At 70.4% G+C, this 224,557-nt stretch carries 212 protein-coding genes and 1 tRNA gene (1 of these 213 cut by a window edge); 119 read left to right on the forward strand and 94 right to left on the reverse strand.

The window, feature by feature from the left end:
- The 4 genes from GGQ83_RS01270 to GGQ83_RS01285 form a co-directional block, all read right to left on the reverse strand.
- Positions 1 to 713 (reverse strand): GNAT family N-acetyltransferase (locus GGQ83_RS01270; RefSeq protein WP_184381780.1); only part of this gene is annotated, 713 nt, incomplete at its 3' end.
- A 76-nt stretch (positions 714 to 789) separates the two neighbouring features.
- On the reverse strand, positions 790 to 1,977 hold the full coding sequence (locus GGQ83_RS01275) for an acyltransferase family protein (protein WP_184381781.1): 1,188 nt from the start codon (positions 1,975 to 1,977) through the stop codon (positions 790 to 792).
- 165 nt (positions 1,978 to 2,142) lie between these two features.
- On the reverse strand, positions 2,143 to 3,375 hold the full coding sequence (gene argJ, locus GGQ83_RS01280) for a bifunctional glutamate N-acetyltransferase/amino-acid acetyltransferase ArgJ (protein ID WP_184381782.1): 1,233 nt from the start codon (positions 3,373 to 3,375) through the stop codon (positions 2,143 to 2,145).
- Between the two features lie 5 nt (positions 3,376 to 3,380).
- The gene (locus GGQ83_RS01285; protein ID WP_184381783.1) at positions 3,381 to 4,334 is read right to left on the reverse strand and encodes a peptidylprolyl isomerase; all 954 of its coding nucleotides are present in this window, start codon (positions 4,332 to 4,334) and stop codon (positions 3,381 to 3,383) included.
- Between the two features lie 142 nt (positions 4,335 to 4,476).
- Between GGQ83_RS01285 and cnbZ the strand changes: the two genes are divergently transcribed.
- From cnbZ to GGQ83_RS01305, 4 genes are all read left to right on the forward strand, one after another.
- Positions 4,477 to 5,229 (forward strand): 2-amino-5-chloromuconate deaminase CnbZ, encoded by a 753-nt coding sequence (cnbZ, locus tag GGQ83_RS01290; RefSeq protein ID WP_184381784.1) that lies wholly within the window; start codon positions 4,477 to 4,479, stop codon positions 5,227 to 5,229.
- 127 nt (positions 5,230 to 5,356) lie between these two features.
- Entirely contained in the window at positions 5,357 to 8,089 is a 2,733-nt protein-coding gene (gene secA / locus GGQ83_RS01295) for a preprotein translocase subunit SecA (protein ID WP_184381785.1), read from the forward strand.
- Between the two features lie 24 nt (positions 8,090 to 8,113).
- Positions 8,114 to 8,935: a metal-dependent hydrolase gene (locus tag GGQ83_RS01300; protein ID WP_184381786.1), complete on the forward strand. Its 822-nt coding sequence runs from the start codon at positions 8,114 to 8,116 to the stop codon at positions 8,933 to 8,935.
- 5 nt (positions 8,936 to 8,940) lie between these two features.
- Positions 8,941 to 9,774 carry a class I SAM-dependent methyltransferase gene (locus GGQ83_RS01305; protein WP_184381787.1) on the forward strand — a complete coding sequence of 278 codons (834 nt, stop codon included), beginning with the start codon at positions 8,941 to 8,943 and terminating at the stop codon, positions 9,772 to 9,774.
- Here GGQ83_RS01305 and GGQ83_RS01310 read toward each other — a convergent pair.
- Positions 9,758 to 10,933 carry a hypothetical protein gene (locus tag GGQ83_RS01310; protein ID WP_184381788.1) on the reverse strand — a complete coding sequence of 392 codons (1,176 nt, stop codon included), beginning with the start codon at positions 10,931 to 10,933 and terminating at the stop codon, positions 9,758 to 9,760. The two genes, GGQ83_RS01305 and GGQ83_RS01310, sit on opposite strands and share 17 nt — an antisense overlap.
- Positions 10,933 to 11,883: a metal ABC transporter solute-binding protein, Zn/Mn family gene (locus GGQ83_RS01315; RefSeq protein ID WP_184381789.1), complete on the reverse strand. Its 951-nt coding sequence runs from the start codon at positions 11,881 to 11,883 to the stop codon at positions 10,933 to 10,935. Before GGQ83_RS01315 ends, GGQ83_RS01310 begins: the two co-directional genes overlap by 1 nt.
- 119 nt (positions 11,884 to 12,002) lie before the next feature.
- Between GGQ83_RS01315 and GGQ83_RS01320 the strand changes: the two genes are divergently transcribed.
- Positions 12,003 to 13,301 (forward strand): hypothetical protein, encoded by a 1,299-nt coding sequence (locus GGQ83_RS01320; RefSeq protein WP_184381790.1) that lies wholly within the window; start codon positions 12,003 to 12,005, stop codon positions 13,299 to 13,301.
- An 84-nt stretch (positions 13,302 to 13,385) separates the two neighbouring features.
- Positions 13,386 to 14,600, forward strand: a complete 1,215-nt coding sequence (locus GGQ83_RS01325) for a coiled-coil domain-containing protein (RefSeq protein ID WP_184381791.1) — start codon at positions 13,386 to 13,388, stop codon at positions 14,598 to 14,600.
- A 203-nt stretch (positions 14,601 to 14,803) separates the two neighbouring features.
- Here the strand turns inward: GGQ83_RS01325 and fdxA are convergent, their stop codons facing one another.
- The 3 genes from fdxA to GGQ83_RS01340 all read right to left on the reverse strand — a co-directional run bounded on the left by fdxA (position 14,804) and on the right by GGQ83_RS01340 (position 18,406).
- Positions 14,804 to 15,136, reverse strand: a complete 333-nt coding sequence (gene fdxA, locus GGQ83_RS01330; RefSeq protein WP_184381792.1) for a ferredoxin FdxA — start codon at positions 15,134 to 15,136, stop codon at positions 14,804 to 14,806.
- Between the two features lie 72 nt (positions 15,137 to 15,208).
- Positions 15,209 to 15,493: a S4 domain-containing protein gene (locus tag GGQ83_RS01335; protein WP_184381793.1), complete on the reverse strand. Its 285-nt coding sequence runs from the start codon at positions 15,491 to 15,493 to the stop codon at positions 15,209 to 15,211.
- Between the two features lie 3 nt (positions 15,494 to 15,496).
- Positions 15,497 to 18,406: a helicase-related protein gene (locus tag GGQ83_RS01340; protein WP_184381794.1), complete on the reverse strand. Its 2,910-nt coding sequence runs from the start codon at positions 18,404 to 18,406 to the stop codon at positions 15,497 to 15,499.
- A gap of 89 nt (positions 18,407 to 18,495) precedes the next feature.
- On the opposite strand from GGQ83_RS01340, the gene GGQ83_RS01345 reads away from it, so the two are divergent.
- From GGQ83_RS01345 to yddG, 7 genes are all read left to right on the forward strand, one after another.
- The gene (locus GGQ83_RS01345; RefSeq protein ID WP_184381795.1) at positions 18,496 to 19,611 is read left to right on the forward strand and encodes an MFS transporter; all 1,116 of its coding nucleotides are present in this window, start codon (positions 18,496 to 18,498) and stop codon (positions 19,609 to 19,611) included.
- A 64-nt stretch (positions 19,612 to 19,675) separates the two neighbouring features.
- A complete protein-coding gene (locus GGQ83_RS01350) occupies positions 19,676 to 21,190 on the forward strand; it encodes a replicative DNA helicase (RefSeq protein ID WP_184381796.1) in 1,515 nt (504 codons plus the stop codon).
- A 38-nt stretch (positions 21,191 to 21,228) separates the two neighbouring features.
- Positions 21,229 to 22,272 carry an alanine racemase gene (gene alr / locus GGQ83_RS01355; protein ID WP_184381797.1) on the forward strand — a complete coding sequence of 348 codons (1,044 nt, stop codon included), beginning with the start codon at positions 21,229 to 21,231 and terminating at the stop codon, positions 22,270 to 22,272.
- On the forward strand, positions 22,269 to 23,054 hold the full coding sequence (locus GGQ83_RS01360; RefSeq protein ID WP_184381798.1) for an MlaE family ABC transporter permease: 786 nt from the start codon (positions 22,269 to 22,271) through the stop codon (positions 23,052 to 23,054). The genes alr and GGQ83_RS01360 overlap by 4 nt, the downstream gene beginning before the upstream one ends.
- The gene (locus GGQ83_RS01365) at positions 23,051 to 23,824 is read left to right on the forward strand and encodes an ABC transporter ATP-binding protein (protein WP_184381799.1); all 774 of its coding nucleotides are present in this window, start codon (positions 23,051 to 23,053) and stop codon (positions 23,822 to 23,824) included. Before GGQ83_RS01360 ends, GGQ83_RS01365 begins: the two co-directional genes overlap by 4 nt.
- A gap of 13 nt (positions 23,825 to 23,837) precedes the next feature.
- Positions 23,838 to 24,476, forward strand: coding sequence for a YciI family protein (locus tag GGQ83_RS01370; RefSeq protein WP_184381800.1), 639 nt, complete (start codon positions 23,838 to 23,840; stop codon positions 24,474 to 24,476).
- A 4-nt stretch (positions 24,477 to 24,480) separates the two neighbouring features.
- On the forward strand, positions 24,481 to 25,329 hold the full coding sequence (gene yddG, locus GGQ83_RS01375; protein ID WP_184381801.1) for an aromatic amino acid exporter YddG: 849 nt from the start codon (positions 24,481 to 24,483) through the stop codon (positions 25,327 to 25,329).
- 40 nt (positions 25,330 to 25,369) lie between these two features.
- Here the strand turns inward: yddG and GGQ83_RS01380 are convergent, their stop codons facing one another.
- The 5 genes from GGQ83_RS01380 to GGQ83_RS01400 all read right to left on the reverse strand — a co-directional run bounded on the left by GGQ83_RS01380 (position 25,370) and on the right by GGQ83_RS01400 (position 30,312).
- On the reverse strand, positions 25,370 to 27,154 hold the full coding sequence (locus tag GGQ83_RS01380; protein ID WP_242534827.1) for a polysaccharide biosynthesis/export family protein: 1,785 nt from the start codon (positions 27,152 to 27,154) through the stop codon (positions 25,370 to 25,372).
- Positions 27,144 to 28,409, reverse strand: a complete 1,266-nt coding sequence (locus GGQ83_RS01385; RefSeq protein WP_184381802.1) for a capsule biosynthesis protein — start codon at positions 28,407 to 28,409, stop codon at positions 27,144 to 27,146. The genes GGQ83_RS01380 and GGQ83_RS01385 overlap by 11 nt, the downstream gene beginning before the upstream one ends.
- 61 nt (positions 28,410 to 28,470) lie before the next feature.
- The gene (locus tag GGQ83_RS01390; protein WP_184381803.1) at positions 28,471 to 29,118 is read right to left on the reverse strand and encodes an ABC transporter ATP-binding protein; all 648 of its coding nucleotides are present in this window, start codon (positions 29,116 to 29,118) and stop codon (positions 28,471 to 28,473) included.
- A 9-nt stretch (positions 29,119 to 29,127) separates the two neighbouring features.
- Positions 29,128 to 29,934 (reverse strand): ABC transporter permease, encoded by an 807-nt coding sequence (locus tag GGQ83_RS01395; RefSeq protein ID WP_184381804.1) that lies wholly within the window; start codon positions 29,932 to 29,934, stop codon positions 29,128 to 29,130.
- A complete protein-coding gene (locus GGQ83_RS01400; protein ID WP_184381805.1) occupies positions 29,935 to 30,312 on the reverse strand; it encodes a DVU3141 family protein in 378 nt (125 codons plus the stop codon). It lies immediately after the preceding gene.
- A 107-nt stretch (positions 30,313 to 30,419) separates the two neighbouring features.
- Here GGQ83_RS01400 and GGQ83_RS01405 point away from each other — a divergent pair, with 107 nt between their 5' ends.
- On the forward strand, positions 30,420 to 31,682 hold the full coding sequence (locus GGQ83_RS01405) for a capsular polysaccharide export protein, LipB/KpsS family (RefSeq protein WP_184381806.1): 1,263 nt from the start codon (positions 30,420 to 30,422) through the stop codon (positions 31,680 to 31,682).
- Positions 31,670 to 32,443 (forward strand): SDR family NAD(P)-dependent oxidoreductase, encoded by a 774-nt coding sequence (locus GGQ83_RS01410; protein WP_184381807.1) that lies wholly within the window; start codon positions 31,670 to 31,672, stop codon positions 32,441 to 32,443. The genes GGQ83_RS01405 and GGQ83_RS01410 overlap by 13 nt, the downstream gene beginning before the upstream one ends.
- On the opposite strand, the gene GGQ83_RS01415 is transcribed toward GGQ83_RS01410, so the two are convergent.
- The 11 genes from GGQ83_RS01415 to GGQ83_RS01465 form a co-directional block, all read right to left on the reverse strand.
- The gene (locus GGQ83_RS01415; protein WP_184381808.1) at positions 32,424 to 33,023 is read right to left on the reverse strand and encodes an NUDIX hydrolase; all 600 of its coding nucleotides are present in this window, start codon (positions 33,021 to 33,023) and stop codon (positions 32,424 to 32,426) included. The genes GGQ83_RS01410 and GGQ83_RS01415 overlap by 20 nt on opposite strands.
- Positions 33,024 to 33,084: 61 nt before the next feature.
- The gene (locus GGQ83_RS01420; RefSeq protein ID WP_184381809.1) at positions 33,085 to 33,771 is read right to left on the reverse strand and encodes a fumarylacetoacetate hydrolase family protein; all 687 of its coding nucleotides are present in this window, start codon (positions 33,769 to 33,771) and stop codon (positions 33,085 to 33,087) included.
- Positions 33,772 to 34,191: 420 nt separating this feature from the next.
- Positions 34,192 to 34,965, reverse strand: a complete 774-nt coding sequence (locus GGQ83_RS01425) for a gamma-glutamyl-gamma-aminobutyrate hydrolase family protein (protein ID WP_184381810.1) — start codon at positions 34,963 to 34,965, stop codon at positions 34,192 to 34,194.
- 63 nt (positions 34,966 to 35,028) lie between these two features.
- Positions 35,029 to 35,661 (reverse strand): LolA family protein, encoded by a 633-nt coding sequence (locus GGQ83_RS01430; RefSeq protein ID WP_184381811.1) that lies wholly within the window; start codon positions 35,659 to 35,661, stop codon positions 35,029 to 35,031.
- Positions 35,662 to 35,718: 57 nt separating this feature from the next.
- Positions 35,719 to 36,327: a hypothetical protein gene (locus GGQ83_RS01435; protein WP_184381812.1), complete on the reverse strand. Its 609-nt coding sequence runs from the start codon at positions 36,325 to 36,327 to the stop codon at positions 35,719 to 35,721.
- A gap of 123 nt (positions 36,328 to 36,450) precedes the next feature.
- Complete coding sequence (locus tag GGQ83_RS01440; RefSeq protein ID WP_184381813.1) at positions 36,451 to 37,224, reverse strand: TorF family putative porin; 774 nt, start codon at positions 37,222 to 37,224, stop codon at positions 36,451 to 36,453.
- A gap of 159 nt (positions 37,225 to 37,383) precedes the next feature.
- Positions 37,384 to 37,593 carry a hypothetical protein gene (locus tag GGQ83_RS01445; protein ID WP_184381814.1) on the reverse strand — a complete coding sequence of 70 codons (210 nt, stop codon included), beginning with the start codon at positions 37,591 to 37,593 and terminating at the stop codon, positions 37,384 to 37,386.
- Between the two features lie 159 nt (positions 37,594 to 37,752).
- Positions 37,753 to 38,946: a phosphoglycerate kinase gene (locus GGQ83_RS01450; RefSeq protein ID WP_184381815.1), complete on the reverse strand. Its 1,194-nt coding sequence runs from the start codon at positions 38,944 to 38,946 to the stop codon at positions 37,753 to 37,755.
- 145 nt (positions 38,947 to 39,091) lie between these two features.
- A complete protein-coding gene (gene gap, locus GGQ83_RS01455) occupies positions 39,092 to 40,111 on the reverse strand; it encodes a type I glyceraldehyde-3-phosphate dehydrogenase (protein ID WP_184381816.1) in 1,020 nt (339 codons plus the stop codon).
- A gap of 22 nt (positions 40,112 to 40,133) precedes the next feature.
- Positions 40,134 to 42,080, reverse strand: a complete 1,947-nt coding sequence (gene tkt / locus GGQ83_RS01460; protein WP_221223437.1) for a transketolase — start codon at positions 42,078 to 42,080, stop codon at positions 40,134 to 40,136.
- Positions 42,081 to 42,238: 158 nt separating this feature from the next.
- A complete protein-coding gene (locus GGQ83_RS01465; RefSeq protein ID WP_184381818.1) occupies positions 42,239 to 44,428 on the reverse strand; it encodes a primosomal protein N' in 2,190 nt (729 codons plus the stop codon).
- A gap of 64 nt (positions 44,429 to 44,492) precedes the next feature.
- Between GGQ83_RS01465 and fsa the strand changes: the two genes are divergently transcribed.
- From fsa to GGQ83_RS01510, 9 genes are all read left to right on the forward strand, one after another.
- On the forward strand, positions 44,493 to 45,146 hold the full coding sequence (gene fsa, locus GGQ83_RS01470; protein WP_184381819.1) for a fructose-6-phosphate aldolase: 654 nt from the start codon (positions 44,493 to 44,495) through the stop codon (positions 45,144 to 45,146).
- Positions 45,147 to 45,380: 234 nt separating this feature from the next.
- Entirely contained in the window at positions 45,381 to 45,935 is a 555-nt protein-coding gene (locus GGQ83_RS01475; RefSeq protein ID WP_184381820.1) for a hypothetical protein, read from the forward strand.
- Complete coding sequence (locus GGQ83_RS01480; protein WP_184381821.1) at positions 45,932 to 46,867, forward strand: tyrosine recombinase XerC; 936 nt, start codon at positions 45,932 to 45,934, stop codon at positions 46,865 to 46,867. Before GGQ83_RS01475 ends, GGQ83_RS01480 begins: the two co-directional genes overlap by 4 nt.
- A gap of 12 nt (positions 46,868 to 46,879) precedes the next feature.
- Positions 46,880 to 47,680 (forward strand): exodeoxyribonuclease III, encoded by an 801-nt coding sequence (locus tag GGQ83_RS01485; protein ID WP_184381822.1) that lies wholly within the window; start codon positions 46,880 to 46,882, stop codon positions 47,678 to 47,680.
- Positions 47,677 to 48,549, forward strand: coding sequence for a PhzF family phenazine biosynthesis protein (locus GGQ83_RS01490; protein ID WP_184381823.1), 873 nt, complete (start codon positions 47,677 to 47,679; stop codon positions 48,547 to 48,549). The genes GGQ83_RS01485 and GGQ83_RS01490 overlap by 4 nt, the downstream gene beginning before the upstream one ends.
- Positions 48,550 to 48,635: 86 nt before the next feature.
- Positions 48,636 to 50,219 (forward strand): ABC transporter substrate-binding protein, encoded by a 1,584-nt coding sequence (locus GGQ83_RS01495; protein WP_184381824.1) that lies wholly within the window; start codon positions 48,636 to 48,638, stop codon positions 50,217 to 50,219.
- 54 nt (positions 50,220 to 50,273) lie between these two features.
- Positions 50,274 to 50,843, forward strand: a complete 570-nt coding sequence (locus tag GGQ83_RS01500; RefSeq protein ID WP_184381825.1) for a LemA family protein — start codon at positions 50,274 to 50,276, stop codon at positions 50,841 to 50,843.
- Between the two features lie 30 nt (positions 50,844 to 50,873).
- Positions 50,874 to 52,754 carry a DUF2207 domain-containing protein gene (locus GGQ83_RS01505; RefSeq protein WP_184381826.1) on the forward strand — a complete coding sequence of 627 codons (1,881 nt, stop codon included), beginning with the start codon at positions 50,874 to 50,876 and terminating at the stop codon, positions 52,752 to 52,754.
- A gap of 62 nt (positions 52,755 to 52,816) precedes the next feature.
- Positions 52,817 to 53,398, forward strand: coding sequence for an anthranilate synthase component II (locus GGQ83_RS01510; protein WP_184381827.1), 582 nt, complete (start codon positions 52,817 to 52,819; stop codon positions 53,396 to 53,398).
- On the opposite strand, the gene GGQ83_RS01515 is transcribed toward GGQ83_RS01510, so the two are convergent.
- From GGQ83_RS01515 to tssA, 12 genes are all read right to left on the reverse strand, one after another.
- Positions 53,399 to 54,160: a hypothetical protein gene (locus GGQ83_RS01515; protein ID WP_184381828.1), complete on the reverse strand. Its 762-nt coding sequence runs from the start codon at positions 54,158 to 54,160 to the stop codon at positions 53,399 to 53,401.
- A 379-nt stretch (positions 54,161 to 54,539) separates the two neighbouring features.
- Positions 54,540 to 55,148: an OmpA family protein gene (locus GGQ83_RS01520; protein WP_184381829.1), complete on the reverse strand. Its 609-nt coding sequence runs from the start codon at positions 55,146 to 55,148 to the stop codon at positions 54,540 to 54,542.
- A 135-nt stretch (positions 55,149 to 55,283) separates the two neighbouring features.
- Positions 55,284 to 56,732 (reverse strand): class I SAM-dependent methyltransferase, encoded by a 1,449-nt coding sequence (locus GGQ83_RS01525; RefSeq protein ID WP_184381830.1) that lies wholly within the window; start codon positions 56,730 to 56,732, stop codon positions 55,284 to 55,286.
- Positions 56,732 to 58,213 carry a class I SAM-dependent methyltransferase gene (locus GGQ83_RS01530; protein WP_184381831.1) on the reverse strand — a complete coding sequence of 494 codons (1,482 nt, stop codon included), beginning with the start codon at positions 58,211 to 58,213 and terminating at the stop codon, positions 56,732 to 56,734. The genes GGQ83_RS01525 and GGQ83_RS01530 overlap by 1 nt, the downstream gene beginning before the upstream one ends.
- Before the next feature lie 13 nt (positions 58,214 to 58,226).
- On the reverse strand, positions 58,227 to 59,174 hold the full coding sequence (gene tssG / locus GGQ83_RS01535) for a type VI secretion system baseplate subunit TssG (RefSeq protein WP_184381832.1): 948 nt from the start codon (positions 59,172 to 59,174) through the stop codon (positions 58,227 to 58,229).
- Positions 59,171 to 61,003, reverse strand: a complete 1,833-nt coding sequence (gene tssF / locus GGQ83_RS01540; protein WP_184381833.1) for a type VI secretion system baseplate subunit TssF — start codon at positions 61,001 to 61,003, stop codon at positions 59,171 to 59,173. The genes tssG and tssF overlap by 4 nt, the downstream gene beginning before the upstream one ends.
- Positions 61,000 to 61,479, reverse strand: coding sequence for a type VI secretion system baseplate subunit TssE (gene tssE / locus GGQ83_RS01545; protein ID WP_184381834.1), 480 nt, complete (start codon positions 61,477 to 61,479; stop codon positions 61,000 to 61,002). The genes tssF and tssE overlap by 4 nt, the downstream gene beginning before the upstream one ends.
- The gene (locus GGQ83_RS01550; RefSeq protein WP_184381835.1) at positions 61,476 to 62,282 is read right to left on the reverse strand and encodes a type VI secretion system accessory protein TagJ; all 807 of its coding nucleotides are present in this window, start codon (positions 62,280 to 62,282) and stop codon (positions 61,476 to 61,478) included. Before GGQ83_RS01550 ends, tssE begins: the two co-directional genes overlap by 4 nt.
- Positions 62,283 to 62,302: 20 nt before the next feature.
- Positions 62,303 to 63,814, reverse strand: coding sequence for a type VI secretion system contractile sheath large subunit (gene tssC / locus GGQ83_RS01555; protein ID WP_184381836.1), 1,512 nt, complete (start codon positions 63,812 to 63,814; stop codon positions 62,303 to 62,305).
- A 13-nt stretch (positions 63,815 to 63,827) separates the two neighbouring features.
- Positions 63,828 to 65,321 (reverse strand): type VI secretion system contractile sheath large subunit, encoded by a 1,494-nt coding sequence (gene tssC, locus GGQ83_RS01560; protein WP_184381837.1) that lies wholly within the window; start codon positions 65,319 to 65,321, stop codon positions 63,828 to 63,830.
- A gap of 4 nt (positions 65,322 to 65,325) precedes the next feature.
- Positions 65,326 to 65,835 carry a type VI secretion system contractile sheath small subunit gene (tssB, locus tag GGQ83_RS01565; protein ID WP_184381838.1) on the reverse strand — a complete coding sequence of 170 codons (510 nt, stop codon included), beginning with the start codon at positions 65,833 to 65,835 and terminating at the stop codon, positions 65,326 to 65,328.
- Positions 65,836 to 66,012: 177 nt separating this feature from the next.
- Positions 66,013 to 67,131 (reverse strand): type VI secretion system protein TssA, encoded by a 1,119-nt coding sequence (tssA, locus tag GGQ83_RS01570; RefSeq protein WP_184381839.1) that lies wholly within the window; start codon positions 67,129 to 67,131, stop codon positions 66,013 to 66,015.
- A 149-nt stretch (positions 67,132 to 67,280) separates the two neighbouring features.
- Between tssA and tssH the strand changes: the two genes are divergently transcribed.
- Together tssH and GGQ83_RS01580 are read left to right on the forward strand one after the other, a co-directional pair.
- Complete coding sequence (tssH, locus tag GGQ83_RS01575; RefSeq protein ID WP_184381840.1) at positions 67,281 to 69,911, forward strand: type VI secretion system ATPase TssH; 2,631 nt, start codon at positions 67,281 to 67,283, stop codon at positions 69,909 to 69,911.
- Positions 69,912 to 70,147: 236 nt separating this feature from the next.
- Complete coding sequence (locus GGQ83_RS01580; RefSeq protein ID WP_184381841.1) at positions 70,148 to 70,627, forward strand: Hcp family type VI secretion system effector; 480 nt, start codon at positions 70,148 to 70,150, stop codon at positions 70,625 to 70,627.
- 40 nt (positions 70,628 to 70,667) lie between these two features.
- On the opposite strand, the gene GGQ83_RS01585 is transcribed toward GGQ83_RS01580, so the two are convergent.
- From GGQ83_RS01585 to GGQ83_RS01650, 14 genes are all read right to left on the reverse strand, one after another.
- Positions 70,668 to 71,363 (reverse strand): PP2C family protein-serine/threonine phosphatase, encoded by a 696-nt coding sequence (locus GGQ83_RS01585; RefSeq protein WP_184381842.1) that lies wholly within the window; start codon positions 71,361 to 71,363, stop codon positions 70,668 to 70,670.
- Entirely contained in the window at positions 71,360 to 71,872 is a 513-nt protein-coding gene (tagF, locus tag GGQ83_RS01590) for a type VI secretion system-associated protein TagF (protein ID WP_184381843.1), read from the reverse strand. The genes GGQ83_RS01585 and tagF overlap by 4 nt, the downstream gene beginning before the upstream one ends.
- On the reverse strand, positions 71,872 to 75,348 hold the full coding sequence (gene tssM / locus GGQ83_RS01595; protein ID WP_184381844.1) for a type VI secretion system membrane subunit TssM: 3,477 nt from the start codon (positions 75,346 to 75,348) through the stop codon (positions 71,872 to 71,874). Before tssM ends, tagF begins: the two co-directional genes overlap by 1 nt.
- Positions 75,348 to 76,721: a type VI secretion system protein TssL, long form gene (gene tssL / locus GGQ83_RS01600; protein WP_184381845.1), complete on the reverse strand. Its 1,374-nt coding sequence runs from the start codon at positions 76,719 to 76,721 to the stop codon at positions 75,348 to 75,350. The genes tssM and tssL overlap by 1 nt, the downstream gene beginning before the upstream one ends.
- A 10-nt stretch (positions 76,722 to 76,731) precedes the next feature.
- On the reverse strand, positions 76,732 to 78,075 hold the full coding sequence (tssK, locus tag GGQ83_RS01605) for a type VI secretion system baseplate subunit TssK (protein WP_184381846.1): 1,344 nt from the start codon (positions 78,073 to 78,075) through the stop codon (positions 76,732 to 76,734).
- Positions 78,076 to 78,108: 33 nt separating this feature from the next.
- Positions 78,109 to 79,695, reverse strand: a complete 1,587-nt coding sequence (tagH, locus tag GGQ83_RS01610) for a type VI secretion system-associated FHA domain protein TagH (protein WP_184381847.1) — start codon at positions 79,693 to 79,695, stop codon at positions 78,109 to 78,111.
- Between the two features lie 82 nt (positions 79,696 to 79,777).
- Positions 79,778 to 80,074, reverse strand: coding sequence for a PAAR domain-containing protein (locus GGQ83_RS01615; protein ID WP_184381848.1), 297 nt, complete (start codon positions 80,072 to 80,074; stop codon positions 79,778 to 79,780).
- A gap of 1 nt (position 80,075) precedes the next feature.
- Positions 80,076 to 80,678: a DUF6931 family protein gene (locus GGQ83_RS01620; RefSeq protein WP_184381849.1), complete on the reverse strand. Its 603-nt coding sequence runs from the start codon at positions 80,676 to 80,678 to the stop codon at positions 80,076 to 80,078.
- The gene (locus GGQ83_RS01625) at positions 80,678 to 82,603 is read right to left on the reverse strand and encodes a type VI secretion system Vgr family protein (RefSeq protein WP_184381850.1); all 1,926 of its coding nucleotides are present in this window, start codon (positions 82,601 to 82,603) and stop codon (positions 80,678 to 80,680) included. The genes GGQ83_RS01620 and GGQ83_RS01625 overlap by 1 nt, the downstream gene beginning before the upstream one ends.
- An 82-nt stretch (positions 82,604 to 82,685) precedes the next feature.
- Positions 82,686 to 85,577, reverse strand: coding sequence for a caspase family protein (locus GGQ83_RS01630; RefSeq protein ID WP_184381851.1), 2,892 nt, complete (start codon positions 85,575 to 85,577; stop codon positions 82,686 to 82,688).
- A complete protein-coding gene (locus GGQ83_RS01635; RefSeq protein WP_184381852.1) occupies positions 85,578 to 86,561 on the reverse strand; it encodes a YMGG-like glycine zipper-containing protein in 984 nt (327 codons plus the stop codon).
- 83 nt (positions 86,562 to 86,644) lie between these two features.
- The gene (locus tag GGQ83_RS01640) at positions 86,645 to 87,340 is read right to left on the reverse strand and encodes a DUF1194 domain-containing protein (RefSeq protein WP_184381853.1); all 696 of its coding nucleotides are present in this window, start codon (positions 87,338 to 87,340) and stop codon (positions 86,645 to 86,647) included.
- 169 nt (positions 87,341 to 87,509) lie between these two features.
- A complete protein-coding gene (locus GGQ83_RS01645) occupies positions 87,510 to 88,913 on the reverse strand; it encodes a malonyl-CoA decarboxylase (protein WP_184381854.1) in 1,404 nt (467 codons plus the stop codon).
- An 11-nt stretch (positions 88,914 to 88,924) separates the two neighbouring features.
- The gene (locus GGQ83_RS01650; protein ID WP_184381855.1) at positions 88,925 to 90,370 is read right to left on the reverse strand and encodes an NAD(P)H-hydrate dehydratase; all 1,446 of its coding nucleotides are present in this window, start codon (positions 90,368 to 90,370) and stop codon (positions 88,925 to 88,927) included.
- A gap of 50 nt (positions 90,371 to 90,420) precedes the next feature.
- Between GGQ83_RS01650 and GGQ83_RS01655 the strand changes: the two genes are divergently transcribed.
- The 8 genes from GGQ83_RS01655 to GGQ83_RS01690 all read left to right on the forward strand — a co-directional run bounded on the left by GGQ83_RS01655 (position 90,421) and on the right by GGQ83_RS01690 (position 95,699).
- Positions 90,421 to 91,746 (forward strand): sulfite oxidase, encoded by a 1,326-nt coding sequence (locus GGQ83_RS01655; protein ID WP_184381856.1) that lies wholly within the window; start codon positions 90,421 to 90,423, stop codon positions 91,744 to 91,746.
- Positions 91,746 to 92,105, forward strand: a complete 360-nt coding sequence (locus tag GGQ83_RS01660) for a cytochrome C-552 (RefSeq protein WP_184381857.1) — start codon at positions 91,746 to 91,748, stop codon at positions 92,103 to 92,105. Before GGQ83_RS01655 ends, GGQ83_RS01660 begins: the two co-directional genes overlap by 1 nt.
- Positions 92,106 to 92,113: 8 nt before the next feature.
- A complete protein-coding gene (locus GGQ83_RS01665; RefSeq protein ID WP_184381858.1) occupies positions 92,114 to 92,743 on the forward strand; it encodes an Asp/Glu racemase in 630 nt (209 codons plus the stop codon).
- Positions 92,744 to 92,779: 36 nt separating this feature from the next.
- Positions 92,780 to 93,403 (forward strand): ParA family partition ATPase, encoded by a 624-nt coding sequence (parA, locus tag GGQ83_RS01670; protein WP_184381859.1) that lies wholly within the window; start codon positions 92,780 to 92,782, stop codon positions 93,401 to 93,403.
- Between the two features lie 69 nt (positions 93,404 to 93,472).
- Positions 93,473 to 93,931, forward strand: a complete 459-nt coding sequence (locus tag GGQ83_RS01675; RefSeq protein WP_184381860.1) for a CopD family protein — start codon at positions 93,473 to 93,475, stop codon at positions 93,929 to 93,931.
- The gene (locus GGQ83_RS01680; protein ID WP_184381861.1) at positions 93,928 to 94,359 is read left to right on the forward strand and encodes a GNAT family N-acetyltransferase; all 432 of its coding nucleotides are present in this window, start codon (positions 93,928 to 93,930) and stop codon (positions 94,357 to 94,359) included. Before GGQ83_RS01675 ends, GGQ83_RS01680 begins: the two co-directional genes overlap by 4 nt.
- A gap of 12 nt (positions 94,360 to 94,371) precedes the next feature.
- Positions 94,372 to 95,349 (forward strand): zinc-binding dehydrogenase, encoded by a 978-nt coding sequence (locus GGQ83_RS01685; RefSeq protein ID WP_184381862.1) that lies wholly within the window; start codon positions 94,372 to 94,374, stop codon positions 95,347 to 95,349.
- Positions 95,346 to 95,699, forward strand: coding sequence for a hypothetical protein (locus GGQ83_RS01690; protein WP_184381863.1), 354 nt, complete (start codon positions 95,346 to 95,348; stop codon positions 95,697 to 95,699). Before GGQ83_RS01685 ends, GGQ83_RS01690 begins: the two co-directional genes overlap by 4 nt.
- Here the strand turns inward: GGQ83_RS01690 and GGQ83_RS01695 are convergent.
- Genes GGQ83_RS01695 through GGQ83_RS01705 form a run of 3 tightly spaced genes read right to left on the reverse strand, consistent with a single transcriptional unit; the run spans position 95,686 to position 97,537 of the window.
- Complete coding sequence (locus GGQ83_RS01695) at positions 95,686 to 96,309, reverse strand: SOUL family heme-binding protein (RefSeq protein ID WP_184381864.1); 624 nt, start codon at positions 96,307 to 96,309, stop codon at positions 95,686 to 95,688. The two genes, GGQ83_RS01690 and GGQ83_RS01695, sit on opposite strands and share 14 nt — an antisense overlap.
- Positions 96,306 to 96,530 carry a hypothetical protein gene (locus GGQ83_RS01700; protein WP_184381865.1) on the reverse strand — a complete coding sequence of 75 codons (225 nt, stop codon included), beginning with the start codon at positions 96,528 to 96,530 and terminating at the stop codon, positions 96,306 to 96,308. The genes GGQ83_RS01695 and GGQ83_RS01700 overlap by 4 nt, the downstream gene beginning before the upstream one ends.
- Before the next feature lie 56 nt (positions 96,531 to 96,586).
- A complete protein-coding gene (locus GGQ83_RS01705; RefSeq protein ID WP_184381866.1) occupies positions 96,587 to 97,537 on the reverse strand; it encodes a Bug family tripartite tricarboxylate transporter substrate binding protein in 951 nt (316 codons plus the stop codon).
- 237 nt (positions 97,538 to 97,774) lie between these two features.
- Here GGQ83_RS01705 and GGQ83_RS01710 point away from each other — a divergent pair, with 237 nt between their 5' ends.
- From GGQ83_RS01710 to GGQ83_RS01720, 3 genes are all read left to right on the forward strand, one after another.
- Positions 97,775 to 98,800, forward strand: coding sequence for a cysteine synthase A (locus GGQ83_RS01710; protein ID WP_184381867.1), 1,026 nt, complete (start codon positions 97,775 to 97,777; stop codon positions 98,798 to 98,800).
- A 2-nt stretch (positions 98,801 to 98,802) separates the two neighbouring features.
- Positions 98,803 to 99,441, forward strand: coding sequence for a serine O-acetyltransferase (gene cysE, locus GGQ83_RS01715; protein WP_184381868.1), 639 nt, complete (start codon positions 98,803 to 98,805; stop codon positions 99,439 to 99,441).
- A 77-nt stretch (positions 99,442 to 99,518) separates the two neighbouring features.
- Positions 99,519 to 101,537 (forward strand): ATP-binding protein, encoded by a 2,019-nt coding sequence (locus tag GGQ83_RS01720; protein ID WP_184381869.1) that lies wholly within the window; start codon positions 99,519 to 99,521, stop codon positions 101,535 to 101,537.
- An 8-nt stretch (positions 101,538 to 101,545) separates the two neighbouring features.
- On the opposite strand, the gene GGQ83_RS01725 is transcribed toward GGQ83_RS01720, so the two are convergent.
- A complete protein-coding gene (locus GGQ83_RS01725; protein ID WP_184381870.1) occupies positions 101,546 to 101,761 on the reverse strand; it encodes a DUF3126 family protein in 216 nt (71 codons plus the stop codon).
- Between the two features lie 100 nt (positions 101,762 to 101,861).
- Positions 101,862 to 102,743: an MBL fold metallo-hydrolase gene (locus tag GGQ83_RS01730; protein ID WP_184381871.1), complete on the reverse strand. Its 882-nt coding sequence runs from the start codon at positions 102,741 to 102,743 to the stop codon at positions 101,862 to 101,864.
- A 77-nt stretch (positions 102,744 to 102,820) separates the two neighbouring features.
- On the opposite strand from GGQ83_RS01730, the gene GGQ83_RS01735 reads away from it, so the two are divergent.
- From GGQ83_RS01735 to GGQ83_RS01745, 3 genes are read left to right on the forward strand one after another with little or no spacing between them, the layout of a single operon-like run.
- Positions 102,821 to 103,144, forward strand: coding sequence for an ArsR/SmtB family transcription factor (locus GGQ83_RS01735; RefSeq protein WP_184381872.1), 324 nt, complete (start codon positions 102,821 to 102,823; stop codon positions 103,142 to 103,144).
- 19 nt (positions 103,145 to 103,163) lie between these two features.
- A complete protein-coding gene (locus GGQ83_RS01740; protein WP_184381873.1) occupies positions 103,164 to 103,694 on the forward strand; it encodes a rhodanese family protein in 531 nt (176 codons plus the stop codon).
- A 3-nt stretch (positions 103,695 to 103,697) separates the two neighbouring features.
- Entirely contained in the window at positions 103,698 to 104,474 is a 777-nt protein-coding gene (locus GGQ83_RS01745; RefSeq protein WP_184381874.1) for a sulfite exporter TauE/SafE family protein, read from the forward strand.
- Positions 104,475 to 104,648: 174 nt separating this feature from the next.
- Here the strand turns inward: GGQ83_RS01745 and GGQ83_RS01750 are convergent, their stop codons facing one another.
- On the reverse strand, positions 104,649 to 105,764 hold the full coding sequence (locus GGQ83_RS01750) for an aminotransferase class V-fold PLP-dependent enzyme (protein WP_184381875.1): 1,116 nt from the start codon (positions 105,762 to 105,764) through the stop codon (positions 104,649 to 104,651).
- 100 nt (positions 105,765 to 105,864) lie between these two features.
- Between GGQ83_RS01750 and GGQ83_RS01755 the strand changes: the two genes are divergently transcribed.
- From GGQ83_RS01755 to GGQ83_RS01770, 4 genes are all read left to right on the forward strand, one after another.
- Entirely contained in the window at positions 105,865 to 109,173 is a 3,309-nt protein-coding gene (locus tag GGQ83_RS01755) for a transglutaminase family protein (RefSeq protein WP_184381876.1), read from the forward strand.
- Entirely contained in the window at positions 109,166 to 111,628 is a 2,463-nt protein-coding gene (locus tag GGQ83_RS01760; RefSeq protein ID WP_184381877.1) for a circularly permuted type 2 ATP-grasp protein, read from the forward strand. The genes GGQ83_RS01755 and GGQ83_RS01760 overlap by 8 nt, the downstream gene beginning before the upstream one ends.
- A gap of 130 nt (positions 111,629 to 111,758) precedes the next feature.
- Complete coding sequence (locus GGQ83_RS01765) at positions 111,759 to 112,742, forward strand: Bug family tripartite tricarboxylate transporter substrate binding protein (protein ID WP_184381878.1); 984 nt, start codon at positions 111,759 to 111,761, stop codon at positions 112,740 to 112,742.
- Positions 112,743 to 112,791: 49 nt separating this feature from the next.
- Entirely contained in the window at positions 112,792 to 113,670 is an 879-nt protein-coding gene (locus GGQ83_RS01770) for a transglutaminase family protein (protein WP_184381879.1), read from the forward strand.
- Here the strand turns inward: GGQ83_RS01770 and copM are convergent, their stop codons facing one another.
- The 7 genes from copM to rutA form a co-directional block, all read right to left on the reverse strand.
- Positions 113,671 to 114,060, reverse strand: coding sequence for a CopM family metallochaperone (gene copM / locus GGQ83_RS01775; RefSeq protein WP_184381880.1), 390 nt, complete (start codon positions 114,058 to 114,060; stop codon positions 113,671 to 113,673). It lies immediately after the preceding gene.
- A 70-nt stretch (positions 114,061 to 114,130) separates the two neighbouring features.
- Positions 114,131 to 114,787 carry an isochorismatase family protein gene (locus GGQ83_RS01780; RefSeq protein WP_242534828.1) on the reverse strand — a complete coding sequence of 219 codons (657 nt, stop codon included), beginning with the start codon at positions 114,785 to 114,787 and terminating at the stop codon, positions 114,131 to 114,133.
- Positions 114,788 to 114,813: 26 nt separating this feature from the next.
- A complete protein-coding gene (locus GGQ83_RS01785) occupies positions 114,814 to 115,968 on the reverse strand; it encodes an ABC transporter substrate-binding protein (RefSeq protein WP_184381882.1) in 1,155 nt (384 codons plus the stop codon).
- 26 nt (positions 115,969 to 115,994) lie between these two features.
- The gene (locus tag GGQ83_RS01790) at positions 115,995 to 116,819 is read right to left on the reverse strand and encodes an ABC transporter permease (RefSeq protein WP_242534872.1); all 825 of its coding nucleotides are present in this window, start codon (positions 116,817 to 116,819) and stop codon (positions 115,995 to 115,997) included.
- 2 nt (positions 116,820 to 116,821) lie between these two features.
- Positions 116,822 to 117,685 carry an ABC transporter permease gene (locus tag GGQ83_RS01795; RefSeq protein WP_184381884.1) on the reverse strand — a complete coding sequence of 288 codons (864 nt, stop codon included), beginning with the start codon at positions 117,683 to 117,685 and terminating at the stop codon, positions 116,822 to 116,824.
- Positions 117,682 to 118,755 (reverse strand): ABC transporter ATP-binding protein, encoded by a 1,074-nt coding sequence (locus GGQ83_RS01800; RefSeq protein WP_184381885.1) that lies wholly within the window; start codon positions 118,753 to 118,755, stop codon positions 117,682 to 117,684. Before GGQ83_RS01800 ends, GGQ83_RS01795 begins: the two co-directional genes overlap by 4 nt.
- Positions 118,756 to 118,869: 114 nt before the next feature.
- Positions 118,870 to 119,952, reverse strand: coding sequence for a pyrimidine utilization protein A (gene rutA, locus GGQ83_RS01805; protein ID WP_184381886.1), 1,083 nt, complete (start codon positions 119,950 to 119,952; stop codon positions 118,870 to 118,872).
- 352 nt (positions 119,953 to 120,304) lie between these two features.
- On the opposite strand from rutA, the gene GGQ83_RS01810 reads away from it, so the two are divergent.
- Both GGQ83_RS01810 and GGQ83_RS01815 read left to right on the forward strand, forming a co-directional pair.
- Positions 120,305 to 121,162, forward strand: a complete 858-nt coding sequence (locus GGQ83_RS01810) for an endonuclease/exonuclease/phosphatase family protein (protein WP_184381887.1) — start codon at positions 120,305 to 120,307, stop codon at positions 121,160 to 121,162.
- Positions 121,163 to 121,177: 15 nt separating this feature from the next.
- Positions 121,178 to 122,584, forward strand: a complete 1,407-nt coding sequence (locus GGQ83_RS01815; protein ID WP_184381888.1) for a phospholipase D family protein — start codon at positions 121,178 to 121,180, stop codon at positions 122,582 to 122,584.
- Positions 122,585 to 122,591: 7 nt separating this feature from the next.
- On the opposite strand, the gene GGQ83_RS01820 is transcribed toward GGQ83_RS01815, so the two are convergent.
- From GGQ83_RS01820 to hisB, 12 genes are all read right to left on the reverse strand, one after another.
- A complete protein-coding gene (locus GGQ83_RS01820; protein WP_184381889.1) occupies positions 122,592 to 125,132 on the reverse strand; it encodes a hybrid sensor histidine kinase/response regulator in 2,541 nt (846 codons plus the stop codon).
- Positions 125,132 to 125,944 carry a substrate-binding periplasmic protein gene (locus GGQ83_RS01825; RefSeq protein WP_184381890.1) on the reverse strand — a complete coding sequence of 271 codons (813 nt, stop codon included), beginning with the start codon at positions 125,942 to 125,944 and terminating at the stop codon, positions 125,132 to 125,134. Before GGQ83_RS01825 ends, GGQ83_RS01820 begins: the two co-directional genes overlap by 1 nt.
- Positions 125,945 to 125,980: 36 nt before the next feature.
- Positions 125,981 to 126,532 (reverse strand): DUF5943 domain-containing protein, encoded by a 552-nt coding sequence (locus GGQ83_RS01830; protein ID WP_184381891.1) that lies wholly within the window; start codon positions 126,530 to 126,532, stop codon positions 125,981 to 125,983.
- A 10-nt stretch (positions 126,533 to 126,542) separates the two neighbouring features.
- Positions 126,543 to 127,394, reverse strand: coding sequence for a SirB1 family protein (locus GGQ83_RS01835; RefSeq protein ID WP_184381892.1), 852 nt, complete (start codon positions 127,392 to 127,394; stop codon positions 126,543 to 126,545).
- A gap of 27 nt (positions 127,395 to 127,421) precedes the next feature.
- Complete coding sequence (locus GGQ83_RS01840; RefSeq protein WP_184381893.1) at positions 127,422 to 127,796, reverse strand: histidine triad nucleotide-binding protein; 375 nt, start codon at positions 127,794 to 127,796, stop codon at positions 127,422 to 127,424.
- 9 nt (positions 127,797 to 127,805) lie between these two features.
- Positions 127,806 to 128,378, reverse strand: coding sequence for a phosphoribosyl-ATP diphosphatase (locus GGQ83_RS01845; protein WP_184381894.1), 573 nt, complete (start codon positions 128,376 to 128,378; stop codon positions 127,806 to 127,808).
- Positions 128,378 to 129,148, reverse strand: coding sequence for an imidazole glycerol phosphate synthase subunit HisF (hisF, locus tag GGQ83_RS01850; protein WP_184381895.1), 771 nt, complete (start codon positions 129,146 to 129,148; stop codon positions 128,378 to 128,380). Before hisF ends, GGQ83_RS01845 begins: the two co-directional genes overlap by 1 nt.
- An 89-nt stretch (positions 129,149 to 129,237) precedes the next feature.
- Positions 129,238 to 129,975, reverse strand: a complete 738-nt coding sequence (gene hisA / locus GGQ83_RS01855) for a 1-(5-phosphoribosyl)-5-[(5-phosphoribosylamino)methylideneamino]imidazole-4-carboxamide isomerase (protein WP_184381896.1) — start codon at positions 129,973 to 129,975, stop codon at positions 129,238 to 129,240.
- Positions 129,972 to 130,526: a GNAT family N-acetyltransferase gene (locus GGQ83_RS01860; RefSeq protein ID WP_184381897.1), complete on the reverse strand. Its 555-nt coding sequence runs from the start codon at positions 130,524 to 130,526 to the stop codon at positions 129,972 to 129,974. The genes hisA and GGQ83_RS01860 overlap by 4 nt, the downstream gene beginning before the upstream one ends.
- Positions 130,527 to 130,540: 14 nt before the next feature.
- Positions 130,541 to 131,188, reverse strand: a complete 648-nt coding sequence (hisH, locus tag GGQ83_RS01865; protein WP_184381898.1) for an imidazole glycerol phosphate synthase subunit HisH — start codon at positions 131,186 to 131,188, stop codon at positions 130,541 to 130,543.
- On the reverse strand, positions 131,185 to 131,592 hold the full coding sequence (locus GGQ83_RS01870) for a DUF2628 domain-containing protein (RefSeq protein WP_184381899.1): 408 nt from the start codon (positions 131,590 to 131,592) through the stop codon (positions 131,185 to 131,187). Before GGQ83_RS01870 ends, hisH begins: the two co-directional genes overlap by 4 nt.
- Entirely contained in the window at positions 131,592 to 132,203 is a 612-nt protein-coding gene (gene hisB, locus GGQ83_RS01875) for an imidazoleglycerol-phosphate dehydratase HisB (protein WP_184381900.1), read from the reverse strand. Before hisB ends, GGQ83_RS01870 begins: the two co-directional genes overlap by 1 nt.
- Before the next feature lie 74 nt (positions 132,204 to 132,277).
- On the opposite strand from hisB, the gene GGQ83_RS01880 reads away from it, so the two are divergent.
- The 5 genes from GGQ83_RS01880 (at position 132,278) to GGQ83_RS01900 (ending at position 136,056) form a co-directional block, all read left to right on the forward strand.
- Positions 132,278 to 133,234, forward strand: a complete 957-nt coding sequence (locus GGQ83_RS01880; RefSeq protein WP_184381901.1) for a GDP-mannose 4,6-dehydratase — start codon at positions 132,278 to 132,280, stop codon at positions 133,232 to 133,234.
- Between the two features lie 36 nt (positions 133,235 to 133,270).
- Positions 133,271 to 133,726: a protoporphyrinogen oxidase HemJ gene (hemJ, locus tag GGQ83_RS01885; protein ID WP_184381902.1), complete on the forward strand. Its 456-nt coding sequence runs from the start codon at positions 133,271 to 133,273 to the stop codon at positions 133,724 to 133,726.
- A 163-nt stretch (positions 133,727 to 133,889) separates the two neighbouring features.
- Positions 133,890 to 135,170, forward strand: a complete 1,281-nt coding sequence (gene rho / locus GGQ83_RS01890) for a transcription termination factor Rho (RefSeq protein ID WP_184381903.1) — start codon at positions 133,890 to 133,892, stop codon at positions 135,168 to 135,170.
- A gap of 306 nt (positions 135,171 to 135,476) precedes the next feature.
- Positions 135,477 to 135,731 (forward strand): hypothetical protein, encoded by a 255-nt coding sequence (locus tag GGQ83_RS01895; protein ID WP_184381904.1) that lies wholly within the window; start codon positions 135,477 to 135,479, stop codon positions 135,729 to 135,731.
- Between the two features lie 55 nt (positions 135,732 to 135,786).
- A complete protein-coding gene (locus GGQ83_RS01900; protein ID WP_184381905.1) occupies positions 135,787 to 136,056 on the forward strand; it encodes a YMGG-like glycine zipper-containing protein in 270 nt (89 codons plus the stop codon).
- A gap of 275 nt (positions 136,057 to 136,331) precedes the next feature.
- Here GGQ83_RS01900 and acnA read toward each other — a convergent pair whose 3' ends face one another.
- A complete protein-coding gene (gene acnA, locus GGQ83_RS01905; protein ID WP_184381906.1) occupies positions 136,332 to 139,025 on the reverse strand; it encodes an aconitate hydratase AcnA in 2,694 nt (897 codons plus the stop codon).
- Positions 139,026 to 139,085: 60 nt separating this feature from the next.
- Here acnA and ccmA point away from each other — a divergent pair, with 60 nt between their 5' ends.
- From ccmA to GGQ83_RS01925, 4 genes are all read left to right on the forward strand, one after another.
- The gene (gene ccmA / locus GGQ83_RS01910; protein ID WP_242534830.1) at positions 139,086 to 139,688 is read left to right on the forward strand and encodes a heme ABC exporter ATP-binding protein CcmA; all 603 of its coding nucleotides are present in this window, start codon (positions 139,086 to 139,088) and stop codon (positions 139,686 to 139,688) included.
- Positions 139,685 to 140,335 (forward strand): heme exporter protein CcmB, encoded by a 651-nt coding sequence (gene ccmB / locus GGQ83_RS01915; protein ID WP_184381907.1) that lies wholly within the window; start codon positions 139,685 to 139,687, stop codon positions 140,333 to 140,335. Before ccmA ends, ccmB begins: the two co-directional genes overlap by 4 nt.
- 52 nt (positions 140,336 to 140,387) lie before the next feature.
- Positions 140,388 to 140,478, forward strand: a tRNA-Ser gene (locus GGQ83_RS01920).
- Positions 140,479 to 140,882: 404 nt separating this feature from the next.
- Complete coding sequence (locus tag GGQ83_RS01925) at positions 140,883 to 142,730, forward strand: DUF262 domain-containing protein (protein WP_184381908.1); 1,848 nt, start codon at positions 140,883 to 140,885, stop codon at positions 142,728 to 142,730.
- 176 nt (positions 142,731 to 142,906) lie between these two features.
- Here GGQ83_RS01925 and GGQ83_RS01930 read toward each other — a convergent pair whose 3' ends face one another.
- The 8 genes from GGQ83_RS01930 to GGQ83_RS01965 form a co-directional block, all read right to left on the reverse strand.
- On the reverse strand, positions 142,907 to 145,870 hold the full coding sequence (locus GGQ83_RS01930; RefSeq protein WP_184381909.1) for a type I restriction endonuclease subunit R: 2,964 nt from the start codon (positions 145,868 to 145,870) through the stop codon (positions 142,907 to 142,909).
- A complete protein-coding gene (locus GGQ83_RS01935; protein WP_184381910.1) occupies positions 145,867 to 147,069 on the reverse strand; it encodes a restriction endonuclease subunit S in 1,203 nt (400 codons plus the stop codon). Before GGQ83_RS01935 ends, GGQ83_RS01930 begins: the two co-directional genes overlap by 4 nt.
- Positions 147,056 to 148,558, reverse strand: coding sequence for a type I restriction-modification system subunit M (locus GGQ83_RS01940; RefSeq protein ID WP_184381911.1), 1,503 nt, complete (start codon positions 148,556 to 148,558; stop codon positions 147,056 to 147,058). The genes GGQ83_RS01935 and GGQ83_RS01940 overlap by 14 nt, the downstream gene beginning before the upstream one ends.
- Positions 148,555 to 150,057 (reverse strand): type I restriction-modification system subunit M, encoded by a 1,503-nt coding sequence (locus GGQ83_RS01945; RefSeq protein WP_184381912.1) that lies wholly within the window; start codon positions 150,055 to 150,057, stop codon positions 148,555 to 148,557. Before GGQ83_RS01945 ends, GGQ83_RS01940 begins: the two co-directional genes overlap by 4 nt.
- Positions 150,058 to 150,151: 94 nt before the next feature.
- The gene (locus tag GGQ83_RS01950; RefSeq protein ID WP_184381913.1) at positions 150,152 to 151,120 is read right to left on the reverse strand and encodes a DUF932 domain-containing protein; all 969 of its coding nucleotides are present in this window, start codon (positions 151,118 to 151,120) and stop codon (positions 150,152 to 150,154) included.
- A 258-nt stretch (positions 151,121 to 151,378) separates the two neighbouring features.
- Positions 151,379 to 151,813, reverse strand: coding sequence for a hypothetical protein (locus GGQ83_RS01955; protein WP_184381914.1), 435 nt, complete (start codon positions 151,811 to 151,813; stop codon positions 151,379 to 151,381).
- Positions 151,810 to 153,162, reverse strand: coding sequence for a recombinase family protein (locus tag GGQ83_RS01960; RefSeq protein ID WP_184381915.1), 1,353 nt, complete (start codon positions 153,160 to 153,162; stop codon positions 151,810 to 151,812). The genes GGQ83_RS01955 and GGQ83_RS01960 overlap by 4 nt, the downstream gene beginning before the upstream one ends.
- The gene (locus GGQ83_RS01965; RefSeq protein ID WP_184381916.1) at positions 153,159 to 153,665 is read right to left on the reverse strand and encodes a DUF2924 domain-containing protein; all 507 of its coding nucleotides are present in this window, start codon (positions 153,663 to 153,665) and stop codon (positions 153,159 to 153,161) included. Before GGQ83_RS01965 ends, GGQ83_RS01960 begins: the two co-directional genes overlap by 4 nt.
- Before the next feature lie 487 nt (positions 153,666 to 154,152).
- Between GGQ83_RS01965 and GGQ83_RS01970 the strand changes: the two genes are divergently transcribed.
- The 39 genes from GGQ83_RS01970 to GGQ83_RS02155 all read left to right on the forward strand — a co-directional run bounded on the left by GGQ83_RS01970 (position 154,153) and on the right by GGQ83_RS02155 (position 185,974).
- The gene (locus tag GGQ83_RS01970) at positions 154,153 to 154,479 is read left to right on the forward strand and encodes a helix-turn-helix domain-containing protein (protein ID WP_184381917.1); all 327 of its coding nucleotides are present in this window, start codon (positions 154,153 to 154,155) and stop codon (positions 154,477 to 154,479) included.
- Positions 154,480 to 154,491: 12 nt separating this feature from the next.
- Positions 154,492 to 155,211, forward strand: coding sequence for an ImmA/IrrE family metallo-endopeptidase (locus GGQ83_RS01975; protein WP_184381918.1), 720 nt, complete (start codon positions 154,492 to 154,494; stop codon positions 155,209 to 155,211).
- Between the two features lie 116 nt (positions 155,212 to 155,327).
- Positions 155,328 to 156,494: a hypothetical protein gene (locus GGQ83_RS01980; RefSeq protein WP_184381919.1), complete on the forward strand. Its 1,167-nt coding sequence runs from the start codon at positions 155,328 to 155,330 to the stop codon at positions 156,492 to 156,494.
- A gap of 1 nt (position 156,495) precedes the next feature.
- Entirely contained in the window at positions 156,496 to 157,464 is a 969-nt protein-coding gene (locus tag GGQ83_RS01985; RefSeq protein WP_184381920.1) for a hypothetical protein, read from the forward strand.
- 146 nt (positions 157,465 to 157,610) lie between these two features.
- Positions 157,611 to 157,841, forward strand: a complete 231-nt coding sequence (locus GGQ83_RS01990) for a helix-turn-helix transcriptional regulator (RefSeq protein WP_184381921.1) — start codon at positions 157,611 to 157,613, stop codon at positions 157,839 to 157,841.
- A complete protein-coding gene (locus GGQ83_RS01995; RefSeq protein WP_184381922.1) occupies positions 157,841 to 158,560 on the forward strand; it encodes a hypothetical protein in 720 nt (239 codons plus the stop codon). The genes GGQ83_RS01990 and GGQ83_RS01995 overlap by 1 nt, the downstream gene beginning before the upstream one ends.
- On the forward strand, positions 158,544 to 159,014 hold the full coding sequence (locus GGQ83_RS02000; RefSeq protein ID WP_184381923.1) for a hypothetical protein: 471 nt from the start codon (positions 158,544 to 158,546) through the stop codon (positions 159,012 to 159,014). Before GGQ83_RS01995 ends, GGQ83_RS02000 begins: the two co-directional genes overlap by 17 nt.
- Positions 159,015 to 159,022: 8 nt before the next feature.
- Entirely contained in the window at positions 159,023 to 159,448 is a 426-nt protein-coding gene (locus tag GGQ83_RS02005; protein WP_184381924.1) for a hypothetical protein, read from the forward strand.
- Positions 159,445 to 159,573, forward strand: coding sequence for a hypothetical protein (locus tag GGQ83_RS19990; RefSeq protein ID WP_260170359.1), 129 nt, complete (start codon positions 159,445 to 159,447; stop codon positions 159,571 to 159,573). Before GGQ83_RS02005 ends, GGQ83_RS19990 begins: the two co-directional genes overlap by 4 nt.
- 86 nt (positions 159,574 to 159,659) lie before the next feature.
- Positions 159,660 to 160,136 (forward strand): hypothetical protein, encoded by a 477-nt coding sequence (locus tag GGQ83_RS02010; RefSeq protein ID WP_184381925.1) that lies wholly within the window; start codon positions 159,660 to 159,662, stop codon positions 160,134 to 160,136.
- A complete protein-coding gene (locus tag GGQ83_RS02015) occupies positions 160,136 to 160,324 on the forward strand; it encodes a hypothetical protein (RefSeq protein WP_184381926.1) in 189 nt (62 codons plus the stop codon). Before GGQ83_RS02010 ends, GGQ83_RS02015 begins: the two co-directional genes overlap by 1 nt.
- Positions 160,324 to 161,115, forward strand: coding sequence for an ATP-binding protein (locus GGQ83_RS02020; protein WP_184381927.1), 792 nt, complete (start codon positions 160,324 to 160,326; stop codon positions 161,113 to 161,115). Before GGQ83_RS02015 ends, GGQ83_RS02020 begins: the two co-directional genes overlap by 1 nt.
- 3 nt (positions 161,116 to 161,118) lie before the next feature.
- Positions 161,119 to 161,658, forward strand: a complete 540-nt coding sequence (locus GGQ83_RS02025) for a DUF669 domain-containing protein (protein WP_184381928.1) — start codon at positions 161,119 to 161,121, stop codon at positions 161,656 to 161,658.
- Positions 161,659 to 161,716: 58 nt separating this feature from the next.
- A complete protein-coding gene (locus GGQ83_RS02030) occupies positions 161,717 to 162,817 on the forward strand; it encodes a PD-(D/E)XK nuclease family protein (RefSeq protein WP_184381929.1) in 1,101 nt (366 codons plus the stop codon).
- Positions 162,814 to 164,397 (forward strand): DEAD/DEAH box helicase, encoded by a 1,584-nt coding sequence (locus GGQ83_RS02035; protein WP_184381930.1) that lies wholly within the window; start codon positions 162,814 to 162,816, stop codon positions 164,395 to 164,397. The genes GGQ83_RS02030 and GGQ83_RS02035 overlap by 4 nt, the downstream gene beginning before the upstream one ends.
- A gap of 125 nt (positions 164,398 to 164,522) precedes the next feature.
- A complete protein-coding gene (locus GGQ83_RS02040) occupies positions 164,523 to 164,747 on the forward strand; it encodes a DUF6511 domain-containing protein (protein WP_184381931.1) in 225 nt (74 codons plus the stop codon).
- A complete protein-coding gene (locus GGQ83_RS02045) occupies positions 164,744 to 165,145 on the forward strand; it encodes a hypothetical protein (protein ID WP_184381932.1) in 402 nt (133 codons plus the stop codon). The genes GGQ83_RS02040 and GGQ83_RS02045 overlap by 4 nt, the downstream gene beginning before the upstream one ends.
- Positions 165,142 to 167,460 (forward strand): bifunctional DNA primase/polymerase, encoded by a 2,319-nt coding sequence (locus GGQ83_RS02050; protein WP_184381933.1) that lies wholly within the window; start codon positions 165,142 to 165,144, stop codon positions 167,458 to 167,460. Before GGQ83_RS02045 ends, GGQ83_RS02050 begins: the two co-directional genes overlap by 4 nt.
- Before the next feature lie 204 nt (positions 167,461 to 167,664).
- Entirely contained in the window at positions 167,665 to 167,895 is a 231-nt protein-coding gene (locus GGQ83_RS02055) for a hypothetical protein (protein ID WP_184381934.1), read from the forward strand.
- Positions 167,885 to 168,433 carry a DUF6456 domain-containing protein gene (locus GGQ83_RS02060; protein ID WP_184381935.1) on the forward strand — a complete coding sequence of 183 codons (549 nt, stop codon included), beginning with the start codon at positions 167,885 to 167,887 and terminating at the stop codon, positions 168,431 to 168,433. The genes GGQ83_RS02055 and GGQ83_RS02060 overlap by 11 nt, the downstream gene beginning before the upstream one ends.
- Before the next feature lie 66 nt (positions 168,434 to 168,499).
- Positions 168,500 to 169,462, forward strand: coding sequence for an HNH endonuclease (locus tag GGQ83_RS02065; protein WP_207017861.1), 963 nt, complete (start codon positions 168,500 to 168,502; stop codon positions 169,460 to 169,462).
- A 337-nt stretch (positions 169,463 to 169,799) separates the two neighbouring features.
- On the forward strand, positions 169,800 to 171,269 hold the full coding sequence (locus GGQ83_RS02070) for a site-specific DNA-methyltransferase (RefSeq protein WP_184381937.1): 1,470 nt from the start codon (positions 169,800 to 169,802) through the stop codon (positions 171,267 to 171,269).
- Entirely contained in the window at positions 171,259 to 172,527 is a 1,269-nt protein-coding gene (locus GGQ83_RS02075; RefSeq protein WP_184381938.1) for a site-specific DNA-methyltransferase, read from the forward strand. Before GGQ83_RS02070 ends, GGQ83_RS02075 begins: the two co-directional genes overlap by 11 nt.
- Positions 172,528 to 172,624: 97 nt before the next feature.
- Positions 172,625 to 172,861, forward strand: a complete 237-nt coding sequence (locus GGQ83_RS02080; RefSeq protein ID WP_184381939.1) for a hypothetical protein — start codon at positions 172,625 to 172,627, stop codon at positions 172,859 to 172,861.
- A gap of 95 nt (positions 172,862 to 172,956) precedes the next feature.
- Positions 172,957 to 173,814, forward strand: coding sequence for a DUF3489 domain-containing protein (locus GGQ83_RS19995; protein ID WP_242534831.1), 858 nt, complete (start codon positions 172,957 to 172,959; stop codon positions 173,812 to 173,814).
- A 145-nt stretch (positions 173,815 to 173,959) separates the two neighbouring features.
- A complete protein-coding gene (locus tag GGQ83_RS02090; RefSeq protein WP_184381940.1) occupies positions 173,960 to 174,256 on the forward strand; it encodes a hypothetical protein in 297 nt (98 codons plus the stop codon).
- 78 nt (positions 174,257 to 174,334) lie between these two features.
- Complete coding sequence (locus GGQ83_RS02095) at positions 174,335 to 174,850, forward strand: MerR family transcriptional regulator (RefSeq protein WP_184381941.1); 516 nt, start codon at positions 174,335 to 174,337, stop codon at positions 174,848 to 174,850.
- A gap of 25 nt (positions 174,851 to 174,875) precedes the next feature.
- Positions 174,876 to 176,789 carry a phage terminase large subunit family protein gene (locus tag GGQ83_RS02100; protein ID WP_184381942.1) on the forward strand — a complete coding sequence of 638 codons (1,914 nt, stop codon included), beginning with the start codon at positions 174,876 to 174,878 and terminating at the stop codon, positions 176,787 to 176,789.
- 13 nt (positions 176,790 to 176,802) lie between these two features.
- Positions 176,803 to 177,039: a phage head-tail joining protein gene (locus GGQ83_RS02105; protein ID WP_132287570.1), complete on the forward strand. Its 237-nt coding sequence runs from the start codon at positions 176,803 to 176,805 to the stop codon at positions 177,037 to 177,039.
- Positions 177,039 to 178,526, forward strand: coding sequence for a phage portal protein (locus tag GGQ83_RS02110; RefSeq protein ID WP_184381943.1), 1,488 nt, complete (start codon positions 177,039 to 177,041; stop codon positions 178,524 to 178,526). The genes GGQ83_RS02105 and GGQ83_RS02110 overlap by 1 nt, the downstream gene beginning before the upstream one ends.
- On the forward strand, positions 178,523 to 180,016 hold the full coding sequence (locus GGQ83_RS02115) for a ubiquitin-activating E1 FCCH domain-containing protein (protein WP_184381944.1): 1,494 nt from the start codon (positions 178,523 to 178,525) through the stop codon (positions 180,014 to 180,016). Before GGQ83_RS02110 ends, GGQ83_RS02115 begins: the two co-directional genes overlap by 4 nt.
- Positions 180,017 to 180,041: 25 nt before the next feature.
- Positions 180,042 to 182,147 carry a prohead protease/major capsid protein fusion protein gene (locus GGQ83_RS02120; protein WP_184381945.1) on the forward strand — a complete coding sequence of 702 codons (2,106 nt, stop codon included), beginning with the start codon at positions 180,042 to 180,044 and terminating at the stop codon, positions 182,145 to 182,147.
- A gap of 82 nt (positions 182,148 to 182,229) precedes the next feature.
- On the forward strand, positions 182,230 to 182,577 hold the full coding sequence (locus GGQ83_RS02125) for a DUF2190 family protein (protein ID WP_184381946.1): 348 nt from the start codon (positions 182,230 to 182,232) through the stop codon (positions 182,575 to 182,577).
- Positions 182,574 to 183,212, forward strand: a complete 639-nt coding sequence (locus GGQ83_RS02130; RefSeq protein WP_184381947.1) for a structural protein — start codon at positions 182,574 to 182,576, stop codon at positions 183,210 to 183,212. Before GGQ83_RS02125 ends, GGQ83_RS02130 begins: the two co-directional genes overlap by 4 nt.
- A 17-nt stretch (positions 183,213 to 183,229) precedes the next feature.
- On the forward strand, positions 183,230 to 183,517 hold the full coding sequence (locus tag GGQ83_RS02135) for a head-tail joining protein (protein ID WP_242534833.1): 288 nt from the start codon (positions 183,230 to 183,232) through the stop codon (positions 183,515 to 183,517).
- Positions 183,518 to 183,527: 10 nt separating this feature from the next.
- Positions 183,528 to 183,827, forward strand: coding sequence for a hypothetical protein (locus GGQ83_RS02140; protein WP_184381949.1), 300 nt, complete (start codon positions 183,528 to 183,530; stop codon positions 183,825 to 183,827).
- Positions 183,828 to 183,830: 3 nt separating this feature from the next.
- Positions 183,831 to 184,556: a DUF6441 family protein gene (locus GGQ83_RS02145; RefSeq protein ID WP_184381950.1), complete on the forward strand. Its 726-nt coding sequence runs from the start codon at positions 183,831 to 183,833 to the stop codon at positions 184,554 to 184,556.
- Positions 184,553 to 184,999, forward strand: a complete 447-nt coding sequence (locus tag GGQ83_RS02150; protein ID WP_184381951.1) for a hypothetical protein — start codon at positions 184,553 to 184,555, stop codon at positions 184,997 to 184,999. Before GGQ83_RS02145 ends, GGQ83_RS02150 begins: the two co-directional genes overlap by 4 nt.
- A gap of 21 nt (positions 185,000 to 185,020) precedes the next feature.
- Complete coding sequence (locus tag GGQ83_RS02155) at positions 185,021 to 185,974, forward strand: phage tail tube protein (RefSeq protein WP_184381952.1); 954 nt, start codon at positions 185,021 to 185,023, stop codon at positions 185,972 to 185,974.
- Positions 185,975 to 186,201: 227 nt separating this feature from the next.
- On the opposite strand, the gene GGQ83_RS02160 is transcribed toward GGQ83_RS02155, so the two are convergent.
- A complete protein-coding gene (locus GGQ83_RS02160) occupies positions 186,202 to 188,526 on the reverse strand; it encodes a DUF4238 domain-containing protein (RefSeq protein ID WP_207017862.1) in 2,325 nt (774 codons plus the stop codon).
- A 383-nt stretch (positions 188,527 to 188,909) separates the two neighbouring features.
- Between GGQ83_RS02160 and GGQ83_RS02165 the strand changes: the two genes are divergently transcribed.
- The 8 genes from GGQ83_RS02165 to GGQ83_RS02200 all read left to right on the forward strand — a co-directional run bounded on the left by GGQ83_RS02165 (position 188,910) and on the right by GGQ83_RS02200 (position 197,293).
- A complete protein-coding gene (locus GGQ83_RS02165) occupies positions 188,910 to 189,287 on the forward strand; it encodes a hypothetical protein (protein ID WP_184381954.1) in 378 nt (125 codons plus the stop codon).
- A gap of 164 nt (positions 189,288 to 189,451) precedes the next feature.
- Complete coding sequence (locus GGQ83_RS02170; protein WP_184381955.1) at positions 189,452 to 189,604, forward strand: hypothetical protein; 153 nt, start codon at positions 189,452 to 189,454, stop codon at positions 189,602 to 189,604.
- 29 nt (positions 189,605 to 189,633) lie between these two features.
- Positions 189,634 to 191,790: a tape measure protein gene (locus tag GGQ83_RS02175; protein WP_184381956.1), complete on the forward strand. Its 2,157-nt coding sequence runs from the start codon at positions 189,634 to 189,636 to the stop codon at positions 191,788 to 191,790.
- Positions 191,791 to 191,794: 4 nt separating this feature from the next.
- Positions 191,795 to 192,481, forward strand: a complete 687-nt coding sequence (locus GGQ83_RS02180; RefSeq protein WP_184381957.1) for a hypothetical protein — start codon at positions 191,795 to 191,797, stop codon at positions 192,479 to 192,481.
- A gap of 2 nt (positions 192,482 to 192,483) precedes the next feature.
- Complete coding sequence (locus GGQ83_RS02185; RefSeq protein WP_184381958.1) at positions 192,484 to 193,050, forward strand: hypothetical protein; 567 nt, start codon at positions 192,484 to 192,486, stop codon at positions 193,048 to 193,050.
- Positions 193,047 to 193,403 carry a DUF6950 family protein gene (locus GGQ83_RS02190; protein WP_184381959.1) on the forward strand — a complete coding sequence of 119 codons (357 nt, stop codon included), beginning with the start codon at positions 193,047 to 193,049 and terminating at the stop codon, positions 193,401 to 193,403. The genes GGQ83_RS02185 and GGQ83_RS02190 overlap by 4 nt, the downstream gene beginning before the upstream one ends.
- A 14-nt stretch (positions 193,404 to 193,417) precedes the next feature.
- Positions 193,418 to 195,439: a phage tail protein gene (locus GGQ83_RS02195; protein ID WP_184381960.1), complete on the forward strand. Its 2,022-nt coding sequence runs from the start codon at positions 193,418 to 193,420 to the stop codon at positions 195,437 to 195,439.
- 12 nt (positions 195,440 to 195,451) lie between these two features.
- On the forward strand, positions 195,452 to 197,293 hold the full coding sequence (locus tag GGQ83_RS02200; RefSeq protein ID WP_184381961.1) for a hypothetical protein: 1,842 nt from the start codon (positions 195,452 to 195,454) through the stop codon (positions 197,291 to 197,293).
- A 24-nt stretch (positions 197,294 to 197,317) separates the two neighbouring features.
- On the opposite strand, the gene GGQ83_RS02205 is transcribed toward GGQ83_RS02200, so the two are convergent.
- The gene (locus tag GGQ83_RS02205) at positions 197,318 to 198,451 is read right to left on the reverse strand and encodes a flavin monoamine oxidase family protein (RefSeq protein ID WP_184381962.1); all 1,134 of its coding nucleotides are present in this window, start codon (positions 198,449 to 198,451) and stop codon (positions 197,318 to 197,320) included.
- A 659-nt stretch (positions 198,452 to 199,110) separates the two neighbouring features.
- Here GGQ83_RS02205 and GGQ83_RS02210 point away from each other — a divergent pair.
- The 4 genes from GGQ83_RS02210 to GGQ83_RS02225 all read left to right on the forward strand — a co-directional run bounded on the left by GGQ83_RS02210 (position 199,111) and on the right by GGQ83_RS02225 (position 202,586).
- Entirely contained in the window at positions 199,111 to 199,575 is a 465-nt protein-coding gene (locus GGQ83_RS02210) for a cupin domain-containing protein (protein ID WP_184381963.1), read from the forward strand.
- Positions 199,576 to 199,703: 128 nt separating this feature from the next.
- Positions 199,704 to 200,735, forward strand: coding sequence for an NADP-dependent oxidoreductase (locus GGQ83_RS02215; protein ID WP_184381964.1), 1,032 nt, complete (start codon positions 199,704 to 199,706; stop codon positions 200,733 to 200,735).
- A 30-nt stretch (positions 200,736 to 200,765) separates the two neighbouring features.
- Complete coding sequence (locus tag GGQ83_RS02220) at positions 200,766 to 201,440, forward strand: type 1 glutamine amidotransferase domain-containing protein (protein ID WP_184381965.1); 675 nt, start codon at positions 200,766 to 200,768, stop codon at positions 201,438 to 201,440.
- A 258-nt stretch (positions 201,441 to 201,698) separates the two neighbouring features.
- Positions 201,699 to 202,586 carry an oleate hydratase gene (locus GGQ83_RS02225; RefSeq protein ID WP_311726984.1) on the forward strand — a complete coding sequence of 296 codons (888 nt, stop codon included), beginning with the start codon at positions 201,699 to 201,701 and terminating at the stop codon, positions 202,584 to 202,586.
- Positions 202,587 to 202,808: 222 nt separating this feature from the next.
- Here GGQ83_RS02225 and GGQ83_RS02230 read toward each other — a convergent pair whose 3' ends face one another.
- The gene (locus GGQ83_RS02230) at positions 202,809 to 203,039 is read right to left on the reverse strand and encodes a hypothetical protein (RefSeq protein ID WP_184381966.1); all 231 of its coding nucleotides are present in this window, start codon (positions 203,037 to 203,039) and stop codon (positions 202,809 to 202,811) included.
- A gap of 246 nt (positions 203,040 to 203,285) precedes the next feature.
- On the opposite strand from GGQ83_RS02230, the gene rsgA reads away from it, so the two are divergent.
- The 5 genes from rsgA (at position 203,286) to GGQ83_RS02255 (ending at position 212,491) form a co-directional block, all read left to right on the forward strand.
- Positions 203,286 to 204,371, forward strand: coding sequence for a ribosome small subunit-dependent GTPase A (rsgA, locus tag GGQ83_RS02235; protein WP_207017865.1), 1,086 nt, complete (start codon positions 203,286 to 203,288; stop codon positions 204,369 to 204,371).
- 273 nt (positions 204,372 to 204,644) lie between these two features.
- The gene (locus tag GGQ83_RS02240; protein ID WP_184381967.1) at positions 204,645 to 206,621 is read left to right on the forward strand and encodes a BCCT family transporter; all 1,977 of its coding nucleotides are present in this window, start codon (positions 204,645 to 204,647) and stop codon (positions 206,619 to 206,621) included.
- 6 nt (positions 206,622 to 206,627) lie between these two features.
- Positions 206,628 to 207,872: an MFS transporter gene (locus GGQ83_RS02245; RefSeq protein WP_184381968.1), complete on the forward strand. Its 1,245-nt coding sequence runs from the start codon at positions 206,628 to 206,630 to the stop codon at positions 207,870 to 207,872.
- Between the two features lie 352 nt (positions 207,873 to 208,224).
- Positions 208,225 to 209,799, forward strand: a complete 1,575-nt coding sequence (locus GGQ83_RS02250) for a PAS domain-containing sensor histidine kinase (protein ID WP_184381969.1) — start codon at positions 208,225 to 208,227, stop codon at positions 209,797 to 209,799.
- A 52-nt stretch (positions 209,800 to 209,851) separates the two neighbouring features.
- A complete protein-coding gene (locus GGQ83_RS02255; protein WP_184381970.1) occupies positions 209,852 to 212,491 on the forward strand; it encodes an HAD-IC family P-type ATPase in 2,640 nt (879 codons plus the stop codon).
- 10 nt (positions 212,492 to 212,501) lie between these two features.
- On the opposite strand, the gene GGQ83_RS02260 is transcribed toward GGQ83_RS02255, so the two are convergent.
- The 4 genes from GGQ83_RS02260 to GGQ83_RS02275 form a co-directional block, all read right to left on the reverse strand.
- On the reverse strand, positions 212,502 to 212,792 hold the full coding sequence (locus GGQ83_RS02260; protein ID WP_184381971.1) for a hypothetical protein: 291 nt from the start codon (positions 212,790 to 212,792) through the stop codon (positions 212,502 to 212,504).
- 34 nt (positions 212,793 to 212,826) lie between these two features.
- Positions 212,827 to 213,375, reverse strand: coding sequence for a phosphonate degradation HD-domain oxygenase (locus GGQ83_RS02265; RefSeq protein ID WP_184381972.1), 549 nt, complete (start codon positions 213,373 to 213,375; stop codon positions 212,827 to 212,829).
- A gap of 84 nt (positions 213,376 to 213,459) precedes the next feature.
- Positions 213,460 to 214,506 carry an ArsO family NAD(P)H-dependent flavin-containing monooxygenase gene (locus GGQ83_RS02270; protein WP_184381973.1) on the reverse strand — a complete coding sequence of 349 codons (1,047 nt, stop codon included), beginning with the start codon at positions 214,504 to 214,506 and terminating at the stop codon, positions 213,460 to 213,462.
- Complete coding sequence (locus GGQ83_RS02275) at positions 214,503 to 215,729, reverse strand: pyridoxal phosphate-dependent decarboxylase family protein (protein ID WP_184381974.1); 1,227 nt, start codon at positions 215,727 to 215,729, stop codon at positions 214,503 to 214,505. The genes GGQ83_RS02270 and GGQ83_RS02275 overlap by 4 nt, the downstream gene beginning before the upstream one ends.
- A 56-nt stretch (positions 215,730 to 215,785) precedes the next feature.
- On the opposite strand from GGQ83_RS02275, the gene gnd reads away from it, so the two are divergent.
- From gnd to GGQ83_RS02305, 6 genes are all read left to right on the forward strand, one after another.
- Positions 215,786 to 216,769 carry a phosphogluconate dehydrogenase (NAD(+)-dependent, decarboxylating) gene (gene gnd / locus GGQ83_RS02280; protein ID WP_184382916.1) on the forward strand — a complete coding sequence of 328 codons (984 nt, stop codon included), beginning with the start codon at positions 215,786 to 215,788 and terminating at the stop codon, positions 216,767 to 216,769.
- Positions 216,770 to 216,938: 169 nt separating this feature from the next.
- On the forward strand, positions 216,939 to 217,412 hold the full coding sequence (locus GGQ83_RS02285) for a gluconokinase (RefSeq protein ID WP_207017866.1): 474 nt from the start codon (positions 216,939 to 216,941) through the stop codon (positions 217,410 to 217,412).
- A gap of 28 nt (positions 217,413 to 217,440) precedes the next feature.
- Positions 217,441 to 219,090: an AMP-binding protein gene (locus tag GGQ83_RS02290; protein WP_184381975.1), complete on the forward strand. Its 1,650-nt coding sequence runs from the start codon at positions 217,441 to 217,443 to the stop codon at positions 219,088 to 219,090.
- A gap of 59 nt (positions 219,091 to 219,149) precedes the next feature.
- Positions 219,150 to 219,866, forward strand: coding sequence for a ribonuclease activity regulator RraA (locus GGQ83_RS02295; protein WP_184381976.1), 717 nt, complete (start codon positions 219,150 to 219,152; stop codon positions 219,864 to 219,866).
- 98 nt (positions 219,867 to 219,964) lie between these two features.
- Positions 219,965 to 220,378 (forward strand): hypothetical protein, encoded by a 414-nt coding sequence (locus GGQ83_RS02300; protein ID WP_184381977.1) that lies wholly within the window; start codon positions 219,965 to 219,967, stop codon positions 220,376 to 220,378.
- A gap of 5 nt (positions 220,379 to 220,383) precedes the next feature.
- Positions 220,384 to 220,785, forward strand: a complete 402-nt coding sequence (locus tag GGQ83_RS02305; RefSeq protein WP_184381978.1) for an acyl-CoA thioesterase — start codon at positions 220,384 to 220,386, stop codon at positions 220,783 to 220,785.
- A gap of 98 nt (positions 220,786 to 220,883) precedes the next feature.
- On the opposite strand, the gene GGQ83_RS02310 is transcribed toward GGQ83_RS02305, so the two are convergent.
- Together GGQ83_RS02310 and GGQ83_RS02315 are read right to left on the reverse strand one after the other, a co-directional pair.
- Positions 220,884 to 221,882, reverse strand: coding sequence for an asparaginase (locus tag GGQ83_RS02310; protein ID WP_184381979.1), 999 nt, complete (start codon positions 221,880 to 221,882; stop codon positions 220,884 to 220,886).
- Positions 221,879 to 222,328: a PaaI family thioesterase gene (locus tag GGQ83_RS02315; protein WP_207017868.1), complete on the reverse strand. Its 450-nt coding sequence runs from the start codon at positions 222,326 to 222,328 to the stop codon at positions 221,879 to 221,881. The genes GGQ83_RS02310 and GGQ83_RS02315 overlap by 4 nt, the downstream gene beginning before the upstream one ends.
- Positions 222,329 to 222,415: 87 nt before the next feature.
- Here GGQ83_RS02315 and GGQ83_RS20250 point away from each other — a divergent pair, with 87 nt between their 5' ends.
- Both GGQ83_RS20250 and GGQ83_RS02325 read left to right on the forward strand, forming a co-directional pair.
- The gene (locus GGQ83_RS20250) at positions 222,416 to 223,681 is read left to right on the forward strand and encodes a glycosyltransferase family 4 protein (protein ID WP_184381980.1); all 1,266 of its coding nucleotides are present in this window, start codon (positions 222,416 to 222,418) and stop codon (positions 223,679 to 223,681) included.
- 196 nt (positions 223,682 to 223,877) lie between these two features.
- On the forward strand, positions 223,878 to 224,557 hold the beginning of the coding sequence (locus GGQ83_RS02325) for a type I polyketide synthase (protein ID WP_184381981.1). It continues 6,421 nt past the right edge of the window; the window shows 680 of its 7,101 coding nt (coding positions 1-680); the start codon lies at positions 223,878 to 223,880; the stop codon falls past the right edge of the window.

A 224,557-nucleotide genomic window follows, 5' to 3' on the forward strand; every position in this document is an offset into this window, starting at 1 on the left:
GCTGACGCGGCGGGGGGCGGCGCGAAATCCTTGGCCGCTGACGCGGCGGGGGGCGGCGCGAAATCCTTGGCCGCTGACGCGGCGGGGGGCGGCGCGAAATCCTTGGCCGCTGACGCGGCGGGGGGCGGCGCGGCAGGATTCTTGGCCGCTGCCGCGGCGCGGCGGCGGAACAGGACCACAGGCATGTTGCGGTTGCGCGAGAGGAAGGGCTCCGCCCCCTGCCCCGCCGGTTCGAAACCGATGGCGCGCAGCACGGCGTGGGAGCCTTCATTGTCGGTCAGCGCGCTGGCCTCGTATTCCGCGAGGCCCAGAACCCGCTCGCCCCATTCGCACAGCGCCGAAGCGGCCTCGCGCGCGATGCCCTGGCGCCAGAACTTCCTGCCGACCCAATAGCCCAGCTCCGCCGGGCCGTTGTGGCCTTGTCCCCCTTGGCCCTGCCCCCCTTGGCGCAAGGTCAGCCCCACGCAGCCCACCAATACGCCACCCTGGGTGATGGCGAGGTGGCAGCCCGTGCCCGTCTCGATCTGTCCGCGCGTGGCCGCGATCCATTCCAGCGCCAGGCCATCGCGATAGGGGAAGGGCACGCGGGAGAGATTGCCCGCCACGGAATAGTCATTGACCAGCCGCGTCACGGCGGGCGCGTCCGCGGGCTCCAGCGGGCGCAGCACCAGCCTGGCCGTCCGGATGGGAAGTTCAGCGGCGAAGGAGGCCATTGGGTCCGGGAAGTTGGTGGCGGGGCGGGAACCCTGGCGTCAGGTCCCCGGCCCCGCGGGTCCGGACTCCGTCAGTTCAAGGCCTTGCGGAGGATAGACCACCCCGCGCCGGGGAGTAAGCCGCATGGCGCGCCGGCGCCGTCACCGGCAGGGGGCTGACCGCGCCCGCCAGGTACTTCACCCGCATGGCCAGGAAGGGCCGCTCGATCACGTAGTAGGACAGGGCGCTGACCGCGAGGATCGCCGGCAGCAGCACCACCAGGAACTCCAGGTACCAGACGCCCCCCACCAGGGGCATTTCCCAGCCGCGCTCCATCATGCGGTGGTGCAGCATGGCGAAGGGGAAGTGCCAGACATAGAGCGAGTAGCTGATGGTGCCGAGCCAGGCGAAGACCGCGCTGGCCTGCGCGCCGAGGCGCTGCATCGCCTCGCTCGCCGGCAGGGGCCAGCGGAAATGCAGGTAGGCCAGCAGGACGAAGCCATAGGCCGCGCCTTCCAGCAGCGGACTGAAGGCCCAGGCGATGCTGGGGCTGTAGGGCGTGCCCTCGCCGAAATAGCCGCCGGACCACCAGACGAAGGTCATCAGCCAGCCCTGCAAGGTCAGCAGCGCGACGGCGAGCCAGGCGGGGTTGGCCAGCAGGGTGGACCGATGCCGGTGCAGCACCGCCAGCAGCATGCCCAGCACGAACTGATCGAGCCGGCCCAGCAGCGTCCAGTAGGAAGCGTCCTGCACGGTGCCGTCCAGGAAGAACACCAGCAGGCGCAAGGAGAGGAACAGCGCCAGGATGCCCGCCAGATACCCCAGCCCCGCCCGCCGCACGAAGATCATCAGCAGGGGGAAGAGCAGGTAGAACTGGAACTCGACCATGATGGTCCAGAGATGCGGGAAGTGCGGCAGCTTCACATCGCTCAGATTGCCGAGGAAGGTGGCCAGCGCCACGAAGGACAGCGCATCCACCTGCCGGCCGAAGGCGAAGGCCGCGATGCACACCGCGACGATGTAGAGCGGATAGATCCGCAGCAGCCGGTTCATCAGGAAGGCGCGGTACTGGACCTCCCGCCCCAGGCAGATGCTGGTGAGGATGAACCCGGTGAGCACCATGAAGAGGGCGACACCGCCATAGCCCTCGCGCACCACCAGCAGCAGGGGGTTGTCCTGCTGCGCCAGCATCGGGTGGAAGAAGTGATACAGCAGCACGATGAAGGCGGCGTAGAACCGCAGATGGTCCAGCCGCGGCATGTAGGCGATGTTGGCGGATTGCATGCGCGATCCTCGCGGGGCTTTCCGGAATGGGCCGGGTGGCGCGCGGACGCGACGTGCCACGCTCCCGCTCCCAACGCGCGGAGGGGCTGCAAGGCTGACTGAATTTTCACAAAATGTTGCGGCGGGAAAACGGCGGGGGGCCAAGCCGCCCCGCCGCGTGCCAGTTCAGCTCCGGTAGGAGCCGTTGATGTCGATGTAGCCGTGCGTCAGGTCGCAGGTCCAGACCGTGGCCTTGCCGCGGCCCAGGCCGATATCCACCGTGATCTCGACCTCGCGGCCCTTCATGTGGGCCACCACGGGGGTTTCGTCATAACCCGCGATCACGCCGCCCTCGCGCGCCATCCAGGTGCCGCCCACGGCCACGCTGAGCTTGTCGCGGTCGGCGGGTTCGCCCGCCTTGCCGACGGCCATGACGATGCGGCCCCAATTGGCGTCCTCGCCCGCGATGGCGGTCTTGACCAGCGGCGAATTGGCGATGGCCATGCCGATGCGGTGGGCGGACTTGGCGCTGACCGCGCCGGTCACGTTGATGGTGATGAGCTTCTGGGCCCCCTCGCCATCACGCGCCACCATCAGCGCCAGCTCATGCAGCACCTCCTCCAGCGCGCGGGCGAAGTCGCGCAGCAGGCTGGGCGGGCTGTCGGCCGTCACGCGGGGGTGCTTCGCCTGACCCGTCGCGAAGAGTAGCACGGTGTCGGAGGTGGAAGTGTCGCTGTCCACCGTCACGCAGTTGAAGCTCTTGGCATTGCCGCGCGTCAGCAGCTTTTGCAGGACGGCGCCAGGAATCTTCGCGTCGGTCGCGATGAAGCTCAGCATCGTCGCCATGTCGGGCGCGATCATGCCGCTGCCCTTGGCGATGCCGTTGATGGTGACCGTGGCGTCCCCGATGCGCGCCGTGCGGGTGGCCGCCTTGGGGAAGGTGTCGGTGGTCATGATGGCGCGGGCGGCGGCGGCCCAGCCCTCTTGCTGGAGGCCCTCCATCACGCGCGGCAGGGCCGCCAGCAGCACGTCGGTGGGCAGGCGTTCGCCGATGACGCCTGTCGAGGCGATGAACACCTCGCGCGGCTTGCAGCCCACCAGGGCGGCGGTCTCGGCCGCCGTGCGCTCGCAGGTCTCGCGCCCGGCCTTTCCGGTGAAGACGTTGCTGTTGCCGGCATTCACCACCAGGGCGCGGGCCTTGCCGCCCTTCAGCGCGGCGCGGCACCAGTCCACCGGGGCGCCGGGGCACTTGTTCATGGTGAACACGCCCGCGACCGTGGTGCCAGGCGCGAAGCGGAACACCGTCATGTCCTCGCGCGCCTTGTAGCGGATGCCGGCGGCGACGGAGCCGCATTCGGCGCCGGCAAGGGCGGGCATCTCCGGCAGGGGGAGGGCCAGAGGGGAAACAGCGAGGGCCATGGGTCTTACCGGCGGGCGGGGGGTGGCGGGGGAACGGCCTGGATGGGGCCGGGCGCGGGGGTGGCGGCGGGGGCCTCGACACGCTCGATGCGGGTGGCGCCGCGCACGCGTTCGATCACGGCGTTCACCTCCTCCTCGATCATGCGCTGGCGCAGCGTGTCGCGCGCCTCCTCGAAGGCGGGGCCGCGGGTGGTGCGGCGTTCCTCGACGCGGATGACGTGCCAGCCGAACTGCGTGCGGACGGGGTTGGGGCTGAGCTGGCCGGGCTGCAGCGCGAAGGCGGCATTGGCGAATTCGGGCACCATGTCGCCGCGGGCGAAGAAGCCGAGGTCCCCGCCATTGCGCCCCGCGGGGTCGGTGGAGCGGCTGCGCGCCACCTCCTCGAAATTCGCCCCGCCCTGGATCTGGGTGATGATGGCCCGCGCATCGGCCTCATTGGCCACCAGGATGTGGCGGGCGCGGACCTCCTCCTGCTCCGGCGCGGCCGCCTGGTCGCGGGCGTGGCGGGCGCGCAGCGCCTCGTCGGTCAGGCGGGGCAGGACCTCGCGGCGCAGCAGGGTATCGCGGAGCGCGTTCTCCTCGAAGGCGCGCATGCGGGCCTGAAACTCGGGGTCGTCCTGCACATTGGCGCGGCGGGCGGCGATGACCATGGCGCGGTCGGAAATGGCGCGGTCCAGAAGCTGGTTGAACACCTCGGGCGGCAGCATGGTCCGCAGCACCTGGGGCGGCACGTTGCGGAGTTCGGCCGGCATGGCCTCGGCGGCGGCGGCAATCACTTCCTGCAGCCGGATTTCCTGCCCATCCACGCGGGCCAGCACCGGGTTGGGGTCGGCGGCGGGGGCCGGGGCCGCGGCGGCGGGCGGTGCGGCGGCGGGCGGGCGGGCGGGCGCCTGGGCATGGGCCAGGGGCGCCAGGAATGTGCCGGCCAGCAGCAGGGCGGCGAGGGGGAAACGGGCCATCGGCGAAGCCTTCACAACAAGGCTCCGACAATGGCCGATGGCCCGTGCGCCCACAACCCGCCCTGCGGGGCGTGTTACACCGGGATGGATCAGGCGCCGGCCGCCCATTGACAGCCCCGCCCCCGCGCGAAACCGTGTCGGCATGCGCACGAAAACCACGCCCGCCGGCGGCTACCGCTTCATCCCCGCTGTCTTCCAGTATTCAGGGGGCGTGGCCGCCGAGCCAGGTTTCCGGCTGGAGCGCGCCCGCTTCTCCCGCCCCGTGCCGCTGGCCGAGGGGTTCCGCCGCATCGCCGCCCATCTCGACGCGCTGGGCCGCCCCCGCACGGCCTTCGCCGCCTGTGAACTCCGCAGCCCCGCCCCCTTCACCGAGGAAGGCTTCACCGCCTTCAACCGCGTCTATTTCGGCGTGCTGGAGGAATGGGACGTGGTGGTGGACGGGCAGAACCCCGTGGCCCGCAGCAATGTCTGCCCCGAGATCGCCCCCCCGCCCGAACCCAGCTTCCACGCCTTCTCCTATACGGTGGTGGACCCTGGGGCCGCGCCCAGCTTCGTGGTGGCCGGATCGGGCGAGGCGCGCGAGGGCGGCGCCACCTATGAGGAGAGCATCGTGGCCCGGGGCGACACCTCGCCCGCCGGCATGGCGGCCAAGGCCGGCTATGTGCTGGGCGAGATGGAACGCCGCATGTCCGCACTCGGCTTCGGCTGGGCCGACACCACCGATGTGCAGGTCTATACGGTGTTCGACTTCAGCGCGCTGTTCCTCCCCGAGATGGTGGCGCGCGGCGCCGCCCGGCACGGCGTCACCTGGCAGCCCTGCCGCCCGCCCGTGCGGGGGCTCGATTTCGAGATGGATTGCCGGGGCCTCGCGCGGGAAATCGTGTTGCCGGCGTAATATGGCCGCGGTTGACCCTGGGGGGGCCGGGACCTATCTCTGACGCTCCCCAGGGGTGCAAGCATTCCGCGCCGCATTCCGCGCGGCCTGTGCCCGGGGACCCGCGTTCGGAGAATTGTCCCCACCCATGTTCGCCCGCCTCGTCCGCTCCATCTTCGGCTCCGCGAATGACCGCGCGCTGAAGCGCCACCAGTCGCGCATCGCCGCGATCCAAGCGTGGGAGCCCAAGCTCGCCGCCCTCTCGGACGAGGAGCTGCGGGGGAAGACGGCCGATTTCCGGGCCCGGCTGGCGCAGGGTGCCACCCTGGACGACCTCCTGGAGGAAGCCTTCGCCACCGTGCGCGAGGCGTCCAGGCGCTGCCTCGGCCTGCGCCATTTCGACGTGCAGATGATCGGCGGCATGGTGCTGCACGAGGGCAAGATCGCCGAGATGAAGACCGGCGAGGGCAAGACGCTGGTCGCCACCCTGCCCGTCTACCTCAACGCCCTGCCCGCCAAGGGCGTGCATGTCGTCACCGTGAACGACTACCTGGCCACGCGCGACAGTGACTGGATGGGCCAGCTCTACGGCTTCCTGGGGCTGACCACGGGCGTCATCGTGAACGGCCTGAGCGACGACCAGCGCCGCGCCGCCTATGCCTGCGACATCACCTACGGCACCAACAACGAGTTCGGCTTCGACTATCTGCGCGACAACATGAAGTACCGGCTGGACGAGATGGTCCAGCGCCCCTTCGCCTATGCCATCGTGGACGAGGTGGACAGCATCCTGGTGGATGAGGCGCGCACGCCGCTCATCATCTCGGGCCCCACCGACGACACCAGCGACCTCTATCGCCGCGTGGACAAGGTGATGGCGGAGTTCGTGAAGGACCCCGAGCGCTTCGAGAAGGACGAGAAGCAGCGCACCGTCAACATGACGGAAAAGGGCGGCGAGGACATCGAGCGCCTGCTGGCCGAGGCCGGTGAGCTGAGCGAGGGCAACCTCTATGACGCGGTGAACGTCACGCTGGTGCACCACGTCAACCAGTCGCTGCGCGCCCATGTGCTGTTCAAGCGTGACGTCGAATACGTCGTCCGCAACGACAAGATCATCATCATCGACGAGTTCACCGGCCGCATGATGGATGGCCGCCGCTACAGCGACGGTCTGCACCAGGCGCTGGAGGCGAAGGAGGATGTGACGGTCCAGCCCGAGAACCAGACGCTGGCCTCCATCACCTTCCAGAACTATTTCCGCCTGTATCCCAAGCTGTCGGGCATGACCGGGACCGCCGCCACCGAGGCGGATGAATTCGCCGAGATCTACAAGCTCGAAGTCGTCGAGGTTCCGACCAACGTGCCCGTGGCGCGCAAGGACGAGGATGACGAAGTCTATCGCACCGCCATGGAGAAATACGAGGCGGTGATCCGTCTCGTGGGCGAATGCCGCGCGCGCAACCAGCCCTGCCTGGTCGGCACCACCAGCATCGAGAAGTCGGAACTGATTTCGGAGCTGCTGAAGAAGGCCAACATCCCGCACAATGTGCTGAACGCGCGCTACCATGAGCAGGAGGCGGGCATCGTCGCCCAGGCCGGCCGGCCGGGCGCCGTCACCATCGCGACCAACATGGCCGGCCGCGGCACCGACATCAAGCTCGGCGGCAATGCGGACATGCTGGCCAAGGCCGAAGTGGGCAACAATGACAGCCCCGAATACGAGGTGGCGCTGGCCCGCCACATGGCCGAGGTGGAGGCCGCGCAGCCCATCGTGAAGGCGGCTGGCGGCCTCTTCGTGATCGGCACCGAGCGGCATGAGAGCCGGCGCATCGACAACCAGCTGCGCGGCCGCTCCGGCCGCCAGGGCGACCCGGGCGGCAGCCGCTTCTTCCTCTCGCTGGAAGACGACCTGATGCGCATCTTCGGCAGCGACCGCATGGGCGGGATGCTGACGAAGCTCGGCCTCAAGGAAGGCGAGGCCATCGTCCACCCCTGGATCAACAAGGCGCTGGAAAAGGCGCAGAAGAAGGTCGAGGCGCGCAACTTCGACACGCGCAAGAACCTGCTCAAGTACGACGACGTGATGAACGACCAGCGGCGCGAGGTCTATGCCCAGCGCCGCGCCTACATGGAAGCCGCGGACCTCAGCGAGACCGTCGAGGACATGCGCCGCGAGACCATCCACGACATGGTCCACCGCGCCATCCCCGAAAACGCCTATGCCGAGCAGTGGGACCTGGAGGGGCTGGAGAAGCGCGTGCGCGACGTGCTGGGCCTCGACCTCCCTGTGCAGGCCTGGGGCAAGGAGGAGGGCATCGACGAGGTCCAGGTGCGCGAGCGCATCGAGGCCGCCGCCGACCAGGCCGCCGCCGCCAAGGCCGCGAACCTTGGCCCCGACTTCATGCGGATGGTCGAGAAGTCCCTGCTGCTGCAGCTCTTCGACCAGGTGTGGAAGGAGCACCTGCTCAGCCTCGACCACCTGCGCCAGGGCATCGGCCTGCGCGCCTATGGCCAGCGCGACCCGCTGAACGAATACAAGCGCGAGGCCTTCGCGCTGTTCAACAACATGCTGGAGGAGCTGCGCGAGCGCGTGACCTCCCTGTTGCTGCGCCTGGAATTCGCCCCGGACGCGCCGCCGCCCGAGCCCCAGCCCGTGCGCGTGACCGACATGCGCCACCCCGCGCCGGGCAACGGCATGGGCGGCGACTACGAGATGGCCGATGCCGCGCCCGCCGCCCCCTATGGTGCCGCGACGGCGGAAGCCGCCCGCCCCGCCGCCGTGGACGCGAACGACCCCACGACATGGGGCGCCACGCCGCGCAACGCGCCCTGCCCTTGCGGATCAGGAAAGAAATACAAGCATTGTCATGGGAGAGCCTGACGCCCAGGCCCTCAAGGAGCGCCGATGACCACGCCGGACCCCGAGATCATCCCCCGCGACCTCCGCTTCGGCGTGAAGGACCATCCGGACCCGCGCTGGCTCGGCGGCGAACAGGCGGGCAGCGCGCTGGTGGATGCCTTCGCGGTCATGCTGCCCGAGGGCGAGCGCTATTTCATCCGCGCCCTCAAGCCCTTCCTGCCCCAGGTGACGGACCCCGAGCTGCGCCAGGACATCCAGGATTTCTGCGCGCAAGAGGCGTTCCACACGCGCGAGCACCTGGGCTACAACGCCGCCCTCCGCAGCCTGGGCTATGATGTGGACCGGCAGGAAGAGTCGGTGCGCTGGTTCTTCGCCCGCTTCGACACGCCGCTGGCCCGACTCTACCTCACCTGCGCCATCGAGCACGTCACCTACGCCCTCTCCCGCATCGTGATCGAGCGGCCGGAGATCATGGACAAGGCCCACCCCGCCTATCGCCGCCTCTGGCGCTGGCACGCGCTGGAGGAGGTGGAGCATTCCTCCGTCGGCCTGCGCGTGCTGCGCGCCGTCACCCCCGGCGTGCCGGGCTGGAAGCGCTACATCCTGCGCTGCGCGGCGCTGGGCTTGATGCTGCCGGGCATGGTGGGGCTGGCGATGATCTCGGCACGTCGGAACCTGCGCGCCACGGGCGGGCCCTCGGGCTGGGGGCTGTGGCGGGCCGCCCTGTTCAGTCCGGGCTGGGTGCGGCGAATGGTGCCGACCATGCTGGCCTATCTCCGCCCCGGCTATCTCGGCCGCAACGACTGCGACGCGGCGCTGGTGGCCAAGGCGCGCGATGCCCTGGATGCCGAGCTGGCGGCCGCCTGACGGCGATGGCCGCGCTCGACCACATGCTGCGCGCGACCGAGCGCGGGGCCTTCCCGGGCCTGAGGCGCCGCACCTGGAAGTGGGGCTACACCTTCCTCTCGCTGGTCTGGCGCAAGCCCTGGCGCTTCCTGAACTACGGCCATGTCCCGGACGGCCCGCCCTTCCCCCTGGCCGCGGCGGACGAGGCCGACCGCCCCTTCATCGGCCTCTACCACCAGGCGCTGGACGGGCTGGACGTGGCCGGCGCGCGGGTGCTGGAGGTGGGCTGCGGCCATGGCGGGGGTGCCGCCTGGGTGGCGCGGCACTTCGCGCCCACGGCGATGGTGGCGGTGGACCGTTCGCCCGGCACCCTCTCTCGCGCGCGCAAGCTGAACGCACCGGCGCCCAACCTCGAATACCGCATCGGCGACGCCGAGGCGCTGCCCTTCCCCGCTGCCAGCTTCGACATCCTTCTGAACATCGAAAGCTCCCATTGCTACGGCAGCATGGACCGCTTCGTGGCCGAGGCCGCGCGGGTGCTGCGCCCCGGCGGGCATCTGTGCTGGGCGGACATGCGAAGCCCCGCCATGCTGCCCATGCTGGATGCCAGCTTCGCCAGCCAGCCCCTCGAACTGCTGGCCGAGACGCAACTGAACGCGGGGGTTCTGGCGGCGCTGGACGCCGTGGAGGAGGCCAAGGCGCGCGAGGTGTCGCGCTATGGCCTGCTACGCCCCGTGCTGCGGGAATTCACCGGCATGCAGGGCTCGGTGCTGCGGAAGGCGCTGCGCGAGGGAGAGGTGCTCTACCTCGCGCAGCGCTATCGGAAGCTGGCTTCGGAACCCGTCAGAAGCGCTGGGTGAAGCCCAGACGGCTGACGAAGCCGTGGGCGCTGCCGGTGCGTTCCTCGCCCGGGTTCACGGCGTACTGGTAGCCGAGATCCACCCCGAAGCCCCAGCCGATCTCGCGGCCCACCGTCGCTTCGAGATAGCGGCGGGTGGGCACGCGGTTCGCCTCGCGCCGGCGTTCCTCGACCTGCCACACCAGCGTGGCGCGCCAGTCGCCATGGGTGGTCTGGGCGCCCAGCGTGCCGAAGCGCCGGCGCTCGCGCACCGCGAGTTCGGTGCCGTCCTCGTCGATCACCTCGATGGGGCGGCCGCCGGCGTTCCGGAACTCCACGAACTCGCCGAAGAACAGGGTCCGCACCCGCGGCGTCCATTCCACGCGAAAGCGCGCGCCCAGCGCATAGCCCCATTCGCGCGCCGCGCCGTCCTTGCCCGCCCCGCGCGAGACCATGGCCGCGTGGTAGCTGAAATTGGGCAGGAAGGGCATGCGGTCGCCATCCAGGGCGATGGCGAAGTTCGTCAGCCGCCCGTTGTTGCCCGCTCCGCCCTGCCGCAGGGAGTTGCGGCTGTAGCGTTCGAAGCCCTCCTCGCAGCAGCGGCGCCGGGTGAACAGCGTGTTCGAGAAGGGGCTGGTGTCCAGGGTGAACAGCGCGGCGGAGATGTCATGCTCGCCGAAGCGCGTGTCGGAAAGCCAGGTGTAGGTCGCGCCCACGCCCAGGGATTCGCGGATCAGATAGGCCTCATGCGCGCGGAAGCGGGCAAAGGCACCGGGGAAGCTGTGGTGGCCATAGCCGAAGGGCGCGTTGAACTTGCCGGCCTGCAGGCGCAGCCGCTCATGGGCGCGCCAGTCGAGGAACAGGCTCTCCAGGAAGGCCGCCTGGCGGCGCAGGAAGATGTCGGTGCCGTTGGGCAATTGCTCGCCCGCCGGGTCGAAGGCCAGCACGCCCTGGAGCGAGAGGGTGGGGGACAGATGCAGCCCCGCCGCCAGCTCCCCGAAGAGGAAGCTGCTGCTGCCGCGCACCGTGCGATCGGCCGCGCGGGGCTGCGCCTGGGTCAGCAGGCCCAGATCCAGCTCGCCCGAGATGTGCGGGAAGGGGCCGACGGCCCGGTAGTCCTGCGCGGCGGCCGGGGCGCCGAGGCCAAGCAGGGCGAGAAGCCCGAAGGCAAGGCGGCGCATCACGCCGCCCCCCGCATGCCGTTGACCATCAGGGTGACGTTGTGGCGCATCATGGCCTCATAGCTGGGGGCGGGTCCGTCCGCGGGGGAAAGGGCGTCGGCGTGGAGACGGCCGCGCGGGGCCACCCCGGCCTCGCGCGCCAGGCGTTCCAGCGCCGACTGGTTGCCTTGGCCCTCCAGGAAGACGGCGGTGATGTTCTCGGCGCGGACCTGCCGGATCAGGCGCGCGATGGCGGCGGCCGAGGGCTCGGCCTCCGCGCTGACGCCCTGGGCGGCCAGGAAGGTCACGCCATAGGCGGCGCCGAAATAGCCGAAGGCGTCATGGGTGGTCAGCACCTTGCGCCGCTCGGTCGGCACGGTGGCGATCTGCGCGCGGATCCAGGCGTCCAGCGCCTGCAGCCGCTGGAGACAGGCGGCGGCGGCGGCACGGTGCGCCTCGGCCGCGCCGGGCTGCACGCGCGCGAGGCCCTCGGTGATGTTGCGGACATAGTGCTGGGCCAGGGCCACATCCTGCCAGGCATGCGGGTCCGGCACGCGGCGGGGGCCCACGCTGTGCTGCGTGCGGCGCCCCGCGCCGCCATGGTCGTGGTCGTGATGGGCCTCCATGCCGCGCGGCGTGATGCCGTCGGTGGCCGTCACCACCGGCACGGGTGGGCCTTCCGCCGCGGCGCGGGCGAGCCGGTCGAACCAGGGGTCGAAGCCCAACCCGTTGCGGACCAGCAGCGCGGCGCCGCGCAGGGCCAGGGCGTCGCTCGGCCGCGGCTCGAAATGATGGGCATCCACCCCCGGCCCGGCCGTGACGCGGAGGGTGACGCGATCCCCCGCCACCTGGCGCACCAAATCGCCCAGGATGGAGAAGGAGGCACCGACCAGCGGCGGGGCCTGGGCCGCGGCGCCCCGGGCAGCGAAGGCGAGGAAGGGGAGGGCGAGGAGGGTTCGGCGCTGGGTCATGTGATGCTAGATTATGTGATACTATAACGTTGCATCAACAGGACGAGCCGACAAGAGGGCCCGTCCCCCTTGCGATGCACCGCGTCACGCAGCACCTTCGGCCGGAACCGGAGGACCCCATGCGCCGCGCCGCACTCGCCCTGTGTCTCGCCATCGCCGGACTGCCCGCCCTCGCCGCCAGCCCCGCCCCCTGCCCGACCGGCCTGCCCGAGGGGGTGACCTGCCACCGCGCCCAGGACGCCAACGGCGCCCATGTCCTGATCGCCAGGCCGGCGCAGGCGCATGGCGGGCTGGTGGTCCACACCTATGGCGGGCCGCGCCTGGCCCCCATCCGGCCCGACACCACGGACGAGGACATCCGCCGCTTCAGCGAATTCCTGGCCGAGGGCTGGTCCTGGGTCTCCACCTCGCGCCGCCGCCCGGGCTTCGGCGTGGCCATGGGCGCGGAGGACACCGAGAACGCCCGGCGCCTCTACGTGGAGGCCTTCGGCCAGCCGCGCGTCACCATCGCGCATGGCCAGTCCTGGGGCGCCAACGTCACCGCCGCCCTGATCGAGCGGCACAACGCCCCCGGTCCCGATGGCCGCCGCCCCTATGACGCGGCGCTGCTGACCTCCGGCGTGCTGGCGGGCGGCACCCGGGCCTATGACATGCGGGTGGATTTGCGGGCGGCCTTCCAGGCCATCTGCGGCACCCACCCCCGGCCGGAGGAGGCGCAATACACCCTCACCCTCGGCCTGCCGCCGGGTGCCAGCATGACGCGCGCCGAGGTGTTGTCCCGCCTGACCGACTGCACCGGCATCGGCGCCCCCACCCGCACCGAGGCGCAGGCCCGCGCGGCGGCCGACCTGGTGGCCGCCACGGGCATTCCGGAGGCCGCCATGCCCGGCCATTTCGCCTGGGCCACCTTCACCTTCCGCGACATCGCGCAGAACCTGACGGGCGGGCGCAACGCCTTCGGCAATGCCGGCGTGCGCTATCGCGGCACCTCGGATGACGAAGGGCTGAACGCGCGCATCACGCGCATCACGCCGGACCCCGAGGCGGCGGCGCTGCTGGCGGCGGACGCGGACCTGACGGGCCGCTTCGACATCCCGGTGCTGACGCTGCACGGCATCCGCGACGCCGTGGCCTATGTGGAGCACCAGTCGGCCTTCGCCGCCACGGTGGAGGCGGCGGGGAACTCGGCGCGCCTCGTCCAGGTCTTCGTGAACGAGGCGGCGCATTCCAAGATGTCGAGCCCGCTCTACCCCGCCGCACTGGCCGCGCTGGCGGAATGGGCCGGCGGCGGCGCGCGGCCGGACGCGGCGGCGGTGCAGGCGCGCTGCGAGGCGCTGAGCGCGCGCTTCACCGGCCCCTGCCGCATTGACCCGGAATTCCGCCCCGCGCCATGGGACAGTCGTGTGAACCCGCGCTGAACCCACATGGACGAAGCCCGCGAAGCCTGCTTCCTTGTTGCGAATCGCCCGCAGGCCGGGCGGAGCGACAAAAGGGGCTCTGGGATGACGGGATCGAGGAAGGGCGCATTCGCGCTCGCGGCATGTGTCACGGCCTTCGGCTGGGCGATCACACCCGCATGGGCACAGGGCCAGGGCGGCTATGACGGGCGCTGGCGCTTCGAGATGACCTGCGGCCCCAATGCGCTGTCCGGCCAGGCGGGCTATGTGCAGCGCTTCGAGGCCAGCCTGGCCAACGGCGCCTTCAGCCATGTGCGGCGCATCCGCAGCTCCTCCGGCACGCAGACGGATCGCTGGACGGGCCAGGTCTCCGGCAACCGCATGGAAGTGACGGTGGCCAGCGAACTCGGCAATGCGCGCTGGAACACGCGCCTGGCCGGCGATGCCGCCTCCTACACCCGGTTCGACCTGGCGGGCGGTCTTTTCCTCGCCGATGACCGCCGGGCACGCGAATGCACCATGACAGCGACGCAGACGCGCGCCGCGCAGGGCAGCCTAGCCGCGACCGCCCCGGCGCGGGCGCAGGCCGAGTCGCGGGCGGCGCTGGAAGCCGCCCAGAGCGCGGCGGAGGCGGCCCGAGCCGAGGCCGATGCGCTGCGCACCGACCTGGACATGGCGCGCTTCGAGGGCGCGGCCGTCCGAGATGAGCTGACGCGCCAGGCCGCCGCCCTGGCCCAAGCCACCCAGGCCGCGACCCAAGCCACCGCCCGCGCCACCCAGGCCGAGCAGGCGCTGGCCGCCGCCCGCGCCGAGACGACGCAGGCCCGGCAGGCGGCCACCGAGGCCAGCGCCCGCGCCGAGGCCGCGCAGCGCGAGCTGACCGCGGCCCGCACCCAGGCGACCCAACGCGCCACGCAGGCGGAACAGGCCCTCGCCACCGCCCAGCGCGACCTGACCGCCGCCCGCGCCCAGGCGACGGAACAGCAGCAGGCCGCCACCCAGGCGACCCAACGCGCCACGCAGACGGAACAGGCCCTCGCCACCGCCCAGCGCGACCTGACCGCCGCGCGCGCCCAGGCAACGGAACAGCAGCAGGCCGCCACCCAACGCGCCACGCAGGCGGAACAGGCGCTCGCCACCGCCCAGCGCGACCTGACCGCCGCGCGCGCCCAGGCAACGGAACAGCAGCAGGCCGCCACCCAGGCCACGCAGCGCGCCACCCAGGCCGAGGCGGCCCTGGCGACCGCCCGCCGCGAGCTGGAGCAGGCCCGCCGCGCCGCCCCGGCCGAGCCGGCCCAGCCCGCGCAACCCCGCCAGTAGGGGCCGATCGCCTCCGGTGGACACACCGGAGGCGGAAACGCAAAAGGGGCGGGGTGCTCGCGCGCCCCGCCCCTTTTTCGTGCCGTGAAGGCCGCGCCGGCTAGGGTCGTTTCACCGCTAGCGAACACGCTGAAACGACCCCAGCTATTTGTTTCCCCGCATTTTCCGAGCCGCCAAGCGATTCCGCTTGGCTTGAAAATGCTCTATGGCTTGCCCGGATTGGGGCTCAGCAGCTCCTTCTTGCCGGGCTTGTCCTTCCACTCATCCGCGTCGTCCGGCGCCTCGCCCTTGCGGGTGATGTTGGGCCAGGACTGGGCGAAGTTGCGGTTGATCTCCACCCAGGACGTCGCCTTGTCGTCGCTGTCGGGCAGAATGGCCTCGGCGGGGCATTCCGGTTCGCAGACGCCGCAATCAATGCATTCGTCCGGATGGATCACCAGCATGTTCTCGCCGACATAGAAGCAGTCCACCGGACAGACTTCCACGCAGTCCATGTACTTGCACTTGATGCAGTTCTCGGTGACGACATAGGTCACGAAAGGGCTCCCGCCGGCTCGGATTCGTCAGAGAATTGAACCCAAGCCCCGCATCTGGCAAGGCTTCGCGCGTCATTGTTCCGCTTGCGCGACATCCTCGTAGAGGGTGCGGGCCTCGGCGGGCGGGCCGCGCCGGTCGCCCAGCGCCAGCACCCGCCAGACCCGCACCTCCTCCCGCCAGAGGTAGGTCAGCACATCGCCCTGCCGGATGCGGGCATGGGCCTTGGTCACCGGCTGGCGGTTCAGGCGGAAGCCGCCCCCCTCGATCAGCCGGGCGCATTCCCCCTTAGTCTTCGCCAGCCGCGCATGCCAGAGCCAGGTGTCGAGCCGCAGGAAGGGCGCGCCACCTTCGGCCATGGACTACTTGAGCTTGAGCTTCAGCAGGGCGGCGAAGGGGCTGTCCTCGGCCTTGGCGGCGGGGCGGTCCTCGAAGAAGGTCCGCGTCTCGGGGCCGCCCGGGCCACGGTCCCGGTCGCGCGGGGGGCCGTCGCGGCGGCCGCGGTCGGGGCGGGGGCCGTCCTTGCGGAAGCCCTCCCCACGGGGCCCGTCCTGGCGGGGCCGGTCGGGGCGGCGGTCGCCGCGGGGGCCGTCCTGCCGTTGCCCCTCCGGGCGCTGGCCTTCGGGACGCTGACCTTCCGGGCGGGGCGCATCGGGGCGCGGAGCCTCGGCGCCTTCCGGGCGCGGGCCGCGCGGACCCTTCGGGAATTCGCGGCGCTGGCGGGCGGGGCGCGGGGCCTCGCCCTCGGCGGCGGGGGCGCCCTCGCCGGCCGGGGCACCGTCGCGGCGCGGGCCGCGCTGGCGCTGGTCAGGACGGCCACGGTTGCCCTCGCGCCGGGGCGGGCGCTCGGGCCGGGCCCAGGCGACCATGGTGGGGGCCGGCGGGCCCTCCACGCCTTCCTCCAGCGGCACACTCTCGATCAGGCGGAAGCCGAGGCCCGCCAGCACGGGGCTGAGCATCTCGCCACGGATGCCGAAGCGGCCCAGCGTCTCGGGCGGCAGGGGGGCGGGGGCGCGGCGCGTGAGGTAGCCCAGTTCGGCGGCCACGCGCTCGGCCACGTCCAGGCGCACCAGCACCGGGCCGGCCGGCACCCAGCCCATGATCTCGGCGAAGCCCGGCGGCCATTGCAGCGCCATCACCCCATCGGCCGGGATGGAGACCAGGCCCGGCGCGGGCAGCGGCGGCGTCGGGATGTCATGGCTCAGCGCCCAGAGCTGCGCGCGCAGCCCCATGGGGCGCGGCTTCAGCGCCTCCGGCACATAGAGGGCGAAGCGACCGGCGCGGATACCGATGGCCTTGAGCTTGGTCCGCACCTCCTGGCCGATGTTGTTGCGCGTGTCGCCGGGCTTGAGGCCCAGCGTCTCGCGCAGCTGGAAGGCGGGGCCGCGCAGCGTGTTGTCCTCGGCGGCCTTGGTTTCCACCGTGGTCAGGGCCGCGAGGTCCTTGGCCAGCACGCCCTCGATGAAGGCGGCGAGCTTGGCGCGCACCCGCTCACGCTGGGCGCCGTCCAGGTATTCCGAGGCGTTCACCTCGATCAGCGGCTTGCCCGGCTCGGTGCCCATCTTCAGGCGCGCGATCTCGGCGCCGTCCCAGGTGACGCGATGCTCTGGGGTGAGCGCGAAGGCCTCGGGCTTGGCCACTTCCAGCGCGGCCAGTCGGCGCGGCATTTCCTGGGCCAGCGCGCGGCGGGCGGCGCGCAGGACCAGCTTCTTCTCCTCCTCGCCGCCCTCGCCGGGCTCGGGGATGAAGTCGAAGCCCAGGATACGGCCGACCTTGTGGCCTTCCACCACCACCTCGCCCTGGCGGTTGACGGCGCTGAGCACCTCTTCCGCCGTGTCGTCCAGGCGGCGGATCAGGTGGGCGGCGCGGCGGTCCACGAAGCGGGCCGTCAGGCGTTCGTGCAGGGCGTCGCTGACCAGGTCCTCGGCGGCGCGGGCGGCCTCCTGCTGGGCGGCGGCGTCGCGCACCCAGTCGGCGCGGGCGGCCACATAGGCCCAGACGCGGATGTGCGAGAGGCGCGCCATCAGCGTGTCGAGGTCGCCCTCGATGCTGCGGCAGGCGGCGATCTGTGACGCGATCCAGTCCGACGGCAGCGCGCCATCCTCCACCAGATGCGTGAAGATGCGCGCGCAGAGCCGGGTGTGGCTGTCATCCGCCAGCTTGCGGAAGTCCGGCACCTGGCAGGTTTCCCACAGCAGCGCAATGCGCGTGCGCGAGGAGGCGAGGCGGCGGATATCCGCCTCGCGCGCCAGGTGGTTCAGGGTGATGTGGTCGGTCGCGTCATTGCCCTTGGTCAGGCCGGGCTGGGGCGGCGGGGCGCCCAGGCTGTCCAGCAGCCCATCGAGGCTCGTGAAGTCGAGGTTGCTGTTGCGCCAGGCCAGCGCCTGCAGCGGCTCGAAATTGTGGTTCTCGATCTTCTCGATCATCTCCTCGGGCAGGGGCGCGCAATCGCCCGTCACGCCGAAGCTGCCGTCGCGCATGCCGCGGCCCGCGCGGCCGGCGATCTGCGCGGCCTCCTGCGCCGTCAGCATCCGGGGCGCGTGGCCGTCGAACTTTTGCAAATTGGCGAAGGCCACATGGTCCACGTCCATGTTCAGGCCCATGCCGATGGCGTCCGTCGCCACCAGGAAGTCCACCTCGCGGTCCTGGTACATCTTGACCTGGGCGTTGCGGGTGCGGGGCGAGAGGCGCCCCATCACCACCGCGCAGCCGCCGCGCCGGCGGCGGATGGCCTCGGCGATGGCATAGACCTCGGCCGCGCTGAAGGCGACGACGGCGCTGCGCGGCGGCAGCTTGGTCAGCTTCGCGGGGCCGGTGTGGGTGAGCTGCGACAGGCGCGGCCGCGTCTCGATCTCCACCTGGGGGACGAGGCGTTGCAGCAGGGGGCGGATGGTCTCCGCGCCCATGAACATGGTTTCCACCAGCCCGCGTGCGTGCAGCAGCCGGTCGGTGAAGATGTGCCCGCGGTCGGGGTCGGCGCAAAGCTGGATCTCGTCCACCGCCAGGAATTCGGCGCGGCGGTCGAGCGGCATGGCCTCGACGGTGCAGGCGAACCACTTGGCCTCGGGCGGGATGATCTTTTCCTCGCCGGTGATGAGGGCGACGTGCTTCTCGCCCTTGGCGGCCACCATGCGGTCATAGTTCTCGCGCGCCAGAAGGCGCAGCGGGAAGCCGATGATGCCCGAGGCGTGCGCGAGCAGACGCTCCATCGCCAGATGCGTCTTGCCCGTATTGGTGGGGCCGAGGATCGCTTTCACGCGGGGGTCGAACATGTGGGCCATGGTTCCGGACGCTATCCGGGTCGTTATGGCGCATGCGGCGGTGATTGCAACGCCGCCGTCGCACGGCGAGAGTGCGGCGCGTGAACACCCCCCGGCGCTTCGCCCTCCTTTTCGGCGCCCAGTTCCTGGGCTTCGGCGCCATGCTGCCCTTCCTGCCGGCCATCCTGACGGATGGCGGGCTGACGCCCGAGCAGATCGGCACCGTGCTGGCGGCGGGGGCCATGGTGCGGCTGGTGGCCGGCCCGCTCTCGGGGCGACTGGCGGACCAGGTGGCGGATATGCGCCGCCTGCTGGCCCTGGCCTGCCTGCTGGCGGCGCTGGCGGCGGTGGGGTTCGGGCTGTTGGCGGGCCTCGTGCTGCTGCTGGCGGTGCAATTGCTGCACAGCGCGGCGGCCGCGCCCATCATTCCCCTCTCGGACAGCCAGGCGGCCGGGGCGGTGCGGGCGGGGGGCTTCGACTATGCGCGGGTGCGGGCCTGGGGCTCCATCACCTTCATCCTGGGCGCGGTGGCGGCGGGGCAGGCCACCGAATGGGCCGGGGCGCGCGCCGTGGCCTGGATCCTGGCCGGGGCCATGCTGCTGACGGCCCTTGCGGCGCTGGCCCTGCCGCCGCCCGGGCCGCGCCGCGCCACGCCACGGGGCGGGCTCTGGGCGCCGCTGCGCGAACCGCTGTTCCGCCGCGTGCTGCTGGTCTCCGCGCTGATCCAGGCGAGCCACGCGGCCTATTACGGCTTCTCGACGCTGCATTGGCAGGCGGCGGGGCTGTCGGCCGGCTTCATCGGGGTGCTGTGGGGCGTGGGGGTGGTGGCGGAGGTGCTGCTCTTCCTGCGCGGCGGGCGGCTGGTGGACCTGCTGGGCCTGCGTGCCCTGGTGGCCATCGCGGCGAGTGCCGGCGTGCTGCGCTGGGGGCTGACGGCGGTGACGGCGGACCCCATCGCCCTGCTGCTGCTGCAAACCCTGCACGCCGCCACCTTCGGCGTGATGCACCTGGCCGCCATGCGCGCCATGATCCGATTGCCGGCGGAATTGTCGGGCCGGGCGCAGACCCTGCTCTCGGCCGGGGTCAGCGCCACCATGGGCGTGGTCATGTGGCTGTCCGGGCAGGTTTTCGCCGCACTTGGCGGCCTGGTTTTCCTGGCCATGGCGGCGATGTGCGGCGCGGCCCTGCTGGCCTTGCTGGCGTGGCGGCGGGATTGATCCCCGTTATCCACAGCTATCCACAGGTGCGGGACTCGGGCGGAAGGGGATACCCTTGGCGCGCATGAACAATATTCCTCCGCGTAAATCTGGCTCCCAAGAGGCGGGCGGCTTCGGCATGGGCGTCCGCCTGCCCCCCGCCAACCTGGAGGCCGAGCAGGCGCTGCTGGGCGCGCTGCTGGCCAACAACAAGGCCTATGAGCGTGTGGCGGAATTCCTCGAACCCGCGCATTTCGCCGATTCCGTGCATGGCCGCATCTACGCCGCCATCGCCAGGCGCGTGGAGAACGGGCAGCTGGCCGACGCCGTCACGCTACGCAATGTCTTCGAGCATTCGGGCGAATTGGCGGAGGTGGGTGGCCCCGCCTACCTGGCGCAGCTGCTCTCGGCCATGGTCGGCATCGTCAACGCGGGCGAATATGGCCGGCTGATCCATGATTGCTGGCTCCGCCGCGAACTCGTGGACCTGGGCGAGCAGGTGGTGAACCGCGCCTTCGGCACCGACCCCGACGAGGACCTCCCCGGCAAGGAGCAGATCGAGGCCGCGGAACAACGCCTCTTCGACCTGGCGACCGAGAAGGCCACGGAGGGCGGCGCCATCAGCTTCGAGCGCGCCATGGCGCACGCGATCGAGACGGCCAACGCCGCCATGCAGCGCGGCGGCGGCGTCTCCGGCCTGCCGAGCGGCCTGCGCGACTTCGACGCCAAGACGGGTGGGCTGCACCCCTCGGATTTGCTGGTGCTGGCGGGACGCCCCGGCATGGGCAAGACCGCGCTGGCCACCAAGATCGCCTTCGGCGCGGCCAAGGCGGTGCTGGCCGAGAACACGGGCGCCAAGGTGCCGGCCGTCGTCATCTTCTCGCTGGAAATGAGCGCGGACCAGCTGGCCAACCGCCTTCTCTCCGAAGCGAGCCGCATCCCCGGCGACCGCATCCGCCGCGGCGAGATCAGCCAGCGGGAGTTCGACAACTTCGTGGCGGTCAGCCGCGAATTGGCCACGCTGCCCATCATGATCGACGACACGCCGGCCATCACGCTCTCGGCGCTGCGCACGCGCTGCCGGCGCATCGCGCGCACGCGCGGTTTGAAGATGGTGGTGGTGGACTACCTCCAGCTCATGCGGCCCAGCGTGGGGACGCGGCCGGAATCGCGCGTGCTGGAAATCTCGATGATCACCCAGGGGCTGAAGGCCATCGCGAAGGAGCTGGCGGTGCCGGTCATGGCGCTCTCCCAGCTCTCGCGCGCGGTGGAGCAGCGCGAGGACAAGCGGCCCATGCTGTCGGACCTGCGTGAATCCGGTTCGATCGAGCAGGACGCGGACGCCGTCATGTTCGTCTATCGCGACGACTACTACCTGAAGCAGCGCGAGCCCAAGATCGCGGCCTTCCCCGATGAGGGGAAGTTCCAGCAGGCCATGGAACGCTGGCAGGCCGACATGGAGCGCGCCCACAACCGCGCCGACCTGATCCTGGCCAAGCAGCGCCACGGGCCCACCGGCACCATCCCGCTGTTCTTCGAGGCGGAATTCACCCGCTTCGGGGACCTCGACACGGTCCACGCACCGCAATACGGGGATTAGCGATGCGCCGGCATACGCCGGCGAAGATCGGACGGGTGATGGAACAAGGCCTGCTGACGGTGGATCTCGGCGCGGTGGTGCGGAACTGGCGCCGCCTCTGCGAACGCCACGCCCCCGGCGCCGTCGCCGCCGTGGTGAAGGCCGATGGCTATGGGCTGGGCGCCGTGCCCGTGGCCCAGGCCCTGCACGCCGCCGGCTGCGCGCATTTCTTCGTGGCCCACCCCGCCGAGGGCGAGGCGGTGCGCGACGCGATCGGCCCCCTCCCCATGGTGGCCGTGCTGAACGGCTTCGCGCCCGGCGCCCACCCGCGCCTCACGCCCGTGCTGAACAGCCTTGATGACCTGCGCGCCCATGCGGGGGGTGAAGGCCTGTTGCACTTGGATACAGGCATGTCGCGCCTCGGCCTCGATGCGTCGGAGCTGGACGCGCTGGCCGCCGACCCCACGCCGATGGCTGCGCTTCGCCTGCGCTATGTGATGACGCACCTGGCCTGCGCGGACGAAGCCTCCCATATTCTCAATGGGTTGCAGGCCGAACGCTTCGCCACCGCCTGCGCCCGGCTGCCGACCCTGCCCCGCAGCCTGGCCAATTCCTCCGGCCTCTTCCTGGGGGCGCAATTCGTCAGCGACCTGGCACGGCCGGGTTGCGCCCTCTATGGCATCAACCCTATCCCTGGGCAGCCGAACCCCATGGAAGCCGTTGTTCGGCTGGAGGTGCCCATCTTGCAGCTGCGCGACATCCCCGCGGGGGCCACGGTGGGCTATGGCGCCGGCTGGACGGCCGCGCGCCCCACCCGCATCGCCACCGTGGCACTCGGCTATGCCGATGGCTGGCTGCGCGCGCAGTCGGGCCAGGGCTTCGGGGTGCTGCATGGGCAGCGCGCGCCGCTGGTGGGCCGCGTCTCCATGGACCTCACCACCTATGACGTGACGGATATCCCCGCCGCGCAAGTGGGCGAGACGGTCGAGGTGCTGGGCCCCGCGCAGGATGCCGATGCGGTGGCGGCGCTGGCCGGCACCATCGGCTACGAGGTGCTGACCTCGCTTGGTGCGCGCTACACAAGGCGTTATCTGCCGGCATGACCGCACCAATCGACATTGTGGCCGGGCTCGGCCGCGCGGTGATGGGCGCCAGCGCGCATGTGGGCGCGCTGGTGATCTTCGCCGCCAATGCCCTGGCCCAGCTGTTCCGCCCACCCTATGGGCCGCGGCAATTCCTGCGGCATTTCGTCGAGATCGCCTATTTCTCCCTGCCCGTGGTGGCGCTGACGGCGCTGTTCACCGGCATGGTGCTGGCGCTGCAGACCTACACCGGCTTCGCCCGCTTCAACGCGGAAAGTGCCGTGGCCTCGGTGGTGGTGCTCTCCATCACGCGCGAATTGGGGCCGGTCCTCACCGGGCTGATCGTGGCCGGGCGTGTCGGCGCGGCGATGGCGGCCGAGATCGGCACCATGCGCGTCACCGACCAGATCGACGCGCTGCGGACCCTCTCCACCGAACCGATGAAATACCTGGTCGCGCCGCGGCTGCTGGCCGGCACGCTGGCCTTGCCGCTGCTGGTGGTGGTGGCCAACACGCTGGGCGTGATGGGCGGCTTCCTGGTGGCGACCTTGAGCCTCGGCTTCGCCGGCCCCGCCTATCTCAGCGGCAGCTGGGACGTGCTGGAGGCGATGGACGTGATCAGCGGCCTCATCAAGGCCGGGGTCTTCGGCTTCCTCATCACGCTGATGGGCTGCTGGTATGGCTACCAGAGCCAGGGCGGTGCGCAGGGCGTGGGCAAGGCGACCACGAAGGCGGTGGTGGCGGCCTCCATCCTGATCCTGGCCTTCGACTATGTGCTGACCCAGGCGTTCTTCTCCCGGTGAGCGCGAACCTCAAGATCAGGCTCCGGGGCCTACGGAAATCCTTCGGCGAGAAGGTGGTGCTGGACGGCGTGGACCTCGACGTCGCGGCGCGGCATTCGATGGTGCTGCTGGGCGGCTCGGGCTCGGGCAAGTCCGTCACCATCAAGTGCATCCTGGGGCTGATCCCGCCCGATGACGGCGTGGTGGAGATTGACGGGCGCGACGTGACGCGCCTCTCCCGCCGCGACCGCGCCGAACTGCTCGACCGCACGGGGATGCTGTTCCAGAACGGGGCGCTGTTCGACAGCCTGCCGGTCTGGGAAAACGTCTGCTTCAAGCTTCTGGCGCAGAACCGCATCACCCGCCGCGCCGCGCGCGACCGCGCGGCCGAGGTGCTGGCGCAGGTGGGCCTGGCGGCCAGCGTGGGCGACCTTTCCCCCTCCGAGCTTTCGGGCGGCATGCAGAAGCGCGTGGCCCTGGCCCGCGCGATCGCCTCCAAGCCCGACATCATCTTCTTCGACGAGCCCACCACCGGCCTCGACCCCATCATGGGCGCGGTGATTGACGGGTTGATCGTGGATTGCGTGGAGAAGCTGGGCGCCACCGCCTTTTCCATCACGCATGACATGGCCAGCGCGCGCCGCATCGGCGACCATGCGGCCATGATCCACAAGGGCCGCATCATCTGGGCCGGCCATGCCGAGGCGCTGGGCCACACGGGCAACGCCATGGTGGACCAGTTCGCCAATGGCGAGCGCGAGGGGCCGATCCAGATGGAGCTGCGGCGGTAACGGAGGGCGTTCGATGGGCCATGTGATCCTGGGCTGGGACGGCGAGGATGCCGAGGCCCCCGCCCGCCGCGCCGCCGCGCGCGACCGGCACCTCAAGGTGATCTCCCGCTGGGCGGAGGCGGGGCGTCTCAACCTGGCCGTGCCGCTGTTCCGCGAGGATGGCTCGGTCGCCGGCTCCGTCATGATCCTGGGCGGCGAGGACGAACTCGGCACCCGCGAATACCTGATGGAGGAGCCCTTCGCGCGCGACGGCGTGTGGCTCTCCTACCAGATGCGGCCCTTCCGCATCGCCCCCCTTCCCTACCAGCCCTTGCCCTCCGGCCCCATGCCCAGCGCCATGACCCATTGCGTGCTGGTGGCCGAGGACCAGGAGGGCGCCGCCACCCGCCGCACCGCGGCCCGCCCCGGCCATTTCGACCGCGTGCACGCCTTCGCCGAGGACGGCACCCTGGCCTGCGGCGGCGCGCTGCTGGACGCGAAGGGCGAGATGGTGGGCAGCATCGCCATCACCCGCCACGCCACGGTGGCGGAGGCCCGCGCCTTCTGGGCCGAGGACCCCTATGTGACCGGCGGCGTCTGGGGGAAAATGGATTTCTACCCCACGCGCTTCGCCCCCCTGCCCTACCACCCCCTGCCGGGCGCGCCGGCCTGAGGCCATGAACGCCACGCTGCTGGGGGTGGGCGCGCTGGCGCTCTGGGCCTTCCTGGGGCTGCTTTCCAGGCTTGCGGCCGGCATTCCGCCCTTGCAACTCACGGCCATGAGCTTCGCGGTGGCCGCCATGGCGGGCATCGCCGTGGTGGCGGCACGCGGGCGGCTTTCGGCGCTGCGCCAGAGCCCCATCGCCTGGGCGCATGGGGTGGGCGGGCTGTTCGGCTATCACGCGCTGTATTTCGCGGCCCTCGCCATGGCCCCGGCCATCGAGGCGAACCTGCTGAACTACCTCTGGCCGCTGCTGATCGTGCTGTTCTCGGCGCCCATCCTGGGGCTGCGGCTGGGGGCGCGGCGGCTGCTGGGCGTGGCGCTGGGCTTCGCGGGCTGCGTGCTGCTGCTGGGCGGCGGCGCGGGGTTTTCGGCCGGCGCGCCGGCCAGCGTGTGGCTGGGCTTCCTTTGCGCCATCGGCTGCGCGGTGGTCTGGGCGCTCTATTCCGTGACGGCGCAACGCCTCTCCGCCGTACCGACCGAGGCGGTGGCCGGGTTTTGCGGCGGCGCGGCGCTGCTGGCGGCGCTGGCGCATCTGGGCTTCGAGGCGACGGTCTGGCCCGATGCCGCCCAGGCCCTGGCCACGCTGCTGCTGGGGCTGGGGCCGGTGGGCCTGGCCTTCTTCCTCTGGGATGCGGGGATGAAGCGCGGCGACCCGCGTCTGCTGGGCACGCTGGCCTATGCGGTGCCCGTGGCTTCCACCTTGCTGCTGGCCGTGGCGGGCGAGGGCGCCCTCACCGCCACGCTGGGCATCGCGCTGCTGCTGGTGGCGGGCGGCGGCTGGCTGGCCGCCACCGCCCGCTGACGCGGTTGGCGCCTACTGGACCCCCTACTGGAAGGCCCCGCTACTGGAACGCCCGGGCCGCCAGCGCCGTCTGGAACACGATCTGCGTCAGGTCCATACCCAGCTGCAGGTAGCGCGGATCGAGGCGCGGCAGCGCGATGATCTCGTCACCCGGGCGCAGCGCCGCGCGCGTGTCCACCACCCGCTCGCCCGAGGGGCGGCGGATCAGCAGGTTGCTCGCGCTGCCGCGTTCGCTGAAGCCACCCGCCTGCGCGATGTAGTCCTCCGCCCGCAGGTTGGGCTGCCAGATGATGGAGCGCGGCGCCCCCACCTCGCCCGAGACGAAGACGGTGTTGCTCCGCTCCGGGATCACGATCACGTCGCCCTCTTCCAGGCGCAGGGCGCCGCAGCGGCCCTGGCTGTCCATCACCACCACGCGGCCGTCGGGGGTCGCGGTGCGGGCGCGCTGGAGATAGGTCGAGACCAGCTGCGCCTCGGTGTTGCGGATGGCGGCCACGCCCTGGGTCTGGGAGATGGCGGTGAAGAGCTGGCGTTCCAGCCGATCGGCCGCCTCGTTCAGCGCGCGGCGCTGCTGGTTGGCCACGCTGGTCCGCAGCAGGAAGACGCTGGAGGTGTCGGCCAGGGTCGGGTCCACGGCGATGTAGTCCAGCGCCTGGCACAGCGTCGCCTCGCGGTCGGCCACCAGCACGGAGGGACCGATGCGGCTGCCCTCGACCGTCACGCGGATGGTCTGGGCGGGGCTGTCGGTGATGAAGGTGACGGTGTCCTGGTCCGTCAGGGTCACGCGCTGGAAGTCATTGAGGCTGACATAGCGCGAGAAGGGGCGGCCATCGCGGCTGCCCTGGATCACGGCGTTGGTGGCGGCGGGCAGCGGGCGCGAATATTCCGTCAGCTCGCGCCCCGACATCACGCGGCCGGGCACCTCGAAGAGGAAGTTGTTCCGCACCGCGCCGGTGGCGCCCACCAGGGCGCGCTGCCGGCCCACCAGCACCGTGTCGCCATCCTGCATGCGAAGCGTGGGCAGGCGGCCGTCGATCAGGAAGCGGTAGAGGTCCACCGTCGCCACGTTGCGGTTACCCCGCATGACGGTGATGTCGCGGTAGCTGCCGCGCGTCGGGTCCACCCCGCCGGCGCGCACCAGGAATTCCAGCACGCTGTCGGCCGCGGACCCGCTGAACCGGCCCGGCATGCGGACGAAGCCCGTGACGAAGACGCCGATTCGCTGCGCCGAGACCAGCACGGCATAGACCTGCACCTGCTGGGTGTAGGTGCGGCGAAGCTCGTTCTCGATGGTGGACTGCAGGTCACCGGCCCGGGTGCCGGCCACGCGCACGGGACCGATATTGGGCAGGAAGAAATTGCCCTCGGGGTCCACGATGCCAGAGACCTCGGCCTCCACCGCGCCCCAGACGCGCACGTTCAGCCGGTCGCCGATGGCGAGGATGTAGTTCGGATTGGGCACATCGGAGGTCGAGGTGGCGGTCCCGGTGAACAGCGCCGCGCCGAACACCGCCATGGGCAGCCCCGCGGGCCGCATGGCCTCGCCCAGCGGCAATGTGATGCCGGCCCCCGCCTCGGCCTCGGTCTCCGTGCCGGCGCGGGCCGTGCCCGTGGCGCCTGGCTGCGCGCCGAGCATCAGCCCCTGCACCGCGGCGGCGCCCGGCGCTGTTGCCTGCCTCTGCTGCGCGCCCTGCTGCGTCGCCTGCCCCTGCAGCGCACGCTGCTGCGCCGACTGCTGGGTCGTCATCCCCGCCTGGGCGAAGGCGCCCGAGGCCGTGATCAGGCAGACGGACAGCGCCGCCAGGAAATTCCACTCAAGACGCATGTTCTCTCACCCCGGCAACCAACAGCCACAATAGCCCATAGACCAGCGAGAGCCCGGCGAAAACATAGCCGGTAAACAGCACGGGCTTCGGATAGAGCGAGCGCTCGGCATAGTTCGGCTCCACCACCCGCTGGAGGAAGATCTGCTGGCGCTGCGCGTTGGCCGTGGCGGTCTCCAGCCCGGCCATGGCGGCGGCCAGGCCGCGATTGGCCAGGTCCTGCTCCAGCACCAGGCGCTCGAAGCCCGCCACCTGCTGGGTCACGCCCTGGTCGGCATTGGACAGACGCGCGCGCTCCTCGCGGATCTGGGTCTCGATGGCCGCGATGCGGCTGCGCAGGTTCTGGATCAACGGGGCGTCGGCCCGCGTGAAGGCCTGCGCCTGCTGGAGTTCGGAGCGCAGGCGGGTGGCTTCGCCCTCCAGCCCGCCGATGTTGCCCACCGCCATTTCGGCCGAGCGCGTCGGGTTGAGCGCCAGTTCACGCTGGCGGAACTGCGTCACGGCCGTGGCGGACTCGGTCACCCGGCGCTCGGCACGCTCGACCACCTCGCGCGAGGCGCGCAGCGTCTCGTCCAGCATGCGCTGATTGACGCGCGTGACCCACTCTTCCCCGATCTGGAGCAGGTTGTTGGCCAATGCCTGGCTTTCCCCGGGGGAATAGGTCCGCGCGGTCAGGGTGACGATGCCCGTATAGGCGTCCGGGACCACGCGCACCTGGTGGCGGAAATGGTCGAGCAGACGCTCGGCCGTGGGGTTGGACCACCACAGGCGCGAATAGATATCCGCCTGCGGGGGGCGGAACACCGCGACCAGGTCCATCCGCTCCCGCACGGCGCGCAGCGCGTCGTGCGAGAGCAGGTGGTCGCGCACGGCATTCTCACTCTCGCTCGACCCGATGCCGGCGCGGCCGCTGAGCATGTCCACACCCAGCGTCCCGGTCATGCTGGACTGGGTCTTGATCTGGAAGCGGCTCTCCGAGATGTATTGTGGAGTCGCATAGAAGAACAAGTACAGCGCCGCCAACAACGTCGGCAGGATCACGGCGAAGGTGTAGGGATATTGCCGCAATATCGCGCCCAGGCGACGCCGGGGCGTGTCGGCGGCCATGGTGCCGGCCGGGAAACCCAGGTCGATGCCCGGCGGGCGGCCACGGGACAAACGCCCCGCCGCGCCGCTCATCGCTGGCTGCGCGCGCAGGCCTTTCAGCGGGATGGGGTGCGGTCCCGCACCCGCCGTCCGCGCGTCAGCCGTGCCCATCCCAGAACCAGCCGAACGGGGGCTGGCCGAACGGGGACCGCCCGAACCAGAGCCACCCGCGCTAGAGTTGCTCGTAGACGCGGAAAGCTTCGTCCATATTTTCATGGAAGTACAATCTACCCCCGTTCAATACCGCCGCATAGCGGCAGAAAGTCCGTACCGTATCGGCATTGTGCGACACCAAAATCAAGGCGCTGCGGCGTCGGCGTGACAGCAGCGCCTGCTGGCATTTCGCGTTGAACCGCGCATCGCCGGCGGAGGTGATCTCATCCAGCAGATAGCAGTCGAAATCCACCGCCAGCGACAGCGCGAAACTGAGGCGCGACTTCATGCCGGAGGAATATGTCCGCACCGGGGCATGGATCTCCTCGTCCAGCTCGGCGAAGTCGCGCACGAAATCCACGGTCCACTCCGTGGGCCGGCCATAGATGCGGGCGATGAAACGGGCATTGTCCGCCCCGGTCAGGGCGGGGTGCACGCCACCCGAATAGCCCAGCGGCCAGGAGACCGACATGTGCCGTTCGATCAGGCCCGAGCTCGGCTTCTCCACCCCGGCCAGGATCCGCATCAGCGTGGACTTGCCCGCGCCGTTGCGCCCCAGGATGCCCACCGTGTCGCCCACCTGGAAGGTGGCGTTCACGCCGCGCAGCACTTCCCGGACCAGGCCGTCATCGACAAAGGTCTTGCGGACGGAGGTGAGCCTCAACACGGCAGGCCCTCACACCTCGAGATGCGGCTTGGCGCGGCGCAGGGCGAAGCCGCCATAGACGTTGAGCAGGATGATCCAGATCCAGACATAGCCCAGGTCATAATGGTAGGGTTGCCCGGGCCCGAACTGTCCCTCGCGGATGAACTCGAAGATGTGGATGATCGGCAGCATCAGCGTAATCCGCTGGAACTGGTAGGGCATCCACCAGACCATGTAGAACACGCCGGTGAAGACGATGGAGATGTAGAGCACGGGGTGGACGATGCGCTCCACCACCGAGACGCCGAACCGGGTCAGCGCGAGCACGATCAGCGCCACGCCATGCCCCAGCAGCGCCATCATGATGATGCCGATGCCCATCTGCACCCAGCTGGTCGGCCAATCGCCGAAGTAGATGCCGATGCCGATCAGGAAGACGATGGTCGCCATCGTCACCGCACCCGTCTCGAGCAGGGTCCGCGCGATCATCACGTCCTCGAGGGTGACGCGGGCGTGCCAGAGAAGGGGTTCGTTCTGCTCGGCCGCGGAGGGCGCCCGGCTCACGATGCTGCGGAACGCGTAGAAGACCACGTAGCCGATGACGGCGAAGCCGATGATGTTCAGCCCACCGGGCACCATGCTCTCCCGCAGCACGCGCATGCCGGCCACGAACACGCCCAGCAGGGCCGGCTCCACGAAAAGCCAGATGAAGCCGACATTGCGCCGCCCATAGCGCGTGTGCAGGTCGCGCATCATCAATGCGCCCAGAACGCCCAGCTGTATCTTCAAGGCGCGGCCGAAACTGCGATCCTCGACGATGGTGGGCTGCAATGCCACCTAGCGCGCGCTCCCCCGCAGCAGCGGGCGCGCGGCCACGAAGCTGCCCTCCGGCGTGCGACAGACGACCGCCGTGCGCTCCGTGGTGCCAGAGCCCAGCAGGACTTCGCGGCACTCACGCCCGCTGGCCGCATTGTAGACCCGCACGATCCGGGCCGGCTGGCCCTGCACCGTGCCGGGCTGCCCCGGGCGGGCCGAAGCGGCGAAAAGGGACAACGGATCCTCGGGCTGCGCCACCGCGGCGACGCCACCAGGCCCCACCGCCGGGTTGCCGGCCTGGGAACCACTGAAGTCCAGCGGCAGGAAGCGGGCCGCGCTGGTTCCACAACCGGAAAGAAGGCCCGCGACGAGCAGCAGGGGAAGAACGGAGGTCCGCAACGGTACTTTCCTTATGAAAGGAACGCGGTCGGGCTGGCCGAGCGTCGGTCCGAAGTCATATATCGGCGCAGCGCCCTCCGCAAATGCTGAAAGGCAGGCCCCGCCGCATGCTGCAGCCCGTCTCCGCCCTGACCGAAATGCCGGAGGCATGGCGGGCCGCGCTGCGGCCACACCCCGAGGGCGGCTGGACCGATCCCTTCTCGGACCGCCCCCTTCCGCCGGGCGGCGCGGAGCTGCTGCGCGAACTCTGGTACGACCGCGCGGCCGAGAACGCGCAGGTGGCGGCGCTGGTCGGGATGGACCGCTGGAAGCAGGGCGCCATGCGCGAGGCCTTCACGGGGCCGGCGGGCGCGCCGCCCTTCGCCGCCTCGGCCGAGGCGGCGCTGGCGCTGGCCCTGCGCCATACCCGCAAGGGCGCCATCGCCGCCTGGGCCACCCGCCTGCCCCCCGGCTTCGCGGCCCGCTGCGCCGCGGCAGGCGTGCCGCTGCTGCATGTGGAGGATGGCTTCGTGCGCTCGGTCGGGCTGGGGGTGAACTTCGTCACCGCGGGCTCGCTCTGCGTGGACCCCTATGCGCCGCATTACGACCCGGGGGCGCAGAGCCTGCTGGAGCGCATCCTCACCAACACCGACTTCCCGCCGGACCTGCTGGAACGCGCGCGGGCCTTTCGCGCGCGCATCGTGGCGCTCGGGCTGACCAAGTACAACCTGCGCGGCGGCCCGCGGCCGCAGGTGCCGGAGGCGGCGGGCGGGCGCCCGCGCATCCTGGTGCCGGGCCAGGTGGAGGATGACGCCTCCGTCCGGCTGGGGGGTGCCGGCATCCGCCGCAACCTCGAACTGCTGGAGGCGGTGCGCGCCGCCAATCCCACCGCCTGGATCGCCTATCGGCCGCATCCCGACGTGCAGACGGGCTATCGCCGCGGCTACGTCACCCGGGGCGAGGCACTGGCATTCGCCGACGTCTTCCTGCCCGAAGGCGACATCGCGACCCTCTTCGCCCAGGTGGAGGAGGTGCATACCCTCACCAGCCTGGCCGGCTTCGAGGCGCTGCTGCGGGGCCTTCGCGTCACCACCTATGGGCAGCCCTTCTATGCCGGCTGGGGGCTGACCACCGACCGCAAGCCCCCGCCCCGCCGTGGCCGACCCCTCAGCCTCGATGCGCTGGTGGCCGGCGCCCTGCTGCTCTACCCCCGCTACACGGACCCCGTGACCGGCCTGCCCTGCCCACCCGAGACCCTGCTGGACCGTTTGGGTCAGCACGAGGCCTGGCCGCCCTTGCCCACGGGGCGCCGCCTCTATGACCGGCTGTGGTGGCGGCCGCAGGGCTGGCTGCTGCGTCAGGTGCGGCATTTCGGGCTTTGGCAGCGCTGAACATCCTCATCACCGGCGCCTCGCGCGGGCTGGGGGCGGCGCTGGCGCGGGAATTTTCCGCGCCCGGCGCGCATCTCTGCCTGCTGGCGCGGGACGGCGTGGCGCTGGCGCGGGTGGCGCAGGACTGCACGGCGCGCGACGCCACCGTTGCCACCGCCACCTGCGACGTGCGCGACGCGCCCCGCCTCGCGTCCATCCTGGCGGAATGGGAGGCGGCGCACCCCTTCACCCTCGTCATCGCCAATGCTGGCGTGACCGGCGGCACGCGCCCCGATGGCGGGCTGGAGGGCTGGGCCAGCGCCGAGCGCGTGCTGGGCGTGAACCTCATGGGCGCCATCCATACAGTGGAGCCGCTGTTGCCCGGCATGGTGGCGCGGCGGGCGGGGCGCGTGGTGCTGATCGGCTCGGTGGCGGGCTTCCAGGGGCTGCCGGACAGCCCGGCCTATTCGGCCTCCAAGGCCGGGCTCTGGGCCTATGGCGAGGCGCTGCGCGCGCGGCTTTCGCCCCTCGGCGTGGGGGTGACCTGCGTGGCGCCGGGCTTTTTCGCCAGCGAGATGAGCGACCGTTTCCAGGGCGCCCATCCGGGCAAACTGCCGCTGGAGGCGATGGCCGCGCGCATCGCCCGCGCCATCCGCCGCGGCCGGGGGCGCGCCATCATCCCCGCCCCGCTGGGCTGGCTGCTGCGGCTGCTGGCCCTGCTGCCCGCGCCGCTGAACGACCGCGCGGCGCGGGTGCTGCGCTTCACGATCCGGGCGGAGTGACCTCGCAGCGGAGCCAGCCCGCCGCCTGCAGGCCCAGGATCAACGCGCCGACATGCATGGCCTGGCCCATTGCGCCGCGCGGCAGGGCGGCCAGCAGGCTGGCGGGGTCATGCAGTTCCACACGGATGGCCTCGCCGGGTTCCGGGACGGGTGGGGCCAGGCGGTGCAGCCCGGTGGCCAGCACCACATGCAGCCGGTTGGTCTGGATGGCGGGGTTGGGCGGCCCGGCGAACAGCCCCCGCCATTCGCCGCCGCCGAAGCCCGTCTCCTCCAGCAATTCCCGCCGTCCAGCGGCGATGGGGTCCGCATCGGTCGCGTCCATCACGCCGCCGGGCAGTTCCAGGCTCCAGCACTGGGCCGCGTGGCGCCATTGCCGGACCATCACCACAAGGCCATCCGCGGTCAGGGGCACCACGGCGCACCAGTCGGGATAGTCCAGCACATACCAGGGCGAGATCTCATGCCCGGTGGCGGTGCGGAGATGGTCCGCCCGCAGGCGGATCCATCGGTCATCGAGCAGCGTGCGGGAGCCGAGCGTGGTCCAGGGGCTGCCCTCGGGGAGGGGGGCGTCGTCAGGCACGGCGCCTCCCTGGCACGGCGCGGGGTTGTTCCGCAACCGCGCGGATCAGACCAGGCCCGCCTTAGACCAGGCGGGTGCGGACCTCGCCCACGCCCTCGACATAGCCTTCCAGCAGATCGCCGCGCTCCACGGCCGCCACATTCTCGGGCGTGCCGGTCATGATGAGGTCGCCGGGGGCGAGCGCCACGAGTTCGGAAAGATTGGCGATGACCTCGGGCACGGACCAGATCAGCTTGGAGAGGTCGCTCACCTGGCGCTGCTTGCCGTTCACCTTCAGCTCGATCTTGCCCTTGGAGGGGTCGAAGCTGCCGGCGGGCATCAGGGCGCCCATGGGGGCGGAGTGGTCGAAGCCCTTGCCCATGTCCCAGGGGCGACCGGTCTTCTTGGCCTCGTTCTGCAGGTCACGCCGGGTCATGTCGAGGCCCGCGCAATAGCCCCAGACATGCTTCAGCGCATCGGCCACCGCGATGTTGGACCCGCCCGTGCCGATGGCGACCACCAGCTCCATCTCGTGGTGCAGGGACTTGGTCATGGAGGGGTAGGGCATGTCGGCGCCGTTGATCACCACGGCGTCGGCGGGCTTGGTGAAGTAGAAGGGCGGCTCGCGCGTCGGGTCGCTGCCCATCTCAATGGCGTGCTCGGCGTAGTTGCGGCCCACGCAGAAGATGCGGCGCACCGGGAACATGGCGTCGCTGCCCTGGACGGGGATGGCGGCGATGGCGGGCGGGGTGAGGACGTATTGCGGCAAGACGGGGGCTCCCGGACATGACGGTGGGGCGTTGCGCCTTCGGTCTAGAGCGGTTCGCCGCGGTCAGAAACCGGGCCGGGCGCGGATTCGCGGTGTCTCCGGTCACACCTTGCCCGAAAATCATCATTAGGCCGGGCTCGCGGCAATCTTTCCGGCTTGACCCGACTTCGAGTGAAATGAGAAGTTTTGCACGCAAGTATACGGCTTGGCGCCGAAAGCCCCGGTGGCATGCGTAGAACGCAAAAGCGCCCGACCAGGGGGGTGGTCGGGCGCCCGTGCAGTACACTACCGATCGGAGTGGTCGGGCGAGCCGGTAGGGGAAACCGGCGCGTCCACCAGCAGGTTGCCCCGCCAGTTAAGAAAACTTAGCACCATGCTGGGACGAAGCCAACAGGTTTCCACCTGTAGCCCTGCTCACTCCTATTCTGCCGCCTGCAAAACGAAGCGTGCCGCCGCCCTTTCGGCACAGGCGGCGCCGAAGGACGTGAAGATGGCGCGGCTGAATTCGTCGCGTTCCCAGTCATATTCGGGGTGCCACTGCACGCCCCAGGCGAAATTCCGCGCTTCGCGGACACGCACGGCCTCGACCGTGCCATCGGGCGCCCAGCCCACCGCCTCCAGCCGCGGCGCCAGGCGTTGAACCCCCTGGTTGTGGAGCGAGTTGACCGGAACCTCCTGGCGCCCCGCCAGTTCCGCCAGCAGCAGGCCGGGCGCGAGGCGCACCGCATGGGCCTTGCCGGTGCGGACGAGCGGGATCGGCTGGTCGCTCGGCGTCGAATGGTCCATCCGGCGCGGCAGGTCCTGGATGCGCTGGTCGAGGCTGCCGCCCAGCGCCACGTTCAGCTCCTGCATGCCGCGGCAGATGGCCAGCAGCGGCACCCCGGCCTGGATGGCGCCACGGATCAGCGGCAGGGTGGTGGCGTCGCGCTCCTGGTCCTCGGGCGTGCCTTCGGCGTGGGGCGGGCCATCATAATGGCCGGGCCAGACGTTGGAGCGGCTGCCAGTCAGGATCAGCCCGTCGAGTCGCGGCAGGATATCGGCCACCAATCCCTCGCCGCCCGCCGGCACCAGCACCGGCACGCCGCCCACCGGGCCCAGCACCACCCGCACATAGCTGTCAGAGGCCGCGTGGTTCGGCGTGTTGAAGATGCCGAAGGCCTTCACGCAGCAGGAGATGCCGACCAATGCTCGCATCAGGAGAGAAAACCGCGCCCACGCGGCGGTTTCAAGGCATGGGGCCGCCCCGGACGCAATTTTTCAGCGCGCCTGCTCAAGTTCTTCGCGGAATCGGGGGTCGTTGAAGGCAAACTGGAACGGATCGAAGCGTTCGCCCAACCGCATATCGGTCAATGTCACGCGGGTGACGCGGCCCTGCGAGTCCTGGACGGCCCATTGCCGCAGGACCATCGGCGCCTCGTCGAGGACGAGCTGGATGCGGCCCTCCGCCGCGCGGTCGGTGCGGTGCAGGGTGACGCGCACCACGCCGGCGCCGCGCTCCACCGCCTCCACCGTGATGTCGCCCGAGAGCCGCAGCGGGTTCCGCAACAGCAGCCCCAGCGGCGTGGCCGAGAGCGGCACGACGGACGCCTGCCGCAGTTCCTTGTCCCAATGGAAGAACTGCCCGTCGGCGGCGATCAGCAGCGTGGGCTCGGGCGGGTCGTATTCGAAGCGCATCCGGCCGGGCCGCCAGATCATGGCCGTGCCCTCCGCCGAGCCGCCCTGCTGGCTGATCTGCAAAAAGCGCGCTCGCAGCGTGGTCAGGCCGTTGAAATAGCGCTCGACCTCGGCGATGGCCGCGCGATCGGGCGCCTGGGCCAAGGCGGGGGCGATGGCGGGGGTGGCGAGGCCTGGCGCGAGGGCCAGGCCGGTCAGCAGGGTGCGGCGTTGCATACCCCTGTTGTGGGCGCGCGGAGGCCCCGGGGAAAGAGGGGCCCGCGCTACGGCGTGTTACTGCCGGGGGGGCATGCCGGGCGGCGGCAGCGCCGTGCCGCGCGGCATGCGCTCGGCCATGCCCGGGGGAAGCTGGAAGCTCTGGTAGCCCTGCGGCCGCTGGAAACGCGCCGGGTCCTGCGTGCCATAGGCGATGGCGGTGGCCACGATCTGCGAATTGGGCTGGTTCACGGCCTCGGCGCGCAACGTCACGCCATCGGCGGTGAGGCAGACGCGGGCGCTGTCATTGCCCTCGACCACGCGCCAGATGGTGCAGGGCGTGTTGGCCACGCGGTCCGTGCCCTCGCGCGTGAAGCGGGCGTTGGGGCCGGGGGCGAAGCGCCGGGCCTCGGCCTCCTGCGACGGGGGCAGGTCCATGATCATGCGCTGGGCCTGCATGACGACGAAGCCGCCGCCGGCCTCAGGCCCCACCACCATCCAGCCCTGGTTGCCGGGCATGTCCATCCGCATCAGGCCGCGGGCGGCCAGCCAGGACATGCGGACCTCGCCCGCGCCCTGGGGGGCCTGGTAGGTGACGGTGACATCGCGGGTGGGGACGGCCTGCGGGCGGTCCTGCGCCAAGGCGGGGCTGGCGAGAAGCAGCGCCGCCAGGGCGGCTTGCGGCATCAGGCGGGTCATGGGTCGCTCCCTTCGGACTGCGCCCCAGGGTGCGGGAGGGGGCGCCGCCGGGTCAATGCCCGACGGCGCCCCCGGTTTCAGAAGACGAGGGGTTTCAGATGGCGACGGGTTTCAGAACGCCATGGACAGGCTGCCATAGGCGCGCGCGCCGCAGACATCCTGCCCGCCCGTGGCCGTGGGAAAGCAGCGGCCCGTCGAGATCGAGGACTGGTAGTAGGCCACCGTCGCCGTCACCGTGCCCACGTTGGGGATCACGAAGGGCCGGCTGAGGCCGATGGACCACCAGGCGTAGTCGGGCGCGGCGAAGACCGCGTTGCGCTCGATCCATTGGTGACCGACGCGGCCCGCCACCGTCACGTCCCAGATGCCGGTGGCGTAGTCCACGCCGCCCTGCAGGTGGAAAGCCTGGCCCGAGGTGCCGAAGAAATCCGGCGAGGCATGGAAGGCGGCGGAGAGGGTCACGGGACCGATCTCCCGCTTCGCCATGATGTAGCCTTCCCAGAAGTCGAGCCGCGCGATGCCGCCGGCCGGCGCGGTGTAGCCAGGGTAGAGGTAGCCGATCACGCCCACGTCGAACTTCGTGTCGAAGGCGGTGAAGCGGAAGCCGCCATAGACATCCACCTCCTGCCGCGCGTCGGTGCCGAGGAAGCGGACATTGGAGATGAAGGTGCCGACATAGAGGCCGGAGGAATGCTCGATCTCGGCGCCGGCCTGGTAGGCCATGCGCGAGCGCGTCTGGCTCAGGCCGCGGAAGAGGTAGTCGCTGGCGAAGGTGCCGGTGACCGTGGCGGTGAGACCCGTTTCGCCGAGCTGGATCTGGGCCTGCGCGGGCGCGGCGGCGGAGACGGCGCCGGCCGCGAAGAGGGCCAGGAGAAGCTTTCGCATGGAGTTTGCCTTTCGCCGGGCATGTGTCGCTACAACGCAACAATCAGGCACGACGTTCGGCAACAAAACAAGCAAACGGAACCCCAAGTAGGGTAAAATTCTGCTCATGCATGGAAAATGCCCACGAAGCAGGCACAAAGATTGAGCAGATTGCCGCGCTTAGACCTTGAGGTCGAGCAGCGAGCCGCGCGGCCCCGGCTTCACGGGCTGGGGCGGCACGGCCTCCAGCCGTCGCTCGGCCACCGGCTCGGGGCGGGCGGCGCGCTCGGCGGCCGCGGTTTCGGGCGGTCGCGTCCCCTGCGGGGCCAGCGCCGGGCGGTTGCGAACGACCTCCTGGGTGAAGGCCGCGAGGGAGTTGGTGGTGATCATGCGCGCCACTGTCCACCGAAGCCGTGAAGATCCGGTTAATGGGCGGGGCGCTTGATGGCCCCCAAGGCCGGCGATGAGGCGATTGATCCGCATGGACGCAGCTTGCCGCGCCCACGCGTTAACCTTCTAGCAACTTATAGCTGTAGTGTTGATAAAATCTTAACGGGTCTCAAGCGCCGCAACGCCCGGCAGGGTCTTGCCCTCCAGCCATTCCAGGAAGGCGCCGCCGGCGGCGGAGACATAGCTCATCCGCTCGTTCACGCCGGCGTGGCGCAGCGCCGAGACGGTGTCGCCGCCGCCGCCCACGCTGCGCAGCGTGCCCGCCTCGGTCAGCCGCGCGGCTTCCTGCGCCACGGCCACCGTCGCCGCGTCGAAGGGGGCGATTTCAAAGGCGCCGAAGGGGCCGTTCCAGACCAGGGTGCGCGCGGTGGCGAGCTTGGCCTTCACCGCTTCCACCGTGGCGGGGCCCACATCCAGCGCCATCATCCCCTCGGGCACATCGTCCAGACCCACCACGCGGTTGGGCGAATGGGCGGCGAAGCCCTCGGCCACCACGAGGTCGAGCGGCAGCATGATCTCGCAGCCGGCGGCCTTGGCCTGTTCCAGGATGGAGCGCGCGGTGTCGTGCATCTCCGCCTCCTGCAAGGATTTGCCCACGCCATGGCCCTGCGCGGCCAGGAAGGTGTTGGCCATGGCGCCGCCGATCACCAGCACGTCCACGCGGCGGCTCATGTTGCCCAGCAGGTCGAGCTTGGTGCTCACCTTGGCGCCGCCGACAATGGCCAGCACGGGGCGCTGCGGGTTGCCGAGCGCGGCGTCCAGCGCCTCCAGCTCCGCCTGCATCAGGCGGCCGGCATAGGCGGGGAGGAGCTTCGCCACGCCCTCGGTGCTGGAATGGGCGCGGTGGGCGGCGCTGAAGGCGTCGTTCACATAGGCGTCGGCCAGCTTGGCCATGCCGGCGGCCAGCGCCGGGTCGTTCTTCTCCTCACCGGCATGGTAGCGGGTGTTTTCCAGCAGGAGGATGTCGCCGTCCTTCAGCCCGGCGGCGGCGGCCTCGGCCTCGGCGCCGATGCAGTCGTCCACGAAGCCGACCTCGCGGCCCAGCGTGGTGGCCAGCGCCGCCTGCATGGGCTTGAGCGACATCTCGGGCACGCGCTTGCCCTTCGGCCGGTCGAAGTGGGAGCAGATGATGACGCGCCCGCCCTTCTCCGCCAGTTCGCGGATGGTGGGCGCCAGACGCTCGATCCGCGTCATGTCGGTGATGCGGCCATCCTTGACCGGCAGGTTCAGGTCGGCGCGCAGCAGGATGCGCTTGCCGCGCGGGTCGAGGGCATCGAGGGTGCGAAAGGACATCACCAGCTCCACAGAACAAGAACAGCGCGCCAACGAAGCATCCGGCCGCAAAGCGGCCGGCGCCGCCCACTCAACCGCGCGGCCGGCGCACCAGCCGCGCGGCGTAGCCAAGCGCGCGGAGCGCGCGCCCGGCGCTTGAGGGCAGTTAAAGCTTACCGAACAAGGCCGCCGTGTCGCTCATGCGGTTCGAGAAGCCCCACTCATTGTCGTACCAGCCCATGACGCGGACCATGCCGCCATTGTCCAGGCTCTGCGTCTGGGTGGCGTCGAAGGTGCAGGAGTGCGGGTTGGTGTTGAAGTCCACCGAGACCAGCTGCTCCGTCTCATAGGCCAAGATGCCCTTCAGCGGGCCCATGGCCGCCTCGTGCATGGCCTGGTTTACCTGCTCCTTCGTCACGCCGGACTTGGAGAGGTTCACGTCCAGCGACACCATGGAGACGTTGGGCGTCGGCACGCGGATGGCGGTGCCGTCCAGCTTGCCCGCCAGTTCCGGCAGAACGAGGCCCACGGCCTTGGCCGCACCCGTGCTGGTCGGGATCATGGAGACGGCGGCCGCACGGGCGCGGCGCAGGTCCTTGTGCAGCGTGTCCACCGTGTTCTGGTCGCCGGTGTAGGCGTGGATGGTCACCATGTAGCCGCGCAGCACGCCGAACTTCTCGTGCAGCACATGCACCATGGGCGCCAGGCAGTTGGTGGTGCAGGACGCGTTGGACACGATGGTCATGTCCTTGGTCAGCGTCTTGTGGTTCACGCCATAGACGATGGTGGCGTCGGCGTCCTCGCCCGGCGCCGAGATCAGCACCTTGCGGGCACCGGCCTGGATCAGCGCGCCGGCCTTGGCCTTGCTGGTGAAGATGCCGGTGCATTCCAGCGCCACGTCCACGCCCTGGAAGGGCACCGCGGCCGGGTCGCGCTGCGCGGACACCTTGATGGGGCCATAGGTGCGGCCATTGCGCTTGATCAGGATGCTGTCGCCCGCGACATGCACCTCGCCGTCGAAGCGGCCATGCACGCTGTCATACTTGAACAGGTGGGCATTGGCCTCGACCGAGCCGAGGTCGTTGATGGCCACGCATTCCACATCCGTCCGCCCGCTCTCGACCATGGCGCGCAGGACCAGGCGGCCGATACGACCGAACCCGTTGATGGCAACCTTCACCGGCATGCGATGCACTCCCTCTCTCGAATTATGACAGCAGCTTGCGGGCCGCGGCGACCACCGCGGCCGGCGTGATCCCGAAATGGGCGTAGAGCTGGTCGGCCGGGGCCGAGGCACCGAAACCCGTCATCCCCACGAAGGCCGAATTCGCCCCCAGCCAGCGATCCCAGCCGAAGGACAGCGCGGCCTCGATGCCGATGCGCGGCGCGGTGCCCAGCACCTGCTCCTGATACCCAACGTCCTGGAGGGCAAAGAGTTCCCAGCAGGGCATGGACACCACGGCGGCCTTGATGCCGGCCTCGGCCAGTTGCGCGCGGGCCTCGATCGCGAGGCTCACCTCGCTGCCGGTGGCGATCAGCGTCACGTCGCGCGCGCCCTCGGCCTCGGCCAGCACATAGGCGCCGCGGGCGCAGCGGTTCTCGCCGGCGTCGTCGCGCAGGGCGGGCAGGTTCTGGCGGGAGAGTGCCAGCACCGAAGGCCCATCCGCGCGGCGCACCGCCATGTCCCAGCATTCCGCCGTCTCCATGGCATCGGCCGGGCGGAAGACATGCAGGTTCGGGATGGCGCGCAGCGAGGCCAGCGTCTCGACCGGCTGGTGCGTCGGGCCGTCCTCGCCCAGGCCGATGCTGTCATGCGTCAGCACATGGATGACGCGCTGGTGCATCAGCGCCGCCAGCCGCAGCGCCGGGCGCAGATAGTCGGCGAAGACCAGGAAGGTGCCGGAATAAGGGATGACGCCGCCGTGCAGCGCCATGCCGTTCATGGCCGACGCCATGCCGTGCTCGCGCACGCCCCAATGGATGTAGCGGCCGGCGAAGTCCCCTGGGCGCACCGCCGGGATGCCCTTCACATCGGTGTTGTTCGAGCCCGTGAGGTCCGCGCTGCCGCCCACCATCTCGGGAATGGCCGGCACCAGCGCGCCCAGCGCCCGCTGCGAGGCCACGCGCGTGGCGATCTTGGGCTTCTCCGCCGCATGCTGGGCGCGCAGCGCGGTCAGCGCCTCGTTCCAGTTGTCGGGCAGCTTGCCGGCCATGGCGCGCTCGAAATCCGCGCGCATCGGGTGCTTGGCCAGGCGCTTCAGCCAGGAACGGCGGGTGCCGGCGGAGCGGCGCCCGGCCTCTTCCCAGCGCGCCTTCAACCCCTCGGGCACGGTGAAGGGCTCGGCATTCCAGCCCAGCGCGGACTTGGCGGCGGCGATCTCGTCACCACCCAGCGGCGCGCCATGGCTGCCCGCCGTGCCGGCCTTCTTGGGCGCGGCGAAGCCGATGATGGTGCGGCAGGCGATGATGGTGGGCTTGCTGCTGCGCGTGGCCGCGGCCATGGCGGCGGTCAGCTGCGCGTGGTCATGCCCGTCCACCCGCTTCACCGCCCAGCCATAGGCCTGGAAGCGCTTCAGCACGTCCTCGCTGAAGGACAGCGCGGTGTCGCCGTCAATGGAGATGTGGTTGTCGTCCCACAGCAGGGTCAGCTTGGACAGGCCCAGATGCCCCGCCAGCGCCAGGGCCTCGTGGCTGATGCCCTCCTGCAGGTCGCCATCCGAGCAGATGGCCCAGGTGCGGTGGTCCACCAGCGACTTGCCGAAGCGCGCGGCCAGCATGCGCTCGGCCAGCGCCATGCCCACCGCGTTGCACACGCCCTGGCCGAGCGGGCCGGTGGTGGTCTCGATGGCCGGGTGTTCGCCGAATTCCGGGTGGCCGGCGGCGGGGGAGTGGAGCTGGCGGAAGCGCTGCAGCACCTCCATCTCCATGCCCGCATGGCCGGTCAGATGCAGCAGCGAATACAGCAGCATGGAGCCATGGCCGGCGGACAGCACGAAGCGGTCCCGGTCGGCCCAGCGGGGGTCGGCCGCATCGTATTTCAGGAACTTGGTGAAGAGCACCGTGGCGGCATCGGCCATGCCCATGGGCATGCCGGGGTGGCCGGACTTGGCCTTCTCCACCGCGTCCATGGCAAGGACGCGTATGGCGTCGGCCATCCGGCGCTCCTCCGTCACGGGCTGGGCCAGGATGGCCGCCTGGGCCGCGAGGGCGAGATTGGGGGCGGTGGGATCGACGATGCTGGCCAAGGTTCGGGCTGCTCTTCAGTTTGCGGGGTTCTAGAGGGGGTGGGCGGGGTGGGCAAGTTCAGCCCGGATCACAAGAATCCAACAGGGTCCACATCCACCTGCACCCGCACATTGGCCGGCACGTCCACCCGCCCCAGCCAGTCGCGCAGGATGGGCTGCACCCGCACCCCGCGCGGCGCCTTCAACAGCAGGCGGTGGCGGTGGCGGCCCCGCAGCAGGGCAAGCGGCGCCGGGGCCGGGCCCAGCACCTGCACCCCCTCGCCCTCGGGCGCGGCCAGCCCCAGGTCGCGCGCCGCGCGTTCCGCCGCCCGCGCATCCTCAGAACTCACGATCAGCGCGGCCAGGCGGCCGAAGGGCGGCCAATGGCCGGGGGCGCGCTGGGCGGCCTCGGCGTCCAGGAAGCCCGGCAGGTCATCGGCCATCAGCGCGGCCATGACGGGGTGGTCGGGCGCGAAGCTTTGCAGCAGCACACGGCCTTGCGCCGCCTCGCGCCCCGCCCGCCCGGCCACCTGGTGCAGCAGCTGCATGGTGCGCTCCGCCGCGCGCAAATCCCCGCCGCCCAGGCCGAGATCGGCGTCCACCACCCCCACCAGGGTCAGATGCGGGAAGTGCCAGCCCTTGGCCACGATCTGCGTGCCGATGATGAGGTCCACCTCCCGCGCCTCGATCTGCCTTGCGGCCTCGGCGGCGGCGGCGGGGCCGGGGATGGTGTCGCTGGCCATGACCAGGCGGCGGGCCTCGGGGAACAGCTCCGCCACCTCCTCCTGGATGCGCTCCACCCCCGGACCGATGGGCACCAGGGAATGCTCCGCGCCGCATTCCGGGCAGGCGGGCGGCGTGGGCGCCGTGTGGCCGCAATGGTGGCAGAGCAGGCGGCGTTGCGCCCGGTGCTCCACCAGCCAGGCGGTGCAGTTGGGGCATTGCATCCGGTGGCCGCAGGTGCGGCAGAGCGTGAGCGGCGCATAGCCCCGGCGGTTGAGGAACAGCATGGCCTGTTCGCCGCGCGCCAGGGTCTCGGTGATGGCCGCGACCAAGGGCGGGGCCAGGAAACGGCCGCGCTCGGGCGGGGTCACGCGGAGGTCCAACGCGCGGATCTCGGGCAGGCTCGCCCCGCCATGGCGCTGCGGGAGGGCAAGGCGCGCGTAGCGGCCATCCTTGGCGTTGGTGACACTCTCCAGGCTCGGCGTGGCACTGACCAGCACGCAGGCGGCCTGTTCGAGGCGCGCGCGCACCACCGCCATGTCGCGGGCGTGGTAGATCACGCCCTCCTCCTGCTTGAAGGCGGTCTCGTGCTCCTCGTCCACCACGATCAGGCCGAGGTCGGGGAACGGCAGGAACAGCGCCGAACGTGCCCCCACCAGCACGGGCGCCGTGCCCTCCGCCACCGCGCGCCAGGTCACCCGCCGCGTGCGCGAGGTCAGTTCCGAATGCCACAGCGCGGGCGGCGCGCCGAAACGACGTTCGAACCGCGTGAGCCATTGGGTGGAGAGCGCGATTTCCGGCAGCAGCACCAGCGCCTGCCGCCCCTGCCTGAGGCATTCGGCCACGGCATCGAGATAGACCTCGGTCTTGCCGGAACCCGTCACCCCCTCCAGCAACGTCACGCCGAAGGCGTGCGCCGCCACGCCGCGCACCAGGGCTTCGGCGGCGCGGGACTGGGCCTCGGCCAGGACGGGCGGCGCGTGGCCCGGGTCGGGGCGGGGGAAGGCGGCCTGGCGCGGCATGCTGGCGGGCCGGATCAGCCCCACCGAGGCGAGGCCCCGCACCACCCCGGGCGAGACGCCCGCCCGCCGACTGATTTCCGTGCCCGGCAGGGTGGCCGTGCCCAGTGCCTCCAGCGCGCGGGCGCGGTCGGGGGTGATGCGGGCGCCCTCGGGGCGTGGCTGCACGGCGCGCCAGCCGGCCACCGCCGCCGGCTCATCCAGCGCGGAGGGGGCGGCCATGGCCATCCGCAGCACCGCCCCGGCCGGGGAAAGCGTATAGGCCGCCACCCAATCCACGAATTCCCGCAGGGGCTTGTGCATGGGAGGCGCGGGCTTGAGCGCGATCACGTCGCGCAGACGGCCCTCGGCCACGCCGCCCTCCGGCGCATCCTCCCACACCACGCCCAGCGTGGTGCGGCCGCCCAGCGGCACCTCGACGAAGCTGCCCGGCCCCGCGGGCACGTCGGCGGGCAGCCAATAGTCATAGGCCTCGGCGAGCGGCAGCGGGAGCAGGACGCGTATGCGCCTTCCGGCCTTTCTTGGGGGTGCTGCCATGGGGTATTCCCTGGGCACCGGCCCGCCCCGGGTCAAGCCCGCCGCCTCTTTGGGATATGCAACAATGAAGTTCTTCGTGGACACCGCCGACGTCACGGACATCCGGGCCCTGGCCGGTTCCGGCCTGCTGGATGGCGTCACCACCAACCCCAGCCTCATCGCCAAGTCCGGCCGCAAGATGAGCGAGGTGATCGCCGAGATCTGCGACATCGTGGAAGGCCCGGTCAGCGCCGAGGTGACGGCCACCGACCACGAGACCATGCTGGCCGAGGGCCGCTACCTGCGCTCCATCGCCTCCAATGTGTGCGTGAAGGTGCCGCTGACGGAAGCGGGGCTTCGCACCTGCAAGGTGCTGTCGGACGAGGGCACGCCGGTCAACGTCACGCTCTGCTTCTCGGCCAACCAGGCGCTGCTGGCCGCCAAGGCGGGGGCCAGCTTCATCTCGCCCTTCGTGGGCCGCCTCGATGACATCGGCCAGGACGGCATGGGGCTGATCGCGGACGTGGTGCAGATCTACCGCAACTACGCCTTCAAGACCGAGGTGCTGGTCGCCTCCATCCGGCACCCGGTGCATGTGCTGCAATCCGCGAAGCTCGGCGCCCACGTGGGCACCATGCCGCCCAGCGTGATCCGCGCCCTGTTCAAGCACCCGCTGACGGACAAGGGGCTGGAGGCCTTCCTGGCCGATTGGGCGAAGACGGGGCAGACCATTATTTGACGCCCTCAAGCGCCGGGCGGAGGTTTTTTGTGCCCTCAAACGCCGGGCACCGGCTCCGCCGGCTTGGCTTCCGCGCCGCGCGCTGTTCCGCCCGGCCCGGCGGTTGGGCTGGGCGCGCCGGCCGCCTTGCGGCCGGTGGGTGGGAAAGGGGCGCTTCTCCTGTTGGGCGCTGGACTGCGGCGCCCCTGATCGCGGGGTTTCCCTGACTCCGCCGCCCCGTGCCATCATCGCGCCATGACCGCCGCCCGCAAATCCGCCGCCGAGGAGGCCGCCTTCGTCGAGGCCTATCTGCGCGCCCATCCCGGCTTCCTCGCCGCGCGGCCAGGCCTCTACGCCGTCCTCACACCCCCCCGCCGCGTGCATGGCGAGGTGCTGGCCGACCACATGGCGGCGATGATCCAGGCCGGGCGGGCCGAATGGCGCCAGGTGCTGGCCGCCGGGCGCACCGGGCGCAGCTTTGCCGCCAAGGTGGCCGAGGCCGTCCTCGCCCTCATCGCCGCCACTGACCCGCGCGACTGCGTCCGCCATGAATGGCCCGCCCTGCTGGGCGTCGAGCACGCCACCCTTCTGCCCCGCCCCGCCCCCGCGCCGCTCACCCTGCGCGACCTGGCCCGCGCCGACCCCGCCTGGCATGGCGAGGCCGCGCCGCTGATCCGCCGCGAGGCGCTGCTGCGGGTGGGCGAGGCCACGCTGGTCCTTGGTGCCCGCGCCGCCGAGGACCTGCCCAACGAGCCCGAATCCCTCGACGTGCTGGCCCGCGCCCTGCACGCCACCCTGCACCGCGCATGACGGGCGAGGCCGCGCGCCAGGCTTGGCTCGACTGGCTGGCCCAGGAACGCCGCGCCAGCCCCCACACGGTCGAGGCCTATGGGCGCGATGTGCGTGACCTGCTGGAATTCCTGACGCGCCATCTGGGCGCAACCCCCGACCTCGCGGCGCTGTCGGCGCTGCGGCTGGCGGATTTGCGCGGCTTCCTTGCCGCCCGCGCGGCCGAGGGGGCCTCCAACGCCACCCGTGCCCGGCAACTGGCCGCCATCCGCGGTTTCCTGCGCTTCCTCTCGCGACGCGAGGGCAAGGCGCCTGTCGCGGTGGCCGGGCTGCGCGGCCCGCGCCGCAAGCCGCCCTTGCCCCGCGCCCTCTCGCCGGCGGATGCGCGCGAATTCGGCACCGGCATCGCCGCCATCCGCATGACCGAGGCCACGCCCCGCCCGCAATGGCAGGCGGCGCGGGATGCGGCGCTGTTCACCCTGCTCTATGGCAGCGGGCTTCGCATTTCCGAGGCGCTGGGCCTTGATGTGCGCGACGCCCCCCTGCCGGGAAGCGAGACGGCGCTTCGCATCATGGGCAAGGGCGGCAAGGCGCGCATCGTCCCCGTGCTGCCCGTGGTGCGTGAGGCCATCGCCGCCTGGCTGGCGCAGCGGCCGGGCGCGGAGCCGGATGAACCCCTCTTCCTCGGCGTGCGGGGTGAGCGGCTGGATGCCGCCGTGGCGCAGAAATCCATGCGCGACTATCGCCGCCTCGCCGGCATCCCGGAACACGCCACGCCGCACGCGCTGCGGCACTCCTTCGCCACCCATCTGCTGGCGGGCGGGGCGGATTTGCGCTCCATCCAGGAATTGCTGGGCCATGCCAGCCTTTCCACCACCCAGCGCTATACCGCCGTGGACACGGAGGGGCTTCTCGCCACCTGGCGCATGGCCCATCCCCGCGCCGATCGTTGAAAGGCTTCCCGCTTGCGTATCGCCACCTGGAACATCAACAGCGTGCGGCTGCGCTGGCCGCTGCTGAAGGCGCTGGACGCCGCGCTGGCGCCGGACGTGCTCTGCCTGCAGGAGACCAAATGCCCCGATGAATTCTTCCCCCGCGCGGAGATCGAGGCGCTGGGCTTCCCCCACATCGCGGCCAAGGGGATGAAGGGCTACAATGGCGTGGCCATCCTCTCGCGCGTGCCGATGCAGGTCATCGAGGACGCGCCCGACTGGTGCGCGCGCGGCGATTGCCGGCACCTGGTGGCATTGCTCGACGCGCCGGGCGGGCCCATCGAGCTGCATGACTTCTACGTCCCCGCCGGCGGCGACATTCCCGACCGCGAGGCCAATCCGAAATTCGCGCACAAGCTGGACTTCGTGGCGGAAGCGACGGCCTGGACCGCGACCCGCGCGCCCACCCGTCGCCGCGTGCTGGTGGGTGATTTGAACATCGCGCCGCTGGAACATGATGTCTGGTCGCACAAGCAACTGCTCGACGTGGTGAGCCACACGCCCATCGAGGTGGACGCCATGGCGCGCTGGATGGAACAGGGCCAGTGGCACGACGCCGTGCGCCACTTCGTGCCAGCCAGTGAGAAGCTGTACTCCTGGTGGAGCTACCGCGCGCGCGACTGGGCGGCGGCCGACCGCGGGCGGCGGCTGGACCACATCTGGGTCAGCGATGATCTGCGCGGCAAGCTCCAGCGGCAGCACATCCTGCGCGAGGCGCGCGGCTGGGAAAAAGCCAGCGACCATGTGCCGGTGATGGTGGAACTGGCGAAGTGACGCGCCGCTACCCCTTCGTCACGCTCGACGTCTTCACCACCACGCGCTTCGGCGGCAATCCGCTGGCCGTCTTCCCCGATGCGCGCGGGCTTTCCGACGCCGAGATGCTGGCGCTGGCGCGCGAGTTCAATCTCAGCGAGACCACCTTCGTCCTGCCGCCCGAGGACCCCGCGAACACCGCCCGCGTGCGCATCTTCAGCCGCGCGGGCGAGATGCCCTTCGCCGGCCACCCCAATGTGGGCACGGGCGTAGCGCTGGCCGCGCGCGCCGTGGACGGGCTGCTGCGCTTCGAGGAGATCGCGGGGCTGGTCGAGGTGCGCGTGGCGGGCGACAGCGCCGAGATCACGGCGCCGCAGCCCCTGGCGTTGGGCCAAGAGATGGATGCCGCGCTGCTGGCCGGCTGCGTGGGCATCGCCCCCGCCGACGTGATCACCGAAGGCCACGCCCCCGTCATCGCCGCCTGCGGCAATTTCTTCATCATCGCGCAGGTGACGGAGGCGGCGCTCGCCCAGGCGCGCCCGGACCCCGCCGCCTTCGCCGCCGCCGCGCAGGCTTTCCCGCATCTGGGCGCGCGGGGCCTGCCCCTCTACCTCTATGCCGTGACGGGTGCGGAGACGCTGCGCGCGCGCATGTTCGCGCCCCTGACCGGCACGATGGAAGATGCCGCCACCGGCAGCGCCGCCGCACCGCTCGCCGCGCTGCGCCTTTCCCTCACCGACGACGCCTCGGCGCGCTTCGACATCACCCAGGGCGTCGAGATGGGCCGGCCCTCGCTGATGCGGACCACGGCGCGGCGCGATGGCAGCGCGATCCATGCCACCGTCGGCGGCGCCTGCGTGCCCGTGCTGCGGGGCGAGGCCCTGCTGTAGCGCGGCGCAGCATATTTCTGGACATGTCGGCCCCGCGCTCGTCATGCTCCGGACCCAGACCCGTAACGGGCATGGGAGACTGAGAGATGCAAAGACGTTCCTTCCTGGCGGGGGCCGCGGCCGCCGCCGCCGCGCCCTCCATCGTGCAGGCGCAGGCCAACCGCGTGCTCAAGGTGGTGCCGCACGCGAACCTGACCGTGATGGACCCGGTCTGGACCACCGCCTACATCACCCGCAACCACGGCTTCGCGGTGTGGGACACGCTGTACGGCCTGGATGACGAGTACAAGCCGCAGCCGCAGATGGTCGAGGGCCACACCGTCGAGAATGACGGCAAGCTCTGGACCTTCACGCTGCGCGAGGGCCTGCGCTTCCACAACAACGAGCCCGTCCGCGCGCAGGACTGCATCGCCTCGCTGGAACGCTGGGGCAAGCGCGACGCCATGGGCACGCGCCTCGCCGCGCTGACGGAGGAGATGCGCGCGCTGGACGACCGGCGCTTCACCATCCGCCTCAGCCGGCCCTTCGGGCTGATGCTGGACGCGCTGGCCAAGCCCACCTCCAACGCGCCCTTCATCATGCCGGCCAGCATCGCGGCCACCGATGCCTTCACGCAAATCCGCCCCGACCAGGTGATCGGCTCCGGCCCCTTCACCTTCAACGCGCGCGAGCTGATCTCGGGCAGCCGCGTGGTCTATGAGAAATTCGCGGGCTACCGGCCGCGCGCGAACGGCACGCCCTCCGGCACGGCCGGCCCCAAGGTCGTGCATTTCGACCGTGTCGAGTGGCACATCATCCCCGACTTCGCCACGGCCGCGAACGCCATGGTCTCGGGCGAGATGGACTGGTGGGAGGTGGCGACGCCGGACCTCGCCCCCATGCTGCGGCGGAACCGCAACGTGAACGTGACGGTGCCGGACCCGCTGGGCTCCATCGCCGTCATGCGGCCCAACCATTTGCACGCGCCGATGAACAACCCGAAATTCCGCCAGGCGCTGCTGCGTGCCGTCAGCCAGACGGATTTCATGACGGCCTTCATGGGCAGCGACCCGCAGGGCTTCAAATCCGGCGTGGGCGCCTTCACCCCCGGCACGCCGCTCGCCAGCGATGCGGGGCTGGAGGTCTTCGAAAACAACATCGAGACCGCCCGCCGCATGATCCGCGAGAGCGGCTACAATGGCGAACGCATCGTGCTGCTCGGCACCACCGACATCGCGAGCCTGGCCGCCTGGTCGCAGGTGGCGGCCGACATGTTCCGCCGCCTCCAGGTCAACATTGACTTCCAATCCATGGACTGGGGCACGGTGGTGCAGCGCCGCGCGCAGCAGACGCCGCCCGATGCCGGCGGCTGGAGCGCCTTCTGCACCAACTGGGGCGGGCTCGATCACCTCAACCCCGCCGGCCACCTCATGCTGCGCGGCCAGGGGCGGCAGGGCTTCATCGGCTGGCCCGAGAGCGCCCGCCTGGAAAGCCTGCGCGAAGCCTGGTTCGAGGCGCCCGACCTGCCGGCCCAGCAGCGCATCGCCGCCGACCTGCAGCGGCAGATGTTCGAGGACGTGCCCTACATCCCGCTCGGCCAGTTCTTCCAGCCGCTGGCGCATCGCCGCAACCTGACGGGCGTGATGCAGCCCGGCGGCATCCCGGTGTTCTGGAACGTGCGCCGGACCTGACGGGAGGGGACGTTTCGTCTACAACCTCCGCGCGCACAGTCAGCGGAGGGTGTGATGGAACTGGTGTATATCCTGGGCGGCGTCCTGGTGCTGGTCGCCGCCTATGTCATCGTCACCTACAACCGGCTCGTCGGCCTGCGCATCCGCGTGCGCGAGGCGTGGTCGGACATCCAGGTGCAGATGAAGCGCCGCTACGACCTGATCCCCAATCTGGTCGAGACGGTGCGCGGCTATGCGGGGCATGAGCGTGAGACGCTGGAGAAGGTGGTGCGCGCCCGCGGCGAGGCCATGTCCAACCAGGGCAGCCCCGAGGCCCAGGCGCGCAGCGAGAACGCGCTGCAATCCACCCTGAAATCCCTGTTCGCGCTGAGCGAGGCCTATCCCGAGCTGAAGGCCGACGCGAATTTCCGCCAGCTCCAGCAGGAGCTGACGGAGACGGAGAACCGCATCAAGATGTCGCGCCGCTTCTACAACGGCACGGCGCGCGAGCTGAACGTCTCGGTGGAGCAGTTCCCCTCCAACGTCGTGGCCAAATCCTTCGGCTTCGCGGCCTCGGAGTTCTTCACGCTGGACGAGGCCGAAGCCGAAGCCGCCTCCCGCCCCGTCCCCGTCTCCTTCCGTTAAGTGGTGGGCCGCTAAGTGGGTGGGCCGCTGATGCGCTGGCTGCTGGCGCTTCTCCTCTGGCTCACGGCCGGGGCCGCGCTCGCGCAACAGGTCGAGGTCACGCGGGACTTCTCCGCGCGCATCGAGATCCAGGCCGATGGCGCCCTCATCGTCACGGAGGAGATCGAGGTGCTGGCGCTGGGCCAGGCCATCCGCCGCGGCATCTACCGCGACTATGACCTGCGCCCCATTGATCCCGCCGGCCTCTTCCGCGCCGGGTTCCAGGTGCTGGAGGCCACCCGCAACGGCGAGCCGGAGACCTTCCGCACCGAACGCATCGGCGGCGGCGTGCGCGTCTATCTCGGCCGGGCGGACGCGGTGCTGACGCATGGCGTCCACCGCTACCGCCTGCGCTTCCGCATGGAGAACGAGGTCCGCGCCTTCGAGGGTTTCGACGAGGTCTATTGGAACGTGAACGGCACGGGCTGGGCCTTCCCCGTGCTGCGCCTCTCGGCCGAGGTGGTGCTGCCGCAGGGCGCCACCGCCACGCGCCAATCCGCCTATACCGGCCGCGCGCGGGAGCGCGGGAGCGATGCGCGCATCACCAACCCCGGCGACGGGCGCATCGAGTTCCGCACCACGCGGCCGCTCGCGGCGGGCGAGAACCTCACCATCGCCGTGGGCTTCCCCCAGGGTTTCGTCACCCATGACGCGCGGCACGGGGCGCTGCACTGGCTGATGAACCGCTCCCCGCTGGAGGTGGGCGGCGTCGTGCTGGCGCTGCTGCTGGCCTATTACGGCTTCGTCTGGCATCGGGTGGGGCGCGACCCGCGCGGCGGTCCCATCATTCCCGTCTACCAGCCCAGCCTGCCGCCGGCCGCCATGCGCTTCATCGAGCGCATGGGCTTCGACGCGCAATGCCTGTCCGCCGCGGTGATCAGCCTCGCGGTGAAGGGGCACCTCACCATCAGCGAGGACGCTTCGCGCCAGATCATCCTGACGCGCGCCGTGCCGCCCCCCGGCGCGCCCGCGCCCTCCGCCGGCGAGGCCGTGTTGCTGCAGCAATTGCTGGGCGGCCGCCAGATGATCGTGCTGGCGCAGGGCAACCATTCGGCGCTCTCCACCGCGCGCTCGGCGCTGCGGCGGCATCTGGACGCCACCTTCAACCGCGTCTTCTTCCGGCGGAATACGGGCTGGAAAGTGCTGGGCGTGCTCATCACGCTGCTGGGTTGGGCGGCCATGGCGCTGACCCATCCGCATGTGCTGGAGGTGGCGCCCTTCGTCCTGATGGTGGGCGCCTTCTCGGGGGCGGCGCTGCACGTGCCGCTTCGGCTGGTCCGGGATGTCCGGCAATGGCGCGCGGGGATCGGCCTCCGCGAGGCCGTCGGGATGGTGATGGCCGCGGTGTCCTCGCTGGTCATCATCGGGTTCACCCTGTTCGGCATCTTCTTCGCGGTCGAAGTCATGGGCTGGGAGATGGTGGCCGGCACCATAGCCCTCGTCGCCGTGAACGTGATCTTCCACCATTTGCTGAAGGCGCCGACCCCCACCGGCCGCGAGGCGCTGGACGAGATCGAGGGCATGCGCCTCTACCTCACCGTGGCCGAGGCCGAGCGCCTGCGCTTCCACAATCCGCCCGACCGCACGCCCGAGCATTTCGAGGCGCTGCTGCCCTATGCCGTGGCGCTGGGCGTGGAGACGGCCTGGACGCGGCAGTTCAGCGACGTGCTGGCCCGCGCCGCGACCTCGCCCGAGGGCTACCAGCCGCGCTGGTATCGGGGTGGGCGCTACCGGGGGTCGGGGCTGTCGGGCCTCGGCAGCGCGCTGGCCAGCTCCTATGGCTCGGCCGCGCGCTCGCCTTCCAGCAGCGGCTCGGGCGGGGGCGGGCGTTCGGGTGGCGGCGGGGGCAGCCGGGGCGGCGGCGGGTGGTGACGCGCCGCGCCATGGCACGGCGTGCTTGACCGGGCGGGCATGGCCTCGCCATGTTGGACCCCATGCTCCTGCTCATCGACAACTACGACAGCTTCACCTTCAACCTCTACCACTTCCTGGGCGACCTGGGGGTGGAGGCGGTGGTGCGGCGCAATGACGCGCTGACGGTGCAGGATGTCTTCGCCATGCGGCCCGATGCGGTGGTGCTCTCGCCCGGCCCCTGCACGCCCAACGAGGCCGGCATCTGCCTGCCGCTCATCGCCGCCGCCGCCGAGGCGAAGCTGCCCCTGATGGGCGTCTGCCTCGGCCACCAGGCCATCGGCCAGGCCTTCGGCGGCGAGGTGATCCGCGCGCCTGAGCCCGTGCATGGGAAGGTGTGGGAGGTGGAGCATGAGGGCCAGGACCTCTTCGCCGGCCTGCCCTCGCCGCTGCGCGCCACGCGCTATCACTCGCTGGTGGTGAAGCGGGAGACGCTCCCCGCCGACCTCGTCATCACGGCCGAGACGGCGGACGGGCTCATCATGGGCCTCGCCCACCGGGAGCTGCCCATCCATGGCGTGCAGTTCCACCCGGAGAGCATCGCCTCCGAGCACGGCCACGGCATCCTGAAGAATTTTCTCGACCGGGCGCGCGTGCCAGCCTGATCACGGCTCCGGGGGGGCGCCCTCGGCGAAGAGGGCGCGGATGCGGGCCACCTGCGCCTCATCCCAGCCCAGTTCCCGCACCGGGTCGAAGACCTCGCGGTCGGGCGTGTGCAGGATGTAGGCCATGGCCTCGTTGGCCATCATCTCCTCCTGCGCGGTGTCATAGCCCTCGCGGCCCAGGAAGGCGCGGATAGCGGCGCGCTCCTGCTCCGTCATGCCACGGTGCCAGACGGTCATCACATGGGCGGCGAACATGGGCAGGGTGAAGAACTGCCCATGCGCGAGTTCATGCCGCAGGATGGCGGCGCGCAGCGCGGGCGTGACCTCGGGCCCCAGGCCGGGAACGGTCAGGATGGCGGCATCCCGCCCGGGGGCAAGGGACCGCACCAGCGCCACCTGTTCGCGCAGCCATTCCTCCTGCGGGTTCAGCGCGATGCCGTCCCGTTCGGCCAGCGCGAACATCCGCGCCAGGTCCGAGGCGCGGTAATTGTGCCCGAAATAATAGTCGTCGGGCGTGTTCCGGTCGGCGGCGATGGCGGCGGCCAGGGCGGTGTCGTCCAGCACGCGGTCGCGCGGGGTGCGGGCCTTCTCGATCAGGGCGGCGGCGCGGTTCATCGCCGCCCCCTGGCTGGCCAGGTCCGGGAAATCCAGCACGAAGACCAGCGGGTTGGCGTCCCAGCGGAACAGGGTGGGCCGGGTGGCCACATGGGCGGCGATCTCGGCATGGCCGCGGCTCGGCGGCGCTAAAAGGGGGGGCGCCAAAAGGGGAGGCGCCAAGAGGGGAGGCGCCAAGGCAGCAGGCGCCTGAGGAGCAGGCGCCGGCGGTGAGGGCGCCACGGCCGGGGGCGGCGCCAGCACCATGGGGGGCTGCGACTGCGGCGCCATGACAGGTGGCGCGACGGCCAGCGGCGCCTCCGGCGGCGGCCCCTCGCGCGGCCACCACCACAGCGCGGCCCCACCCGCGGCCAGGACCACAAGGCCCAGGGCCGCCAGAATCGGCCCCGCCAGGGCTGGCCCGCGACGCGGCGGCGTGGCCTTTGACGCTGGAACCGCGCCCGGCCGGGCCAGCCGCACGGTGGCGTCATCATCCATCGTGCCCTGCACTCCCTTCCAGCGGGGGCCGCCCGACCCCTGCCGCACTCTACCCGCCCAGGTTGACGATCTGCACGCGTCGGTTGCGGGGTTCGGGGAAATTGTCGGGCGTCGGGATCAGCAGGCGGCTTTCGCCCATGCCCTGCGCCAAAAGGCGCTGCGGGGCGATGCCGAACTTCTCGATCAGGTGCTCGCGCACCGCCAGCGCGCGGCGTTCGCTGAGCATCTGGTTCATCTGGGCATCGCCCTCGGTGTCGGTGTGGCCTTCCACGCGGAAGCGGAAGGGCCGCAGCTCCTCGCGATTCAACGCGCGGCCCAGTGCCGCCAGGGCGTCGGCGGCCTGGGGCGTGATGCGCGCGGACCCGGTGGGGAAGAAGACGGTCAGGTTGACCGAGGGGGGTTCCTCCTCCCCAGGGGCCTTGCCGGCCTCGCCCTGGGGCGCGGCCGGGGCGCCGCCCGTGGTGCCCTCATTGCCCGGGCGGCCAGGCACGCGGATGCCCCGCGTCAGCCTTTCGATGATCTGGCGTTCCTCGGCATCGGGCCCGGCCGCGGGCGGCGCGGCGGCCGGTGGAGCAGGGATCGCGGGCGGCTGGGCCAGCGCGGCGAAGGGCAGCCATGCGCCACAAACCAGCAGCGCGGCGCGGAGGAAGGTGGGCATCATGGCCTCCTACAATTGCCGGGCGGCTGATTCACGGCTTCGGCGATTCCACCGAAGCCGATCAGACGCCAGCGTTTCCGGCCGGAAGCGTAGAGCGCCAAGGCGGGCAGGTGGAAGCGAAAGCGCAACGGCGGGTCAGGCGGGGAGGATGCCGAAGCGCCGCCAGAGGGGCAGCGCCTCGGCCAGCCGTTCGCGGATGCGCGAGAGCGCCGCCAGCCGCGCCCCGCCGCCCAGCCCAGGCTGGAACTGCGCCAGCAGCGCCTCCGGGTGGGCCGCGTCGCCGCCCGCCAGCAGCGCGCCCACCAAGGCGAGGTCCAGCGCCCCTGCCGGCACCCCTCCAGCGGCGACGGGCGAGGCCAGGGCGAAATGCCCCCTGCCCTCGCCCCCCGGCGCGTGGAATGCGGCGGCGGCGCGATTGAAGCGCGTGGCGGCGGGCGCGGTCGCGGGCGGGCGAAAGACGGGCAGGCAAAGGCCCGTGTCCACCAACAGCGCCAGCAATTCCGCCGGCTGGGGGCGCAGAGCCTCCGGCACCGCGGCGCGCAGCGCGCCCAGCCGCGCCGGCCCCTCGGCCAGCAGCGCCGCGATGGGCGCCCAGGCGGCCTCGGGCAGCGCAGCCCTTCCCTCGGCGGTGCGGAGCGCGGGTGAGGTGGCGGGCGGCGCCTGCCAGGCGGCCAGCGGCAGCGCGTCCATGGCGGCGTCCGGGTCCTGCCGGCGCCGGCCGCGCACGAAGAGATCGGCGCGGAAGGGGCGCGGCAGCAGCAGGTCCTTGGCGAATTCCATCCCCTCCAGCGGCGCCAGGGCGGCGCGCTGCGCGGGCGTGCCGGCCAGGGCCGGCAGGGCCTCGGCCAGGTTGCAGCTGCCCAGGAATTCCAGCCGGGCCGGGGCCAGGGCGGCGGCGAGGTCCTCGTGAAAGACGGGGCGCCAATGCGGCGTCAGGAATTCATGGGCGACGAAGCCGGGTTCCAGCACGCAGGGCTCGGCCAGCAGGCGCTCCAGCATCGGGGTGCGCGGCAGGTTCAGGCCGCCGGATTCGGCCAGGGCGCGCAGACGGGCCATGGCATGGAGGGCGGCCTCGGCGCTGGCCTCGCCGCCCGCCAGGTGCCGCAGCAGGCGTTGCAGCCCCGCCTCCGCCCCGGCCGCCGGCATCGCGTTGGTGCCGACATAGACGAGCCCGCCCGGCTTCAGCCGCCGCGCGAGGAAGCGCACCACCCCCGCCCGCACCGCGTCCGACACCCAGCCCCAGAGGCCATGCGCCATGACCACGTCGCATTCGGGCAGCTGGTCCAGCTCGGCGCCGTCCAGCGCGGCGAGGTCCAGCTCCAGGAAGTTCGCGTTGGCGAGGCCCGCGCGGGCGGCGAGTTGCCGCGCCTCCGCGATGGCGGCCGCATCGTGGTCGAGGCCGAACACCGTCCAGCCCGGATTGGCTGCGGCCAGCACCTGCGCCACATGCCCGCGCCCGCAGCCGAGGTCCACCACCACCATCCGCTCGCGCGGGGTCCAGGGGTGACCCGCCATGGCGGCGACCAGCGCGAAATGCGCCGGGGTCTGCTGGGCCTGGAAGGCGATGGAATAGGCGGCGCCCATCAGCCCGGCAGCAGGCCCAGGCCGCGCCAGACGGGAATGCGCTCGGCCTGGATGCGGCCGATGAGCGTCGCCGCCTCCGCCCGGCCTTCTTCGTCCAGATGGGGCAGCAGCCGCGCGGCCAGGGTCTCGGGCGGGGCGTCCAGGATGTCGGGCTGCACGGCCAGCGCCATTTCCAGCCAGGCGCAGGGCAGCCCACCCGCGATGGCGGAGGAGGCCAGGGCGAACTGCCCCTCCCGGTCCCCGCTGGCCAGCGTCGCGGCGAAGAGGGCGCGGTTGAAGCGCTGCGTCTCCTCCGTCACCTGCGGCTCGCGCAGCACGGGCACCACCAGGCCGGTGCCCTGCAGCACGGCCAGCAGCTCGGCCGGGTTGGGGCGGCGTTCCTCGGGCAGATGGCGCAGGCGATGCAGGCTTTGCGGCCCCTCGCGCAGGGCGGCGGCGATGGGTTGCCACATGGCGGGCGCGAGTTCCGCCTCGCCCACCGGGACGGAGAGCTTGGGGCTGTCCTCCGGCAGGGCGCGGCAGGCGGCGATGACCAGGCGGTCCAGCGCCTCCACATGGTCGGTGCGGCGCAGCCCGCGGATGAAGACATCCCGCCGGAAGGCGCGCGGCAGGCAGAGGTCCTTGATGAATTCCCGCGCCGGGCCGGGCGGCATGCCCTCATAGGTGGCGCGCTGCGCGGCATCGAGCTGCAGGTCCGGCATGTTCTCGTGCAGCGTGGCGCTGCCCACGAATTCCAGCTTCGCGGGGGCCAGCGCCGCGCAGACATCCTCATGGAAGGCCGGGCGCCAATGCGAGGTCAGGAATTCATGCGCGAGATAGGCGGTGTCCAGCCGCTGCTCCTTGTCCAGCAGGTAGCGCAGCATGGGCGTGGAGGGGAGCTGGGCGGGGTTGGTGGCGGCCAGCGCCCGCACCTGTTCCAGCGCCGCCTCCACCCGCGCGCGGGAGGAGCCGCGCGCCTGCCCCGCCAGGTGCATGAACAGGCGCTGCAAGGCCGCATCCGCGCCGAAGGCCGGCTGGACGTTGTAGCCGATGTAGCACAGCCCGCCCGGCTTCAGCCGCCGCGCCAGCAGCCGCACGATGCCAGCCCGCACCGCATCGGCCACCCAGGTCCAGACGCCATGGATGGTGACGATGTCGAATTCCGGCAGCCGGTCCATCTCGGCATCGGTCATCTCGGCCAGGTCGGCCTCGCAGAAGCCGGCATTGGCGCTGCCGGCGGCATCGGCCAGCTCCTGCGCCTCGGCGATGTGGGCCGGGTTGTAGTCCAGCCCCAGCACATGCCAGCCCGGATTGGCGGCCGCCAGCACATTGACCGTCAGCCCCCGCCCGCAGCCGATATCCAGCATGGCCATGCGCGGCTGGGGCGCCCAGACCACGCCCGCCATGGCGCAGACCATGGCGAGGTGCCCCGGCGCCTGCGCGGGCTGGTAGGAGAAGGTGTAGGGGCTGTCGGCGACGTAGCCGTGGCTCCAGACGGTCATGCGGGGGGCATCCTCACAGGGCGGGCGGGCGCAGCAGGGCGTCGCGGGCCACCGAACGGCGGGGCTTGGCGCCTCCCATCCAGGAGGTGAGGCCAAGCCGCGCCCCCGCCCCCAGCTGGGCCGCCGGCACCGCCTCGGGCTTCAGCAGCGGGTTCAGCACGAATTCCTGTTCCGGCCCCACGAAGAGGCGCGTCAGCCCGCACAGCCGGTCGAACAGCGGCCGGCCGGGCAGCAGCTCGGCGAATGCGGCGGCGTCGAGCGGCCCCAGCCGGATGATGAAGCGCGCCTGCGGGTCCCAGATCTGCGCGCCGGCGGTGGCGGAATCCCCCAGCGCGGCATGGGCCGCCCCCAGGCGTGTCTGCTCGGTGGGCGGCAGGCGCAGCCAGCCGCCGGCGAATTCCACGATCTCGACGGGGGTGCCGGCCTCCTCGGCCAGCATGGCGGCCAGCCGCGCCGCGCTGCGCGTGCGGGCGGCCAGGTGCCCCGCATGGTAGCGCAGGCTGGGCGCGGGGACGGCCAGGCGCGCCCCCAAATGCGGCGTGCCCAGGCCGATCACGGCGTCCAGCGCGCGCGTCGCGGGCTCGGGGTCGCGGGTGGGGCGATACTTCGCGCCGGCCTTCACCCACATGCCGGTGAAGCGCCGCGCCAGCAGGTCCAGGAATTGCGCCAGCGCGCGGTTGCGCGCCCGCAGCTCCGCCGCCGCCGTCGCGGTGTAGTGGCGCGGCAGCGTGCCGGTCGGCCCGATGAGGCCGAACAGCGGCGTGGTCAGCGCGCCCGTGGCGGGGTCCGCCGCCGTCACCTCGCTGAGTGGCAGGGCGAGGCGCGGCTGGCTGGCGAAGGGCAGCTCCACCGGGTCCTGGCCGGGGGCGATGACGAAGGCCGCCTGGTCGAGGTCGAACAGCTCGGGATCCTGGGCGAGGGCGTCTTTCGGCGGGCGGGCCGTGGGAGGGCTGGCCGTCACAGCAGCACCCGCGTGCCGCTGCGCGGCGGCCAGCTCGCCACCGGGTTCGCCCGCCCGCGCAGCAGGGCGCGGGTGCGGACGAAGCCATTCACCGAGACCTGGAGTGCCAGGAACCGCTCCAGCACCGCCGCCAGCAGGAACAGGCCGCCGGTGTTCCAGGCCTGGGCCTCGAAGGTCAGCGTCACGTCCAGCCCGCGCGCGAAGACGCCCGGCCGCTGGCCCGGAATGCGCGCCAGCCCGCTGCCCGCCGTGACCGAGACGAGGCCCGAGATGGCGGCCCGCGTCTCCGGCGTGTCGCGCAAGTCGTGCAGGCGCAGCATCTCGCGCAGCGCCGCCGCCGCATCGGGCCCGCCCATCACGGAGAGGTGGTTCAGCGCGAGGTGCGACACGAGTCGCCAGGCGCCCCGGTCCCGCAGGCGGGGCGGCAGCCTGGGCGTGGGGGCGTAGAGGCATTCCGCCATGGCCTCCGCCGGGGCCGCGGGGTCGCTGATGCGAAGCCGCGGCTGGCCGCCGCCGAAGGGCAGCAGCTCCGGCAGGTCGCGGTTGAGGCAGAGCCCCTCGATGGTCAGCACGCCATCGGCCGGGGCCTCGGGGTTGAAGCCCGGGTCGCAGAGCAGCAGCCGCGTTTCGGTGCCCGTCAGCGGCGCGGCGGCGGAACCGCGCGCGGCCACCCATTGCATGGGCGCGGCCTCGGCCTCCTCGCCCGCGTCGCGGGCCAGGCGCTGGAAGGGCAGCACCGTGCGGCGGCGGCCATCGGGGCGGCTCTCGCGCACACTTTCCACGCTGTAGAGTTCCAGCGCGGCCGAACGCCGCACATCCGGGATCACCAGCCAGTCCGACTGGGTGCCGTCCATCGCGATGGGCTCGCAGCGATAGGGAAAGAGGTTCACGACCGGCGTGCAATGCAGCGCCAGCGTCTCGGCCGCGACGATGCGCTCCAGCTCGGGCGCGGCACGGCTGAGGTAGAGGAACACCTCCAGCCGGTCGCCCTGCTGGACGAGGCTGCGCGCCTCCAGCCCGCCGAGTTCGAGGTAGAGGAACTTCTCCGGGTGCGCGAAATACTCGGTCAGCAGCCGATGCCCGTCGAAGGCGCGCTGCGGCCAGGGAAGTGCCGCCTCCTCGCGCTCGAACCCCACGGCGCGGAGCTGCGTGGCGTCCAGCAAAGTGGGCATCGCGTCAGTGGGACCATCGGCCAGCGCCACACCCACGCAGGCGGTGGCCAGTAGCTCGTGCAGCGCGGCCGCGACCTGGTGGCTGCCGCGCAGATGCAGGCGCAGCCGGTCGAGCCCCGTCTCCGCGAAGCCAAGCCCCTCGGCGGTGGTCCGCAGCGTGATGCGCAGGCAGGCCGAAGCCCCCGGCGCGCGCGGGTTGGGCGGCGCCTCCAGCGGCAGGCCCATCAGCCGCGCCGCCTCGATCCGCACGGGCCAGAGCGTCACGTCATGGCAGGTGAGGTAGCGCAGCACCTCGCCCCGCACCGGCTCCGTCTCGATGGGCGTGCCGCGCTTCACCACCGCGGGGCCGCGCGCGTCGCGCTTGGGCGAGAGGCGCACCGTCGCCATGCTGGGCACCGGCGCGAGCAGGTGGGGCGAGAGCAGTTCCAGCAGCGCGTCGGTGATCTCGGGCAGTTCGTCATCCAGCCGCTGCTGCACGCGGCCGGCGAGGAAGGCGACACCTTCCAGCAGGCGCTCCACATGCGGGTCGTCCACCGTGCCGTCGGTGGCGATGCGCAGCCGCCCGGCCGCCTTCTGGTTCGCCTGCGCGAATTCCCCGGCCAGCTTGCGAAGGGCCGCCAGTTCGCGGTTGTAGAAGGGGAGAAGGCTCTCGCTCATCCGCGCTCGGCCACCCGGACCTCGTGGCTGACGGCCTCGATCAGCGTCTCGAAGCTGATGGGCTCGGCGTGCAGCAGGGCGTCCACGCGCAGGCGCAGCGTGCGGTCCAGCTCATCGCCGCCTTCGCGCAGCGTCACCTTCACCGCGTGCAGGCGCGGTTCGAAGCGGCGGATCATGCGCTCCACCTCCAGCGCCAGCGCCTCGCGCCGCTCCGGCAGGGCGTAGCTTCCCGCCGTCGCGTCCGGGATGCCATAGCCCAGCGGGGAGAGGGCAAGTTCCGGCGTCTGGGCCGGCAGCGGCCAGCGGCGGCGGCGCGCGTTGAGCAGCGCCTCCAGGTCCCGCCGGACGGAAAGCCGCAGCCGGTCCATGGCTTCGGACAGCTTCATGGGTTCGTCCTCGAGGCGGTCGGGGCGGTCATCCATCAGCCGGTCCAGCAGCGGCAGGCGCAGGCGCTGGGGAGGGGCGCGGCCGCTCATCCCGGGGCGGCGAAGCGCAGCGTGGCGAGATCGGCCAGCGCCACCGCCTCCTCGCCCACCAGGAACAGGCGCTGGCCATGGCCGCGCACCGGCCCGGGGCCTTCCGTCCATTCCGTGGCGCGGCCCAGGCGCAGCGCATCGGGCTGGGCGGCGGCGCCGGGATAGATGGCGGGCATGTAGACCACGCCCTCGGTGCCTTCGCGGAGCGTGATGGTGGTGCGGCGCCAGGCCAGGTCCCGCGGGCGGCGGGGGGCTTCGAACTCCAGGCTCTCGATGCGCTCCAGCGGCACCAGGATGTGATCGCCGCCGGTGGTCAGCACCTCGACCATGGGGGCCATCAGGTCATCGGCGTCGCGGAAATCCTCGAAGGCGATGGTGGTGCCATCGGCCAGTTCCGCGGTGCCGGGGGTCGCGGGGCGGCTGTCCTCGGCGGCCAGCGCCGCTTCCTCCGCGGGCTCCATCTCGCCCGCGCGGGCCAGGACAGCGGCGCGGACGGCCGTGGTCTGCGCGGGTGTGGCGTCCTCGCCCGAGAATTTCGGCGCGCGGCCCTCGCCCCACACCTGCTGGCGGATGACCTCGGCGCGCAACAGCTTGCGGAATTCCAGCACGGCGGGCGAAGGTTCCTCCAGCACGGCGGCATCCAGCATGCGGTCGGCCCGCTCGGCCTCGCCGGCGAAGAGCAGCAATTCCGCCAGGAACCAGCGCGCGCCCGAATCGCGCGGGGCCGCCTTCACCACCGCCTGCTGCGCCGCGATGGCCGCCGCCAGATCGCCTGCCTTGAACGCCTCGCCCGCCGATGCCATCGCCTTGGTTTCCTTGTTGTTCAGGCGGCCTGCCGGGGCGCCGCGAGTTCGGTGACGAGGCGGAAGGAGGCCCCCACCTCGTCCAGCTGGTAGTGTGGCTGCAACATGATGGTGCAGCCATAGCTGCCCGGCTTGCCAGGGCGTTCGCGCACCTCCACCCGCGCATCGCGCAGCGGGTAGCGCGCGGCCGCGTCGCCGCCGCCGGCCAGCCCGCTGATATGCTTGCTGAGCCAGGTCTGCAGGCGGAATTCCACATCCTCGGCCGAGGCGAAGCTGCCCACCATGTCGCGCCCCATCAGCTTCACGATATGCGCGAAGCGCGAGACGCAGAGCACGCTGTTCAGCTGCGACGACAGCCGCTGGTTGGCATTGGCCGCGTCGCTCGTCATGCGCGGCGGGCGGTGCAAAGTGGGCACGGCGCCGAAACTCGCCTCCGGCAGGGCTTCGAGACCGCAGAGTGCGATCATCTCCGCCTCGGCCGCCTGGCGTTCCTGGTCGTCCGTCAGGCTCAATTCCAGCGGCGGGCGGGGCGGCGGCCCGGGCGGGTCGGCGCGGAAGCGTTCATGGGGCAGCGTCTCCACCACGCCGCCCATGGCGTCCCAGACCGGCTCGGCGCCGCGGATCTCGGCGGGCCAGCGGTAGCGCGCGAAGGCGCGGGCGGCCACCGCGGCCATGGCATAGACGGGCGTGGTCCAGACGCGCTGCGCGGCACCCTTGGCGTGCTCGCGGTAGCGGAAGCGGTCATCCCGGCTGCCATCGTCGCGCCAGAGCGGCCGGCCCAGCGTGCGCGGCAGCAGGATGGCGAGGAAGCGCGTGTCCTCCCGCGCGGCCAGGCCGCGCCAGCGCGCGCGCTCGGGCGTGCGGAGCGCGTCCAGGATGTTCAGCGTGGGCGAGGCGTCGTGGAAATCATCGAGGCCCAGCAGCGCGGGTGAGGCCGGCAGCACGAAGGGGCAGAAGGCGGCGGCGGCGATGCCGGCCAGCTGCGCCAGCACGGTGATGTCATCCACCTCATGCCCCGGCGCCGGCCCGCCGCGGATTTCGTAGTCGGCCACGATCATGCCGAAGGGCTCGCCGCCGGGGGTGCCGAACTCCTCCTCATAGACCAGGCGAAACAGGGCGGAGCGATCGAATTCCACCGCGCGCTCCAGGTCGCGCGCCGCGTCGCGCCAGCGCAGGGGCAGCAGGCGGATCTTCACCAGGCGGTCCTGCGCGAAACCATCCACCAGCCAGCGCAGGCCCCGCCAGGAGCCCTCCAGCCGGGTGAGGCGCGGCGCGTGCAGCACGCGGTCGAGCTGCCGGGAAATGGCCGCGTCGAGTGCCACGATGTCGCGGTCCAGCGCCTCCATCAGCCGCGCGGCGCGGTCGGGCCGGGCCGCCGCCTCGCGCAGCGCCTCCGTGCCGAACCAGGCGCGCAGCAGGGCGGCCGGGTCAGCCTCCGCCAGGAAGGCCGCCAGCGGCGCGGCCTCGGGCGCGCCATGCCCGAAGAAGCGCCCGTCCAGCACCGGCCCGCGCAGCGCGCCCCCGTCGGTCACGAGGGCCGCCCGCTCAGCTCTTCTGCGGGATGCGCGCGACCATCCGCATGGAGGTGGTCAGCTCCTCCATCTGCAGCCAGGGCCGCATATAGGCCACCGCGTTGTACGAACCGGGGCGGCCGGGGATTTCCTTCACCTCCACCTTGGCCTCGCGCAGCGGATATTTGGCGCGCGATTCCTGGCCCGCGCCCTCCATCGGGTTCACGTAGTTCTGGATCCAGCGGTTCAGCCAGGCCTCGACGTCGCTCGCTTCCATGAAGCTGCCGATCTTGTCGCGCGCCATCACCTTGAGGAAATGCGCGAAGCGGCTGGTGGCCATGATGTAGGGCAGGCGCGCGCTGATGGCCGCGTTGGCGGTGGCCTCCGGGCGGTCATACTTCTTGGGCTTCTGCACGGTCTGTGCGCCGAAGAAGACGCTGTAGTCGGTGTTCTTGTAGTGGCAGAGCGGCAGGAAGCCGTTGTTGGACAGCTCCGCCTCGCGCCGGTCGGTGATGCCGATCTCGGTCGGGCACTTGGTGTCCAGGTCGCCGTCGTCGGAGGTGAAGACGTGCGCCGGCAGGTTCGTCACCTTGCCGCCGCCCTCGGCGCCGCGGATGGCGGTGCACCAGCCATATTGGGCGAAGGCGTCGGTCAGGCGCGCGGCATGCACATAGGCCGCGTTCATCCAGCAGTATTCGTTGTGCTCCATCGCCTTGGCGGTGCCGTCCGGGTTGAACGGCGCCTCCTCATAGGCGAACTCCTCGATCGGCTTGGTGTTCGCGCCATAGGGCAGGCGCGCGATGACGCGCGGCAGCACCAGCGTCACGAAGCGCGCATCCTCAGTGTCGCGGAAGCTGCGCCACTTCGCGTATTCCGCCGTCTCGAAGATCTTGGACAGATCGCGCGGGCGTGACAGCTCCCGGTAGTCGTTGAAGCCGAACATGCCGGGCCCGGCCGCCGAGATGAAGGGCGAGAAGCCCGCCGCCGCCACGTTGGACATCAGCCGCAGCGTCTCGACGTCGTCCGGATGGTTGGTCCACTCGTAGTCGCCGATCAGCGCGCCATAGGGCTCGCCGCCCGGGGTGCCGAACTCGTTCTCGTAGATCTTCTTGAACAGGCCGGACTGGTCGAACTCCACCGCCCGCGTCAGGTCGCGGTTCAGCTCGCGCTTGCTGGCCTGGAGCAGCCGGATCTTGAGGCTGGTGCCCGTCTCGCTGTTCATCACGAGGTGGTGCAGCCCCCGCCAGGAGCCCTCCAGCTTCGTGAATTTCTCATGATGCATGATCGCGTTGAGCTGCTGGGACAGCTTGCGATCAATTTCGGCGATGGCGCGGTTGAAGGTCTGCGTCAGGTTGCGGCTGTAGGTGACGGTGCCCTTCAGCGCCTCCTCGGTCAGTGCCTTGATCAGTTCCTGCGCGCGGTCGCGCTCGGTCTGGCGGGTGGCGCCCAGCACCTGGTCGAGCAGCGAGGCGCCCTCTTCCGTGGTGGTGGTCGCGGCGGCGCCGGGTGCGCCCTGGGTTCCGCTCATGGCCTCAACCCTCCTGCTTGTCGAGGCCGAGCTGGGCGGAGAGCGCCTTCAGCTTCGCATCGTCCTGGAGGACCTGGTCGAGCAGTTCTTCGAGCTGCTGCGAGTTGTCCACCTTGCTCATCATGTCGCGCAGCTTGGCGCGGGTTTCCATCAGGGCCTTCAGCGCGGGCACCTGCTCGGCCACGCGGGCGGGCTCGAAATCCTCGATGGACTTGAACTTGAGGTTCACGGCCATCTCGCTGCCGTCGCCGGCCAGCGTGTTCTCGACCTTCATGTTCAGGCCAGGCGCGATGCGCGCCATCACATCATTGAAGTTGTCGCGGTCGATCTGGGTGAACTTGCGCTCGGCGAGCGGCTTCAGCGGCTCCGCCGGGTCGCCGGCGAAATCGCCCATGACGCCGACGATGAAGGGCAGCTCGCGCTCGATCGCGGCGCCCTCCGTCTCGACCTCGTAGGTGATGTGGACGCGTGGCTTGCGCACGCGGTTCAGCTTGTCGTGAACGGAGCCTGACATGGCATCTCCCTGGCGCCGGGGCCCCGGCTCTGCCTTCGTGTTCGAACGCCCGTGCCCGCCGGGCTTGAGTGGCGCCGCGGCGCACGGCCACAACCCGGGGGCGAGCGTAAGTCGAAGAACTTCGCGGCGTCAACGAGAAGCCGCGACGCGGCCCGCCCGCATGAACCTGCGGCGCGACTACTCCGGCGGCGTGGGCCGGATGCCCAGCGCCGTCAGCATGGCCGTCCGCGCCGTCTCGTCCTGCAACACCTCCTCCAGGAGCTGGGGCAGCGTCATGCGCCCGCGCCGCGCGGCGTCGGCCAGGGTGTAGGCCAGGAAGGAATGCGGCTCCGTCTTCTGGAAGAACTCCGAGATCGTCTCCAGCATCTCCAGGGCCTGCTCGCGCGAGGCCACGGCGCCGGGGGGCACGGCGAAGCCCATCGCGGGGGCCGGCCCGGCACCGGGTGCGGCACCGGGCACCGCCGCGGCCGCCTCGAACGCCACGGGCTCCGCCACCTCCGCCGCAGGGCCCAGCAGCCGCCGGGCCACCTCCGCGATACGCTCCAGCACGGTGCTGACGCGGCGGGTGGAGGGTGCCTCCATGCCGAAGCGCGCATCCGCCTGCTCGGCATAGGCCTGCCAGGCGGCACGCGCCGCCTCCACCTGCGCCACCAGCGCCAACAGCGCGTCGCGGCGGAACTTCGCCTCCGTCTCGATGGTGTCGAGCGGCAGCACGCCCTGGGCGTAGCGCCGCTCCCGCCGCTCCTCGTCGGCGATGCCGGCCGTCTCCATCGCGGCTTCGTACTGGTGCAGGGTCAACGGGCCGCCGCCCGGGCGTTCGAACAGCACCACGCGGCGCAAGGGCTGCATCACCGTGCCGTCGCGGTCGCCGCCATCCAACCCGCCCAGGGGGTAGGAACGTCCGTCCAGCCCATCCTCGTCCGGCAGGGGGTGGCCGGCATCCCAGTGCTGCTCCAGCAACCCCGTCAGCACCTTGGCCCCTGCGGTGAGGCCGCGCAGCCCTTCCAAGCGCACCAGCGCCTCGGTCAGCATGGCCGCCACCTCGAAATCCTTGGTGCGGTCGGTCAGCGCCTCCACGCCCAGCTTGCGGACCTGGCGCCAACCCTCGGAGACGGCGCCTTCCGAACCCTCCTCGCTGTCACGCGCGCGGTCCTCGTCGCGCGCGCCGGAGATGGCGTCCCGCAGCCGGTAGTAGAGCGAGGCAGCGGACTTGTCGTCGCGCAGGAATTCCCCCGCGCCGTCCCCGCCCTCCAGCGGCGCCACCAGCGCCGCCACATCCACGACGTCCTCGCTCATCGCCTCGCCACTCCTGTCTTTGGTGGCAGGCTAGCCTCGCCGGGGCGGCGTTGGAATGTCCGAAACGACGGCGCCGCTGGACAGGCCGCGCGGCCTGCCCCTAGCCTCCGGTTGCAAGCCGCAACCAAGGCGGGAGGAGAACGGGCTTCATGGTGGCCATTGACCTGAAATCCCTCGTTGCGCGGCTGACCGATGTCGCACGGCGCCAGTTCGAGGCGGCGCTGGGCCTGACAGTGGCCCGCACCCACTACAATGTCGAAGCCGAGCACGTGCTGCTCAAGCTGGTCGAGGCGCCGGGCAGCGACGTCACCGCCATCCTCAAGGATGCGGGGGTGGAGGCGGGCGCGGTGCTGGCCGAGCTGACGCGCGCGCTGGACAAGATGCGCACCGGCAATGGCCGCGCCCCCGGCCTTTCGCCCGACATCGTGGCCTGGCTGCGCGAAGCCTGGCTCATCACCAGCCTGGAGGCGAACCAGGGCCGCATCCGCAGCGGCCACATGCTGGCCGCGCTGCTGGCCGATGAGGGGTTGGCGCGCACCGTGAAGGACAGCGCGCCCAGCCTGCTGAAGATCGCCCCCGATTCGCTGCGCCGCAACCTGGACGCCATCACCAAGGGCAGCGAGGAGGCAGGCCAGGCCGGCGCCCCCGCGCCCGGTGCCGCCGCCGCCCCGGCCGAGGGCGCGCCCCGCGCCGGCGGCCCGCTGGAGCAGTTCTGCACGGACCTCACGGCCCAGGCCAAGGCCGGCAAGATCGACCCCATCCTCGGCCGCGATTCCGAAATCCGGCAGATGGTGGACATCCTCACCCGCCGCCGACAGAACAACCCGATCCTCACGGGCGAGGCGGGCGTGGGGAAGACCGCGGTGGTCGAGGGGCTGGCATTGCGCATCGCCCAGGGCGACGTGCCCGATGCGCTGGCCAAGGTGCGCGTCATGTCGCTCGACCTCGGCATGTTGCAGGCCGGCGCCGGCGTGAAGGGCGAGTTCGAAAACCGCCTGAAGGGCGTGATCGACGCCGCCAAATCCTCGCCCCAGCCGGTCGTGATGTTCATCGACGAGGCGCACACGCTGATCGGCGCGGGCGGTGCCGCCGGGCAGAACGATGCGGCGAACCTGCTGAAACCCGCCTTGGCCCGCGGCGAGATGCGCTGCATCGCCGCCACCACCTGGGCCGAATACAAGAAGTATTTCGAGAAGGACGCGGCGCTGACCCGCCGCTTCCAGGTGGTGAAGGTGGAGGAACCCACCCTGCCGCTGGCCAATGCCATGCTGCGCGGCCTCGTCGCCACGCTGGAGAAGCACCACGGCGTGCGCATCCTGGACGAGGCGGTGCTGGAGACGGTGCGGCTGTCCGCCCGCTACATCCCGGCCCGCCAGCTTCCGGACAAGGGCGTCTCCCTGCTCGACACCGCCTGCGCGCGCGTGGCGATGAGCCAGGCCGCCATTCCCGCCGCCATCGAGGACCGCACACGGCGCCTCGCGCTGATCGCCACGGAACTGGCCGCACTGGGGCGCGAGACGGCCACCGGCGGCGACCACGCGAAGCGCATCGCGGCGCTGACCGAGGAACAAGGCGAGGTCGAGGCGGCACTGGAAGCGCTGAAGACGCGGTGGGAGCAGGAGAAGGCCCTCGTCACCCGCATCCGCGAACTGCGCGAGGGCCTCGAAGCACCGGCCGAGGGCCATGACACCGAAGCCGCCCGCGCCGAACTCGCGAAGGTGACGGACGAACTCCACGCGCTGCAGGGCGAGGAGCCATTGGTGCACCCCGTGGTGGACGGCCAGGCGGTGGCGGAAGTGGTCGCCACCTGGACCGGCATTCCGTTGGGCCGCATGGCGGGCGACGAGATCAAGTCCGTGCTGACGCTGCAGGAGCAGCTCATGCGCCGCGTGGTGGGCCAGGACCACGCGCTGGCCGCCATCGCGGAGGCCATCCGCACCAACCGCGCGGGCCTCGCGGACCCGCGCAAGCCCATCGGCGTCTTCCTGATGGCCGGCACCTCGGGCGTGGGCAAGACCGAGACGGCGCTGGCGCTGGCGGACCTGCTCTATGGCGGCGAGCAGAACCTTACCACCATCAACATGAGCGAGTTCAAGGAGGAGCATAAGGTCGCCACCCTCATGGGCAGCCCGCCCGGCTATGTGGGCTATGGCGAGGGCGGTGTGCTGACGGAAGCCGTGCGGCGGCGGCCCTACAGCGTGATCCTGCTGGACGAGATGGAGAAGGCCCATCCGGGCGTGCAGGACGTGTTCTACCAGGTCTTCGACAAGGGGAACATGAAGGACGGCGAAGGCCGCGACATCGACTTCAAGAACTGCGTCATCATCATGACGTCCAACGCCGGCACCGACACCATCGCGAAGCTCTGCGCCGACCCCGACACGGCGCCCGAACCCGAGCAACTGGTGGAGGCGCTGCGCCCGGATTTGCTGAAGGTGTTCAAGCCCGCCTTCCTCGGCCGCTGCAACGTGGTCATCTACTACCCGTTGGCCGACCATGTGCTGAAGCAGATCGTGGGCCTCAAGCTCGCCAGTATCGGCAAGCGGGTGCGCGAAAGCTATGGCGTGGCCTTTGAAGTGGATGAGGCCGTGCCCCTGGCCATCGTGGAGCGTTGCCGCGAAGTCGAGAGCGGCGCACGCAACATCGAGAATATCCTCAACCGCACATTGCTTCCCCAATTGTCGGCCGGCATTCTCGCGCGTCTGGCCGAGGGGCAGCCTATTTCCCGTGTCGCGGTCGGGCTGGGGGCGGATGGCAGTTTCAGCTACAACCTGGACTAGAGTTGTTGTAACTTCGACAGGTGCGCCCGTTCGCCGTGCCATCCTCCGTGATGGCACACGTGCCGGCCATGGCGAGCCGAAAGCCGCCCTCCGCGGGAAGACCCGGGCGGAGAGGTGTCCTTGGCGCGTGACTTTCCGGTTGGCGGGATGTGCCCGCCGACCCAACCACCGGTCCCACCCCTCCGCCGCGGGGTGAGGAACGGCCCGAAGGGCGCGGCGCGCGGAGTGGAAACGACATGGCTATCTTCCTGAAGCTGGGCGACATCAAGGGGGAGACCACGCAGGTCACCCACAAGGACTGGATCGAGGTGCAATCCTTCCAGTTCGGCGTGGGCCGCGGCATCTCCTCCGGCGTGGGCGGCGGCTCCAAGCGCGAGGCGACGGCCCCCTCCGTCAGCGAGATCGTCGTCACCAAGACGATGGACATCGCCTCGCCGCTCATCCTCAAGGCCGCGATCGGCGGGAAGGCCGTGGTCACCAAGATCGAGCTGACCCAGACCGACAACAACGGCAAGCATGTCGCGTTCCAGAAGTACATCCTGACCGACACGCTGGTCTCGGGCTACAGCATCTCCTCCGGCGGCGACCGGCCGAGCGAGAGCATCAGCCTGAACTTCACCAAGATCGACAGCGAATACCTCGACATCAACGACAAGTTCGAGTCGAAGACGACGGGCCACGTGATCTACGACATCGCGAAGTCCGAACTGACCTGAGCGCCGCGCGCGGCCGGTGCCGGGCCCGTCCCGGCATCGGTCATACGCGCACCACCACCGCGCTCACATTGTCGCGCGCGCCGGCGCGCAATGCGGCCTCTATGAAGGCCGGCGCCTCCATCCCCGCCGACAGCATGGCGCCCAACCCCGCCTCCGGCAGGTCCTTGAACAGCCCATCGCTGCACAGCAGGAACTGGTCGCCGGGCAGCAGGCGGTCGGCCACCTTGTCCAGCACCACCTCCCCCTCCTGCCCCACGGCGCGGGTGATGACGTTGGCATGGGGGTGTCGTTCGGCCTCCGCCTCCGCCAGCAGGCCGGAATCCACCATCTCCTGCACCGCCGAATGGTCGCGCGTCACGCGGCGCAGCACACCCTCGCGCAGCAGATAGAGGCGGCTGTCCCCGGCCCAGAGCGCCGCGAAATGCCCACCGCGCAGCAGCAGCACCACGACCGTCGAGGCGATGATGCCGCCCGGCCCCCGCGCCAGCGCCCGCACCCGCAGCGCGGCATGTACGGCGGCGAGGCGCAGCCGCACCTGGGCCAGCATCTCGGCCGCCGTCAGCCCGGGCGGGATCGCTTCCAGGGCCTCGGCGATGGCGCCGCTCGCCACCTCGCCCGCGCCATGGCCGCCCGCGCCATCGGCCACGGCCCAGAGCCCGAGATCGGGGCGCGCCACCACCTGGTCCTCGTTGCGCGGCCGCACGGCGCCGGGATGGGTGGCGGCGGAACTGCTCATGCGGGCACGGCCAGCAGGGAGAGGAAATCGGCCGGCATCGGCCGGGGGGGAAGGCCCTCGCTCCAGAACAGGCTGCGCCCATCGAGCGTCGCGTCGGGGTCGTCCGGCGGGGCCGGGGGCAGGCGCGCGGCCAGCGCGTCCGCGTCCAGACCGCCCACGCGGGCCGCCAGCGCGGCCTCCTCCAGCGCCGCATACCATTCGGGCGGCGCCGGCAAGGCGGCCGCGGGCAGCACGGCGGCGAGCGTCAGCGGAAAGCGCCGCCCCACCAGGTCGGCCGAGGTGACCAGCACGCCCATCACCGCCTGCGGGCCACAGGCACCGGGCGCGAGGCGAAAGCGCCAGGGCGGCGTGGCGTCCCAGGCCGCCGCCCAGTCCTCGCCGAGCGACGCGCGCGCCGCCTCCATCCCGCGCGAGAGCCAGTCATCCCAGGGGTCCGTGAAGCCGCGCGGCAGGGCGCGGCGCACGAAGTCGCCATGCGCCGGAAGCTTGCCGAACAGGCCGGTTCCCATCAGTTGGGGGCCGGCAAGGCGGGGCAGCGGAATTCCAGCAATTCGCGCAGCCCGAAGGGGTTCACGCTGCTCTGCGCCACCAGCAGGAATTCCGCGCTGCGGTCCCCGCGCGTGACCGTCAGGCGGAAGCGGTCCGGATCACGCGTGGCGATCACGCGGCTCAGGAACACAAGCCGCAGCGTGGCCCAGGGCCCGTCGAAGCTGAGGTCACCCGCCGAGGAGGGCGGGTCGAAGCGCAGCGTGACGGGGTGCTCGGCCGGGTAGGCCAGTTCGATGGGCCGCCCGCCGCCGCCCGGGGTCAGCGCGTGCTGCGCGCCCGAGGCCTCCAGCACCGCGCCCGTCGCCGCCGCCGAGATCCCCTGCGGGATGAGCTGGAAGCGGAAGCCGGTGGAGCCCGCGCCGGGGAAGAAGGCCTCGCGGATGGCCTGGGCGCGCTGGAACTGCGCGAGGTCGGCGGCCGAGATGGGCGGCGCCAGCCCCTCCGCCGCCACCGGGCGCCAGGGGTTCTGGGTCACATCGGCATAGGGGCGGATGTTCTGGGCGAAGAAGCTGTCCATCAGCCCGCCGGGGCCGAACATCCGCAGGAAGTCCCCCGCCGGCATGTCGGGCGCGTTCATCGCCCGCCGGAAGGGAAAGCGCTGCTCCAGCCCCCGGCAGAAGGGGCCGAGCTGCGCGGCACCCCCCGCCGCGATGGCCGCCTGCGCGCCGCCCGCCCGCGCCCGCTGCGTGGCCTGGGCCAGCGAGGTGAGCCAGGAGCGCAACGGCTCCGGCTGGCGCTGCGCTTCGGACAGCAGGCGCTGCCCGGGGTCGAGGCCCGGCGTGGGCGGCAGCACCGTGCCCGGCGGCGCATTGGCCAGCCGCGCCACCTGCACATAGAGGTCATTCAAGATCGCCAGCACGCCATCGAGGGGCGCACCGGCCGCGTGGCGCAGCGGCTGGAAATGCGGCTCGACGACGCGGGCGACGAGGGTGGCCCCCCCCTCGCCCGCCGCCGCACCCACCGCGGCCGCGAGGCGCGAGGCCGCAGCCCCCGCCGCCTGCGCCGCGGCCTGTGCCGCCTGCGCGGCCGCGCCCTGCGCCGCCGCGACACCCTCCGGCGCCGTGCCGGGCGAGAGTTCGCGCGCGATGGCCCGCAGCAAATCCTTCATGGGCGAATTGGGCGCGCCCAGCAGGTTCAGCGCCTCGGCCGAGGCGTTCAGGCTGGTCAGCGGCGGCAGCATCAGGTCGCCCAGCAGGGCCTCCCAGGCACGGATGTAGTCGGCGGCGTAGAGGGCCAGGATATCCGCCTCCAGCCGGCGCGGATCGCCCGCGCCGCCGGTCGCGGCCTCGGGGCCCAGCACCCAGCTTTCGCTGGCCGCTTCCAGCACCGCCTGGGGCAGGCGCGGCAATACCGCCGTATAGAGGCCGCGGATGGTAAAGAGGCCCGGCACGCCCTCGGTCAGCGGCCGTCCCGAGGGCCGCACGAAATAGCGCTGCCCGGCGGGGCCCAGATGCGGCGCGGGCGTCCAGGCCGGCACGTTCTCGGCCAGGGGGCGCAGGCGGCCATAGACGCGCTGCGCCATGGGCAGGCGCGAGAAGACGCGCCGCGCCTGGTCCACCAGCGCGCCATCCAGCGGATAGGACGCCAGCGGCGAGGCCAGCATGGCATCGAGGTGCCGCGACAGCGCCTCGCGCCCCGGCTGGTTCACCGCGCCGGGGAAGGTGGTCTGCCAATCGAGCGCGAACCATTCGCGCACCAGGGCGCGGTCGAGCGGCCCCTGGCGGCCCAGCATGAGATAGACGCGCACCGCCTCGTAGAGGAATTCCGGCCGCTGGATGCCCTCGCGGATTTGCGTCTCCAGCCGCGCCAGCAGGCGGGGCAGCAGCACGCGGTCCAGCGCGCGGCGATAGGCGCTCTGCGCGCCCTGCTCCAGCAATTCCTCCTGGCTGAGCCCAAGGCCCGGCCCCGGCCCGGCGGCGGCGGGCGGCAGGGCGCGCGCGGCTTCCAGATAGCCCAGCACGCCCGCGAGGTCGGGGCTGGTCACGCGGTCCAGCGGCGCGCCGGCGCCCGCCTGCTCGGCCGCCGTGACGGCCGTGGCGAGGCGGGCATTGCGGGCCTCTTCCGTGCCGCTCGCCATCCATCCCCAGGCGCCGCCGCCCAGCACCAGCAGCAGCGCGGCCGCCCAGGCGCCGATCTGCGTCAGGCGCCGGCGTTTCTCGGCGCCTGTGTCGTTGGCGGCGAGGCGCGCCTCGTTGAACACCACCTCGCGCAGCGGGCGGCCCAGGAAATAGGCGCGGCCCCGCTGCCCCATGATGCCCGCGGGCCGCGCGGGGTCGAGGCCGAAGGAGCGCGATAGCGCCCCGGCCAGCCGATCGAGCGGCGTGCCCTCCTGCGTGCCCGAGGTGAAGTAGACGCCGCGCAGGAAGGGCGCGGGGTCGAGCTTCGATCCGCCGAAGGCCGCCTGCACGAAGGCGGACAACGCCCCCTCCAGCGAGGCGAACTGCGCCGGGAACCCCGCGATGAGCGAACGCTGCGCCGGGCCGCGCTCATTCTGCAAACGCTCGATCAGCCGGGCCATCAGGCGCTCTTGCAACGCGGCGAACTCGGTGCCGAACTGCGCGGCCAGCCCCTCGGGCGCCGCGCTCGGCGGGAAGGTGAAGCCCCAGACCTGTTCGCGCTGCGTCTTGTCCAGGTCGTCGAAGAACTCGATGAAGCCGGGCAGCAGGTCGCTCTTGGTGACGAGGAAATAGACGGGCAGGCGCTGGCCGAGCCGCGTTTCCAGCTCCTTCACGCGGCGGCGGACGGAGCGCGCATGAGCCTCGCGCTGCGTGGCGTCCAGCTTCGCCAGCATGTCCACGCCGAAGGCCACCAGCACGCCGTTCAAGGGCTGGCGCGGGCGGTTCTTCTTCAGCAGGTCGAGGAAGCGTTCCCAGCCGCCCTTGTCGGCCGCGGCGTCGCTGTCCTGCGTGGTGTAGCGGCCGGCGGTGTCGATCAGCACCGCGCGCTCGCTCAGCCACCAGTCGCAGAAGCGCGTGCCGCCCACGCCGGCCACGCGGCCCTCGGCCAGCGGGAATTCCAGGCCGCTGTTCAGCAGCGCCGTGGTCTTGCCCGAGCCGGGCGGGCCGATGATGACATACCAGGGCAGGTCATAGAGGTGCCCACCCTTGCCGCCGGTGGCCGCCTTCAGCTTGGCCAGCGCCTCGGTCAGCTTGCCGCGGAGGGCTTCTTCTTCCTCGGCGGCGGCGGCGTCGCGCTTCACCTGCGGGTCCGGCGCGGCGGCGGCCTCCACCAGCCCCGCATCGCGCGCGGCGGCGCGGCGGCCACGCCAGAAGAAGAACCCCGCCCAGCCCAGCAGCAGCAGAAGCACCACGGGCAGGCGCAGGAAGACGCTGTCGAAGGCCTCGCCCAGCAGCGGCAGGAAAATCCAGGCGACGACGCCCAGCAGGATCACGCCCAGCAGCGCGCCCAGGGCGGGGATGGTGACGAAGGCGCGCATCACCGGGCCTCCCTTTGCAGCACGACCTCGACGCGGCGGTTCTGCTCACGTCCCTCGGCGGTGGTGTTGGGCGCGAGCGGCTCCGCCTCCGCGCGCCCCTCGGCGGCGAAGCGCGACGCATCGCCATTGGCGGCCACCAGCAGGCGCATGGCGTCACGCGCCCGCGCCTCGCTCAGCGCCTGGTTGTTCGGGAAGCGCACGGTGCGGATAGGCACGTTGTCCGAATGGCCCAGCACCAGCACCTGGCCGGGTTCCTCGCGCAGCGCCTCGCCGATGCGGCGCAGGATGTCCTGGTAGCGCGGCTCCACGCTGGCGGAGGCGGAGGGGAACATGCCCGTGTTGCGCAGCCGCACCATCACGCGCTGCGCGTCGGCCTCGACGGTGACGAGCCGTTCCGCGATCTCGGGGGCCAGGAAGCGCCGCAGCACCGGCACCACGTCGGGGCGCGGGGCGGCGGTGGGCGGCGGGGGTGGTGGCGGCGCGGGCGGCACGGGCGGCGCCGTGCGGTCAATGGAAGGCGGCGCGCCGGGCGGCAGGGCCGCCATGCGGGCATAGAGCCCGTCCGCCGCCGCGCCCAGACCGCCGCCCAGCCACCACCAGCCGCCGCCCAGGGCGGCCAAGGCAAAGGTGCCCGCGACCCAGGCCGGCACGGAACGCGAGGGCCCGCGATGCGGCGCATCCACGCCCCGCCAGCGCGGCGAGAGTTCCCGCTCCCACTCGCCACGGATCTGCACGAGAAGCTGGTAGAGTCCCTCCCGCACGCGGTCGAGTTCGGCGGCGCCGCGCGGCATCAGCCGATACTTCCCCTGCAGCCCCAGCGAGAGCGCGAGATAGGTCAGTTCCAGCGTGCCCTTGAAGCGGCCGGGGTCCTTCATCATGGCCGTCAGCACGTCGAAGACGCGCTCGCCCGAGCGGGTTTCCTGGTGGAAGCTCGACACCATGGACTTCACCGACCAGGCGGATTGCGCGCCCCAGGGGGTGGCCAGCACCACATCATCCAGCGCGGCGCAGAGCACGTAGTGGGCGGCGCGGATTTCCTCGGCGCTGGCGCCGGTCGCCTTCGCATCGGCCTCGAACTGGCGGAAGGCGCGCAGCGCGCGTTCGCGCAGCTCCTCCGGATTGGGGGCGCCGGCCAGGCCCGCATTTGCCACGCGCGCCAGGATTTCCAGCAGGGGCGAGGCGGCGGCGGCCAGCGGCCCCGGCCCCACGCGCGGCAGCGCCTCGGCCTCGCCCGCCAGGGGCTGCGCGCGCGGCGCGGCTCCCGTGGGCATCGGCGGCGGGGTGGCGGCGCGGGGCGGGGGCGCGGCGCCGCCCGTGCCGCGGATCACAGTGCGATCCGCGTCGTCCGGTTCGCCGAAGGGGTTGTCGCTCATTGCCGCCTCCTCACCGATCCGCCCGGATGGCCCAGAGGCTCAGGCGCAGATTGGGGAAATCCCCCGAGACATGGATCGCGAAGCCGCCGCTGGTCTGCATCTGCTGCCAATGGGGCGAGCCGCGGTCCAGCTCGAAATACACGGCGCCCGCGTGGAACGGGATCTGCCGGGGCGCGACGGGCAAAGGCCGCACGATGATGCCGGGCAGCGCCACATGCACCAGTTCGCGGATGTGCTCCACCGCGCCGATCTTCACCTGGTTGGGGAAGAGGCGCCGGGTGTTCTCGGCCGGCATGTCGGCCATCACGGTCAGCACGAACTGCCCCCCGCGCAGCAGGTTGCGGTCCAGGATGGGGCCCACGCGCACGCCGTGGCTGCGCTCCTGCAACGGGATTTCCACGGCCGTCGTCTCCAGCACGGCCGAGAGGCTGCGGCGCAAATCCGCGATCACGGGCGCGAAGCTGCGCTGCAGGTCATCATGCCGATAGGCCGGATAGGCGCTGGCGCGCTTGTCGGGCGCGGTGAAGGTGGCGAGTTCGCCGGCCAGCTGCACCAGCACCCGGAACAGCTCCTCCGGATGCACCAGGCCCGCATCGGCGTAGTGCGCCAGCAGCGGCAGGTTGCGGTTGATGGCCTGGAGCAGCAGGAAATCCGCCACCTCGCCCACGCCGCGCGCGCCGGGCTGCGACAGGCGCGCGGCCAGCGCCTCGGCCCGCTGGCCGAGCATACCCACAAGTTCGGAGAGGATGTTGGCCAGCGGCGGCACCGCCGAGGCGCGCAGGCAGGGCGGGATGAAGCGGTCATCCACCACCACGCGCCGGTCGGCCTGCACCTCCACGATCCGCGCGAGGCCGAGGCAGGTGAAGCCCGCGCGTTCCTCGCCCTCCAGCATGAAGCGCAGGCGCGGGCGGCCGAGCGCCAGCTGCGCCGGCAGGGTGGCATCGGAATGCGTGTCATAGGCGTCGAAGGCGGAAAGCCCGTAGCGCGCGCGGCCCGCGCCATCCTCCACGCCGGCGGCCACCTCGGGGCTGCCCGGCTGGCGCACCGGCAGGGCGAGATAGACCACCTGGTTGCGCGTGCCCTCCGGCAGGTCGAGCGGCGGCGGCTGGTCGGCGCTGCCCGGGATGGCGAAGGGCGTGCCGTCCTCCAGGATGCCGGCCACGTTGGACAACGCGAACTTGCCGGCAGCGAGAAGGTCGCGGTCCAGCGCCAGTTCCGTGATGCCCCAGGGGTGCGGGCGCAGTGGGGCGGCGCGCGCCTGGAGCAGCGCCTCGAAATAGCGGTCCTGCTGCTGGAAGTGCTGGGCGCGGAGGAACATGCCCTCCTGCCAGACGACCTTGTCATTCCACGCCATGCCGCCTGCCGGACCTCCAGAAAAAAACGTCGCTCAGCGGCCGCCGCGCGTCGCCTGCTCATAGGCGCGTGCGAAGGCCTTGCCGAAGGCGCTGTCGAAATCATCCTCGAACTGGTCATGCACCTGCTGGTGCAGGCGCCGATACGCCTCCCACAGGCGCTTCTCGCGCGCGCCGGGCAGGGAAATGCCGCCCGTGGGCTGCTCGGCCTCCAGCCCCGCGGGGGCGAGGCGCGCGAGCAGGGCGCGGGCGGCGGCCTGTGTGGCGGCGATGGTGGCAAGCTGGTGGGCCGTGAGGTCCTCGACCGTCTCGCGCACCGCGGCCGGGCCCCCGCCGCGCGGGGCCAGCAGGGCCTGGAGCGCCGCTTCGTCGGTGGCGGCGAATTTCAGCGGGTTGTTGCCGGCGGCGCGCAGCATGGTCTGCTCGATGCGGAATTCGCGCTTCACATCGCCGCGCGCGATCAGCAGGGCGCGCAGCCCGCCCACCGCCGCGCGCAGCGCCTCGCCCGCCTGGGCCAGGGCGGCGGCGGGGTCGGTGCCCGGGGCGGCGGGGGGCAGGCCCGCGCCGCGCAGCAGGATCTCGAGCGCGGCCTGGAGGCTGCCATCGGTGCCCGGCATTGCCAGGGGTGACGCGGCGGGCGGCGGGGCGGGTGCCGACGGGGCCATGGGTGGCGGCGGCGCGACGGGGGCGAAGCCCGGCGGCTCCGCGAAAGGGTCCGACGGCGGGGCAGCGGCCGGCGGCGGCGCTTCCGCGAAGGGGTCCGGCAAGGGCGCCGGCGCGGGGCCAAGCCCGGGCAGCGGCGCGGTGAAGGCGGGCGGCGGGGCCTCGGCGAAAGGGTCCGCCAAGGGCGGGGGCGGGGGCGCGGGCGTCAGGCCCGGCAACGGCGCGCCGAAGGCGGGGGCGGTTGGCGCGAAGGGGTCCGGCAGGGGGCGCGCGGGAGGGGCGGCCGGCGGTGGCGCGTCGGCGAAAGGGTCGGGCAGATGCGCGAAGGGGTCGGTGGGATCGGGCGCGCGGGGCGGCGCGGGCGGGGTGTTCCAATCCTCCGGCAGCAGGTCCGGCAGGGTGGCGCGGGGCGGGACGAACACGTCCTGCGTGCCGGGCCTGTGGTCGGGCAGGCTGTGGCTGGGCGCGTCGGGCGCGAAGGGGTCGAAGTCGGAGGGCAGCAGCGGCGCGCCCCCGGCCGGGGTGCCGCCGGCCGGCCCGAGGCCGGGCAGGGGTGCCGCGAAAATGTCGGAGGGCGGCGGTGGCGCCATCGGGTCCGGCAGGGCGCTCGCGCTGGCCCAGCGCGCCTCGCCGAAGCCGGCCTCCTCCACCACCCGGCACTCGATCTCATAGGCGCCGAGCCGCAGCCGGTCGCCATCGCGCAGCGGGCGCACCTGGTCGCGCCCCACCGGGTCGGCCGCGCCATTCACGAAGGTGCCGTTGGTCGAGAGGTCGCGCAGCTGCCAGCCGCCCGCCAGGTATTCCAGCGCGCAATGCCGCTTGGACAGCACCCGGTCGGGGTCGGTCAGCGGCCAGTCGCATTCCGCGCCGCGGCCGAGCGTGTATTCCCCGCCGGGCACCTGCCGCTGCTCGGGCACGGCCTGGTCGGGACAGCGCAAAACCGAGAGCACCAGCACCATTGCCCGACCCTCCCCTCGTGCCGCAGTAGGCATGCCGTGGCGGGCGGCCGTCAAGCGCGCGGTGGTAGGCGCGGTGCTTTCCTCAACCGCCGATGAGCACCGTGGGCCAGCCCATGACCAGGGCGCCGCCATGCGCGCAGCTGTCGCCGATGCGCGCGGCGGGCAGGCTGCCCACCAGCACGGAGGTGCTGCCCTTCACGATCACGTCGGGCGGGCCCACGCACATGCACAGATCGGTGATGCGCGCCTGGGGCAGCCCGCCGGTCAGCACGGTGGGCATGCCGGTCAGCACCGGGCCGCCGATATGCGGCACCGGCACCGGCGCCGGGGTGGACATGGGGCAGGCGTGCATGTCGGTGATGCGCGAGGCCGGTGGCATGTCAGTTCCCTTCCGGTTCCAGCCGCCCCGCCCCCCCGGCCGCGATGTCGCGCGCCGAGGTCACGAAGCGCAGCAGCCGCGCGGGCCCGCGCTCGGGCCGCGCGCGCACGGCGGCCAGCACGACGGAGCCGGCCACGGCCACGCCCGTCAAATGCTCGGCCGGGGGAACCACGGGCTGGCCCTCGGGCGCCATGCTGCCGCCCGACCAGAAGGCGCCCACCGCCGCCCAGGCCTCCGCGCTGCGGAAGGCGGCGGCCTCGGCGGCCGCCATGGCGGCGCGGCGCGTCGCCTCCTCCGGCCAGCGCACCCAGGCCTCGGCGGCCAGCAGCGCGGCCTCGTCCACCGGCTGGCGGCCGGGGTCGGGGATGGCGCGCGCGCACATGCAGGCCCACCACACCGCCTCGCGCCGCGGCAGGGCATGGGCGGCGAGGCGCGCGGCGTCGCTGTGGCGTTCCAGCGCGACCAGCCGCGCCACGCCCGCCGTGGCATCGGCCAGGCCCTGCAGGGCCTCCTGCCCGGCCTCATCCAGTTCGAGGCGTAGCAGCAGGGGTTCGAGCGGCACCGCCATCTTGTCGGGGGGCGTCTTGTCGGGGGGGGCGGCCATCAGTTGATCTTCACCAGCGGCGCCTGGATGGTCATGATGCCATTCGCCTTGTGCGTGACCATCACGCCGGAGGTCTCGAGGCTCAACGACGCCTTCACCGTGATCATCATGGCCTCCAGCTCGATTCCCATGGGCGTCATGTGGATCTTGCTGCCGCCGCAGGTCAGCGTGATGGACTGCATGGCCTCGATCTCGATCTTGCCGAGGCTCGCCTTGGTCGAGATGTTGCCCAGTTCCACCAGCGTGGACTGGTTCCCCATCGAGACCTTGGTGTCCATGTTGCCCATCTTCACCAGCAGGCTTTCATTCCCCTGCGTGATGGTGGCGCCGCGGTCGAGCTTCACCGTCTCGGTGTGCTTGCCGTCCACCGTCTCGGTGCGGTGGCGCCTGATCGTCTCCGTGCGGTCGTTCTTGACCAGCAGCGTCATGTCCTTCTCGGCCTGGACGTGGATCTCCTCCGAACCCTTCTTGTCCTCGAAGCGCAGCTCGTTGAAGTTGGACGGCCCTCCCCCCTTGCTGGAGCGCGTCTTGAAGCCTGATTGCGTCTTGTTGGCCGGCAGCGCGTAGATGGGCTTCTGCTCGGCGTTGTAGACGCTGCCGATGATGACGGGCCGGTCGGGGTCGCCGCTGACGAAGGCCACCAGCACCTCGTCGCCCACGCGCGGCAAGGTCCAGGACCCGCCCCAGGCGCCGGCGAAGCCCTGCGCCACCCGCACCCAGCAGGAGGAGGCATCGTCGCGCGGGCCCGCGCGGTCCCACAGGAAATGCACCTTCACCCGGCCGTATTCGTCGCAATGGATCTCCTCGCCCTGCGCGCCGGTGACGATGGCGCTGTGCACGCCGGGCATGGGCGGGCGCGGGCGCGGGGCGGCGGGGCGCCAGGGCCGGTCGGCCGCCATCAGCACCAGGCGGCTGGAATAGCCCGCGGTGCCATCGCCCGCGAGCTGCGTCTCGTCATAGGCCTCGTGAACCACCTCGTTCAGCAGCCAGGTCAGCGGCGAGGTGGCGTCCAGCCCGTGCAGCACGCGCACCCGCCCGCCCGCGAAGAGGGTGGGGTCATTGCCCGAGGCCGAGACGAGGTCCGCGCCGGCCTCATACCCCTCCATGCCGAGCTTGGCGGGGTCCGCGTCGGGCCGCGCCGCGGTGCCGCCGGGCCATTGGTAGATCTCGAAACCCGTGGCACCCGGGGAGGTCAGCACCGTCGCGGCCTCCTTCTCCAGCAGGCGGGAGGGGTTCAGCCCGTCATGGTCGTCCAGCTTCATCTTGCCGGGCCGAAGCGCGGAGACGGGGCGCCATTCGGTCAACGCGCCCATCACATCCGCATCGGGCCGGATCACCTGGGGGTCGCCGGGCACCAGCGGGTAGTCGGCATTGGCGCCGCCGATGACGAGGGTGTGCGCGCTGTCCGTGTGCTCGAAGAAATAGCCGCAGCCCACCTCCTCCAGCAGGCGCTGGGCGAAGTCGAGGTCAGTCTCGTTGAACTGCACGCAATAGCCGCGCGGCGTGGTGGGCACCGAGCCACCCCAGCGCACCGGCGCCACCTGGTGCTCGCCCAGGATCGTGCCCACGATGTCCTTGACCGACTTGTCCTGGAAGATGCGGCAATCCCCGGTGCGGGAGAGCATCCACAGCGTCGGCACCGCCTCGATCACATAGGAGGCGAGGCCCCGCCCATAGGGCCCCAGGCGCGAGAAGCTCCGCACGATGGCGTGGAAATGCCGCGGGGCCACATGGCCCGTGGTGACGGTGCAGGTCACGGGCTTGCCGATGAGGGCGGAGGGCGCGAGGTCCATCTCGGTGGAGATGACCTCGGCGGACAGCGCGAAGGGCGCGCCGATGGCCTCGCGCACCGACAGGCGGCGCAGCACCAGCGCATCCGGCCCCAGCGCGGTGCTGATGCTCAGAAGCCGGCTGGTCTGGGTCATCTCCAGCGCGCCGCTCAACCGCTCGCTCCCTTGGTTTCCTCACGGAGCATAGGCCGGAGGCGCGCCGCACTGGAAGCGCCGGTCACCGCGGCGCCCCCGCCAGCGGGAAGGAGCGCAGGTCGCGCTGGGCGGAGCGGAACACCGCGTCCTGCCGGTGCTGGCGCTCGGCCGCCAGTTGCGGCACGCGGCGCGTCACCCATTCCCCCAGCGCGAGCGCCGAGACGCGCCCCTCCTGGTCCGCCGGCGCGCGGCCGGTCAGCCCTTCCCTGACGGCGAAGGCGAAGACGCCGTTGCGGTCGTCATAGCTGTCCAGCGCCTCCTGCACGGAGGTGCTCGCGGCCAGCAGGAAGCGCCCCGTCTCGTTGCCGAGCGCCGCGAGACTATCAATGGTGAGCTGCCCGGCATGGCAGGTATCAATGAACAGGAAGCCGTCCCGCGCGCGGATGCGGGCCAGCGCCGCCACCAGCGCGCCCTCGTCCAGCGCGCTGCGCTGCAGGGCCTGCATGTCGGCGCTGGGGGCCGCGACCTCGTGCGGGAGGAAGAGGAAGCGGCGGTCGCCCTCGGCGCGGATGCCATGGCCCGCCAGATACAGCACGAAGGTGTCCTCGGGCCGCGCCAGCCGGGCGGCGGCGTCCAGCGCGCCCAGGATGTTGGCGCGGGTGGCCTGGGCATCGGTCAGCAGGGTGGCCACCACCTCGCGGAAGACGCCCGTGCCGCGCGCGCGCAGCGTCTCCACCACGGTGCGCGCATCGGCCACCGCGAAGCGCAGGTTCAATTCGCGCACGGCATATTGGTCCACGCCCACCGCGACGACGATGAGGCGCCCCGCGCCGGGGGTGGTTGTGGTGCCGCCGGCGCGGCGCAGCTCCAGCGCCGGCCCCTCGGCAAACAGCGCCTGGTCGTCGGCGTAGAGCCGCGCCGCCACACGGTTGGGGCCGGGATCGAGCGGCACTTCCAGCTCGCCCCGGCCCGGCGTGGTGGGGCTGCGCATCGCGAGCCGCCCGTTCACCATGACGTCGAGCGGACCGAGCCCCAGGCCCCGGTCGGAAAGCGTGAAGGAGAGGCGCAGCGCGGTGGCCTCGCCCGGCAGTTCCGCCGTGCCCCAGGGCAGGGCCACGCAGCCCTCGGGGGTGACGGCGCAGGCCTCGCCGGGCGCCAGCGCCGGCAGGCGGCCGATTCGGGCGCGCACATCGCCCAGCTCCGCCATGCGGGCCTGGGCGGGCCGCGCATCGCCCACCAGGCGCGCGCGCACGGCGGCGGGCGCGAAGAGGGCGCGGTAGGCCTGCTGGAAGCTGGCCCATTCCGGCGTCTGCGCGCGGCCATTGTTGAGGTGGACCCCCACCAGTTCCTGCCCGCCCAGGGGGGCGTGGTCGAAGAGGCCCTCGGGCGTGAACATCGCCCAGCGCACGGCATCGGCATGGACGAAGAGGGCCGCGCGTTCCTCCATGCGGGGCCCGTCCAGGCCGATCCAGCGCAGCGTGCCATCGCCCAGCGCCACCACGGCCACGCCCTCCAGCGCCACCACGCCCCAGGCGGTGGCGGGCAGCGGCAGTTCCGCGATGAGGCGGCCCTGGCGGTCATAGCGGCGCAGCGCGGTGTCCCAGCCCAGCAGGAAGCTCTCGCCATCGGGGGCGATGGCCAGGCTGCGGCTGAACTCGCCGGGGGCGTCGGGCAGCGGGCGGCCATTGAGGCGGGGGCGGTCGCGGTTCTGCCAATCCGTGATTTGCAGGCGGGGGGCCTCGCGCCGGGCGCCGGCCAGCCCCTCGGCCCCGCCCGGCTCCAGCCGCCCGGCGGCGGCGTCGAAGCGGAGCCGGGGGCCATGCGGCGCGAGGGCGAAGCCCAGCACCCGCCCATCCGCGCTGGCCATGAGCGCCCCGCCCGTCGCGCGGAAATCGGCGCTGGGCGCGGTGGGCGAATGCGCCAGCGCGCCATCGGGCGTGATGCGCCCCCAGCCCGGATCGGCGGCGGCGAAGGCCACGCCCCCCATGGGCAGCGGCAGCAGATGCGCGATGGCGTCGCGCGCGGCGGGGATGTCGCGCGGCGGGCCCAGCCCGAAATCCGCCCAGCGGCGCACCACGAAGCCGGGCTGGCCGGGCACGGACGCCGCGGCCCGCGCATAGCCCGCGGCATGGAGCTGCACGCCCCCCTGCCCGTCGCCCGCCCAGGTCACGGCGGGCAGGCCTTCGCCCACCAGGCGCGAGGTGTCCGGCGTCAGCACCGGGGCGAGGTCGGCGCCGGAGATCACCTCCACCCGCAGCCGGTCCTCGAAGCCCACCGCCAGCAGCGTGCCATCGGGCGACCACGCCACCCCATAGGGCCGCGCGCCCTGCACCGGGGCGCGGGCCGCCACCCGCCGCCCCTGCCCGTCATGCAGCCGCACCTGCCCATCGGCCGAGGTGGAGGCGAGCCGCCCGTCCCGCGCGAAGGCCACCATGCGCGCCGCGCCCTGCCAGCCCTGGCTGTCCTCGAAGAGCAGCCTGCCCTGCCGGGCGTCGAAGACGCGGATGCCCGCGCGCCCGCCGAGTGCCACCGCCAGCCGCGCCCCATCGGCCGAGATGGCCATGTGCAGCACGGGCGCCGGCAGGCCGGGCAGCCGCGCCAGCATGCGCCCCGTGCCCGTGTCGAAGAGGTAGATGGCGAAGGCCCCGTCCCAGCCATGGCCGGTGAAGCCCGCCGCGAAGGCGCGCGTCCCGTCGGGCGTCAGCGCCACCGCATAGAGTTCGCCCTCGCCGCGCGGCCCGATGGGCGGGCGCAGCACACCCAGCGCCGCGCCATCCGGCAGCGACCAGAGGCGCAGCGTCTTGTCATCGCCCACCGAGGCGAGCAGGCGCCCCGCCGCATCGGTGGCCAGGCGCGAGACCGGCGCGCTGTGGGCGCCCGCCTCCACCCGCAGCACCGGCTCGCGCGGGGGGTCGGCCCGGGCCGCGCCGGCCCAGACCAGGGCCAGCGCGAGAAGAAGCCAGGCGGCGCGCACCTAGCCCGCCAGTTCGAAGCCACCCGACTGCGCAAGGCGCTCCACATTGCCCAGGCTGTCGTTGAAGCCCTCACGCCGCACCAGGTTCGTGGCGGCGAGGCTGCGCACGTCCCCGCCCGCCACCTCGGGCGACTGGCCGAGCGTGGCGGCCTGACCGCGCGTGGTCTGGAAGGCCGAGGTGGGCGCATAGCCGCGCACGCCCGAGGAGGTCTCGACCAGGGTGAAGCCGTCGCGGCCAGGACGGGCCGACACCACGTCGCGCGCATTGATCTGCGCCACCTGCGCGCTGCTGCTGCTGGGCGTCAGCCGCACCGGCACGGCTTGCCGCGCGGTGACGCGCACGGATTGCGAGCGGCTGGCCACGGCGCGCTGCACGCTGTCCTTGCCGCCGGGCACCACATTGTCCACGGCCGTGTCGAACTCCGCCGCGCGGGTGCCGATGCGGCCGCTGATGGTGCGGGCCAGCTGGATGTCGCGCTCGGTCCGCGCGCGGATGTCGGCCATCTGCGCCTGGCCCGCCGGGCGGCTGAGACGGCCCTCGCGCACCGCGACCCGCACGCGCTCGGCCGAAAGGAAGCGGCAATCCATCAACTGGTTGAAGGCGACCTGCGTGCGGTCGAGCTGCGCGTTCTCGCGCGAGAGGTCGTTCACGATCTGCGCCGTCACCGCCGCCTGGTCCTGCGCCTGGCGCTGCACGGCCACCCAGTAGCCCGTGGCGGCGCCGGCCGCGCCGCCGGCGACGGCGCCGATCAGCGCGCCCTCCCAGCGGCCGGAGGCGAGGCCGCCGATCAGCGCGCCGCCCACGGCGCCGATGGCCGCGCCCTGCAGGATGGTTTCGCCATAGAAATCGCCGGTGCTGTCCAGCGCCACCAGCTCGGTACGGCAGGCGTCGCGCCCGTCATCGGCGCCGATGCGCCCGGCCTGGGTGCTGACGCAGGCGGAGAGCATCACGGCCGCGGTCAGGGCGGCTGTGGCGCGGTACATCGGGCGCGGCATGGCGTTTCATCCCCAGGTTGTGGGGCGAGCGTAACGCGCGGAATGCGGGAAAGGCCAGAGGCTTCGGCGCCTCAGGAAATCTCGCGGATCAGCTTGGCGCGCAGCGAGCGCGTCAGGTCCATGCGGCTGTCGGCCTGGAGGACGAAGGCGCCGGGGCCGCCGATCACGTCGCGTTCGTAGATGGCGGCCAGATTCTCCCCGCTCCGCGTCAGGCCGCCGGGCGCGATGGCCAGCGCGTTCACCACCATGCCGCGCCGCACCACGATGTCGCGCGCGATGGGCGCGGGGCGGTGGCTGCGCATGTCCCCGGCATCGCCCGAGATGTCCATCACCATGCGCTCCCCGGTGAAGGGGCCCTCGCGCAGCATATGGCTCGCGTGGTGGATGGCATCGCCGATGGCGTTCCAGGATTGCGGCGTGCGGGGGGCGCCCAGCAGCGCCTCGGCGAAATCCTGCGCGCTGGCGATGCCGCCCACGCGCATCCAGTCCACCACCACCTGCGACCCGCCGGGCGTGCCCCATTCCAGCGCGGCCAGCCCGATGGCGCCACGCCGGCCGGAGGCGATGGCGGCCAGCACGGCGGGGTGGGTGATGGCCTCCGCATAGCCCTCGCGCTGGAGGCGAAATTCCTCCTCCGCGATGGAGCCCGAGGCGTCCATGGCCAGCACCAGCAGCACATCGAGCTGGGTTTGCGACTGCGCGCGGGCGGGCGCGGCCAGCAAGGCGGGCGCGGCGAGCAGGGCCCGCCGGACGAAGGGTGGTGCCATGGGGGACCTCACGGCGCGAATGAAGCGCGAGCCTAGCGGTGCGGCCCCTGGCCCTGCCAGTGAAATACGCGGGATTCAGCGTTGTCGGCGATCCCGCCTCAACGCATCCCGGCCACGTCTGACGCCGGGATTCAACGTTGTCGGCGATTCCGCCTCAACGCATCCCGGCCTATGCCTTCAGCAGCTTCTTCACCCCATTGGCCATGGGGCGCTTGCCCTCGCCCACATAGGCCTCGTGGTTGTCCTCGATGAAGGCGGGGTCGTAGAGGTAGTTCACCATAAGGCCGGCACTTTCGCGCATCCCCTTCTCGGAGGTGTCGCCGCGCCAGTTCACCCGCTCCACCCGTGCGCCGTTGGAGAGGTGGAAATGCGCCACGGGGTCGGCCGCGCGCTTGGGGTCGCGCGCCCCCTCCACCGCGACCCAACGCGCGCAGAGCCGCGTCAGCACGCCTTCCAGCGCCTTGTTCGCCGCGGCGTCCAGGTTGCGGCGGCCCAGCAGCAGATGCAGCGCGGTCAGCGGCGCGACCTCGGGCGCGGCACCGCTGGCGGCGCGGAGGGCGTTGGCCTCGTCGGGCGTGAGCAGCGTGGCATCGCCCGCCTCCTCGCTCTTGGAGAGCCAGCGGCAGAAGCCCGGCACCGGCGAGAGGGTGGCGAATTGCCTGAGGTTCGTGAATTCGCGCCCCAGCACCTCCACCACCCGTTTGATGAGGAAGTTGCCGAAGGCGATCCCGTCCAGCCCGCGCTGGCAGTTGTTGATGGAGTAGAAGATGGCGGTGTCGGCCTGGGTGGGGTCCAGCACGTCGGCCGTCGGGTCCAGCAGCGCCTGCACGCTGGCGGCGAGCCCCTTCACCAGCGCGATCTCCACGAAGATCAGCGGCTCCTCCGGCATGCGGGGGTGGAAGAAGGCGTAGCAGCGGCGGTCGGAATCGAGGCGGTTCTTGAGGTCGTCCCAGCTTTCGATGCGATGCACCGCCTCATAACGGATCAGCTTCTCCAGCAGCGCGGCGGGCGAGTTCCAATCAATTCGGCGCAGTTCGAGGAAGCCCACGTCGAACCAGGCGGCCAGCAGCCCGCGCAGGTCGGCTTCCAGGGCGCGCAGCAGCGGGTCGCCCTCGGCGGCGCGGAGCAGATCCTCGCGCAGATCCACCAGCAGGCGCATGCCGTCCGGGATGGCGGCGAACTGCTGCAACAGCCGGATGCGGGGCGCTTCCAGCGCGCGGCGCATCCGCACCTTGGCGGCGGCGCGGGCGGCGGGGTCGGGTGCTGCGCTCCAGGCGGCGATGGCCTCCTCGACGGATTTCTGGTCGGCGTCGAAGCCGGCCAGGGTGCGAAGGAAGGCGAGGCGTTCCTCGCGCGGCAGGCTGCGGTAGGCGGTGGCCAGCAGGGCGGCACGGCCACGGGCCGAGACCTCGCCCCCCTTGCCCGCCAGGCAGGCGCGCATCTGGGCCGCGATGTCGAGGTTCTCGGCCTCGCGCGGCCCCACGCGATCCGCCATGTCGCGCCACAGGCCCGTGACGCGGCGGAGCGCGCGGTCCATCAGGGTTTCGCCGGCAGGCAGGACCGTGTCAGGCATCATCGTCTCCGTCAGTCCGGCAATGTAGCGCGGAAATATCCGGAAACAAAGGACGATTGGGCCGCTTCCAGGCTTTCGGGCAAGTCCTCCGCCAGCAGGCCGGGACCGGCGTGGCGCGCGGCGGCACCCTGCCACCAGGCGGCGGCGGCGGCGGCCTCGAAGGGCTCCATCCCCTGCGCCAGCAGCGCGGCGGCCATGCCCGCCAGCACATCGCCCGTGCCGCCGGTGGCAAGCCAGGGCGGCGCGCCATGGTTGATGACGAGGCGGCCATCGGGCGCGGCGATGAGGGTGTCGCTTCCCTTCAGCAGCACCACGGCGCCCGTCCGCGCGGCGGCGGCGCGCACCGTGGCGGGCCGGTCCTCGCCGGGCGGGCCGAAGAGGCGCGTGAACTCGCCCGCATGGGGGGTGAGGAGGGCGGCGCCGGACAGCAACTCGGGCGCCCCGGCGCAGGCGGTCAGCGCCCCGGCGTCCAGCACCGTGGCGCGTCGCGCGGCGTGCAGCGCGGCCAGCGCCGCGCGGGTGGCGCCATCGAGCGGCAATCCGGGGCCGGCCAGGAAGACGGCGCGCGGCAGGGCCTCGATCAGCGCAGCGAGCGGCGCCTCGCTGACCAGCATTCCCGGTTCCGCGAGGCGCAGCCCGCGCGCCAGGCCAGGGTCCGCGCAGGCCAGCGTCACCAGCCCCGCCCCGGCGCGCCGTGCCGCCTGGGCGGCGAGGCGTGCGGCGCCCGGCATCTCCGTCCCGCACAGTACCACCACATGCCCACGGCTGTGCTTGTGCGTGGCCGCGCCGGGCCGGGGCAGCGTCCAGAGCGCCGGGCCATTGGCGAAGGCGCGCGGGGCGATGGCGTCCAGCACGTGGGCGGGCAGGCCGATATCGGCCAGCGCCACCTCGCCGCAGAGGTCGCGCCCCGGGTTCAACAGATGCCCCGGCTTGCGGCGGAAGAAGGTGATGGTCAGCGCGGCCTGGGGCGCGAAGCCGCGCACGGCACCCGTGGCGCCGCAGACGCCGGAGGGCATATCCACCGCCACCAGCGGCGCCGCGACACCCCGCAGCAGGTCCGCCAGCCCCGGCTCCAGCGGCCGCGCCAGCCCGGCGCCGAACAGCGCGTCCACCACCAGCCCGGCGCGCGCGATCGTGGCCGCGGTCAGTGGTCGCACCGGCCCCCGCCAGCGCGCGGCGGCACCGGCCGCATCGCTGCCCGGGCGCGGCGGGGCCAGCGGGGCCACCGCCACGCCCCATCCCGCGCGCTCCAGGTGTCGGGCGGCCACATAGCCATCCCCGCCATTGTTGCCCGGCCCGGCCAGTACCAGCACGCGGCAGGGGCGGAAGCGCGCCTGGATGGCGCGGGCCACGGCGCGCCCCGCCGCCTCCATCAGCGCGGGGCCGTTGCCGGCCAGCCGGTCGGCCTCGGCCATCTCGGCGGGGGTCAGCAAGGCCAGGTCGGATCGGGTGGACATATGTGCCAAACCCCTTAAGAATGCCCAGAGAATTGAGGGAGGACGTTGAGATGAAAAAGGCTTTCCGCACCGAACGCAGTGCCGCCGAACTCTACGCCGATGATCCCGAACGCGCCGATGCCCTGGTGTGGAACCGGCGCGGCGCGCTGAAGGGCGCCGCGCTGGCCGCCATGGGCACCGCGGTGGGCGGCGCCATTTCTTTCTCGGCCCAGATGCCCGAGGGCACGCTGCCCGCCCTCTTCACCCGCCCCGCCGCCGCCCAAGGCGCCTCCGGCCCGCAGATGATGCGGATCGACGGCAAGGTGGAGATGATCCTTCAGGGCGAGCGCCCGCTGGTGCTGGAAGCGCCCGAGACCGCGCTGGACGATGCCGTCACGCCCAACGACAAGATCTTCGTCCGCAACAACGGCCAGCTCCCCGAGGTCGCGTCGAACCCCGATGGCTGGCGCGTCACGATTGACGGCGAGGTGAACACCCCACTGACGCTGACGGTGGCCGAGTTGCGGAGCCGCTTCCAGAACGTGACGCTCCAGCTCCAGATGGAATGCGGTGGCAATGGCCGCGCGCAGTTCCAGCCGCAGACGCGCGGCAACCAGTGGGGCAATGGCGCCATCTGCAACGCGGCCTGGACCGGCGTGCGCCTGCGCGACGTGCTGCGCGCCGCCGGCGTGAAGGACAGCGGGCGCTACACCGGCCATTTCGGCGCGGACCCGCATCTGTCGGGCGCCACCGACCGCGCTGCCATCAGCCGTGGCATGCCCGTCGCCAAGGCCATGGACGAGGACACGCTGATCGCCTTCGCGGTGAATGGCGGGCCCATCCCGCACATCAACGGCGCGCCCGTGCGGATGCTGGTGCCGGGCTGGCCGGGCAGCCTCAGCCAGAAGTGGTTCACGCGCATCACCCTGCTGCCGCAGCCGCATCGCGGCCAGGGCATGGGCGGCACCAGCTACCGCATGCCGGTGCGGCCCATCGTGCCCGGCAGCAGCAATGACGGCGCGGATTTCGCGGACATGACCTCCATGCCCGTGCGGTCCATCCTGTCCTCGCACGCGCATGGCACGCGGCTGGCGGCGGGCACCCGCAGCCTGGACCTGCGCGGCGCGGCCTGGGCGGGCGACCATACGGTGCGCGCCGTCCATGCCAGCGTGGATTTCGGCCAGACCTGGACCGAGATGCGCGTCGCCGCCCCCGCCAACCGCCATGCCTGGCAGCGCTGGGAAGGCCGCGTGGCCCTGCCCTCCGACGGCTATTACGAGGTGTGGTATCGCGCCACCGACAGCGAGGGCCGCATGCAGCCGCACGCGCCCGCCAACTGGAACCCGCAGGGCTATGGCGCCAACGCCATCAGCCGCGCCGCGATCCTGGTGGGCTGATGCTGCGTCAGCTTGCCTTCGCGCTGATGCTGGGCGGGGGCTTGGCCCTCGCCCCGCATGTCATCGCCCAGACCAGCCTCGACCAGGCGACGCAGCCCACCGAGGAACCTTCCATCCTCCCCGCCGGAGAGGGGCAGGAAGAGGTTTTCTACGCCTGCACCGCCTGCCACAGCACCGCGATCATCCGCCGCAGCCGCTTCAGCGAAGCCCGCTGGGACGAGCTGATGACCTGGATGACCGAGGTGCACGGGATGGCACCGCTGGAAGGCGATGAGCGCCGCCTGATCGTGACCTACCTGGCCCAGCATTTCGGCCCGGCCCAGACGCGCCCCGGCGCCCGCAACCCCTTCCTGAACTGAAGGACCGCGTGGCGCTCACCATCGCCTGCCTGCACACGGGCGCCTCCAACGCCGCGCTGTTCGACGCCGCGGCCGCCGCCCTGCCCGGCGGCGCCCTGCGGCTGACCCATGAATGCCGCCCCGAATGGCTCCGCACGCCCGATGCCGCGCTGCTGGAAGAGGTGGCGGCGCTGCTGCGCGCCATGGCCCAGGGCGCGGATGCCGTGCTGCTGACCTGCTCGACCATCGGCGAGGCGGTGGAGCGGGCGCAGGACGCCCCCCGCCCCGTGCTGCGCGCCGATGCCGCGCTGGCCGCCGCCGCCGCGCGTTCGGGCGGCGAGGTGACGGTGCTCTATGCCGCGCCCAGCACGCGGGCCAGCACCTGGAAGCTGTTCTCCGAGGCCGCGGCGCAGACCGGCGCCGATGTCGGGCTCTACGGCGTGCCCGGCGCCTGGGCGCTGTTCCAGGAAGGCAAGTTCGAGGAATACCACGCCGCCATCGCCCAGGCGGCACGCGGCCGGCGGGGGCGGGTGGCGCTGGCCCAGGCCTCCATGGCCCCCGCCGCCGCGCTGCTGCCCGAGGCCCCGCCTCTGACCGTGCCGGGCACCGCCGTGATGGCCGCGGCGCGCGCTGCGTTGCAGCATCGCAAAATGGGGTAGGGTGGGTCCGCGAATCGGACCAGCAGGGGGACGGCCATGGCCTTCGTCATCACCGTCGCGCAGCAGAAGGGGGGGGCGGGCAAGTCCACCCTGGCGGCCAACCTCGCCGTGGCGCTGGGCGAGGGCGGCGGCCGTGTCGCCCTGCTCGACACCGACCCCCAGGGCACGCTGGCGCGCTGGCAGGCGCTGCGCGGGGCCGATGCCGGGCCGCTCGCCTTCGAGGCGCCGGCCGGCTGGCGCGTGCAGGGCGCCTTGGACCGCCACCGCCGCGAGGCCGATTTCGTGGTGATCGACACGCCGCCCCATGCCGAGACCGAATCCCGCCTGGCCATCCGCGCCGCCAACCTGGTGCTGGTGCCGCTGCAACCCTCCCTGCCCGACCTCTGGGCCAGCGAGGCCACGCTGAACCTCGCCGAAGCCGAGCGCCGCGACTATCGCCTGGTGCTGAACCGCATGCCGCCCACCGGCAAGCTGCGCGACGTGATCCTGGGCGAGCTCGCCCGCCGTGGGTCGCCGGTGCTGGAGGAGAGGCTGGGCAACCGTTCCGCCTTCGCCGCCGCCTTCGCCCTGGGCATGGGGGTGACGGAAAGCGAGCCGCGCGGCATGGCGGCGTCCGAGATGCGGGCGCTGGCGGCGGCGCTGCGAGGCTTCACCCCCTGAACTTTCCGAGGCGGGAACTTTCCGCGCGGGGTCATTCCAACAGTGGCAGTCAGGGATTAGCTTGGTTCCATGATCTCCAACCTCGCCTACACGCTTCACCTCGTCTTCGCCGTGCTCTGGGTCGGTGGCATGGGCTTCGCGCTCATGGCGCTGCGGCCGGCGCTGGCCACGCTCGAACCCGCGCAGCGCATGGCGCTGATGGGCGGCGTGCACCGGCGCTTCTTCCTGGTGGTGTGGCACGCCGTCGCCATCGTGCTGCTGAGCGGCTATTGGCTGCTCTTCGGCTATTATGGCGGCTTTCGCGGCGTGGGCTGGCATGTCCACCTGATGCACCTCACGGGCATCCTGATGGCGGCCGTCTTCATCGCCATCTTCACCGGGCCCTGGAAGCAGATGCGCGCCGCACTCGCCGCCGGCGACACTTCGGGTGCCGCGGCCGCCAATGACCGCATCCGCCAGCTCATCCTGGTGAATTTCGTCCTGGGCATCCTCACCGTCGGCGTGGCGGGCTGGGGTCGACTGGGATGAGCCTTCCCGCGGGCATCTCCATCAGCGACGACGACTATCCGGAGCTGGAGGCCGTCGCCGCCATCCAGCGCGGGCTGCACGGCTACAACCAGGAGATGGGCGGGCCCTATGACCGCGAGCCGGTGACGGTGCTGGCCCGCGACGAGAACGAGGTGGTGAAGGGCGGCTTGCTCGGCCTCACCTACTGGAACTGGCTGTTCATCGACTGGCTGTGGCTCTCGCGCGAGATGCGCGGCAAGGGGCTGGGCACCGAGCTGCTGGGCCGCGCCGAGGCCCTGGCCCGCGCGCGCGGCTGCACCGATGCCTACACCGACACCTTCAGCTTCCAGGCCCCCCATTTCTGGGAGCGCAATGGCTGGCAGGAGGCGGGGCGGCTGGATGGCATGCCGCCCGGCCATTCGCGCATCTGGTATCGCAAGAAACTGTAGGAAACACCGTCCATGAAAGCCGCCGTCGTCACCGAGCAGGGTCTCGTCGTGAAGGAAGTGCCCGTCCCCAAGCCGGGACCGGAGCAGGTGCTGATCCGCCTGCGGGCCATCGGGCTGAACCGCGCGGACCTGGGTGTCGCCGCCGGCCACAAGCACGGCGCCATGGGCGGGCCGGGCGCCATCCCGGGCCTGGAGGGCGCGGGCGAGGTGGTGGAGGTGGGCAGCGAGGTGCCGGACAGCGTGCGGCCGGGCATGCGCGTCATGGCCTCCATGGCGGCGTCCTATGCCGAATATGCCCTGGCCGATTGGGGCCGGGTGGCGCCGGTGCCGGACAGCAACCTTTCCTGGGAACAGGCGGCCACCCTGCCCATCGCGCTGCAGACCATGCATGACGCGGTGGTGACGCACGGGCTGTGCAAGCCTGGTGCCGCCATCATGATCCAGGGCGCCTCCTCCGGCGTGGGGCTGATGGGCTTGCAGATCGCCCGGCTGATGGGGGCCTCGGTGGTGGTCGGCACCTCCACCAACCCGGAGAAGCGCGCGCGGCTTTCCGAATTCGGCGCGACGCTGGCCGTGGACACCAACGACCCCGCATGGGTCCAGCAGGTGCTGGACGCCACGGGCGGGCGCGGCGTGGATGCGGTGGTGGACCAGATCAGCGGGAAGCTCGTCTCGCAGACGCTGGCGGCGACGGCCATTCTCGGGCGCATCGTGAATGTCGGGCGGCTGGGCGGCGCGGTGGCGGAGTTCGACTTCGACCTGCATGCCGCGCGGCGCATCAGCTATATCGGCGTCACCTTCCGCACGCGCAGCGTGGCCGAGGTGCGCGAGATCGTCCGCCGCATGCGGGCCGACCTCTGGCCAGCGCTGACCGAAGGCAAGCTCGCCTTGCCGCTCGACCGCGTGTTCCACCTGGACGAGGTGGCCGAGGCGCTGGCCCACATGAAGGCCAACCGCCACTTCGGCAAGATCGCGATGGTGACGACGTGAGGGCTTGGCTGCTGGCGGTGGCGGCGCTGCCGCTGGCCCTGCCCGCCGCCGCCCAGCCCACCACCTATTGCAACGGGCGGCTGACGGCCGAGGGCTTCGAGGTGCGCGGCACCACGGGGCAAAACCCCCGCTCGCATTTCGTGGCGCATCTGCGGAACACCCACAGCGTGCCGCTCCGCGTCGTGGTGCTCTTCACCGGCGATGCGCTGGGCCGGCCCGCGGGCACCCCGCGCAGCCTGCCCCCCGGCGCCACCTGGTCGGTGCCGCTGGGCTACCAGAACCGCCGCCCCGGCGTGCCGCCCATGACGCCCGACCGTCTGGCGGCGGCCACGCGGATCAGCTGCCAGTAGCCGCGACGGGCACCCAGACCTCGCTGCGGCGGAGTGCCGGGATGGTCCAGGGCGGATCATAGAACCAGGCGCCGCCCGGGCCGGTGGCGCGCCAAGGGGTGCCGGCCAGCTCCGCCTCCAGCGCCGCCCGCGCCGCCGCCACCGCCTCCGGGCTGGGCAGGCCGGCGAAGCGCCGCACCGCGACCAGCGCCTCGGGCAGTTCCCGGATGGTGATGGCGGGGTCACGCGGGAGGGGCAGGGTGGCGCGGCTGTAGCGGGCGGGCATGAAGAAGCCGATGCGCCAGGCATCGCCCTCGGCCACTTGCGCGACGGGGGCCGTCATGCCGATGCGCTCGCCGGATTGCGCCACGGGCGCGGTCATCCCGATGCGCTCGGCGGCGGCATTCTCGCCGAAGATGAAGGCGGCGAGCGGGCGGAAACCCTGGTTGCGGGCCGCGGCCTCGTCGCCACGGACCACCACCTCGGCCAGCAGGCGCGGGGCGTAGCGGCGGATTTCGGTCTCGCCCTCGCGGGCCATCACGGTGAAGGCGGGTTCCTCGGTGGAGCGCATGCCCACCACGGAACACGCCGCCAGCAGGGGCGCAAGCAGCAGGGGGACAAGGCGCCTCATGGCTCCTCGCGGAAATGCAGCATGATGGCGGTGCCGAGCTGCACCGAGGCGAAGGTCAGCCCCAGGAAGAACCACAGCAGCAGCAGCGGGAAGGGGTGCTCGGGCGCGCGCAGCAGCAGCGTGCCGATGCCGTGCAGGTCGGTGTGCAGCAACGCCGCCACGAAGCCCGCCGACAGCAGCGCGCCGATGCCGATATGCCAAAGGACGAAATGGAGCGACATGGCCCAGCATGTCGCCCCGCCGCCGCTCTTCGCAACACCTCAGTCGGGGCAAGGCATCAGTCGGGCCGCATCCCGGTGCGGCGGATCACCGCCTCCCAGCGGGTGGCGTCGGCGCGCAGGCGTTCGCCCAGCGCCTCGGGCGGTTCGGTGACGGGCTCGATGCCCAGCGCGTGCAGGCGCTGCGTCACCTCCGGCAGGGCCAGCACCTGGACCAGCGCCGCATGCAGTCGCGCCACCACGGCGGGGTCCGTGCCGCGGGGCGCCACCAGCCCATGCCAACCGGCCACGGCCAAGCCCGCGAAGCCCGCTTCGGCGAAGCTCGGCACATCGGGCAGGGCGGCGGCTCGGCTCGCGGTGGAGACGGCGATGCCGCGCAACTGCCCCGCCCGCACGCGGTCCGTGATGGCGCCGATGTTGATCATGACGCCCTGCAACGACCCGCCCATCAGATCCACCAGCGCCAGCGCGCCGCCGCGATAGGGCGCGTGGATCACCCGCGTCTCGCTGGCCTGTTGCAGCAGTTCCAGCAGCAGGTGTGACAGGCTGCCATTGCCGGGCGTGCCGACGGCCAGCGGCTCGGCCCGGCTGGCGGCGACGAAGCCGGCCAGGTCGCGGATGGGGGAATCCGCGCGCACCACCAGGATTTGCGGGACCGAGGTGGCCTGGGCGACGGGCGCGAAATCCTGCACCGGGTCGAAGCCCAGGTTGCGGAACAGGGACCGGTTGATGGACAGGCTGTCCGAGCCCGCGACCAGCGTCAGCCCATCCGGCCGCGCGCGGGCGCCCAGCGCATAGCCGATGTTGCTGCCGGCGCCGGGGTGGTTCTCCACCACGATGTTCTGCCCCAGCACGGGGCCGAGATGACGGGCGAAGAGGCGCGCCACGATGTCCTGGCTGCCACCTGGCGCGACAGGGACGATCAGGCGGATGGGGCGGTCGGACTGCGCCAGGGCCGGCGCGGCGAGGGAGAGCGCCGGCAGGGCGGCAAGGAGGGAACGGCGGTGCATGGATGGTGTCTCCGGACAGTGGGATGAAGGGGTGGGCGGGTTAATCCACCTTCCGACATCGTTCTTTATCGCGGGGAAATGGCGCATCCATGGGCGTTATATACGCGTGCGCATTCGTGGAAAACAAGATGCAATTCCCGATTGCGCGTGCGCCTTTTAAAAACCCTCCTCGCGCGTGATGTGCGCCCCTCATGCCGCACTTGTTTCACTCCCCCGCCCGGCTGATATGCTCTCGTCATGGACGCGCCCCCTCCCCCCTCCCCCGTCACCGGCCTGCTTGGCGCCATCGGCCATACGCCATTGATCCGGCTGGCCCGGGCCTCGGCCGCCACGGGCTGCGACATCCTGGGCAAGGCGGAGTTCATGAACCCCGGCGGCAGCGTGAAGGACCGCGCCGCACTCGCCATCATCGAGGGCGCCGAGGCGCGCGGCGACCTCCGCCCCGGCGGGCTGATCGTGGAGGGCACGGCCGGCAACACCGGCATCGGCCTGACGCTGGTGGGCAATGCCCGCGGCTACCGCAGCGTCATCGTGATGCCGGAGACGCAGAGCCAGGAGAAGATCGACTTTCTCCGCATGATCGGCGCCGATCTGCGCCTGGTGCCGGCAAAGCCCTTCAAGGACCCGGGCAACTACGTCCATGTCAGCCGCCGCCTGGCGGAGGAGCTGGCGCAGAGCCATCCCGGCGGCGCCATCTGGGCCAACCAGTTCGACAACCTCGACAACCGCGAGGGCCACAGGCGGACCACGGGCGCGGAGATCCTGGCCCAGGCGGGCGGGCGCGTGGACGCCTTCACCTGCGCCTGTGGCACCGGCGGCACGCTGGCGGGCGTCGCCATGGCCCTGACGCGGGCGGACCCCAGCACGCTGATCATCCTGGCGGACCCCATGGGCTCGGCCCTCTATTCCTGGGTGAAGACCGGCACGCCGGTGATGAGCGAAGGCGGCTCCATCACCGAGGGCATCGGCCAGTCGCGCGTGCCGGCGAACCTTGAAGGCGTGCGGATTGACGACGCCGTGCAGGTGCCGGACGAGGAGGCGCTGGAACAGGTCTTCGACCTGACCATACATGAGGGCCTGTGCATCGGCGGCAGCGCGGGGCTGAACGTGGCGGCCGCCATCCGGGTGGCCCGGCGCCTCGGCCCCGGGCATCGCATCGTCACCATCCTGTGCGACGGCGGGGCGCGCTACCAGTCCAAGCTGTTCAACCCCGAATTCCTGCGCGGCAAGAACCTGCCCGCCCCACCCTGGCTGGTGAACTGACCATGGAGATCATCGCCCTCGGCCGCTCCATCCGGGAACGGGACCCGGCCCGCCCCTCCTGGCCGGAGGTGATCTTCTCCTATCCTGGCCTGCACGCGGTGCTGTGGCACCGGCTGGCACACTGGCTCTGGCGCCGTGGGTTGCGCGGGTTGGGGCGCTTCGCCTCGCATCTGGGGCGGATGCTGACGGGCATCGAGATCCATCCCGGCGCGCGCATCGGCCAAAGGCTGTTCATCGACCACGGCATGGGCGTCGTGATCGGCGAGACCGCGACCATCGGCGACGACGTCACCATCTACCACGGCGTCACACTGGGGGGCCTGTCCATGAAGGCCGGCAAGCGGCATCCGGACGTGCAGGATGGCGTCATCATCGGCGCCGGCGCGCAGGTGCTGGGGCCCATCACACTGGGCGAGCGCAGCCGCATCGGCGCCAACTCCGTGGTGGTGGCCCCCGTGGCGCCGCACACCACCGTCGTCGGCATCCCGGCACGCTGCGTGGGCGCGGACTGCCCGGATACCGCCACCGTGGGTTACGGCCTGCCGGCCGGCGAGGCCGATCCGGTGGGGGAACGTCTGGCCACGGTGGAAGCGGAACTTCGTGCCCTCAAGGTCTTGCTGGAACGTCGCCTGGCCGGGTGACTCCCTTTCAACTTGCCACCCCCTCGACATGATGACACCACTCGTATCAATTCGAGAGGGGTCGAAGGAGGGCGTAAATGGCAGAGGCCGGGGTCGAGGCGACCGTGGTGCCCCTGGCCGAACTGGCCAGGCTTCTGGATTCCATGGGCCTCGCCATGTGCGTCTTCGACGCGCGGCACCGCACCCGTCTCTGGAATGACAGCTTCCTCTGCTACTTCCCCGAGCATGCGGGCCATGTCTATCCGGGCGAGCCTTATGCCGAAAATCTGCGCCGCTTCTACGCGACCCGGCTGAGCGAGGCCGAGGCCGCGCACATGGACCGGCACATCGCCGATGGCATCCTGCGGCATGAACGCCAGTCCTGGCCCTTCGAATTCGTGCACCGCGGCCGGCGGCTGCGCGTGGCGGTGCTGCCGATGCTCGATGGCAGCCGGTTGCGCGTCTGGGTGCCGCTCGGCGCCGGGCCGGGGGGCGAGGCGGGGCTGACCGAGGAACACCTGCCCGAGTTGCGGCAGGACGAGGTGCCGCTCATCGCCGATGGCGCGATGGTGCGCGACGAGAATGACCGCATCCTCTCCGTGAACAACCGCTTCGCCGCCATCTATGGCCTGGACCATGCGACGGATGCCCAGGGGCAGGATTTCCGCACGCTGGTGGAGGCGCTCTGGGCCGGCCGTCCCGGCGCGGCGGAGGCGCGCGTGGCCCTGACGGACAACCCCCGCTTCGAGGGCGCCCCCTTCGAGGTTCCCCTGCCGGGCGACCGCTGGGTGCGCGTGAGCGAACGCCGCACCCAGGACGGCATCGGCATCAGCGTGCATGTGGACGTGACCGACCTGGTGCGGCTGGAACGCGCGGCCGCGGCGGCGCAGCTGCGCTCGGCCGCGCTGGCCGCCTCGCTCAAGGCCGAGATGGAGGAGCGTCGCCGCACCGAGGCCGCCTTGCAGCGCAGCCAGCGCGCGGAGGCCATCGGCCAACTCACCGGGGGCGTGGCGCATGACTTCAACAACCTCTTCGCCGTGATCCAGGCGGGGCTCGACCTGCTGGAGGCCACGCCCGAGGATGCGCGGCGGCCCGGACGCATGGCGATGCTGCGCGACGCCGTGGCGCGCGGGGCGGCGCTGACCGGGCAGCTCCTCGCCTTCTCGCGCCGCCAACCCCTGGAACCGCGCGCCGTCGCGCTGGCGCCGCTGCTGGAAGGGATGCTGCCTTTGCTGGGCACCACCTGCGGCAGCGCGGTGGAAATCACGCTCGACCTGCCGCCGGACCCGCCGGTGGCGCTGGTGGACCCCACCCAGCTCGAATTCGTGGTGCTGAACCTCGCCGTGAACGCGCGCGATGCCATGCCCGAGGGCGGGCGCCTCATGCTCTCGCTCGGCACCGAGACCCTGGCCGCGCGCAAGGAGGAAGGCGCTCCCGCCCCGCCCCTCTCCCCGCCCCTCTCCCCGCCTCTCTCCCCTGGCCGCTACGCCGTGCTGACGGTGCGCGACACCGGCATCGGCATGAGCGAGGCGGTGCGCAGCCGCGCGCTGGAGCCCTTCTTCACCACCAAGGGCGACAGCGGTGGCAGCGGGCTCGGCCTCAGCCAGACGCAGGGGCTGGCACGGCAATCGGGCGGGATGGTCCGCCTGGAGAGCGCGCCGGGCCAGGGCACCGCCGTCCATCTGCTGCTGCCCGCCATCACCGGGCCCGCCCAGCCCCGCCCGCCCGATGCGGAAAAGCCCGTCCGCAAGCTGCGGCTGCTGCTGGTGGAGGACGAGGCCTCGGTGCGGATGATGCTGGCCGACCTGCTGGCGGCACTTGGCCACAGCGTGACCTCCGCCCCGGACGGCACGACGGCGCTAGGCCTGCTGGCGGAGGGGTTGGCCCCGGACGTGCTGATCACCGACATGCGGATGCCGCCGGGCCTGTCCGGCCCCGAACTGGCCCGCGCCGCCTGGCGCGACCGGCCGGACCTGCCGGTCCTCTTCGTCTCGCGCCATGCCGAGCCGGAACTGGAGCAACTCGACGGCAGGTCGCTGCTGCTGCGAAAGCCCTGCCGGCCGGACGATCTGCAGCAGGCCCTCCGCCGGCTGGTGTGCGGGCACCCCTTGAGCTGAAGCGCCCCTCAGTTGAGGGGCAGGTCCTCGGACAGGACCGAGATGGTGATGTGGTAGGCCACTTCGCCATCCTCGTCATCGCGGTCCACGGTGCCGATGGTCTCGCCATCCACCAGCAGTTCCACCGGGCCGTTGCGGGTCTGGGCCGCGCGGATGGTCAGCTTCTGCGTGCCCAGGAGGCGGCGGAGATGGGCCTGGACGGCCTGGATTTCGGCGGGCTTCATGGTCTGATCATCCCTGTGTGGCGCGGGGGGTGCGAATAGGCGCCCCGGCCGCGCTTGTCCAACCCGAAGGCCGGGAGGCCGCCATGCCCGCGCCCCGGGGCTACATCACCCCCGCCGGGTTGCGCGCCGTCACCGGCACCTTGAGGTAGCGCACGCCATTGCTCTCGGCCTGTGGGAAGCGTCCGGCGCGGATGTTCACCTGGATGGAGGGCAGCAGCAGCGTGGGCGCCGAGAGGGTCGCGTCGCGGCCCTGGCGGAAGGCCACGAACTCCTCCTCGGTCTTGCCGTCCTTCACATGCGGGTTGTGGGCGCGCTGATCGGCCACGGTGGATTGCCAGGCATAGGTGTCGCGGTTGGGCGCCTTGTAGTCATGGCACATCCACAGCCGCGTGTGGCCGGGCAGGCTGAGCAGGCGCTTGATGGAACGGTAGAGCGTGCGCGCGTCACCGCCCGGGAAGTCCGCGCGGGCGGTGCCGTAGTCGTGCATGAAGATGGTGTCGCCCACGAAGACGTCGTCGCCGAAGCGATAAGCGATGCAGGCCGGCGTGTGCCCGGGCAGGTGCATCACCTCCACGGTGAGGCCGCCCAGCATGAAGCGCTCGCCATCGGTGAAGAGCAGGTCGAAATCACCGCCGCCCGCCTTCACGTCGTCGGCAGCGAAGACGGGCCGAAAAATGCGCTGCACCTCCGTGATGTGCTCGCCGATGCCGATGCGCGCGCCGGTCTTCGCCTTGATCCAGGGCGCGGCCGTCAGGTGGTCGGCATGGGCGTGGGTCTCCAGCACCAGCACGAGTTTGAGGCCCTGTTCCTCCGCGGCCTTCAGCATGCGGTCGGCGAAGGCGGTGTCGGCCGTGCCGGACTTGTGGTCCCAGTCCAGGACGGGGTCCAGGATCGCGGCCTGCTTCGTGGCGGGGTCCGAGACCAGGTAGCTGACCGTGTTGGTGGGCTCGTCGAAGAAGGGCTGGATCAGGGGGGCGGGCATGACGGTCTCCGTATGCGTGTTGACTTATATATAAGCGTTCGCTATCTTAGCGTCAACGAATAGACGAGCCCTTCCCGATGGACCCCGCTTCCCAACTCGAGACCCACGCCCAGGATGCCGCGGCCCTCCTGCGGCAGCTCGCCAATGCCCGCCGGCTGATGCTGCTCTGCCAGCTCGCGGCCGAGGGCGAGGTGACGGTGGGGCGGTTGGCGGAACGGGTGGGCCTGTCTCAGGCCGCGCTGTCCCAGCACCTGATGCGCCTGCGCGCGGAGGGCCTGGTCGCGCGGCGGCGGGAAGGGACGCATCTGCACTACCGCATCGCCGACCCGCGGGTGGGCCGACTGATGGCCGCGCTGCACGAGCTGTTCTGCGAAGCGCACGCACCCGCCCTCACCCATTGAACCCTCAGGAGACCATGCCATGACCCTTCCCACCATCACCCCCGCCCGCGCCGCCGCCCTGCTGAAGTCCGGCGACGCCATCCTCGTGGACGTGCGCGAGGCCGATGAGCGCGCCCGCGCCCACATCCCCGGCACGGCGCACCTGCCCATCTCGCGCGTGCAGGAGGCCGAACTCGCCGTGCAGGCGGGCAAGCCCGTCATCTTCCACTGCCAGTCCGGCCGCCGCACGGCCGAGAACGCCGCGGCGCTGGCCGCCCGCGCCCCCGGCTGCGAGGCGATGATCGTGGAAGGCGGCCTCGACGCCTGGCGCCAGGCCGGGCTGCCCGTGGCGGAAAACCGCAAGGCGCCCCTGCCGCTGATGCGCCAGGTGCAGATCGTGGCGGGATCGCTGGTCGTGATCGGCGCCGTATTGGGCTTCGCGGTGTCACCCATGTTCCACCTGCTCTCGGCCTTTGTCGGTGGCGGGCTGGTGATGGCGGGCGTGGTGGGTCTCTGCCCCATGGCGAACGCGCTGGCCATGATGCCCTGGAACAAGCGCGCGGTGGCCTGAGCCATGGACATCTCCGCGGTCCAGGCCGTGCTGGCCGGGGCTTCCGGCTCGCTGGTGGGGTTCACCCTCGCACTGGTGGGCGGCGGGGGGTCCATCCTGGCCGTGCCGCTGCTGGTCTATCTCGTAGGGATGCCGCAGGCGCACCTGGCCATCGGCACCAGCGCGGTGGCCGTGGCGCTCAATGCGGGGCTGGGCCTGATGAGCCATGCGCGGGCGGGGAATGTGCGCTGGCCCTGCGCCAGCGTCTTCGCCACCGTGGGCGTGGCCGGCGCCTTCGCGGGTGCGGCCATCGGCAAGCAGGTGGACGGGCAGGCGCTGCTGGCCGCCTTCGCCGTGCTGATGGCGGTGGTGGCCGTGCTGATGCTGCGCAAGGGCGAACCCGTGCCCACCACCACCGTGCGCCTCTCACGCGGGAATGCGCCGGCGCTGGTGGGGGCCGGGGGCGCGACGGGTCTGCTGTCGGGCTTCTTCGGGATCGGCGGCGGGTTCCTCGCCGTGCCGGGGCTGATGGCGGCGACGGGCATGGGCTCGCTGAACGCCATCGGCTCCTCGCTGGTGGCGGTGACGGCCTTCGGTGCCACCACGGCCGCAAGCTATGCGCTGTCCGGGCTGGTGGATTGGTGGATGGCCGCGCTGTTCGTGGCGGGCGGCGTGCTGGGCAGCCTGGGCGGCGCGCGCCTGGCGCGTGGGCTGGCCACGCGGCGCGGCGTGCTGACGCGGGTGTTCGCGGTGATGCTGCTGGCGCTGGCCGTGTTCATGCTGGTGCGGACGCTCGCTTGAGCGGCCGATTCACGTCTTCGGCGAAAACGCCGAAGCCGATCGGACGCGGGGCTGAGCGGCCGATTCACGTCTCCGGCGAAAACGCCGAAGCCGATCGGACGCGGGGCTGAGCGGCCGATTCACGGCCCCGGCGAAGACGCCGAAGCCGATCGGACGCGGGGCCGAGCGGCCGATTCACGCCTCCGGCGAAGACGCCGAAGCCGATCGGACGCTGAACACCCCCTTCAACGCCGCCAGCGCCCAAGCCACGTCCGCCTCGCCATTGTAGCCGTGGAAGCTCACCCGGATGCGGCCGCGGCCGTTCCAGACCAGCACGCCGCGCGCCTCCAGCTCCCGAACCGCGCGCGCCGCCTCCGGGTGGGGCAGGCAGACGCTGGCGCCATGGTTTTCGGGCGTCATCATGGGCAACCCCGCCGCCAGGCAGCGCGCGCGCAATTCGCCGGCCAGGGCCAGCACATGCGCCTCGATCCCCTCATGCCGCGCGAGATAATCCAGCGCGGCATCCAGCGCATAGACGCCCGCATGGTTGGGGTTGCCGCGGCAGAAGCGCATGGCGTCGGGCACCAGGGCGAAGGGCTGGGTCCAGTCGGGCCGCCCCTGCACGGCCATGGAATACCAGCCCGCGCTGCGCGGCGCCCAATCCGGTTGGCGCACGCGATTCCAATAGGCCACCGCGATGCCGCTGATCCCCAGCATCCATTTGTAGCAGGCGGCGAAGGCGAAATCGGCCACGCCCGCCTCGATGCGCGCCCAGCCCGCCGCCTGGGTGTGGTCCACCACCAGCAGCGCGCCCACGCCGTCGGCCAGGGCACGCAGGGCGTGCAGGTCCACGCGCTCGGCCGTGAGGAAGCTCACGCTGCTCACCGCGATCACGCGCGTGCGCGGGCCGACCAGCGCGGCCACGCCACCCGGCCCTTCCGCCACGCGCAGCGTGACACCCGGCCGCATGGCGAAGGGCGCGGCGAGCGAGGGGTATTCGATGTCGGCCAGCACCACCTCGTCGCCCTCGGTCCATTCGAGGCTCTCGGCCAGCATGGCGACACCCTCGGCCACCGAGGAGACGAGGCCGATCTCCTCCATCGCGCAGCCCCAGCCGGCGGCGAGCTTGTCGCGCAGCCGCGCCACCATCGCCTCCTGCCGCGCATCGCCCGCCGGCCCATCGGATTTGTCGGCCAGGTAGCGGCCCAGCGCGCCATCCAGCGCGTGCAGCGCGGGCGTCTTCCCCCCGGCGCAGAGATGCAGGATTCCGGGCGGGATGCGGAAATCATTGGCGTCGAACAGCGTGCTCATGTGCCAAGTGTGTGGCCAGGCGCGAAAAACGCGCAATCTTCGCCGTTTCGTAGCGCGCAAAGGCGCCTATAACCTCGGGCAACCACAGATCGGGCTGCCCATGTCCATCCACGCCGCGCTGACCCACCGCACCACCTACCGCTATGACCGCCCGGTGATGCTGGGCCCGCAGGTGATCCGGCTGCGGCCGGCACCGCATGCGCGCACGCCCATCCTGTCCTACTCCCTGAAGATCGAGCCCAAGCCCCACTTCATCAACTGGCAGCAGGACCCGCAGGGGAATTTCCAGGCGCGCGTGGTCTTCCCCGAGCGCGTGACGCATTTCGACGTGACGGTGGACCTCGTGGCCGACATGGCCACCATCAACCCCTTCGACTTCTTCCTGGAGCCGGACGCGGAGCACTGGCCCTTCGCCTACGACCCGGTGCTGGACCAGGAACTTGCCCCCTTCCGCCGCGCCGAGGCGCCCGGCCCGCGCCTGAAATCCCTGCTGGCCGACATCCCGCGCGAGCGGCAGCGCAGCGTGGACCTGCTGCTGGACCTGAACCGCCGCGTGCAGGAGCGCATCGCCTATATCGTGCGGCTGGAGCCGGGCGTGTGGGACCCCGAGCGCACGCTGGAAGAGGGAAGCGGCTCCTGCCGGGACAGCGCCTGGCTGTTCGTGCAGGCGGCGCGGCATCTCGGTTTCGCGGCGCGCTTCTGCTCGGGCTACCTCATCCAGCTCGTCGCGGATGTGAAGCCGCTGGACGGGCCGGAAGGCCCCAGCACCGACTTCACCGACCTGCACGCCTGGGCCGAAATCTACCTGCCCGGCGCGGGCTGGGTGGGCTTCGACGCCACCTCCGGCCTGCTGGCGGGCGAGGGGCATATCCCGCTCGCCTCCACGCCGGAACCGGCCTCGGCCGCGCCCATCTCGGGCGGCGTCGAGAAGGCGGAGGTGGAGTTCGGCTTCGAGATGAAGGTGGTGCGCCTGCGCGAGACGCCGCGGGTCACCAAGCCCTACACGCCCAAGCAATGGCAGGCGATCCAGCAGGCCGGGCAGCGCGTGGACGCCGCCCTGAAGCGGCACGACGTGCGCCTGACCATGGGCGGCGAGCCCACCTTCGTCGCCGCCACCGACCGCGAGGCCGCGGAGTGGAACACCGACGCCATGGGCCCCACCAAGCGGGCCTTTGCCGGGCGGCTGCTGCGGCGGCTGGCCCCGCTCTGGGCGCCCGGGGCGGTGCTGCACTATGGCCAAGGCAAGCAGTATCCGGGCGAGCCTTTGCCGCGCTTCGCGCTGGAATGCATCTGGCGGCCGGATGGCGAGGCGGTGTGGCGCGATGCGGCCCTGCTGGCCTCGGACGACGACAAGGACGACGCCACGGCGCTGGACGCCATCCGCTTCGCCAAGCAGCTGGCCGAACGCCTGCAGGTGGACCCGGCGCTCGCCGTGCCCGCGCATGAGGACGTCCACTACTACCTGTGGAAGGAAGCCCGCCTGCCGGCCAATGTGGTGGCCGAGGACAGCAAGCTCGCGGACCCGCTGGAACGCGCGCGCATGCGCCGCCTGTTCACCGAGGGCCTCGCGGAGCCCGCCGGCGCCGTGCTGCCGCTGCGCCGCGTGGTGCGGGCGGGCCAGCGGCGCTGGCAGTCGGGCCGCTGGTTCTTCCGCGAGGACACGCTGTTCCTGACGCCGGGCGACGCGCCCATGGGCCTGCGCCTGCCGCTGGCCTCGCTGCCCTGGATCGACCCCAAGGCCGCGGCGCTGGAGGCCGAAAGCCCGCCCGACCCCTTCGCGGAAAAGCCGCCCTTGCCGCGGCGGGACCAGCTGCGCGCCGGCGCCGCGCGGAATGGCGGGATCGAGGGCTTCCGCCCGCAGCCGCAGCCCGCGCCCGAGGTGGACATCAACGATCCCGCCCAGGTCCGCACCGCGCTCTGCGTGGAGGCGCGGGGCGGGTTGCTGCATGTCTTCCTGCCGCCGCTGTCTGCCGCGGAGGATTGGCTGGAACTGGTCGCCGCCATCGAGGACACGGCCGCCGAGGCCAAGCGCAAGCTGTTCCTCGAAGGCTACCTGCCCCCCTCCGACGACCGGCTGAACCATTTTTCCGTGACGCCCGACCCGGGCGTGATCGAAGTGAACATCCACCCCGCCCATTCCTGGCCGGAGATGAGCGAGCGCACGACGCAGCTCTACGAGGAAGCGCGGCAGGTCGGCCTCGCCACCGAGAAGTTCATGCTGGACGGGCGCCATGTCGGCACCGGCGGCGGCAACCATGTCGTCATGGGCGGCACCAAGGTCGCCGACAGCCCCTTCCTGCGCCGGCCCGACCTGCTGCGCAGCCTCGTCTCCTTCTGGCACAACCACCCCTCGCTGAGCTTCCTGTTCAGCGGCCTCTTCATCGGCCCCACCAGCCAGCACCCGCGCGTGGACGAGGCGCGGATGGACGCGCTGCGCGAGATGGAGATCGCCTTCCGCGAACTCGACCGCGCCGGCCCCAACCCGCCGCCCTGGATGACCGACCGCCTGTTCCGCAACCTGCTGGCGGACATGACGGGCAACACCCACCGCACCGAGTTCTGCATCGACAAGATGTATGACCCGAACCACAGCGGCGGCCGCCGCGGCCTTGTCGAATTCCGCGCCTTCGAGATGCCGCCGCACGCCGAGATGAGCATGGCGCAGATGCTGCTGATGCGCGCCGCACTCGCCGCCTTCTGGGAGAAGCCCTACCGCCGCTCCCTCGTGCGCTGGGGCACCGCGCTGCATGACCGCTTCATGCTGCCCGAATACTGCTTGGCGGACTTCCGGGGCGCGCTGGAGGAACTCTCGCAGATCGGCACGCCGCTCGATCCCGCCTGGTTCGCGCCGCATATCGAGTTCCGCTTCCCCAAGATCGGCGGCACACAAGTGGCCGCCATGGAGGTGGAACTGCGCCACGCCCTCGAACCCTGGCACGTGCTGGGCGAGGAGGCGGCGGCCGGCGGCACCGTGCGCTACGTGGACAGCAGCGCCGAGCGCGTGCAGGCGCGCGTCACCAACTGGGTGCCCGAGCGCTTCGTGCTGGCCGCGAACGGCGTGGCCGTGCCGCTGATGGCGACGGAACGCACGGGCGAATACGTGGCCGGCATCCGCTTCAAGGCCTGGGACCCGCCCTCGGCCCTGCACCCCACCGTGCGCGCCCAGGGGCCGCTGGTGCTGGATGTGTATGACCGCTGGACGGGCCGTTCGCTGGGCGGGCTGACACACCAGGTGGTGCACCCGGGCGGCCTCTCCTATGCGGATTTCCCGGTGAACGCGAACTCGGCCGAGGCACGGCGCCGCGCGCGCTTCTACCCCATCGGTCACACCCCCGGCCTGATGGCCGAACCCGTCGCCGCCCCCAGCCTGGAACACCCCTGCACGCTGGACCTGCGCGCCCATGCCTGAAACGCCCTGGCCCGCCGCCCTGTTCGAGGACGGGCCGGATGAGATGGTCTCGGGCCAGGGCGAGATCCGCGCCCATTGGCGCGGGGTGGTGGGCGTCATCGGCAGCCTGGGCCGCCCCGCGGTGGCCGAGCGTGGCGACCGCCTGACGCGCGCGATGCTGGAGGAAGGGGTGGCCTCCATCCTCCCCGGCGCGGCGGGCAGCGGCGCCTGGCGACTTGACCCCGTACCGCTGCCGCTGGAACCCCGGGAGTTCGAGGCGCTGGCCGAGGGCATCATCCAGCGCGCCCGGCTGCTGGATGCCCTGCTGGCCGATCTTTACGGCGCGCAGGAGACGCTGGCCGCCGGGCTGCTGCCCGCGCCGCTGGTCTTCGGCAGCCCCGCCTTCCTGCGCGCCGCCCGCCAGGGCATGAGGCCGGCGCACCGGCCACAGCTGCACCTCTACGCGGTGGACCTGCTGCGCGGCGCCGATGGGCGCTGGGCGGTGTTGCAGGACCGCACGGGCACGGCCTCCGGCCTCGGGCAATTGCTGGAGAACCGGCGCCTGATCGGTTCCGCCATGCCCGAGGCGATGCGGACCCTGCTGCCGCGCGCCATCACCCCCTTCTTCGACCTGTGGCAGGAGGCGCTGTCGCGCCTCGCCCCCCGCCACAAGCCGGACCCGGCGGTGGCGCTGCTCTCGCCCGGCACCAGCGACGCGCATTGGTTCGAGCATGTGGTGCTCTCGCGCGAGCTGGGCTGCGCGCTGGTCGAACCCGGCGACCTGACGGTGCGCGGCGGCGCGCTCTACCTCAAGACGCTGGTGGGGCTGCAGCCGGTGGACGTGGTGCTGAGCCGCCTGAATGCCGCAAGCCTCGATCCGCTGGACCAGCCCGATTCCCACGCGGCGGCCGGTGTTCCAGGCATATTGGACGCGGCCCGCCACGGCGCGCTGACCCTGCTGAACGCCCCTGGCGCGGCCCTGGCCGAGATGCCGGCCCTGCCCGCCTTCCTGCCCGCGCTGTGCGAACGCCTGCTGGGCGAAGAGTTGCGCCTGCCCTCCCTGCCCACCCATTGGCTGCGCGCGCACGAGGCGCCGCCGCCGCTGCCCCCCGGCCATGCCGCCTGGGCCTTCCGCCCCGCCGGGGACGGGCTGGCGCCCGAATCCTGGTCGCCTGCCACCGGCCTGCCCCAGGCCGCCATCGCCCTGCCCCCCCTGCCCGTGGCCCCGGCGCTGGAAGAGGGCAAGCTGAACCCCGTGCCCCTGGTGCTGCGGATGTTCGCCATCTCGGACGGGATGAACTGGCAGGTGCTGCCGGGGGGCCTCGTCCGCCATGTCAGCCCCGGCACGCGGCTGACCGGCCGCCTGCCCGGCGCGGGCTGGTGCAAGGATGTCTGGGTGCCGGCCGACCCGGGCGAGGCCATCATCGGCCCCGCCGCGCAATCCGCCCCGCCACTCGCCATCCGCCGCACGCCGGCCGCCATTCCCTCGCGCGTGGCGGACAACCTGTTCTGGCTGGGCCGCTATGTGGAGCGTCTCGATCGCGGGGCGCGGCTGCTGCGCGCCACCATCGCCCGGCTGCGGCGCGGCGGGCTTTCGCCCCGCGAGCTGGCGGAACTCTCGGCATTGACCCATTGCCTGCGCGAGGCGGCGCTGGTGGATGACGAGGCGCGCGTCAGCGCCGGCAGCCTCACGCCACTGGCCGAGGCGCTGATGCGCGGTGCGCGCCCGGGTGTGCGCGACCTGCACCGCCGCATCGGCGGGCTGATCGAGGCGGTGCGCGACCGGCTGACGGCCGACATGCACGCCACCTTCACCCAGACCCTGCGCGCGGCGGAGGAGGCTCTGGCCACCCCCCTGCCCGACCTTCAGGACCTGGGCCGCGCGCTCATCCCCTCGCTGCGCTTCGCCAATGCGGTGGCGGGCGTCGCGGCCGAGAACATGGTGCGCGGCGGCGCGCGGCTCTTTCTGGAACTCGGGCGCCGCATGGAACGCGCCCAGGCCGTGGCGGCCGAGGTGGCGGTGGCGCTGGATGGCCCGCCCGCGCGCATCGAGGCTGGGCTGCGCCTGGTGCTGGAACTGTGTGATTCCGTCATCACCTACCGCAGCCGCTACCTCGGCGTGCTGCAGCCGGCGCCCGCGCTGGACCTGGTGCTGGCGGATGGCGCCAATCCGCGCGGCCTTGCCTTCCAGCTCCAGGCCATCGCGGACGCGCTGGGCGAGGTCTCGGCCGACCCGGACGACCCCGGCGCGGCCGAGGCCGAACGCCTGCTCGCCATCGCGGAGGACATCACCCCCCGCCTTCTGGCCGCGCGCGACCAGGCGCAGGAAGCGGCCCTGCTGCCGCCGGAACTCCGCCAGATCGCGCAGGACCTGGCCACGCTGTCCGACGTGGTGTCGCGCCGCTACTTCGCGCTGCTGCCGCCCGCCCGCGCGGTGGGGGTGGACATGGGTGAGGCGGCGGTGATCGAGGTGTGAGGCTTGCCGGCCCCGCATGGGCGGGGCCAGACTTCCGGGCAAGGCAGCCGCGTGAAGCGGCGCCAGCGTCCGATCGGCTTCGGTGGAACACCGAGGGCGTGAATCGGCGTTCAGTCAGGAAGGAAACCCCATGCCCCGCCACCTCACCGGGCGCCGCGCGCTGCTCGCCGCCGCCCCCCTGCTCGCGGCACCCGCACTGGCGCAGGCGCAATCCGCCCTGTCCTCGCGGCCCGTCACCATCATCGTGCCCTCGCCCGCCGGCGGCGGCACGGACTACGCGGCGCGGCTGATCCAGGAACCGCTGGGCCGGGCGCTGGGCACCACCGTCGTGGTGGAGAACCGCCCCGGCGGCAATGACGTGATCGGGTTGAACGCGGTGCTCAACGCCCGCCCCGACGGGCACACCCTGCTGATGGGCTATTGCGGCACCATGGCCGGGCGCCCCGCCACCAACAGCATCGGCACCATAGACCCGATGCGGGACTTCACGCCCATCGGCCAGGTGTCGGACACGCCGCAGCTCTTCGTGACCCACCCGAGCCTTCCCGTCCGCAGCCTGCGGGAGTTCATCGAGCACGCGAAGCAGCGGCCCGGCGACCTGACCTATGCCTCGGCGGGCAATGGCTCGATGCACCATCTGGGCGCCGAACTGCTGAAGCAGCGCGCGGGGATAGACCTGCTGCACGTGCCCTATCGCGGCACGGGCGAGACCATCAGCGACCTCATCGCCGGGCGGGTGCATTTCTACATGAACTCCCCCCCGCCGCTGACGCCGCTGGTGCGGGACGGGCGGCTGCGCGCGCTCTCGGTGTCCAGCAATGAACGCCACCCGGGCATGCCCGACATCCCCTCGGCCGCCGAGGAAGGGCTGCGCGACCTCGACCTGAATGTCTGGTTCGCGCTCTACGCCCCGCGCGGCGTGCCGGCCGAGATCAACGCCATGCTGACCGCGAAGCTGAACGAGGTGCTGGAACAGCCCGCCCTGCGCACCCGCGCCTTCGAGGCCGGCGCGCTGGTGCGGCCGCTCTCCCCCGCCGACATCACCGCCCGGCTGGCGCGCGAGACGGCGGCCTGGCGCGAGGTGGTGCGGGCGGCCAACATCTCGCTCGGCTGACCCATGCGCCGGTATCCGCCGGCCCCCAACCTGCGATAGGGTCCGGCGGATGATCTACTCCTTGCGCCACCGCACGGCCTATGACTACGCCCAGCCGGTGGACCTGGCCGCGCACCTGCTGCACCTGAAGCCGCGCGCTTTGCCTGGCCAGAAGGTGATCTCGGCGCGGCTGACCTGCCTGCCCGCCCCCGACCACCACACCGAGACGCACGACCATTTCGGCAACCCGGCCACGCGCCTCTTCCTGGCGGCCCCCCACACCAGCTTCGAGGTGGAGGCGGAGAGCCTGGTGGACGTCTGCTTCCCCCCACCGCCCCCGCCCGAGGCGACGCCCCCCTGGGAGACGGTCGCCGCCGCCGCCGAGGGCGTGGAGACCGCCGATTTCCTGCCCCCCACGCGGCTGATCCCGCCGCTGTCCGCCGCCACGGATTATGCACGCCCCTCCTTCCCGCCAGGCCGGCCGGTGCTGGCGGGGCTCCTGGACCTCAACGCCCGCATCCGGCGCGACTTCAGCTTCCAGGCGGGGGTCACCAGCGTCACCACGCCCATCGCGGAGGTGATGCGCACCCGCCGCGGCGTCTGCCAGGACTTCACGCAGGTGATGCTGGCGGGGATGCGGGGGCTCGGCCTGCCGGGGCGCTATGTGTCGGGCTACATCCGCACGCGGCCGCCGGCGGGCCAGGCGCGGCGGCGCGGGGCCGACCAGAGCCATGCCTGGGTCTCGGCCTGGATAGGCGCGGGGCAGGGCTGGCTGGGGCTCGACCCCACCAACGGCATCGTGGTGCGGGACGAGCATGTGGTGCTGGCCTGGGGGCGCGACTTCGCGGATGTCTCGCCCCTGCGCGGCGTGCTGCTGGGCGGCGGCGAGCACCGCCTGACCGTCAGCGTGGACCTGGAATCGCTGGAGGACGCGCTGCCCACGCGGTGATCAGCGCGGCAGCCGCTGGAGGATGGCGCGCATCTGCGCGATCTCGCGCTCCTGCTCGCGGATCACGTCCTGGGCCAGGGCGCGCACCTCGGCGTCGCGCCCGTGTTCCAGCACGATGCGCGCCATGGCGATGGCCCCCTCATGGTGCGGGATCATGCCCGCCACGAAGTCGCGGTCGGCGTCGCCGGTGTAGGTGATGTCCATGGCCGCGTGCATCCGCATGTTAGCCTCCATGTAGGCCACGGTGGAGGCGCTGGCGGGCGGGGCGGCCGCGTGGCGGTGGGCGTGGCCGCCATGCCCGCCGCCACCTTGCGCCAGCACATAGCCGAGCACGCTGCCGGCGCCGACCAGCATCAGGGCGGCGAGAAGAAGGGGGATGGCGCGGCGCATGTGAGTTCTCCCGAGGTGGTGTTCGCCAAGGGATGCGGCGTGCCACCATGGGAAGGTCAAGCGCGGCTATTCAGCGCCCCTCCAGCCTGGCCAGCCCCAGCAGCACATCGCCCACCGGCAGCACGTCCGCGTATTTCACCGCCATGTCGTAGAGGTTCGCGAAATGCGGGCTTTCGTGGCGGTCGGCCACGCATTCCTCCGGCACCACCATGCGGTAGCCGGACGACAACCCCTCCACCACCGTCGCCCGCACGCAGCCCGAGGTGGAGCCGCCGGTGACGATGACGGTGTCCACGCCATGGAAGGTCAGCAGCGAACGCAGGTTCGTCTCGAAGAAGGCCGAGGCCATGCGCTTCTTGATGACGATGTCGTGGGCCGCGATGTCCAGGCGCGGGTCGAACTGCGCGCGTGCCGAACCCTCCTTGATGTTCTGCAAGCTGTCGGGCGTGTCGGTGCGCGTGCCCCAGACGCCGCAATCCTCGCCGCTCTCCACATAGGCGACATAGGTCCAGACCACGGGAAAGCGCTTCTCGCGGCACAGCGCGGCGAGCGTGTTGATGTGCTCGCATTGCCGTGGGTCGGTCTCGTAGGCGGTGGCGGGGAAGGCGGCGACATCGGTGTAGGCGCGCTGCGGGTCCACGTTCACCAGGGCCGCGCGGCGCCCGAAGCCGAAGCGCGCGCGCGGCGGGGCCGCCTTCAGCGCGGCGTAGAGCTGCCGCGCGGTCATGTCACTTTCCTGCATGCGAACTCCGTCTAGGCCGCGAGGAACTCGTTCCACTTCTCGGTGTAGTAGCCCATGTTGTCGGGCCGCGTGTTCCACACATAGACCTTGCGCGCGCGGTCCTCCAGCGAGCCGCCGTCGCGGTCCACGCCATCATAGACGGCGCGCTTCACGCTCTCCTCCAGATAGGGGCCGTAGGTGTCGGTGGTGGAGAAGTAGCCGATCTCGGACTGGCGGGCGCCGGGGAAGCCCGCCATCCAGAAATTCAGCCAGTCATAGGCGAGGTCGAGGTCACGGCAGTTCTGCGAAATCGCATAGCCCTGGCACCAGGCGCGATAGCCCTCCTTCGCCACCGCATAGCGCATGGGCACCCCGCGGCGTGCCACCTCCACCGCCACCGGCCACCAGGCATCGGCGATCCAGACCTCCTCCGAGGTCATGAGGTTCACCAGCTCGCCATAGGCGCGCCACAGCGCGCGGAAATGCCCCTCGCGCTTCTTCTCGATGAGGAAGGCGATGACGGTGTCCACCTCGCTGTTGGTCAGGTTGGTGGGGTTGGTCGTGGCCGGCAGCAGCCCCAGCGCCTGCATGCCAAGTGCCGCGTCCAGCATCCCTAGCCAGTCAATGCCGAAGAGGGCCACGCGGCCGCGATAGCGCGGGTTGAACAGCTCGCCCCAGGAGAGGGTGTTGTTCTCCGCCTGCACATGGCGCGAATTGTAGCCGATGCTGTCCATCTGGAAGAACATCGGCGCGAAGATGGTGCGCGTCTTTTCCGGGTTCAGCCACATCATCCGGCCGGGATTGGCACCAAGACCGAGCGGGCTGTCGGGCGTCGCCTGGCCTTCCGCGAACAACGGATGCAGCCGGTTCCAATGCGTGAGCCGCGACACGTCGATGGGCTGCGTCAGCCCCTCGTCATGCGCGTACTTTGCGAAGGGCGCGTCCAGCGTGGCCAGGTCCACCTGCGCGGTGCGGATGCGGTCGGCGCGGGCCAGGGTGGAGGCATTCACCCAGGGCCGCGGCGTCACGTTCGTGCGGCGAACCCATTCGCGCAGGATGGGTTCGCGGATGTCGAAGCTGGCGCCGGCCAGGCTGATGGTGCGGGCCTGCGCCATGGCGGCGGGCGGGATGATGAGGCCAGGTGCCGCGAGACCGGCGCCGAGCAGGGTGCGGCGGGAAATCGTCATGCTGCGTCAGTCCCCTTGTTGGAGTGTCACGAACCGGGCCGCGCCGTGCGGCGCAGCGAAACCAGGATCAGCGTGCAGGCCAGGATCGCGACCAGCGAGAGCAGCGTGGTCGCGGTGCCGATGGCGTAGAGCTCCGGCGTGAGTTCGCGGTCGAGCTGCGCCATGACGGCCAGCGGCAGCGTCATGTCCGCGCCCGAGGTGAACATCGTCCGCGGGAATTCATCGTAGGAGAGGGTGAAGCCGAACAGCGCCGCACCGATCACGCCCGGCAGCACGATGGGCAGCGTGATGCGCCGGAAGGTGGTGATGCGGTTGGCGCCGAGCGTGAGTGCGGCCTCCTCCAACCGGCTGTCGAAGCGGTTGAAGATGGCGAGCATGACGAGGAAACCGAAGGGCAGCGTCCAGCTCACCTGCACGAAGAAGGCGGTGGTGTTCCAGGCGGGCTCGATGCCCAGCAGCCGCCCCATGATGGCCACGCCGAAGCCCACCAGCAGGCCGGGCGCCATGATGCCCAGCAGCAGCAGATAGAAGAACAGGTTGTGCCCGCGAAAGCGCCCGCGCATCGCCTGCGCCGAGGCCACCGCCAGCACGCAGGTCACGACCGAGCACGCCGCCGCCAGCAGGACCGACCGGCCGAAGGGCGGCTTGAAGTCGTTCATGATGGAGGCCTCGATCAGCTCCCGATACCAATGGAGCGAGACGCCGTTCATCGGGAAGGTCGTGCCCCCCGTGGGCCCGCTGAACGACAGCAGCCCGAGCGTGAACACCGGCAGCCACTGGTACAGCAGGAAGCCCACCGTCAGCGTGCCCAGCAGCGCGGTCATCAGGCGGGAGCGGGTGCGCCAATGCATCGTCACGTCCCCAGCTTGCGGATGTCCACGACGCGCATGGCGATGAAGGTGCCGACCAGCATGCAGGCCATCAGCACCACCGAGACCACGGCGGCGGCGCGCAGCTGCGCGCCCTCGTAGAAGTTCAGGATGAGGTTGGGCAGCAGCGCGATCTTGTTGCCGCCGATCCACTGCACGGTCGCGAAATCCGCCATGACCGAGAGGAACACCAGCACCTGCCCGATGACGACACCCGGCAGCGTCAGCGGAAAGATGACACGCCGGAACACCACGCCGGGCGGGGCCTTCAGCGTCATCGCCGCCTCGCGCAGCGAAGGCGGGATTTGCGCCAGCATGTAGACCACGGGCCCCGACGCCATCAGCGTGTAGAGCGAGACCTGCGCCATGGAGATGCCGGTGCGCGAATAGAGGAAGATCTCGATGGGACGCTCGGTGATGCCCAGCCCCATCAGCGCCTGGTTGATCACGCCGTTCACGCCCAGGAAGGGCACCCAGGCGATGGCACGGATGAGTGCGCTGGTCCAGAACGGGATGATGAAGGCCAGGAACAGCGCCGTGCGCCAGGCGCGGCTTCGCACCTTCATCACCAGGAAATACGCGATGCCGTAGCCCAGCACCCCCGTGATCGCCATGAGCATCAGCGTGTGCAGGAAGGTGTTCGCGATCAGCCCGCGGTAGGAGGCATTGGCGAAGAAGCGTTCGTAGTTGGCCAAGGTGATCGGGTTGCCCGGCCCGAACGCCGTGCCGCCCCAGAGCGACACCCACAGGATCAGCAGCGCGGGCATCACCACCGCGCCGAACATCCACAACCCCGCCGGCAGCGCCAGCAGGTAGGCGGGCAGCGAGCGCGGACGGATCGTGCTCATCCGTGCAGCACGCCCGCTTCCGTGGGCCAGCCGATTTCGGCGGCACCCTCGGCCATCAGGAAGGCGGGTTCGGCGCCGAACTGGTCGAGCTTCATCACCTCGCCATCCGGCCGTTCCAGGATGTAGCGGCGGACGGAGCCGAAATACTCCACCGTGCGGCAGGAGGTGGCGAGGCGGTTGGGCCAACCCTCCGGCGGGGCGGGGCGCAGGCGTTCCGCCCGCACCGAGAAGGAGGCCGCCTGCCCCGGCTGCGGCTTCAGATCCAGCACCGGCACCACGAAGCTGCCGGACGCCGTGCCGATGCGCGCCTCGGCGCCTCGCACATCCTCCACCTTCCCGTGGAAGACGTTGTTGCCCTGCACGAAGCCCGCCACGAAGGGCGTGCGCGGGCGCTGGAGAATCTCCTCCGGCGTGCCCTGCTGCTCGATCTTCGCGTGGTTCATCACCACGACGAGGTCGCCCAGCGAGAAGGCCTCGTTCTGGTCATGCGTGACCCAGATGAAGGAGATCCCCGTTCGACGCTGCAGCGTCTTCAGCTCGATCATCACCGTCTCGCGCAGCGAGTAGTCCAGCGCGCCGATGGGCTCGTCCAGCAGCAGCAGCCGCGGCTCGGTGATCATGGCCCGCGCCAGTGCCACGCGCTGCCGCTGCCCGCCCGAAAGGCTGCCGGGCTTGCGGTTCGCGAAGCGGTCGATCTCGAAGGCCTTCAGCACCTCGGCCACGCGCTTGTCGCGCTTCAGTGCCGGCCATTTCCGCATCTCCAGGCCGAAGCCGACCTGCTTCTCCACCGTCATGTGCGGGAAGAGCGCGAAATCCTGGAACATCATCGCGATGTCGCGTTCCCAGGGCGGGTCCTGGGTGACGTTCCTGCCGCCGATGAGGATGTCGCCCTCATCGGGCTCCTCCAGCCCGGCCACGCAGCGCAGCGTGGTGGTCTTGCCGCAGCCGGACGGCCCCAGCAGGCAGACGAACTGCCCCTTGCCCACCCGCAGGGACACGTCGTCCACCGCGGTGAAGCCGCCATACTTCTTCCGCAGCGCGACGATCTCCAGATCGTACTCCACGCTCACGCCGCCTCCGATCGCGGGAGGGCGCGCGCCCGGAGGCGTGAATCGGCGGCGCGCATCATGCCGCCTCCGATCGCCGGAGGGCGCAGGCCCGCAGGCGTGAATCGGCGGCGCGCATCATGCCGCCTTCGCCAGCCTGTCCGCCCTGCATTTCATCAGCGGCTGGATGCGCGTGCCGAACTGCTCCATGCCGATCAGGTAGTCGTCGAAGGTGAGCATCACGCCGCGCAGGCCCGGCGTTTCGCTGAGCTCATCCAGTTGCCGTGCCACCGTCTCGTAGGACCCGATGAGGCGCAGCATGTTGGTGGGCACCCGGTCGGAGGTCACCATGCGGCCCACGGTGGAATGCGCCTCGGCCTTCACATCCGCCGCCGCCTGGCTGTCGCGCCAGGCCAGCGCCTCCAGGTCGGTGCCCTCGACATAGCGGTGCCACTTGGCCATGGCGGCCTCGTCCGTCTCGTCGGCGATGATCATCATCAGCAGCACCGCCTTGCAGTCGGCGCCGGCCGTGGCATTGGCGGCCATCAGGCGCTCCGTGTGCGGCCGCACCTTCGAGACATCATTGATACCGCCCGCGCTGATGAAGTTCATCTCGGCATATTCCGCCGCGAACTGCATGCCCCGGTTGGACTGCCCGGCGGAGATCACGTCCAGCTTGCCGCCCTTGGGCTGCGGGCTGACCCGGCAGTCGGTCATCTGGAAGAAGTCGCCCTTGAAGTCGGAGCGGCCGGTGGCCCAGAGGTCGCGCAGCACCTGCACGTATTCGCCGCAATAGTCGTAGCGGCGGGCGAAATGCGCCTCGCCGGGCCAGATGCCCATCTGCTCATACTCGGCCTTCTGCCAGCCGGAGACGATGTTCACGCCGAAGCGCCCGGGCGCGATGGCATCGATGGTCACGGCCATGCGCGCCAGCAGCGCGGGCGGCACCGTCAGCACGGCCACCGAGGCGAACAGCTTCACCCGCGTGGTGATGGAGGCGAGGCCCGCCATCAGCGTGAAGCTCTCCAGATTGTGGTCCCAGTATTCCGACGGCCCGCCGAAGCCGCGCAGCTTGATCATGGAGAGGGCGAATTCGAAGCCGTATTTCTCCGCCATGAGCGTCACGTCGCGGTTCAGCTCGAAACTCGGCATGTATTGCGGCGAGGTGGTCGAGATCAGCCAGCCATTGTTGCCGATGGGAAGGAAGACGCCGATGTCCATGAAGCGGGGATCCTCGCGCTGCGTGGGGGAAGGCTAGGCAGCGCGGCGCAGCCCAATCAACGGGCATCTTGCCTTCGGCACCAGGATTGACCGCACACTCAGAAGCAAATTGCACACAAAATCATCCATTCCTGCACAGGCGCCGCCGAAATGCGCGCCCGGAACGTGTCGGCTTCGTCATGTTTCGGCCCGCGGGCCTCCCGGCAACCCACGCGCCCGTCCGCGCCGCCTTAAGCTTCCGCCAACCCGGGCAGGGCACGCTTTGTCGCTTGGCAGCGGCGCCGGCGCATCCCATCTTGCGGTGGGGCGTTGAAGCCTCGGATACCTATTGGGAATTGTCGAAACGCCCCCCATGACGCTCCTTCCCTTCCGGCCCCTGGCGGGCACGCCCGGCATCCGCCGCGTCGCGCGCCGTGTCCGCCGCCTGGTCCGTGACTTCCGCGACCGGCCCGACGCGCCCCGCGCCTATTCCGCCGCGGAAGGGGAACTGCGCGTCGCCTCCTGGAACCTGCACAAATGCGTGGGAACGGACGGCAAGTTCGATCCGCACCGCTCCATCTCCGTCATCGCCGAGATGGGCGCCGACCTGGTGGCCCTGCAGGAGGCCGACAAGCGCTTCGGCCGCCGCACCGGCCTGCTCGACATCGCGGCGCTGGAACGCGAGGCGGGCCTCGTGCCCCTCTCCATCTCCGAACTGCCGGACGGCCACGGCTGGCACGGCAACGCGCTGCTGGTGCGGCCGGGCACCCAGGCCCGCATCCGCCGCCTGCGCCTGCCGGGTGCGGAGCCGCGCGGGGCGGTGGTGGCGGAACTCGACCTGCCGATGGGTCCGCTGCGGGTGGTCGGCGCGCATCTCGGCCTGCTGCTGAGCAGCCGACAGCGCCAGGCCATCGCCATCCTGGACGCCATCGCCGAGGGCGAACCCATGCCCACCCTGCTGCTGGGCGACCTGAACGAATGGCGGCCCGGCGCGAAATCCTCGCTGCGGATGCTGGAGCCCTTCTTCGGCCCCACGCCCAAAGCGCCCCCCAGCTTCCCCGCCCGCATGCCCGTGCTGGCGCTGGACCGTATCCTGGGCTGGCCGCAAGGCCTGGTCACCGATGTGGTGACGCATGACAGCCCGCGCGCGCGCGTGGCCTCCGACCATCTGCCGCTGACGGCGCGGGTGCGCCTGGGCGAGGGCGCGCAGGCCCTGCTCCGCGCGGCCTGAGCCGCGGGCATCGCCATGGCCCAGGACGGGCCCCTCAGCGCCGGCGGCGTGGCCCTGCTGCCCGACGCGGCCACGGCCTTCCACATCCGTGCCGACAGCGCCCGCGCCGCGCGCCACACGCTGGACCTGCAATACTACATGTGGCGCGGCGACGTGACGGGACAGCTTCTCGCCGCCGAGATCCTCGCCGCGGCCGATCGCGGCGTGGTGGTGCGGCTGCTGCTGGACGATGTCTATGCCCTGGGGCGGGAACGCGTGCTGGGCGCGCTGGACGCGCACCCGAACATCGCCGTGCGGCTGTTCAACGCCACGCGCTGGCGCCGCTTCGGACGCCTCGGGCTGCTGCTGGAAATGGCCTTCGGCGGCTGGCACCTGAACCGCCGCATGCACAACAAGAACTGGATCATGGACGGGCGGCTCGCCATCGTCGGCGGCCGCAACATCGGCGACGAATACTTCGACCAGGTGGAGGAAGGCGGCGTGGCCTTCCGTGACCTCGACATCGCCATCATGGGCGAAGCCGCGTCCCAGGCGACGGCCGTGTTCAACCGCTACTGGAACAGCAACCTCTCCCGCCCCGCCGCCAAGGTCACCACCACCGCCGCCCTGCCCGGCAGTCTGCCTGCCCTGCGGCGCGAACTCGCGCTGGCCCGCGCGCGGCATGAGGCCGCCGCCCCGCTGGCGTCACCCGCCCGCCCGGTGCCGCGCTGGCTGGACCTGACGGAGGTGGAGGCGCGCTGCATCCAGGTCGTCGCCGACCCGCCCGACAAGGCGCGGCGCGGGCTGCGCGCGCGCAAGCGGGCGCGCGCCGCCGGGGGCATCGCGGCCGAGATCGCGGATGCGCTGCGCGTGGCGCGGCATGAGGCGCTGCTCATCTCGCCCTATTTCGTGCCAGGCCGCGCGGGTCTCGCCCTGCTGCGCGACCTGCGCGCGCGCGGCGTGCGCGTCTCGGTGGTGACCAATTCCCTGGCGGCGACCGATGTGGTGGCCGTGCATGGCGGCTACGCCAAGTATCGCCGCGCGCTGCTGGACGCCGGGGTGACGCTGTTCGAGCTGAAACCCACCCCCACCGAGGAACGCGCCTCGCTGCTCGGCTCACGCGGGGCCTCGCTGCACACCAAGGCCTTCGTGGTGGATGGGGTGCTGGCCTTCGTCGGCTCCTTCAACCTCGACCCGCGCTCGGCCGCGCTCAACACCGAGATGGGCGCCTTCGTGCGCCACCGTGGCGTGGCCAGCGAGGTGGCGGCGGAACATGCGCGCCTCGCGCAGTCGAGCCGAAGCTGGCAGGTGGTGTGGGAGGGTGGCCGGCTGGGCTGGCGCGAGAATGACGGAAGGCTGTGGCGGCGCGAGCCCATGGCGGGGTTCTGGCGCCGCGCCACCGCCGCCGTGGTGCGTCGCCTGCCGGTGGAGGAGCAGCTGTAGGGTCCCGTCAAAGTCCCAGCAGCTTCAGCAGCGCCGCGCGGTCGGGTGGCTTGGTCATGTAGGCGGACATGCCCGCCTCCTCGCATTGGCGCGCATATTCCGGGCCCACCGCGGCCGTCAGCCCGATGATGGTCACCGCGGCATTGGGCCCGTCCCCGGCACGGATGGCGCGGGTGGCGGCCAGCCCGTCCATCTCGGGCATCTGCATGTCCATGATGATGGCGTCAAAGCGGCTCAGCGCGGCCTGGCGCACGGCGGCATGGCCATCCGCCGCCACCTCCACGCTGACGCCCGCCGCTTCCAGGACGCGGCTCATCACGAACTGGTTCACCGGGTTGTCCTCGGCCAGCAGCACGCGCAGCGCCCGCCTGGGGGGCGCGGCCGCGGTGGGGGCGAGGGGTGCCGGGGCCTCCGGCCGGAAGGCCTGGGCCAGCGCTTCGCGCAGCCGCGCGGGCAAGGCGGGCTTCAGCAGGACGGATTGGAACAGGCCCGGGGGCGAGGGCGGGGCCGCGGGCTCCGCCTGGCCGAAGCGGATCAGGGGCGTGTTCTCGCCCAGTGCCGCGCGCAGGCGCTGGGCCGGCGTCACCTCCCCCGGGCCGGCGCCCAGGATCACGAGGTCGAAACCCTTGTCGCCCGGTGCCAGCCCCTGCTCCACCGTCGTCGCCGTCACCGCCACAAGCCCCAGCGTCTCCAGTTGCTGCGCCAGCACCTGGCGCTGCAGCGCCGACGTCTCGATCACCAGCGCGCGTTTGCCGGCCCATGGGCAGGGGGGCGCCTCGCCCGGCAGCACGGGCAGGTCCAACAGCAGGCGGAACACGCTGCCCCCGCCGGGGCGCGGCTCCGCCTCGATGGTGCCGCCCAGCAGCTCCGCCAGCCGCAGCGAGATGGCCAGCCCAAGCCCTGTGCCGCCATAGCGCCGGCGGATGGAGGCATCGGCCTGGCTGAAGCGGTCGAACAGGGCCGGGATGCGCGCGGGGTCTATGCCGATGCCCGTGTCGCTGACGGTGCACACAAGCCGGCAGCGCCCCTCCGGCAGCGGCGTGGCGGCAATGGCGAGGCGGATCCAGCCCGTCTCGGTGAACTTCACCGCATTGCCCACCAGGTTGAACAGGATCTGCCGGAAGCGCGCCGGGTCCCCCTGCACGCGGTCGGGCAGGCCGGGGGCGGGCAGGCAGACCAGTTCCACCCCCTTGGCGGCGGCGGGGGCGGCGAAGAGTTCCACGATGACGCCCAGCTGCTCCTCCAGCCGGAAGGGCACGGATTCCGGCGTGGCAGCCCCGGCCTCCAGCTTCGAGAAGTCCAGGATGTCGTTCAGCAGCGTGAGCAGATGCGCGGCGGAGCCGTTGATCGTCTCGGCATAGCGGCGCTGCATGGGCGAGAGCGGCGTCTCCATCAGCAATTCCGACAGGCCGATGACGCCGGAGACGGGCGTGCGGATCTCATGGCTCATGGAGGCCAGGAATTCCTGCTTGGCCTCGCTCGCCGCCCGCGCCGCGCGTTCGCTTTCCGCGAGGCGCCTGCCCTGGCGCCACAGCACCAGCACCGCCGTCAGCGCCAGCAGCGTGACGGCGGCGATGGCGCCCAGGAAGACCATGTCCTGCTCACGCACGCCGGCTAGCGCCACCTCGCGCCGCTGCGCCACCTCCACCACCAGGGGAAGCTGGGGCATCACCGCGAAGCCGGCCGAAACCGCGTCGCCGAAGCCGTCGGGGCCGGTGTGGGTGCCCACCTCCCGCCGCGGCAGGAAGCGGGCGAAGGGCCAGGCGGCGGGATGGGCCTCGCCGATGCCGGAAAGCAACGCGTCGCCTCCGCGCGGGCGCCCGGCGTCGCCACTGTCCGGGGGCCCTGCGTCGCCAGCCTCCGGGCGCCTTGCGTCGCCAGCGTCCGGGCGCCTTGCGTCGCCACGCACCACCATCACGCCCTCGAAAGTATAGAAGCGAATGAGGACATCCAGCGCCCGGGCCTCGCGCAGGGCCAGCGCGGTCATGTGTTCGGCGTTGAGCAGCGCCACCACGGCCCCGGCGAAGCGCCCCTCGGCGTCGCGTAGCGGCTGGGCCACGGGCAGGGTCCAGCGCGCCGGCCAGGGTGGCGCCGTGCCGTCCAGCAGCCGCCCTGGCTCCGGCGAAGCCAGGAAGAGGGTATTGCCCGGCCGCGCCCGCAAGGCCTGGAACCACGCGCGACCGCCCAGCTCCCGCCCCGCGAGGCCCGCCACATTGGCCTCGGTGACGCGGCCCGTGGCGTCGGTCACCAGCAGGGCGCGCAGCTGCGGCATGTCGCGCGCCAGCTCGCCCATGGCGGGGGTGAGCCGTGGCGACTGTCCATCCCCGTGGCGCGCCAGGATGTCGGCCAGCAGGATTTCGACGACTTCGACCATCCGCGCCATCTGGTCGGCAAGGCTGAGGGCCAGTGCCTGGGTGAGTTGCTCGGCCTGCTGGGTGGCGCGCTGGGTGCCACGATGGCTTTGCAGCAGGAAGACCAGCAGCAGCGCCGCCGCCAAGGCCAGCCCCAGCCCCAGCAGCACCGCGAAGGGCCGGGCGCGCGGTGGCATCAGGGGCGGATCAGGATCGGCGTCAGGTCGTGCCGCGCGGCGGCGGCGTCCAATGTGCCATCGGCGCGGATGGCGGCGAGGAAGGCGTTCACCTCCGCCCGCCACGCGACCTGGCCTTGGGGCAGGGCCCAGCCATAGCGCGTCTCGCCGAACCGGCCGGGCGGGTCGATCACCTTCGCCCAGGCATGGGCGGCGAGGATGCGGCGCGTGTAGGGGAAGTCGCTCATGAAGACGTCGGCGCGGCCGGACTGCACCTCGGCCTCGCGCGTGCGCGGCGGCGGGACCACCAGCAGCGTGGCGTGGCGCAGCGTCTCGCGCATCACAGGCTCCATCACCGTGCCGGCGGCGACGGCGACCACATGGCCGGGACGGTCGATGTCGGCCCAGGCGCGGATGGCCGGATGGGTGCTGGTGGTGACGGCGTAGATGGGGCTGGCGAGGTAGGGCGCGCTGAAATCCACCCGCCGCGCCCGGGCTTCGGTGATGCCCACCGCCATCATGGCGATGTCGCATTGCCCGCCCTCGATCCGGTCCATGAAGGCCGCGAAGCTGGTCTCCACGAAACGCGCCTGCACGCCGAGCCGCGCGGCCAGCGCGCGGGCCATGTCGATGTCGAGCCCCTCCAGCGCCCCGGTGCGCGGATTGCGCCAGGAGATGGCGAAATACTCCGGCCAGATGCAGACATCGAGCGCGCCGCGCGCGCGGATTTCCGCGAGACGGTCGGCAGGCTGGGCCGCGGTGGGAAGGGCGGCGACGAGGACGAGCAGCAGCCAAGCCAGCGCGGCGCGGCCAATGGAGAGGATCTGGGCCATCGCGTCGCAATCTCCAGCATCCAGGTTACAGAAAACTTATCCGATCGGTGGCGACTCCGCCATCGCCGCGAGCCGCAGCTCGAACCGGCAGAGCGGCGCGCCGGCGGCCGCGCATTCCACCTCCTCGCAGACCGGCTCACCCGCCACGCCCGCCGCCTCCAGCACATGGCGCATGCCGCCCGCGAAGCTGCCGGTGAAGATGTGGCAGACGGCGCGGCCGGTCTCCGGCCCATAGCCCAGCGCGAAGGCGGAGTGGCGGACGAGGAGGGTGCCCGTGCCCGCCGCCACGTCCAGCGCCGCCAGCTCCACCTGGCCGAAGCCGCGCTGCGACATCCGGCGGATGTAGTGGCGCAGCACCTCCTCCCCACCCAGCCCCTGTTCGGCGGCCTGGTGGCGGCACCATTGCACGGCTGATCTCTCGCTGGAGCGATAGAGCATGTCGCGCACCGCCGCCTCGCCCATCGCCTCCTCCATGCCGCGCTGCATGTTCACCAGGAACAGGCGGGGCGTGTAGATCATGGGCAGGCCATCGGTGCGCCAGATGCCCGTTTCCGCCTCCACGTCGATCTGCACTTCTGGGGCGGGCATGCGGGACCTCTCAGTTCAGGCGGTTGCGGAGTTCCTCGACCAGTCCGCGAATGCGGCTCGCGGCCTCGCCCTCCGGTTCGAGTTCGAGCGAACGGTCCAGGCTGGCCAGGGCGGCGCCGATGCGGTCCAGCCGCTGCTCCATCAGCCCCGCCTCGCGCCAGAGTGCCGCGTGGTCGGGGGCGATGCGCAGCATGTCCCGCGTGCAGGTGAGCGCGGCTTCCAGATGCCCCGCGCGCAGGCGGCGCAGCTTGATGTTGTTCTGCAGGCGCAGCAGCACGGCGCGGCGCGTCATGGGCACGACGAGGCCGGGGCGCAGCTCGGCCTTGGGGCCTTCCACCGCCTTGATCAGCGCGCGCAGTTCCGGCGCGCCCAGCGCCACGCCGCCGCCGAACACATCCAGCAAGGCGGGCCCGCGGGCGCTGCCCAGCGCCACCAGGAAATGGCCGGGGAAGTCCACCCCATGCGCCGCCCAGCCCGCCGCATCCGCCACATGCAGCCACAGGATGCCCAGCGCCACCGGCAGGCCGCGCCTTCGTTCCAGCACATGGATCAGGTTGGCGTTGCGCGGGTCCTCATAGGTGGCGGCATCGCCGGCGAAGCCCCAGTCGCTGTGCAGCAGCCGGGCCAGCGCGGCGCGGCGCGCCTCGACATCGCCGGCATCGGCGCGGGCATCGGCGGTGGCATTTTCCACCGCCTGGCGCGCCAGATCGGACAGCAGGCCGCCAGCCGCGCGCCAATCGGCCTCCGGCGCGTCGATGCGCGCGAATTGCAGCGCGGCGGCGCCGATGTCGATCTCGTCATCCGGAAGCTGGCCGACCGCGTCCAGCGCGGCGCGGGCCTCCTCCTCAGGGGTGCCACTCATGGGCCCAGCATAGACCGGGCCGGGGTATCAGCCCAGCATCCGCCCGAGTGGCTTGCCGGCGAACAGGTGCACATGGAAATGGGGTACCTCCTGCCCCGCGTCATGGCCCACATTGGCCAGCAGGCGGTAGCCCGGTTCCTCCAGCTTCAAGTCCTTGGCCACCTTGGCCACCGCGCGCCAGAAGCCCGCGATCTCGGCCTCCGGGGCCGTCGCGTGGAAATCGGCCGCGCTGACGTAGGCGCCCTTCGGGATCACCAGCACATGCAGCGGCGCCTGGGGGGCGATGTCGTGGAAGGCGAGGGCGAATTCATCCTCGTGCACCCGCTTGCAGGGCAGTTCCCCGCGCAGGATGCGGGCGAAGATGTTCTGCGGGTCATAGGGGGGCAGGCCGGAGACGGGCATGGTTGCTCCTCAGGGCAGCTTGGTGGTCTGCGCGATGGCCAGCAGCGCCTTGGGCCGGGGGCGCGAGGCCTTCTCGACGATGCCCGAAATGCCCTCGCGCCGGCGCAGCTCGGCCCAGACCTCGTCGGGGCGGATGCCCGCATCCACCAGCAGCAGCATGAGGTGATAGAGCAGGTCCGCGCTTTCGCTCACGATGGCGGAATTGTTGTGGGCCACGGCCTCGATGACCAGCTCCACCGCCTCCTCGCCCAGCTTCTGCGCCACCTTGGGCGTGCCGCGCGCCAGCAGCCGCGCGGAGTGGGACAGGGTGCTGTCGCCCGAGACGCGGCGGCTCTCGATGGTGGCCCAGAGCCGGTCCAGCACCCGCGCATCGCCATCCTCGGGGGGGACATAGGCGGCCAGATGCGCGCGCTCGGCGGCCAGCACCGCCTTGGGCAGGCGCGTCTTCTTCGCCGGCGCGTTCTTGGGGGTGGGCAGCTTGGCCTTGGGTTTCGCCTTCGGCTTGGGCGCGGACGTCACCTTCAGGGTCTTGGGCTTGGCCGATTTGGGCTTCTCGGCCTTGGGCTTCGCGGACTTCGCCATCACGCCATCTCCCGCACACGGCGCACCGGCCAGCCCGCTTCTGCCAGCGCATCCTTCGCTTCATGGATCTTGTAGACGCCATCATGGAAGACGCTGGCGGCCAGCAGTCCGGTCGCGCCCGCCGCCGCACCTTCCGCGAAATGGCTCAAGGAACCCACACCGCCCGAGGCCACCACCGGCACGCGCACGCGGCGCGTGACCTGGCGCAGCAGCTCCACGTCGAAACCCTGCTTGGTGCCGTCGCGGTCCATCGAGGTCAGCAGGATTTCGCCGGCACCCAGGCTCGCCATCCGCTCGGCCCAGGCCACGGCGTCCAGGCCCGTCTCGCGGCGGCCGCCATGGGTGAAGACCTCCCACCGGCCCTCCGCCACGCGCTTCGCGTCCACGGCGACGACGATGCACTGGCTGCCGAAGGCCTCGGCGGCGCGGCGCACCAGCTCGGGCTCGGCCACGGCGGCGGAGTTGATGCTGGCCTTGTCGGCGCCCGCCAGCAGCAGGCGGCGGATATCCTCCACGCTGCGGACGCCGCCGCCCACGGTCAGGGGGATGAACACCTCGGCCGCCGTGCGGGAGACCACGTCCAGCATGGTGTCGCGGTTCTCATGCGTGGCGCCGATGTCGAGGAAGGTGACCTCGTCCGCCCCCTGCGCGTCATAGGCGCGGGCCTGCTCCACGGGGTCGCCGGCGTCGCGCAGCGAGACGAAGTTCACGCCCTTCACGACGCGGCCTTCCTTGACGTCCAGGCAGGGGATGATGCGCAGCGCGAGCACGATGGATGAATGTCCTGGTCATCCAGGGCGCCGGATCACCCTGGGGCGAGGTGAATGTTTTCTTTTCCGCTCGGGGTCAAGCGATGGTTTTACGCCGCCGCCAGCTTGAGTGCCGGCCCGGCCTCGATCCGCCCCTCATAGAGCGAACGGCCCAGGATGGCGCCCGCGATGCCGTCGTCTTCCGCCGCCTTGAGCGCCCGCACATCCTCGATGGAGGCCACGCCGCCCGAGGCGATGACGGGCGTTTCCAGCGCCTGGGCCAGCGCCCGCGTGGCGTCGAGGTTCACGCCGGACAGCATGCCGTCCCGGTCGATGTCCGTGTAGATGATGGCCGCCGCCCCGGCATCCTCCAGGTGCAGCGCGAGGTCGCGCGCGGAGAGGGTGCTGGTCTCGGCCCAGCCCTCGGTCGCCACCATGCCGCCGCGGGCATCGATGCCCACAGCGACGCGCCCCGGGAAGGCGCGGCAGGCCTCGCGCACCAGCGCGGGGTTCTTCACGGCGACCGAGCCCAGGATCACGCGCGTGACGCCCCCCGCCAGCCAGGCCTCGATGGTGGGCATGTTGCGGATCCCGCCGCCCAGCTGCACCGGCATGCCAGGGGCGGCGGCCAGGATGCGCGCCACCGCCTCGGCATTGGCGGGCTTGCCGGCGAAGGCGCCGTCCAGGTCCACCACATGCAGCCAGCGGAAGCCCTGCTCCATGAAGGCGCGGGCCTGAACGCCGGGGTCGGCGGCATAGACGGTCGCCTCGTTCATGTCGCCGCGCTTGAGGCGCACCACCTCGCCGCCCTTGAGGTCAATGGCGGGGTAGAGGGTGAAGCTGCTCATGCGATATGTCCCAGCGCGGCCGCGGTGCTGCGCCCGCCCGGCACTTCGAGGATGCGGTAGTAGTAGTAGCCGGAAATGGTCTGCCCATGGGCCCGCGCATAAGCGGGATGGGTGCCCCAGCGCGTGTAGCCCAGCCCTTCGAACAGCGCGATGGCGCTTTCCTGGGTGGCCCGCACATCCAGGTTGATCACGCGCAGGCCCAAGGCCGCCGCCCGCTGCTCCACCCGCCGCACCAGCATCCGCGCCAGGCCGAAGCCGCGCGCATAGGGGGCGATGAAGGCATGGGCCAGTTGCGCGGTGAAGGCCTGGGCCTCGTTGTGGCGGGGCGGCCGGATGAGCTGGGCGCTGCCCACCACCTCGCCATCCAGCCGCGCGATGAAGAATTCGCGGTCCGGGATGAGCAGTATTCCGCCGAAATGGCGTTCCAGCGAGGAACGGCTCTGCGCCTCCAGCCAGCCGAAGCCGCCGCCATCCACGATGGCCGCGTTGGTGGCGTCGCAGAGGTCCGCCATGTCGTGCGGCTCCAGCACCTCCACCCGCTCGACGCTCATTTCCCGCACGGCGCTCATGGCGACCAGCGCAGGAAGTTGGAGAGCATCCGCAGCCCCACCGGGCCGCTCTTTTCCACGTGGAATTGCGTGCCCACGATGTTGTCGCGGCCCAGTATGGCCGGCACCGGCCCGCCATAATCGGTGGTGGCGAGAAGCTGCGCGGGCTCGGCGCCCTGCCAAGCATAGGAGTGCACGAAATAGGCGCGGTCGCCCGGCTCGATGCCCTCCAGCAGGGGATGGATGCCGGGCGTGAAGTCCAGCCCGTTCCAGCCCATCTGCGGCAGGGGCAGCGGGGCGCCATCGGGCGCGCGCGGGTCCATCGCCGCCACCTCGCCCGGCATCCAGGCGAGGCCGGGGGTGGTGCCGTGCTCCAGCCCGCGTTCGGCCAGCAATTGCAGCCCCACGCAGACGCCCAGGAAGGGCGTGCCGCGCCGCAGCACATGTTCGTAGAGCGCGCTGACCATGCCCTCCAGCGCGTCCAGCCCCGCGCGGCAGGCGGCGAAGGCGCCCTGGCCGGGCAGGACGATGGCATCCGCCCCGCGCAGCGCCGCGGCTTCCCGCACCAGCACCACCTGCATGGGGGCATCGGCCGCGCGTTCCAGCGCCCGCCGCACCGAGGCGAGGTTGCCCGAGCCCGGGTCTATCAGCGCCACGGTCTTCATGCGGCCTCCCCGGCGAAAAGCCGCGCCAAGCGCGGTTCGGCATGGACCAGGCGGAAGGTCGCCGTCTCCTCATCGGCCCCGGCCACGACATGGGCAAGCTTCCAGCCGCGCCGCGCCAGCGTCCAGCGCCGCGCATCCTGCCCGTGCAGGCAAAGGCCCATATGCAGCGCCGCCGCCACGGCGATGTCCCAGGGCGCGGGCAGCAGCGAGGCGCCCAGCAGCACGGCGAGCGAGGCCAGCCCCAGCGCCCAGCAGCCATGCCGCAGCAGCCAGAGCGGGCCGAAAATCAAGGCCCAGAAAGACCAGCCCTCGCGCAGCAGCAGGGGAGCCTTGCCCGGCTTCGCGGTGCTGGGGACGGAGCCGGCGGCCGCGCCGGGCGGGAGGTGGACGGTCCAGACGCGCATCACCCCTCCAGCGAGCCCTTGGTGGAAGGAATGGCGCCTGGCGCACGCGGGTCCGTCTCGACCGCCATGCGAAGGGCGCGGGCAAAGGCCTTGAAGCAGGCCTCGGCCACATGGTGCGCGTTGGTGCCGGCCTTCTGGGTGATGTGGACGGTCAGCCCGGCATTCATCACCAGGGCGCGGAAGAACTCCTCGAAGAGTTCCGTGTCCATCGCGCCCACCTTGTCGCGCGCGAAGGTGACGCTCCAGGCGAGGTAGGGGCGGCCCGAGATATCAATGGCGCATTCGGCCAGCGCCTCGTCCATCGGCACCAGGGCATGGCCGAAGCGGCGGATGCCGCGCTTGTCGCCCAGCGCCTGGCGGATGGCCTGGCCCAGGACAATCCCGCAATCCTCGGTGGTGTGGTGGAAATCGATGTGCAGGTCGCCATCGGCCTGCAGCGCCAGGTCCAGCAGGCCATGGCGCGTCAGCGCCACCAGCATGTGGTCGAGGAAGCCCACGCCGGTGGTGATCTCGGCCTGCCCCTGCCCGTCCAGCACGAGGGTGGCGCGGATATCGGTCTCGGAGGTGCGGCGGGCGATCTCGGCACGGCGCGGGGCGGAGGTGGCGTCCATGGGCGCCCGTGTAATCCCGCCGGCCCCGGAAGGCCAGCGGTGCATGGCGGCCAAGCCTCTGCTAGAAACAGGACATGAAACGCATCCTCGTCACGGGGGCCTCCGGTTTCGTGGGCCGCCACCTGCTGCCTGTCCTGCGGGCCTGCTTTCCGGCCGCGCGGCTGATGGGCGTGCGGCATGGCGCGGCCCTCTCCGGCTGGGATGAGGCGGTGGAACTGCCACTGGAGGATTCCGCCGCGCTTCGCACCGCGCTGACCCTCGCGCGGCCCGAGGGGCTGGTGCATCTGGCGGCACTTTCCTCGGTGGGCGGCTCCTTCCAGGACCCGCTGGCGGTGTGGGAGGTCAATCTCGGCCACACGCTGCGGCTGGCCGAGGCGGTGCGGGAAGCCGTGCCGGAATGCCGCTGCGTCTTCGCCTCCACGGCCGAGGTCTATGGGCTGTCCTTCCAGGGCGGGCTGCCGCTGGACGAGGACGCCCCCATGCGCCCGGCCAACCCCTATGCGGCCTCCAAGGCCGCGGCGGACCTGGCCGTGGGCGAGGCCGCGCTGCGCGGGTTGCGGGCCGTGCGGCTGCGCCCCTTCAACCACAGCGGCCCGGGCCAGGCGCCGGCCTTCGTCCTGCCCGCCTTCGCCCGCCAGGTGGCGCGCATCGAGGCCGGCTTGCAGCCCCCGGTCATGGAGGTGGGCGCGCTGGACCGCTGGCGCGACATGCTGGACGTGCGCGACGTCTGCCGCGCCTATGCCCTGGCGCTGGACCGCTTCGACGCCCTGCCCAACGGGGCGGCCTTCAACCTCGCCACCGGCCACCCGCAACGCATCGCGGACCTGCTGGAGGCCCTGCGCGCCCGGGCCAGCCGCTCCATCGAAATCCGCACCAGCCCAGGCCTGCTGCGCCCCACCGACGTGCCCAGCGCCAGCGGCAACCCCCGCGCGGCGCGGGACCTGTTGGGCTGGGCGCCGGAATTCACCATCGAGCAGACGCTGGAGACGGTGCTGGCGGATTGGCGCGGGCGGGCGCGGCACGAGGCCTAGCTTGCCGCCGGGCCGGCTTCGGATTCATATGCGCGCATGACCATAGACGCGCTGGCGCCGGCCTATCTCTGGGTGAAATCCCTGCATTTGATGGCCGTGATGGCCTGGATGGCGGGGCTGTTCTACCTGCCGCGCCTCTATGTCTATCACTCCGACATCCCGCCCGGCGCGGGCGTGGAGCATGAACGCTTCAAGAAGATGGAGCGCCTGCTGCTGCGCGCCATCATGAACCCCTCGATGATCGCGACCTGGCTGTTCGGCATCATCCTCGTGCTGACACCGGGGGCCATGTCCTGGACCGAGGGCTGGTGGCACCTGAAGCTGGCCTCGGTGCTGGCGATGACCTGGTTCCACATGTACCTGGCGAAGCACCGCCGCGCCTTCGAGCGCGACGAGCGCCTGTTCCCCCAACGCCACTGGCGCATCATGAACGAGGTGCCGACCGTGCTGATGATCGTCATCGTCATCATGGTGATCGTGAAGCCGTTCTGACGCGTCCTTGTTGACGGGCGGCGCGGCCGCCCCTAACTGTCAATGCACCGGCGCGCCCGCGAGGCCCCCGGCCCTTCCTCCGCGCAGATATCTCCCCCGCCGGCCCGGCCGGACCCCGCCCCCGAGAGATGTCGCGCCAACATTCGCGGAACACGTCCCCGCCATGCATCTTTCCGAACTCAAGGCCAAGACGCCGCCCGAACTCCTCGCCTTCGCCGAGGAAGTCCAGGTCGAGAACGCCTCCTCCCTGCGCAAGCAGGACATGATGTTCGCCATTCTCAAGACCCTGGCGGACAATGACCAGGCGATCTACGGCGAAGGCACCCTGGAAATCCTGCCCGACGGCTTCGGCTATCTGCGCAGCCCGCAGGCCAACTTCCTGCCCGGCCCCGATGACATCTACGTCTCCCCCGCCCAGGTGCGCCGCTTCGGCCTGCGCACCGGCGATACGGTGGAAGGCCAGATCCGGGCCCCCAAGGATGGCGAACGCTACTTCGCCATGCTCAAGATCAATTCGGTGAATTTCGAGCCGCCCGAGGCGCTGCGCCACCGGATCAACTTCGACAACCTGACGCCGCTCTACCCCACCCGCCGCCTCCTCATGGAGAACGCGGAGATGGAGGCGGATTCCAAGAACAAGGGCCCGATGAAGGACATGACGCACCGCGTCATCGACCTCATCTCGCCCATCGGCATGGGCCAGCGCGCCCTGATCGTCGCCCCGCCGCGCACCGGCAAGACGATGATGCTGCAGACCATCGCCAAGTCCATCACGGCCAACAATCCCGAAGTCTTCCTCATGGTGCTGCTCATTGACGAGCGCCCTGAGGAAGTGACCGACATGGCCCGCACCGTGCGGGGCGAGGTGGTCGCCTCCACCTTCGACGAGCCGGCCACCCGCCACGTCCAGGTCACGGAGATGGTGCTGGAAAAGGCCAAGCGCCTGGTCGAGCACAAGCGGGACGTGGTGATCCTGCTGGACTCCATCACGCGCCTCGGCCGCGCCTACAACAGCGTCGTTCCCTCCTCGGGCAAGGTGCTGACGGGCGGCGTGGACGCCAATGCGCTCCAGCGCCCCAAGCGCTTCTTCGGCGCCGCGCGCAACATCGAGGAAGGCGGTTCGCTGACCATCATCGCCACCGCGCTGATCGACACCGGCAGCCGCATGGACGAGGTGATCTTCGAAGAGTTCAAGGGCACCGGCAACAGCGAGATCATCCTGGACCGCAAGCTCTCGGACAAGCGCGTCTTCCCGGCCATCGACATCACCAAGTCCGGCACCCGCAAGGAGGAGCTGCTGGTGGACCGTGGCACGCTGTCCAAGATGTGGGTGCTGCGCCGTATCCTGAACCCGATGGGCACGCAGGACGCGATGGAGTTCCTGCAGGACAAGCTGAAGTACAGCAAGACCAATCAGGACTTCTTTGATGCTATGAACACGTAGTGTTCATAGCATTTTGATGCCCTCAGGCGCCGGGCGCGCGCGTCATGCCGGAGGCGTGCCAGCGGCACGACGCGCTTGGCTTTCGCCGCGCTGCGGGGATACCGGCCGCGCGGTTGCATGGGCGGCGCCGGCCACCTTGCGGCCGGATACTGAAAAGGTTCGCCCCTCAGGGGCCGGGCACCCCCTCCCGCGCAACCAACCCAACCCCAGATAGTTGAATGCTGGCGGCAAAGTGACGACCGCCCCCATTTTCCCGCCGCGTTCCTGGTGCAACCAGAGCGGGAAGACGCTGAAAGGAATAACGCCATGACCCGTCAATTCACCCTGGCCGCCGCTCTGGTGGCCGCGCTCGCCACCGCCGGCTGCACCAACCCCTATAGCCAAGGCCAGCGCGCGGCCGGTGGCGGCCTGATCGGCGCCGGCGCCGGCGCCCTGCTGGGCGGCGCGGTGGGCGGCGGCAGCGGTGCCGCCATCGGCGCCATCACGGGCGGTGCGGTCGGTGCCGCCACGGGTGTGATCACCACGCCGCAGCGCCCGCGCGGCCGCGGCTACTATCGGTGAATCAACGGCGCGTTCGTGGTAGGCTGCCTGGGTCACACCAGAGGAGCCGCCACGAATGCGCCGCCTTGCCCTGCCCCTGACCCTCGCCGCCGCGCTCGCCACGGCCGGCTGCACCAACCCCAATGATCCTGGCCAGCGCGCCGCGGGCGGCGGCCTGATCGGCGCCGGGGCCGGCGCGGCCTTGGGCGCCATGATCGGCGGCGGCCGTGGCGCCGCGATCGGCGCCATCACGGGCGGTGCCGTGGGTGTCGCCACCGGCGTGGTCACCACGCCGCAACCGCCGCCCCAGCCCTATTACGGACGCCCGGAACCCGAGCTGAAATAGCCGGCCACCGGCTCCGGCGCCGCATCGGGTTGGCCCGCCCGCAGGCGGCGTCACCCCTTCACCGCGGCATCGGCCATCCGGCGCAGAAGCTGCGCATGGCGCAGCGCGGCATCCAGTGCCGCCACATCCCCCTGGCCGCGCGCCGCCGGCCGTGGCCTTCAGCCCTCGGTCATCACATCCAGGTGCCGAGGAGGAACGGGCCCAGCCTGCCCAGCAGGCCGGCCGTCAGTCAAAAGGGCCGGGGGCGGAGTGCCGCCCCCGGTCTTGTCATGGCCTCAGGCCGCCATCCCGCGCAGCACGTAGTGGAGGATGCCGCCATTGCGGTAGTATTCGACCTCGTCGGCGGTATCCACGCGGCACTGCACCTCGGTCTTCACCTGGGTGCCGTCGGCGCGGGTGATGACGATGGGCATCATCATCCGGGGCTTCAGTTCCTCCACGCCCAGGATGTCCACCGTCTCGTCGCCGGTCAGGCCGAGGGTGGCGCGGCTCTCGCCTTCCTTGAACACCAGCGGCAGCACGCCCATGCCCACGAGGTTCGAGCGGTGGATGCGCTCGAAGCTCTCCGCGATCACGGCCTTCACGCCCAGCAGGAAGGTGCCCTTCGCCGCCCAGTCGCGCGAGGAACCCGTGCCGTATTCCTTGCCGCCGAAGACGACCAGCGGCACGCCCTCGTTCCGGTAGCGCATGGCGACGTCATAGATCGGCGCCGTCTCGCCCGAAGGGTAGTGCTTGGACACGCCGCCCTCGATGCCCGGCACCATCTCGTTCTTGATGCGGATATTGGCGAAGGTGCCGCGCATCATGACCTGGTGGTTGCCGCGGCGGGCGCCGTAGCTGTTGAAGTCCGCCTGCCGGACCTGATGCTCCATCAGGTATTCGCCGGCCGGGCTCACCTTGCGGATGTTGCCGGCGGGCGAGATGTGGTCCGTCGTGATGCTGTCGCCCAGCAGGCCCAGGATGCGCGCGCCCTTCACGGAGGCGAGCGGCTTCACCTCCATGGTCATGCCCTCGAAATAGGGCGGGTTCTGCACATAGGTGGAGCCGGAGTTCCAGCGATAGGTGTCGCTGCCCGCATCCACCTTGATGGCGCGCCACTGGGTCGTGCCGTTGAACACGTCCTTGTAGCGGTCCATGAACATCTGCCGCGTCAGCACGGAGTGGACGATGCCCTCGACCTCCTCCTGGCTCGGCCAGATGTCGGCCAGCATCACGGGCTTGCCGTCGCTGCCGGTGCCGATCGGCTCCTTGGTCAGGTCGAGCTTCACGCTGCCGGCCAGCGAATAGGCCACCACCAGCGGGGGCGAGGCCAGGTAGTTGGCGCGGACGTTCGCGTGGACGCGGCCCTCGAAGTTGCGGTTGCCCGAGAGCACGCCGGCCACCACCAGCTTCTCGCCCTCGATGGCGTCCACCATGGCATCCGGCAGCGGGCCGGAATTGCCGATGCAGGTGGTGCAGCCATAGCCGACGGTCTGGAAGCCCATCGCGTCCAGGTCCTCGGTCAGGCCCGAGGCGTTCAGGTAGTCCGTCACCACCTGGGAGCCCGGCGCCAGCGAGGTCTTCACCCAGGCCTTGGGCCGCAGCCCCTTGGCCCGCGCCTTGCGCGCCACGAGGCCGGCGGCCACCAGCACATAGGGGTTGGAGGTGTTGGTGCAGGAGGTGATGGCCGCGATCACGACATCGCCATGGCCGAGGTCGAAGTTGGACCCCTCCACCGGCACGCGCTTGTTCGCCTCGTCACCGGGCACGCCCATGTTGCCGGCGGCCAGGTCCTTGGCGAAGGACGGGGCGATGGAGCCCAGCGCCACGCGGTCCTGCGGGCGCTTCGGGCCGGCCAGCGAGGGCTCGACCGTCGAGAGGTCGAGTTCCAGCGTGTCGGTGAAGACCGGGTCGGGCGAGGTCTCGTCGCGCCACATGCCCTGGGCCTTGCAGTATTCGCGCACCAGGTTCACGCGGTGCTCGTCGCGGCCGGAGAGCTTCAGGTAGCCCAGCGTGATCTCGTCCACCGGGAAGAAGCCGCAGGTGGCGCCGTATTCCGGGGCCATGTTCGCGATGGTCGCGCGGTCGGCCAGCGGCATGTGGGTCAGGCCCGGGCCGAAGAACTCGACGAACTTGCCGACCACGCCCTTCTTGCGGAGCATCTGCGTGACGGTCAGCACCATGTCGGTGGCGGTGACGCCTTCCTTCAGCTTGCCGGTCAGCTTGAAGCCGATCACGTCCGGGATCAGCATGGCGATGGGCTGGCCGAGCATGGCGGCCTCGGCCTCGATGCCGCCCACGCCCCAGCCCAGCACGCCCAACCCGTTGATCATGGTGGTGTGGCTGTCGGTGCCGTAGCAGCTGTCGGGATAGACATAGGTGTCGCCCGCATCGGTCGCGGTCCAGACCACCTGGCCCAGGTATTCGAGGTTCACCTGGTGGCAGATGCCCGCCCCCGGCGGCACCACGCGGAAATTGTTGAACGCCTCCTGGCCCCAGCGCAGGAACTCGTAGCGCTCGCCATTGCGCTCGAACTCGATGTCCACGTTCTTCTGGAGCGCGTTGGCGGTGCCCGAGACGTCCACCATGACCGAGTGGTCAATGACCAGGTCCACGGGAACCAGCGGGTTCACCTTGCGCGGGTCGCCGCCCAGCTTCGCCAGCGCGTCGCGCATGGCGGCCAGGTCCACCACCGCGGGCACGCCCGTGAAGTCCTGCAGCAGGATGCGGGCGGGGCGGAAGGGCACTTCCTTGGTCGAGCTGCCGCCATTGGCCAGCCAGCCGGCCAGGGACTTGGCGTCCTCCACCGTGTAGGAGCGGCCGTTCTCGAAGCGGAGGATGTTCTCCAGCAGCACCTTCAGCGAGTAGGGCAGGCGCGCGATGTCGCCGATCTTGGCCGCCGCTTCCGGCAGGCTGAAGTACTTGTAGGTCTTGCCGTCCACCAGGAGCTCGCGCCCGGTTCCGAGGCTGTCATGCCCGATCATGCGCATTGGGTGCTTCCTCAACAACTCTTGCGCCCGGCGTTTAAGCATGGCCTTCTGCTCGGGTCCATGGAGGCGGCCCTGTTCACCGCGCAAGATTTGGCCTGCTGGCGCGCGGAACGCCTCGTTTTCGCGGAAATCTCCTTCACGCTGGCGCCCGGCGAGGCGCTGTTGCTGACCGGCGCCAATGGCGCGGGCAAGTCCTCCCTGCTGCGCGTGCTGGCCGGGCTGCTGCCCGCCGCCGAGGGCAAGCTGCTGTGGAACAACGAGGACGCCCTGGCCGACCGCGTCACCCACGGCGCCCGCCTGCGCTACCTGGGCCACCAGGACGCGCTGAAACCTGCCCTCAGCGCCGCCGAGAACCTCGGCTTCTACGCCCGGCTGCATGGTGGCGACGTGCCCGCCGCGCTGGAGGCGCTGGACCTTCTGCCCCTGGCGGATTTGCCTGCACGGGTGCTCTCCTCCGGGCAGAAGCGGCGGCTGGCCTTGGCGCGGCTGGCGCTGGCGCCCTGCGGGCTGTGGCTGCTGGATGAGCCGACCGTGGGGCTGGATACGGCCTCGGTGGCGCGGCTGGGGCCGCTGCTGGCGGCGCACCGCGCCCGCGGCGGCATGGTGATCGCCGCCACCCACCTTCCCCTGCCCTTGCCCGATGCCCGGGAGTTGCGGCTGTGAGGGCGCTGGTCGGCCGCGAATTGCGCCTGGCTTTGCGGCACCCGGCCGATACGCTCTCGGCCGTGCTGTTCTTCGTGCTGGTGGCGGCGCTGTTCCCCTTCGGCGTGGGGCCCTCACCGGAGTTGCTGGCGCGGCTGGCGCCGGGGGCCTTGCTGGCCTCGGCGCTGCTGGCGGCGCTGTTGCCGCTGGACCGGCTGTTCGGGGCGGAGGCGGAGGATGGCTCGCTCGACCAGCTTCTGCTGTCCGGCCTGCACCCGGCCGCCATCGCGGCGGCCAAGGCGCTGGGGCATTGGTGCACCACCGGCATTCCCCTGGTGCTGGCCACCCCCGTGGCGGCCGCCCTTCTGAACCTGCCCATCGAAGCCTGGGGGGTGGCGATGCTCTCGCTGGGCCTCGCTTCGGCCATCCTGTCGGTGTTCGGCGCGGCGGGCGCGGCGCTGACCCTGGGCGCGCGGCGGGGGGGCGTGCTGCTGCCGCTTCTGGTGCTGCCGCTGGCCATCCCGGCCGTGATCTTCGGCGCCGCGGCCATCGAGGCGGCGGCGAGCGGGCTGGAGGCCCGGCCCTATCTGCTGCTGGAGGCGGCGATCCTGGCGCTGGCGGCCCCCATGGCGCCGCTGGCCGCGGGGGCGGCGCTGCGCGGGGATTGAGCGGGACCCTGCTTGCGGAGGGGGCGCGCTGCGCTTATGGAGGCGCCCAGCGGGACAGGTGGCCGAGCGGTCGAAGGCGCGCGCCTGGAAAGTGCGTATAGGTCAAAAGCCTATCGTGGGTTCGAATCCCACCCTGTCCGCCAGTTCCCATACGAGCCATGCTCTCCACCTGACCGAGCGGCGCGCTGTGTGGCAGGTTTCCTGGGGTTTTCAGGACAAACCTGTTGCCTGGCTCGGCGCGGAGAAGGCGGAAAATCGCTCTCCGGAGGTCAATTCTCTCCGGACCTCCTGACTTGGCCGTTTTAGTACGGAACGCAAAAACCAAGGTCAAAGGCCGGTTTCAGCGAGGTCGGCCCTTGCCCCGGTTCGAATCCCACTTGCATGAAATCCGTACTGCGACATCGAACACTTTGGTACGGCGCCGCCCAGCAGGCCTTTGGCCACGAGATCGGCCGGTCTCGCCTGGAGCTACAGAAGGCGGGCGGCGTCGGAAAGATCCGGGACCGCGCTCTGGCGCTCCGGCAGTTACCTGGGGAATGATGGCCCCATGAAACCAAACTACTTGGCACTACGGAATCTGTTCGGGCAATCGGAACGCTTCATCGTTCCGCTTTTTCAGCGTCCATACGTCTGGACGCAGGAGGAGCAGTGGGAGCCGCTCTGGGACGACATCCAGGCTGTGGCAGAGCGAGTTCGCCAAGCCGGCACGGGTGAAGCCATCAAGGGCCATTTCCTCGGATCGGTGGTGCTGGAGCAACGCTCCCATGCCACGGGCGGCCTTCCAATTCGCGAGGTAATCGATGGCCAACAACGCTTGACCACGCTGCAGGTGTGCCTCCACGCAGCTTCCCACGCTATGACCGCCTCGGCTGCGGCGTCAGCGAAGATCGGCCAGGACGACGCTGGTCGGCTTGCGGGCCTTGCTGCCCGGCAAGTGGCAGCGCTGACACGCAATACGCTCGTGAGCGAGGATGAAGAGGCCTACAAAGTCTGGCCCACGAACGATGATCGAGCAGCGTTTCGTGAGGTCATGGATGCAACCGGGCCCGACGCAATCGCCCCCACCTCGACGAAGCTCAGCGATGCATATCGCTTCTTCTACGCGGCCGCGGAGCAATATCTGAAGGAGGATTCCGATGGGCGTGTCGCCCAGGCCCTTGCGGCAGCGGTGCAGGATCACCTGAGGCTGATAGTGCTCGACCTCGAGGGAACGGATGAGCCTCAGGCAATTTTCGAGACGCTCAACGCGCGCGGGACTCCGCTGCTTCCCGCGGACTTGGTGAAGAACTGGCTCCTGTGGGAAGCCCAACGGCAGCAGAGCGACCTCGTTGCGCTCTACCAGGCGCACTGGCGCCCCTTTGATAGTGACAGCGCGTACTGGCGGAAGAAGATCGGGACTGGGCATGCCAGCCGGCCGCGTGTGGACACTTTTCTGGCAAACTGGTTATCCGAGCGCCGCGCCGAACCTGTTTCGGCGACTCACATCTACGAACAGTTTCTTCGCCATGTTTCTCCCGCAGCTGGCGTCCGACCGCCCGTTAGGCCGCTGATGGCGGAGATCCAGTCGAGGTCCCAACTTTACCGGAGCATTGACCAACCTGCGCAGAGTGGTGACCGCTTTACCGTCTTCCTCAATCGGCTTCAGGCGATGGATATCGTCGCACTGCATCCACTGCTCATGCATCTCCTTGCCCGCGCTGGCAGCGACGCCAACGATCGGAACGCCATTGCTGAGATGCTTGAATCCTACCTGGTGCGTCGCATGGTATGCGGGTTGAATACACGGGGCTACAGCACCCAATTCGTGAAACTGATCAAGCCGATATCTGAGGCTGACCCATCATCCCCAGCGGCCCCGGTCGTGGCCCAGGAACTCACGAAAGCACAGGACGGGTCAGCAGTATGGCCAAGCGATGCGAAGTTCGAAGCTGAATGGCTGACGCGCCCTCTGTATGGAAATCTGCGGCGCGAGCGGTTGGTCATGATCCTGCGTGCGCTGGAAGAGGCACTGAGGGCCAAAAAGACGAAAATGGAGCCAACGAGCGTGGATTTCTCGATGCTTCAGGTCGAGCATGTCATGCCCACGAGCTGGCAATCGCATTGGCCGCTCCCGGAGGGCGATCGTGCGGAGCGGGAAGCGGAGCGCTCTGGCCATCTTAACCGGATCGGCAATCTGACCCTAGTGAGTAGCGCCCTGAACCCAACTCTCTCCAACGCCGCTTGGAACCACGACAACCCGAAGAAGTCAAAGCGTGCTGCGCTCGACGAGCACAGCACGCTGCTTCTGAACAAAGCTCTCGTGAAATACGAATCGTGGGATGAGGTCAGAATCGGAAAGCGCGCTCGCGCACTCTTCGATGTGGCTGTTGGCATTTGGCCCGCGCCACCAGGGTAATCTGATCCAGAAAGACGCGGGCAGCGTGCCGGCGCGGAATCTATCTTTGACGCACCTACTCGTCGATATCGCGCGGAAAGCACAGCTCCATCTGTGGCTCGCCCGCCGAGATAAGAACTTGGTAGGGCGTCATTCGCCTGAGGGTGAACACACGCACGTGCACCCCGGCACTCACCTCAATAATACTCCCGGATGTACCCGTAGGCCTTCTCGAAGAGGTCGGCGTCTTGGTGCAGCTTGTATCGGAATAGCGTTTGCCGGAGCGCCTTCTTGACCTCTCGCTCACCGGCGTGGGTTGCCTGCCATCCGTCGAAGCGGACTGCGCGCACGATCTCATCGATATCGTCGACGACGCGTTTCACCATCACTGGCGTATCGCCGGTCCGTGCCTCCTCAAACAGCGCAGTCAGCGCCGCCTTGCCGCGGTCGATGTCCTCTTCCTCGGGTGTTTCGCGCTCCGTCCTGACGACATCCTTCGCCAGGGCCAGCAGCTCCTTCAGGAAGTCGATGGAGAGCAGGAGGCCCTGCTGATGGCGGTTCTTCAGATCTTCGAGCCGCTCGCCGAGGGCCTTGAATTTCGGGTTCCCTGAATGCTTCCGAAGCCGACCGGCCAGCTTGATCGATACCTCCTTCGCCTTCTTATCCGGGTCGGGGTTCCCGAGAACGGCTTCGAGGAGATCAGCATCCAGGACGAGCGTGTCGAGGTCATCGCGCACGGCATCAACATGGACGTTCGCGTGAATGAGCTCGATGGTCTTGGCGCCAAGCTGGTGCCACAGCAGGCGGCCGGTACCGGTTGAAGGCTTCAGCGACTCATAGACCTGCGCGAGCCAGCGATAATCCGCTTCATGCTGCGCCAGCACCGGATCAGGTGAGAGTGCCTCCCAGATGCGCGCCAGCACGTTGAATTCCGCAGCGAAGGCGTCGCGCAAATCGTTGTTCGGAATGCACTCTTGCGCGGCGATGAGACCTTCGTAGCCGGTCAGGCTGCGATCCACGCCGGCGAAGTAGGCCAGGCACTTTTGCAGCGCGGTCGGCAGGGCGTTGACCAGCTCGGCGATGTTCGAGACCGCCTTCTGCACGCCCTCTTCGTCGAACTTCAGCGCCTGCGCCACGTCGTCGAAGATGCCGAGGTAATCGACAATCAGGCCGTGGGTCTTCTGCTCGCCATAGGGCCGGTTGGTGCGGCAGATCGCCTGTAGCAGCGTGTGGTCGCGCAGCGGCTTGTCGAGATACATCGTCTGCAGGATCGGCGCGTCGAAGCCGGTGAGCAGCTTCGACGTCACGATGATGATCTTCAACGGGTCCTTCGGATCGCGGAAGCGGTCGAGCAGCTTCTCCTCAGCATCCCGCTCGCGCTTGTACGGGGCGTACTGTGGCTCGCCGCTGTTGACCGAGATGACGATGTCCGAGACTTCCGGCGGCAGGTGCCGGTCGAGCTCCTGCTTGTACAAAAGGCAGCTCTCACGATCGAAGGTGACCACCTGTGCGCCAAAACCGTTCGGTGCGACCTTCTCCTGGAAGTGCTTGGCGATGTCGGCGCAGATCGCGCGGATGCGCGCGGGCGACTTCACCAGGATCGACATCTTGGCCGCCGCCTTGCCCAGCCGGTCGCGGTCTTCATCCGTCAGGCCCTGGGTCAGCTCGGCGTAGGCTTCCTCAATTGCCTTCTGGTCGATGTGCAGGTCCACCAGGCGCGGCTCAAAGTGCAGCTCCTTCGTCGCGCCGTCACGGATGGAATCGTTCAGGCCATATCGGCTCATGTAGCCGCCGTCATCGCCCTCTGCGCCGAAGGCGTAGAAGGTGTTCCGGTCAGTGCGGTTGATTGGCGTGCCGGTCAGCCCGAACAGGAACGCGTTCGGCAGCGCCTCACGCATCTTGCGACCCAGACCGCCTTCCTGCGTGCGGTGTGCCTCGTCCACCATGACGATGATGTTGTCACGGTCGTTCAGCACACCGTCCGCTTCGGCGAATTTGTGGATCGTGGTGATCACGACCTTCCTCGCGTCCTTGGCCAGAAGCTCGGCCAGTTCCTTGCGGCTTTCGGTACGCACCATGTTGGCCATGTCGGCGGCATAGAAGGTGCCGGAGATCTGGCTGTCGAGGTCGATCCGGTCGACGACCACCAGCACCGTTGGGTTCTTCAGCGCCGGATGCAGCCGCAGCTTACGGGCGGCGAACAGCATGAGGAGTGACTTGCCTGATCCCTGGAAATGCCAGAGCAGGCCCTTCCGCGGCTGGCCGGCGACCACGCGCGCGATGATCTTGTTGACGCCATCCACCTGCTGGTAGCGGGCAATGATCTTGATGCGCTGCTTGCCCTTCTGCGTGGCGAAGGCCGTGAAGCTGGCCAGCATGTCGAGCACCATCGCGGGCCGCAGCATTGATGTAGCGGCCTTCTCCACCTCGCTGAGTGATTGCTGGCCGTCGCCGTCCCGCCAGGGCCCCCACATGTCGACCGGCATCCGGACAGAGCCGTAGCGGAGTTCCTTGCCTTCCGTCGCCACCGACAGGACGTTGGGAACGAACAGCTCGGGCACATTGCGCTCGTAATCGTCGTGCACCTGGAGGGCGGCGTCCAGCCAACTCTGGCTGGAGCGCACCGGCGTCTTGGCCTCGATGAGCACCAGCGGAACGCCGTTGACCAGCAGCACCAGATCGGCGCGCTTCTCGGTCTTGCCGGCACGAATGGTGAATTGCTGAGTGACGACGAAACTGTTCAGCTCGATGTTGTCGAAGTCGATCAGGCGGATGGTGACATGTTCGCCATTCGCGCCGAAGGGCATGGAGCGTTCACCGAGAAGCCAGGCGGCAAACTCCTCGTTCGCCTTGACCAGCCCGTCCTGTCGCGCGCCCAGGATGATGGCGCGCAGGCGGTAGAGCACGTCATCAACCCGGACAGGGTTCGCGGCAATCGCGGGGTTGAGGCGGATCAGGGCAGCGCGCAGGTGGTGCTCGACCATTACCTCCTGCGGCTGCCGGGGAAGGTCGGCGGGGGTGACATAGTGCCAGCCTAGGCCCGCGATCTTGCCGCCCATCCGGGCGAGGCCGGGCGAGAATTGCGATGGGCGGGCAGAAGCGGCCCCTGCAAGAAGGTCGCGCAGGTGGGCTTCGACGGTGCTGGCTTCTGTGAAGGTCACTCGGCACCTCCGGTGAAAGCCTTGAACAACTCGCGTTTCAAATCGCGCAGCCTCTCGACACGAGCTGAGATACCCTTGGCTTGTGCGTCGAGTGCACCAAGCGATCGCACGGCTTGTCGCTGGATCTCTATCGGAGGAACGACCAGCGTATGTGCGCGAATATCCTGACCGTTCACCTTCCAGATGCCATTTGAGGACTTCGCCCGCGATATCAGTCGACCATGCACGGCTGGATGGTTCCACTGCGCTACAACAAAGTCCGGCAGCAGGCGCGCTGCGTCGAACCGCATCCGGATGAGCAGGTCCGGATAGACCAAATCGGGATAGGTTAGACGGCTGATTCCAACACGGCCGCAAATGTCACGGTTGCCGTTCCCGCGAACAGCGAAAATGTCGCCGGCCTGCACTGTGAAAGGACGTGCGTCGGCCGTCGTCATATCAACGAACTTGACGCAGCCGTCGGGATCGAAAAGACCGTTGCGGATCGCGCTTATGCTGACGGTCTTGAAACCGACAGCACTATCGCTCGGAGCAGGTGAACGACCGTTGGTGGGGCCATCCACCAGCAGTTCCCCAACCTTCCGGCGCTCTGCGCCAGTCCCATACTGGTTGATAACCTGGCTAACGAAGGACGCGCGCATTGCAGCAAGCTGATCGCCTGCAACTCCTATAGCCTCGTCGGCAACCCGATAAGCGACAAACGCCTCCACCAGACGCGCCTGCTCCTGAATTGGCGGCAGCATGAACTCGAAAGCTTCGAGATCCGAGAAGTTGATGTATGGGTTCACTGAGCCTTTCGAGTGCTTAATCGAATAGCTGTGGAATGCCTCGGTCTGCATCAGGAAGGGCAGCAGTTCGGGCATCAACCCGCTTTGGTCCTTCGCTTCGAGGACGAAGGTTGTATTTGCCGTTATCCCTTCGAAATCTGCCAGCGCCACCTTACGCAGATACGTCCGCCGCGAGCCGTACAGCACATGCCCCGGCTTGAACCGCATGTGGAAGGCAGGTCCAAGGTAATCGTCTCCGATCAGGCCCCAGCGGCGGACGCGCAGATCGTCGGTGTCCATATGTTCTCCGGCGACATAACGCTCCAGCCCGGACTCCCAGGGATCGACCCTGTCGTTGACCTTGCGCACCACGTCGCCAAACGCCACTCGTGCCCACCCCGCCTTGGACAGCGGCCGCTCAAGCATCGACATCCTCCGCAGGCGTCAGGCCATCGAGCATGTCCACCAGCGCGTCCATGCCCAGCCAAAATTCTCGCCCTTCCTCATCGAACGCCGCCCAGGTCGTGGCCAGCGTGGCATCGCCAGTCGCCGCGGTAGCCTTGGGGCGCTTCACATAGCGGGCGATCGACAGGTTGCCCTCCGCGGCCAGCACATCAGCCGTACTGGCTACAGCGGCAAAGCCAGGCTCATCCGCGAAGGCCTGGTAGGCGGAGAGGATGCGCGTCTGATGCTCGGTTCTTAGGAAGCTCTGCGCCCGTTCGCGCGCGATCTCGGCCACGGCGTCGATGAAAAGAATGCGGCCCTGCGCCTCGGCCGGCTTCCGCGATCGGCAGATTACGACGCAAGCCTCCATCGGCGAGTTGTAGAAGAGGCCCGGGCCGAGCCCGAGCACGCATTCGACGCGGTCGGATTCGACCAGCTTGCGCCGCATCTCTGCCTCTTCGTTACGGAACAGCACGCCGTGCGGGAACAGGACCGCACAGCGCCCTGTCTTCGGGTCCATGGATGCCAAGATGTGCTGGAAGAAGGCGTAGTCCGCCCTCCCCTGCGGTGGAGTGCCGAGAAAATTGCGCCCCCAGGAGTCCTGCTCCCACGCGCCACGGTTCCATTTCTTGATGGAGTAGGGCGGGTTGGCAAGGACCACATCGAAGGTCCTCAGCCGGTCGCCCTGCACAAAAGCCGGCGTAGCAAGCGTGTTGCCGCTGGCGACGTGGAAGTCATCCACGCCGTGGATAACGAGGTTCATCCGCGCGATGGCGGCGGTGATGGTGATCAGCTCCTGCCCGAACAGGCCAATGGTGCGCGTGTCCCCCCCGCGTCGTTTCGCCTCGGCCAGACAGGAGATCAGCATGCCGCCCGTGCCGCAGGTCGGGTCGTAGATGCTCTCGCCCGGCTTCGGTTCCAGCATCTGCGCCATCAGGTGGACCAGGGTGCGGTTGGTGTAGAACTCCTGCGCCGTGTGGCCGCTGTCGTCAGCGAACTTCTTGATCAGGTACTCGTAGCCGTTGCCGAGTTCGTCCTCGGGCACGGCGGCCAGCGTGAGGTCGTGCTTCGAGAAGTGCTCGATCAAGTTCTTCAGCGTGCTGTCGGGCATCTGGGCCTTGTCGGTCCAGTTCGCATTGCCGAAGACGCCCTGGAGGCGTTCGGCGTTGGCAGCCTCGATGGCGAGGAAGGCCGACAGAAGTGCGCGGCCCACGTCGCGCGGTGCGGCGCGGACATTCTTCCAGTGCGCGCCGTCGGGGATGACGAAGCGGTCATTGGCCGTGGCGGTCGCGTAGCCCTCGTCGCCTGTCTCATCGCGCGCCTGCCGGTAATCCTCGTCCCAGACATCGGACAGGCGTTTGAAGAACATCAACGGGAAGATGTATTGCTTGTAGTCGCTGGCATCGACGAGGCCGCGCAGCAGCGTGGCGGCGCCCCAGAGATAAACCTCGAGCTCGCGTTGGCTCAGCTGGGTCACGACAGCCAGCCTCCCTCGACCAGCACCTTGCGCAGGTGATCCTCGGCCGCACGCGCCTCGACGAGTGCGGTCTTGAACGCCTCGACGGCTTCAGGCAGCGGCGGAATATCATGGCCGATGGGGGGCATGACGTAGCGCGAGATGTTCAGCGTCCAGCCTTCCTTCTTGATCTCGTCCAGCGTGGCGACCTTCGCGCGGTCCTCGACATCCTCGAAGGCGTGGTACCAGGCGACGATCTGGTCGCTGTGCTCCTGGTCAAGGAAGTTTTGCGCGCGGCCTTTGCGAAACAGGCTTGAGGCGTCGATGATCAGGACCTTGTTCTTCCGGTCCGCAGGCTTCTTTCGGCGCAGGATCACCACGCATCCGGCCAGCTGCGTCCCGTAGAACAGGTTCGGCGCAAGACCGATGACCGCCTCGACCATGTCGTTTTCGAGCAGAGCCTGCCGGATGGTCCCTTCTGCCGATTTGCGGAAAAGGGCGCCCTGCGGCAGGACAACCGCCATGCGGCTGTTCCCGGTGGCCGCCATCGAGGCGATCATGTGCTGGACGAAGGCATAGTCGCCGTAGCTATCGGGCGGAATGCCGTATCGGGCACGTCCCCAGGGATCGGCCTCCCACACATCGCGTCCCCATTCCTTCAAGGAGAAGGGTGGGTTCGCGATCACGCAGTCGAATGTCGCCAAGCCGCCGGTGCTGGGGTCGGTGAATGTCGGGTTGCGCAAGGTGTCTTCGCGGGCGATCTGGAAGTCCTCGATCCCGTGCAGGACGAGGTTCATGCGCGCGATGGCCGAGGTCGTGAGGTTCTTCTCCTGCCCGTAGATCCGGCCATAGAAGGTCCGCGGATCCCCGCCTTTGCGCGTGACATGCTCGATCGCCCCGAGCAGCATCCCGCCGGTGCCGCACGCAGGGTCGTAGATGCTCTCGCCTTCCTTGGGGTCGAGGATCTCGACCATCATCCGGACGACGCTGCGGGGAGTGTAGAACTCGCCCGCCTTGTTCCGCCGCGTGACGTCGGCGAACTTGCCGACCAGATATTCGTAGGCGTCACCGAGCACATCCGTGCTGACGGCGGCGTTGCCGAGCCGGATCTCGGAAAAGCCCTCAATGAGGTCCTTCAGCAGCTCGTCGGCGAATTTCTCCTTGTTGCCCCAGTCGGCCGAGCCGAAGACGCGGAACAGGGTGTCCGGATTCGTGCGCTCGATCTCCTGCATGGCCTTCTGCAGCGCAGCGCCGACATTCGCCGCCACCTGCCGGATGTCATTCCAGTGGCAGCCGTCAGGCAGAACGAAGCGGTGGACCTCAGGGAAGTGGGACGGATCGGCGTCGCCGTAGGTGTCACGCGCCTCGGCCGTCTCTTCGTCCCACACATCCGAGATACGCTTGAAGAACAGAAGTGGGAGGATGTAGCCCTTCCAGTCGGTTCGATCGACCGCAGACCCGCGCAGGACGTTGGCCGCCTGCCACAGCGCGGACTTCAGCGGATTCGCTGTTTCGGACATCACGCTTTTCCTGCGCAATGGCTAGCGTGTAGCCGGGAAGCAGCCGCATCGATGCCCAAGAGCTGAGTGGGCGGATATCTGTTGGCCAATTCGTTCATAGGGCCTCAATCAACTCTGCAGTCTGCCGGTATTCGGCCAAGTAGTGATCGAAAGAAAAATCTGGGCTCTTGATGGCCGATATGAAGTCGTCCATCCAACTACCCGCCTTCTCCTGCAAGCCATGCATGCTTGCTTCCGGCGCGATCACGCCCGTCGGTCTCGAGGCATAGTCTGTCAGTACATTCAGCGCGGCATAGCCGTGCGGGCCCATGTCCGAGAAGTAGGCTTCGGTGAGGCTACTGGCTTGTTGGCGCAGCGCCAGAAGATCGCTTACGCGCCTTTGCTTTGTCAGGACCTCTTTGGTCACCCGGATGTCGAAGGCTCGGCATAGCAGGGGCAGCATTTCCTTCGGGGGCACGTGGTATCGCTTCAACTGGTGCAGTTTCTCAGTGAGCGCGGTTTCGAGCTTACGGATGTCGCCGATGTTTTCGGCGAAGCGATCCACCCGGTCCATGCCGCGCCGCGTGTGGGCGTAGCTGAACTCTATGCTTTTGCTTCCAAAAATGATGCCGTTCAAGCAGATCCAGCGGCAGAAGCCGAGTTCGAAGCGCAGAAGACGGGTGCGGTTGTAACTATTGCTGATACGAAGAAAGGCGGTCCACTTGTCCCTTTCCCAAGGGGAGAAGTCAGCAGTCTTGTGAATCAAGTCAATATGACAGAAGGATCGGCTCTTTGGCATAGTGATATTCAAGCATTCCATGTCACTTAGCTGAGTGGTATGAAATACCTTTTGCATAACTTCGGCCGCCATTACGTAAGCTGCCTCATTCGTGACCAGCTTGTATTCTTCAGTTACCACAGCGAAGGGGTTCTGACGCTCCACATCAACGACAGCGAAATGCCGATCAAGCTTGTTGTAACTTTCGGAGCGGCCCGAGCCCCTCATAAACAGCGGGCGCATTTCCACCGGGAAGAATGCTTCTTGGGGGTTGCGGGGTTTCCAAGGTCGAGCGGCGATCGTCATGCCTTCGTGCCTTTTCCCGCCCGCCTCGCGACAAGCGCTACTCCCCTGATATCGAATGGAAGTCGGCGCTTCGTTCCCACCATTTACCCTCCTCCTGGTCCGGTCCGGTACAAGGTCATGTCGGCGGAAACGGCACCGCAATCATCATCGCAGATAGCCGAAATCGTAGCCATGGCAACAATATCGATTCAGTCTCCGAGGCGGGGCGCCAGGATATCGGCCTAGCGGCGGGCACAAGGCCCAAGCAGTTCAAGCGGGCTATCCAACAGGCCACGGCACCGGGCTTGGAGGGGGTGCCTGTCGCGGAGCGCAGAAATGAATCGGGCGCTGCCTCTCCCACTCCACCGGAAACAGCTCCATCAGCCCCGGCAGCGTCATGCCCTCCGGCTGCCGCCCGTCGAGAATCGCCTCGACGATATCCGGTGCCAACAGCGTCAGCCGCAGCATTCGCGAGACATAGGACGAGTTGATCTTCTCGGCCGTCGCCAGCTCATTGATCGTGCCGTAGCGGCCCGCCTCCATCATCCGCCGCCACCGGAACGCCCGAGCCAGCGCCTTCACCAACGTGGTGTCCGCAGCCGAGGAGCCCCGGTTCGTGGTGCTGACAGGCGCGATCATCAGCTTCCGCCCGCCCCGCGGCTTCCGGACCGCCAGCGGCACTCGGACGGTTAGCATCTGCGCGGCGCCGGTCATGCCGCTGCCCTCGCCGTTTCGGTCGGCGGCGCCGCGAGGTCCCGCGCGAGGCTCGCCAGCCCCTCTAGCTTCAGCCGAACGTCAGCTCCGCCAATGCCGATGTCCACCCGGTCGACCAGGAGGCGGATGATCCGCGCCTGCTCCGCGGGGAAGAGTTCCTCCCACAGCGGGTCGAGCCGCTCCAGCGCCAGCCTCGCCTCGTCCTCGGTCATGTCGGGCGCCGAGGCACGTGCCGCGCGCCAGGCGCCCAGCACCACCTCCGGCTGGCGCAGCAGCCCCCTGACCTGCGCAATGACCGCGCCCTCGATCTCGGCGGCGGAAACGCGCGCGATGGCCGGCCCGTCTGCCGCGCTGCCCTTCAGCACCGACTGGCTGACATAGTAGCGGTACTGCTGACCGCGGCGGCCTCGCGCGTGGGTTGGCGACATGGCGCGCCCGTCGCTGCCGAAGATCAGCCCGCGCAGCAGGGCCGGCGTCTGACAGCGGGCGCGGTTGGCGCGTGTCTTCGGGCTGACCGCCAGCAGGGCGTGCGCCGCATCCCACATCGCCCGTGGCACGATGGCGGCATGCTCGCCGGGATGCGACTTCCCCTTGTGCATCGCCTCGCCGAGATAGGTCCGGTTGCTCAGCACCCGATAGATGTCGCTCTTGGTGAAGGCGCGGCCGCGCTTCGTCGTGGCGCCCTCGGCCCGGAGCATGGTCACCAGCTTCGTGCCTGATTCCGTCTCGACGAAGCCTTCGAAGATCCGGCGCACCAGTGCCGCCTCGGCTTCGTTCACCAGCAGCTTGCGATCGCGCGCATCGTAGCCGAGCGGCACGAAGCCACCCATCCAGATCCCACGCGCCCGCGACGCAGCCACCTTGTCGCGGATGCGCTCGCCTATGACCTCCCGCTCGAACTGGGCGAAGCTGAGCAGGATGTTCAGCGTCAGCCGCCCCATGCTGGTGGTCGTGTTGAAGGACTGCGTGACGGAGACGAAGGTAACGTTGTTCGCGTCGAACACCTCCACCAGCTTGGCGAAGTCCATCAGCGCGCGCGACAGCCGGTCGATCTTGTAGACCACCACCACATCGATCAGCCCGCGCTCGATGTCCGCCAGCAGGCGGCGCAGCGAAGGCCGCTCCAGTGTCCCGCCAGAAACGCCGCCGTCGTCGTAGCGCTCGCGGATCAGCACCCAGCCCTCCGACCGCTGGCTGGTGATGTAGGCCTCGCAGGCCTCGCGCTGCGCGTCGAGGGAGTTGAATTCCATGTCGAGCCCTTCCTCGCTCGACTTCCGCGTGTAGATGGCGGCGCGGATCTTCCGCACCGTGGCCGGCATCGCGGTCTCGGCGGCTGGCTTGCGCTTCATGCCGTGCCCCTCCGGTTCTTCAGGCCAAAGAACAGCCAGCCATTCCAGCGCGTGCCGGTGATGGCGCGCGCGATGGAGGAGAGCGACTGGTAGGGGCGCCCCTGATACTCGTAGCCGTCGTGCAGCACGGTGACGCTGTGCTCGACGCCCTGGTACTCGCGGATGAGGCGCGTGCCGGTAATCGGCTTGTCGTCGCCGCGGATGCGCCGCAGGACGGGGTTCCCGCCATCCAGCTGTTCACCCAGGGCCTCGAGGCGCTGGATGGTCTCGGGCTTCAGGCCGCCATAGGCGAGTTCCTGGATCCGGTAGGCCAGGCGGCTCTCCAGGAAGCGCCGATTGTAGGGCGGCGGCTCGGCCGCGAAGAGCTCCCGCCATTGCTGCTTCAAGTCCGGCGTGGCGGTGGACTTCAGGGCTGCCAGGCGCCCGAGCACGTCGGCCGGTGGAATGGCTGAGATGGTCGGCGCCGGCGGGGTGCCAGCTTTGGATTTGGTGGCGCGTGTCATGCGGGTCTCCGGTTGGTCCGGTTCGCATCCAGGCGCTGAGGGGACGGGAAGTGTAGGTCGCGCTCTCCCTGGTCAGCAGCCTCGCGCGCAGCTTCCTCGGCAGCGCGGCTCCGCAGCCGCACGAGGCCGGCGGCCAGGATGCTGCAGACCTCGCGGAGGTGCGGCGGGAGGTGGGGATTGGAGCGGTTCGGTGGCATGGCTGGGAGGCAAGATCGTGTCGCCCAACCGAGAACAACAGCGAAAACAATCTCTTAGAGAATTCCCGCGGGAACAAAAGCGCCGCTGCGAAATCCCGCGTAGGGCGCCGCCGGACCCGCTTTCTGCACGGCGACGTTCATGGCGCAGCGAATCGGCGCCGGCGCAGGGGCCCATCCCGGAAGCTAAATCCTGCGCCACGTCCAGCTTCGCGGCTTGACGTAGGACTCAGGCGCCGACTACGCCACTCCGCTAAGTGCCACAGGCAAGGATTTCGCCGGATGCAAGGGCGATGACAGCGCCAACCACCACCCTGGGACAGGCCATCATTGGCGCCAGAAAGAAGAAGGGGATCAGCCAGAAGGATCTGGCTGCCGCTGTCCAGAAGGAGGACGGCTCGGGGTCGATATCGCCGCAATATCTCAACGACATCGAGCACGACCGCCGCAGCCCGACCTCCGATCACCTGATACGGGAATTCGCCCGGGCTCTTGGCGAGGATGAGGACTACCTGTTTGTTCTCGCTGGTAAAATCCCCGAAGATCTCCGGCTGGCGGCCACTGACCCAGCCAACACGGCCAAGGCCTTCCGGGCCTTCCGGCGAAGCCTGTCGAAATAGGGGCTCGAGGCGGTGGGCTGGCTGGTCGATAAATCGGGGCGCTTTCCGCAGCGTCTCTACCTGCGCCCAGCGGAGATCGACCGCGATTGCGAGCGGCTGGTCACGGCCTTCCTGCAGGAGCGCCATGGCGAGGTACGTTTCCCGCTCTCCACTGATGACCTCACCGTGCTGGTCGAGCGGTATAGCAGCAGCCTCGACCAGTATGCCGACCTCTCGGACGAGGGCGACGACGTCGAGGGGATGACCTGCTTCCTACCCGACCAGCTGCCGCAGGTCCTCATCTCCGTCCAGCTGACCGAGCAGGCCAACCGGCAGAACCGTCTTCGCACCACGCTGGCCCATGAGCTGGGCCACGCCTTCTATCACCGCGCCGTGTTCGACCACGTGTTCGCCGCGCCGCCGCACATGTTCGAGGCCGCACGTGCCGAGCCACGGACAGTCTGCAAGCGCGACAGCATGATGGGGACCACCGAGTTCGACTGGCTGGAATGGCAGGCCGGCTATTTCAGCGGCGCCATCCTGATGCCGGCCCAACGGGTGCGCCGGTCCGTTGGGGACCTGCTGCGCGACCAGGGGATCCATGGCGCCGCAGTCATAGGCACGGTGCCCGCCGCGGAAGCGGAGCGACATGTCATGGCCAGCTTCCAGGTTTCCGCTGAGGCGGCGCGGGTTCGCCTGCGTAAACTGAGCCTCCTAGCCGATTCGGCGGGGCCGCCCACACTGTTCGGCTGAGCCGACCCCACTACGCAGGTGTGCGTATCTTTTCGCTTGTGCCCGCACACCGATTCTTGATACGCCGTTTAGCGGATCGCCAGCGCCGCTGGTAATGAACCCTCAACGGAGCCCACATGCCGGCCTTCAGCACATTCCTGCGCAGCACGCCCCCCGCCCTCCTGCACCGCTACTTCCAGCAGACCGGCGGCGCATTTCCGGCCGACTTCGAATGGAGTGCCAGCCAGCCGGAGCTGGTGCGCAGCCTGTCGCTGGCCATGGCGGGATGGGACGCTGCCCTGCGAGGGAGGGTCCGGGCCGAGGCGGAGCGCATCTCTGAAATGTCCGACGAGGAAGGCCAGACGGCGCTGTTCGGCGTGGCGGTCGATCGGGCCGCGCTCGAAGCTCTCGGCAGCGGGCACGCCCGCGCGGTGACCATGTTCCTGGATGACCGGCCCGGTTTCCGGCGAGCAGAGGAAGCCCGCTATGCTGACGACAAGCGCAATGGCCGGTTGTGGGACGGCTTCCGTGGTGAAACCGGACTAGATGTGCGCCGCCACGGCGAGCCGCGGACAGCGTTCGAGGTGGCCATCAAGGACCGTTTCGAGAGCCCGAACGTCCACATCGACATCTACGATCGCACCCGGCCGATCTTCGAGGAAGCGCCCGCTGAACTCGTCCAGGTGACCATCTACCGCGAAGGTCGGCTGGATGAGGAACTGGTCTTCGTCGGCGGCACGCTGGATCGGCAGCCGCGCCGGCCCGTGGTCGAGGCCGCCATCACCTATGACCGCACCAGCGGCGTCATCGAGGTGGTCGGTCCCGATCGCAATACCCGCGTCGATCTGGTCCGGCTCTTCGCGCAGCATCTGCTGGAGACCGAATTCCGCGACGAGCGGGTTGGGGTGCGGCTGTATGATCTGCGCCCCCTTCTCCGGCGTCACGCCTTCCCGGTCGATGCGGTGGACGCAATCGAGGAGGTGAAGGTCGTCATGCTCCGCTTCATCCCGCTCGACACGCAGGGCCAGCGCATGGGCCTGGAATGCGCGCGCACCGCGCCCACCGATATCTGGGCCATGGCCGCGGAGCGTCTTGGCACCGGCGATCCCTTTCGGGGCGGCTGGGCCATCATTCAGGCTCGCCTGTCCATCCGGCTGCGGGCCGGGCCACATGGCCGCACGGCGCGGACGCTGAACCTCAACATTTCGCTGCCGCGGGGCTGTGACCTGAAGGATCGCACCGAGGCCGAGAGGATGATCGGCGAGAAGTACCTGCGCCGCTGGGGGCTCGTGGTGGACGTGTGACGTGACAGCGCCACTCGGGGCAGAGGGTCTCGATCTCCTGCTCGCCGCGCTCGAGTTGCCGGTGGCCTCCCTGTCGGCGGTCACCGTCAACGACCTCTATCCCGATGCGGCAGCGGCACTGCAGAAGGCCGGCCTGCTCCATGCCGAGGGGTATGAGGTTGCGGCGGCCTCCCCGGCGGATCACGAGGATGTGCCGACCGCGGCGACCTGGTGCCCTGACCGTGGCGCTTTCGGGACGTTCACCGCGGGTGCCGGCTGGGTGCCGCTGCCGGACATGCAGCTTGCACGGTACGTCCTGCAAATCGAGCAGGTCCTGGGGTGTGTGATCGAGGCGCAGCGGCGGGCGCCCGGAGCGGACATCGCCTGCATCGTGCCTGACTTCCTGTGGGACCTTGGCGACGTTCGGCTTCCCGGCCGCGCCCATCATGTTCAGCTCTGGTTCGCCAGGCGCATGGCGCATCCTGGTGTTTGGCAACAGATCAAGGGGGCGGTTCGCGCACGGCCGCCCGCGCGTCAGCGAATCATCCTGACCAGCACGCGCCTCGACCATCTGCCTGAGTCCGCGATACCGCGACACGCCATTCTCTCGCTGCACGATGTCCTTGCCGGACAGGTGGACGTCAGTATCGGCCCCGAGGTCCTCGCCGCGTATCTGGATGGCGTGCCAACCGGCGCCGCTGGCGGGGAACTGCTCGTCATCGGTGATGGTCGCGAAGTGCATCTTCGCGGTGAGATCTATCGCTTCCCGAAGGGTGACACGCAGCGTCGCGTCATCATGCATCTCTATGCAGCCTATCTTGAAGGAGAAGTGCAGGTGCCCACGGCCAGGATCATCGCCGCCCTGGACATGGATCTCTCCACCCGGCTGCGCGACACATTCAAGCACCACCCTGCCTGGGGAAAGCTGCTGAACGAGAAGGCGGGGCTGTGCGGCTTCTGCCTGGAGCCAACTGACCAAGCGACCGGGTAGGCAGAATCCCGATCCCGCCACGGCGGGAAAATCCTGGCCGGGGGTCGCACTCCCCCTGATCTCCCCCTCCACTCCCCCCGATCTCCCCCCACCCAGGGACGCATTCTTCCTCGCGTGAACACGACGCGCTTGGAGGTACCGCCCCGATGACAGTGAAGCATCTGACGCAGACGGAGGTGGCGCGCCGCTGGTGCCTCAGCCCCCGCACGTTGGAGCGCTGGCGCTGGCTCGGCCAGGGGCCCGCCTTCCTGAAGCTGGGCGGCCGCGTCGCCTATCGCCTCGAGGATATTGAGGCCTTCGAGGCGGCGCAGACCCGCGACGCCACCGGCACTACGCAGCCGTCCCATGCCGGCGTGCCGGTCGCGGTGACCGCCTGATGAGCGCGCTGGTCCGCTACGAGCAGGCCCGCACCGCGCTGGCCGAATGTGCCCGCATCGATGAGGCCTCGGAGATCCGCGACAAGGCCGCGGCGCTCGCCGCCTACTCCCGCCAGCGCGATGACCGCGAGCTCGAAGTCTGGGTGCGCGAGATCCACCTCCGCGCCTGCGTGCGCATCGGCGAGCTGAGCCGCGAGTTGGAACGTGCCGAGCCTGGCGGCGCAGGCGGTGGCTCGAAGTTCCCAGCGGTGGGCATTTCGAAGGCCCAGGCCCTGGCTGATGCCGGCATCTCCACCAGCACCGCCCAGCGCTACGAGGAATTGGCCGGGGGGCGTGAGGAGCAGGCCCAGGCCGCGGGCCGCGCCGCGATGGAGGCGTACTTCGCGCAGTCCCGCGCCGACGGGGCGCCGCCGACCATGGCAGGGCTCCGCGGCGCGGTACGCGATGCCGTTCACGCCACCATCGGTTCGCCGCCGCCCCGCACCAAGCGTCCATCCCCGCCGCCCGAGCCGCCGAAGGTCGCGCCGATCGGCGCGGATTGGGCCGACTGGACGGCGGCCGTCCTCACCGTGGCGACCCTGCCCACCGACTTCGCCTCGCTCGCCGGCCGCAGCCCGCGAGCCCTGCTCGCCGATCTGCGCGGCGAGGCCCGCGAGGCGCTGCAGCGGCTGCCGCTCTGGATCAACGCCCTGGAGAACGAACATGACCACTCCGCATGACCGCATGCGGACGCTGATCCGCGAAGCCCGCATCAGCGTCCACCACCGCGGCAACGTCCCCGCCATTGTGGGCGAGATCGTCCGCAGCGCGTCCGAGACCATCCGCCAGGATGATCAGCTGTTCGCCGTCGTGCTCTCGACCGCGCTGAACAAGCTGATCCGCGACGACCTCAAGCGCAGCGCCGAAAGCGCCGACCACGCCGAGGGGCTGCGCGCCGAGCAGATGGAGATGTTCCCGCAGGATGCGCGGGCGACCGTCGAGCAGATCGGCCGCGGTGAGGTCTTCGTCCCCAGCCGCAACGCCTTCGTTCCGCTGCTGCCGAGCCACCTGCTGCCGCAGGAGATCGACGAGGCTGGGAAGTACCTCATCGAGCACGGTGGCGACTGCATCCGCCGCGGGGGGCTGCTGCGCCGGCTGGGCCGGATCATGCAGACCCACCGGCAGGCGGCGTGAGGCCGGCCATGGGCAAATCCTCCCGCGATAAGGGCCTGCGCCGCGAGCGCGCGATCGTCGAAATCCACATGAAGTGCGGCCTGCGCGCCGAACGCGTGCCGCTCTCCGGTGCCGTCCGGTACCGCGGCAACGGCGCCGACGTCCATCTCTATGTCCGCGGCGCCGAGCCGGTGAAGGCCGAGGTCAAGGCGCGCGGCGAGGGCGACGGATTCAAGACGCTGGAGCGCTGGCTCGGCGGCAACGACGCGCTGTTCCTCTGGCGCGATCGCGCGACGCCGATGGTGGTCCTGCCGCTCCACGTCTGGATCGAGATCGCGCGCCGCAGCGTGCGCTGCACGGAGCCCGATGCCGATCGCGAGCGCGCCCAGCGCGCGCGCCAGGCCGAGGAAGGTCCGCTGCCGCCGGCCGATGCCATCGCCGGGGCGACGCCGTGAGCCCGCGCACCGCCCGCCGCGTGCACGCCATCGGCGAAGCCCTCCGGAATCTCGCCAGCGGTGCGCTGCTGGCCGGCGGCTTCATCGCGCTCCTCTGGCTCGCTGAGCTGGTGACCATCCGATGAGCGCCCTCCCCATGCCGATGCCCGCGCCCGCCCGGCCGCCTGCATCGCCCATCCAGCCGGGCACCTCCTCGTTGAACGGGACCACCATGACCAACCGAACCACTCTGGCGCAGCTGCGCAAGATGGACGCCGCGCAGGCCGCCCGCCTGCCCGTCGATCATCTGGCGCTGCTGCTGGAAGAGGTCGGGGCGCTGAAGGCCGATGCCAAGCACCTCGCCGACCTGCTGCACGACGCGCTGCATGCCCGCTATGGCGCCCCTGCGGCGGCCGCCCGTCGCGTCGAGGGCAAGGACACCGGCCGCGTCCGCATCACGGATGACGCCTTCGAGGTCGTCGCCGACCTCCCGAAGAAGGCGGCGTGGGACCAGCCGAAGCTGGCCGCGGCGGTCGCCACCATCGTGGCGTGGGGCGAGGACCCCGCGGACTACGTCACCACCGAGATCCGCGTGCCGGAAAGCCGCTTCACGGCCTGGCCGCCGCGCATCCGTGCGGTCTTCGAGCCGGCGCGCACCGTCGCCACCGGTCGCCCCTCCTACACCCTCGAACAGAAGGACGCCGCGTGATGGCGCATGAGCTCCGCATCCAGGTCGTCATCCCGCTGCAGGGTGATGCAGTCGCCCGCGCGAAGGACGTCGCCGCCTTCGAGCCGACGCTCGACAGCTTCACCGAGGTCGTCGCGCGCGCCGGCGGCGACATCAAGGTCGACGTCATCAAGGCCAAGCCGCGCGCCGCGAAGGGGGAGGCGCACTGATGGCGATCTCCCTCGCATCCCTGCGGCGTGGTGGCGACGCGCGCCCGCCCCGGCTGCTCACCTATGGCGTGGCCGGTGTCGGCAAGACGCTGTTCGCGACCTCCGCGCCACGGCCGGTGGTGGTGCAGACCGAGGATGGCCTCGGCACGATCAGCGCATCCACCTTCGGCGTGCTGCGCAGCTTCGACGCGGTGATGGAGGCGCTCGGCAGCCTCTACACCGAGGCGCACGACTTCGAGACGCTGGTTGTGGACAGCCTCGATTGGCTGGAGCCTCTGGTCTGGCAGCACACAGCGCAGACGCACAACCAGCCGGACATCGAGTCCTTCGGCTACGGCAAGGGCTACCTCGCTGCGTTGGACACATGGCGCAGCTTCCTCGACGGCGTGAACGCGCTGCGCGACGAGCGCGGCATGGGCGTGATCCTGATCGCGCACGCCGAGATCCGGCGCTTCGATAGCCCTGAGACCGAACCCTACGACCGGTACCAGCCGAAGCTGCATCGCAGCGCATCGGCCCTGGTGCAGGAGCATGTCGATGCCGTGCTCTTCGCAAACTACCGCGTCAGCACGCTGAAGTCGGACGTCGGCTTCAACAAAAAGGTGGTCCGCGGCGTGAGCGGCGGCGACCGCCTGCTGCACACCGCCGAGCGGCCGGCCTTCCTCGCGAAGAACCGCTTCGGCCTGGCCGAGACGCTGCCGCTGTCCTGGCCCGAGCTCGCCGCCGGCATCCCCTTCTACGCGATGCCGCCCAGCGCCGCCCCCGCCTCCACCACCGAAGCCCGGAGCTGACCCATGGCATCCCTCAATGGAACCTTTGACGCGACCGAAGTCGCCCCCGCCGTCCCGCTCGAGGTGCTGCCGCCCGGCAAATACCTCGCGCACCTGATCGAGAGCGAGATGCTGCCGACCAAGGCCGGTGACGGGCAGCTCCTCAAGCTGGTGTTCGAGGTGCTGGAAGGCCCCTCGGCGCGCCGGAAGATCTTCGACCAGCTCAACTTGGTGAACCGCAACGAGCAGACAGTCGAGATCGCGCAGCGCACGCTGTCCGCCATCTGCCACGCGGTGGGCCAGGTGCATGTCAGCGACAGCGAGCAGCTGCACTTCAAGCCGCTGATCGTAACCCTGAAGGTCGAGCCGGCCGGAAACGACAAGTACGGCGTGCACCGCGAGGCGCGGAACAAGGTGGCTGGCTACTCCGCGGCCAACGCGGGCGCGGCCCCCGGCATCGCCCCGCGTCCTGCCAGCCCGGGGCCTCGTCCGGCCGCCGCGGCGCCTCCGCCGGCCGCCCGCACCGGCGCGGCAGCGACCCCGCCCTGGCGCCGCAATGCCTGATCACCAGCCGGCAGGCCGTCCGCCTGCCGGCCTCTCTCCCTCGAAGCAGGATCAGGTCATGGCTGCCCTTCCTCCGCCCGCATGTCCCACCGTCACCGCCATCTACGCGTCCTATGAGGCGGCGGCGGATAGCGGCTATCGCGCGCACCTCGGCGCCTCGCTGATCGGCACGGAATGCGAGCGGGCCATCTGGTATTCCTTCCGCTGGGCCACCCGTGCGCGCCACACCGGCCGGCTGCTGCGGCTGTTCGAAACCGGCAATCTAGCCGAGGCCCGCTTCGTCGCCGACCTGCGGCGCATCGGCGTGACGGTCCTGGACCTGGATCCCGCGACAGGGCGCCAGTGGAACCTGCGCGATGCCTCCGGCCACTTCGGCGGCAGCATGGACGCCGTGGCGATCGGCCTGCCCGAGGCGCCGGCGACTTGGCACGTCTGCGAGTTCAAGACCCACAGCGCCAAGTCCTTCGCCAAGCTGAAGACCGAGGGCGTGGCGGCGTCCAAGCCGCTGCATTGGGCGCAGATGCAGGCGTACATGCAGCTCGCCGGCCTCAATCGCGCCTTCTACCTGGCGGTCTGCAAGGACACGGATGAGCTCTACCAGGAGCGCATCCGGCGCGATGCCGAGGCCGGGCTGCGCATCCTGGCCAAGGCCGAGCGCATCATTCGCGCCCCCCGGCCGCCGGCCCGCATCAGCCAAGATCCCGCTTGGTGGCAGTGCCGCTTCTGCGACCACCACACCGTCTGTCATGCCGGCGCGGCGCCGGAGCGGCATTGCCGGTCCTGCCTGCATGCGTCGCCTGCCCAGGGTGGGGACTGGCATTGCGCGCGCCACCACGCCCCTCTCGGCCGGCGCGACCAGGAGGCAGGCTGCGCGGCCCATCTCTATCTGCCGGACTTCGTGGCCGCGGAGCAGGTCGACGCGGGCGAGGACTGGGTCAGCTATCGGCTGCCGGACGGCACCGAATGGCGTGACGGCGTGCCCGCCGCGGCGCGGCCGGACACTGTCTCGCACCTGCCATGCCGGATCTGTCGCGCCACGATCTATCGGGTCGGACCCGGCAAGGGGCCGCACATCGCCGAGCTGATCTGCACCGGCTGCGAGACGGGCGGGCGCTGGCTCAGCAAGGTGGATGCTGCGGCGATGGGAGTGGCGGCATGACCCTCTCCCTCCGCCCGTACCAGCGCGCCGCCATCGAGGCGCTCTACGACTATTTCTCGGCCAGCAGCGGCAATCCGCTGGTCGTGATGCCGACCGGCACCGGCAAGAGCCTGTGCATCGCCGGCTTCACGCGTGAGGCGATCGCCGCCTATGGCGACACCCGCGTTCTGATCCTCACCCACGTGAAGGAGTTGATCCAGCAGAACTTCATGGCGCTGCTGCGCGCCTGGCCCGAGGCGCCGGCGGGCATCTACTCGGCCGGCCTGTCGCGCCGCGACATCCACGCGCAGATCCTGTTCGCCGGCATCCAGTCGATCCACCGTCACGCGCGGCAGGTGCAGCGCTGCGACCTGGTGCTGATCGATGAGGCGCACCTGCTCGGCCGCGGCGACAGCGGCATGTACCGCTCATTCCTCGCCCAGCTGAACGAAATCAACGCTGGCCTGCTGAAGGTCGTCGGCTTCACGGCCACGCCCTATCGGCTCGACAGCGGCATGCTGCACGAAGGGAAGGATCGGCTTTTCACCGACATCGCCTTCCAGGTGCCAGTGCTGGAAATGATCCAGCAGGGATATCTCTGCCCCGTCGTCCCGAAGCAGACCTCGACGCAGCTCGACGTGGGCGGCGTCGGCACGCGGGGCGGCGAATTCATCGCCAAGGACCTCGAGGCTGCGGTGGACCGGGACGAGGTCACGCGCGCCGCTGTGGCCGAGATCGTCCAGCACGGCGAGGGCCGCGGCTCGTGGCTGGTGTTTTGCTCCGGCGTAGCGCACGCGCGCCATGTCCGCGATGCCGTCCGCGAACATGGCATCTCCGCAGAGACGGTGACGGGTGACACGCCGGGGCCGGAGCGCGACGGCATCCTGGCCGCGTTCAAGGCCGGGCGCCTGCGCTGCGTCACCAACGCCAATGTGCTCACCACCGGCTTCGATGCGCCCGGCACCGATCTCATCGCGCTGCTGCGCCCCACGAAAAGCGTCGGCCTCTACGTCCAGATGGTGGGCCGCGGCACGCGCCTCGCCGAGGGCAAGGATGACTGCCTGGTCTTGGACTTTGCCGGCAACACCGCCCGGCACGGCCCGATCGACACGGTGGACGGCCGGAAGAAGGAACCCGCCGGCGACGGCGAGGCGCCGATCAAGGTGTGCCCCGAGTGCCAGACCATCAACCACGCCAGCGCGCGGCATTGCATCGAGTGCGACCACGAGTTCCCGCCGCCGGTGGTGAAGGTGGCGCCGCAGGCGGCGTCGAACGCGCTGCTCTCGACGCAGATCCAGGCGGCCTGGTGCGACGTGACCGGCATCACCTACGCGCGCCACGACAAGCCCGGGAAGCCGGCGTCGCTGCGCGTCACCTACGAATGCGGCCTCGCGCGTCACAGCGAATGGGTGTGCTTCGAGCACACCGGCTTCCCGCGCGACAAGGCGGTGGGCTGGTGGCGGCGCCGCGCCGGCAATCTGCCGCCCCCGGTGACGGTCGATGAGGCGCTGGCACAGCTCGACCAGCTGCGCCGTCCCATCGCGATCCAGGTGCGGCCGGCCGGCCAGTACACCGAGATCGCCGCCGCGAGGTTCGTGTGAGATGCGCAGCCTGTCGTCTCCGCACCGCGCGCGGCTTTGGCTGGTTCGATCCGCGCGTGCGGACCAGCGAGCCGCTTCCCGCCTGCTCCATGCGCTGCATGAGCGCGCTCTGCCGGAGGTGGGGCGTGGTTGATCCCGACGAGCACGAGATTGCCGCCATCGCGGCGGCCAGCCCCATGGCGGGCGAGTACCTGGAGAGCATCGGCAAGACCGACCTCGCGGTGCTGACCGAGGCTGAGTGGCTGACGCTGCTGGAGGTGATCATCACCGCCTACCAGGACGAGCTTGCGCGCCGGCTGGATCAGGGCCGGCACTCCGCGCCGCCGCTCGCCGCGGGTGCTTGCCGATGAGCAGCGTTACCTCTGCCCGAGAGGTGGCGCGCCGGCTCGGCATTTCGCACACCGCGATCCAGAAGGCTGAACGCGCCGGACGGATCGCGCGTGAGCCAAGTGGCGCCTGGGACATGGAGAAGGTCCGGGCCGGCCTCGCGACCAAGAACGCTCCGGCGCCGCGCAAGCCGTATCGTCCACGCGCGAAGCAACCGCCCTGGGCCAGGGCTGCGCACCACCTTGGCGACCTCGCATCAGACATTCGTGGCCCCGCGCGCGGGATCCACGCCGAACTGGAGCGGGCGCGCCAGGCGCTCCAGCGCGCTGCCGAGCAGATTGCGGCGCTCTATCCCGAAATCCTGCGCCTGGAGCGTGCCTGCGACGCCGCCATTGCCGCACAGGAGCGTTGCAGCGAATGACGGACGCCCGCTCCTTCATGGCGGACTACGGCGAGCGCCTGGTCGACAACGGCTATTCCGTCATCCCCATCATGCCGGGCACGAAGGTGCCGGGGCGCTTCACCGGCGGGGAGTGGTCACCCTACCCAGACTGGGCGCGTCACTGCGATCGCCCGACGAAGCCCTTCGAGGTGGACATCTGGCGCCGCTGGCCCGGATGCGGCGTTGGCATCGCCACCGGCGCCGTGGTGGGCATCGACATCGATATCCTGGACGGCGCGCTGGCCATCCAAATCGCTGAGCTCGCCACCTCCATGCTCGGCGATACCGCCTGCCTGCGCATCGGCCGCGCCCCGAAGCGGCTGCTCGTCTATCGCGCCGCCACGCCCTTCGCAGGCCGGAAGCGCCACCCCCTCGAGCTGCTGGCGCGCGGCCAGCAATTCGTGGCCTATGCCGTCCACCCCGACACCGGCCGCCCCTATGAATGGCCGGAGGACAGCCTGGTGGAGATGCCGCTCTCCCGGCTGCCGGTGGTGGACGAGGCAAGTTGCGCGACGTTCCTGGACGCGGCCTGGCAGCTCGTGCCGGATGAGGTCCGGGTCAACTCGATCCTGGCGGACGCACCGACCAGCACCTGGCGCGGCCCCAGCGACCCGAAGGGCACGCGGGACGCCATCGCCGCGGCGCTGGCTTGGCTGCCGAATGACGACCTGCCGGGCAACGAGTGGATCACCGTCGGCGCCGCCATCAAGGCCGCGATCGGCGAGGAGGGGCGCGACCTCTGGCTCGACTGGTCGCGGCGGTCCGGGAAGTCGGGCCAGTCCGGCCGATCGGACACCCCCGAGCGCCGCTGGGCCTCGCTGCGGCCGCACAGCGTCGGCGCAGGGAAAATCTACTGGCTGGCCGAGCAGCGCGGCTGGGTACCGGATCCCGCGCTGACGCTGAACGGAACTGCCGCCGAGCAGGCGGCACAGCCGCATCCCGCGGCGGGCCTGCTGGCGAAGGTCGCGGTCGCGCCGCTGCCGATCGCGCCGCCGCCGAAGCCGTATCGCGTGCCGCCCGAGCTGCTGCAGGTCGATGGCACGCTGCGCATGTTCGTGGACTATGCCACGGCCAGCGCCGTCAGCCCGCAGCCGTTTCTCTCGCTCGGTGCCGCCATCTGCCTGGTCGGCGCCATCGCCGGTCGCCGGTATCGCACGCCCACCGATCTGCGCAGCAACGTCTACGCCATCGGCATCGCCGACAGCGGCGGCGGCAAGGACCATGCCCGGCGTTGCGCCAAGCGGGCGATCTATGCGGCAGGCCTGGACCGCTACCTCGGTGGTGAGGATCTCGCCTCCTCGGCGGGCCTGCTCACGTCGCTGCAGCGCCATCCGGCCCGCCTGTTCCAGGTGGACGAATTCGGCCAATTCCTGAAGCTCGTCCTGAATGCGCGCGCGCCGGCCCATAAGGCGGCCATCTGGTCGGAACTCACCAAGCTCTACACCTCGGCGGCCGAGCCCTACATCGGCGCCGAATACGCCGACCAGAAGGCGCGGCCGCGCGTCACCATCGAGCAGCCCTGCGCCTGCATCTGGGGCGTCACCGTCCCGGGCCCGCTGTGGACGGCGCTCGAAGGTGGCGCGCTGGCGGACGGCTCCATCGCGCGCTTCCTGGTCTTCCTGACCGACGACGACTACCCGGAGCGCAATGAGACTCCGGCGCCGATGGATCCGCCGCCGGCGCTGGTGTCGGCGCTGCAGGGGGTCGCCCGCGGCGTGCCCGGCCACAGCCATGGCGGGAACATCGCCGACGCCATGGAATCCTCGGCGCCGATCCACGCCTATACCGTGCCGCTGACCGCGGACGCCGAGGCGGCCATGGCTCGCGTGCGGCGCGAAGCCACCGATCTCCTGCGGTCGCACCGTGGCACCTACGCCACCGCCCTGTTCGGTAGATACGCCGAGAACGCGGCGAAGCTGGCGATGATCGCCGCGGTCAGTCGTGATCCCGCCCGGCCCATCACCGAGGCCCGCGACGTAACCTGGGCCTCGGCGCTGGTCGAGCACTGCATCGGCACGTTGCTGCGCGAAGCAGAGCGTCTCGTCGCCGACACGCCCGCGCATTCCCGCATCAAGAAGGTCCTGGAGGTGATCCGCAAGGCCGGCCGGATCAGCCGCAGCGCCTTCGTCCGGAAGACGCAGTTCCTCTCGAAGGCCGAGCGGGAGGACGCCATCGCCACGCTGCTCGACAGCAAGCAGATCGCGATCGAGGTCACGCAGAACGCGTCGGGCCCCGGCACCAGCTGGATCATCGCCACCGAACCGCAGGAGGGCTTGAAGAGTGATGCTGCATGACGCGCGCAAACCCGCAGAAAACGGGACTCTTCAACAATTCAACTTTTCACGCGGGCGTATGCAGACGCCCGGGCAGGGGTGCGGGGGAGAGAGACCCTTTGAAGAGTTTGAAGAATTGAATAGTTATATTGATCAGATAGTTAGACCCCTCTCACCCCCTCGACTCTTCACCACTCTTCAAGGGCACGGTCGGGGGAGGCCGGCATGAGCACGCCTGGCGCGCCGTTGCCGCCCCGCTCGTCCCTCGACCGCGGAAGCCGCAGCGCAACCACCGTGCCCGAGATGGAGATGCTGCGCCGCCGCGTCTGGCTGCAGCACGGCGTCGTCTCGCTGCACGTCGAGGACATCACCGATCCCTGGCTGCGCCAGGCAGTCCAGAACGAAGCCGTGCGCCGCTGGGGCCCACGGCAGCAGGAGAAGACTCATGGCCGGTAAGCGGAAGGCGAAGACCACGAAGCAGAAGGAATCGATGGGCCCCTCGAAGTGGCGGCTTCAGCATGGCGGCTTCGGCGAGCCGATCCGAGACGCGGATCCCGAGACGGGCAGCCCCGTGCAGCATCGCCGCGCCGTGGACACGCTGGGCGCCATGCAGGCCAACGGCACCATCACCGCCGAGATGTTCGAGGCGGGCGGGATCTTCCGGCGGCAGTTCCGGTCAGCGATGCTGGACGGCCTGCGTGCCGTGCCGCTGATCCGGATCGTAGGCGGCGGAGGCGACTGCATCACGGAAAAGCAGATCGCAGCTAGAGACAGGGTGGCATCCGCCATGGATGTGCTCGGCGGCTCGGACAGCGCCGCCGGGAGCTGCGTCTGGCACGTTGTCGGCTTGGAATGCTCAGTCAGGGAATGGGCGATGCGGCAGGGCTGGGGTGGCCGGACGGTGCCGGCGACGCAGGCGCAGGGGATGCTGGTCGCGGCCCTCAGCGTGCTGGCGGCGCACTACGGCTTGGTGTCGCGGGGACGCGCCGCGTGATGGAGCCGAACTTCCCCGCGGCCTCTCACGCCGCTACGTTTCCGTAGCAAACCGCCATTGGACGAGATGCCCGCGAACTCGATCGCCGATCTGCCTGCCCCAGTCACCGCAGCGAAGGCGGACTGGTTGGTCGCGTCTCACTGGATTGGTTTCACGCCAGCCGGAGACGGCCCAGATGCGCCTGGACGATGCCAAGCGACAATTTCGTCCCAGGCAGGCAATGGGTACGTCATTGAATACATCACGTTGAATTTCGGTACACCTAAGCCGGCATATCTCGCAGACCCGCGCTATCTGGCCGAGCGCGCTGAACACGCCGCTGTTGCGGGGCGACTTGTCGCTGTCCACCGGCTCAGATCATCCTCACTTTCCCTCAAGAGTATCCTTGGGGATGCTGACTACGAGCGCATGCAGGACATGTGGGATGAGGATGGTAGGCGTCGACGGTGGTCAGTCGCGTTCCCGATCGTCGAGAGCTACGAAATTCCGACGAAGCCGCTTGCTCGTGACGTGCTGGGGCCCGACGCGATGCAGCGCGTTTTCGCGCATCCGTCAGCCACGCTGCGCCCACTCAATGACGAAGAACGACGTGCCATTTCTTCGGTACCAATCCTGCTTCGCCCGACCGCAAATGCGTGGATCGGGATCCAGGCAGATATTGCAGCGGCCGAGCGGAGCGAAATCGAGACACGAATCAGTCGGCACATCGACAGTGAGCTCGGCGACAACGCAATCGAAGGGATGACCAAAGAGCAATGGGTTAAGGTCCGCCGCCGAGCGGCGTGGTTGGCTCAAAAGTTCATTCAGGATCGGCAGAAAGCCAAGACGCTGCGCTGCGACGATTGTTCGTTTGATCCCGTCATCCGGGCCAATGGCACCGGCATCAAACCGCGAAGCCTGCTGGATGTGCATCACCTTCATCCCTTGGAGGAAGGACGCCGCGTAACGACGCTCGCGGACTTCAAGCTGCTGTGCCCAACGTGCCATCGCCTGGAGCATGCTCTGCTCCGCCTTGGATCGGCGAGCTGACGCCCTCTGATCTGAAAGCGAAGAAGAAGGTAAGCCAGCGAAAGAATGTCGCGTTGATGCCTGAAACTCACATCGGGTAATCTCTCGACAGTCGTTGAATTGCGGCTGCGGCCAGTGGCTCCCGAGCCACTCGTCCGCTGATCAGCCACTGTGGCTCGCGAGCCGATGGTTCCTTCCTGGCCCCGCTGTATGCGGGGGGCGGAAGCGCGCAACGTCGCTAGCGCCAGGCCGAAGATATGGGTTGCGGTTTGCAGCCTTCGCCCGCGGCTTCAAATCGTTAGCTGCAAACCGGCGCAGGGCCGCGGCCCTGCAAACCACCTGCAAACCGGATGGCATCATGACGCTCCCCTGGATGGCGGCGAAGATTGTGCTGCGTCCAGTGGCGGAGCTGCGCCCGCATGCTGGCAATGCCCGCGTCCACAGCGCCGAGCAGCTGGAGCAGATCAAGGCCAGCATGCTGGCCTTCGGCTTCACCAACCCGCTGCTGGCCGATGAGGACGGCGTGCTGATCGCCGGCCACGGCCGGCTCGAGGTGGCGTCCGCGCTCGGCATGGCCAAGGTGCCGGTGATCGTGCTGCGGCACCTATCGGCGGCGCAGAAGGAGGCGCTGCGGCTCGCCGACAATCGCATCGCAGAGAATGCGACCTGGGACCAGGCGCTGCTGCATGATGCGCTGGCCGCGGTGCAGGCGGCGCAGGACATCGACCTCGGCGCGCTCGGCTTCTCGGCGGATGAGCTCGCAGACATCCTCGCGGCGGCTGGAGATGCCGTGTCCGACGGCGACGCGCCCGAGGCTCTGTCTGCAGATCCTGCCGAGGGGGGCGGTGCGGCTGGCGCGGCGAATACGGAGGAGACGGCGGAGGATCCCGCCGACGCCGATCCGGAGCCGCCGCGCCAGGCCGTCACCCGCCCGGGCGATCTCTGGCTGCTGGGCGGGCATCGCCTGCTCTGTGGCGACAGCACAGACGCCACCAGCGTGGCGCGCGTAATGGGCGAGGACCGCGCCGCGCTCCTGTTCACCAGCCCGCCCTACGGGAACCAGCGCGAGTACACCACCGGCGGCGTCACGGATTGGGACGCTCTCATGCAGGGCGTGTTTCAGCATCTCGACGTGGCCATGCGACCGGATGGACAGGTGCTGGTGAACCTCGGGCTGATACATCGCGACAATGAATGGCAGCCGTATTGGGCCGGCTGGCTCGACTGGATGCGCGCCCGCGGCTGGCGGCGCTTCGGGCTCTACACCTGGGACCAGGGGCCTGGCCTGCCGGGCGACTGGAACGGGCGGCTGTCGCCCGCCTTCGAGTTGCTCTTCCACTTCAATCGCGAGGCCCGGCGCCCGAACAAGATCATCCCTTGCCGCTGGGCGGGGCACGTCAATTCCGAGAAGGGTGGCCTCCGCGCCAAGGACGGCACCGTCGGCGAATGGCAGCACGCCGGCCAAGGAGTCCAGGAAACCCGGATCCCGGACAACGTGCTGCGCATCACGCGGCACAAGGCCCGCGGGATCGAGACGGAGCATCCTGCGGTGTTCCCTGTCGCGCTGCCGGACTTCCTGATGCGGGCCTATGCCGATGAGGGCGACGTGGTGTTCGAGCCCTTCGCTGGCGCTGGCACCACCATCATCGCCGGCCAGCGCACCGGTCGCCGCGTGCGCGCGATCGAGCTGGCGCCTGCCTATGTCGACCTAGCCGTGGCGCGGTGGCGGATGCTGCATCCGGACATGCCGGTGACGCTGGCGGACGATGGTCGCGATTACGACGCCGTTGCCGCAGCGCGGATGGAGGTCACTGCCGATGCAGCCTGACCTCGTCGTCTCCACACTGCCGGTCGCGGCGCTGGTGCCCTATGCCGAAAACGCCCGGACGCACTCTGCGTCCCAGGTGGCGCAGATCGCGGCATCCATCGCCGAGTTCGGCTTCGTGAACCCGGTGCTGGTCGATGCCGAGGGCGTTCTGATCGCCGGCCACGGCCGCGTCATGGCGGCGAAGCAGCTCGGGCTGGCCTCGGTGCCTGTGCTGCGGCTCGGCCATCTCTCTCCTGCTCAGGCCCGCGCGCTCCGGCTCGCGGACAACCAGATCGCGCTGAACTCGGGCTGGGACGAGGCGCTGCTCGCCGCCGAGATCGCCCGCATCCGCGACGAGGCGGTGGTCGACCTGGACGTGCTCGGCTTTTCCGGCATGGAGCTCGACAGGCTGTTGGCTGCGGCCGACGCTGGTCTCGGCGATGATGGTGACGATGCGCCGCCGCCGCCCGTGGTGCCGGTCAGCCGGACAGGTGATCTGTGGATCTGCGGCGAGCACCGCCTGCTGTGCGGCGACGCGACGAAGCTGGCCGACGTGCAGCGTGCCCTGGGTGCCGGCCATCTGGCCGACATGGGCTTCGTCGATCCGCCCTATAATGTGGCCTACGAGGGCGGCACGGCGGCCAAGATGACCATCGCCAATGACGCGCTCGGCGGCGGCTTTCCGGAGTTCCTGCGACCGGCGCTGGCCAACCTGCTCTCGGTGACCAAGGGCGCCTGCTACGTCTGCATGTCCTCGTCCGAATGGCCAACGCTGCATCGCATCTGGCAGGAGGCGGGCGGCAAATGGTCCAGCACCATCATCTGGGCGAAGAACACCTTCGCGCTTGGCCGTGCCGACTACCACCAGCAGTTCGAAGCCATGCTCTATGGCTGGAAGGCCGGAGCGCAGCACTACTGGTGCGGCGCGCGCGACCAAGGAAATGTCTGGCACTTCGACAAGCCGGCCCGCAACGATCTGCATCCGACGATGAAGCCGGTGGCGCTGGTGGAGCGCGCCATCCGCAACAGCAGCAAGCCGCGCGACACGGTGCTGGACTGCTTCGGCGGGTCGGGCACGACGATGATCGCGGCGGAGCGAACGGGGCGGCGTGCCGTATTGCTGGAGATCGACCCCGCCTATGCCGATGTGATCGTGCGGCGCTGGCAGGAAGCGAACGGCGAAGCCGCCGTGCTGGAGGGTGATGATCGCATCTTCGCCGATGTCGCCGCGGCCCGCGGCATTGTCGATCATGATGTGATCCAGACCGCCGAATCATAGCAATCTCACGACGCTGCATCTTGCTTGGCTCGTGCGCGCCACAGCGCGAATGGTCCGTCACACGCAGGGGGTGCCCTGCACCACGACGGAGACGACCATGACCGACCGCGAAGCCCGCGCCACCCGCAACCAGGAACGCAGCCTGGCCGCCTTCCTCGCGAAAAAGGCCGAATTCGACGCCCTCCTCGCCGAACTCACCCAGGCCAGCGCGGACCATTTTGGCGCCAACCCCGAGACGGTGCTTTGGGGCGAAGCGGCCTGGCTTTCGGATGCGACGGCGAAGCTGAAGGACATCCCGGACCAGCATTTCCGCCGCGGCGAATACGCAGCCTGACGCGGGCCACTCCCGCACCGCCCCGACCGGCAGCGCCGGCGGGGCTCCCGGCAGTAGGGGCCGATGACCGGCACCCGGAACCGGAGACCACCACGATGACCAAGCTTTCCGACAGCCAGCGCGTGATCCTGAGCGCCGCCGCGCAGCACGAGATGGGCCTCGCCCGCGCGCCGAAGACCCTGCCGGCCGCGGCCCGCAACGCGGTCTTCCGCAGCCTGATCAAGAACAACCTTCTGACCGAGATCAACGCGCCGCGGGAGCATGTGGGGCTCGGTTGGCGCCAGGACGAGGACGGGACCTGGATCGTGGCGCGCATCACCGACGAGGGGCTGCGCGCCATTGGCATCGATCCGAACGAGGGCGACGCGGTTGCCGGCGAGCCCGACTGCTCCGGCATCGAGGGCAGCGTGCCAGACACGGCGCCCACGGTGGCGCCGGACGCGGAGCCCGCCGCACAGGACGCCACGGTCGCCGAAGCCGCCCAGGCCGCGCCCCTGGCGGAGGAAATCGCCCTGCTCGACCAGGCCCTCGCGGCACGCGCCGCCGCGCCGCGGACCAGCCTGCGCGACGCCGCCGCGGCGGTCCTCGCTGCCTGGGACGACGAGGCCAACCGCGCCACGGACATGATCGCCGCGCTCGACGCCCCGATGGAGGCGCTGCGCACCCTGCTCGCCGGCAAGCCGGCCCGCGCCCCGCGCGAGGCCGGAGCGCCACGCAAGCCGCGGGAGGGCACGAAGCAGGAGCAGGTCCTGGCCATGCTCCGCCGGCCGGAGGGCGCCACGGTGGCGCAGATCGCCGAAGCGACTGGCTGGGCGCAGCACACGGTGCGCGGCTTCTTCGCCGGGCTGAAGAAGAAGGGCCACGCGGTCGAGGTGAAGTCGCGGGAGCGGATGGTCGGCCCGAACAAGACCGGCGCGAAGGGCTCCTTCACCATCTACGCCCTCGCGGAGTGAAGCATCTCAGCCACGCCACTGAACATCATCGAGAGCGCCAGGGATCATCCAGATTCCCGGCGCTTTATCGAGTTGGCTGCGCTCCGACACAGCGCGAATCGTCCGTCACGCGCAGGGCATCCCGCCCCGCTAGACGGAGACGCAGATGAGCGTGAAGCCAAAGTGCACGGAGCGACGCTGGATCATCCTGGCGCAGGATGGCCGGCACGTGACGATGGGCCGCGCCGCGCCGCCCCGCAAAGCCGAGGTCGAGGCCGCCGCCGCGGCGCTTGCCGCACAGGGGCTGGCAGGCTGGCTCGCCACACTCGACGGGAACTACTGGTCGCGCCGCCGCGTGGCCCTCGCGCCGGTGCAGATGCTCGGCGACGGCGCCACGCTGGACTGGTCCGCCGCCATCACCGCCTTTGAAGCCGCCCGCCAGCGCGCCCTTCGTCCCCTCTGAGAAGGCCGGCATCGCCATCACGCGCGGCGGCTTGCGGGCCCCCATCGCGGCTCCGCGATGGGAGGCAGAGTCGCCGCCATGCCGGAAATGACCGCCTCCACGCGCGAGGCCGCCCGTCGCCTCGGCGTCAGCGACACCGCCATCCACAAGGCCGAGCGGGCGGGCCGCATCGCCCGCGAGCCGGATGGCCAGTGGGACATCGACAAGACCCGACGTCGCCTGGTGGAGACCGCTGATCCCGCCCGCTCGCCCCTGGCCAGTGGCGCGGGCGCGGACGGCACGCCCTTCGCGCGGCTGAAGGTCGCGCAGCTCGCACTGAAGGTGGAGGCGCAGCGCCTCTCGCTGGACGAGACCAAGCGCCGCCTGGTCGATGTCACTGAGGCCAACGCCGCGCTCGACGAGATCGGCAGCACTATGCGCGACGCGCTGCTGAACTGGCCGGCCCGCGTCTCGGGCCTGATCGCCGCCGAGATCAGCGTCGACCCGCATCTGCTGCAGACCATCCTGCAGAGCCACATCAACGACCTGCTGACGGAGGCGGCCGATCGCTTCGATCCAGCAGGCCTCGGAGGGGACCGGTCTCCGCAGCCGTGAGCATGTGCGCCGGCGCGTGGGCGCCATGCTGCGCCCGCCGCCACAGCTCACTGTGTCGGAATGGGCCGAGCGCCACCGCATGCTCGGCAGCCGCGCCTCGGCCGAACCCGGTCCCTGGCGCACCAGCCGTACGCCGTATCTGAAGGATGTGATGGACGCGCTCTCGGCGGTGCATCCCGCCCGGCGCGTCGTCTTCGTGAAGGGCGCGCAGGTCGGCGCCACGGAAAGCGGGAACAACTGGCTCGGCTACATTATGCACCACGTGCCGGCGCCCGCGCTGGCGGTGCAGCCGACCGTGGAACTGGCCAAGCGCTTCTCGCGCCAGCGCATCGACCCGCTTCTGGAGGAAACGCCGGCGCTGCGGGAGCGCGTGGCACCCGCCCGGGCGCGGGACAGCGGCAACACCATGCTTTCGAAGGAATTCCCCGGCGGCATCCTGGTGCTGACGGGCGCGAACAGCGCGGTCGGGCTGCGCTCGATGACGGCGCGGTTCCTGTTTCTCGACGAGGTCGACGCCTATCCCGGTGACGTCGCCGGCGAGGGTGATCCCATCGCCCTGGCAGAGGCACGTGCCCGGACCTTCGGCTGGCGGCGCAAGGCCTTCCTCGTCAGCACGCCCACCATTGCGGGCCGCAGCCGCATCGAGCGGGAATACCTGGCCAGCGACCAGCGGCGGTTCTTCTTGCCGTGCACCGCCTGCGGCGAGATGCAGTGGCTGCGCTTCGAGCGACTGCTCTGGGAGAAGGGTGCGCCAGAGACGGCGCGGTATCATTGCACCGCCTGCGACCACCCGATGCAGGAGCACGATAAGACCGCCATGCTTGGCGGCGGGGAATGGCGCGCGACGGCAGAAGGCCAGGATCCCCACACGATCGGCTTTCACATCTCGGCGCTTTACTCGCCGGTGGGCTGGCTGTCCTGGGAGCAGATCGCCCGCGATTGGGAGGCGGCCCAGGGTAAGCCCGAGGACATCAAGACCTTCAAGAACACGGTCCTGGGTGAGACTTGGCAGGAGCAGGGCGAGGCCCCGGATTGGGAGCGCCTGGTGGAGCGCCGCGAGGATTTCACCATGGGCGTGGTGCCCACGGGCGCGCTGGTGCTGACGGCTGGCGTGGACGTCCAGGACGATCGCCTCGAATGCGACGTGTGGGGCTGGGCGGAGGGCTTCTCCTCCTGGCTTGTCGACCACATCGTGATCTCCGGCAGCCCGCGGGACCGGGAGCCCTGGGATGAACTCGCTCGGGTGCTGACGCGCGACTGGCCGCGCCACGGTGGCGGCGCGATGCGCATCGCCCGGCTCTGCGTCGATACCGGCGGCCGGGACACTGCCGCCGTCTATGGCCACCTCCGCCGCCTGCGGGATCCGCGCATCGCGCCCACGAAGGGCATCGACGGGTGGAACCGGGCGCAGCCCGTCCACGGCCCGACGCCGGTGGATGCGCTGGTCAACGGCCAGAAGCTCCGGCGCGGGCTGAAGCTCTGGACCGTCTCCGTCTCGACCTGGAAGGCCGATCTCTATCGCCGGCTCTGGCTCGGCCGCGGCGATGCGGAGGAGCTTCCGCCCGGCTGGGTGCACCTGCCGCGCGCAGTCGAGGTGGAGTGGGTCAAGCAGTTGGTCGCCGAGCAGCTGCGCACCACGAAGGACCGCCGCGGCTTTGCGCGGCAAGAATGGGCCAAGCTGCGAGAACGTAATGAGGCACTGGACTGCGCGGTGCTGGCGCGCGCGGCGCTCTGGCTGCTCGGTGCGGATCGCTACGGCGAGCAGTTCTGGACGCGGCTGCGGGATGAGGCGGCAGATGCGCCGCTGCGGCCGAGCGAAATTCCCGCCGCCGGGAATGTCGCTCCTCCATCGCCGGCGTCGCAAGCCGTGGCGGTGCCGCCATCCGACACCCAGCGCCCCCGGGGCTGGCTCGCGCCGCGCAGCGGCTGGCTTCGCTGAGAGGAGGACGATCATGGACCCCACCGTCCTCGCCTGGGCGCTCGCCCAACCTGCCGGCACGCGCGCCGCAGTCCTGGCCGCCGCCTTCACCGGCGGCACCACGCGCGTGACCTTCGACGGGCGCACGGTGGAGTACCGCTCTCTGGACGAGCTCGGTCGCGCCCTGTCCGTCCTTCACGCCGCCGAGAACGCCGCCGCACGCCGCCCCAGCGTCACCTTCGCCAGCTTCTCCCGCGAGGGCAGCAAGTGATGGGGCGTCTGCGAGATGCCTGGCACGCCCTTCGTGGCTATGCCGCGGCGCAGGACAGCCGTGCCTCGAGCTGGGCGGCCTCCGGCAGCAGCGCCACGGCCGAGGTTGGTGCCGCCGCACCCACCGTGGCGCGCCGGGCCCGCGACGCCGTGCGCAACGACCCCTACGCCGCCCGCATCGTCGATCTCTGGACTGGCAATGCCGTCGGCGCCGGCATCACCACCCGCTGGCCCGACCAGGCCCACGCCGAGGCCTGGCGCCGCTGGTCCGACAGCACGGCGTGTGACGCCGAGGGCCGGCTCGACCTCTATGGCCTCCAGGCCCTGGTGATGCGCGCCGTGGTCGAGAGCGGCGAGTGCTTCGTCCGCATGCTGCCGGCCGACATCACGCCCGCCAATCCGATCGGCCTGCGCCTGCAGGTGCTGGAAAGCGATCACCTCGACACAGCGCGGCAGGGCGTGATCGAGGGCGTCCCCACCCTACAGGGCATCGGCCTGGGCGAGGCCGGTGAGCCGGTCGGCTATTGGCTGCATCGCGTGCATCCCGGCGCGTCCTGGGTTCTGCCAGGGGGAGCCACCTGGTTGAGCAGCCAGCGCGTCCCCGCCCGCGACGTGCTGCACATCTATCGCAAGCGCCGGCCCGGCCAGCTGCGCGACGTCTCCTGGCTGGCGCCGGTGCTGACGCGGCTGCGCGATCTCGGCGATTACGAGGCCGCGCTGCTGATGAAGGCCAAGATCGAGGCCTGCCTGGCCGCGGTGGTCTCCGAGGATGGCGATGACGCCATGACCGGCCCCGCATCGGGCCTGCTCCGCGATGCACAGGGGCGCACAGTGGAGAGCTTCGAGCCGGGCATGATCCTCTATCGCCGCGGCATGGGATCCGTGGAGGTGGTGAACCCCTCCGGGGGCGGCAGTCACGCCGCTTTCGCGCGCCGCGCATTGGAAGCGTCCGCCGTCGGCACGGGCCTGACCTACGACCAGGTCGCCGGGGACCTCACCCAGGCGAACTACTCCAGCCTCCGCGCCGGCAAGATCGAGTTCCGCCGGCTCTGCGAGCAGGTGCAGTACGGTATGCTGATCCCGATGCTGGTGCGGCCCATCGCCGATCGCTTCCACCAGCAGGGCGCGCTGCTCGGGCTGTGGGGCGCTGAGGTGCCGGACGGCCTCTCGCATGTACCGCCGGCGCACGAGATGATCGACCCGCTGAAGGACACGACGGCGCTGATCGCCCAGGTTCGGGCAGGCTTCGTGCCGCAGCCCGAGGCGGTCGGCGCCTTCGGCTACGACTTCCGCCAAGTGGTCGAGATGATCCGCGAGGCCAACGCCCTGCTCGACGAGGCCGGCCTGTCGCTCGACAGCGATCCCCGCCGCGTCGCGAAGTCGGGCGCCGCCCAGGACGCCGCCCAGCTCGCCGCCATCGAGATCGCCGCCACCGGTGCCGCAGCGCCCCGTGCCGAGCCAGCGTCTGCCCCAGGAGCACAGCCATGACCGCAGGCGCCTACGACTGGACCGACGACATGCTCAAGATCAAGAGCATGCAGAAGAAGTTCCGCGACAGCTTCAACGGCACCGAGATCAACCCGGCGCGATGGGAAATCGCGGCCACCGGCGGCGGCATCACCCACACCGTGGCGGATGGCGCGGTCACCATCTCCACCGGCACCACGCTGGACGACGAGCTGACGCTCACCAGCCGCACCACCTTCACCATCCCGCTGAGGGTCATGGTGGCGGTGAATATGAGCCAGCGCATCGTCGGCCAATCCGTCTGGCTCGAGCTGGTCAGCATCGATCCCACCACCGCCCAGCCGGATGGGCGCAGCGCCGCGGCCTGGCGGCTGGATGGCGCCAGCCCGACGCTCGCCAACTACGAGGTGGGGAGCGAGGGCGCGCCGCGCCTCGGCAGCACTTCCGGCAGCACCATTCCCACCACTGCGCCCGCGGGCTGGTCGGTGCTGGAGCTCGAGCCGACCAACGACGAATGCTACTTCCACGGGCGGCTGCTCGACACCACCGCGGCGCGCTCGAACTCCTATGTCCGCCACCAGCAGATCCCAGAGCCGAATGCGCTGTATCGCTTTCGCATCCGCGTGCGGAACCGGCAGGTCTTCCACGGCATCTCCGCGGTGGCGAACAATGGCGGAGGCGCGGTGCGCATCACCCGCGCGGCGCATGGCTTTGCGACGAACGATGTGGTGACCGTCGCCGATGTATCGGGCGTGCCGGGCGCCAACGGCACGTTCACAATCACGGTCATCGACGCGAACAGCTTTGACCTGGTGGGCTCGACCTTCACCGGCGCCTATCTGAACACCGGCTGGGCCTCGGTCTCGCGCAACCTCGCGCCGGTCTCGAACACCGACATCAAGGTCCAGTTCGTCACCATCGCGGACTATGCCGAGCTGACGACGGAAATCACGGCCGGCCGCGGCCAGTCGGTTGCGGGCCAGGGGCTGGGCGTGAACGTCCTCAGCACCATCCCGCCGAGCGTCACGCCGGTGGGCGGCCAGGCGCGCAACACGAGCGGCGCCTTGCCGGTCCTGGCCGCCACCGGCTACTCGGCCAACCCGGTCGCGGTGACCACGGCGCGCGGCGTCGATCTGCTGGCGACACTGATCGGCGCGCTGGTCACCAAGCCCTACGCCATCCCGGAGGCCGACTGGCAATACGCCGCTGCCACGGGCGGGATCATCAACACCACCGACGTGGTGCTCCGGGCGGCCGCCGCGGCCGGCATCCGCAACTACGTGACCTCGATCGACATCCGCAACGCGCACGCGACGGTGGCGACGGAGGTGGTGATCAAGGACGGCGCCACGGTGATCTGGCGGCAGCTGCTGCCGGCCGCGATGGCCGCGCCCGTGGAGATCACCTTTCCCACGCCTCTGCGAGGCACTGCGGCCACGGCCATGAACGTCGCCTGCATCACCACCGGGGCGCAGGTCTACGTCAACGCGCAGGGCTTCGCCGCGCCCTGATCGGCGCTGCCCAGGAGAACGCCTCATGATCGAGCCGATCGAACCGGGCGGGGACCTCTCCGCGCCGGAGGCCACGCCTTTGCCCGATCGACTTCCCACCGCTGGGCAGTCGATCATCGCGTGCCGCGCCCTGGCCGCACCGGTCACGGTCAATCGCGCGGCCCGCACCGTCGAGGTGGTGTGGTCCACTGGCGCCCGCGCGCGGAACTTCGTGCCCCCGCTCGGTCTCATCATCGAGGAGCTCGACATGCGGCCGGAGGCGGTGCGCATGGACGCGCTGCGCTCGGGCCGCGCGCCCGTCCTCGACACGCACCGCCGCGCCGGGACGCGGGATGTGCTCGGCCGCGTCACCGCCGCCCGCCTCGAGGCCGGCCGCGGCTACGCCACGCTTCAGTTCAGCGGCGCGGACGACGTCGAGCCGGTCTGGCAGCGCGTCGCGGACGGCACGCTGCAATCCGTCAGCGTCGGCTATCGCGTGCACCGCTACGAGCCGCGGCCGGACGCGGCCACCGGCCAGACCATCCACCGCGCCGTGGATTGGGAGCCCTACGAGATCTCGATCGTGCCCGTCCCGGTGGACGCGGCCGCTGTCGTCCGTGGCGAGGGGGATCAGGGCACCCCCGCCACCGCCATCGAACCCGCCCTGACCATCCCCGAGGAACCACCCATGCCCGAGACGACGCCGGCTTCGCCGGATCCCGCGCCGGCGCCGCCCGCGCCGCCCAGCACCTCGCCCCAGGAGAGCCCCGTGACCACCACCGCCCCGCCGGAACCCACCCGCGCCGCACCGACCCCGCCCGATCTCGAGGCCATCCGCGCCGAGGCGGACCGCGCCGCCGTCGAGCGCATCGCCGCCTATGAGCCGGTGCTGGCCGCCGCTCGCGGCCTGGTGACCCCCGACATGCTCGACGCCATGCGCGAGGCCGCCATCCGCGACCGCATCTCGCCCGAGGTGCTGCGTGGCCGCCTGTGGGACGCCTTCGCCCAGAGCGCGCCGCGCCCCTCCCTGCCGGCGCGCCCGGAGACCGGCCCCGGCCAGGACGACCCGGCCAGCCTGCTCGACGCCATGGCCGAGGCGCTCGCCGCCCGCTCCATGCCCGGCTACCAGGCGCCCAGCACCGGCCCCGGCGCCGGCCGCCACGTCGAATTCATGGGCTGGCGCCCCTCCGACATGATGGGCGAACTGCTCCGCGCCCGGGGCGAGCGGAACATCCCCCGCAACCCGACCATCCTCGCCGAGCGCGCCTTCCACACCACCAGCGACTTCCCCGCGCTGCTCTCGGCCGCGGCCAACAAGATGCTGCTCGCGGCCTATGCCCCGGCGCAGCCGACCTATCGCACGCTGTTCCTCCGCCGCGATTTTCGGGACTTCAAGCCGCACCGCCACCTGCGCGTGGGGGATTTCCCCAACCTCGTGGCGCTGTCCGAGAACGGCGAGATCCAGGCTGGCACCATGTCGGAAAGCCAGGAGCTGGTGTTCCTGCAGACCTTCGCGCGCCGCATCCGTGTGACGCGGCAGATGCTGGTCAACGACGACCTCGGCGCCTTCACCGACTTCGCCTCCATGATCGGCCGGCGCGTGGCCGATTTCGAGAACGCGACGGCCTATGCGCTGGTGAACAGTGCCAACGGCGATGGCCCGACGCTCATCACCGGCAATGCCGCGGTCTTCGGCACGGCTGCGGCACGCGCCAACAAGGCGGGTGCCGGCACGCTGCTGGACCTGCCGAACCTGGCGCTCGGCCGTGCCGCCGTGATGCGGCAGCGGACGCTCGACGGCCTGCCCATCGCGGTGGGCTCGCAGATGCGCCTGCTGGTCGGGCCGAACCAGGAGCTCGCGGCGCGGCAGCTGACGGTTAGCGTCGCCGCGACGCAGACCTCGAACGCGAACGTCTATGCCGGCTTCGTCCAGCCGCTGGTCGAGCCGCTGATCCCGGCCAACCGCTGGTACCTCTTCTCCGATCCCTTCTCGGCCCCCGTCTACGTCTACGGCTATCTGAACGGCGCCGAGGGACCGCAGGTCACCACAGGCAATGTCCAGGGCGTGGATGGCGTCGAGGTCTCGGTGATCTTCGACTTCGGCGTGGGTGCCATCGACTGGCGCGGCGCCTGGTTCAACCCGGGCACCTGATCCCGGCTCATCCCGTCCATCGTGAACCCATGCAGAGGGCGCCCCACCGGGCGCCTTCTGCGTTTCTGGAGCTCCCATCCCCATGCGCAACTACGTCCAGCCGGGCAACAGCCTGGCCATCGCCGTTCCCTATGCGGGCGGCATCCTCTCCGGCCAGGGCGTCCTGGTCGGCGCACTGTTCGGCGTGGCCGCTGTCGACGGCGCGCAGAACGCCGTAATCGAGGCCGCCACCCAGGGCGTCTTCGACATCACCAAGGAACCCGCGCTCGCCATCACCGCCGGCGCCCGCGTCTTCTGGGACAACACCAACCGGCGCATCACCACCACCGCGACCGGCAATTTCCAGGTCGGCATCGCCACCCTGGCCGCGCTCGCCGCGGACACCACCGTCCGGGTGTGGCTGAACCGCGTGCCGGCGATCGGCACGTGAGCATCGATCCCAAAGCCACGCGGGGCTATCGCAACCGCAACCCGGGCAACATCGAGCACGTCCCTGCCAACAAGTGGCAGGGGCTGGCCGAGCCGCCGTCGGATGGGCGCTTCTGCCGCTTCACCAGCCACGAACTCGGCATCCGGGCGCTCGCCGCGCTGCTGGTCACCTATCAGGACCGGCACAAGCTGCGCACGCCACGCGCGATCATCGAGCGGTGGGCGCCCAAGGTGGAGAACGACACCGCGGCCTATGTCGCAGTGGTAGCGCGGCGGATCGGCGTCGGGCCGGATGATGCGATCGACCTGCATCGGCACGATCATCTCCGCCCGCTCGTGGAGGCCATCATCCACCATGAATGCGCCGGGCTGTCCTATCCGGTCGGCGTGATCGATCGCGCGCTGACCCTCGCGGGCGTTCCTCCGGCCGCGCCCGTGACGCTGCGGGAGGTCGCCGCCGTCACAGGCACCGGCCGCGGTGCAGTGCTGGTGGGTGCCGCGGGCATCGCCACGGCGGTCGCGCAGGCCGCACCGGCGATCCAGGCGCTGGGCACGCTGGCGCCAGCCGTCGCCATCGCGGTCATCGTCGCCGCGGTGGTGGGCGTTCTCGCCTGGCGGCTGCGGCGGCCAGCATGAGTGCCTTCGCCGCGGCCATGGACGCGCTGGCCGCGGATCCGAACATCGGCACGACTGCGACCTATCGCACGGGCGGGACCGGGGCGCCGGTCCTGCTCCGCGTGCTCCGCTCGTCGCCGGACCGGCTGGGCGACGCCTTCGGTACCAGCGTGATCCAGGCATCGGACATCCTGACGGTGGCCATCGCCGTGCTGCCCAGCGCCGAGGCCGACGACACCTTCACCCTCGGAGCCGACACCCTGACCGTCCAGCACGCGGAGCGCGACGCCGCCGGCATCGCTTGGCGCGTTTTCTGCCGCCGATAGGAGCACCGCCATGATCGACCCCGAACGCATCGGCAGCATTATCGGTGAGGCGCTGCTCGCCGGCGCCCTGGGCGCGCTCGGGGCGATGGCGCGCTTCTCGTCCACCGACCGGCCGCTGCTGACCCGCGCCTATCTGCTGCACGCGCTGGCCGGCGGCAGCCTCGGCACCGGCGCCTGGCTCATTGCCCATGCCTTCGAGCTCGACGGCTGGTGGCTGTTTGCCGTCGCGTGGCTGGCCGGCACGCTCGGCTATGCCGCGCTGCACGATCTGCTGCTGCGCATTCTCAGCCGCAAGTTCGGCGGGCGCTGATCCATGCGCCTCGGCGCCAGCATCGTGGGCGACCTCCGCAAGGTGCTGGCCGATGAGGTGAAGGCGGGGGAGCGCGCAGCCATGACCGCCATCCGCGCCGAGACGGAGCAGGTGAAGGCCGAGTTGCGCCGGCAGGTCACCACCGCCTTCTCGGGTAACGCCCGCGGTATCGCCAATGCCTGGCGGTCGATGATCTTCCCGCGGTCCGGGCAGTCGCTGCGGCCGGCGGGGCTGGTCTTCACCAAGGTGCCGAACGTCATCGACGCATTCGAGCGTGGGGCGCTGATCCGCGCCAGGGGCGGAGGGAAGTTCCTGGCCATTCCGACTGGCTTCAATGCGGCGCGGGGACGCAGGGGGCGCGGCGAGAAGGACATGCGGGTCACGCCGGCCCAGATGGTCGCTTCCGGCCAGGCCTTCCTGCGGCCGTTCAAGTCGGGGCGGGGTTTCGTGTGGTGCCTGCCGCTGCGGCAGGGCGAGCAGACCGGGCGGCGGCGCAGGACCCGGCTGGTGGCGGGCGGGGTCACGGAAGTCGGTACGGCCAACCGCAAGGGCCGCGAGGCCTGGGCGCGCGGCCTGCTGGAGCAGGGGATGGTGCCAATGTTTCTCCTCCTGCCCCAGGTGAAGCTCGCCAAGCGGCTCGACGTGCGCGGTGCGGCTGAGCGCGGGCTACGCCGGCTGCCGGGCCGTTTCGTCGCGGCATGGGAGCGCGAGAGCAGGCGGTCAGCATGAGCGCGCGCGAGACCGCCATCGCCGCGCTGCACAGCCGACTCGTCACGTCGCTGGCCGTTCGGAACCCGGCACCGCTGGTGCTGCGCGGCGAGACCATCCCGCAGCGCATTCCTGCTGGCGGGCTAGTGGTCGTCCGCGACGGCGAGGCGGTGGAGGAGACACCAATCCTCTCCCCGCTCACCTGGCAGGTTGAGCACCGCGCCGAGGTCGAGATCACCGTGGCCGGCGCCATACCGGCCGCGCGCAGCACCCTGCTCGATGCGCTCTTGGTGGATGTCGCCGCGGCGATCACCGCCAACCGCACGCTCGGCGGCGCTGTGGAGTGGGCGCAGCCCGGCAGCGCCTCATTCGAAGATATCGAGTTCGAAGGCGCCGCAGCGGCCCGTGCCGCCGCCATCCCCATCACCCTCTGGTTCACCGTCGCCGGCTCGCCGCTGGCCTGATCCCCTTCCAGGAGAAAGCCCATGCCCCGTGCCATCGGCGCGAATTGCCGTCTGCTCATGCTGCCCGAGACCGTCTATGGCACCGCCCCCGGCAGCAACTGGCGGCGCATGCCGTTCCTGTCCTGCGATCTTGGCGCCGAGCAGCCGCTGCTGGATGCCGACGTCATCGGCGTGGGCAGCAACCGCGATCCGGCCGCGCCCTTCCTCGACACGGTGACTGTCGCTGGCCAGGCAGTGGTGCCGGTCGATCTGATCAACATCGGGCACTGGCTGCGGCTGCTGCTCGGCGCGCCGACCACCACCGGCACGACCAACTTCATCCACACCTTCGGCTCGGGCGCGGCCTCGCTGCCGAGCAACGCCATGGAGATCGGCTATCCGGACGTGCCGTCCTTCGACGTCTGCACCGGCGTGCGCGCCGACACGCTGGAGATGGACTTCACGCCCACCGGCGCGGCGACCGCGACCTTTGGGCTGCTCGGCCAGGGATCGGTGCGGACCGGCGCGACGTCAGGCGGCACGCCGACCAGCGCGGCCTACACCGCCTTCAACAAGGCGCAGGGGTCCATCACCCGCAGCAGCGTGGCGCTGGCGCAGGTCACCGGCGCGCGGCTCACCTACGCCAACGGCATGGAGGCGGTGCGCACCATCCGCGCCGATCGTCGCGTGGAGGGCGTCGATCCCGGCATCGCCCGCTGCACTGGCCAGATCACCGTGCGCTTCGAGAATACAACGCTGCTGGCCCAGGCGCAGGCCGGCACCTCGGCCGAATTCGCCATGGCCTTCACCATCGATGCGAACCGCAGCCTGACCATCACGCTGCACGAGGTCTATCTGGCGCTGGCCAAGACGCCGATCGAGGGGCCGGCCGGCGTGGAGGCCAGCTTCGATTTCAGGGCCGCCTTCAACGCGACGGCGACGCGGATGATGACGGCGGTGCTGCGGAACCAGCAGGCCGCCACGGATTACGCGTGAGGCCGGAACATGGGCTGGCCGGTCGCTTCGTGCGGAACGCGGCGGCAGGCGCCTTCGGCCGGACGTATTCTTTGCCCTCGTGAGCGGGCATGTAAGCAGCCCTCCAGTCATGGGCGATGGCGAGGGTGCGTGTCAGTCATTGCGCGTGGCGGCGCCACCGGTCTTGTGTTTATGGGGGGCAGTCAATCCATCGCTGCCCAGGCGCGAATTAATGCTGCTGGACGTAGCTATCGGTCCGAATCTGGACGCCGGATGTAGAAAGCCATTGGCACCATCGAAAGGTGGTGCTCCGAGCTCGACATGAGCAGCAGCCGGTTGATGGCGTTGTCCTGTATGCCGCTCGGAGCGAACACGCATGACATCCTGCCCGCGTTGCCAGGTTCTCTGCGCTTACGAAGCGCCGTTTGTGCTGACGCGTGTGCGCGCGCGAACCGAGCGGCTAGTCCGTCCTCGAAGTTTGGCTTTGCGTCGCGCAGTGCGACCGTCCCGAGATAGCGGAACATCTCTGCGAAGAGCTTCGGGTAGGCGTCAAGCAAACCGTCCCGCGCCAAACTGACCATTCGATCGGCATCGTCTGGAAAGAGAAACACAGCATTGGCGATGTGCGCGGCCAAGCGCCCGAGCCTCGCTGGAGGCGCTCCAGCACGCGGCTGTGCCGCGCGGAGAATCTCCTGCCAGCGAAAAGCGCTGTCGGTTACGATCGTAGCCCCGGTCGCCTGCGCCAGATACATCGCGATCTCGAAGTTCGGGCTCATCTGCATGAGGCGCATCTGGCCGCCATCCTCACCGCCCTCAAAAATGCCGTCCTGCAGTGCTGCGAGCGGGTCCTCCTCCTTCATCCGTTCAATCGCGCTTCGCATCCCGGCGAGGCCGTCGTCATCGAGGTCAGGAAAGCCCTCGCGGAGCCGCGCATCCCGCGCGCCCTTAGGCCACATGAGCACGTCACGCATCTGGTCGAGGCGAAGCAACTCCTTGAGGCGAGGCTCGTCGCGCAGCCGGATCGGGATCCCACCGGTACGCTCCTGCGCCATCGCCATGGTCTCGCGACGGAGGTGGTAGTCGAAGGTCAAAGGATCTGGGACCAAGTTGATGAGTCCAGCATCCACCATCGGCATGACATTCAGGAAGAAGGCGACCGACTTCAGGAACTCCAGATGGTAGGCCCGCGGGTGCTCGGTTGGCCTGAACTTCTGCGCAATAGTGCCAGCATGCACGAACGGGTTCTCAACGATGAGTTCCCCGAAATACGCTGACGCGCCGATCGCGAACTCGACAATCGACTGCGGATGGAGAGAGCCGGTGTAGATGGCGCGCGGCCTGCCGTCAGGTTTGGGGAGCAGGGCAAGCAGGTCGGTCTCAAGCGGCCAGAGCGCCTCGTGCAGGGAATAGACCTCCCTGATCTGCTCTTCGGTCAGTTCACGCCTGACGGCTGTCCAATCTTTGCCCTGGTCCATCTGAAGGATCGAAAGGATGCCATTGAAAAAGACCAGATTGCGCTCGCGAATGCTCCGCTCAGTCCAGATCGGTCGCAGCGTTGGTGGTCGGGTGTGACAGCACAAACGATAGGGCTGTCCGGATCCGCAACCGCAGGGATCGCCGGGTGCCAGGTCGCGGACGGGTAGCGCCTTCTTCAGCGCCTCGCGCTCCTTCTCCGTCCGGCCGAATGCGTCCTGGTAGTGGACACTACCGTCCCTGTAGCCAACGAATGTCTCGCCGCCGAAGCCCCAGAGTTGGTCGCGCGGCGGGAGAAGCGTCGTGGCAAGGTCTGCCCACGATCCGACTGCCAGATCCTCCGGCTGCAACCACTCCCTTCTACCGGCCGCCACATATCGCCGCGCTCGCGCCTTCAGCACGCGGTTGATCCTTGATACCTCCAGGCTCGTCAGTCGGCGGGCGCGGATGAACTTGTCGGTGCGCGCCAGCGATGGGCGGAAGTTGCGCGCAAATGTCCGCTTTTCGGCGGGCGCCGCGGCTGGATCTTTGGCGTATTCAAGGTTCGTCAGAATCAGACAGTGGTTCCGACCGAGCGGAAAGAGCGTCTGTGACCCTTTCAGCGCAATCCCTGGTTCGTTGGGGTACACGCACTGCGGCGCACCGGGCGGCATGGCGTGGTTGTAAATGGTCACGGGATGGTCGGTGATGATGAACTTCACCTCGCTATCCTCGGCGGACACGACCTCCCTAACGCATTGGGTCCAGATCGTGGTGTGCAGCATGCGGATGCCCAGCATCTCCCGCATGAGTTCATTCTGATTTAGCAGGGGATACTGTCCCCTTAGCCACGCCAATCCCTTCGGCGTTCGCAGCTTCTGGATGTCGAGATATTCAAAGAACGTCCCGAAGTGCTCGTGCCAGTTGGCGGGATCCGTGGCCTCGAATGCCCTCACGGCATCCGCGCCGCGCGTGTCGATGTTGCCGAAGAGCCGCCGCTCGATCTCGTCGCTGACAGCCGTGCCAAAAAAAGTTGAGTAGAGGTCGGTTTGAAAGAAGCAGCGCCTCGGGGGGGCGTCGAACAGCGAACGCGCCCGGATCACCCGTCCGTCGTCCAGCACCTTGGTCGGTGGGTCGAGGTCAAGGTAGGCGAGCGTCGACGCCCCGGGTTCTAGGAATCGCGTCTGATACCATCGTGGGACGAAGTGGTTGTCTCGTGTAATCGCCATTTAATCGTATCACCGTATAGGTGCGTCACAGGAACAACAAAGGTATCATGGGTCATTGCATCTGCCGGTGTCGGTTACCGGCCAGCAATGTCTGCTCATGGTCCACTACCAGACATACTGGGTCGGGGAACGAGCTTCACTCTTCGGTCGAATTCTGCTTCGGCCTTCTCCGTGTCCAAGCTAGGGCCGAGGCCCGCTGCCGGGACTGAGCGCTGTCCGGCAGCCCCCATAGCAGGCGGCGAATCCGCATCGTCCAATTCCAAATGGAGAACTGTATGCTCACCCTCGACCTCCCGGTCGAGCCGTACTGGCTCGACCTGCCGCGCGGCGTCCGCGTGGAGATCCGCCCCGTCACCACCGCCATCATGGCCGCCGCCCAGGCCGGCTCCGCGCGCCGCCTCGGCGCGCTGCGGGCCGCGGAGGCCGACCTCGACCCCGACATGGCGCGCGGCCTCGCCTTCGCATTTCTGGTCAAGGCGCTGGCCCGCCACGCCGTCACCGCCTGGGAGGGGGTCGGCGACACTGCCGGCAAGCCGCTGCCGCTCTCGCCCGAGGCCGTCGAGCGGCTGATGGACATGGACGAGATGGCCGCCGCGTTCTGGGATCGCGCTACCGACCCGGTTGCTGCCGTGGCGCTGGAGGGAAACGGCTAAGGGCCCGGGCCGAGTGGCACTTCGGCAAGGGCCCTGACTACTGCCGCGGCTGCGCGGCTCTCGATCGCGACTGCGGGCTCGCCTGTCCCTACGCCGCCCACGCGCCGGCCAGTGTCGAGGGCGCCGCAGCCTGGGCCGCCGGCACCACCTGCGCCACGGCGACCATGGCCGGCCTTGATCTCGACATGCCGGCGGCGCTGACCACCGCCCGCGAGATGGGTGCAACCGGCTGGGCCGCAGCCGAACTGCTGCTCGCCATGCGCATGGGCCTCGCCGCCGGCAGCGCCGCGCGGCGCACTGATCCCCCCGAGCCCTGACGACCCCACCGACGCAGGAGGCGTGACCCATGGCGGATAGCACGCGCCGCGTCTCGGTCCGGCTGTCGCTGGACGACGCCGCCCGGGTCAAGCAGGAGCTGCGCGAGGTCGGCGAGACCGGTCAACGCTCCCTGGAGCGGATCCAGGGCGGCGCCGACCGCGCCTCCCGCGCACTCGACCTGCTCGATGTCGCCGTGCGCGGCGTGCAGATCGCCGGCCTGGCCGCCGGGCTGCGCGCCGTGGTCGTGGCCGGCGATGCGCTCACCCAATCCATGGGCCGGCTGAACACCGCGCTCGGTTCTGTCGAGCGCGCCGGCGAGATCTACGACCGGCTGTATCGCGACAGCCTGCAGACCGGCGTCGCGGTGCGCGAGAGCGTGGACGCCTTCGCCCGCTTCTCGATCGCCGCCCGCGAGATCGGCGCCACCTCCGACCAGGTCGCCACCCTGGTCGGCGGCCTGCAGCGCATCGCCATCGCCTCCGGCGCCAGCCAGCAGGAGATCGCCTCCAGCACCCAGCAGCTCGCCCAGGCGCTGGCCTCGGGCACGCTGCAGGGCGACGAGCTGCGCAGCATCCTCGAAGGCCTGCCGACGCTCGCGCAGGCGCTGGCGCGCGAGCTCGGCGTCTCCATCGGTGAGCTGCGCAAGCTCGGCTCCGAGGGCAAGCTCACCGCCGACACGGTCTTTCCCGCGCTGCTGCGCGCCGTCGAGCGGCTGAACGGCGAGTTCGAGCGCGCGCCGCTTTCCGTCGGCCGGGCCTTTGGCCAGCTCACCGCAGCGGCCGACCAGTTCCTCGCCCGGCTCGACCAGGCGATCGGCCTGTCCAACGCCCTTGCGCGTGCGCTCTCCGGCGCCGCCCGTGTCCTGGATGGTGTGCGCCGCGGTTCCGGCTTGCTGTTGCCCAGCGAGCAGGAGGCGGACCGCCGCGCCCAGGCCGAGGCCCTGCGCGCCCAGATCGCCCGTCTCGAGGCGGAGAGCGACGGCCGCGACAGCCTGCGCTCCCAGCCTCGTCGTGGTTCGATCCGGGGCGGGCTGGTCGGCACCGCGCAGCAGCAGGCCGGCGTCGATCGCGCTGCCCGCCTGGAGGAGCTGCGCCGGCAGTACGCGGAACTCCAGGAGGAGATCACCCGCGGCGAGCAGGCTGCCGGCGAGCGGCAGCGCACCGAGCAGGAGAGCGCCGCCGCCCAGGCCGCGGAGGCCCGCCGCCGCCGCACGGCCGCGGATGCGGAGGAACTCCGCAAGGCGCTCGACGACCGCTTTCGGATCAACAGCGAATATGAGGACCGGGTTCGCCGCCTGCGCGAGGCCGAGGCCGCGGGCGGCATCACCGCCGCCGACCGCACCCGCCTCGAAACCCTGGCGTTGCGGGAACGCGACGAGGCGCTGCGCCGCATCGAGGGCACTACCCGCCGCGTGGCATCCATCCCGCGCCCCGACCGCGAGGCCGAGCGCGAGATCAACGACATCATCCGCGAGCGCGAGCGGCTGATCCAGAACAACGAGAATGCCCAGGAACGCTACACCCGCCGCCTGGAAACCCTCGGCCGGCTGGTGGAGCGCTCCGAGCGCATCGGCCAGCCCATCCCCGACGAGACGGTCTCGCGCGAGGCCAATGCCGCGCTGGAGGAGCTGGAGCGCAGCCAGCAGCGCGTGCAACAGGCCACGGAGCGCACGAGCAATACGGCGCGGGAGCTCGGCCTGACCTTCTCCTCGGCCTTCGAGGACGCGATCATCAAGGGCGAAAGCTTCTCCAAGGTGCTGCAGGGCATCCTGCAGGACATCGCCCGCATCGTGGTCCGCCGCACCATCACCGAGCCGCTCGGCACGGCAGTAACCTCCAGCCTGGCTGGCTTCGACTTCGGCTCGATCTTCTCAGGGCTGGGCTCGGCGCTGGGCGGGTTGTTCCGCGCGGAGGGCGGGCCGGTGGCGGGCGGCCAGCCCTACATCGTCGGTGAGCGCGGTCCCGAATGGTTCGTGCCGAACCGTAGCGGCACGGTGCTGCCCAATGGCATGGCGCCCGGTGGGCCAGTGATCAACCAGAGCATCACCATCGATGCGCGCGGCGCCGATGCCGGTGTCGAGGCGCGGCTGCGGGTGCTCTCGGCGCAGATCGTGCGGCAGGCCAGCGCCGCGACGCTCGACGCCATCCGCCGCGGCGGCAGCGCCACCTCCATCGTGCGGGGATAGGGCCATGACGGAATACGCCTGGCCCGCCACGCTGCGCCCGTCGCGGCTGAGCTTCTACCTGCAGCACAACACGCTGCGGTTCGTCTCGCCGGTCACCCGCGCCACCCAGGTGCTGCGGCGAGAGGGGGCGCGCTGGGTGGCGGAGGCGAGCTTCGAGCCGCTGGGGCGCGTGCAGGCGGGCGTGATGGACGGGCTGCTGGCGGCACTCGCCGGCTCTGCCAACACCGTACGCATCTGGGACTGGCGGCGCGAATACCGCACCGGCGATCCGCGCAGCCAGGGCGATGTGCCGACCGGGCCATACAGCTTCTCCGACGCCACCATCTTCACGGACGGGACCGGGCTGGTGGTGGGCTCCGGCAATCCGTCGCTCGCGGCCGGCGCGCCGCGTGGCGCGCTGTCCATCGTCACGCAAGGCTGGTGGCCGAGCACGGTGGCGGTCGGCGCCGGCGACTACATCGGGCTGGGTGGGCGGCTCTACATCGCCACTGCCGCGGTCGCCGCCTCGGGCGCCGGCACCGCCACCATCGCCATTGCGCCGCCGCTGCGCGCCGCGGTGGTGGTCGGCGAGCCGCTGATCCTCTCGCTGCCGAGCGTCCCCATGCGGCTGGTCTCCGATGACGAGGCGGCGAACCCGACGCGCCCCGGTCCCTTCGCCGCCGTCACCATCCGCATGGAGGAGGCGCTGTAGCCATGTCCGGCACCCCACGCCTCAGCAACCAGGCGGCGTCCGCGGCCACCGCGCCGATCGCCACGCCGGTGGTGCTGGTCGAGCTCGACTTCGCCACCGGCCCCTTTCGTGTCTGGACCGGGCTCGGCCTGCTGGATTGGGCCGGGAAAGTGTTCGAGGGGGCCGGCAGCATCGGCGCCATCTCGGATGTGGAGGAGACGGTGGAGCTGCGCGCCGTGCGCCTGACCCTAGCGCTGTCGCCGGTGCCGCAGGAGGTGGTGGATATCGCCTTGGCCGAGCGCAGCTACCGCCTCCGGCCGGTCACGCTGTGGGGCTCGCTGCTCGATGCCCAAGGGTCATTCGTGGCGGACCCGTTCCCGCTCTGGGCGGGGCTGATGGACACGATGGAGGTGACGGACGGCGCGGAGCCCTCCGTGGCACTCGCCTGCGAGAGCCGGCTGGTGGACCTCGAGCGCGCCGAGGTGCGGCGCTACACCGACGCCGACCAGCAGGGCGAGTATCCCGGCGATCGGTTCTTCGAGTTCGTCCCCGCCCTGCAGGAGGCGGAAATCCGGCTGCCCATCCAGTGAATCGGCTGCCCGACTGGCCGGAGCGGCTGGCAGCACTCATCACCGCAGCTGAGCATCGCCCCTTCGACGCAGTGCGCTGGAATTGCGGGCGCTTCGCCATGGCCGCGGTGATGGCCTGCACCGGGCAGCGGCTCTCGTGGCAGCATCGCCCCTCCTTAGCGGAGATGGCGGACACCACCGGCCACCCGCGCGTGGCGGTGCCCTTCGCCCGGACTGGCGACGTGGTGCTCGCTGCCGACCCGGATCGCCTCGGCGTCGTGCTCGACGTCGGCCGCGCCGCCTTCGTAGGGCCCGCGGGCCTGCTGCGCGTGCCGATCACGACCTGCGCCGTGGCATGGCGCATCGGCTGGTGAGGGACTGACAGACCATGCCCGTCGCCATCCCCTTCATCGCCGCCGCCGCAGGGGCGGCCGCCTCGGCCGTCATTGGCGGCGGCGTCCTGGGCGCCGTGGCGGCCGCCGGTGCCGCCCTGGTAGTGTCCGCCGTGGGCGCCGCCGTATTCCGCCCCAAGTCGCCCTCCGCCGCCCGTAGCGCCAACGTCACGCCAGGGACGGACACCGGTCCCGGCTCCGGCTTCGATCCCCGCACGCCCGGCGCCGGCCGCACCCAGTCCTTCCGCCAGCCGATCACCGAGCACCAGATCGTCTTCGGCCGCTGCCGTACCTCCGGCCCCGTCGTGTTCCTGCATTCCGCCACCGACGACGAGGGCCGCGCTGATGGCTTCCTGCACGTCGTCGTGGTGCTGGCCGCCCATCGCGTGCGCGCCATCGGCGAGGTGTTTCTGAACGGCACCGCCTCCACCGACCCGAAGTTCTCCGGCCTGCTGCGCATCGACCGTGCGCTCGGCGATCCCGGCCAGACCGCCAATGCCAATCTCGTGGCGGACACCGGTGGCCAATGGACCGCGGCCCATCGCGGCCAGGGGCGGGCCTATCTCGCCGTGCGCCTCAAGCTGCGGCCCGAGGCGTTTCCGTCCGGCGCGCCCAGCCTCTCCGCCATCGTCGAGGGGGCGGACACCATCCTCGACCCGCGCACCGGCGCTACCGGCTGGTCCGAAAATCCGGCGCTCTGCCTAGCCTGGTACCTGACCTCGCCCTTTGGGTGGCGCGCGGCCTGGGCCGACATCGACCTGCCGGCGCTGATGGCAGCGGCGAACATCTGCGACGAGATCATGGGCCGGCGCGATGGCACCGCGGAGCGGCGCTACACCGTGAACGGTGCCGTCACCCTGGGCGAGGGCAAGATCGCCATCACCCGCAAGCTGGTCGCCGCCATGGCGGGCGCGCTCGTGGTCTCGGGCGGGCGCTTCTACATCCACGCGGGGGCGCCGGCGCTGCCGGCCGCCACACTCACCTCCGACGATCTGCGGGGCGACGTCACCATCGTCGGCTCGCGTCCGCGGCGGGATCTCTTCAACGGGGTACGCGCCGTCTATGTCGAGCCGGCCGCGGCCTGGCAGCCGACCGATGCACCGCCGCTGCTCGCCAGCAACTACGTCACCGAGGACGGCGGCGAGGCGATCTACCGGGACATGGAGTTCCCGCTCACCACCTCGGCGGCCACCGTCCAGCGCCTGATGAAAATCGAGCTGGAGCGCAACCGGCGCCAGCGTGAGGTGGCGATGCAGGCCAACCTCTCGGCGCTGCGCCTGCGGCCCTGGGACGGGGTGACGGTGGCCCTGGAACGCCTGACCCCATTCCCAGCGCGCGTGACAGGCTGGGCGCTGGCGCCGGATGGCGGGGTGAACCTGCAACTGGCCGAGGAGGACCCAGCGGTCTGGGCATGGAACCCGGCGACGGACGAACGGGCGACAGGCCAGAACCCCTCGGTGGTGCTGCCGAACCCGGGCGTGATCGCGGCGCCGGCGACCATCCTGGTGGAGACGCCGCTCGGGACGACCTTCACGGCGATCGCTGTGTCATGGTCCGCCGTGGGCTCCGCCTATCTCGCCGGCTACGAGATCGAGTTCCGGCCGGCTTCGGTCGCCGTGTGGCAGGGGTACGCGGGTGGCTTCGGCGCCACCGCCGTCGCCATCCCCACGGCCGAGCCGACCGCCTTTCGCGTACGGGCGCAGGCGCGCAGCGGCGCCGTGTCGGGCTGGCGCGAGGCGTTGGTGCCGGCTGCCGCGTCAGGGCTCGCCGCCACCGGCATCGCTGGTGGCGTGCGCCTGTCGGGCGGCTTTCCCGCCGATGCCGTGCGGCTGCAGGTCTTCGAGGCCAGCAGCGCCAGCCTCGCCGCGGCGTCTAAGCTGGCCAGCGAGCCGACCGCACTCCCATGGGATCGCACCGGCCTCACCACCGGCCAAACCCGCTGGTACTGGCTGCGCAGCGTCTCGGCCGAGGGCAACGTCTCGGGCTTCGCCGGCCCGGTCACCGCCACAGCCCTCTGATCGGAGAACGCCATGCCGGCCCGCATCGACGACCTGCTGGTCCTCAACGCCAACCTCAACAAGACCGACTTCGCCAAATACCTCCGTGATCGGGAGGCCGTGCTGCCGAACGACTTTGGCGGGCTCGGCGATGGCGTGGCCGATGATCGCACCTCCATCCAGGCGGCCTTCGATCGCGCCGGCGCGGACCAGAAATTCGCGATGATTCCGCCCGGCACCTGGAACGTCTCCGGCACCGTGACCCTGCCGGGTGGTGCCCGCGGGCTGATCATGCAGGGCACCATTCGCTACACCGGCACCGCGCCCACCTCCGTGCTGGTGCTGGGCGACGGCGGGACCATCCGCAACGCGGAAAAGCTCTACACCGGGCTGAACGTCATCCGGCAGACGATCTCCGACTGGTCGTCCGAGGCCGATATCGGCATCACCGTGCGCAACGTGGATGCGAGCCAGATCGAGCTGCGCCGCGTGGAAGGCTTCACCATCGGCATGCGCACGCTGGGCGACGGCCGTGGCGTGGAGGACAGCACCTTCACGCTGGGGCGTATCGTCAACAACCGCATCGGCCTCGACATTTGGTGCGCGACGGCGACGGCCTGGAACACCTCGATCCGCTACTACGGTGGGCACTTCGCCCAGGCGACGGGGGTGAACGCCGCAATGGATCGCTTCGGTGTGCGCTTCGGCAATGAGGCGGGCGCCTATTCCAACCACAACCGCCACGTCTTCGACGCGCCGAACTTCGAGCTGCGCCAGGCCGGTAGCAACATCGCCATCCCCTTCCTGAACCAGACCTCGGGCAGTGCGATCATCGCGCGCAACATGCGCATGGAGGCGTGTTCGCCGCTCGCCGCTCGGCACACGGCCGGAGCACAGGATTGCGAGTACGACATCGCCTGGACCAACACCTACCTGGTCGGCATCGACTACACGGCGACGGCGAACCGCTGCGGCAATGCGGTGATTAACCGGCACCGCGCGCCGGCGTCGCGGTTTCAGCGCTTTCTCGCCGGCGTGCCGAACACCCGCGCGGCGACGTTCCGGCAGTCGGCGACCGAAGTGGGCGTCGAGGGGCTGATCACCATCGCCACCTCGACCACCACCGCGACCTTCATGGCGGATTTCTGCTTCAACGGGCTGACCGACCTGACGCCGACCGATCGGGCCATCACGCTGGCGGCAAACCGTGGGCTGGGGTGGATGCTCGACACCTCCCAGGCGAAGGAGTTCGCCCTGGCGCATTGGCTGACAAGCGGCGCCTCGGGCGGGCGGCTGTTCGTGCGCGTGTTCGATGGGGCGGGGAATGTCCGCGAGGACATCGCGGGCGACGTGCTGGCCTCGATCACCACGATGCAGTGGAACGGGCCGGCTAAGGGCTGGAATGCCGGTGCGCCGATGGACGACGCCAACTTCAATCGGCGGCAGACCATCCGTGTCGGCGCGTCCGTGGCCTACGCGCAGGTGGGCGTGATCGGCTTCGATGGGCCCATCGACCTGCAATCGCTGCGGCTCTACGGGCTACCGGAGGCCGCGCCCGCGGTGCTGAATGGCACCCCGCTGCTGACGGGAGCGCTGTTCGGCTCGGGCCGGCGGGAATTCGCAGCGGAGGTGTCCTGGGACCTGCCGAGCCTCGCGCCCGGGGCGACATCGCTGCTCGACGTCACGGTGAACGGGGCACGAGCGGGCGACCTGGCGCAAGCATCGCTGGTGTCGTCGACGCGCTTCATCGAGCTCGACGCGGCGGTGTGGTCGAACAACACGGTGCGGGTCATGGCACGGAACATCTCCGCGGCGACGTTCGATCTGGCGGCGGCGACGCTGTCGGTGACAGTGGCGAAGCGGCGAGTGCCGTGATCCTGGGGCGTGCCATCCCCTCCCTCATGACGCCGCACGGCCTGGCACGGCGATCCGCTGCAACACCTCCGCGGCGGCGCGAGAGGCGGCATCCATCGCGCCCGCCAGGTAGCCCGGGTCGCTCGCGCTGGTCTCACTCCCAGCGAGCGACAGGCGATCGCGCCATGCGCCGCTCACCCAGGGCCCGCGCTGCGGCACGGGATGGGCCCCGCCGCGCCGGTCATCCGCGGTCGCGGTGAAGACCTCGGCAGTCCAGTCCGTCAGCAGCGTCGCCGCAGGGCGTCCGGCCTCATCGCCGAACAGCCGTACAAGTTGATCAAGGCAGGCGCGGGTGAGCAGCGCCGTGCCCGCAGCCTGACGCCGATCTGCGTCGATGCCGAGAAAGCCGAACAGCGCCGCCGCGCCTGAAGCGGTTGTCGCGTCATGGATCTCGCCCATCGGGCCGACGGCGCTCTGCGCCGTGCCAGACAGGCCGGCCGGACGCCAGAAGGGGCTGTCATAGATCGCGACGAACTTCGCGTGCGGCGCCATCCAGGTCGGCGTGTCGCGCCAGCGCAGTCGGATGGCAGGATCGATTGCCGGCTCGAAGGCGATGCTCGCCTCGAGCAACCTCGGCGGCAGCGCGGCAATCACCTGTGCTGCGAGGACGCTGTCACTCTCGCCGTCAGCCTGGGCGAGCGTCAGTCGGACATGGTCACCCTCCAGGGCGATCCGCGTGACCCACGAGGTGAGTTGGATGGAGCCCTCTGGCAGGCCGCCGGCCAGCGCGCGCACCAGCGCCCCTGTGCCGCCCACAAGTCGCATGGAGCGGGGCTCCTGCCGTATACCGGGGAAGCGCTGCGGCGGGCGGTTCGGCTGGCGTTCGACGAGAACGTCACCTTCATCGTGTTGCGGGAACGCGGCAAGGCCAAGTTGCGCCAACGCGGCCGCCATGGCCGGGTGCATGCCGGGCCAAAACCAGGACGGGCCAAGGTCGAAACCGTCCTCCGCGGGGCGTCCTGCTGCATCGGTTGAAAGGATGCGGCCGCCAAGCCGCTCGCGCGCCTCGAAGATGCAGAAGGCAATGCCCGCTTCGTGCAGCAGCCGCGCGGCCTGAAGCCCGGCGAGGCCACCACCGATGATGGCGACGGGCAGGATCCGGGTGCTTGCGGCGTCCATCTCAGCCCCTGACGCCGGCGCAGCGCGCCACAAGTGTCCCGGGTGCCACGCAGGCATCGTCATCACGGATGCAGGCATCTGCCATCAGGCGGCAGACGAGGCCACGGCCGCGCCTGAACCAATCCTGGCGGATTGCTCGATTCTTGTGCTTCGCCATGGCGTTCAGGGTCTGGATATTTCGGGACTATGGCAAGCGTCGTCCTGGCCGCATCCAGCAGCAGCTGCGCAGCCAGTAGTGGCTCTGCTTCGCCTGGTCCACTCGCCACGCTTCGTCGGTCTGGCGTGATGCCCATAGCCAACAACACCATGCGCCCGGTCGCGCGGAACATCTTCGCGGCGACGTTCGATGTGGCGGCCGCGACATTGTCGGTTGGCGTTGCGAAGCACCGGCTTCCCTAGGGCAGGCGACAGAGCGACGACGGGTTCTGGTGCCCGCAGACTGAGGGAAAACCGGGTAACCCGATTGGAAAGTGTGGCCTCCACCGTCGCCTGGCGACGGCTTCGGTTGGCTTGCATCAGGAGCTCAACCGCCGGGCGCATTACATCTTCAATGATGACCGTCTGTTTGCCGGCCTCGTGCGTTGAACTGAAGCAAGGACGTCGCCAACCGACCGGGGAAGCGAACGGCTTCGCCCGGAAGCATTCGCAACGAGGTCACCATGACGATCAAGGACACTGGTCCGAAGCCGCAATCCTTCGACATCGAGACCGCGACCAAGGAAAATCGGGATTATCGTTCCGTTGCATGGAGCGGGCGCTATCTGCAGGTGACGCTGATGTCGATCCCGGTTGGCGGCGATATCGGTCTTGAAGCGCATCCGGAGACGGATCAGTTCCTCCGCCTCGATGCTGGCCATGGCCGCGTTCGGATGGGGCCGGCGAAGGACGACATGCCCTTCGAGCAGGATGTATCGGACGGCTGGTGTGTCCTCGTTCCTGCCGGAACCTGGCACAACATTACCAACATCGGGGCAACACCGATGCAGGTCTACGCGATCTACGCGCCCGCCCATCACAAGCCGGGCAAGGTACAGGCCACATCGGCGGCGGCCGAAGCGGACCAGGATGACGAACCGGCCGACTGGTCAGTGCAGAGCGACACTGTGCTCGACAAACATGGGTGAAGGATTCTCAGCCACGGCCAGCCCTGGAAGGCGGCTGCTCCGCAGCCGGCGCCGATCGCGGGCCTCATAGTCGGCCACTCGGCGGGTGCCCATGCCTGATCCTTCACGCTTACGAGAGGACTAACCCGATGGCGCAATCGAAAACACAAAACCGAAAGTTCGTTTTGGCGGAGCGCCCCAAGGGTCAGCCAGACGACAACACCCTTCGGCTTCAAACAGAGGAGATACCGGCACCCGGCAAGGGCCAGATGCTGCTGCGCAACGAGTATCTCTCGCTGGACCCCTACATGCGGGGCCGGATGAGCGATGCACCGTCCTATGCTGCCCCTGTCGAGATCGGCGCGGTTATGGTCGGCGGAACCATCGCGCAAGTCGTGTCATCCGACGTGGCGGGCTTTGGCTTAGGCGACTGGGTGCAGGCGTTCGGCGGTTGGCAGGACTATGCGCTGTCCGACGGCGCCGGCGTGATCAATATGGGCACCTCGCCTGAAAATCCGTCCTGGGCCTTGGGTGTGCTGGGGATGCCGGGCCTGACCGGCTGGGCGGGCCTGACTCAGATCGGCCAGCCAAAAAAAGGCGAAACGCTGGTCGTCGCCGGAGCCAGCGGTCCGGTCGGCGCCACGGTGGGTCAAATTGGCAAGATCCTCGGGCTTCATGTCGTTGGGATAGCGGGTGGAGCGAGGAAATGCGCCCATGTGGTTGAAGCTCTGGGGTTCGATGTCTGCGTGGATCACAAGGCAGCGGGGTTCCCAAGCGCGCTGAAAGCGGCGGTTCCCGAGGGGATCGACATCTATTTCGAGAATGTCGGCGGCGCGGTTTTCGATGCGGTGCTTCCGCTGCTGAATCCGAAAGCCCGCATCCCGGTTTGCGGCCTAATCTCGCAATACAACGCCACCGCGCTGCCAGACGGCCCGGACCGGATGAACCTGCTGCTTGGGATGATCCTTCGCAAGCGGATGACGATGCGCGGCTTCATCGTCTTCGATGACTTCGGCCACCTTTACCCCGAATTTGCCCGGCAGATGGGCGAGTGGGTGAGGGACGGAAAAGTCCAATACCGCGAGGAAATGATCGACGGCCTGGAGCGCGCCCCGGCGGCCTTCGCCGGATTGTTGCGAGGCGAGGCGTTCGGCAAGCGCGTCGTCAAGCTGGCCGTCTGAAACACCGACAAATCGAAAGGCTTAACGCCCATGAACATTCTGATGGTTCTCACATCACACGATAAACTCGGCGATACGGGCAAGAAGACGGGCTTCTGGCTCGAGGAGTTCGCCGCGCCGTACTACGTGTTCAAGGACGCAGGCGCGCAGGTGACGCTTGCCTCGCCCAAGGGCGGCCAGCCGCCGTTGGACCCCAGCAGCGACGCCGACGATGCGCAGACCGAGGCGACAAAACGCTTCAAGGGCGACAAGGCGGCCCAAAGCGAACTCGCACACACGGCCGTTCTTTCCACGGTGTCGGCGGATGGGTTCGATGCGACTTTCTATCCCGGCGGCCACGGCCCACTGTGGGATCTTTCCGAGGATGCCAACAGCATCAAGCTGATCGAAACCTTCGCCGCCACCAACCGCCCGATCGGGGCGGTCTGCCACGCCCCGGCCGTGTTCAAGCACCCCAAGGGTGCCAACGGCGAACCCCTGGTCTCGGGCAAAACAGTGACCGGATTTACCAATACCGAGGAGGAGGGAGTCGGCTTGACGAAGGTGGTCCCCTTCTTGGTCGAAGATATGCTGAAAGCCAACGGCGGCGCTTACAAAAAGGGCTCCGACTGGGCGTCTTTCGTGGTGACAGATGGCAAGCTGGTCACCGGCCAGAATCCGGCCTCGTCCGAAGAGGCTGCGCGCAAATTGCTGGGCCTGCTTTGATGTGCACGGTCGCGGCCGCCACTGTGCGGCCGCGTTCACCCCAGATTTTTAATCCGCCAGCGAATTGCTGAGGGTCAGCTCTCAACCCAGAGCGAGTTCAAGCGTTCTCGATAGCGAGACACCTTCCTGCATTAAATTGGCGGAATCCACACCCGAAGCGCAAGCCCACGCCGAACCAGCGGTGGCATCGCGTCGACGCTCACGCCGGCCCCATCCTGCACAGCTTCTGCCGCTGCACCCCGACGCAAAGGAAACCCCGTGCGATACACCAGCGGCAACTACGAAGCCTTCGTCCGCCCGCGCAAGCCCGCTGGCGTTGAGAACAAGACGGCCTGGTTTGTCGGATCGGGCCTGGCGGCACTGGCGGGTGCGGCGTTCCTCATCCGCGACGGGCAGATGCCGGGCAACCGGATCACCATCCTGGAGCAGCAACAGCTACCAGGCGGCGCGCTGGACGGCATCAAGGAGCCGGACAAGGGCTTCATCATCCGCGGCGGCCGCGAGATGGAGGAGCACTTCGAATGCCTGTGGGACCTCTACCGTTCGATCCCGTCGCTCGAGGTCGAGGGGGCCAGTGTGCTTGATGAGTTCTATTGGCTCGACAAGGACGATCCGAACTCCTCTTTGCAGCGCGCGACGGTAAATTGCGGTCAGAATGCGCATACCGACGGTCTGTTCACGCTGAGCGAGCAGGCGCAGAAGGAGATCATCAAGTTCTTCCTCGCCACCCGCCAGGACATGGAAAACAAGCGGATTACCGAGGTATTCGGGGAAGAATTTCTGAGCAGCAATTTCTGGCTCTATTGGCGCACGATGTTTGCCTTTCAGGATTGGCACTCGGCGTTGGAGATGAAACTATACCTGCACCGTTTCATCCGCCAGTTTCGCTCTGGTTCGCACCGCTACCCTGCTTTTCGCTCTGGCTCGCCGAGCCCCGCGGGACACCATCTAAGCCGCGCGAAATCCTGCGAGGGCCGTTTGCATCTGGTACCCCCCCGTCCGCCAGCGCCGGGAGCGTGGCTGCACGCCGCAGCTTTCTGCTCTGACGCACACAGCCCGCTTCCATATTCAGATCGCGTTCAGCGCAACCGGGATTTCGTTCTGAATTCGCAGCAGCGTGAGGTGCGGCATATCGGGGAGGGCTAGGCTAGCCGGAAGGTGAATGCCGTCCGGTGCCGGGTGCGCTGAAGGCCGCGATGGACGTTCATCCCTTCCTCTATCGTATTCAGCGGCCACCCGTTCGACTGAGCCCAGTTGGAAAATGTGCCTTTATTCAGGCTGCAGCCAACCGATGCGGGAGTGCACCTGTCGGTTCACCCCTCGCTCCTGATATTGAGCGAGGGGCGATGCCAGGCGACATGGAGATTGCTACTTCTGCCCTTCGGCTTCACCTGGACTGGGCTGGTCACCCGTCGTCGGGCCGTCGGACTGGCTGCTCTTGTCGCTTTTCGCTGCACGCTTCTCCACCCTCGCCATGGCCTTGGCCTCTTTGGCGCGCTCTCGGTCCTTGCGTTCCATGCTGTAGTTGGGCTTTCTCATGATTGGTCCTTTTTGACACAGTAAGCGATCAAATTTGCGCGTCGCGGCGCGCGTGCGCACGCGGCCCGTTGGGGCGGCGCCAAGGCACACAGAATGTCGCTCTGGCGCCGGGCATAGCGCCGCCGGTCATGCTGCTCCGGCAGCCGACGGGGCTATGGTCCGTCGGAACGACGCCTGACAAGTCATGAAGGCGCGCCATGCCAGGCGCAATACACCATTGATCACCCGCCTTGCGCCAATTGCCTTCCCGGCCGCAGTCGAAGGGGGCAGCTTGCTGCCCGATCGGTGCTAAGGTGCCGACCACATGTGAGAGTGCCGCTTTTGATCGAACAGTATGGCTGGTCCGAAGCACTGCGGCGGGCATTCGAGCCGCATGCGCGCGCCGGCTACGTCCCCGGGCGCATCGTCGTTCAGCAGCGCGAAGCGAACCTGGTCGCCACGGATGCCGGCAACCTGAGCGCCAGCCTCTCGGGACGCCTGCGCCACGAGGCTCGGGAGGCGGGCCATCCGGCCGCCGGCGATTGGGTGGCCGTTTCTGCAAACACCGGCGAAGGCAAAGCCACCATCCATGCCGTCCTGCCTCGCCGCACGGCCTTCGTGCGTCGGGCGGCCGACAGCGTGCAGACACTGCAGGTCATCGCCGCCAACATCGACGTCGTCTTCGTCGTCACCTCGATGAACGCCGACCTCAATCCACGACGGCTTGAGCGCTTCCTCGCAGCTGCCTGGCAAAGCGGTGCGCGGCCGGTGGTGGTGCTGACCAAGGCCGACCTGTGCGAGCACCCCGAGGGCCGGGCCGCCGAGATCGCCACGCTGGCGGCGGGCTGCCCGGTCCTCATCGTTTCGGCACGGCAGGACGTTGGTGTGGGCGGCTTGATGGGTCACATCTCGCCGGGCGAGACCTGTGTGCTGATCGGCTCCTCGGGCGTGGGCAAATCCACCCTGGTGAATGCCCTGCTGGGTGAGGAGCGGATGGCAACCCAAGAGATCCGCGCGGCCGATTCCCGTGGGCGTCACACGACCAGCCATCGGCAACTCGTCCTGCTGCCTGGTGGAGGGCTGATCCTAGACACGCCCGGCATACGCGAGGTGGGCCTTGTCGACGCCGATGTAGGTCTCAGCACGGTCTTCGACGACATCGAGCGCCTGGCCCGGAATTGCCGGTTCAGCGACTGCACGCACGGCACCGAGCCCGGCTGTGCGGTGCGCGATGCAATGGATGGAGGCTTGCTCGACGCCGACCGCTGGGCGCATTTCCAGAAACTGAGCCAGGAACTGGCGGCGGCGGAGTTGAGCAAAGCGGGTACGGCGCAGGAAGTCGGACGTCGTCGCCTGGCTGCGCAGCAGAGGACGTATCGCTCGACGAAGAGGGATCTGCGGAACCTCAGTTGATGAGATCCGTCGAAGATGGATGCGGGCAGGAGGGGTACCGGCTCACGGCGTTCCTCGCCGCCTCCTCCTCCGCCTTGGCGGTGTACCCGGACCTACTCCCCAAGTGCCCAGGCTGGAGACCGCCTGTCCCGAGGCGCACCTCCTCCGCCACCACTCCCTGAGCTGATCTGGACTTCCCTCCACCGCTGATCTGCCCGGCCAAACCCAACCACGTATGGCAACCTCTGGTCGCCAGAACGGTTGGACATGACGAAACTTGAGCCAGGCCGAAAGATGGATGACACCACCCCCACCACGAGAAACACCACGGCCGACACCCCCAAACCCCGCCTCACCATCAGCTGGCCGGTCTTCGGCGCCTCGGGCCTCGTGCTGCTGGCGCTGGTCGCCTTCGCCGGCCTCATGCCGGACCGGGCGGCGGCCACCTTCACCACCGCGCAATCCTGGGTGATCGAGCGTTTCGGCTGGTTCTACGTGCTGGCGGTGGGCATCTTCCTGGTCTTCGCCATCGTCATCGCGCTGGGGCGGCACGGCGCCGTGCGGCTCGGCGCGGATGACGAGAAGCCGGAATTCGGCACCGGCTCCTGGTTCGCCATGTTGTTCAGCGCGGGCATGGGCATCGGCCTCATGTTCTTCGGCGTGGCTGAGCCCGTCATGCACTACGCGGCCCCACCGCCCGGCACCGCGGGCGCGCCGCAAAGCGTGGCCGCGGCGCGCGAGGCGATGATCGCCACCTTCTTCCACTGGGGCCTGCACGCCTGGGCCGTCTATGCGGTGGTGGGCCTGGTGCTGGCCTATTTCAGCTTCCGCCGCGGCCTGCCGCTGAGCATCCGTTCCGCCCTCTACCCCTTCATCGGCGAGCATTACCGCGGGGCGGCGGGGCATGCGGTGGACGCCTTCGCGGTCATCGCCACCATCCTGGGCGTCGCCACCTCGCTCGGCCTCGGTGCCGCGCAGATGAATGCGGGCCTCGCCTACCTCCTCGGCCTGCGAGTGGGCGAGGATGTGCAGGTCATGCTGATCGCGGGCGTCGTCGCCATCGCGCTGGGCTCGGTCCTGCTGGGGCTGGATGGCGGCATCCGGCGGCTGTCCATCCTGAACCTGGTGCTGGCCGGCGCCCTGCTGGTCTTTGTCTTCGTGTCGGGGCCGACGCTGTTCCTGCTGCAGGCCTATGTGCAGAACACCGGCGCCTACCTGGCCGACATCGTGGGCCGCACCTTCCGCCTGCACGCCTATGAACCCTCGGGCTGGCTGGGCGGCTGGACGCTGCTCTACTGGGGCTGGTGGATCGCGTGGTCGCCCTTCGTGGGCATGTTCATCGCGCGCGTCAGCCGTGGCCGCACCATCCGGGAATTCATCCTGGGCGTGCTGCTGGCGCCGGCCGGCTTCACCTTCGCCTGGATGACGGTGTTCGGAAACACGGCCATCCAGATGGACATGGCGCAGGGCGGCTGGCTGGCCGCGGCCGTCGCGCGGGACGAGACCGCCGCCCTGTTCCAGTTCCTGGAAGCCCTGCCGCTCTCGGCCATCACCGCCTGGGTGGCCACCCTGCTGGTCGTGACCTTCTTCGTGACCTCGGCCGACAGCGCGGCGCTGGTGGTGGACACCATCGCCTCCGGCGGCGCGGAGGAGAGCCCGGTCTGGCAGCGCATCTTCTGGTGCATCGCCATCGGCGCCGTGGCGGCGGTGCTGCTGATCGCGGGCGGGCTCTCCGCGCTGCAGACGGCCACATTGATCGGCGCGCTGCCCTTCGCCGTGATCATCCTTCTGGCCTGCTGGGGGCTGGCGCGCTCCCTGCGCGAGGAGGCCGATGCCCGGGCCGGCACCCTGCCCGCCCGCGCCCCCGCCGCGGAGGGCTGGCAAAGGCGGCTGGGCGCCACCCTGCACCGCCCCGGCCGGGGCACGGCCGAACGGCACCTCGACGCCTCAGTGCGGCCCGCCTTGCAGGCCGTGGCGGAGGAGCTGGCACGGCGCGGCGGCGCCGCCACGGTGGTGGACCCCGCGGATGGCATGGCGCTGGAGGCGGAACTGCCCGATGGGCGGCGCTTCACCTATGCGGTGCGCCTGCGCCCGATCAGGGAGGCCGCGTTCGCCCTGGGCGGCGCCCGCCAGGCCGAAGCCAGCCGCCACCGCTGGTGGCGCACCGAGGTCGCGGGCGCGGGCTATGACGTGTTCGGCTGGAGCAAGGAGGATGTGATCGGCGACGTGATGGCCCATCTCGACCGCGCCCTGGCGCGCAACGGGCGCTGACGCCTGATGTTCGGCGTGTTGCGCCCGGTGGCGACGCTGCTGGTGGGCGTGGCCCTGCTGCTGACCGGCCATGGGCTGCTCACGCTGCTGCTGCCCCTGCGCGGGGCGGCGGAGGGGTTCGACGCGGTCGCCATCGGCCTGCTGGGTTCGGCCTATTTCGCGGGCTTCGTGGCGGGCTGCCTGCACGGCCCGCATCTGGTGCGCTCGGCCGGGCATATCCGGGCTTTCGCGGCGGTGGTCTGCGGCGTCTCGGCCGTGGCCTTCGCCTATCCGCTGCTGGTGGGCGAGGTCCCGTGGGCGGTGATGCGCTTCGGCTTCGGCTATGGCCTGGCCGTCTTCTACCTGGTGGTCGAATCCTGGCTGAACGACCGCGCGACCAACGCCACGCGCGGCCTGCTGCTCGGCACCTACATCATGATCAACCATGCCGCGATGGCGGGCGGGCAGATGATGCTCTTCGCCTATCCGGTGTCGGGGTTCGAGCTCTTCGCGCTGGCCGGCATCCTGCTCAGCGTCGCCGCCATCCCGGTGGCGCTGACGCGGCTGCCGCAGCCGCCGCCCATCACGGAGGTGCGCTTCCGTCCGGGGCGGCTGTGGCGGGCCTCGCCGGCGGGGCTGGTCGGCAGCCTGATGGTGGGCGTGGCCAATGGGGCCTTCTGGGGGCTGGGGCCCGTCGCCGCCATGGGCTTCGGCCTCGATGCGCGGGGTGCCGCGATCTTCATGACGGTGGCCGTGCTGGCGGGCGCGGTGACACAGGTGCCGGTGGGCCGCCTGTCAGACCGCATGGACCGGCGCCTGGTGCTGGCGGCGCTGCTGGTGCTCGCCATCGCCACCGGGCTCGCGCTGTTCCTGGCGGCGCCGGGCGGGCTGGCGCTGCTGGCCCTCAGCGCCCTGTTCGGGGCGGTGGCGCTGCCCTGCTACTCGCTGGCGGCCGCCCATGCCTACGACCATGCCGACCCGTCGGACTATGTGGGCACGGCCTCCTCGCTGCTGCTGGTCAACGGGCTCGGCTCCATCCTCGGGCCGGTGCTGGCGGCGCTGCTGCTGCAGGCCGCACCCGGCGGGGGGCTGTTCCTGTTCATGGCCGCGACCCATGCCACGCTGCTGGCCTTCATCCTGTGGCGTCTGCGGCGCCGCGCCGCGCCGGCGCTGCGCGAGAGTTTCGACGTCGCGGCCACCTCTCCCGCCACGATCGGCGCCGTGCTGACCCCGGCCAGCGCCGGGGAAGGCGTGCCGCCGGCCGCGAACTGACCACCTGGCGTCATGTCGTCCAACAGTCGCCGCCGTGTGCCCGACGCGCCACCGAAATAACACCAAAATGCTTTCGGGAACCCGAGCGAGATTTCTTCGGAGGAAAAAAAAGTAACACCCCTGCATCCGCGCACCCTTGGATGTGAAAGAATTCAGCACCATGGCGCAATATCCGAGCGGGGGACTCACCTGCTTCTGGTCTGGACTTTTCTCCGCATAAACTTCATCTGGCCCGAACCTGCCCGGTATGGGAAGCTCCTGGCCGCGCGGTGTTCGAAAGTCCCGTTTCATGATGCGTGCCTCAACGGCCCCCTCCCCGACCAACTCCTCGCCGGGTGGTGATGCCGCTGCGGTGTCCAGCTTCGACCAGGCCCTGGCACCGCACATGGCACGCATCCTCGACGCCATCGGGCAGCCGCTCTTCGCCACGGACCGCGAAGGCTGGCTCACCGCCTACAACCCGGCCGCGGCGGAGGTCTGGGGCTGTTCGCCGCCCCTGCACGCCACGCGCTGGTGCGGCAGCGATGCCGTCTTCGCCGCCGATGGCCAGCTCCTCGCCCCCGCGCAATACCCCGTGGCCCGCGCCCTGGCCGAGGGCCGGCCGATCCGTGGCCTGGACATCGTCGCGCGCCGGCAGGATGGCGCGCGTGTGCCCCTTTCCGCCCATGCCAGCCCCTTCCATGACGCGGCGGGCAGCCTGCTGGGCGCGGTGGTGCTGCTGCTCGACACCTCCGCCCAGCGCCAGGCCGAGGCCCGCGCCCGCGTCGCCGCCGTGGCCAAGACACGCTTCCTCTCCGCCATGAGCCATGAGCTGCGCACACCCATCCACGGCATCATGGGCCTGACCGATCTTCTGGCCGCGGTGGCCGCGGAGGAGATGCCCCTCGGCGCCGAGGAACTGGGCTGGATCGAGGACATCCGCACCGCCGCCCAGCAACTGCTGGGCCTGGTGGATGACGCGATCGGCTTCGCCCAGGCCTCCGTCGCCGCCGCGCGCCCCCAGCCCCCCCGCCGCACCGCCCTGCTGGGCAAGACCGTCTCCGACGTGGCCAGCACGGTGCAGCCCGCCTTCGTCCGGCGCGGCGTGTGCCTGACCCTCCAGGGCGCCCCCGGCGCGGCGCCGGCCGCCCTCGACCCCGCCGCCGCGCGCCAGGCGCTGCTGGGCGTGCTGCGCGAGGTGCTGCGCCACATGCCCGATGGCGGCCAGGTGACGCTGGAATGGGGCGTGGCGGCGGAGGAAGGCATCGCCTTCATCCATGTCGCCTGCCCCGGCCTGACCCTGCCGCCCGACCTGCTGGCCGAGCTGGACAACCCCTTCGCCGGCGCCGACCGCGATAGCTATGCCCGCGGGCTGGAAGGCGTGGGGCTTTCCGTCGCCGCCGCCGGGGAATTGCTGCGCGGCCATGGCGGGCAGCTCGTCATCCAGCGCGGGCATGAGGGCACGCCGCCGGGCCTGCGCCTCACCATGCCCATGGCGCGCGAGGCCGCGCCGCCGCCACCCAACACGTCCGTCGCGCCCGCGCCCCTGCCCCCGGTGCTCGCCCAGGCCAGCTTCCCGCTGGAGCAGGTGGTGGCCGCCACGCAGGACATCATCCTGGTGACCGCGGCCGACCTCGACACCCCCGGCCCCACCATCGTCTATGTGAACCCCGCCTTCACCGAACTGACCGGCTATCCGGCGGAGGAGGTGCTGGGCCGCTCGCCCCGCCTGCTGCAAGGCCCCGGCACCGACCACGACGTGCTGCGCCGCGTGACCGAGGACCTGCACGCGGGCCGCGTCGCCAGCGCCACGGTGCTGAACTACACGCGGGATGGCGCGCCCTATTGGGTGGAGATGCGGATCGTGCCGCTGCGCGACCGCCGCGGCGCCATCTCCCACTTCGCGGCCATCGAGCGGGTGGTGTCGCAGGCCGCCCTGCCGGCCTAGGGCCTTGACCTGACGCAACGGCGAACACGCCCTGCCGGGCTAAGGGATTGCCATGCCGGATGAAAACGCCACGCCTCCCCATGCCCTGACGCCAGATGCGGCCCTGCGCACCCTGGCCACCACGCGCCAGGGCCTGGCCGCGCAGGAGGCGGCCGAGCGACTCTCGCGCCACGGCCCCAACACCTTGCCCGAGGCGCCGGGGCGCGGCCCGCTGCTGCGCTTCGCCCTGCAATTCCATGACGCGCTGATCTACGTGCTGCTCGGCGCGGCCGCGCTGACCCTGGTGCTGGGCCATCTGCTGGACGCGTCGGTGATCCTGGGCGTGGTGCTGATCAACGCCACCATCGGCTTCGTGCAGGAGGGCAAGGCCGCCCGGGCGCTGGACGCCATCCGCCGCATGATCGACCCCACGGCCCTGGTGCTGCGCGACGGCGCGCGCCAGCGCGTGCCGGCGGCGGAGATCGTCCCCGGCGACCTCGTGCTGCTGGAGGCCGGGGACCGCGTGCCGGCCGACCTGCGCCTGCTGCGCGCGAAGAGCCTGCGCCTGGACGAGGCCGCGCTGACCGGCGAATCCGTGCCGGTGGACAAGGATGTGGCGCCGCTCGCCCCCGACACGCCGCTGGCCGAGCGCAACTGCATGGCCTGGTCCGGCACGCTGGTCGCGGCCGGCGCGGGCATGGGCGTCGCGGTGGCCACCGGATCGGGCACGGAGCTCGGCCGCATCAGTGCCATGCTGGGCCAGGTGGACGTGCTGCAGACGCCGCTGCTGCGGCAGATGTCGCGCTTCGCCCGGCAGGTGACGGCGGCCATCCTGGTGCTGTCGGCGGCGCTGCTGGCCTTCGCCATGCTGGTGCGCGCGCAGACGCTGGACGAGAGCTTCATGGCCGTGGTGGGCATGGCCGTCGCGGCCATCCCCGAGGGCCTGCCGGCCATGCTGACCATCACGCTGGCGCTGGGCGTGCGGCGGATGGCGGCGCGCCACGCCATCATCCGCCAATTGCCGGCGGTGGAGACGCTGGGGGCCGTCGCCGTCATCTGCACCGACAAGACCGGCACGCTGACGCGCAACGAGATGGTGGCGACCAGCCTGCTCACGCCGCGCGGCGAATACACGGCCGCCGGCACCGGCTACGCCCCGACGGGCGAGGTCACGCAGGGCAACGCCTCCGTGCTGGCCGCCGACCACCACGACCTGCTGGAACTGGTCCGCGCCGGCCTGCTCTGCAACGACGCGGAGTTGCGCCAGGTGGACGGCGCCTGGCGCGTGGAGGGCGACCCGATGGAGGGCGCGCTGGTGGCACTCGCCCATCGCGCCGGGCTGGACCCGGAGCCGGAGCGCGCCGTCCGCCCGCGCCTGGACGAGATCCCCTTCGACAGCGCCCACCGCTTCATGGCGACGCTGCATAAGGGCAGCGTGGTCTACCTGAAGGGCGCGCCCGAACGCGTGCTGGACCTCTGCGCGCCGGACGGCACCGACTGGCACGCCCGCGCCGAGGCCCTGGCCACGCGGGGCCAGCGCGTGCTGGCCTTCGCCGCCCTGCCCGCGCCTGCGGGCAGTCTGCCGGGACCCGACGCGCTGCCCGGCGGCGCGCGCCTGCTGGGGCTGGTGGGCTTCATAGACCCCCCGCGCCCCGAGGCGCTGGAGGCGGTGCGCGACGCCCGCGCCGCCGGCATCCGCGTGGTGATGATCACGGGCGACCATGCGGCGACGGCGCGCGAGATCGCCCGGCAACTGGGCCTCGCCGAGGACCCCGTGGCCATGACCGGCCGGGAGCTGGACGCGCTGGACGAACCCGCCCTGCGGGAGGCCGCAAGCCGCGTCACCGTCTTCGCCCGCACCACGCCCGAGCATAAATTGCGCCTCGTCACCGCGCTCCAGGCCGCGGGGCTGACCGTGGCCATGACCGGCGATGGCGTGAACGACGCGCCGGCGCTGAAGCGTGCCGATGTCGGCATCGCCATGGGTGCGAAGGGCACCGAGGCCGCCAAGCAGGCCGCCGACATGGTGCTGGCCGATGACAACTTCGCCTCGATCGTGGCGGCGGTGCGCGAGGGGCGCACGGTCTATGACAACATCCGCAAGGTGATCCGCTGGACGCTGCCCACCAATGGCGGCCAGGCCATGACCATCCTCGCCGCCATCGCGGTGGGGATGACGCTGCCCATCACGCCCGTGCAGATCCTGTGGGTGAACATGGTCTGCGCCGTCGCACTCGGCACGCCACTGGCCTTCGAGCCGACCGAGCCCGGCACCATGCGCCGCCCGCCCCGCCCGCGCAGCGAACCTTTACTGACGGGCGAGCTGGTGTGGCGCATCGCCTTCACCGCGCTGCTGATGGCCGGCGGGGCCTTCGGCATCTTTTTCTGGGCCAGGGCGCAGGGGCTGCCGCTGGAGGTGGCGCGGACCATGGTGGTGAACGGCATCGTCGTGATGCAGATCGCCTACCTGTTCAGCGTCCGCTACGTGCATGGCACCTCGCTGACCTGGGTGGGGGTGGTGGGCACGCCCGCCGTGCTGGCGGGATTGGCCGCGGCCATCACCGCGCAGCTGGCGCTGACCTATTTGCCGCCCTTCCAGCTGCTGTTCGAGACGGCGCCGCTGGGCTGGCGCGAGGGCGCCATCGTGCTGGGGATGGGTGTCGTCCTGCTGCTGGTGGTGGAGGCGGAGAAGCGGCTGCGGCCGGGGCGGTGAACCTTGCGCCTCAATAACGCGGGCGAGACGGATTGATCTGCCGCTCCAACAGGATTTGCGGCGGCGGCATGTAGGACGGCCAGGGGCTTTGCGGGCGGAGTTCCTGGCTGGGGCAGCTCGGGCGGAGCGTGCCGCAATCCCAGCGATACCCATCCGGCAGCCCGGTCAGGCTGCCGCCGCGTTCGAAGCGGCACTCGCACATGCGCCCGGCCTGGCAGGAGACGGTGCCAAGCCGCGCCGCGTCACAGACGGGCTGGGCGACGGCCGGGGTGGCGAGAAGCAGCAGGAGAAGGGCGCGCATCCACCCAGCATGCGCGCGCAAAGCTGAAGAAAAATTACCCGCGCAGGCAGCGCCGCACCGCCGGCATGAAGTGGGCCACGGGCGGCGTTTCCAGCCCCTTCACCTTCGCCTGCTCGTCATAGCGGCGCAGTTGAACCGCCTCGGCGCATTGCGGCAGGGCCTCGAATGCCGCGACCTCCTCGGCCGACATGGGGCCGCCCTGCAATTCCAGGCTGCGGACGCTGTCGGGGGCGAGCTTGGCGAAGTAATCCGCCTCCTTGGCGCAGAGATAGCGCTTGGCGGCCACGTGCAGCCGCACGGGTTCCGTCACCTCCGGGCCGAAATGCGCGGCGAGGAAGGCCTGCCCCACCTCCTCATGCCGGTCGTCGATGCCGCGTTCGGCGGGGTTCTCGCCCAGATGGTGCACCATGTGGCCGATGTCGTGCAGCAGGGCGGCGACGACCAGCGCCTCGGGGTGGCCCTCGCGCTCGGCCAGCCAGGCGGCCTGCAAGGCGTGCTGCTGCTGGTTCACGCCGCTGAGGCCATAGGCGCCATTGGCCTTGTGTTCGAGCAGGCGCTGGATGTCGCTGGCGATGTCGGTCATGGCTGGCCTTTCACGAAAATTCCTCCGGATGTCTAGGCACCCCGCGTGACGCGGCGATGACAGCCACATGCCCGGCGGATGACATCACCCCGCGATACCGCGCGCCACCGCCCGCGCGGCGCGCGTGACACCGGCCAGCGTGGCGGACGCCATCCCCGTCCAGTCGCCATAGCCCAGCAGCCAGAGGCGCGCCTCGCGCAGGCTGCGGCCATCTTCGTCCACACGGACCAGCCCATCGGCCTCGACCACGCCCAGCGGCGCCAGGTGCGACAGCGCGGGGCGGAAGCCGGTGCACCAGAGGATGGCGTCGGCCGGGATGCGCGCGCCATCGGCCCAGATGGCGGAATGCGCGTCCAGCCGCGCGAAGGGCGGGCGCGAGACCAGCACGCCGCGCGCCCGCGCCTCGCGCACCGGCGGCACGGCCACGATGTTGCCCAGGCCGCCCAACTGCTGCGGCGGTGGCTTGCCCTCGCGCTCAGCCTGCCAGCGGGCGGTGGCGCGTTCGAACAGCACGCGGCCGTCCACGTCGTCGGGCAGGAAGACCGGTTCGCGTTCCGTCACCCAGGTGCATCGGGCGGCGTGGCGCGAGACTTCCGCCAGGATCTGCGCGCCGGAATTGCCGCCGCCCACCACCAGCACGGATTGGCCCGCGAAGGTGTCCGGCCGGCGATATTGCGCGGAGTGCATCTGCACGCCCCGGAACAGCGCGCGGCCCGGCACGTCCGGGATGTGGGGCGCGGCCCAGGTGCCGGTGGCGCTGATGACGTGGCGGGCCTCGGCGGTGATGCCATCGGCCTCCACCACCAGCGCATCCGTGCCCGCGCGCACGGCCGTCACGCGGCGCGGGCGGCGCACGGGCAGGCTGTAGCGCGCCTCATAGGCCGCCAGATATTCCACCACCGCGTCGCGCGGCGGATAGCCGCCATCCGCCGGCGCGGGCATGGGCCAGCCGGGCAGCGAGGAATGCGCGGCGGGCGAGAACAGCGTCAGTGAATCCCAGGCGCGCGGCCAGGCGCCACCGGGGGTTTCGCCCTCGTCCCAGATCTCGAAGGAAAGCGCGGTGCGGCGGAGGAAATACCCCGCCGCCAGCCCCGCCTGCCCGCCCCCGATGACGAGGACATCCAGCCTCAATAGGCGCGCCCCGCGGCCATCTCCGGCGCCGCCCCCTCCCGCGCCTCGGCCACGGCGGCGCGCAGGTCGGTGAGGTATTCCTCCGCCACCTCGGCGTGCAGCGGGTTGATGTGCAGATGGATGCCATCCGGCTCCGCCTGGCGCGACACCAGCCAGCCGCGCTGATCCATGGCCGTGGCGACGCGGCCGATGGGCAGCGCCTTGTCCGTGCTGCGATAGACGATGATGGCGTGGTTCCCCGGCAGCACCTCCAGCCCCGGGATCGCGGCCACGCCGGCCGCGATGGTGGCGCGGGCCGCCATGATGCGCCGCGCGCAGTCGAGGTAGCCAGCCTCGCCCAGATGCATCATCACCGCCCAGGCGGCCGCCACGGCGCCGCCCGGCCTGGTGCCCTGCGCGGTGTAGGCGGCGTAGGTGCCGCGCGCCCAGGCGCTGCTTTCGAAGCGGTGGTGCTGCTTCAGCGCCGCATCGCGCACCAGCAGCAGCGAAGCCCCCTTGGGCGCCATGCCGTGCTTGTGGATGTCGGCGCTGATGGAAGTCACGCCGGGCACCGCGAAATCCCATGCCGGCACATCGGCGCCCAGCTTCGACAGGAAGGGGTTGAGGAAGCCGCCCACGCAGGCATCCACATGCAGCCAGAGATCATGCTGTTGCGCGAGTTGGCCCAGCGCCTCGATGCGATCAATCCCGCCGAAGGGGTAGTTGGGTGCGGAACCGACCAGCGCGATGGTGTCGTAGTCCACCGCCGCCGCCATCGCCATCACGTCGCTGCGGCGTTCGCGGTCCACCGCCACGCGGCGCACCTCGATGCCGAGATACCAGGCGGCGCGGTCGAAGGTGAGGTGCGCCGTGTCCGGGATCACGATGTTGGGGTTGGCTTTCCCCGCGCGTTCCCGCGCCGCCAGCAGTGCGAGAAAAATGCTCTCGCTGCCGCCGGAGGTGAAGCTGCCGGCCGCGCCCTCGGGCGCGTGCATGAGGGAGAGGGCCATCTCCGTGACCTCGCCCTCCAGCTTCGCCAGGGAGGGAAACGCCCGCTGGCCGAGGTTGTTCTCGGTCCAGAAGGTCATGTAGGCCTCCTGCTGGAGACGCTCCAAGGCCTCATCCAAATAGTAGAAGAACACCGCCATGCGGCCGCGCTTCCAGGAATAGTCGCGGGCCTTGGCGTCCAGCAGGGCCTGCTTGAGTTCGGGCCAGTCCTGGCCTTGGGGGGGCAGTGCGCGCATGGCTTTCCTCCGGGTTGGCGGCATCACATCATGGGGGGAACAGCGGGGGAAGCGTGATGCGCCTGGGTATGGTCGGATTGGGACGGATGGGCGCCAACATCCTGCGGCGGGCGATGCGCGCGGGCATCCCGGGCGCGGGCTTCGACCGCGACGCGGCGGCCGTGGCGACCCTGGCGGCAGAGGGCGCGCAGGGCGCCGAGAGCCTGGAGGCTCTGGTCGCCGCCCTTCCCGCACCCCGCACGGTGTGGGTGATGCTGCCGGCCGGCGAGGCCACGGAGGCCGCGCTGCGCGAACTGCACGCCCTGCTCTCCCCCGGCGACGTGCTGATCGAGGGCGGCAATTCCTTCTGGAAGGACAGCGCCCGCCGCGCGGCCGAGGCGCGCGCGCATGGGCTGCATTACCTCGACATCGGCACCTCGGGCGGCGTCTGGGGGCTGGAGCGCGGCTATTGCCTGATGATCGGCGGCGAGCCAGGGGTGGTGGCAAGTCTGGACGCGCTGTTCGCCGCGCTCGCCCCTGGCGAAGCCGCGGCCCCGCCCACCCCCGGGCGCGAAGGCGACCCGCGCCCTCCGCGCGGCTACGTCCATTGCGGCCCCAACGGCGCCGGGCACTACGCCAAGATGGTCCATAACGGGATCGAATACGGGATGATGCAGGCCATGGCCGAGGGGCTGGACCTGCTGCGCCGCGCGCCCGCCCCACTCGACTTCGCGCTGGAAGACGTGACCGAAGCGTGGCGCCGCGGCAGCGTCGTCGCCTCCTGGCTCTTGGACCTGACCGCGCAGGCGCTGGCGCAGGACCCCGCGCTGTCCAGCTACTCCGGCCATGTGGGCGACAGCGGCGAGGGGCGCTGGACGGTGGACACGGCCGTCGAGAACGGCGTGCCGGTGCCGGTCCTGGCGGCGAGCCTCTTCGCCCGCTTCCGCAGCCGGGGCGAGGAGAATTTCGCCGACAAGGCGCTGAGCGCCATGCGGAAGGGGTTCGGGGGGCATTTGGAAAGCCCTCAAGCGCCGGGCGGCGGCTCCGGCGGCTTGGCTTGAGTGTCTTTGCGCCCTCAAGCGCCGGGCGCGCGCTCCGCGCGCTTGGCTTCTGCGCCGCGGGCATGACGCGCGGGCTGCGCGGTTGGTCTGGGCGCGGCGGCCGCGTTGCGGCCGCATTCTCGGAAGGCGCTCCCACTTCCACAAACTTCCGCTCCCGGAAGCGCCGCTGATGCGCGTGGTGGTGATGGGCGTCTCCGGCTCCGGTAAGTCCAGCTTCGGCGCGGCGCTCGCCGAGGCGCTGTCCCTCCCCTTCGCCGATGCCGACGCCTTCCACCCTGCTGGCAACATCGCGAAGATGCAGGCCGGCATCCCGCTGACCGATGCCGACCGCTGGCCCTGGCTGGACGCGCTGGGCGCCTGGCTCGCGGCGCAACCCGGCGTCGTCGCGTGCTCGGCGCTCAGGCGCGCCTATCGCGACCGGCTGCGCGAAGCCGCGCCCGGCCTGCGCCTCATCTACCTGGAAGGCGCGCCGGACCTCATCGCCGCGCGCCAGGCCGCCCGCCCCGGCCACTTCATGCCGGCCAGCCTGATGGACAGCCAGTTCGCCACCCTCGAACCCCCCGGCGCCGACGAAAGCCCGCTGGTGCTGGACGTCACTGAACCGCTGGAAAGCCTCATCGCGCGGGCCAAAGAATCCCTGTAGAATCGCATCAAACCCCAGGGAGGGCCGAATGGCCGACAGCTACGTCCATGGCGCCTCGTCCACGCCCCTGTTCGGCGAGACGATCGGCACGCATTTCACCCGCGCGGCGCAGCAATTCGCCGACCGCCCGGCCCTCATCGTCCGCCACCAGGGCGTGCGCTGGACCTATGGGGAGATGCTGCGCCGCGCCGAGGACGTCGCCGCGAACCTGCTGGCGCTGGGCCTCAAGCCGGGTGATCGCATCGGCATCTGGTCGCCCAACAACAGCGAATGGGCGCTGACGCAATACGCCACCGCCATCGCGGGGCTGATCCTGGTGAACATCAACCCGGCCTATCGGCTCACGGAAGTCGAATACGCGCTGAACAAGGCCGGCTGCGCCGCCATCATCACGGCCACGCGCTTCAAGACCTCCGAATACGTCACCATGCTGGAGGTGCTGGGCGCGGAGAAACTGCCGCTGCTGCGCCACCGCATCCAGATCGGCGCCGAGACGCACAAGGGCTACCTGAATTTTTCCGCGCTCATGGAGCCGGCCAGCGACGCCGCTCGCGCGCATCTGCACGAGGTCTCGTCGCGCCTGCAATGCGACGACCCCATCAACATCCAATTCACCTCCGGCACCACGGGCGCGCCGAAGGGTGCCACGCTGACGCACCACAACATCCTCAACAACGGCTTCTTCATCGGCGAGGCGCAGCGCTTCACCGAGCGCGACGTGGTGTGTATCCCGGTGCCCCTCTACCACTGCTTCGGCATGGTGCTGGGCAACCTCGCCTGCACCACGCATGGCGCGGCCATCGTCTATCCCGGCGAGGGCTTCGACCCGCTGGCCACGCTGGAGGCCGTGCAGGCCGAACGCTGCACCGCCCTCTACGGCGTGCCGACCATGTTCATCGCGCAGCTGAACCACCCGGATTTCGCCAAGTTCGACCTGACCACGCTGCGCACCGGCATCATGGCGGGCTCGCCCTGCCCCATCGAGGTGATGCGCCGCGCCATCACGGACATGCACATGTCCGAGGTCACCATCGCCTATGGCATGACCGAGACCAGCCCCGTCAGCTTCCAGTCCAGCACGACGGACAGCATCGAGCGCCGCGTCTCCACCGTCGGCCGCATCCACCCGCATGTGGAGGTGAAGATCGTGGATGCGGAAGGCCGCATCGTCCCGCGCGGCACGGCGGGCGAACTCTGCACCCGCGGCTATTCGGTGATGCAGGGCTATTGGGGCGAGCCGGAGCGCACCGCCGAGGCCATTGATGCCGCGCGCTGGATGCACACCGGGGACCTGGCCGTGATCGACGAGGAAGGCTTCTGCAACATCGTCGGCCGCATCAAGGACCTGGTCATCCGCGGCGGCGAGAACATCTACCCGCGCGAGGTGGAAGAATTCCTCTTCCGCCACCCCAAGGTGGCCGAGGTGCAGGTGGTGGGCGTGCCCGACACGAAATTCGGCGAGGAACTCTGCGCCTGGATCCGCCTCAAGCCCGGCGAGAGCGCGACCGCCGAGGAAATCCGCGCCCACTGCCAGGGCCAGATCGCCCACTACAAGATTCCCCGCTACGTGAAGTTCGTGGAGGAATTCCCCATGACCGTCACCGGCAAGGTGCAGAAATTCCTGATGCGCGAACGCATGATCGAGGAACTTGGCCTCACGGTGGAAAAGACCGCCTGATTGACGCGCGCGGCGAGGGGACGGAAAACCGCTCCGAATTCGTACCGGAGCCGTCCCCCATGCCGCTTTCGCCCGAGACCAAGTCCGCGCTGGAAAAGATCACCACCGCGACGCTGACCACCGTGCTGCTGAAGAAGGGGCTGCGCTCCGTCTGGATGCGCGGCGCCGCGCCCTTCACGCCGGCGGCCCAAGGCAAGCGCCTGGTGGGCGAGGCCTTCACCTTGCGCTTCGTCCCCGCGCGCGAGGACCTGGCCACCCCCGCCTCCTGGGCCAGCCCCATCTCCACCCGCGCCGCCATCGAAGCCATGCCAGAGGGCGTGATCGCCGTGGCCGATGCCATGGGCGTCACGGACGCCGGCATCTTCGGGGACATCCTTTGCGCGCGGCTGGCCAAGCGCGGCGTCACCGCGCTGGTGACCGATGGCGCGGTGCGTGACGTGGCCGGCGTGAACGGCACCGGCCTGCCCGTGTGGTGCGCCGGCGGCGCGGCCCCCCCCTCCGTGGCCAGCCTCACCTTCGTGGCCTGGCAGGAGCCCATCGGCTGCGGCGGCGTGGCCGTCTTCCCGGGCGACATCATCGTGGCCGATGCCGATGGCTGCGTGCTGATCCCCGCCGACATCGTGGACGCCGTGACCACCGAGGCCATCGAGCAGGAACGCCTGGAAGGCTGGATCATGAAGCAGGTGGAGGATGGCATGGCCCTGCCCGGCCTCTACCCCGCCAATGCCGAGAACAAGGCGCGCTACGAGGCCGACAAGGCCGCTGGCCGCGCCTGAAGGCGCGGGGGGGCGGCTGGCGGTGCCTGACGTTACCCTAGCTTTCCAGTAAGGGAATCCTGGGTAACATGGCGGCGTCATTGGGTAGGAAACCAACCATGAAGAAGCTCATCGCCGCCGGGGTTCTCGCCGCCTCCACCCTGCTCGCCGCCTGCGTGCCGCAGCAGGGGCCCACCGTGGTCCAGCCGGTCTATGTGGCGCCGGTGCAGCAGCAGGTGGTGCCCTTTCGGCCTGCCCCCGGCTGCGACACGCGCTTCCGCATCGCCAACCAGTCGGGCCTGACGGTGCGGGAACTGTATTTCAGCCCGTCGGCCATCAATGCCTGGGGGCGGGACCAACTGGGCACTTCCATGCTGCCGCCTGGCCGCTTCGTGAACTACCAGGCCGCCAACGCCACCCGCTATGACTTCCGCGTGGTCTGGGTGAACGGCCGCGCGGCCGAGCTGCGGGGGGTGAACATCTGCGCCGCCCGGCAGGTGACCATCCGCAATGGCGGGCTGAGCGCGTTCTGACCGGCATGCGGAGCGAATACCCCTTCTGGACGGAAGAAAAGCTCCGCATCCAGGACACCGACTTCAACGGGCATGTGAACAACGCCTCCATCGCCGCACTCTGCGAGGCCGGGCGCGGCGACATCATCTGCGCCGTCTCCGGCCTGCCGCATGAACGCGGAATGGCGTCCGCGTTGCGGAAGGTGTCCATCGAATACCTGGCCGAGATCTTCTATCCCGGCCAGGTCCGCATCGGCAGCGCCATCGCGCGGGTGGGGAATTCCTCCATCACCATCGCGCAGGGGCTGTTCAAGGATGACCTCTGCTTCGCGACCGCCGAAAGCGTGATCGTCTTCATTGACCGCGAGACGCGCCGCCCCGCGCCCATGCCCGAGGCCTGGCGCGCGGGGTATGAGAAGCTCATGTAGCGTCCGATCGTTCCGGCGCAGCCGGGACGTGAATCGGCCGCACGACCCGCGTCCGATCGTCGCGGCATGGCCGGGACGTGAATCGGCCGCGCAAAAGCTCAATACGTCTCAAAGATCGCGTTCAGCCCCGCCACATCCTTCGTCACCGTCAGCCCCAGCATCAGCAGGATACGCGCCTTCTGCGGGTTCAGGTTGTCGGCGTTCACGAAGCCCGGCTCGCGCATGCGGGTGGTGTAGAACATCCGCCCCGACCCCGCCCGCGTGCTCGCCGCCACCGCCACGCCGCCGGCCATGACGCGCGTGAAGGCCTCCGCCATGTCGGGCGTCACGAAGGAAGGCGCGAAGCCGGCCGAGACCAGCCCCTCCGCGCCCGCCGCCACGAAGGCATCTACCGCCGCGCCATCGGCGCCGCCATAGCAATAGACGATGTCCACCCGCGGCAGGCTCTCCCGCCCGGCCACGTCGAATTCCGTGGCCTTGCCCACCGGCCGCAGCGGGCGGCGATACCAGGCGATCTTGTCGGCATCGGCATGGCCCAGGCAGCCGAAATCGGGGCTGCGGAAGGTCTGGAGCCGGCTGGTGCTGGTCTTGGTCACCTCGCGCGCCGCATGGATCTCGTCATTCAGCAGCACCAGCGCGCCCAGCCCGCGCGCCCCGGGGTCGCCCGCCACGCGGCAGGCATTGGCGAGGTTCATCCCCGCATCGGAGGACAGGCCGGAGGAAGGCCGCTGCGCCCCCACCACCACCACCGGAATGTCCAGCTTGACGGTGAGCGAGAGGAAATACGCCGTCTCCTCCAGCGAGGCCGTGCCATGGGTCACCACGATGCCATCGAGGTCCGGCATGTCCGCCACCGCCTGGTGGCAGGCCCGCACCAGGTCCAGCCACTGGGCCGGGCCGATGGCGGTGGAGGGCAGGGCGGAGAATTTCACGGGACGCACATCCGCGACCTGCGCGACTTGTGGCCAATAATCGAGCAACTGCTGCGCATTCATGATGCGCCCGTGCCGCCCGTAATCGATGATGTCAAAAGGATCTTCCCCGAGGGAAGAGATGGTGCCGCCCGTTCCGATCAGCGCAATCTTGGGTCGTGTCATTCGGTGCGTGCCTCTATGATGGATGTGGTCAGACGGGACACGCAAGAAAGATGCCCGTCGCCGCGCCGCAGCTCGATGTTCCACACCTGCACAGTGCGTCCGATTCGGACGGGAGTGCAGCGACCACGGACCACATCTCCTTTCGGAACAGGACGAAGGTGACTGGCGTTGACTTCAAGCCCGACGGCGATGAAACCAGGCTCGCAGGCCATCATGGAGGCCAGGCTGCCCAGTGTCTCCGCCAGCACCACCGAGACGCCGCCATGGATCATGCCGAAGGGCTGAACGTGTCGTTCATCGACAGGCATTTCGCCCAGAATGTAATCAGGGCCGATTTCGGTCACACGAACGCCAAGATGGCCGTTTACGGTGCCTGTGGCACGCGCAGTAATGTGTTCGATAGTGGTTGGCTGGCGCCAGATGCTCATTTTTTCGTCACCCTTCATTTGCGAAGACCCTGTAATATGCTCCGCGCCTTACGCATTGCGTAAACGATCTCTTTCCAAAATTGCAAAAATGGGGACAATTGAGCTGTGCATATCGTCCTCGACATCTCGCGCCTGCTGGGGCTCGCATGGCATGGACAGCCGAGCGGCGTGGATCGTGTCGAGATCGCGCATGCGCGGCATTGGCGTGCCCTGCCCGAAAGCCGCGTCACCTTCGTCGCGCAGTCCCCCTGGGGATGGTTCGCGGCCCTGCCGGACGGTTTCGCGCGCTCGCTGCTGACCGAGGCCGACGCGGTGGTCGCGCCGGGCAAGGAGGGCGGGCTCGCGCGGTTCCGGGCCATGGCCGCGGCGGCGCTGTCGCGTCGGCTCTGGGGCGGCGGGCGCTGGGCGCTGGCACAGCGCCTCGGTCAGAAGAAGGACAGCGTCTTCCTCGTCACCTCGCACCGGGCCGTTCACAAGGAGGGCGCGATCGCGGGCGTGGTGGCCGCCGGCGCGCGATTCGTGCCCATGCTGCATGACCTGATCCCGCTCGGCTTTCCCGAGTATTGCCGCCCGCACTCCACTGTTCAACATGCCCAGCGTCTGCGTGTGATCTCCGCCCTCGCGGCCGGGGTCATCACGCCCACCCGGCATGTCGCGCTGCAATTCCATACCCGCCTGCGCGAGGCGGGGCTCGCCCAGCCGCCGGTGCAGGCGGTGGGCCTCGGCCTTGATTTGCCGAACGCCTCCATCCCCATGTCCGAGACCCCGCGCGCCGCGCCCTATGTCGTGATGGTCGGCACCATCGAGCCGCGGAAGAACCATCTCCTCGCCCTGCAGATGTGGCGGCAATTCGCGCGGGAGGGGCAGCCGGGCACGCCCCGGCTTCGCATCATCGGCCGCCGCGGCTGGGACAATGAGGACGTGTTCCGCATGCTGGAGCGCGTGGATTTCGGCGGGCTGGTCGAGGAATGCGGCCGCCTGCCGGACCCCGAGGTGGCACGGCTGGTCCGGGGCGCCGCGGCCCTGCTCTCGCCCAGCTTCGCCGAGGGCTACGGCATCCCCGTTGCCGAGGCGCTGGCCTGTGGCACGCCCGTCATCGCGTCCGACATCCCGCCGGCGCGGGAGGTGGGCGGCCATGTGCCGGAATTCTTCCATCCCCTGGATTTTCACGGCTGGTCCGGCGCGGTGCGCGCCCTGGCCGAGCCGGGCAATGCCCGTCGCCAGGCGCAGCTGCAGCGCCTGGCCCAATGGCGCACGCCCACCTGGAGCGACCATTTCCGCGAGACCGAGCGTTTCCTGGACCGCCTCTGCGGCCGCGAGCCGCGCCCCGAGGTGCAGGAACGGGCGCTCGCCACGCTTTTGCAGGAATAATGATGTCGGCAGACGGGGCCCCGCGGCCCGTAACCCCCGATCCCGGCGCAAGTTGTTGCCGGCACGAGATATATTTGTGGTTGACTTTCCGGGGGTGCTTCTTTCGTCCAGGTTTTATGTGGTGTAACATGGCCTTTCGCGGCACCGCCGCCGGTGCCGGGTCTGAGCGGCGTCGGTTGCGTGCGAGGGCATGATAATGACCGTTCCTACCATGGCCGGCGGCGGCCCGCCTATCGCCATCGTGGGCGCGGCCTGCCGCCTGCCAGGCGCGCCGGACCTCGCGGCCTTCGCCCGCCTGCTGGAGGCGGGGCTGGACGCCGTGACCGAGGTGCCGGCCGACCGCTTCGCCCAGTCCCGCTTCCTGCACCCCCGCCCGGGTGAGGTCGGCCGCGCCCCGCATTTCCGTGCCGGCACCATCGGCGATGTCGCGGGCTTCGACGCGCCCGCCTTCGGCATCTCCCCGCGCGAGGCCGATGAGACGGACCCGCAGCAGCGCCTGCTTCTGGTGTTGACGCGCCGCGCGCTGGAAGACGCCGGCTGGCCCGAGGACCGCATGGCCGGCCAGCCCATCGGCGTCTATGTCGGCGGCTCCACGACGGATTACGGCAACCTCCACCAGGAGGACACCGGCGCGGGCGACCGCTACACCATGGCGGGCAGCGCGCTCTCCATCCTGTCCAACCGCATCGGCAATGTCTTCGACCTGCGCGGCCCGGCCATGACGGTGGACACCGCCTGTTCCTCGGCCCTCGTGGCGCTGCACGAGGCCTGCGAGGCGCTGCGCCACGGCCGCATCCCGGCGGCGGTGGTCGGCGGCGTGAACATGCTGCTCTCGCCCTTCCCCTTCGGCGGCTTCTGGCGGGCGGGCATGCTCAG

The sequence above is a fragment of the Roseococcus suduntuyensis genome (assembly GCF_014196305.1).
GTDB lineage: Bacteria > Pseudomonadota > Alphaproteobacteria > Acetobacterales > Acetobacteraceae > Roseococcus > Roseococcus suduntuyensis.

Bases quoted from the DNA above. Each gene is read 5' to 3' on its own strand.
- GGQ83_RS01275 (WP_184381781.1), bottom strand. From the start codon at position 1,977: ATGCAATCCGCCAACATCGCCTACATGCCGCGGCTGGACCATCTGCGG.
- argJ (WP_184381782.1), bottom strand. From the start codon at position 3,375: ATGGCCCTCGCTGTTTCCCCTCTGGCCCTCCCCCTGCCGGAGATGCCC.
- GGQ83_RS01285 (WP_184381783.1), bottom strand. From the start codon at position 4,334: ATGGCCCGTTTCCCCCTCGCCGCCCTGCTGCTGGCCGGCACATTCCTG.
- cnbZ (WP_184381784.1), top strand. From the start codon at position 4,477: ATGCGCACGAAAACCACGCCCGCCGGCGGCTACCGCTTCATCCCCGCT.
- secA (WP_184381785.1), top strand. From the start codon at position 5,357: ATGTTCGCCCGCCTCGTCCGCTCCATCTTCGGCTCCGCGAATGACCGC.
- GGQ83_RS01300 (WP_184381786.1), top strand. From the start codon at position 8,114: ATGACCACGCCGGACCCCGAGATCATCCCCCGCGACCTCCGCTTCGGC.
- GGQ83_RS01305 (WP_184381787.1), top strand. From the start codon at position 8,941: ATGGCCGCGCTCGACCACATGCTGCGCGCGACCGAGCGCGGGGCCTTC.
- GGQ83_RS01310 (WP_184381788.1), bottom strand. From the start codon at position 10,933: ATGCGCCGCCTTGCCTTCGGGCTTCTCGCCCTGCTTGGCCTCGGCGCC.
- GGQ83_RS01315 (WP_184381789.1), bottom strand. From the start codon at position 11,883: ATGACCCAGCGCCGAACCCTCCTCGCCCTCCCCTTCCTCGCCTTCGCT.
- GGQ83_RS01320 (WP_184381790.1), top strand. From the start codon at position 12,003: ATGCGCCGCGCCGCACTCGCCCTGTGTCTCGCCATCGCCGGACTGCCC.
- GGQ83_RS01325 (WP_184381791.1), top strand. From the start codon at position 13,386: ATGACGGGATCGAGGAAGGGCGCATTCGCGCTCGCGGCATGTGTCACG.
- GGQ83_RS01335 (WP_184381793.1), bottom strand. From the start codon at position 15,493: ATGGCCGAAGGTGGCGCGCCCTTCCTGCGGCTCGACACCTGGCTCTGG.
- GGQ83_RS01340 (WP_184381794.1), bottom strand. From the start codon at position 18,406: ATGTTCGACCCCCGCGTGAAAGCGATCCTCGGCCCCACCAATACGGGC.
- GGQ83_RS01350 (WP_184381796.1), top strand. From the start codon at position 19,676: ATGAACAATATTCCTCCGCGTAAATCTGGCTCCCAAGAGGCGGGCGGC.
- alr (WP_184381797.1), top strand. From the start codon at position 21,229: ATGGAACAAGGCCTGCTGACGGTGGATCTCGGCGCGGTGGTGCGGAAC.
- GGQ83_RS01360 (WP_184381798.1), top strand. From the start codon at position 22,269: ATGACCGCACCAATCGACATTGTGGCCGGGCTCGGCCGCGCGGTGATG.
- GGQ83_RS01370 (WP_184381800.1), top strand. From the start codon at position 23,838: ATGGGCCATGTGATCCTGGGCTGGGACGGCGAGGATGCCGAGGCCCCC.
- yddG (WP_184381801.1), top strand. From the start codon at position 24,481: ATGAACGCCACGCTGCTGGGGGTGGGCGCGCTGGCGCTCTGGGCCTTC.
- GGQ83_RS01380 (WP_242534827.1), bottom strand. From the start codon at position 27,154: ATGCGTCTTGAGTGGAATTTCCTGGCGGCGCTGTCCGTCTGCCTGATC.
- GGQ83_RS01385 (WP_184381802.1), bottom strand. From the start codon at position 28,409: ATGGGCACGGCTGACGCGCGGACGGCGGGTGCGGGACCGCACCCCATC.
- GGQ83_RS01405 (WP_184381806.1), top strand. From the start codon at position 30,420: ATGCTGCAGCCCGTCTCCGCCCTGACCGAAATGCCGGAGGCATGGCGG.
- GGQ83_RS01425 (WP_184381810.1), bottom strand. From the start codon at position 34,965: ATGCGAGCATTGGTCGGCATCTCCTGCTGCGTGAAGGCCTTCGGCATC.
- GGQ83_RS01430 (WP_184381811.1), bottom strand. From the start codon at position 35,661: ATGCAACGCCGCACCCTGCTGACCGGCCTGGCCCTCGCGCCAGGCCTC.
- GGQ83_RS01435 (WP_184381812.1), bottom strand. From the start codon at position 36,327: ATGCCGCAAGCCGCCCTGGCGGCGCTGCTTCTCGCCAGCCCCGCCTTG.
- GGQ83_RS01440 (WP_184381813.1), bottom strand. From the start codon at position 37,224: ATGCGAAAGCTTCTCCTGGCCCTCTTCGCGGCCGGCGCCGTCTCCGCC.
- GGQ83_RS01445 (WP_184381814.1), bottom strand. From the start codon at position 37,593: ATGATCACCACCAACTCCCTCGCGGCCTTCACCCAGGAGGTCGTTCGC.
- GGQ83_RS01450 (WP_184381815.1), bottom strand. From the start codon at position 38,946: ATGTCCTTTCGCACCCTCGATGCCCTCGACCCGCGCGGCAAGCGCATC.
- gap (WP_184381816.1), bottom strand. From the start codon at position 40,111: ATGCCGGTGAAGGTTGCCATCAACGGGTTCGGTCGTATCGGCCGCCTG.
- tkt (WP_221223437.1), bottom strand. From the start codon at position 42,080: ATGGCCGACGCCATACGCGTCCTTGCCATGGACGCGGTGGAGAAGGCC.
- GGQ83_RS01465 (WP_184381818.1), bottom strand. From the start codon at position 44,428: ATGGCAGCACCCCCAAGAAAGGCCGGAAGGCGCATACGCGTCCTGCTC.
- fsa (WP_184381819.1), top strand. From the start codon at position 44,493: ATGAAGTTCTTCGTGGACACCGCCGACGTCACGGACATCCGGGCCCTG.
- GGQ83_RS01475 (WP_184381820.1), top strand. From the start codon at position 45,381: ATGACCGCCGCCCGCAAATCCGCCGCCGAGGAGGCCGCCTTCGTCGAG.
- GGQ83_RS01480 (WP_184381821.1), top strand. From the start codon at position 45,932: ATGACGGGCGAGGCCGCGCGCCAGGCTTGGCTCGACTGGCTGGCCCAG.
- GGQ83_RS01495 (WP_184381824.1), top strand. From the start codon at position 48,636: ATGCAAAGACGTTCCTTCCTGGCGGGGGCCGCGGCCGCCGCCGCCGCG.
- GGQ83_RS01500 (WP_184381825.1), top strand. From the start codon at position 50,274: ATGGAACTGGTGTATATCCTGGGCGGCGTCCTGGTGCTGGTCGCCGCC.
- GGQ83_RS01505 (WP_184381826.1), top strand. From the start codon at position 50,874: ATGCGCTGGCTGCTGGCGCTTCTCCTCTGGCTCACGGCCGGGGCCGCG.
- GGQ83_RS01510 (WP_184381827.1), top strand. From the start codon at position 52,817: ATGCTCCTGCTCATCGACAACTACGACAGCTTCACCTTCAACCTCTAC.
- GGQ83_RS01520 (WP_184381829.1), bottom strand. From the start codon at position 55,148: ATGCCCACCTTCCTCCGCGCCGCGCTGCTGGTTTGTGGCGCATGGCTG.
- GGQ83_RS01525 (WP_184381830.1), bottom strand. From the start codon at position 56,732: ATGGGCGCCGCCTATTCCATCGCCTTCCAGGCCCAGCAGACCCCGGCG.
- GGQ83_RS01530 (WP_184381831.1), bottom strand. From the start codon at position 58,213: ATGACCGTCTGGAGCCACGGCTACGTCGCCGACAGCCCCTACACCTTC.
- tssF (WP_184381833.1), bottom strand. From the start codon at position 61,003: ATGAGCGAGAGCCTTCTCCCCTTCTACAACCGCGAACTGGCGGCCCTT.
- tssE (WP_184381834.1), bottom strand. From the start codon at position 61,479: ATGAGCGGCCGCGCCCCTCCCCAGCGCCTGCGCCTGCCGCTGCTGGAC.
- GGQ83_RS01550 (WP_184381835.1), bottom strand. From the start codon at position 62,282: ATGGCATCGGCGGGCGAGGCGTTCAAGGCAGGCGATCTGGCGGCGGCC.
- tssC (WP_184381837.1), bottom strand. From the start codon at position 65,321: ATGAGCGGAACCCAGGGCGCACCCGGCGCCGCCGCGACCACCACCACG.
- tssB (WP_184381838.1), bottom strand. From the start codon at position 65,835: ATGTCAGGCTCCGTTCACGACAAGCTGAACCGCGTGCGCAAGCCACGC.
- tssA (WP_184381839.1), bottom strand. From the start codon at position 67,131: ATGAGCGAGGACGTCGTGGATGTGGCGGCGCTGGTGGCGCCGCTGGAG.
- tssH (WP_184381840.1), top strand. From the start codon at position 67,281: ATGGTGGCCATTGACCTGAAATCCCTCGTTGCGCGGCTGACCGATGTC.
- GGQ83_RS01580 (WP_184381841.1), top strand. From the start codon at position 70,148: ATGGCTATCTTCCTGAAGCTGGGCGACATCAAGGGGGAGACCACGCAG.
- GGQ83_RS01585 (WP_184381842.1), bottom strand. From the start codon at position 71,363: ATGAGCAGTTCCGCCGCCACCCATCCCGGCGCCGTGCGGCCGCGCAAC.
- tagF (WP_184381843.1), bottom strand. From the start codon at position 71,872: ATGGGAACCGGCCTGTTCGGCAAGCTTCCGGCGCATGGCGACTTCGTG.
- tssM (WP_184381844.1), bottom strand. From the start codon at position 75,348: ATGCGCGCCTTCGTCACCATCCCCGCCCTGGGCGCGCTGCTGGGCGTG.
- tssL (WP_184381845.1), bottom strand. From the start codon at position 76,721: ATGAGCGACAACCCCTTCGGCGAACCGGACGACGCGGATCGCACTGTG.
- tssK (WP_184381846.1), bottom strand. From the start codon at position 78,075: ATGGCGTGGAATGACAAGGTCGTCTGGCAGGAGGGCATGTTCCTCCGC.
- tagH (WP_184381847.1), bottom strand. From the start codon at position 79,695: ATGGTGCTGGTGCTCTCGGTTTTGCGCTGTCCCGACCAGGCCGTGCCC.
- GGQ83_RS01615 (WP_184381848.1), bottom strand. From the start codon at position 80,074: ATGCCACCGGCCTCGCGCATCACCGACATGCACGCCTGCCCCATGTCC.
- GGQ83_RS01620 (WP_184381849.1), bottom strand. From the start codon at position 80,678: ATGGCCGCCCCCCCCGACAAGACGCCCCCCGACAAGATGGCGGTGCCG.
- GGQ83_RS01625 (WP_184381850.1), bottom strand. From the start codon at position 82,603: ATGACCCAGACCAGCCGGCTTCTGAGCATCAGCACCGCGCTGGGGCCG.
- GGQ83_RS01635 (WP_184381852.1), bottom strand. From the start codon at position 86,561: ATGTACCGCGCCACAGCCGCCCTGACCGCGGCCGTGATGCTCTCCGCC.
- GGQ83_RS01640 (WP_184381853.1), bottom strand. From the start codon at position 87,340: ATGGCACCACCCTTCGTCCGGCGGGCCCTGCTCGCCGCGCCCGCCTTG.
- GGQ83_RS01645 (WP_184381854.1), bottom strand. From the start codon at position 88,913: ATGCCTGACACGGTCCTGCCTGCCGGCGAAACCCTGATGGACCGCGCG.
- GGQ83_RS01650 (WP_184381855.1), bottom strand. From the start codon at position 90,370: ATGTCCACCCGATCCGACCTGGCCTTGCTGACCCCCGCCGAGATGGCC.
- GGQ83_RS01655 (WP_184381856.1), top strand. From the start codon at position 90,421: ATGAAAAAGGCTTTCCGCACCGAACGCAGTGCCGCCGAACTCTACGCC.
- GGQ83_RS01660 (WP_184381857.1), top strand. From the start codon at position 91,746: ATGCTGCGTCAGCTTGCCTTCGCGCTGATGCTGGGCGGGGGCTTGGCC.
- parA (WP_184381859.1), top strand. From the start codon at position 92,780: ATGGCCTTCGTCATCACCGTCGCGCAGCAGAAGGGGGGGGCGGGCAAG.
- GGQ83_RS01675 (WP_184381860.1), top strand. From the start codon at position 93,473: ATGATCTCCAACCTCGCCTACACGCTTCACCTCGTCTTCGCCGTGCTC.
- GGQ83_RS01680 (WP_184381861.1), top strand. From the start codon at position 93,928: ATGAGCCTTCCCGCGGGCATCTCCATCAGCGACGACGACTATCCGGAG.
- GGQ83_RS01685 (WP_184381862.1), top strand. From the start codon at position 94,372: ATGAAAGCCGCCGTCGTCACCGAGCAGGGTCTCGTCGTGAAGGAAGTG.
- GGQ83_RS01695 (WP_184381864.1), bottom strand. From the start codon at position 96,309: ATGAGGCGCCTTGTCCCCCTGCTGCTTGCGCCCCTGCTGGCGGCGTGT.
- GGQ83_RS01700 (WP_184381865.1), bottom strand. From the start codon at position 96,530: ATGTCGCTCCATTTCGTCCTTTGGCATATCGGCATCGGCGCGCTGCTG.
- GGQ83_RS01705 (WP_184381866.1), bottom strand. From the start codon at position 97,537: ATGCACCGCCGTTCCCTCCTTGCCGCCCTGCCGGCGCTCTCCCTCGCC.
- GGQ83_RS01710 (WP_184381867.1), top strand. From the start codon at position 97,775: ATGGACGCGCCCCCTCCCCCCTCCCCCGTCACCGGCCTGCTTGGCGCC.
- cysE (WP_184381868.1), top strand. From the start codon at position 98,803: ATGGAGATCATCGCCCTCGGCCGCTCCATCCGGGAACGGGACCCGGCC.
- GGQ83_RS01720 (WP_184381869.1), top strand. From the start codon at position 99,519: ATGGCAGAGGCCGGGGTCGAGGCGACCGTGGTGCCCCTGGCCGAACTG.
- GGQ83_RS01725 (WP_184381870.1), bottom strand. From the start codon at position 101,761: ATGAAGCCCGCCGAAATCCAGGCCGTCCAGGCCCATCTCCGCCGCCTC.
- GGQ83_RS01730 (WP_184381871.1), bottom strand. From the start codon at position 102,743: ATGCCCGCCCCCCTGATCCAGCCCTTCTTCGACGAGCCCACCAACACG.
- GGQ83_RS01735 (WP_184381872.1), top strand. From the start codon at position 102,821: ATGGACCCCGCTTCCCAACTCGAGACCCACGCCCAGGATGCCGCGGCC.
- GGQ83_RS01740 (WP_184381873.1), top strand. From the start codon at position 103,164: ATGACCCTTCCCACCATCACCCCCGCCCGCGCCGCCGCCCTGCTGAAG.
- GGQ83_RS01745 (WP_184381874.1), top strand. From the start codon at position 103,698: ATGGACATCTCCGCGGTCCAGGCCGTGCTGGCCGGGGCTTCCGGCTCG.
- GGQ83_RS01750 (WP_184381875.1), bottom strand. From the start codon at position 105,764: ATGAGCACGCTGTTCGACGCCAATGATTTCCGCATCCCGCCCGGAATC.
- GGQ83_RS01755 (WP_184381876.1), top strand. From the start codon at position 105,865: ATGTCCATCCACGCCGCGCTGACCCACCGCACCACCTACCGCTATGAC.
- GGQ83_RS01760 (WP_184381877.1), top strand. From the start codon at position 109,166: ATGCCTGAAACGCCCTGGCCCGCCGCCCTGTTCGAGGACGGGCCGGAT.
- GGQ83_RS01765 (WP_184381878.1), top strand. From the start codon at position 111,759: ATGCCCCGCCACCTCACCGGGCGCCGCGCGCTGCTCGCCGCCGCCCCC.
- GGQ83_RS01770 (WP_184381879.1), top strand. From the start codon at position 112,792: ATGATCTACTCCTTGCGCCACCGCACGGCCTATGACTACGCCCAGCCG.
- copM (WP_184381880.1), bottom strand. From the start codon at position 114,060: ATGCGCCGCGCCATCCCCCTTCTTCTCGCCGCCCTGATGCTGGTCGGC.
- GGQ83_RS01780 (WP_242534828.1), bottom strand. From the start codon at position 114,787: ATGACCGCGCGGCAGCTCTACGCCGCGCTGAAGGCGGCCCCGCCGCGC.
- GGQ83_RS01785 (WP_184381882.1), bottom strand. From the start codon at position 115,968: ATGACGATTTCCCGCCGCACCCTGCTCGGCGCCGGTCTCGCGGCACCT.
- GGQ83_RS01790 (WP_242534872.1), bottom strand. From the start codon at position 116,819: ATGCATTGGCGCACCCGCTCCCGCCTGATGACCGCGCTGCTGGGCACG.
- GGQ83_RS01795 (WP_184381884.1), bottom strand. From the start codon at position 117,685: ATGAGCACGATCCGTCCGCGCTCGCTGCCCGCCTACCTGCTGGCGCTG.
- rutA (WP_184381886.1), bottom strand. From the start codon at position 119,952: ATGGACATCGGCGTCTTCCTTCCCATCGGCAACAATGGCTGGCTGATC.
- GGQ83_RS01810 (WP_184381887.1), top strand. From the start codon at position 120,305: ATGACGCTCCTTCCCTTCCGGCCCCTGGCGGGCACGCCCGGCATCCGC.
- GGQ83_RS01815 (WP_184381888.1), top strand. From the start codon at position 121,178: ATGGCCCAGGACGGGCCCCTCAGCGCCGGCGGCGTGGCCCTGCTGCCC.
- GGQ83_RS01820 (WP_184381889.1), bottom strand. From the start codon at position 125,132: ATGCCACCGCGCGCCCGGCCCTTCGCGGTGCTGCTGGGGCTGGGGCTG.
- GGQ83_RS01825 (WP_184381890.1), bottom strand. From the start codon at position 125,944: ATGGCCCAGATCCTCTCCATTGGCCGCGCCGCGCTGGCTTGGCTGCTG.
- GGQ83_RS01830 (WP_184381891.1), bottom strand. From the start codon at position 126,532: ATGCCCGCCCCAGAAGTGCAGATCGACGTGGAGGCGGAAACGGGCATC.
- GGQ83_RS01835 (WP_184381892.1), bottom strand. From the start codon at position 127,394: ATGAGTGGCACCCCTGAGGAGGAGGCCCGCGCCGCGCTGGACGCGGTC.
- GGQ83_RS01840 (WP_184381893.1), bottom strand. From the start codon at position 127,796: ATGCCCGTCTCCGGCCTGCCCCCCTATGACCCGCAGAACATCTTCGCC.
- GGQ83_RS01845 (WP_184381894.1), bottom strand. From the start codon at position 128,378: ATGGCGAAGTCCGCGAAGCCCAAGGCCGAGAAGCCCAAATCGGCCAAG.
- hisA (WP_184381896.1), bottom strand. From the start codon at position 129,975: ATGAGCAGCTTCACCCTCTACCCCGCCATTGACCTCAAGGGCGGCGAG.
- GGQ83_RS01860 (WP_184381897.1), bottom strand. From the start codon at position 130,526: ATGAGCGTCGAGCGGGTGGAGGTGCTGGAGCCGCACGACATGGCGGAC.
- hisH (WP_184381898.1), bottom strand. From the start codon at position 131,188: ATGAAGACCGTGGCGCTGATAGACCCGGGCTCGGGCAACCTCGCCTCG.
- GGQ83_RS01870 (WP_184381899.1), bottom strand. From the start codon at position 131,592: ATGCGCGTCTGGACCGTCCACCTCCCGCCCGGCGCGGCCGCCGGCTCC.
- hisB (WP_184381900.1), bottom strand. From the start codon at position 132,203: ATGGACGCCACCTCCGCCCCGCGCCGTGCCGAGATCGCCCGCCGCACC.
- GGQ83_RS01880 (WP_184381901.1), top strand. From the start codon at position 132,278: ATGAAACGCATCCTCGTCACGGGGGCCTCCGGTTTCGTGGGCCGCCAC.
- hemJ (WP_184381902.1), top strand. From the start codon at position 133,271: ATGACCATAGACGCGCTGGCGCCGGCCTATCTCTGGGTGAAATCCCTG.
- rho (WP_184381903.1), top strand. From the start codon at position 133,890: ATGCATCTTTCCGAACTCAAGGCCAAGACGCCGCCCGAACTCCTCGCC.
- GGQ83_RS01895 (WP_184381904.1), top strand. From the start codon at position 135,477: ATGACCCGTCAATTCACCCTGGCCGCCGCTCTGGTGGCCGCGCTCGCC.
- GGQ83_RS01900 (WP_184381905.1), top strand. From the start codon at position 135,787: ATGCGCCGCCTTGCCCTGCCCCTGACCCTCGCCGCCGCGCTCGCCACG.
- acnA (WP_184381906.1), bottom strand. From the start codon at position 139,025: ATGCGCATGATCGGGCATGACAGCCTCGGAACCGGGCGCGAGCTCCTG.
- ccmA (WP_242534830.1), top strand. From the start codon at position 139,086: ATGGAGGCGGCCCTGTTCACCGCGCAAGATTTGGCCTGCTGGCGCGCG.
- GGQ83_RS01925 (WP_184381908.1), top strand. From the start codon at position 140,883: ATGAAACCAAACTACTTGGCACTACGGAATCTGTTCGGGCAATCGGAA.
- GGQ83_RS01935 (WP_184381910.1), bottom strand. From the start codon at position 147,069: ATGTCGATGCTTGAGCGGCCGCTGTCCAAGGCGGGGTGGGCACGAGTG.
- GGQ83_RS01945 (WP_184381912.1), bottom strand. From the start codon at position 150,057: ATGTCCGAAACAGCGAATCCGCTGAAGTCCGCGCTGTGGCAGGCGGCC.
- GGQ83_RS01950 (WP_184381913.1), bottom strand. From the start codon at position 151,120: ATGACGATCGCCGCTCGACCTTGGAAACCCCGCAACCCCCAAGAAGCA.
- GGQ83_RS01955 (WP_184381914.1), bottom strand. From the start codon at position 151,813: ATGACCGGCGCCGCGCAGATGCTAACCGTCCGAGTGCCGCTGGCGGTC.
- GGQ83_RS01960 (WP_184381915.1), bottom strand. From the start codon at position 153,162: ATGAAGCGCAAGCCAGCCGCCGAGACCGCGATGCCGGCCACGGTGCGG.
- GGQ83_RS01965 (WP_184381916.1), bottom strand. From the start codon at position 153,665: ATGACACGCGCCACCAAATCCAAAGCTGGCACCCCGCCGGCGCCGACC.
- GGQ83_RS01970 (WP_184381917.1), top strand. From the start codon at position 154,153: ATGACAGCGCCAACCACCACCCTGGGACAGGCCATCATTGGCGCCAGA.
- GGQ83_RS01980 (WP_184381919.1), top strand. From the start codon at position 155,328: ATGCCGGCCTTCAGCACATTCCTGCGCAGCACGCCCCCCGCCCTCCTG.
- GGQ83_RS01990 (WP_184381921.1), top strand. From the start codon at position 157,611: ATGACAGTGAAGCATCTGACGCAGACGGAGGTGGCGCGCCGCTGGTGC.
- GGQ83_RS01995 (WP_184381922.1), top strand. From the start codon at position 157,841: ATGAGCGCGCTGGTCCGCTACGAGCAGGCCCGCACCGCGCTGGCCGAA.
- GGQ83_RS02000 (WP_184381923.1), top strand. From the start codon at position 158,544: ATGACCACTCCGCATGACCGCATGCGGACGCTGATCCGCGAAGCCCGC.
- GGQ83_RS02005 (WP_184381924.1), top strand. From the start codon at position 159,023: ATGGGCAAATCCTCCCGCGATAAGGGCCTGCGCCGCGAGCGCGCGATC.
- GGQ83_RS02010 (WP_184381925.1), top strand. From the start codon at position 159,660: ATGACCAACCGAACCACTCTGGCGCAGCTGCGCAAGATGGACGCCGCG.
- GGQ83_RS02015 (WP_184381926.1), top strand. From the start codon at position 160,136: ATGGCGCATGAGCTCCGCATCCAGGTCGTCATCCCGCTGCAGGGTGAT.
- GGQ83_RS02020 (WP_184381927.1), top strand. From the start codon at position 160,324: ATGGCGATCTCCCTCGCATCCCTGCGGCGTGGTGGCGACGCGCGCCCG.
- GGQ83_RS02025 (WP_184381928.1), top strand. From the start codon at position 161,119: ATGGCATCCCTCAATGGAACCTTTGACGCGACCGAAGTCGCCCCCGCC.
- GGQ83_RS02030 (WP_184381929.1), top strand. From the start codon at position 161,717: ATGGCTGCCCTTCCTCCGCCCGCATGTCCCACCGTCACCGCCATCTAC.
- GGQ83_RS02035 (WP_184381930.1), top strand. From the start codon at position 162,814: ATGACCCTCTCCCTCCGCCCGTACCAGCGCGCCGCCATCGAGGCGCTC.
- GGQ83_RS02045 (WP_184381932.1), top strand. From the start codon at position 164,744: ATGAGCAGCGTTACCTCTGCCCGAGAGGTGGCGCGCCGGCTCGGCATT.
- GGQ83_RS02050 (WP_184381933.1), top strand. From the start codon at position 165,142: ATGACGGACGCCCGCTCCTTCATGGCGGACTACGGCGAGCGCCTGGTC.
- GGQ83_RS02055 (WP_184381934.1), top strand. From the start codon at position 167,665: ATGAGCACGCCTGGCGCGCCGTTGCCGCCCCGCTCGTCCCTCGACCGC.
- GGQ83_RS02060 (WP_184381935.1), top strand. From the start codon at position 167,885: ATGGCCGGTAAGCGGAAGGCGAAGACCACGAAGCAGAAGGAATCGATG.
- GGQ83_RS02065 (WP_207017861.1), top strand. From the start codon at position 168,500: ATGCCCGCGAACTCGATCGCCGATCTGCCTGCCCCAGTCACCGCAGCG.
- GGQ83_RS02070 (WP_184381937.1), top strand. From the start codon at position 169,800: ATGACGCTCCCCTGGATGGCGGCGAAGATTGTGCTGCGTCCAGTGGCG.
- GGQ83_RS02075 (WP_184381938.1), top strand. From the start codon at position 171,259: ATGCAGCCTGACCTCGTCGTCTCCACACTGCCGGTCGCGGCGCTGGTG.
- GGQ83_RS02080 (WP_184381939.1), top strand. From the start codon at position 172,625: ATGACCGACCGCGAAGCCCGCGCCACCCGCAACCAGGAACGCAGCCTG.
- GGQ83_RS19995 (WP_242534831.1), top strand. From the start codon at position 172,957: ATGACCAAGCTTTCCGACAGCCAGCGCGTGATCCTGAGCGCCGCCGCG.
- GGQ83_RS02090 (WP_184381940.1), top strand. From the start codon at position 173,960: ATGAGCGTGAAGCCAAAGTGCACGGAGCGACGCTGGATCATCCTGGCG.
- GGQ83_RS02095 (WP_184381941.1), top strand. From the start codon at position 174,335: ATGCCGGAAATGACCGCCTCCACGCGCGAGGCCGCCCGTCGCCTCGGC.
- GGQ83_RS02100 (WP_184381942.1), top strand. From the start codon at position 174,876: ATGCTGCGCCCGCCGCCACAGCTCACTGTGTCGGAATGGGCCGAGCGC.
- GGQ83_RS02105 (WP_132287570.1), top strand. From the start codon at position 176,803: ATGGACCCCACCGTCCTCGCCTGGGCGCTCGCCCAACCTGCCGGCACG.
- GGQ83_RS02110 (WP_184381943.1), top strand. From the start codon at position 177,039: ATGGGGCGTCTGCGAGATGCCTGGCACGCCCTTCGTGGCTATGCCGCG.
- GGQ83_RS02115 (WP_184381944.1), top strand. From the start codon at position 178,523: ATGACCGCAGGCGCCTACGACTGGACCGACGACATGCTCAAGATCAAG.
- GGQ83_RS02120 (WP_184381945.1), top strand. From the start codon at position 180,042: ATGATCGAGCCGATCGAACCGGGCGGGGACCTCTCCGCGCCGGAGGCC.
- GGQ83_RS02125 (WP_184381946.1), top strand. From the start codon at position 182,230: ATGCGCAACTACGTCCAGCCGGGCAACAGCCTGGCCATCGCCGTTCCC.
- GGQ83_RS02135 (WP_242534833.1), top strand. From the start codon at position 183,230: ATGGACGCGCTGGCCGCGGATCCGAACATCGGCACGACTGCGACCTAT.
- GGQ83_RS02140 (WP_184381949.1), top strand. From the start codon at position 183,528: ATGATCGACCCCGAACGCATCGGCAGCATTATCGGTGAGGCGCTGCTC.
- GGQ83_RS02145 (WP_184381950.1), top strand. From the start codon at position 183,831: ATGCGCCTCGGCGCCAGCATCGTGGGCGACCTCCGCAAGGTGCTGGCC.
- GGQ83_RS02150 (WP_184381951.1), top strand. From the start codon at position 184,553: ATGAGCGCGCGCGAGACCGCCATCGCCGCGCTGCACAGCCGACTCGTC.
- GGQ83_RS02155 (WP_184381952.1), top strand. From the start codon at position 185,021: ATGCCCCGTGCCATCGGCGCGAATTGCCGTCTGCTCATGCTGCCCGAG.
- GGQ83_RS02165 (WP_184381954.1), top strand. From the start codon at position 188,910: ATGCTCACCCTCGACCTCCCGGTCGAGCCGTACTGGCTCGACCTGCCG.
- GGQ83_RS02170 (WP_184381955.1), top strand. From the start codon at position 189,452: ATGGCCGGCCTTGATCTCGACATGCCGGCGGCGCTGACCACCGCCCGC.
- GGQ83_RS02175 (WP_184381956.1), top strand. From the start codon at position 189,634: ATGGCGGATAGCACGCGCCGCGTCTCGGTCCGGCTGTCGCTGGACGAC.
- GGQ83_RS02180 (WP_184381957.1), top strand. From the start codon at position 191,795: ATGACGGAATACGCCTGGCCCGCCACGCTGCGCCCGTCGCGGCTGAGC.
- GGQ83_RS02185 (WP_184381958.1), top strand. From the start codon at position 192,484: ATGTCCGGCACCCCACGCCTCAGCAACCAGGCGGCGTCCGCGGCCACC.
- GGQ83_RS02195 (WP_184381960.1), top strand. From the start codon at position 193,418: ATGCCCGTCGCCATCCCCTTCATCGCCGCCGCCGCAGGGGCGGCCGCC.
- GGQ83_RS02200 (WP_184381961.1), top strand. From the start codon at position 195,452: ATGCCGGCCCGCATCGACGACCTGCTGGTCCTCAACGCCAACCTCAAC.
- GGQ83_RS02205 (WP_184381962.1), bottom strand. From the start codon at position 198,451: ATGGACGCCGCAAGCACCCGGATCCTGCCCGTCGCCATCATCGGTGGT.
- GGQ83_RS02210 (WP_184381963.1), top strand. From the start codon at position 199,111: ATGACGATCAAGGACACTGGTCCGAAGCCGCAATCCTTCGACATCGAG.
- GGQ83_RS02215 (WP_184381964.1), top strand. From the start codon at position 199,704: ATGGCGCAATCGAAAACACAAAACCGAAAGTTCGTTTTGGCGGAGCGC.
- GGQ83_RS02220 (WP_184381965.1), top strand. From the start codon at position 200,766: ATGAACATTCTGATGGTTCTCACATCACACGATAAACTCGGCGATACG.
- GGQ83_RS02240 (WP_184381967.1), top strand. From the start codon at position 204,645: ATGGATGACACCACCCCCACCACGAGAAACACCACGGCCGACACCCCC.
- GGQ83_RS02245 (WP_184381968.1), top strand. From the start codon at position 206,628: ATGTTCGGCGTGTTGCGCCCGGTGGCGACGCTGCTGGTGGGCGTGGCC.
- GGQ83_RS02255 (WP_184381970.1), top strand. From the start codon at position 209,852: ATGCCGGATGAAAACGCCACGCCTCCCCATGCCCTGACGCCAGATGCG.
- GGQ83_RS02260 (WP_184381971.1), bottom strand. From the start codon at position 212,792: ATGCGCGCCCTTCTCCTGCTGCTTCTCGCCACCCCGGCCGTCGCCCAG.
- GGQ83_RS02265 (WP_184381972.1), bottom strand. From the start codon at position 213,375: ATGACCGACATCGCCAGCGACATCCAGCGCCTGCTCGAACACAAGGCC.
- GGQ83_RS02275 (WP_184381974.1), bottom strand. From the start codon at position 215,729: ATGCGCGCACTGCCCCCCCAAGGCCAGGACTGGCCCGAACTCAAGCAG.
- gnd (WP_184382916.1), top strand. From the start codon at position 215,786: ATGCGCCTGGGTATGGTCGGATTGGGACGGATGGGCGCCAACATCCTG.
- GGQ83_RS02285 (WP_207017866.1), top strand. From the start codon at position 216,939: ATGCGCGTGGTGGTGATGGGCGTCTCCGGCTCCGGTAAGTCCAGCTTC.
- GGQ83_RS02290 (WP_184381975.1), top strand. From the start codon at position 217,441: ATGGCCGACAGCTACGTCCATGGCGCCTCGTCCACGCCCCTGTTCGGC.
- GGQ83_RS02295 (WP_184381976.1), top strand. From the start codon at position 219,150: ATGCCGCTTTCGCCCGAGACCAAGTCCGCGCTGGAAAAGATCACCACC.
- GGQ83_RS02300 (WP_184381977.1), top strand. From the start codon at position 219,965: ATGAAGAAGCTCATCGCCGCCGGGGTTCTCGCCGCCTCCACCCTGCTC.
- GGQ83_RS02305 (WP_184381978.1), top strand. From the start codon at position 220,384: ATGCGGAGCGAATACCCCTTCTGGACGGAAGAAAAGCTCCGCATCCAG.
- GGQ83_RS02310 (WP_184381979.1), bottom strand. From the start codon at position 221,882: ATGACACGACCCAAGATTGCGCTGATCGGAACGGGCGGCACCATCTCT.
- GGQ83_RS02315 (WP_207017868.1), bottom strand. From the start codon at position 222,328: ATGAAGGGTGACGAAAAAATGAGCATCTGGCGCCAGCCAACCACTATC.